This window comes from Lacrimispora sp. YZC11 (genome assembly GCF_057543815.1).
Genome location: NZ_BAAJYQ010000006.1, coordinates 1 through 230,686, shown reverse-complemented (window position 1 = coordinate 230,686; position 230,686 = coordinate 1). Strand labels below are relative to the sequence as shown.

The 230,686-nt window shown below is 44.6% G+C and carries 206 protein-coding genes, 2 tRNA genes, 1 other RNA gene, 3 pseudogenes, 1 riboswitch and 2 other annotated features (1 of these 215 cut by a window edge); of the genes and pseudogenes, 157 read left to right on the top strand and 55 right to left on the bottom strand.

What is annotated here, in order from left to right:
- From AC27IJ_RS07330 to larE, 4 genes are all read left to right on the top strand, one after another.
- Positions 1-333, top strand: the 3' end of a protein-coding gene (locus AC27IJ_RS07330) for a GTP-binding protein (protein WP_331655676.1). Its footprint begins 360 nt before the window's first position; 333 of the gene's 693 nt are visible here — the last part of the coding sequence; the start codon falls outside the window, past its left edge; it ends in the stop codon at positions 331-333.
- A gap of 6 nt (positions 334-339) precedes the next feature.
- Positions 340-1,350 (top strand): FecCD family ABC transporter permease, encoded by a 1,011-nt coding sequence (locus AC27IJ_RS07325; RefSeq protein ID WP_487148206.1) that lies wholly within the window; start codon positions 340-342, stop codon positions 1,348-1,350.
- A 5-nt stretch (positions 1,351-1,355) separates the two neighbouring features.
- Positions 1,356-2,126, top strand: a complete 771-nt coding sequence (locus tag AC27IJ_RS07320) for an ABC transporter ATP-binding protein (RefSeq protein WP_487149028.1) — start codon at positions 1,356-1,358, stop codon at positions 2,124-2,126.
- A 159-nt stretch (positions 2,127-2,285) separates the two neighbouring features.
- The gene (larE, locus tag AC27IJ_RS07315; RefSeq protein ID WP_312501253.1) at positions 2,286-3,110 is read left to right on the top strand and encodes an ATP-dependent sacrificial sulfur transferase LarE; all 825 of its coding nucleotides are present in this window, start codon (positions 2,286-2,288) and stop codon (positions 3,108-3,110) included.
- 473 nt (positions 3,111-3,583) lie between these two features.
- Here the strand turns inward: larE and AC27IJ_RS07310 are convergent, their stop codons facing one another.
- Positions 3,584-3,898, bottom strand: coding sequence for a TerC family protein (locus AC27IJ_RS07310; RefSeq protein ID WP_487149026.1), 315 nt, complete (start codon positions 3,896-3,898; stop codon positions 3,584-3,586).
- 757 nt (positions 3,899-4,655) lie between these two features.
- A complete protein-coding gene (locus AC27IJ_RS07305) occupies positions 4,656-6,329 on the bottom strand; it encodes a S8 family peptidase (protein ID WP_312443140.1) in 1,674 nt (557 codons plus the stop codon).
- A 345-nt stretch (positions 6,330-6,674) separates the two neighbouring features.
- On the opposite strand from AC27IJ_RS07305, the pseudogene AC27IJ_RS07300 reads away from it, so the two are divergent.
- Together AC27IJ_RS07300 and AC27IJ_RS07295 are read left to right on the top strand one after the other, a co-directional pair.
- Positions 6,675-6,794: pseudogene (locus AC27IJ_RS07300) on the top strand (rubredoxin-like domain-containing protein); the annotation flags it as partial.
- Positions 6,795-7,430: 636 nt separating this feature from the next.
- A complete protein-coding gene (locus tag AC27IJ_RS07295) occupies positions 7,431-7,895 on the top strand; it encodes a nucleotidyltransferase domain-containing protein (protein ID WP_312443142.1) in 465 nt (154 codons plus the stop codon).
- Between the two features lie 402 nt (positions 7,896-8,297).
- Here AC27IJ_RS07295 and AC27IJ_RS07290 read toward each other — a convergent pair whose 3' ends face one another.
- The 10 genes from AC27IJ_RS07290 to AC27IJ_RS07245 all read right to left on the bottom strand — a co-directional run bounded on the left by AC27IJ_RS07290 (position 8,298) and on the right by AC27IJ_RS07245 (position 17,063).
- Positions 8,298-10,109 carry an ABC transporter permease gene (locus AC27IJ_RS07290; RefSeq protein WP_487148203.1) on the bottom strand — a complete coding sequence of 604 codons (1,812 nt, stop codon included), beginning with the start codon at positions 10,107-10,109 and terminating at the stop codon, positions 8,298-8,300.
- The gene (locus AC27IJ_RS07285) at positions 10,106-10,789 is read right to left on the bottom strand and encodes an ABC transporter ATP-binding protein (protein WP_487148201.1); all 684 of its coding nucleotides are present in this window, start codon (positions 10,787-10,789) and stop codon (positions 10,106-10,108) included. The genes AC27IJ_RS07290 and AC27IJ_RS07285 overlap by 4 nt, the downstream gene beginning before the upstream one ends.
- A gap of 70 nt (positions 10,790-10,859) precedes the next feature.
- Complete coding sequence (locus AC27IJ_RS07280; RefSeq protein WP_487148199.1) at positions 10,860-11,897, bottom strand: sensor histidine kinase; 1,038 nt, start codon at positions 11,895-11,897, stop codon at positions 10,860-10,862.
- 8 nt (positions 11,898-11,905) lie between these two features.
- Positions 11,906-12,592 carry a response regulator transcription factor gene (locus AC27IJ_RS07275; protein ID WP_312443147.1) on the bottom strand — a complete coding sequence of 229 codons (687 nt, stop codon included), beginning with the start codon at positions 12,590-12,592 and terminating at the stop codon, positions 11,906-11,908.
- A gap of 214 nt (positions 12,593-12,806) precedes the next feature.
- Positions 12,807-12,880: transfer RNA gene (locus AC27IJ_RS07270), tRNA-Val, on the bottom strand.
- A 6-nt stretch (positions 12,881-12,886) separates the two neighbouring features.
- Positions 12,887-12,959, bottom strand: a tRNA-Ala gene (locus AC27IJ_RS07265).
- Between the two features lie 91 nt (positions 12,960-13,050).
- A complete protein-coding gene (locus AC27IJ_RS07260; protein ID WP_487148197.1) occupies positions 13,051-13,998 on the bottom strand; it encodes a 2-hydroxyacid dehydrogenase in 948 nt (315 codons plus the stop codon).
- A 180-nt stretch (positions 13,999-14,178) separates the two neighbouring features.
- Positions 14,179-15,270, bottom strand: a complete 1,092-nt coding sequence (locus AC27IJ_RS07255) for an aldo/keto reductase (protein WP_312443150.1) — start codon at positions 15,268-15,270, stop codon at positions 14,179-14,181.
- 39 nt (positions 15,271-15,309) lie between these two features.
- Positions 15,310-16,233, bottom strand: a complete 924-nt coding sequence (locus AC27IJ_RS07250) for an NAD-dependent epimerase/dehydratase family protein (protein WP_312443151.1) — start codon at positions 16,231-16,233, stop codon at positions 15,310-15,312.
- A 14-nt stretch (positions 16,234-16,247) separates the two neighbouring features.
- Positions 16,248-17,063, bottom strand: a complete 816-nt coding sequence (locus tag AC27IJ_RS07245) for a helix-turn-helix transcriptional regulator (protein WP_487148194.1) — start codon at positions 17,061-17,063, stop codon at positions 16,248-16,250.
- A gap of 274 nt (positions 17,064-17,337) precedes the next feature.
- Between AC27IJ_RS07245 and AC27IJ_RS07240 the strand changes: the two genes are divergently transcribed.
- The 6 genes from AC27IJ_RS07240 (at position 17,338) to AC27IJ_RS07215 (ending at position 25,762) form a co-directional block, all read left to right on the top strand.
- Positions 17,338-18,471, top strand: coding sequence for a Gfo/Idh/MocA family protein (locus tag AC27IJ_RS07240; RefSeq protein WP_312501235.1), 1,134 nt, complete (start codon positions 17,338-17,340; stop codon positions 18,469-18,471).
- Complete coding sequence (locus tag AC27IJ_RS07235) at positions 18,471-20,423, top strand: alpha-glucuronidase (RefSeq protein WP_487148192.1); 1,953 nt, start codon at positions 18,471-18,473, stop codon at positions 20,421-20,423. Before AC27IJ_RS07240 ends, AC27IJ_RS07235 begins: the two co-directional genes overlap by 1 nt.
- Positions 20,424-20,527: 104 nt before the next feature.
- A complete protein-coding gene (locus AC27IJ_RS07230; RefSeq protein ID WP_313260149.1) occupies positions 20,528-21,913 on the top strand; it encodes an ABC transporter substrate-binding protein in 1,386 nt (461 codons plus the stop codon).
- 273 nt (positions 21,914-22,186) lie between these two features.
- Positions 22,187-23,008 (top strand): carbohydrate ABC transporter permease, encoded by an 822-nt coding sequence (locus tag AC27IJ_RS07225; protein WP_312501485.1) that lies wholly within the window; start codon positions 22,187-22,189, stop codon positions 23,006-23,008.
- A 1-nt stretch (position 23,009) separates the two neighbouring features.
- Positions 23,010-23,894 (top strand): carbohydrate ABC transporter permease, encoded by an 885-nt coding sequence (locus tag AC27IJ_RS07220; protein WP_312443158.1) that lies wholly within the window; start codon positions 23,010-23,012, stop codon positions 23,892-23,894.
- Positions 23,891-25,762, top strand: a complete 1,872-nt coding sequence (locus AC27IJ_RS07215; RefSeq protein WP_487148189.1) for a sialate O-acetylesterase — start codon at positions 23,891-23,893, stop codon at positions 25,760-25,762. Before AC27IJ_RS07220 ends, AC27IJ_RS07215 begins: the two co-directional genes overlap by 4 nt.
- 100 nt (positions 25,763-25,862) lie before the next feature.
- Here AC27IJ_RS07215 and AC27IJ_RS07210 read toward each other — a convergent pair whose 3' ends face one another.
- Positions 25,863-26,678, bottom strand: a complete 816-nt coding sequence (locus AC27IJ_RS07210; protein WP_312501230.1) for a transglutaminase domain-containing protein — start codon at positions 26,676-26,678, stop codon at positions 25,863-25,865.
- A gap of 816 nt (positions 26,679-27,494) precedes the next feature.
- On the opposite strand from AC27IJ_RS07210, the gene AC27IJ_RS07205 reads away from it, so the two are divergent.
- Positions 27,495-31,160 (top strand): leucine-rich repeat protein, encoded by a 3,666-nt coding sequence (locus tag AC27IJ_RS07205; RefSeq protein ID WP_487148186.1) that lies wholly within the window; start codon positions 27,495-27,497, stop codon positions 31,158-31,160.
- Between the two features lie 182 nt (positions 31,161-31,342).
- Here the strand turns inward: AC27IJ_RS07205 and AC27IJ_RS07200 are convergent, their stop codons facing one another.
- From AC27IJ_RS07200 to AC27IJ_RS07190, 3 genes are all read right to left on the bottom strand, one after another.
- Positions 31,343-31,870, bottom strand: a complete 528-nt coding sequence (locus AC27IJ_RS07200) for a nitroreductase family protein (protein ID WP_312501226.1) — start codon at positions 31,868-31,870, stop codon at positions 31,343-31,345.
- Between the two features lie 279 nt (positions 31,871-32,149).
- Positions 32,150-33,157, bottom strand: a complete 1,008-nt coding sequence (locus tag AC27IJ_RS07195; RefSeq protein WP_312443163.1) for an ABC transporter substrate-binding protein — start codon at positions 33,155-33,157, stop codon at positions 32,150-32,152.
- Between the two features lie 77 nt (positions 33,158-33,234).
- Positions 33,235-33,366 (bottom strand): hypothetical protein, encoded by a 132-nt coding sequence (locus tag AC27IJ_RS07190; protein WP_312443164.1) that lies wholly within the window; start codon positions 33,364-33,366, stop codon positions 33,235-33,237.
- Between the two features lie 155 nt (positions 33,367-33,521).
- Here AC27IJ_RS07190 and AC27IJ_RS07185 point away from each other — a divergent pair, with 155 nt between their 5' ends.
- Together AC27IJ_RS07185 and AC27IJ_RS07180 are read left to right on the top strand one after the other, a co-directional pair.
- Positions 33,522-34,331 (top strand): Cof-type HAD-IIB family hydrolase, encoded by an 810-nt coding sequence (locus tag AC27IJ_RS07185; RefSeq protein WP_312443165.1) that lies wholly within the window; start codon positions 33,522-33,524, stop codon positions 34,329-34,331.
- Between the two features lie 85 nt (positions 34,332-34,416).
- Positions 34,417-34,719: a YerC/YecD family TrpR-related protein gene (locus tag AC27IJ_RS07180; RefSeq protein ID WP_158419138.1), complete on the top strand. Its 303-nt coding sequence runs from the start codon at positions 34,417-34,419 to the stop codon at positions 34,717-34,719.
- A 51-nt stretch (positions 34,720-34,770) separates the two neighbouring features.
- On the opposite strand, the gene AC27IJ_RS07175 is transcribed toward AC27IJ_RS07180, so the two are convergent.
- Entirely contained in the window at positions 34,771-35,391 is a 621-nt protein-coding gene (locus tag AC27IJ_RS07175) for a DUF1836 domain-containing protein (protein ID WP_312443166.1), read from the bottom strand.
- A 261-nt stretch (positions 35,392-35,652) separates the two neighbouring features.
- Here AC27IJ_RS07175 and AC27IJ_RS07170 point away from each other — a divergent pair, with 261 nt between their 5' ends.
- The 13 genes from AC27IJ_RS07170 (at position 35,653) to spoVAE (ending at position 44,171) form a co-directional block, all read left to right on the top strand.
- A complete protein-coding gene (locus AC27IJ_RS07170; RefSeq protein WP_312443167.1) occupies positions 35,653-36,036 on the top strand; it encodes a RidA family protein in 384 nt (127 codons plus the stop codon).
- A 315-nt stretch (positions 36,037-36,351) separates the two neighbouring features.
- A complete protein-coding gene (locus tag AC27IJ_RS07165; RefSeq protein ID WP_487148182.1) occupies positions 36,352-37,677 on the top strand; it encodes a bifunctional folylpolyglutamate synthase/dihydrofolate synthase in 1,326 nt (441 codons plus the stop codon).
- Positions 37,670-37,810 (top strand): hypothetical protein, encoded by a 141-nt coding sequence (locus AC27IJ_RS07160; RefSeq protein ID WP_347844299.1) that lies wholly within the window; start codon positions 37,670-37,672, stop codon positions 37,808-37,810. Before AC27IJ_RS07165 ends, AC27IJ_RS07160 begins: the two co-directional genes overlap by 8 nt.
- An 11-nt stretch (positions 37,811-37,821) precedes the next feature.
- On the top strand, positions 37,822-39,138 hold the full coding sequence (locus AC27IJ_RS07155) for a tetratricopeptide repeat protein (protein WP_312443169.1): 1,317 nt from the start codon (positions 37,822-37,824) through the stop codon (positions 39,136-39,138).
- Between the two features lie 230 nt (positions 39,139-39,368).
- Positions 39,369-39,710 carry an STAS domain-containing protein gene (locus AC27IJ_RS07150; RefSeq protein ID WP_312443170.1) on the top strand — a complete coding sequence of 114 codons (342 nt, stop codon included), beginning with the start codon at positions 39,369-39,371 and terminating at the stop codon, positions 39,708-39,710.
- Between the two features lie 10 nt (positions 39,711-39,720).
- Positions 39,721-40,155 carry an anti-sigma F factor gene (gene spoIIAB, locus AC27IJ_RS07145; RefSeq protein ID WP_312501222.1) on the top strand — a complete coding sequence of 145 codons (435 nt, stop codon included), beginning with the start codon at positions 39,721-39,723 and terminating at the stop codon, positions 40,153-40,155.
- A 5-nt stretch (positions 40,156-40,160) separates the two neighbouring features.
- A complete protein-coding gene (gene sigF, locus AC27IJ_RS07140; RefSeq protein ID WP_312443172.1) occupies positions 40,161-40,874 on the top strand; it encodes an RNA polymerase sporulation sigma factor SigF in 714 nt (237 codons plus the stop codon).
- A 63-nt stretch (positions 40,875-40,937) separates the two neighbouring features.
- Entirely contained in the window at positions 40,938-41,099 is a 162-nt protein-coding gene (locus tag AC27IJ_RS07135) for a hypothetical protein (protein WP_166433172.1), read from the top strand.
- Positions 41,096-41,722, top strand: a complete 627-nt coding sequence (locus AC27IJ_RS07130; protein WP_487148177.1) for a stage V sporulation protein AA — start codon at positions 41,096-41,098, stop codon at positions 41,720-41,722. Before AC27IJ_RS07135 ends, AC27IJ_RS07130 begins: the two co-directional genes overlap by 4 nt.
- Positions 41,709-42,137 (top strand): stage V sporulation protein AB, encoded by a 429-nt coding sequence (locus AC27IJ_RS07125; protein WP_334308357.1) that lies wholly within the window; start codon positions 41,709-41,711, stop codon positions 42,135-42,137. Before AC27IJ_RS07130 ends, AC27IJ_RS07125 begins: the two co-directional genes overlap by 14 nt.
- An 86-nt stretch (positions 42,138-42,223) precedes the next feature.
- The gene (locus tag AC27IJ_RS07120) at positions 42,224-42,676 is read left to right on the top strand and encodes a SpoVA/SpoVAEb family sporulation membrane protein (protein ID WP_312443175.1); all 453 of its coding nucleotides are present in this window, start codon (positions 42,224-42,226) and stop codon (positions 42,674-42,676) included.
- A gap of 32 nt (positions 42,677-42,708) precedes the next feature.
- Entirely contained in the window at positions 42,709-43,728 is a 1,020-nt protein-coding gene (spoVAD, locus tag AC27IJ_RS07115; protein WP_312443176.1) for a stage V sporulation protein AD, read from the top strand.
- 86 nt (positions 43,729-43,814) lie between these two features.
- On the top strand, positions 43,815-44,171 hold the full coding sequence (spoVAE, locus tag AC27IJ_RS07110) for a stage V sporulation protein AE (protein WP_312443177.1): 357 nt from the start codon (positions 43,815-43,817) through the stop codon (positions 44,169-44,171).
- Between the two features lie 80 nt (positions 44,172-44,251).
- Here spoVAE and AC27IJ_RS07105 read toward each other — a convergent pair whose 3' ends face one another.
- Positions 44,252-46,897 carry a transglycosylase domain-containing protein gene (locus tag AC27IJ_RS07105; RefSeq protein ID WP_312443178.1) on the bottom strand — a complete coding sequence of 882 codons (2,646 nt, stop codon included), beginning with the start codon at positions 46,895-46,897 and terminating at the stop codon, positions 44,252-44,254.
- A 264-nt stretch (positions 46,898-47,161) separates the two neighbouring features.
- Between AC27IJ_RS07105 and AC27IJ_RS07100 the strand changes: the two genes are divergently transcribed.
- From AC27IJ_RS07100 to AC27IJ_RS07040, 13 genes are all read left to right on the top strand, one after another.
- On the top strand, positions 47,162-47,818 hold the full coding sequence (locus tag AC27IJ_RS07100; RefSeq protein WP_312501221.1) for a YigZ family protein: 657 nt from the start codon (positions 47,162-47,164) through the stop codon (positions 47,816-47,818).
- A gap of 177 nt (positions 47,819-47,995) precedes the next feature.
- Entirely contained in the window at positions 47,996-49,837 is a 1,842-nt protein-coding gene (gene typA / locus AC27IJ_RS07095) for a translational GTPase TypA (protein ID WP_312501220.1), read from the top strand.
- A gap of 202 nt (positions 49,838-50,039) precedes the next feature.
- Positions 50,040-50,666, top strand: coding sequence for a single-stranded DNA-binding protein (locus tag AC27IJ_RS07090; protein WP_312443181.1), 627 nt, complete (start codon positions 50,040-50,042; stop codon positions 50,664-50,666).
- A gap of 180 nt (positions 50,667-50,846) precedes the next feature.
- Positions 50,847-51,350 carry a cob(I)yrinic acid a,c-diamide adenosyltransferase gene (locus AC27IJ_RS07085; RefSeq protein WP_312443182.1) on the top strand — a complete coding sequence of 168 codons (504 nt, stop codon included), beginning with the start codon at positions 50,847-50,849 and terminating at the stop codon, positions 51,348-51,350.
- 23 nt (positions 51,351-51,373) lie between these two features.
- Positions 51,374-51,547: riboswitch (Lysine riboswitch) on the top strand.
- A 261-nt stretch (positions 51,548-51,808) separates the two neighbouring features.
- Positions 51,809-52,693, top strand: a complete 885-nt coding sequence (dapA, locus tag AC27IJ_RS07080; protein ID WP_312501218.1) for a 4-hydroxy-tetrahydrodipicolinate synthase — start codon at positions 51,809-51,811, stop codon at positions 52,691-52,693.
- Between the two features lie 81 nt (positions 52,694-52,774).
- Positions 52,775-53,533: a 4-hydroxy-tetrahydrodipicolinate reductase gene (dapB, locus tag AC27IJ_RS07075; protein ID WP_312443185.1), complete on the top strand. Its 759-nt coding sequence runs from the start codon at positions 52,775-52,777 to the stop codon at positions 53,531-53,533.
- A gap of 76 nt (positions 53,534-53,609) precedes the next feature.
- A complete protein-coding gene (locus AC27IJ_RS07070) occupies positions 53,610-53,921 on the top strand; it encodes a hypothetical protein (RefSeq protein WP_312443187.1) in 312 nt (103 codons plus the stop codon).
- A 206-nt stretch (positions 53,922-54,127) separates the two neighbouring features.
- Complete coding sequence (locus AC27IJ_RS07065) at positions 54,128-54,499, top strand: hypothetical protein (RefSeq protein ID WP_487148170.1); 372 nt, start codon at positions 54,128-54,130, stop codon at positions 54,497-54,499.
- A 146-nt stretch (positions 54,500-54,645) separates the two neighbouring features.
- Positions 54,646-55,353, top strand: coding sequence for a phosphoribosylaminoimidazolesuccinocarboxamide synthase (gene purC, locus AC27IJ_RS07060; protein WP_312443189.1), 708 nt, complete (start codon positions 54,646-54,648; stop codon positions 55,351-55,353).
- Positions 55,354-55,429: 76 nt separating this feature from the next.
- Positions 55,430-56,872: an amidophosphoribosyltransferase gene (purF, locus tag AC27IJ_RS07055; RefSeq protein WP_312443190.1), complete on the top strand. Its 1,443-nt coding sequence runs from the start codon at positions 55,430-55,432 to the stop codon at positions 56,870-56,872.
- A 137-nt stretch (positions 56,873-57,009) separates the two neighbouring features.
- Entirely contained in the window at positions 57,010-58,440 is a 1,431-nt protein-coding gene (purB, locus tag AC27IJ_RS07050; RefSeq protein WP_312501213.1) for an adenylosuccinate lyase, read from the top strand.
- Between the two features lie 87 nt (positions 58,441-58,527).
- Entirely contained in the window at positions 58,528-59,421 is an 894-nt protein-coding gene (locus AC27IJ_RS07045; protein WP_312501210.1) for a LysR family transcriptional regulator, read from the top strand.
- Positions 59,422-59,522: 101 nt separating this feature from the next.
- The gene (locus tag AC27IJ_RS07040; protein ID WP_312443193.1) at positions 59,523-60,800 is read left to right on the top strand and encodes an adenylosuccinate synthase; all 1,278 of its coding nucleotides are present in this window, start codon (positions 59,523-59,525) and stop codon (positions 60,798-60,800) included.
- A gap of 112 nt (positions 60,801-60,912) precedes the next feature.
- On the opposite strand, the gene AC27IJ_RS07035 is transcribed toward AC27IJ_RS07040, so the two are convergent.
- Positions 60,913-61,143: a hypothetical protein gene (locus AC27IJ_RS07035; protein ID WP_312501205.1), complete on the bottom strand. Its 231-nt coding sequence runs from the start codon at positions 61,141-61,143 to the stop codon at positions 60,913-60,915.
- 181 nt (positions 61,144-61,324) lie between these two features.
- Between AC27IJ_RS07035 and AC27IJ_RS07030 the strand changes: the two genes are divergently transcribed.
- Positions 61,325-62,386, top strand: a complete 1,062-nt coding sequence (locus AC27IJ_RS07030) for an N-acetylmuramoyl-L-alanine amidase family protein (RefSeq protein WP_487148166.1) — start codon at positions 61,325-61,327, stop codon at positions 62,384-62,386.
- 54 nt (positions 62,387-62,440) lie between these two features.
- Here AC27IJ_RS07030 and abc-f read toward each other — a convergent pair whose 3' ends face one another.
- Positions 62,441-64,354, bottom strand: a complete 1,914-nt coding sequence (abc-f, locus tag AC27IJ_RS07025; RefSeq protein WP_312443196.1) for a ribosomal protection-like ABC-F family protein — start codon at positions 64,352-64,354, stop codon at positions 62,441-62,443.
- Positions 64,355-64,561: 207 nt separating this feature from the next.
- On the opposite strand from abc-f, the gene AC27IJ_RS07020 reads away from it, so the two are divergent.
- From AC27IJ_RS07020 to AC27IJ_RS06995, 6 genes are all read left to right on the top strand, one after another.
- Entirely contained in the window at positions 64,562-65,236 is a 675-nt protein-coding gene (locus AC27IJ_RS07020) for a redox-sensing transcriptional repressor Rex (protein ID WP_312443197.1), read from the top strand.
- 78 nt (positions 65,237-65,314) lie between these two features.
- The gene (locus AC27IJ_RS07015) at positions 65,315-66,823 is read left to right on the top strand and encodes an NAD(P)H-hydrate dehydratase (protein ID WP_312443198.1); all 1,509 of its coding nucleotides are present in this window, start codon (positions 65,315-65,317) and stop codon (positions 66,821-66,823) included.
- 121 nt (positions 66,824-66,944) lie between these two features.
- The gene (gene alr, locus AC27IJ_RS07010; protein ID WP_312501484.1) at positions 66,945-68,132 is read left to right on the top strand and encodes an alanine racemase; all 1,188 of its coding nucleotides are present in this window, start codon (positions 66,945-66,947) and stop codon (positions 68,130-68,132) included.
- A 205-nt stretch (positions 68,133-68,337) separates the two neighbouring features.
- Positions 68,338-68,685, top strand: a complete 348-nt coding sequence (locus tag AC27IJ_RS07005; RefSeq protein WP_013272276.1) for a type II toxin-antitoxin system PemK/MazF family toxin — start codon at positions 68,338-68,340, stop codon at positions 68,683-68,685.
- A 108-nt stretch (positions 68,686-68,793) separates the two neighbouring features.
- Complete coding sequence (locus tag AC27IJ_RS07000; RefSeq protein WP_487148162.1) at positions 68,794-70,200, top strand: hemolysin family protein; 1,407 nt, start codon at positions 68,794-68,796, stop codon at positions 70,198-70,200.
- 157 nt (positions 70,201-70,357) lie between these two features.
- Positions 70,358-71,086 (top strand): YebC/PmpR family DNA-binding transcriptional regulator, encoded by a 729-nt coding sequence (locus AC27IJ_RS06995; RefSeq protein WP_312443200.1) that lies wholly within the window; start codon positions 70,358-70,360, stop codon positions 71,084-71,086.
- 65 nt (positions 71,087-71,151) lie between these two features.
- On the opposite strand, the gene AC27IJ_RS06990 is transcribed toward AC27IJ_RS06995, so the two are convergent.
- Positions 71,152-71,931, bottom strand: coding sequence for a PocR ligand-binding domain-containing protein (locus AC27IJ_RS06990; RefSeq protein WP_312443201.1), 780 nt, complete (start codon positions 71,929-71,931; stop codon positions 71,152-71,154).
- A gap of 172 nt (positions 71,932-72,103) precedes the next feature.
- On the opposite strand from AC27IJ_RS06990, the gene AC27IJ_RS06985 reads away from it, so the two are divergent.
- A complete protein-coding gene (locus AC27IJ_RS06985) occupies positions 72,104-72,739 on the top strand; it encodes a GNAT family N-acetyltransferase (RefSeq protein WP_312443202.1) in 636 nt (211 codons plus the stop codon).
- Between the two features lie 3 nt (positions 72,740-72,742).
- On the opposite strand, the gene AC27IJ_RS06980 is transcribed toward AC27IJ_RS06985, so the two are convergent.
- Positions 72,743-73,510: a GNAT family N-acetyltransferase gene (locus AC27IJ_RS06980; protein ID WP_313258988.1), complete on the bottom strand. Its 768-nt coding sequence runs from the start codon at positions 73,508-73,510 to the stop codon at positions 72,743-72,745.
- Positions 73,511-73,746: 236 nt separating this feature from the next.
- Here AC27IJ_RS06980 and pepF point away from each other — a divergent pair, with 236 nt between their 5' ends.
- Complete coding sequence (gene pepF, locus AC27IJ_RS06975; protein WP_312501193.1) at positions 73,747-75,531, top strand: oligoendopeptidase F; 1,785 nt, start codon at positions 73,747-73,749, stop codon at positions 75,529-75,531.
- A 34-nt stretch (positions 75,532-75,565) separates the two neighbouring features.
- The gene (locus AC27IJ_RS06970; RefSeq protein WP_312443205.1) at positions 75,566-76,339 is read left to right on the top strand and encodes a nitroreductase family protein; all 774 of its coding nucleotides are present in this window, start codon (positions 75,566-75,568) and stop codon (positions 76,337-76,339) included.
- Positions 76,340-76,417: 78 nt separating this feature from the next.
- On the opposite strand, the gene AC27IJ_RS06965 is transcribed toward AC27IJ_RS06970, so the two are convergent.
- The gene (locus tag AC27IJ_RS06965) at positions 76,418-76,831 is read right to left on the bottom strand and encodes an Hsp20/alpha crystallin family protein (protein ID WP_487148158.1); all 414 of its coding nucleotides are present in this window, start codon (positions 76,829-76,831) and stop codon (positions 76,418-76,420) included.
- Between the two features lie 266 nt (positions 76,832-77,097).
- Here AC27IJ_RS06965 and AC27IJ_RS06960 point away from each other — a divergent pair, with 266 nt between their 5' ends.
- The 22 genes from AC27IJ_RS06960 (at position 77,098) to AC27IJ_RS06855 (ending at position 102,406) form a co-directional block, all read left to right on the top strand.
- Positions 77,098-77,754 (top strand): YkgJ family cysteine cluster protein, encoded by a 657-nt coding sequence (locus AC27IJ_RS06960; RefSeq protein WP_487148156.1) that lies wholly within the window; start codon positions 77,098-77,100, stop codon positions 77,752-77,754.
- Between the two features lie 54 nt (positions 77,755-77,808).
- A complete protein-coding gene (pyrF, locus tag AC27IJ_RS06955) occupies positions 77,809-78,726 on the top strand; it encodes an orotidine-5'-phosphate decarboxylase (protein ID WP_312443208.1) in 918 nt (305 codons plus the stop codon).
- Positions 78,727-78,735: 9 nt separating this feature from the next.
- On the top strand, positions 78,736-79,512 hold the full coding sequence (locus AC27IJ_RS06950; RefSeq protein WP_313258993.1) for a dihydroorotate dehydrogenase electron transfer subunit: 777 nt from the start codon (positions 78,736-78,738) through the stop codon (positions 79,510-79,512).
- Entirely contained in the window at positions 79,513-80,415 is a 903-nt protein-coding gene (locus AC27IJ_RS06945; RefSeq protein WP_487148153.1) for a dihydroorotate dehydrogenase, read from the top strand.
- Positions 80,416-80,447: 32 nt separating this feature from the next.
- On the top strand, positions 80,448-81,125 hold the full coding sequence (pyrE, locus tag AC27IJ_RS06940; RefSeq protein WP_312443213.1) for an orotate phosphoribosyltransferase: 678 nt from the start codon (positions 80,448-80,450) through the stop codon (positions 81,123-81,125).
- 143 nt (positions 81,126-81,268) lie between these two features.
- Complete coding sequence (locus AC27IJ_RS06935) at positions 81,269-81,418, top strand: hypothetical protein (protein ID WP_025232499.1); 150 nt, start codon at positions 81,269-81,271, stop codon at positions 81,416-81,418.
- Between the two features lie 83 nt (positions 81,419-81,501).
- A complete protein-coding gene (locus AC27IJ_RS06930; RefSeq protein WP_312443214.1) occupies positions 81,502-81,999 on the top strand; it encodes a VanZ family protein in 498 nt (165 codons plus the stop codon).
- Positions 81,968-82,288, top strand: a complete 321-nt coding sequence (locus AC27IJ_RS06925) for a calcium:proton exchanger (protein ID WP_312443215.1) — start codon at positions 81,968-81,970, stop codon at positions 82,286-82,288. The genes AC27IJ_RS06930 and AC27IJ_RS06925 overlap by 32 nt, the downstream gene beginning before the upstream one ends.
- A 5-nt stretch (positions 82,289-82,293) precedes the next feature.
- Positions 82,294-84,369 carry an aminopeptidase gene (locus AC27IJ_RS06920; RefSeq protein WP_312443216.1) on the top strand — a complete coding sequence of 692 codons (2,076 nt, stop codon included), beginning with the start codon at positions 82,294-82,296 and terminating at the stop codon, positions 84,367-84,369.
- A 220-nt stretch (positions 84,370-84,589) separates the two neighbouring features.
- On the top strand, positions 84,590-86,422 hold the full coding sequence (locus tag AC27IJ_RS06915) for a methyl-accepting chemotaxis protein (protein WP_312443217.1): 1,833 nt from the start codon (positions 84,590-84,592) through the stop codon (positions 86,420-86,422).
- Positions 86,423-86,666: 244 nt separating this feature from the next.
- Positions 86,667-87,185, top strand: a complete 519-nt coding sequence (purE, locus tag AC27IJ_RS06910; protein WP_312443218.1) for a 5-(carboxyamino)imidazole ribonucleotide mutase — start codon at positions 86,667-86,669, stop codon at positions 87,183-87,185.
- Between the two features lie 24 nt (positions 87,186-87,209).
- Positions 87,210-88,235: a phosphoribosylformylglycinamidine cyclo-ligase gene (purM, locus tag AC27IJ_RS06905; RefSeq protein WP_312443219.1), complete on the top strand. Its 1,026-nt coding sequence runs from the start codon at positions 87,210-87,212 to the stop codon at positions 88,233-88,235.
- On the top strand, positions 88,229-88,831 hold the full coding sequence (purN, locus tag AC27IJ_RS06900; RefSeq protein WP_312443220.1) for a phosphoribosylglycinamide formyltransferase: 603 nt from the start codon (positions 88,229-88,231) through the stop codon (positions 88,829-88,831). Before purM ends, purN begins: the two co-directional genes overlap by 7 nt.
- Complete coding sequence (gene purD, locus AC27IJ_RS06895) at positions 88,828-90,093, top strand: phosphoribosylamine--glycine ligase (protein WP_487148147.1); 1,266 nt, start codon at positions 88,828-88,830, stop codon at positions 90,091-90,093. The genes purN and purD overlap by 4 nt, the downstream gene beginning before the upstream one ends.
- Before the next feature lie 336 nt (positions 90,094-90,429).
- Positions 90,430-91,452 carry a LacI family DNA-binding transcriptional regulator gene (locus AC27IJ_RS06890; RefSeq protein ID WP_487148145.1) on the top strand — a complete coding sequence of 341 codons (1,023 nt, stop codon included), beginning with the start codon at positions 90,430-90,432 and terminating at the stop codon, positions 91,450-91,452.
- A 24-nt stretch (positions 91,453-91,476) separates the two neighbouring features.
- The gene (locus AC27IJ_RS06885) at positions 91,477-93,585 is read left to right on the top strand and encodes an alpha-galactosidase (RefSeq protein ID WP_313257478.1); all 2,109 of its coding nucleotides are present in this window, start codon (positions 91,477-91,479) and stop codon (positions 93,583-93,585) included.
- A 267-nt stretch (positions 93,586-93,852) separates the two neighbouring features.
- The gene (locus tag AC27IJ_RS06880) at positions 93,853-94,731 is read left to right on the top strand and encodes a carbohydrate ABC transporter permease (RefSeq protein ID WP_312443224.1); all 879 of its coding nucleotides are present in this window, start codon (positions 93,853-93,855) and stop codon (positions 94,729-94,731) included.
- Entirely contained in the window at positions 94,728-95,576 is an 849-nt protein-coding gene (locus tag AC27IJ_RS06875) for a carbohydrate ABC transporter permease (protein ID WP_312443225.1), read from the top strand. Before AC27IJ_RS06880 ends, AC27IJ_RS06875 begins: the two co-directional genes overlap by 4 nt.
- 76 nt (positions 95,577-95,652) lie before the next feature.
- Positions 95,653-96,942, top strand: a complete 1,290-nt coding sequence (locus AC27IJ_RS06870; RefSeq protein WP_313152669.1) for an ABC transporter substrate-binding protein — start codon at positions 95,653-95,655, stop codon at positions 96,940-96,942.
- Between the two features lie 75 nt (positions 96,943-97,017).
- Positions 97,018-99,384: an alpha-xylosidase gene (gene yicI / locus AC27IJ_RS06865; protein ID WP_487148141.1), complete on the top strand. Its 2,367-nt coding sequence runs from the start codon at positions 97,018-97,020 to the stop codon at positions 99,382-99,384.
- Between the two features lie 14 nt (positions 99,385-99,398).
- Positions 99,399-101,366, top strand: a complete 1,968-nt coding sequence (locus AC27IJ_RS06860; RefSeq protein ID WP_487148139.1) for a glycoside hydrolase family 127 protein — start codon at positions 99,399-99,401, stop codon at positions 101,364-101,366.
- 2 nt (positions 101,367-101,368) lie between these two features.
- On the top strand, positions 101,369-102,406 hold the full coding sequence (locus AC27IJ_RS06855; RefSeq protein ID WP_487148137.1) for an aldo/keto reductase: 1,038 nt from the start codon (positions 101,369-101,371) through the stop codon (positions 102,404-102,406).
- Between the two features lie 88 nt (positions 102,407-102,494).
- Here the strand turns inward: AC27IJ_RS06855 and AC27IJ_RS06850 are convergent, their stop codons facing one another.
- The 4 genes from AC27IJ_RS06850 to AC27IJ_RS06835 all read right to left on the bottom strand — a co-directional run bounded on the left by AC27IJ_RS06850 (position 102,495) and on the right by AC27IJ_RS06835 (position 106,173).
- Positions 102,495-103,364, bottom strand: coding sequence for a helix-turn-helix transcriptional regulator (locus AC27IJ_RS06850; protein ID WP_312501164.1), 870 nt, complete (start codon positions 103,362-103,364; stop codon positions 102,495-102,497).
- A gap of 82 nt (positions 103,365-103,446) precedes the next feature.
- Positions 103,447-104,280 (bottom strand): pentapeptide repeat-containing protein, encoded by an 834-nt coding sequence (locus tag AC27IJ_RS06845; protein ID WP_487148135.1) that lies wholly within the window; start codon positions 104,278-104,280, stop codon positions 103,447-103,449.
- A gap of 88 nt (positions 104,281-104,368) precedes the next feature.
- Entirely contained in the window at positions 104,369-104,776 is a 408-nt protein-coding gene (locus AC27IJ_RS06840) for an arsenate reductase ArsC (protein ID WP_312443232.1), read from the bottom strand.
- A 98-nt stretch (positions 104,777-104,874) separates the two neighbouring features.
- The gene (locus tag AC27IJ_RS06835; protein WP_313257472.1) at positions 104,875-106,173 is read right to left on the bottom strand and encodes an MFS transporter; all 1,299 of its coding nucleotides are present in this window, start codon (positions 106,171-106,173) and stop codon (positions 104,875-104,877) included.
- A gap of 416 nt (positions 106,174-106,589) precedes the next feature.
- Here AC27IJ_RS06835 and AC27IJ_RS06830 point away from each other — a divergent pair, with 416 nt between their 5' ends.
- The 8 genes from AC27IJ_RS06830 to rd all read left to right on the top strand — a co-directional run bounded on the left by AC27IJ_RS06830 (position 106,590) and on the right by rd (position 114,042).
- Positions 106,590-106,955, top strand: coding sequence for a Na-translocating system protein MpsC family protein (locus AC27IJ_RS06830; RefSeq protein WP_312443234.1), 366 nt, complete (start codon positions 106,590-106,592; stop codon positions 106,953-106,955).
- Positions 106,956-107,325: 370 nt separating this feature from the next.
- Positions 107,326-109,203, top strand: a complete 1,878-nt coding sequence (locus tag AC27IJ_RS06825; RefSeq protein WP_487148132.1) for a DUF4914 family protein — start codon at positions 107,326-107,328, stop codon at positions 109,201-109,203.
- Positions 109,204-109,319: 116 nt separating this feature from the next.
- Complete coding sequence (locus AC27IJ_RS06820) at positions 109,320-109,994, top strand: GntR family transcriptional regulator (RefSeq protein WP_312443237.1); 675 nt, start codon at positions 109,320-109,322, stop codon at positions 109,992-109,994.
- Positions 109,995-110,261: 267 nt separating this feature from the next.
- Positions 110,262-111,344 carry a mannonate dehydratase gene (gene uxuA / locus AC27IJ_RS06815; RefSeq protein ID WP_312443239.1) on the top strand — a complete coding sequence of 361 codons (1,083 nt, stop codon included), beginning with the start codon at positions 110,262-110,264 and terminating at the stop codon, positions 111,342-111,344.
- Between the two features lie 13 nt (positions 111,345-111,357).
- The gene (locus AC27IJ_RS06810; protein ID WP_312443240.1) at positions 111,358-112,971 is read left to right on the top strand and encodes a mannitol dehydrogenase family protein; all 1,614 of its coding nucleotides are present in this window, start codon (positions 111,358-111,360) and stop codon (positions 112,969-112,971) included.
- Positions 112,972-113,071: 100 nt separating this feature from the next.
- A complete protein-coding gene (locus AC27IJ_RS06805; RefSeq protein WP_312443241.1) occupies positions 113,072-113,413 on the top strand; it encodes an arsenate reductase family protein in 342 nt (113 codons plus the stop codon).
- 34 nt (positions 113,414-113,447) lie between these two features.
- Complete coding sequence (locus AC27IJ_RS06800; protein WP_312443242.1) at positions 113,448-113,792, top strand: cupin domain-containing protein; 345 nt, start codon at positions 113,448-113,450, stop codon at positions 113,790-113,792.
- 91 nt (positions 113,793-113,883) lie between these two features.
- On the top strand, positions 113,884-114,042 hold the full coding sequence (rd, locus tag AC27IJ_RS06795) for a rubredoxin (protein WP_312443243.1): 159 nt from the start codon (positions 113,884-113,886) through the stop codon (positions 114,040-114,042).
- A gap of 103 nt (positions 114,043-114,145) precedes the next feature.
- On the opposite strand, the gene AC27IJ_RS06790 is transcribed toward rd, so the two are convergent.
- Positions 114,146-116,230 (bottom strand): sodium-translocating pyrophosphatase, encoded by a 2,085-nt coding sequence (locus tag AC27IJ_RS06790; RefSeq protein WP_312443244.1) that lies wholly within the window; start codon positions 116,228-116,230, stop codon positions 114,146-114,148.
- Positions 116,231-116,644: 414 nt separating this feature from the next.
- Positions 116,645-117,592 (bottom strand): N-acetylmuramoyl-L-alanine amidase family protein, encoded by a 948-nt coding sequence (locus AC27IJ_RS06785; RefSeq protein ID WP_312443245.1) that lies wholly within the window; start codon positions 117,590-117,592, stop codon positions 116,645-116,647.
- Positions 117,593-117,732: 140 nt separating this feature from the next.
- Between AC27IJ_RS06785 and AC27IJ_RS06780 the strand changes: the two genes are divergently transcribed.
- The 13 genes from AC27IJ_RS06780 (at position 117,733) to AC27IJ_RS06720 (ending at position 132,292) form a co-directional block, all read left to right on the top strand.
- The gene (locus AC27IJ_RS06780) at positions 117,733-118,695 is read left to right on the top strand and encodes a tRNA dihydrouridine synthase (protein ID WP_312501156.1); all 963 of its coding nucleotides are present in this window, start codon (positions 117,733-117,735) and stop codon (positions 118,693-118,695) included.
- A gap of 158 nt (positions 118,696-118,853) precedes the next feature.
- Positions 118,854-120,248 (top strand): amidohydrolase, encoded by a 1,395-nt coding sequence (locus AC27IJ_RS06775; protein WP_312501155.1) that lies wholly within the window; start codon positions 118,854-118,856, stop codon positions 120,246-120,248.
- A 33-nt stretch (positions 120,249-120,281) separates the two neighbouring features.
- Complete coding sequence (locus AC27IJ_RS06770) at positions 120,282-121,043, top strand: MerR family transcriptional regulator (protein WP_312443248.1); 762 nt, start codon at positions 120,282-120,284, stop codon at positions 121,041-121,043.
- Positions 121,044-121,081: 38 nt separating this feature from the next.
- Positions 121,082-122,146 carry a BMP family protein gene (locus tag AC27IJ_RS06765; RefSeq protein WP_312443249.1) on the top strand — a complete coding sequence of 355 codons (1,065 nt, stop codon included), beginning with the start codon at positions 121,082-121,084 and terminating at the stop codon, positions 122,144-122,146.
- A gap of 11 nt (positions 122,147-122,157) precedes the next feature.
- On the top strand, positions 122,158-123,687 hold the full coding sequence (locus AC27IJ_RS06760) for an ABC transporter ATP-binding protein (RefSeq protein WP_312501154.1): 1,530 nt from the start codon (positions 122,158-122,160) through the stop codon (positions 123,685-123,687).
- Entirely contained in the window at positions 123,684-124,718 is a 1,035-nt protein-coding gene (locus AC27IJ_RS06755; RefSeq protein WP_312443251.1) for an ABC transporter permease, read from the top strand. Before AC27IJ_RS06760 ends, AC27IJ_RS06755 begins: the two co-directional genes overlap by 4 nt.
- Positions 124,719-125,660, top strand: a complete 942-nt coding sequence (locus tag AC27IJ_RS06750; protein ID WP_313257461.1) for an ABC transporter permease — start codon at positions 124,719-124,721, stop codon at positions 125,658-125,660. It begins immediately after the preceding gene.
- A gap of 258 nt (positions 125,661-125,918) precedes the next feature.
- Positions 125,919-128,177, top strand: a complete 2,259-nt coding sequence (locus AC27IJ_RS06745; protein ID WP_312443254.1) for a ribonucleoside-diphosphate reductase subunit alpha — start codon at positions 125,919-125,921, stop codon at positions 128,175-128,177.
- A 47-nt stretch (positions 128,178-128,224) separates the two neighbouring features.
- The gene (locus tag AC27IJ_RS06740) at positions 128,225-129,268 is read left to right on the top strand and encodes a ribonucleotide-diphosphate reductase subunit beta (RefSeq protein WP_312443255.1); all 1,044 of its coding nucleotides are present in this window, start codon (positions 128,225-128,227) and stop codon (positions 129,266-129,268) included.
- 105 nt (positions 129,269-129,373) lie between these two features.
- On the top strand, positions 129,374-130,708 hold the full coding sequence (nox, locus tag AC27IJ_RS06735; RefSeq protein ID WP_487148124.1) for a H2O-forming NADH oxidase: 1,335 nt from the start codon (positions 129,374-129,376) through the stop codon (positions 130,706-130,708).
- A 210-nt stretch (positions 130,709-130,918) separates the two neighbouring features.
- Positions 130,919-131,261, top strand: a transfer-messenger RNA (tmRNA) gene (gene ssrA, locus AC27IJ_RS06730).
- 346 nt (positions 131,262-131,607) lie between these two features.
- Positions 131,608-131,853 (top strand): hypothetical protein, encoded by a 246-nt coding sequence (locus tag AC27IJ_RS06725; RefSeq protein ID WP_312447952.1) that lies wholly within the window; start codon positions 131,608-131,610, stop codon positions 131,851-131,853.
- A 94-nt stretch (positions 131,854-131,947) separates the two neighbouring features.
- The gene (locus AC27IJ_RS06720) at positions 131,948-132,292 is read left to right on the top strand and encodes a DUF3837 family protein (RefSeq protein WP_487148122.1); all 345 of its coding nucleotides are present in this window, start codon (positions 131,948-131,950) and stop codon (positions 132,290-132,292) included.
- Positions 132,293-132,718: 426 nt separating this feature from the next.
- On the opposite strand, the gene AC27IJ_RS06715 is transcribed toward AC27IJ_RS06720, so the two are convergent.
- Positions 132,719-132,871 (bottom strand): IS3 family transposase, encoded by a 153-nt coding sequence (locus tag AC27IJ_RS06715; protein WP_442913735.1) that lies wholly within the window; start codon positions 132,869-132,871, stop codon positions 132,719-132,721.
- Between the two features lie 123 nt (positions 132,872-132,994).
- On the opposite strand from AC27IJ_RS06715, the gene AC27IJ_RS06710 reads away from it, so the two are divergent.
- The 3 genes and pseudogenes from AC27IJ_RS06710 (at position 132,995) to AC27IJ_RS06700 (ending at position 133,905) form a co-directional block, all read left to right on the top strand.
- A complete protein-coding gene (locus AC27IJ_RS06710) occupies positions 132,995-133,477 on the top strand; it encodes an RNA polymerase sigma factor (protein ID WP_312447958.1) in 483 nt (160 codons plus the stop codon).
- Positions 133,468-133,536 (top strand): annotated as a pseudogene (locus AC27IJ_RS06705) (DUF3955 domain-containing protein); the annotation flags it as partial. The gene AC27IJ_RS06710 and the pseudogene AC27IJ_RS06705, both read left to right, overlap by 10 nt.
- Positions 133,537-133,647: 111 nt before the next feature.
- Positions 133,648-133,905 carry a DUF3955 domain-containing protein gene (locus AC27IJ_RS06700; protein ID WP_312448064.1) on the top strand — a complete coding sequence of 86 codons (258 nt, stop codon included), beginning with the start codon at positions 133,648-133,650 and terminating at the stop codon, positions 133,903-133,905.
- 34 nt (positions 133,906-133,939) lie between these two features.
- Here AC27IJ_RS06700 and AC27IJ_RS06695 read toward each other — a convergent pair.
- Positions 133,940-134,290 (bottom strand): annotated as a pseudogene (locus tag AC27IJ_RS06695) (transposase); the annotation flags it as partial.
- A gap of 249 nt (positions 134,291-134,539) precedes the next feature.
- On the opposite strand from AC27IJ_RS06695, the gene catA reads away from it, so the two are divergent.
- Positions 134,540-135,181: a type A chloramphenicol O-acetyltransferase gene (gene catA, locus AC27IJ_RS06690; RefSeq protein WP_312447962.1), complete on the top strand. Its 642-nt coding sequence runs from the start codon at positions 134,540-134,542 to the stop codon at positions 135,179-135,181.
- A 452-nt stretch (positions 135,182-135,633) separates the two neighbouring features.
- Here catA and AC27IJ_RS06685 read toward each other — a convergent pair whose 3' ends face one another.
- Both AC27IJ_RS06685 and AC27IJ_RS06680 read right to left on the bottom strand, forming a co-directional pair.
- A complete protein-coding gene (locus AC27IJ_RS06685) occupies positions 135,634-135,966 on the bottom strand; it encodes a hypothetical protein (protein ID WP_312447964.1) in 333 nt (110 codons plus the stop codon).
- 160 nt (positions 135,967-136,126) lie between these two features.
- Positions 136,127-136,447: an antibiotic biosynthesis monooxygenase family protein gene (locus tag AC27IJ_RS06680; RefSeq protein ID WP_312501147.1), complete on the bottom strand. Its 321-nt coding sequence runs from the start codon at positions 136,445-136,447 to the stop codon at positions 136,127-136,129.
- A 549-nt stretch (positions 136,448-136,996) separates the two neighbouring features.
- On the opposite strand from AC27IJ_RS06680, the gene AC27IJ_RS06675 reads away from it, so the two are divergent.
- The 3 genes from AC27IJ_RS06675 (at position 136,997) to AC27IJ_RS06665 (ending at position 138,599) form a co-directional block, all read left to right on the top strand.
- The gene (locus tag AC27IJ_RS06675) at positions 136,997-137,437 is read left to right on the top strand and encodes a GNAT family N-acetyltransferase (protein ID WP_312501145.1); all 441 of its coding nucleotides are present in this window, start codon (positions 136,997-136,999) and stop codon (positions 137,435-137,437) included.
- A 251-nt stretch (positions 137,438-137,688) separates the two neighbouring features.
- On the top strand, positions 137,689-138,222 hold the full coding sequence (locus AC27IJ_RS06670) for a VanZ family protein (RefSeq protein WP_442913801.1): 534 nt from the start codon (positions 137,689-137,691) through the stop codon (positions 138,220-138,222).
- 80 nt (positions 138,223-138,302) lie between these two features.
- Complete coding sequence (locus AC27IJ_RS06665; protein WP_312447970.1) at positions 138,303-138,599, top strand: hypothetical protein; 297 nt, start codon at positions 138,303-138,305, stop codon at positions 138,597-138,599.
- Positions 138,600-138,664: 65 nt separating this feature from the next.
- Here AC27IJ_RS06665 and AC27IJ_RS06660 read toward each other — a convergent pair whose 3' ends face one another.
- Positions 138,665-139,357 carry a hypothetical protein gene (locus tag AC27IJ_RS06660; protein WP_313257889.1) on the bottom strand — a complete coding sequence of 231 codons (693 nt, stop codon included), beginning with the start codon at positions 139,355-139,357 and terminating at the stop codon, positions 138,665-138,667.
- 298 nt (positions 139,358-139,655) lie between these two features.
- On the opposite strand from AC27IJ_RS06660, the gene AC27IJ_RS06655 reads away from it, so the two are divergent.
- From AC27IJ_RS06655 to AC27IJ_RS06595, 13 genes are all read left to right on the top strand, one after another.
- Positions 139,656-140,270, top strand: coding sequence for a helix-turn-helix domain-containing protein (locus tag AC27IJ_RS06655; RefSeq protein WP_312447976.1), 615 nt, complete (start codon positions 139,656-139,658; stop codon positions 140,268-140,270).
- A gap of 184 nt (positions 140,271-140,454) precedes the next feature.
- Positions 140,455-141,288: an undecaprenyl-diphosphate phosphatase gene (locus tag AC27IJ_RS06650; RefSeq protein WP_313257890.1), complete on the top strand. Its 834-nt coding sequence runs from the start codon at positions 140,455-140,457 to the stop codon at positions 141,286-141,288.
- A 180-nt stretch (positions 141,289-141,468) separates the two neighbouring features.
- A complete protein-coding gene (locus AC27IJ_RS06645; RefSeq protein WP_312447979.1) occupies positions 141,469-141,726 on the top strand; it encodes a hypothetical protein in 258 nt (85 codons plus the stop codon).
- Between the two features lie 113 nt (positions 141,727-141,839).
- Complete coding sequence (locus AC27IJ_RS06640) at positions 141,840-142,469, top strand: hypothetical protein (protein ID WP_312447982.1); 630 nt, start codon at positions 141,840-141,842, stop codon at positions 142,467-142,469.
- Between the two features lie 229 nt (positions 142,470-142,698).
- Complete coding sequence (locus tag AC27IJ_RS06635) at positions 142,699-143,202, top strand: MarR family winged helix-turn-helix transcriptional regulator (RefSeq protein ID WP_312447985.1); 504 nt, start codon at positions 142,699-142,701, stop codon at positions 143,200-143,202.
- Positions 143,203-143,206: 4 nt separating this feature from the next.
- On the top strand, positions 143,207-144,946 hold the full coding sequence (locus AC27IJ_RS06630; protein ID WP_487148115.1) for an ABC transporter ATP-binding protein: 1,740 nt from the start codon (positions 143,207-143,209) through the stop codon (positions 144,944-144,946).
- Entirely contained in the window at positions 144,946-146,817 is a 1,872-nt protein-coding gene (locus AC27IJ_RS06625) for an ABC transporter ATP-binding protein (RefSeq protein WP_312501135.1), read from the top strand. Before AC27IJ_RS06630 ends, AC27IJ_RS06625 begins: the two co-directional genes overlap by 1 nt.
- A gap of 510 nt (positions 146,818-147,327) precedes the next feature.
- A complete protein-coding gene (rsxC, locus tag AC27IJ_RS06620) occupies positions 147,328-148,650 on the top strand; it encodes an electron transport complex subunit RsxC (RefSeq protein ID WP_487148113.1) in 1,323 nt (440 codons plus the stop codon).
- Between the two features lie 11 nt (positions 148,651-148,661).
- On the top strand, positions 148,662-149,585 hold the full coding sequence (locus tag AC27IJ_RS06615; RefSeq protein ID WP_312447995.1) for an RnfABCDGE type electron transport complex subunit D: 924 nt from the start codon (positions 148,662-148,664) through the stop codon (positions 149,583-149,585).
- Between the two features lies 1 nt (position 149,586).
- Positions 149,587-150,201 (top strand): RnfABCDGE type electron transport complex subunit G, encoded by a 615-nt coding sequence (locus AC27IJ_RS06610; protein ID WP_312447997.1) that lies wholly within the window; start codon positions 149,587-149,589, stop codon positions 150,199-150,201.
- Positions 150,202-150,212: 11 nt separating this feature from the next.
- Positions 150,213-151,022, top strand: coding sequence for an electron transport complex subunit RsxE (gene rsxE / locus AC27IJ_RS06605; RefSeq protein WP_312447999.1), 810 nt, complete (start codon positions 150,213-150,215; stop codon positions 151,020-151,022).
- Positions 151,023-151,034: 12 nt separating this feature from the next.
- A complete protein-coding gene (gene rsxA, locus AC27IJ_RS06600) occupies positions 151,035-151,613 on the top strand; it encodes an electron transport complex subunit RsxA (RefSeq protein WP_312501132.1) in 579 nt (192 codons plus the stop codon).
- A gap of 15 nt (positions 151,614-151,628) precedes the next feature.
- On the top strand, positions 151,629-152,417 hold the full coding sequence (locus tag AC27IJ_RS06595; RefSeq protein ID WP_312501131.1) for an RnfABCDGE type electron transport complex subunit B: 789 nt from the start codon (positions 151,629-151,631) through the stop codon (positions 152,415-152,417).
- Positions 152,418-152,536: 119 nt separating this feature from the next.
- Here AC27IJ_RS06595 and uxaC read toward each other — a convergent pair whose 3' ends face one another.
- Entirely contained in the window at positions 152,537-153,940 is a 1,404-nt protein-coding gene (uxaC, locus tag AC27IJ_RS06590) for a glucuronate isomerase (RefSeq protein ID WP_312501130.1), read from the bottom strand.
- Between the two features lie 29 nt (positions 153,941-153,969).
- A complete protein-coding gene (locus AC27IJ_RS06585; RefSeq protein WP_312448008.1) occupies positions 153,970-154,971 on the bottom strand; it encodes a LacI family DNA-binding transcriptional regulator in 1,002 nt (333 codons plus the stop codon).
- A 215-nt stretch (positions 154,972-155,186) separates the two neighbouring features.
- Between AC27IJ_RS06585 and AC27IJ_RS06580 the strand changes: the two genes are divergently transcribed.
- The 9 genes from AC27IJ_RS06580 to AC27IJ_RS06540 all read left to right on the top strand — a co-directional run bounded on the left by AC27IJ_RS06580 (position 155,187) and on the right by AC27IJ_RS06540 (position 165,577).
- On the top strand, positions 155,187-155,948 hold the full coding sequence (locus tag AC27IJ_RS06580; protein WP_312448009.1) for an IclR family transcriptional regulator: 762 nt from the start codon (positions 155,187-155,189) through the stop codon (positions 155,946-155,948).
- Between the two features lie 110 nt (positions 155,949-156,058).
- Positions 156,059-156,709 carry a bifunctional 2-keto-4-hydroxyglutarate aldolase/2-keto-3-deoxy-6-phosphogluconate aldolase gene (locus AC27IJ_RS06575; RefSeq protein ID WP_312448065.1) on the top strand — a complete coding sequence of 217 codons (651 nt, stop codon included), beginning with the start codon at positions 156,059-156,061 and terminating at the stop codon, positions 156,707-156,709.
- A 50-nt stretch (positions 156,710-156,759) separates the two neighbouring features.
- Complete coding sequence (locus AC27IJ_RS06570; protein WP_312448011.1) at positions 156,760-157,791, top strand: PfkB family carbohydrate kinase; 1,032 nt, start codon at positions 156,760-156,762, stop codon at positions 157,789-157,791.
- A 72-nt stretch (positions 157,792-157,863) separates the two neighbouring features.
- Positions 157,864-158,889 (top strand): sugar kinase, encoded by a 1,026-nt coding sequence (locus tag AC27IJ_RS06565; protein ID WP_312501126.1) that lies wholly within the window; start codon positions 157,864-157,866, stop codon positions 158,887-158,889.
- Between the two features lie 363 nt (positions 158,890-159,252).
- On the top strand, positions 159,253-160,569 hold the full coding sequence (locus AC27IJ_RS06560) for an ABC transporter substrate-binding protein (protein ID WP_487148107.1): 1,317 nt from the start codon (positions 159,253-159,255) through the stop codon (positions 160,567-160,569).
- Between the two features lie 98 nt (positions 160,570-160,667).
- On the top strand, positions 160,668-161,621 hold the full coding sequence (locus AC27IJ_RS06555) for a carbohydrate ABC transporter permease (protein WP_312448018.1): 954 nt from the start codon (positions 160,668-160,670) through the stop codon (positions 161,619-161,621).
- A gap of 12 nt (positions 161,622-161,633) precedes the next feature.
- Complete coding sequence (locus AC27IJ_RS06550; RefSeq protein WP_313257902.1) at positions 161,634-162,485, top strand: carbohydrate ABC transporter permease; 852 nt, start codon at positions 161,634-161,636, stop codon at positions 162,483-162,485.
- Between the two features lie 71 nt (positions 162,486-162,556).
- Entirely contained in the window at positions 162,557-163,603 is a 1,047-nt protein-coding gene (locus AC27IJ_RS06545; RefSeq protein ID WP_312448023.1) for a LacI family DNA-binding transcriptional regulator, read from the top strand.
- A 30-nt stretch (positions 163,604-163,633) separates the two neighbouring features.
- The gene (locus AC27IJ_RS06540; RefSeq protein ID WP_487148104.1) at positions 163,634-165,577 is read left to right on the top strand and encodes a glycoside hydrolase family 127 protein; all 1,944 of its coding nucleotides are present in this window, start codon (positions 163,634-163,636) and stop codon (positions 165,575-165,577) included.
- Between the two features lie 73 nt (positions 165,578-165,650).
- On the opposite strand, the gene AC27IJ_RS06535 is transcribed toward AC27IJ_RS06540, so the two are convergent.
- The 3 genes from AC27IJ_RS06535 to AC27IJ_RS06525 all read right to left on the bottom strand — a co-directional run bounded on the left by AC27IJ_RS06535 (position 165,651) and on the right by AC27IJ_RS06525 (position 168,448).
- Entirely contained in the window at positions 165,651-166,424 is a 774-nt protein-coding gene (locus tag AC27IJ_RS06535; RefSeq protein WP_312448028.1) for an ABC transporter ATP-binding protein, read from the bottom strand.
- Positions 166,417-167,301: an ABC transporter permease gene (locus tag AC27IJ_RS06530; RefSeq protein ID WP_312501117.1), complete on the bottom strand. Its 885-nt coding sequence runs from the start codon at positions 167,299-167,301 to the stop codon at positions 166,417-166,419. Before AC27IJ_RS06530 ends, AC27IJ_RS06535 begins: the two co-directional genes overlap by 8 nt.
- Before the next feature lie 79 nt (positions 167,302-167,380).
- Positions 167,381-168,448: an ABC transporter substrate-binding protein gene (locus AC27IJ_RS06525; RefSeq protein WP_312448031.1), complete on the bottom strand. Its 1,068-nt coding sequence runs from the start codon at positions 168,446-168,448 to the stop codon at positions 167,381-167,383.
- Positions 168,449-168,542: 94 nt separating this feature from the next.
- Positions 168,543-168,787: a binding site (T-box leader), on the bottom strand.
- 446 nt (positions 168,788-169,233) lie between these two features.
- Here AC27IJ_RS06525 and AC27IJ_RS06520 point away from each other — a divergent pair.
- A complete protein-coding gene (locus tag AC27IJ_RS06520) occupies positions 169,234-169,629 on the top strand; it encodes a hypothetical protein (protein WP_312448032.1) in 396 nt (131 codons plus the stop codon).
- Positions 169,630-169,696: 67 nt separating this feature from the next.
- Here the strand turns inward: AC27IJ_RS06520 and AC27IJ_RS06515 are convergent, their stop codons facing one another.
- On the bottom strand, positions 169,697-170,467 hold the full coding sequence (locus AC27IJ_RS06515; protein WP_487148100.1) for a GNAT family N-acetyltransferase: 771 nt from the start codon (positions 170,465-170,467) through the stop codon (positions 169,697-169,699).
- A 318-nt stretch (positions 170,468-170,785) separates the two neighbouring features.
- On the opposite strand from AC27IJ_RS06515, the gene AC27IJ_RS06510 reads away from it, so the two are divergent.
- Complete coding sequence (locus AC27IJ_RS06510) at positions 170,786-171,298, top strand: cysteine hydrolase family protein (protein ID WP_487148098.1); 513 nt, start codon at positions 170,786-170,788, stop codon at positions 171,296-171,298.
- 77 nt (positions 171,299-171,375) lie between these two features.
- Here the strand turns inward: AC27IJ_RS06510 and aroA are convergent, their stop codons facing one another.
- From aroA to aroF, 3 genes are read right to left on the bottom strand one after another with little or no spacing between them, the layout of a single operon-like run.
- Positions 171,376-172,653 (bottom strand): 3-phosphoshikimate 1-carboxyvinyltransferase, encoded by a 1,278-nt coding sequence (gene aroA / locus AC27IJ_RS06505; RefSeq protein ID WP_487148096.1) that lies wholly within the window; start codon positions 172,651-172,653, stop codon positions 171,376-171,378.
- Between the two features lie 14 nt (positions 172,654-172,667).
- The gene (locus AC27IJ_RS06500; protein ID WP_313155402.1) at positions 172,668-173,765 is read right to left on the bottom strand and encodes a prephenate dehydrogenase; all 1,098 of its coding nucleotides are present in this window, start codon (positions 173,763-173,765) and stop codon (positions 172,668-172,670) included.
- Positions 173,765-174,778, bottom strand: coding sequence for a 3-deoxy-7-phosphoheptulonate synthase (aroF, locus tag AC27IJ_RS06495; RefSeq protein ID WP_312501108.1), 1,014 nt, complete (start codon positions 174,776-174,778; stop codon positions 173,765-173,767). The genes AC27IJ_RS06500 and aroF overlap by 1 nt, the downstream gene beginning before the upstream one ends.
- A gap of 474 nt (positions 174,779-175,252) precedes the next feature.
- On the opposite strand from aroF, the gene AC27IJ_RS06490 reads away from it, so the two are divergent.
- Positions 175,253-175,579, top strand: coding sequence for a deaminase (locus tag AC27IJ_RS06490; protein ID WP_312448044.1), 327 nt, complete (start codon positions 175,253-175,255; stop codon positions 175,577-175,579).
- A gap of 154 nt (positions 175,580-175,733) precedes the next feature.
- Here the strand turns inward: AC27IJ_RS06490 and AC27IJ_RS06485 are convergent, their stop codons facing one another.
- Positions 175,734-175,910: a hypothetical protein gene (locus AC27IJ_RS06485; RefSeq protein WP_313155408.1), complete on the bottom strand. Its 177-nt coding sequence runs from the start codon at positions 175,908-175,910 to the stop codon at positions 175,734-175,736.
- 594 nt (positions 175,911-176,504) lie between these two features.
- Between AC27IJ_RS06485 and AC27IJ_RS06480 the strand changes: the two genes are divergently transcribed.
- The 14 genes from AC27IJ_RS06480 to AC27IJ_RS06415 all read left to right on the top strand — a co-directional run bounded on the left by AC27IJ_RS06480 (position 176,505) and on the right by AC27IJ_RS06415 (position 196,582).
- Complete coding sequence (locus AC27IJ_RS06480; protein WP_487148093.1) at positions 176,505-177,491, top strand: reverse transcriptase family protein; 987 nt, start codon at positions 176,505-176,507, stop codon at positions 177,489-177,491.
- A complete protein-coding gene (locus tag AC27IJ_RS06475; protein WP_487148091.1) occupies positions 177,491-179,080 on the top strand; it encodes a response regulator in 1,590 nt (529 codons plus the stop codon). The genes AC27IJ_RS06480 and AC27IJ_RS06475 overlap by 1 nt, the downstream gene beginning before the upstream one ends.
- 15 nt (positions 179,081-179,095) lie before the next feature.
- Positions 179,096-180,901: a sensor histidine kinase gene (locus tag AC27IJ_RS06470; protein ID WP_487148089.1), complete on the top strand. Its 1,806-nt coding sequence runs from the start codon at positions 179,096-179,098 to the stop codon at positions 180,899-180,901.
- A gap of 201 nt (positions 180,902-181,102) precedes the next feature.
- A complete protein-coding gene (locus AC27IJ_RS06465) occupies positions 181,103-182,530 on the top strand; it encodes an ABC transporter substrate-binding protein (RefSeq protein WP_487148087.1) in 1,428 nt (475 codons plus the stop codon).
- Between the two features lie 73 nt (positions 182,531-182,603).
- Positions 182,604-183,524, top strand: a complete 921-nt coding sequence (locus tag AC27IJ_RS06460) for a carbohydrate ABC transporter permease (protein WP_487148085.1) — start codon at positions 182,604-182,606, stop codon at positions 183,522-183,524.
- Positions 183,525-183,534: 10 nt separating this feature from the next.
- Positions 183,535-184,401, top strand: coding sequence for a carbohydrate ABC transporter permease (locus AC27IJ_RS06455; protein ID WP_312448056.1), 867 nt, complete (start codon positions 183,535-183,537; stop codon positions 184,399-184,401).
- A 4-nt stretch (positions 184,402-184,405) separates the two neighbouring features.
- Positions 184,406-186,844, top strand: a complete 2,439-nt coding sequence (locus tag AC27IJ_RS06450) for a hypothetical protein (protein ID WP_487148083.1) — start codon at positions 184,406-184,408, stop codon at positions 186,842-186,844.
- Positions 186,822-187,886 carry an acyltransferase domain-containing protein gene (locus AC27IJ_RS06445; protein ID WP_487148081.1) on the top strand — a complete coding sequence of 355 codons (1,065 nt, stop codon included), beginning with the start codon at positions 186,822-186,824 and terminating at the stop codon, positions 187,884-187,886. Before AC27IJ_RS06450 ends, AC27IJ_RS06445 begins: the two co-directional genes overlap by 23 nt.
- A 21-nt stretch (positions 187,887-187,907) precedes the next feature.
- Positions 187,908-188,831: a BadF/BadG/BcrA/BcrD ATPase family protein gene (locus AC27IJ_RS06440; RefSeq protein WP_312448059.1), complete on the top strand. Its 924-nt coding sequence runs from the start codon at positions 187,908-187,910 to the stop codon at positions 188,829-188,831.
- Between the two features lie 217 nt (positions 188,832-189,048).
- Entirely contained in the window at positions 189,049-191,151 is a 2,103-nt protein-coding gene (locus tag AC27IJ_RS06435) for an elongation factor G (RefSeq protein WP_312448060.1), read from the top strand.
- Positions 191,152-191,570: 419 nt separating this feature from the next.
- Positions 191,571-192,914, top strand: a complete 1,344-nt coding sequence (locus AC27IJ_RS06430; RefSeq protein ID WP_487148078.1) for a citrate transporter — start codon at positions 191,571-191,573, stop codon at positions 192,912-192,914.
- A gap of 115 nt (positions 192,915-193,029) precedes the next feature.
- Positions 193,030-195,159, top strand: coding sequence for a hydantoinase/oxoprolinase family protein (locus AC27IJ_RS06425; RefSeq protein ID WP_312448063.1), 2,130 nt, complete (start codon positions 193,030-193,032; stop codon positions 195,157-195,159).
- A gap of 16 nt (positions 195,160-195,175) precedes the next feature.
- The gene (locus tag AC27IJ_RS06420; RefSeq protein WP_487148076.1) at positions 195,176-195,823 is read left to right on the top strand and encodes a hypothetical protein; all 648 of its coding nucleotides are present in this window, start codon (positions 195,176-195,178) and stop codon (positions 195,821-195,823) included.
- Positions 195,824-195,835: 12 nt separating this feature from the next.
- Positions 195,836-196,582, top strand: a complete 747-nt coding sequence (locus AC27IJ_RS06415; RefSeq protein WP_312501090.1) for a GntR family transcriptional regulator — start codon at positions 195,836-195,838, stop codon at positions 196,580-196,582.
- Between the two features lie 24 nt (positions 196,583-196,606).
- Here the strand turns inward: AC27IJ_RS06415 and AC27IJ_RS06410 are convergent, their stop codons facing one another.
- Positions 196,607-196,819 (bottom strand): winged-helix domain-containing protein, encoded by a 213-nt coding sequence (locus tag AC27IJ_RS06410; RefSeq protein WP_313258411.1) that lies wholly within the window; start codon positions 196,817-196,819, stop codon positions 196,607-196,609.
- Between the two features lie 188 nt (positions 196,820-197,007).
- On the opposite strand from AC27IJ_RS06410, the gene AC27IJ_RS06405 reads away from it, so the two are divergent.
- Together AC27IJ_RS06405 and leuS are read left to right on the top strand one after the other, a co-directional pair.
- The gene (locus AC27IJ_RS06405) at positions 197,008-197,919 is read left to right on the top strand and encodes a CPBP family intramembrane glutamic endopeptidase (protein WP_487148073.1); all 912 of its coding nucleotides are present in this window, start codon (positions 197,008-197,010) and stop codon (positions 197,917-197,919) included.
- Positions 197,920-198,100: 181 nt separating this feature from the next.
- Positions 198,101-198,350, top strand: a binding site (T-box leader).
- 105 nt (positions 198,351-198,455) lie between these two features.
- Positions 198,456-200,870 carry a leucine--tRNA ligase gene (gene leuS / locus AC27IJ_RS06400; protein WP_312448417.1) on the top strand — a complete coding sequence of 805 codons (2,415 nt, stop codon included), beginning with the start codon at positions 198,456-198,458 and terminating at the stop codon, positions 200,868-200,870.
- 166 nt (positions 200,871-201,036) lie between these two features.
- Here leuS and AC27IJ_RS06395 read toward each other — a convergent pair whose 3' ends face one another.
- Entirely contained in the window at positions 201,037-201,324 is a 288-nt protein-coding gene (locus AC27IJ_RS06395; protein WP_312448415.1) for a hypothetical protein, read from the bottom strand.
- Between the two features lie 58 nt (positions 201,325-201,382).
- The gene (locus AC27IJ_RS06390; protein ID WP_487148070.1) at positions 201,383-201,973 is read right to left on the bottom strand and encodes a hypothetical protein; all 591 of its coding nucleotides are present in this window, start codon (positions 201,971-201,973) and stop codon (positions 201,383-201,385) included.
- A gap of 77 nt (positions 201,974-202,050) precedes the next feature.
- Here AC27IJ_RS06390 and AC27IJ_RS06385 point away from each other — a divergent pair, with 77 nt between their 5' ends.
- On the top strand, positions 202,051-202,203 hold the full coding sequence (locus AC27IJ_RS06385) for a hypothetical protein (protein ID WP_312448411.1): 153 nt from the start codon (positions 202,051-202,053) through the stop codon (positions 202,201-202,203).
- Positions 202,204-202,255: 52 nt separating this feature from the next.
- On the opposite strand, the gene AC27IJ_RS06380 is transcribed toward AC27IJ_RS06385, so the two are convergent.
- On the bottom strand, positions 202,256-202,522 hold the full coding sequence (locus AC27IJ_RS06380; protein ID WP_312448410.1) for a hypothetical protein: 267 nt from the start codon (positions 202,520-202,522) through the stop codon (positions 202,256-202,258).
- A gap of 152 nt (positions 202,523-202,674) precedes the next feature.
- Between AC27IJ_RS06380 and AC27IJ_RS06375 the strand changes: the two genes are divergently transcribed.
- Together AC27IJ_RS06375 and AC27IJ_RS06370 are read left to right on the top strand one after the other, a co-directional pair.
- Positions 202,675-203,829 carry an alanyl-tRNA editing protein gene (locus tag AC27IJ_RS06375; RefSeq protein WP_487148068.1) on the top strand — a complete coding sequence of 385 codons (1,155 nt, stop codon included), beginning with the start codon at positions 202,675-202,677 and terminating at the stop codon, positions 203,827-203,829.
- Between the two features lie 12 nt (positions 203,830-203,841).
- Entirely contained in the window at positions 203,842-204,990 is a 1,149-nt protein-coding gene (locus AC27IJ_RS06370; protein WP_312448425.1) for an AI-2E family transporter, read from the top strand.
- A 32-nt stretch (positions 204,991-205,022) separates the two neighbouring features.
- On the opposite strand, the gene AC27IJ_RS06365 is transcribed toward AC27IJ_RS06370, so the two are convergent.
- Entirely contained in the window at positions 205,023-205,262 is a 240-nt protein-coding gene (locus AC27IJ_RS06365; RefSeq protein ID WP_312448406.1) for a polya polymerase, read from the bottom strand.
- Between the two features lie 165 nt (positions 205,263-205,427).
- Between AC27IJ_RS06365 and AC27IJ_RS06360 the strand changes: the two genes are divergently transcribed.
- Positions 205,428-206,471, top strand: a complete 1,044-nt coding sequence (locus AC27IJ_RS06360; protein WP_312501080.1) for a P1 family peptidase — start codon at positions 205,428-205,430, stop codon at positions 206,469-206,471.
- Here the strand turns inward: AC27IJ_RS06360 and AC27IJ_RS06355 are convergent.
- Complete coding sequence (locus AC27IJ_RS06355; protein ID WP_312448402.1) at positions 206,468-206,722, bottom strand: hypothetical protein; 255 nt, start codon at positions 206,720-206,722, stop codon at positions 206,468-206,470. The genes AC27IJ_RS06360 and AC27IJ_RS06355 overlap by 4 nt on opposite strands.
- Before the next feature lie 134 nt (positions 206,723-206,856).
- Here AC27IJ_RS06355 and hemB point away from each other — a divergent pair, with 134 nt between their 5' ends.
- Positions 206,857-207,840: a porphobilinogen synthase gene (gene hemB, locus AC27IJ_RS06350; RefSeq protein ID WP_312501078.1), complete on the top strand. Its 984-nt coding sequence runs from the start codon at positions 206,857-206,859 to the stop codon at positions 207,838-207,840.
- Between the two features lie 20 nt (positions 207,841-207,860).
- On the opposite strand, the gene AC27IJ_RS06345 is transcribed toward hemB, so the two are convergent.
- Positions 207,861-208,715: a PHP domain-containing protein gene (locus AC27IJ_RS06345; protein WP_312448400.1), complete on the bottom strand. Its 855-nt coding sequence runs from the start codon at positions 208,713-208,715 to the stop codon at positions 207,861-207,863.
- A 181-nt stretch (positions 208,716-208,896) separates the two neighbouring features.
- Here AC27IJ_RS06345 and AC27IJ_RS06340 point away from each other — a divergent pair, with 181 nt between their 5' ends.
- Complete coding sequence (locus tag AC27IJ_RS06340) at positions 208,897-210,618, top strand: VanW family protein (RefSeq protein ID WP_312448398.1); 1,722 nt, start codon at positions 208,897-208,899, stop codon at positions 210,616-210,618.
- A gap of 197 nt (positions 210,619-210,815) precedes the next feature.
- Positions 210,816-214,355, top strand: a complete 3,540-nt coding sequence (gene nifJ / locus AC27IJ_RS06335; protein WP_312448396.1) for a pyruvate:ferredoxin (flavodoxin) oxidoreductase — start codon at positions 210,816-210,818, stop codon at positions 214,353-214,355.
- 149 nt (positions 214,356-214,504) lie between these two features.
- On the opposite strand, the gene AC27IJ_RS06330 is transcribed toward nifJ, so the two are convergent.
- Positions 214,505-214,846, bottom strand: a complete 342-nt coding sequence (locus tag AC27IJ_RS06330; protein WP_313260672.1) for a DUF805 domain-containing protein — start codon at positions 214,844-214,846, stop codon at positions 214,505-214,507.
- Positions 214,847-215,162: 316 nt separating this feature from the next.
- Between AC27IJ_RS06330 and AC27IJ_RS06325 the strand changes: the two genes are divergently transcribed.
- The 6 genes from AC27IJ_RS06325 (at position 215,163) to AC27IJ_RS06300 (ending at position 222,192) form a co-directional block, all read left to right on the top strand.
- Positions 215,163-216,038 (top strand): DUF4397 domain-containing protein, encoded by an 876-nt coding sequence (locus tag AC27IJ_RS06325; protein ID WP_312448392.1) that lies wholly within the window; start codon positions 215,163-215,165, stop codon positions 216,036-216,038.
- A gap of 88 nt (positions 216,039-216,126) precedes the next feature.
- A complete protein-coding gene (locus AC27IJ_RS06320) occupies positions 216,127-216,552 on the top strand; it encodes a GntR family transcriptional regulator (protein ID WP_312448390.1) in 426 nt (141 codons plus the stop codon).
- The gene (locus tag AC27IJ_RS06315) at positions 216,518-217,417 is read left to right on the top strand and encodes an ABC transporter ATP-binding protein (protein ID WP_312448388.1); all 900 of its coding nucleotides are present in this window, start codon (positions 216,518-216,520) and stop codon (positions 217,415-217,417) included. Before AC27IJ_RS06320 ends, AC27IJ_RS06315 begins: the two co-directional genes overlap by 35 nt.
- On the top strand, positions 217,392-219,569 hold the full coding sequence (locus AC27IJ_RS06310; RefSeq protein ID WP_487148062.1) for a DUF6449 domain-containing protein: 2,178 nt from the start codon (positions 217,392-217,394) through the stop codon (positions 219,567-219,569). Before AC27IJ_RS06315 ends, AC27IJ_RS06310 begins: the two co-directional genes overlap by 26 nt.
- Before the next feature lie 72 nt (positions 219,570-219,641).
- Positions 219,642-220,130, top strand: coding sequence for a zinc ribbon domain-containing protein (locus AC27IJ_RS06305; RefSeq protein ID WP_312448384.1), 489 nt, complete (start codon positions 219,642-219,644; stop codon positions 220,128-220,130).
- A 133-nt stretch (positions 220,131-220,263) separates the two neighbouring features.
- Complete coding sequence (locus AC27IJ_RS06300; protein WP_313257646.1) at positions 220,264-222,192, top strand: LTA synthase family protein; 1,929 nt, start codon at positions 220,264-220,266, stop codon at positions 222,190-222,192.
- 88 nt (positions 222,193-222,280) lie between these two features.
- On the opposite strand, the gene AC27IJ_RS06295 is transcribed toward AC27IJ_RS06300, so the two are convergent.
- Complete coding sequence (locus AC27IJ_RS06295) at positions 222,281-223,387, bottom strand: DUF362 domain-containing protein (protein WP_312448381.1); 1,107 nt, start codon at positions 223,385-223,387, stop codon at positions 222,281-222,283.
- 146 nt (positions 223,388-223,533) lie between these two features.
- Here AC27IJ_RS06295 and AC27IJ_RS06290 point away from each other — a divergent pair, with 146 nt between their 5' ends.
- Together AC27IJ_RS06290 and cls are read left to right on the top strand one after the other, a co-directional pair.
- Positions 223,534-224,817 carry an O-acetylhomoserine aminocarboxypropyltransferase/cysteine synthase family protein gene (locus AC27IJ_RS06290; protein WP_312448379.1) on the top strand — a complete coding sequence of 428 codons (1,284 nt, stop codon included), beginning with the start codon at positions 223,534-223,536 and terminating at the stop codon, positions 224,815-224,817.
- Positions 224,818-224,984: 167 nt separating this feature from the next.
- The gene (gene cls, locus AC27IJ_RS06285) at positions 224,985-226,535 is read left to right on the top strand and encodes a cardiolipin synthase (RefSeq protein WP_487148058.1); all 1,551 of its coding nucleotides are present in this window, start codon (positions 224,985-224,987) and stop codon (positions 226,533-226,535) included.
- A gap of 104 nt (positions 226,536-226,639) precedes the next feature.
- Here the strand turns inward: cls and AC27IJ_RS06280 are convergent, their stop codons facing one another.
- Complete coding sequence (locus tag AC27IJ_RS06280; RefSeq protein ID WP_312448375.1) at positions 226,640-228,481, bottom strand: collagen-like domain-containing protein; 1,842 nt, start codon at positions 228,479-228,481, stop codon at positions 226,640-226,642.
- A 1,065-nt stretch (positions 228,482-229,546) separates the two neighbouring features.
- Positions 229,547-230,686, bottom strand: a 1,140-nt coding sequence (locus tag AC27IJ_RS06275) for a collagen-like domain-containing protein (RefSeq protein ID WP_487148056.1), incomplete at its 5' end; no start/stop codon positions are given.

Below are 230,686 nucleotides of genomic sequence, written 5' to 3'. Positions count from 1 at the left end.
CCTCATAAAATCGGGCCCATGCTTCGATATGCCGACCTTATTGTAATTACAAAAGGGGATATCGTGTCTCAGGCGGAACGGGAAGTCTTTGCATTTAAAGTGAAAATGGCAAACCCCAAGGCGGATATATTATTCCTTAACGGAATCACCGGACAGGGCTCTTTTGATGCTGCGGAATATTTCCGAAAAGGGAAAAGCCTTCTATCAAGCAATATGCAAGACTGCCGTCTCCGGTTTACCATGCCAGCGGCCCTTTGCTCCTATTGCCTGGGAGAGACCCGGGTAGGGGAAAATTTTCAAAAAGGAAATATTAAAAAAATGAAGATAGGATGATCAGAAGTGGATCAAACAAAAAACAAAATACCGCCGGTGCAGATGCTGTGGATGCTTGCAGTTCTTTTGCTGGTCTCCGTATTACTGTCCTTACTGGCAGGACGCTTCCCCATATCATTGACAGACATCATAAAGACGCTGGCAGGGCATCCTGAAGACCAGCAGATCGCGCATATCATTTATCAGGTCCGTCTGCCCCGGATTTTTGCTGCCATCCAGGTGGGGGGAGCGCTGGCGGTCAGCGGTGCGGCGTATCAGGGGATGTTTAAAAATCCTCTGGTATCGCCTGATTTACTCGGAGCGTCTTCGGGCGCTTCTTTTGGTGCTGTGATGGGAATTGTTATGTCAGTTGGCATTGCAGGCATAAAGATGATGGCCTTTGCATTTGGCCTGCTGGCTGTTATGTTGGCATGGTTTATTGCCGCCCGGATCGGAAAAGGAAATAATACGGTGTTTCTATTGGTTCTTGGAGGTATCCTTGTCAGTGGCCTGTTTCAATCATTGATCACTTTGATGAAATACACTGCGGATACGGAAAACAAGCTGCCGGAAATTACTTTTTGGCTGATGGGGAGCTTAAACAAGGCCACCTATCAGGATGCCTTGGGCATGATGGCGCCTTTCTCCATATGCATAGCAGTTTTGGTATTTTGCAGCAATAAAATCAACATTCTTTCTTTAGGTGAGGATGAGGCAAAGGCATTGGGTGTGAATACCCGGTGGCTGCAAGCCGTCATTACCATTACAGCTACTGTTTTAACGGCATATTCCATATCAGTGACCGGGACCATCGGGTGGATTGGGCTAATCGTTCCCCATTTGGCAAGAATGCTCATGGGGCCTAATTTTAAATATGTGATCCCCGGCTCCCTGCTATTAGGGGCCGTTTATCTTTTGGTAATGGATGACTTGTGCCGCAGCTTAATGACCATTGAGATTCCTCTTGGGATCACCACGTCCCTGGTTGGAATCCCTTTCCTCATATTTCTGATGAGCAGAAGAGAAAGCGGTTGGTGAAGCAAATGAAGATGGAAATGAAAAATTTAAGCTGTGGCTATCATGGCCATGCAGTGATCGAAAATATCAATATCACCATCGGAACAAAGGAAATGTGGTGTGTGCTGGGGGCAAACGGGGTGGGAAAAACAACGTTTTTTAAGACGGCCCTCCGCTTGCTGGAACCCATAAACGGCCATCTCCTGTTAAATGATATCCCTCTTGAAAGCTGGAACCGGAAGGAGCTGGCAAAGCAGATCGCCTATGTTCCTCAAAACCATGTTCCGCCCTTTGCCTTTACGGTTAAGGAGGTCATTGCCATGGGAAGGAATCCACATCAACAGGGAATGGGAAAGCTTGGGGGAGAGGACCGGAGAGCAGTGGAAGAGGCTATGGAGCTGCTGGGGATCGAATATCTTTGCAATAAGGATTATACCCAGATCAGCGGAGGAGAGAGACAGCTTACCCTGATTGCCCGTGCCATTGCCCAGCAAACGCCCATATTGGTGATGGACGAACCAGTTTCCAACTTAGATTTCGGCAAACAGGCCAGGATTATTTCCCATATCAGCGGTCTGGTGGAAAAACTTGGCAGGACAGTAATTATGACGACTCATTTTCCGGACCATGGTTTTTTGGCGGATGCAAATGTATTGATGCTTTATAAAGACAAAAGGCATTGCGCGGGAAAAGGAAAGGATGTCATTACGGAACAGGCTGTAAAAGAGTTATATGATATTGAAAATCGGATCCTTTATTTAGATTCCTGTAAAAAAACGATTTGCGTGTCATTGTGAAAAAGGATGGAAAGGATGAGTTTCTTGTGTGAGCTTTCTCCGCGACTCCCGCATGGCTGGAAATCATTGACAGTCAAATTATTTATTGATATAATTCATATGTAACATATATGAATGGTATGCTATTGATTGCGGTTTAAAAACTGCTAGGGAGGACGTATGACTTTAGAAGAAAAAAATGAAAAGCTGAAAACATATCTTTCTCAGTTGGGGAGCGTTGCTGTTGCTTTTTCGTCCGGCGTGGATTCCACTTTCCTGTTAAAGACAGCTAAAAACGTACTGGGAGACCGGGCTATTGCCGTAACCGCCCGTTCCTGTTCCTTTCCGGAGAGGGAATTAAAAGAAGCAAAGGAATTTTGCGAAACAGAAGGGATCCGGCATTTTATTGTGGACAGCGAAGAACTGGATATAGAGGGCTTCAGCAGTAATCCGAAAAACCGCTGCTACTTATGCAAGCATGAGCTATTTGAAAAAATTGCCGTCATAGCGGACGAATACGGCATGGAGCAGATTGCGGAAGGGTCCAATGTGGATGATGATGGAGACTACCGCCCCGGCTTAAAGGCCGTGGCGGAATTAAATGTCCGCAGTCCTCTGCGGCATGCGGGCCTTTCCAAGGCCGATATCCGCGAACTCTCCAGGCGGATGGGATTAAAGACCTGGAACAAACAATCTTTTGCCTGCTTATCCAGCCGCTTTGTCTATGGTGAGACTATTACAAGGGACAAGCTGTCCATGGTGAACAGGGCCGAGCAGCAGCTACTGGATATGGGATTCCACCAGGTAAGGGTCCGAATCCATGGAACCATGGCCCGCATTGAAGTGTTGCCTGGTCAGTTGTCTGGATTGATTGCGGAACCCAAACGGCAGGAAATTCTTACCGCTTTTCATCAGCTTGGCTTTTCCTACGTCACCATAGATCTGGATGGCTACCGGACGGGAAGCATGAATTTAACCCTTGGTGAAAATACTGGTTTGGACTGATGTTTTATGGCGGATATTGATTTTTTTGTGAAATTAAATAAATTTAGTATTTTGCTGAAACAGACATCCGATTGCGCGATTGATCCCCACAATACCCGATATATGTAAATAATCCTATATATAAAACAGGAATAAGTATTGCTGTCGAAATAGAATAAGTATTTGCAGATAGTCCCAACAAAGCGGCAAAATGATAGCTGGGGAAAAAGTATGCTATGATTAGAAATCTATCATTACTGGCTACGGCTGCGGCTATCCCTGATTCTAACATAGTATACAGCAAGCATGAGATAATAAGTAGTGCTTTACGTTTTATGAATACATACATTAAATTAAAACAGCCGTATATGAAAGCAGCAACAAAACCTGAATAAGAAATAGAGCCAAATATTGTAATGGTCTTATTGTTCCGACGTTAAAACTAAAGGACAGACCAATCGTGTTGATAAAAAGTGTCAACAATATAAAAACAATCATGCCTTTTGCACTCGATAACAACGTTGAAATATAAGTTTTTCCCCACTTTTTGATTTTGTTTTTCCCCCTGAATCCTGTGAGTGCTGGAGCAATATATTGAAAGTGGTGTAAAGTAATAATATGCCTCCCACGATTCGGATATGAAGCCACGGTATAACGAATAAAAATCCGGCTACAGCTATAAATATCAGCTTAAAAGCCAAAGACGTACCAATACCGATCCGACGGGCCTTTGTTGCTTTATTCGGAGACATCCCATTTGTCGCTAACGCCAGTACTCCAATATTCTCACATGCGATCATAAAGTTCAAGAATAGTACCTGTAAAAGTAACGCCAATACAGCCCCCCTCCCTTCTCCCTAAAAAATGATACTTTGCCATTTATAAATATATGGCTTGTTCATTTTTACTATGACAACATTCTGTCATGTAATAAAGGTCAAAAAAAGCTCCATTTAGAACAAGAGTACGGTGAGATAATTGGATCGGTTCGTGCTCATGCTGGCCAAAGGTATTGTGACACTGTTGCTGAGAACCGTGGAATTTGTGCAGTAAATGCTTCTGCTTCCGTCAGGCTCTATTGCAATGAAATGAGCGTGTTCTTTGTTAAAAGGTAAACCACAGCTTTGACACATTGCGTTTTTTATGGATTCCTATTTACCTGCCGTTCAGACTTTGATAGCAAGTTGTTAAGATGATGTTAAGATTATCTTTTTTCTATTCCTTTTTTTGGCAATTTTTACTAAGATAAAAGCAGTAAAGGAGGAGTGATATATGAATGCTATTATTATTTTATTGATTGTTGTTTATGCAATCATAGGTGGGTTGTCCACTTTGTATCTGTTTTTAAGTATGCCAGCAGTTATTATATGGAAGATTTACCGTAAGTTTAAATATCACATATCCTTAATGAATTGAACTCCGCATAAAATCCAAATTTTAAAGGGTGTCCTTATACTATGATTTTCATAGGAGGGGACACCCTTACGCGTATCCAACTGCCGGACTTTGCGTTGGCTTATGCTGTGACTCTGGATCCAGGGACTTATGCCGGTCCTGACAGACAGATTATACATTGGTAAGCCTTCGGAACAGATTGTTTACATCCAGCTGGCCATATCCCCATATGTTGTTTGGAAAAACATTAGCTCCTTCCCGCCTGGCGCCTCTTATCAGAAGGCGGTTCACATCGTATCCGGTCATGGAAGTATAATTTCCTCTGGAAATGGCCCACTCCAGGATCATGGCAATAGCGCCGGCCGTATGAGCGGCGGCTGCCCCTGTTCCGGTAATGGTTCCATACTGATTCCTCGGGATGGCACAGGGAAGCTGATAGCCTGGAGCTGCAATGTCTGGTTTGACCAGTCCGCTTCTTGTATAACCCCTGCTTGACTCTATGAGTATGCTGTCATTAAACTGGTTATAGGCAGTAACCGTTAACTGGTGAAGGCCATTGCCGGGAGAGGTTATGGTGGTATCCGGATTAGGGTTAAGAAAAAAGGTATCATTTGAAATAAGATTTCCGGAAGGCAACCAGGAGTGAAAGGATATAGGCTCATTTTCAACACTCTGGATCCGGATGCTCCAGACTCCGGGCAGGGCATTCTGAAATCGCAGCAATATGAGCTGGTCTCCGGTTTCCTCCTCAAATATAAAGTTATTTATCCAAAGCACACTTGGGGTAAAAATGAAGTTGAACATTCTGCAGGAGCCAATGGTGGGATAAATCAACTGTGTGGATTCCCTGTTTGGCGTGGAAACGTCAATGGCGAACCGTCCAAGGGCATAAGGCCATATTTCCATGGAAAACAATTTATCCTGTTCCCCGACTCTTAATTCAAAGTCATTGTAAAAGGGGGGTTCCGTAGTGTTGTTAAAGTAATGCCTCCGATCATTTCCTTCATTTCCGGCAGAAACGGAAAGGCCGATCCCGGGAAGCCGCCCCAGATAGTTTAGGTAATTGCTGAGGGCGCCGCTGCCGTCATGCCCTTCCTGGCTGCTTCCCAGGGCGATGCATATGACCACGGGGCGGCTTATGCTTTGTGCATAGGAAATCAAATAACGTATTGCTAGGATAATATCAGATTCCTGAAAGCAAAGAACATCTTCTGGTACAAAAAAGATTTCTTTGAGGTTTTGCTTTGCCTCTTTCAGCTTTACGACCACCAGTTCGGATTCCGGAACAATGCCGGAAAAGGTACCCTCTGAATTTGGCTTACCGGCGATTACGCTTGCAATAGATGTGCCATGGCCGTTGGTGTCAACGGAAGGTACAATGGATAAGGGATTATCTGATCTCAAAGCAAGATTGATAAGCTCCCTTCTATATTCGGTACCAAAAGTGAACCCTTCAGGAGCAGGACCGTTCTGGATGGATTGGTCCCAGATAGCGAGGATTCTGGTGGTGTTATCGTTATAAAGAAATGCCTGGTGCTGGTATTCAATTCCGGTATCTATGACGCCAACGATGATTCCCCGCCCAAAAAGGCCTAAAAAAGGATTTCTCTGTACGGTGCCAATTCCTGATTTTTCAATGCTGACGGTGGAAGTCGGCACATAGAGAGTCGGAAAGCTGTGATAAGGATACACGCCCAGGTTGCAGGGGTCCGAGTTTGTCTTAAGGACATGAAGCAGTGAGTGCCTGAAATTCAGCGTAGTAATGTTATCCTCGGAAGCATACATGGGGATTGAAACATTATTAATAATAAGGTCATAGTAGTTATTGTCCAGAATCTTTTCCAAATTTCAGCCTCCAGGTCTGATTCAAAAGGAGCATTTGTTTTATATTATGCAGAAGGAGTGCTATTATGAGCAGCATAGAGGTTTGTTTTAGTTAGATCTGTGAAAGATTTTGACACTGTGGCTGTCTGATCCTGCTGATTGCTGATGGCAAAAATTTGCACGGCATTCCGTGAATAACAAAAGCACCGGAACCCAGGAGCCTGTTTGCCAGAGACCCTTAATCCGCTAAAATTATAAAGTAACAGGCTAAAATGTCTTTTATGGATTGACAAACATGGAATAGCAGGTAATATAATATTTATCAGGAATGAAAAATCATTCTTTTAATCTAGGAGGTATATATTTATGAAGCTGTTTCGATGTACAGTTTGTGGCTATGTTTATGAAGGAGAGACCGCACCGGAGAAATGTCCAAAATGTAAAATGGGTGCAGAGAAATTTGAAGAGCTCAGTGACGAAGATACGGAGAAAATCTATCGTTCTGACCGTACCAATGCCATTCATATGGAAATTATCACGTTAGCAGAAAAGATTATTGCATTAAGTAAGGAAGGAATTGAAGATAATTTAGATCCTAAATGTGTATCCGCTTTTACTCAGGCAAAGGATGAAGCATGGGTAATCAAACAAAGATCAAAAACAGAACTTGCAGGACATATGAAACTGGGAAAATATTAATTGCGAAAATAATGTTTTTTGAAAAATCAAAACACCGGAACCCTGGCAGGAGCAAGGATTTCCGGTGTTTTTGCTGTATATGGGTATAAGAACGTTATAGTTTCACTGTACAAAAGCTGCCAACGATCAATAATTAGTTGGTAGTTTTTATTGCAATAAGTAAGGCAATCAAAGATTTGTATGATAAAAGAGAGGGAGCCGGCAAGATCGGGGGAGATCCTGCCGGCTGTTATGAAAAAAAGTACTACTTTTAAGGTTATTGGCCTCTTTGCAATTTATAATATACCGGAAATTTGTGACGGGATTTTGATAAAACTGTGAAGAGTTTGTGAAAGCATGAATAGAACATTGGAAACTCAATATTGATAGTTCGCAGTTTTTGGGATAAAATAATACATAAATAGTAATTCAAGGGGGATCGTTATGGAAAGTATAGAAAACAAGCTGACAGTGCTGTCACGTATTGCGAAAGAATTAAATCAGAAAGATGTCTCATGGGCCATTGGAGCGTCTTTACTGTTATACTTCAAAGGAATCACATCTGAATTTCATGATATAGATATTATTGCGGATGAAGCAGACGTGGAAATAATAAAAGATGTTTTGTTATCTTTTGGAAACATTCAACAGACTAATCCAAATGTTAAATACAAATCAAAAAGTTTTATGGAATTCATTGTTGATGGCGTTGATATTGATGTAATGGCAGGTTTTGCTATTATCTACAATGATAAGGAATATCATTTTCCTTTAAAAAAGGAAAAGATTAATGATTACGCAGAAGTAAATGGTATTCGGATTCCTTTACATTCCATTGAAGAATGGCGCAATTACTATGAGCTGATGGGACGAGATGAAAAAGTAAATATGATCGATGCATATCAGTAAATTTCTAATTTTATAAATTAAATAACTTCTAACTATCAGCATAAAGCTGGTAGTTTTTTGAATTGTAAAAATCGAAAAGTAATGCACGTTATCCTATAGGAAAATTAAGTTGGCCTTCTTTGTGTATAATTAATGACAGTAAACCTGTAATAATTTGCGGTTTTATGTCGTATTTTCAGACATTAACAATCAATCCACAATTATTTCCACATTATTGTGGATAAGTGTCACTTGAATGTCAAAAAAGAGAGGGGGTTGCCCCTCTCTTTGCCGCTTTGTTTCCCTATGGGCATTGATCGCTTCATTTTTCAATGCTCGCTTGCAAAAACCGTTAAAGCCACAGCAGATTTTTGGGTTTTCAGTTTGGTTTAATCTTCTTTACCCATTTCATAAATAACACTTTTATAGTTCATTTATCGTATCAGTTATGGCCATCTTTCGAATCCGTTTTGATGGAACATAAACCGCAGCGACAGCGGCAACGAAAACGAACAAAATTATTATCATTATGGGAATAACAGGGACGCTCCAAGTGGCGTAGTTGAAGTGGGTAGTAATAAGAATGTCATATAACAACTTGCTAAACAAAAGACCGGCAACACAGCCAACTGCACACCCGAATAAGGCATAGGTAAATGCTTCGGCAGCAATCATTTTTGTTAGCTGATGTTTGTCCATACCGACCGCACGCATTGCTCCATATTGCTTTATTCTTGCAGATACACTCATGGAAATACTGTTCATAATATTTAATACTGTAACCAAAGTAATGATTGCCAAAAATCCATATACGAACAACAGAAAAGCAATATACGTACTGGTGGTACGCTGGTCGCGCCTGTCACCAAACGTACAATTTTCATCTAAGGCATTGTGGATTGCTTCCACATCTTCGTCTGTTGCATCCTTCGTTGTCTGTATCATAACAAGAGAATAATCGGTTACACCAGTCAGACGTGTAAAGGTTTCTCCGGAGGTGACGAGCGTTATTTTTCCGTTTGTGCTACCGTCACTGATGAAGGGGTCAAATTTTAGCATACCTGCAATTTCAAGTTCTTCATTGCCTGCCTGTATTTTATCGCCTATCGCTAAGGGACTATCTTTGTCCCAAGTTGTAAGGACATAATTGCTATCCCCATACACTTTTGAAATATCGCTGCCTTTTCTGAGTTCCTTATCTTTTGTAAGACAGTCCAAATCATAATCATCATAGGAAATCATATCAATCGTATCAGGCAGTCGAGTATCTCCATTTATTTCTGCCGGAATATCAAAACAACTCCTACGACCATAAACACATTTTACACCATCCATACCTCTAAGCTTAGCGAGCAACGCACTGTCTATCGAATTTAAACTGTCGTTACTTGAAATATTGATGTCAGAAGTATTCGACGACTGGGGCATAAGGTAGCCGATAAACTCTATGAAAACGGAAAAACTTAAAAAAAGGATAATACTAAGTGCAAAAGAGCTTGTCATAAGTATCAAGTTTTTCTTTACTGATATTGCATGGTGAATACCAAGGGAGGTTTCAATTTTAAAAAAACGGCTATTCATTGCATGCTGAATATTATTTGTGTTTTCTGAATTGCCCGATACTGCCGTTACAGGCGATACCTTAGCAGCTCGTTTTGCCGGAGAACTGGCGGCAATGAGAACCGTAACAACACCCACAATTATTCCGCTGATCATGCCGATTGGGCTGATTCCCCAAAGGGGCATATTAGAAAACTCTCCACCGACAAGGAACCGTAACGAAGCACATAAACCCCATGTGATTACAATTCCAAATATAACACCTATCGGAACCGCAGTTTTGCACCAGTTAAGAGCTTCCAGCCGTACAAAACGGATAATTTGCTGTCTGCTCATTCCAATACAGCGCATCATTCCGAAAAATTTTGTCCGTTGGGCGACATTGCTGTTTATGCTGCTTGAAATCATCAATACTCCTGCAATCAGTATCAGAATAAACAATACTACCGCCACGGAAAATAATGTCTGCACAGTTGCATTGTTGCTCAATCCCTGAAGTGCCAGACTGCCATGCTTATTCAGTAATCTTGTTTCCTCCATTCTAACACCCATTTCTGCCATACTGAAAACAGCAGTTACCAAAAATACGGCAAATATGATACACAGAAGCGTCATGCGGTTCTGCCGTCTGTGTACTTTTGCAGAAATCGGAATTAGGCTAAGATAGCTTTTCATTCGCGGCACCTCCCAAAGTCGGTCAGTGCGCCATCGGATACTTGCAGTACCCGGTCTGCGGTTTGTGCGATACTTCGATTGTGAGTAATCATAACAATAGTCTGTTCATACTTCTTGACAGCTTCTTTCAGTAAAGCGATTACCTCGCTGCTATTTTGTGTATCCAAATTACCCGTTGGCTCATCCGCAAGGATAAGCGACGGTCGCGTAATTAGCGCACGGCCTATTGTTACACGCTGTTGCTGTCCGCCTGATAATTGACTGGGTAAATGGTGGCGGCGTTCTTTCAAATTAAGCACCGTAAGTAGTTCCTCAAGATACTTTTTATCGGGCTTTTGATAATCAAGCAGTACAGGAAATATGATGTTTTGCTCAACATTCAATTCTGGTATTAGATTAAAACTCTGAAAAATGAATCCAATATTTCTACGCCGAAAAATCGTCAAGCTGCTATCTTTCATTGAAAAAATATCGTTACCGTCAATAAATACCTTGCCGGAAGTGGGCGTATCAAGCGCACCTACCATATTCAAAAGTGTACTCTTGCCGGAGCCAGATTCCCCGACAATTGCGACAAATTCGCCTTTCGGAACGGAAAAGCTGACATCTTTTAATGCGTGTACGGCAGCTTCGCCGCTGCCATAGGTTTTAGAAATTGATTTAACTTCCAATAAATTCATAGGTTATCCACCTCTTTCTGCCTTTGTAGAAAGATTATCACATTAAGCTTACTGCAATATGACACTCACCCTACAAATTTGTAGGAATTAAAAAACTGATTGTAAACGTAGTGCCAATACCCAATTCGCTGTCAACCTCGATGGTTCCGCTGTGTGCTTCAAAAATAGCTTTCGCAAGCGGTAAACCAAGTCCGATACCTTGTGTATCTTTGGAAAAACGACTGCGATAAAATCTTTTGAAAATATGGTGTAAATCCTCTGGATGAATACCGCTTCCGTTGTCTTTTATGATAATCTGGACAACAGACGCAAACTGCTTCCATTCAATACGGATAGCATTGCCTTTCTGTGTATGGTCAAAAGCGTTTTTAACAATATTGCTGATTGCTTCAATCAGCCAGTTACGGTCACACAATAAGGTAACGGTATGATCACCAGACAGATATATATTCTTTTCCTCTTGCTCGGCACGATATGAAAAGTGACTTTCTATACAGTCCATCATTTCAGATACATTCTCTATAGCTTTTTCTATCATAATTGTTCCAGCGTCAAGCTTTGTGATTTTCAAAAGATTTTGTACCAGCATTTCTATTCTGTCAAGTTCCTGTTCTGAAAGAACAGTAAATTCTTTGATTGTCGGTAAGTTCTTTGCTTCTTCTTGCATAATACCGTTATAGACATTAAGCGCAGCAAGAGGGGTTTTTAACTGGTGAGAAATATCGGATATGGTATTTTTCAAAAACTTTTTAGCTTTCTCCTCATTTTCAGCATGGGCGTTCAAAATGGAAACTAAGGAATTTACTTCATGAAATAATCTGTATAGCTCGCCCTCATCATTACACTCGATACGTGCGTTTTGATTTCCAGAAATATAATCTTTGATTTGTGTTACGGCATTTTCCATGATTTTATTTTGTTTTTTGAAGTATCTGAAACCCATTGCCAATATCGAGATGCTCATGCACAAAGAACATGCCAATATACATAGTGCTGCGTTTTCAAATTTCAAACCTATGAAAGCAGCAGAAAGAAATGTAAATGCTAATATGAACAGCAGTACCCAACTAAATAGTAATTTGATTTTTTTGTTTGTCAGTATTTTCATCGTACACCTCAATCCATAGTATTCCATTTATATCCCATACGCCGAACCGTCACTATTTTTTGGGGTTCGCCCGGATTTTCCTCAATTTTAGTACGCAGTCTGCGGATATATACAGTAAGGGTATTGTTATCTATATAGTTTTCGTCACGATCCCATAGTTTGCTTAAAATCTGTTCCGGCGAAAGTACAATGTCCGGATTTTCCATAAACAGGCATAGCAATTTATACTCACTTGCTGTTAAGTCAAGCTGTTCTTCATTTTTATAGACTTCTCTTTTTAGCAGTTGTACTTTTATACTATTAGAGTTTAATTCGGTATCTGCCTGATTAAAATTATCACTTCTGCGAAGCAGAGCATTTATTCTTGATAGAAACACCGCTAGTTTGAAAGGCTTTGTAATATAATCGTCGCCGCCTATATCCAGTCCCATTATGATGTCTGTTTCCTCATCAGCCGCAGTAAGAAATATAATCGGTATCTTTGATGTTTTACGAATTTTTTTGCATAAATCATAGCCAGAGCCGTCGGGTAGTGACACGTCCAAAATCACTAAATCATATTTCCCATTTATCCATAATGTTTCTGCTTCAAGACTTGTACGGGCAATATCTATTTCGTATCCTTGCTTTTTGATAACATAAGATAAACCACTAATTAAACTCAAATCATCTTCAATAAAGAAAATATGTTTCATTCGTTTTCACCGTCCTTGAAAATTTTATTAACTTAGCTAATATTAAGCGGCAGAAGCCCCCAGAGTATATATCTGGACTTTAATAAATTCGTGTTGCATTTAATGGCAAAACACATATTTTAGCGGCACTTGTTTGCTATTTAATACAAAATAGAAACACCGGTAAACCTCGTATGTACAAAGGCTTCCGGTGTTTTCGCAGTTCATATGATACTGGAAGTAATGGGGCTCGAACCCATGACCTTTCGCGTGTGAGGCGAACGCTCGTCCCAGCTGAGCTATACTTCCATTTCATGGAGATAGCGAGACTCGAACTCGTGACCTATGCGTTGCGAACGCATCGCTCTCCCAGCTGAGCTATATCCCCATGTCTAAATTATAGCACGAAGATTCTGAATTACAAGTATTTTTTATACAAATGAAACAAAAAAATTCTTATCTTTAATCCGGCTTCTTTTTTAAAGAATGATGTTTGACTGACAGCCTTCCATCCAGCTTTTAATGTTGTCAAAGACGATTTTTGCCCGGGCCTCCATGGATTGCACCGAGGCAAAGGCCACGTGAGGGGTAACAATGGTATTCTTGCTTTTAAGAAGTGGATGTTCCGGATCAAGGGGAGGCTCTGTCTCAAAGACATCGATTCCAGCGCCGGAAAGATAGCCATTATTTAATGATTCGGCCAAAGCATTAGAATCCACCACAGGCCCTCTTGCGGCATTGATTAAGTATGCGCCCTTTTTCATTTTAGCAATGGTGTCCCGGTTGATTAAATGGCGGGAGTCATCGTTTAAAGGACAATGGAGGCTTACAATGTCAGAACGGGATAACAGCTCGTCAAGGGATACGAATTCCATAAATGAAGGCTCGCTTCCGGTCAGACGCCGTTTGTATCCCAGAACTTTACAGCCAAAGGCGGAACAGAGTTTTGCAGTCCTTGTCCCAATAGCGCCGGCGCCTATGATACCCACGGTTTTTCCCATAATCTCGCAGCCTATCAGGCCGTCCTTGGTTTTTCCTTCCCTGCACCGGGCTTCCACCTGAGATACGTTGCGAAGAAGAGAGAGCATCATGCAGATCGTAAGCTCTGCCACGGCTTCGGTGGAATATCCGGCTGCATTGCTGACTTTGATTCCTCTTGATCTTGCTGCTTCCAGGTCTACATGATCAACTCCTGTAAATGCAACGTCTATGAATTTTAAATGCTCACAGGCGGATATTACCTGACCGGACAGCGGCATATTGGCAATCATGATGACATCTGCCTGCCTAGCCCGTTGAATCTGGACTTCTTGGTCCGTATCCTTTGGATAGGCGGCGAAGCAGTGGCCGGCATCCGTCAGCGGCTTTGCGTATTCATTTAAAAGGCTGTCCGGGATGCCCAGGGATTCTAATAATACGATGTTCATAGGTTTCACTCCAATCTTTGCATAAAATTACAGGACCGCAGTAAATGCGGCCCTGCAATTCTTATTATAGCACTGATTGAAAGATTAAAAAAGATGGGATTTATAAGTCTGAAGGTTCCCTTCCTGCAGGAAATGCGGTTTAAGGCCGTTCCCACGATTGCGGTTCCATAAATTTATATGTTATCCTGCGATCTCAGCCAGCCTCTTTATGATGGGCAGATGCTGTGTACAGAGCTTCTCACATTTGCCGCACTTAATACAGGTTCCGGCTGAGTCATTTGATATCTGCCAGTGACCTTTCAGGCGTTCAAACATATCATTTCCCAGCAGCTTCATGTTGTAGGCATCCATGAATTTTGGAATGTCAATGTCTTTGGGACAGTGCTTGCAGTATGCGCAGCCGGTACAGAGGTCGTTGATGATCATGCCTTTGTTTTCGTATTCCTCATAGATTTCAGCAGCCGGACGCTCAGTTAAGTTTTCCACGGCTTTTACGGCATCGTCTACGTGCTCTTTCGTGGTGCAGCCCGCGAGAGTGATTGTTATCTCTTTGTGGGAAGCCACGAAGTTTAAGGCAGCCTGTGCTACATTTAAGTCTGTTCCTTCCGTCAGATAGCGGAAGGTGTCCGGATTTCCCGGTATAAGGCCGCCTCCCAGGGGATTCATGACTACAACTCCCATGCCATTGTCATAGGCGGCCTTAATGCCTGTCTGGCGGAAACGGTAGTTGAGCGCATTGTAACCAATGAGCATTCCCTTAAATAGATTTGATGCTACGGCAGACTCAAGCTCGTCGCCCTGCATGTGGGATGAAAATACGATATTGCGAATCAGCCCTTCTGATTTGGCTTTCTCAAAAAAGGAATAAAGGATTTCCACCTGTTTGGAAAAGGAATCCAGATTCAATATGCACCACAGATGATAAAAGTCCAGATAATCCACTTTTAGCCGGCTTAAAGTAGTTTCAAGTCTCCTGCGGTAATCTGATTCCGTGTAGGTGCCGCCTACAGTGCCTAAGTTGGTTTTTGAGGAAATATAGTAACTGTCTCTGGGAAGCTGTGAAAGGGCTATACCTGTGATGGTCTCGCTTTTATCATCGCAGTAAAAAGGAGCGGTATCAAAGTAGTTGATGCCTTTTTCATGGGCATACAACGCAACTTCCGCACATTTTTCCAGATTACCTGATTTGACATCGTCTGAGTCATACCTCATACAGCCCATGCCGATGGCGGAGACTTTTATACCGGTGTTTCCATATTGTTTATAATACATATAATACCTCCAAGATTTATTAGTGGTTCAAAATGACTTTTAGAGATACCCCAGTGATTTTAAGTGTTTTTTTAATCCTGTCTCAAGGGGCGTATCCGGCAGACGCACTCCCGCTTCCCGTAAGGCGGACAGATCATAGATCCGATGACACAGATGCCCGCTGTACTCCGGGTGTTCTTCAAAATAGCCTGTCAGCGGTATCTCCTTTATGTTCACTTCCCTGTCAAGCAGCAGCCCGATGATCTCATAATATGTGCGGTTCTCCACTGCCTTCGGTCCTCCGATACAGAAAATGCGGTTATAAGTTCCTTGCCTGTCTGCGCAGTCGAGCATGGAGTTTGCCAGATCGTCCACAAATATGGGCTGGGTGAGATAGATTCCGCCGCCCACGAGAGATATGGGTTCTTTGTCCAGGATGAGTTGGGGCAGTTCTTTCTGCCTGCTGTGCTCTGGGTAACACCCTATGAGAAAACCAGGTCCGTAGATATGGCCGGGGCGGAATAGTGTGACCGCCAAAGAGGTACCGCTGAAGCTGTCCATAAACACATGTTCCATGCGGCGTTTGTTGCCTGCATACGTGAGTGCTTCGGGTTCGCCGTTCTCCTCGACGAAATATCCGTCTTCTTTCTGCGGCGTGTCCTTTCTGAGGGGATCATACACAGAATCCGTGGAAATTACTACCAGACGCTTCGTTACCCCGGGAAATACATCTAAATCCTGCAAAGCGTGTCTTTCATTCATACATATGCAGTCAAAGACAATGTCCCAGGTGGTATCGGCTTCTAAAATCGTTTTCCGAAAATTATCAGGTTCGTTTCTGTCGGCCTTCAGAAGATGGATCCCGTCACCTAAGGGCCGCTGCCCTCTGGTAACCGCCCAAACTTCATATTCTTCTTTTGCCAGTGCAGCCAGACGGCTGCTCAGCCCTCCGCTTCCTCCGATGATGAGCGCTTTTTTCTTCATACGGAACCTCCTTTCTATTTGAATGCCTCTGTATTTTTCTTTCTCTCCAGCGGGAGCAGCTTTGAAGGCGGGATTCCTTTTTTTTCTTTAAATAGTTTTGAAAAATAATAAATATCGGAAAATCCGCTTTGAAGAGCCGCATCGCCCACATTGCCCTCACCGCTCCTCAGCATGTTTTCCGCGTGATTCAGACGAAGTGAGATCAGGTACTGTTTAAATGTCATGCCTAACGCCTTTTTAAACAGATTTCCATAGTATACAGGATGTATATGGAACAGACTTGCCATAGTATCGATACTTACATCCTCTGCAAAATGAGTGCTCATATAACGGATGCTGTTGATGATTCGGATGTCTTTGCTGCTGATCCGGTTTTCATTGAAAAGGAGGTCCAGTATGTGATAGAGAATCAGGCACATGCTGGACCGCACCTTTAGTTTGTAACCGAATTCACGCTTCAGCCACTCTTCGTGGATCTCATGGAAGCAAGAAATGAGCTGGGGGATATTGCCTATATGGCTGATGAGGTCAAGGGGCAGGGACATATCGCTGCCTGTCTGATCTCTGAGGAAAAGGTTTGTGGAGTAACATTCCATAAGATCCTCCGGGACACTGACCGCCGCCCTGTGAGTGCCTTTGGGTATGCAGATCAGATCGCCTTTCCGGACGATATATTCCGTTCCGTTTATGAAATATCTGGCTTTTCCCGCTATGACATATGTGATGTCAATGAAAGATATGTAATCCGGGTCTATCTTCCAACTCGCAGTACATTTTCTGTGAATGTAGTAGTGCAGTTCGGGAACCATGTTATCAAAATTTCCTTCCATAAGCTGCGCCTCCCATTATTTTTTTGTTACTATTTTAGAAAAAATACAGTGGCTGTTTCTGATGTAGGATTTTTTAGTACATTTAGTATATCTTGTCCGGTAAAAATGTGCAATAGAGAATACAAAGTAAAAAATATATTTAAAAATTACAAATGGTATTTTAATATTACATTCACATAATTGGAGGATATGGCTAAAATATAAAGCATAATAAACGTTTATTTAATCAAAATGCTGACAGACCCAGTAAAACTGTTTAAAGAAAGGAATTATTATGGTAGGTATCATCGGAACGGGCGTTATTGCGGAAGCACATCTTAAGGCATACCTTGCACTTCCGGACAGATGCCAGGTAGTTGCGCTGTGTGATATCTTTCCCGAGAAAGCACAGAGGCTGAAAGAGAAATATGGTCTGGATGCAGCGGAGGTTTATGGGGATTATGACGAGATGCTTAAAAGGCCGGATATAAGTCTTGTAAGTGTGTGTACCCCGCCTTTCACACATTTACCTGCTTCCACAGCATGTATGCGGGCAGGGAAGCATGTACTGGTGGAAAAACCCATGGCCTTGTCTTTGGCGGAATGCGACGAAATGATAGCAGTCCAAAAGGAGACCAACACCTATCTGGGAGTTGTCTGCCAGAACCGTTTCACGAGAGAAAATCAGATACTAAAGGCACTTATAGATAGTAAAACCGCAGGCAGAGTGCTCTTCGGCCAGGTGGAGTCATTCTGGTATCGCGGTCACAGTTATTATGATCTTTGGTGGAGAGGCACCTGGGAGAAGGAAGGCGGAGGCTGTACCATTAATCATGGCGTACACCAGATAGACTTGCTTAACTGGATCATGGGTCCTCCTGAGACTGTAACGGCTGTCCTGGCAAATGCTGCACATGATAATGCCGAAACAGAAGATTTATCGGCGGCAATACTCACCTATAAAAGCGGGGCGGTAGTGACCCTTGCGGTGAATTTAGTGACACATGGCCAGTATCAAAGGCTTGCCTTCCAGTGTGAAAAGGCGGGTATCTCATCCCCCTATCAGGTCAGGAGCAGCCGTTCTACCGACACAGGATTTCCGGTTGACGATCCGGAAACCGTCGCAGAGCTGGAGAAAGTGCGGGAATCAATTCCAAGACTGGAGAGAGAAAGTCATGAGGCGCAGATAGAGCGGGTTATCAGCTTTATGGAAAAAGGGGAAATCCATTCGGAAGACAGCGCAGATGGCCGCGTGGCTCTTGAAGTTATTACGGCTATCTATCAATCCGGATTTACGAAATCGACGGTCCGTTTGCCTTTGGGTAAGGACAGTCTTTTGTATGATAAAAACGGAATAAATGAAAACGGAAAGAATTTTTACGCAGCGAATCGGAACGTTGGCAGCGGAAATCAGGAGGAACTTAAGTGATGTCAAAAACAAGGGATCTGTGCTGGCTGAAAAAGAAAGTACATCAGCCGGATATATCCGGTTATCATATCAAAGATAAAAGAGACAGTGTTGTAATGAAAACCATAGAAAGAGAGTTGCCCCTGTTATTTGAAGGCGTGGAGCCGTCGGATGATCCGGGATCTTCTTTGGTGTTATCCATGGCAGGTGCCGGCGGCAGCGACGGTTACGAGATAAAGAAGACAGAGACAGGCTATGATATAACTGCTTCTACTGAAAACGGGCTTCTCTATGGAGTATTCGGTCTGCACCGCATTCTGGCCGCGAAAGGTACGCTTCCTTTTAAGAGTGAACCGGATCAGAACATCCGCATGGTAAACCATTGGGATAATTTCGACGGTTCCATTGAGCGCGGTTATGCGGGAGAGTCAATCTATTATGATAAAGATAAATTCAGAGGAGATATGGAGATCGTCCGCTCTTATGCGAGACTACTTACAAGTACGGGCATCAATGCCATATCCATCAACAATGTTAATGTGCACAAAAAAGAGACGTACTTCATAAAAGGCGATAATCTGAAAGAAATCAGAAAGATAGCCGATGTGTTCAGCGAATACGGAATCAGGACTTTTCTCGCTATCAACTTCGCCGCTCCCTTAGCGGTAGGCGGGCTTGACACGGCGGATCCCCTTGCACCGGAAGTCGCCGCATGGTGGGAGAACGTGACAGCTGACATATACAAAGAGATTCCTCAGTTTGGCGGTTTCATCGTGAAAGCGGACTCCGAGGGGGAGCCGGGCCCATTTACATATAACAGGACCCATGAAGATGGTGCGAATATGCTGGCCCGGGCGGTCAAGCCTTTTGGAGGCATCGTTATCTGGAGGTGTTTTGTTTATAACTGTACACAGGACTGGAGAGACAGATCCCTTGACCGCGCCAGGGCAGCTTATGATATATTTATGGCTCATGACGGCAAGTTCGAGAACAATGTCATCCTTCAGATCAAAAATGGTCCCATTGATTTTCAGATCAGAGAACCTAATTCCCCGCTTTTTGGGGCACTTAAAAAGACAAATCAGATACTGGAATTTCAAATCACCCAGGAGTACACAGGGCATCAGGTCGATATTTGCTATCTGATCCCCATGTGGAAGGAAACTTTGGATTTCGACACCCGCTACGGGAAAGATACTTTTATTAAGAGCGAGATCAAAAAGAACTCACCGGATCCCAGACGGTCAGGAATAGCGGCGGTGGGAAGTGTAGGCATGGACGCAAACTGGACAGGCAATAAACTCGCTCAGGCAAATCTTTACGGATATGGCAGGCTTGTATGGGACAATTCACTCAGCGCTGAAGCGATAGCAAGGGAATGGGTAAACTTGACTTTTGAACTTCCCGAAGACGGAGCTGCAAAAGTCGTGGAGATCCTTACAACTTCAAGAGGTGTTTATGAAGACTATACCTGCCCTCTGGCAGTGGGATTTATGTGCAAACCGAGTGTTCATTACGGAGTGGACATCGACGGATACGAATATGACAAATGGGGTACTTATCATTATGCGGACCGCAACGGCGTAGGCAGAGAACGCTCGGCCGCAAGAGGTACCGGATATACGAGGCAGTATTCAGATGCCAGATTCAGAGAATATGAAGATTTATCTTCCTGTCCCGATGAACTTCTGCTGTTTTTCCATCATGTACCCTATACCCATGTCCTCCGCTCAGGGAAGACTGTCATACAGCATATATACGACACACATTTTGCGGGAGTGGAGAAAGTAGAGCAGTACGAAAAGATGTGGGAGGCTCTGGAGCCTTTCTTAGATGAGGAAAGCTACAGGAATGTGAGAGACCGTTTAAAAAAACAAAAGGAAAATGCGATCAATTGGCGGGATCAGATCAATACTTACTTCTACCGAAAATCGGGAATCCCTGATGTCCGTGCTAGAAAGATCTATGACTAAAAATTGTCAGTTTAAATGGTTTTAATGACCGCACATTGTAATTTCTGGCGGTTTTGGGTTTTGCAGACCCTGCAAATAAAAAAGAAAAGGAAGGAAAAAGTATTATGAAAAAATGGAAGAGAAGTTCAGCTGTACTAGCAGCAGTTTTAACCGCAACAGTCAGCTTCACCGGATGCGGAAGCAATGGAGGAGGTTCGGCAACGGCTACTACGGTGTCATCGGGGAATGGCGGGGAGGCAAAGTCAGATGCGGCAACCTCCGGTGAGCTGGCCAAGATCAGCTTTTCCTGGTGGGGAAATGACGACCGCCATCAGGCTACCCAGGAAGCCATTGACGCATTTAATGCGGCTCATGCGGGCGCAATCGAAGTGACAGGCGAGCCTTCCGGCTTCGGTAACCTGGAAGAGACTTTTGCCACTCGTTACGCAGGCGGTACGGAGGCTGATATCATGACTGTCAATTATCCGTGGCTCATCAAATACAGTCCTGACGGCACTGGTTTCTATGATTTGAAGCAGGTTGAGGATATATTTGATTTCTCACAGTATGACGCAGGATTTTTAGAGACAGGAAAGACAGCCGGTGTGATGCAGGCCGTCCCATACGGCCAGAACACTCTGGGCGTTTATTTGAACAAATCCGCATTTGACAGAGCGGGCATTAAAGAAATCCCGTCCACATTCGAAGAGTACAAGGAAGCGGCCAAAGTCATTACAGCGCAGAATCCCGGCTCTTACCTGATTGTAAGCCCGACTTTCCGTTTTGCGGCTATTTATTATCTGCAGCAGAAGACTGGTAAGGGTGAATTCGATGAAAATCTGAATATGAATTACACGGTAGAAGATTACAAAGAAGCTATGACCTGGTATAAGGAGCTGGCAGACCTTCATGTTTTCTGCTCCAGGCAGGATTATCTTGAAAATGTAGGAAATGACCCTGTATCCATCGCTCAAAACGCAAAATTTATTGACGGCGGATATTTGGGAGTACTTGAGTGGACAGGCGGTATCGCTTCCAATGCACAGACACTTGCAGATAAAGGAGATGAGCTTATCGTAGCACCCCTTCCGACAATCGATGGAGCAGTATTTAAAGGAACCATGGCAAAACCGTCATTGACATTTGCTATCTCCAAAAACTCCAAGCACCCCAGAGAAGCAGCAGAATTTTTGCAGTATATCTTAAATGATCCGGAAGGCACGAAGCTTATGGGTTCAAAGAGAGGCATGGTGGCATCTAAGTCCGCAAAAGCTGCCCTTGAAGCCGACGGACAGATTACGGGAGCAGTAAAGCAGGCTTATGACTTTACGGATCAAGCAGAAGTTATCAATAACTCCCCTATTTTTGAAGATGCCGTATTTACAAGTTCCTTTGAGAGTAATTATGAGAAATATGAATTGGGCGCAAGTACTGTAGACGAAGCTGCACAGGCATTCTTTGACGAAGCAGCCGATCAGGTTGCAAAGCTGAAAGCTGAATACGGGAAATAAAAAGAAATAATAACTGCCGGTTGGGAAATCAGCTGTTGTCTCACTGGTCATTGCGGGTCCGCCTGCGGCGGACCGCAATGACAAACCGGAACTCCGGTTATAAGACTTACAGCTAATGATGGCACCTGATGAAGGAAGAACCCTTTCTTATGTTATCTGATATAGGAACTTATTAACCATATAGCATCGCGGCTATATCATTATTGGCTAGGAGGAATTTTTTTGAAAAACAGCAAGATCGGGCTTTTGTATATTCTCCCCTGGATAATCGGAATGGTCTTTCTTACATTGTATCCGTTTATCAATGCACTTTTTATAAGCTTTACGGATTACAACCTGGTCAGAGAGCCGAACTTTATAGGATTTGCCAACTATGCAAAGCTATTTAAAGATAAAGATTTTATAGGCACGCTGAGACAGACACTTAAATATACAGTAATCACAGTGCCTTTGCAGCTTGCATTTGCACTTTTTATTGCATTTATTTTAAATTTTAAACTAAAGGCTATAAACTTCTACCGGACGGCTTACTATGTACCCTCCCTTCTGGGCGGAAATGTGGCGGTTGCCGTACTATGGCGCTTTTTATTCCAACAAGATGGATTTGTCAATCATTTTCTTGGCATATTCGGTGTGGGACCTGTAAAATGGTTGTCTTCCGCTTCCGGAGCCATGGCTGTCATAGTACTTTTAAAAGTCTGGCAGTTCGGTTCAGCCATGCTGATATTCCTGGCGGCTCTTAAAGATGTGCCTCAGGATCTCTACGAAGCTGCAAGCGTGGACGGAGCTACGAAGTCTTATTCGTTTTTCAAAATCACGATTCCTCTGATCACACCGACGATTTTCTTCAATTTGGTCATGCAGCTGGTCAATGCTTTCCAGGAATTCAACGGTCCCTACCTTATTACGAAGAAAGGCCCTTTAAATTCTACTTACCTAACCTCTATGTTCATATATGACAATGCTTTCCAGCTTTTCAATATGGGTTATGCAAGCGCTGCCAGCTGGGTACTGTTTGTTATCATCGTATCTGTAACGGTAGTATTATTTGCTACCCAGGATCGCTGGGTATTTTATTCGGATAAGGGGGAATAACATGGCACGGACAATTTTGATCAGCGAAGTTGAAAGACGCAGAAGAAGAAAGAACATTATAAATGCTGTTTTCAGATATACCATACTTACGGTAGTAGCTCTGGTTATGATTTATCCCATCATCTGGCTTGTGGGAGCTACCTTTAAGACGAACAATGAGATATTTACATCAGTAAATTTCATACCCAGCAAAATCGACTTTACGCCTTATGTCAATGGATGGAAAACCAGAACGAAATTTACGTTCACCACGTTCTTTTTGAACACATTCAGTTTTGTTATACCTAAGATCCTTTTTTGCCTGATCACCAGCTCCCTGGTGGCCTACGGATTTGCCAGATTCAATTTTCCGCTTAAAAAGTTATTTTTCTCCATACTTATGGCAACCATGTTTTTACCGTCGGTCGTAACCAGGATTCCGCTTTACATTTTATGGAAAAATTTGGGACTTTTAAATACTTATGTACCTTTGGTGGCTCCAACCTTGTTTGCCAACGAGCCGTTTTTTGTATTTATGCTGATCCAGTTCATGCGTTCCATACCGACGTATTTGGATGAGGCTGCTACCATAGACGGCTGCAATTCATTTGGGATTTTAACGATGATACTGCTCCCTGCATTGAAGCCGGCACTGATAAGCTGTACGATCTTTCAGTTCGTATGGAGTTTCAATGATTTCTTAGGCCCCCTGATCTATGTGACGAGTCTTTCGAAATATCCTGTGTCACTGGCACTTAAGATGTCAATAGACCAAAGCAGCGGTATCGTGGAATGGAACCAGATCCTGGCGATGTCATTCCTGGCACTGCTGCCTGCTCTGATCCTGTTCTTCTGCTGCCAGAAGTATTTTGTAGAGGGAGTGACCAGTTCGGGAGTGAAAGGATGAGCAGCCTTAACGTAACCCCATATATTTCAGATCATGCGGTTCTGCAGAGAAATGAATTTATACCCATTAGAGGCACAGCAGATGGGGGAGGACGGGTAGAGGCCATACTCTCTAATGAAGCTGGAGGAGTCGAATTCAGAGAAGAGGCCTTGACGGAAGAAGACGGAAATTGGAAACTTGTGTTTATGCCTATGCAGGCAGGAGGTCCCTATTCTATCTCTATTACATGCGCAGGTGAGAGAAAGGAATTTTCCGATATCTATATAGGGGATGTCTGGCTCATGTCCGGTCAGTCGAATATGCAGTTGCCCATGAACAGGGTAAAGTATCGTTTCCCCAGGGAGTATCGTGAAGACGGGGATCCCCTTATCCGCCAGTTCACCGTCCCGATTAAGTGGGATTTTAAGGCGCCTGCAGATGAACTGTCGGGCGGGAAATGGGAAAGCTATTCCTTGGAGTGCGCTTCTTATTTTTCCGCAGCCGGTTATTTCTTTGGTGCAAAATTACGGGAAAGATACTCTGTACCCATAGGCCTTATCCTTACTGCAGTAGGCGGCACACCGATAGAGGCGTGGATGAGCAGAAAAGCGCTTACAGTCTTTTCCGGCAAAGCAAAAACAGCCGACGAGTGCAAATCAGATGAATATGTCAGGGGTATACAGAAAGAAGACGAAGAGAGGACTTTGTCGTGGTATAAGAAATTGGACGAAGCTGATCGTGGGATATTAGAAGATTGGCTAAATACCGATTTGCAGGACTTATGGAAAACGGTCAGCCTGACCGATGATTTCTATATAAATGAAGATTTTGAAAAACCAGGTTCTGTTTGGTTTAAAAAGACTGTGACGATCCCGCCTGAACTTTCTGGCAAGCCGCTCCGGCTTTCCCTGGGAACCATCAAAGATGCGGACGATACTTACGTAGACGGGCAATGCATCGGAAATATCACATATAGATACCCGCCAAGGGAATATCACTTGGAGGGCCTGGCCGAAGGGGATCATGAAATCATGATACGTGTGATCGCTGTGTCCGGGCGGATCGTATTCACTAAAGGGAAGTCCCATCAAATGATTTTTGAAACAGGAGAGACGTTGTCCATCTCTGAAGGTTGGAAGTATAAGAGAGGCGCATCTTTGGAAGCTCTTACTTCCCCAACCTTTTTTGAGAGAAAGCCCATGGGTATGTACCAGTCTATGATAGCGCCTCTTCATGATTTTCCTATCTGCGGCATGTGCTGGTATCAGGGAGAGAGTAATGCAGACGACGACCGTTCTTATCCCCAGTATTTTAAGCGTATGATAGAGGATTACAGACGAAAGTGGCACATGGGAAAGTTTCCCGTTATTTATGTACAGTTACCCAATTATGATCTTGAAGATGCAGGAAACTGGGTACGTTTCCGGAATATGCAGCAGAGCCTTGCAAAGCTGCCGAACTGTGCCATGGTGGTCACTATAGATTGCGGTGAATACAATGACCTTCACCCAACGGATAAAAAGACGGTAGGAGAGAGAATGGCCATGGCGGCGTTTAAGATTGCATATCATGAGCCGGGGGAGTGGCTGTCCCCTATATTCTCCCGTGCTGAAAGGAACGGTGATGAGATCATACTCTACTTTGATCATGGAGAGAAAGGATTCTCTGTATCAGGCGGTGAAACGGGAGGATTTGAAGTCTGCATATCAGAAAGATGGATTTCAGATCGCATAGAAGTCCGGACCCAGGGGGGTACGGTGATTTTGAGCGCCCAAAAAAGAGAGGCAATTACCAGAGTACGTTATGCCTGGTCAAACAATCCGGAGAATGCCAATCTGCGTTCTGCATCGGGACTGCCGGTAACGCCGTTTGAGACAGTGATCGTATGACTGATTAAAGGGAAAGGGTATGGGTGTTCCTATGTGTCATTTCAATTATGGTATAAAGATACAGGACCGAGAATGTGTGCGGTCCTGTATCTTTTTTCCATTAGCTTCCCGACTCCCACGGCGGGATGGAATATGAGGCGGGAGAGTATTGATACTGGTCAGCCAGTGCCTTGTCAAATAGGAAAGGATCCAATTCCTGTTCTCCCACGGCGGCGGCAGTACAGTCTATATAGGAAGTCTGGTTGCCCAGTTTAACAGCATTCCAACTGTGTTCGATCCCCTTTTTTGTGCCGGTTATGACCCAACAGGGAATTCCCAGCTGGTCACATATTCCCTTCAGTGCTCTGGAGTAGCCGGTGCAGACTGTGTTTTTGGTAACCAGAGCGCCATAGGCAGTACGGTCAAAGTGCATGGATTCCGCCATGCGGCCGGTACCGGAAAGGGAGGCAAGGGCGTAATCGTAGGAAGCATTGCCGGATATCTTCTGGAAGGCTGTGTTAAGAAGATCCTGAGGCAGATTCGATGGGGCAGTACGGCGTACGTCTTCCGCCATCTGGATCATCGCAAAAGAAAGGCTGTCTGCCGCTGTTTTAAGCGAACCTTCAGAAGCCTGCATGGATAACCGGATTTCATAGGTGCGAAAATCCCCGTTCTCCGACAAGGGTGTAAAGCTTAGGTCAGTGGCTTCACAGGGAAAGGAAGCGCAGTTTATCTCGTAGTTGTCAATGAGATTGAAAATGGAATCATCAGACAATCCTTTGGGCAGCTGTATCACAGCAACTGGAGAAGGAAAAGTATCTTCCCATTGGGGAATCAGGCCGGAACTTTTCTGGGTTGCGGCTGTGGGTTCGGAAGCTGGGGCTGTGAGAATCAGGGAAGCTAAAATGGGCAGGAAAGATAAAAAATGAACATTCATGCAAAGTGCTCCTTATAAAAAAATTATGGTTGATTTTTAAATATAATGCTGTTATAGTGAAAATGAACAAAAAAAGTTAGGTGACCTAAAAAAAATTGTACCTAACTTTTATTATACCACCGTTATTCTCATTTGAGAATAGCGAATTGCTGCTTTTTTGACATTTATATTTACATAAATTAGATAATTGGAGCCTAGCGGTGTCTATAAGCTTTCAAAAGGAGCCGGGTATCCTCCTGCGGGGCGTAAGGCTTTAAAAGTACCCAGTTAGAAAGTCCGTAGTCAGCAATTCTGACCGCATCTACTTTGCCGGTCTTAACCTTACGGACAGAGCTGTTATCGCAGCCATGGATAAGCTAGCATGGACTGCGCTGACATAAGAACCAGAATCAGTGGGATATACGTCCTAAGGGGGGTTAGTATTTACCGATGTACTCCACAATGATTCAAGTCTCATCGTCCAAGCTTTTGAGAGAGCAGGCCAGCTCTTTTGGTTCACTTGCGGTGCGGCGGATTTCAAAAGGTTATTCCACGGTTTTACCTAAGAGTCCTATGACGGTGATCATGCATTTGCTTTTGGAGACATACTTCAATCAGTGATGACAGATAGTGGGGAATTATCGATGGCTCATTGCTGATTCAATTTGTCTGGTGATGTGACGCTCTGGCAATTAGTGGTCTAACCTATTAAAACGAACGCTGAAATAAGAAGGAAGGCTGATAATCATCTTATTGCAGCCCAGGCACAAATGGAAAAACATAACAGGATGTTATGTTTGGATCCAAATATTATAAGTAAAGGAGAGGTAGAGAAAAATGAGAAGAAAACATGTGAGGGGCAAGGGAGTATGGAGAGCAGCGGCCTCCATAATGGCGGCAGTAGTCCTTACAACTGCGATCCCTTTAAACCTGCCTGTTTATGGGGAGGAACTGGTAAAGGAACAGGAAAGTCAGGAGCCTGACGAAGGGGTTACTGATGCAGGTGACGACAGTAACGGAGAGAAGCTGGTAGAGGAAAAGGAAACTCAAGAGTCCGAAGAAACGGTTGTTGATTCAGAGAACGACAGTAAGGAAGAGAATCAGGAAACGGACGAGAAAGACCACAGCGAGCCGGTGGATGACAAGACGGAAGAAAGTCAGGCGGAGGAAAGTCAGGCGGAAGAAAACCAAACGGAAGAAAGCCAGACGGAAAAAGAGAAATCGGACGAAAATCAGCGAAATGAGAATGAAACAAAGCCGCAAAATGAAAGCCCGGTGGCAGATGACGCTCTGATAGGAAATGTGGATGGAGAACAGAATAAGCCGCTGGACCAGGCTGTATCAACAAAAACGGCACGGGTTGCTGTATCGGGCGATGATTTTGAGATCAACAAAAAAGGAGTGATCACCGGGTACAATGGAAATGATACGGATGTGGAAATACCGTCAGAGATTGATGGGGTAATCGTGACGGGGATTGAAAGTAGCGTTTTTGAGTATTCCGATATTGAAAAAGTATCCATACCTGATACGATTAAAACAATAGGAGACGATGCATTTTCATGCAGTTTTTATCTGGAATCGGTTTCTTTTTATGGCAATGTGCCTTCCATTGGGAATGCTGCGTTTTATCAATGTGGTGAGGCAACAGACGGCCTTACGTTCCACTGCCCAAGCAATTTAGAGAGTGAATATATTGAGGCATTAGCAGAGTGGGTATATGGCGGGAGTGGTAATAATGCACTTGAAAGCGACCTTGCTCCATATGAAGGCGATATACCTTCCGTACCAAAGCCGGAGGATTATCTGGATGCAGTGGATGATTCATCATCCGGCGGAGTCATTATCAAAGGGGTAAAATCCGGAAGCAAGGAAACTTCTATCACGATTCCGGAAACCTTCAATGGAAAGACTGTTACACAGATTAAGGCCGGAGCATTTAAAAATAGTACAAAGATTAAAACGGTAACCATAGAAGCGGGAATAACCTCCATTGGAGATGGGACATTTAATGGATGCAGCAGCCTGGAGACAATCACATTCCCCGATACGCTGTCCAGTATCGGCAGTGAGGCTTTTTATAACTGTCAGAAGCTGTCCGGTGTAACTTTCCCTGGAAGTTTAAGAGTGATCGGAAGCAATGCTTTCTATCAGTGTCTTGCTCTTGAACGTGCTGACTTAAGTCAGACGGAAATGACGGTTATAGCCCCAAATACATTTGAAAACTGCCAAGTTTTATCAGAGGTGGAATTGCCGGAAGGTTTGGAGACAATCGAACAGTATGCTTTTTTCAAATGTAATGCTATTACAGAAATTATCCTGCCGCAGAGTCTTAAGAAAATTGGCCAGGGAGCATTCCAGTATGCCCATTTGACAAAGGTGGAGATCCCCGCAGGTGTAGGGCTGATTGGGGACAAAGAATTTGCTGCCGAGGCATTCTGGTGTGACGGACTTAAAGAAATAAATGTAAGTGAAGATAATCCGTCCTATGCGGATGTGGATGGCGTGCTTTACTCCAAGGATAAGAAAACATTGCTTTATTATCCCAATGGAAGGGAAGATACGGTATATGAAATCCCGAAGGGCGCAGAGGAAATTTGCGGATACGCATTTAAGGTTCCTGCAGGGCAGAGACCGGCCAACTGGGATCTGGCCAAAGGTAACAATTTAAAGACAATCGTATTTCCTGCTACCCTTAAGAAGGTTGGAAACGGAGCATTCGCCCAGAGGACATTAGATAGTATAACTATTACGCCAAATATAGAATGGGGAACTTATGTGCTTGACAACTGTAAGGTAAAGACCATTGAAATTGCTGAAGGCGTAACGGAAATCCCAGATAACTTTTTTTATGGTGCAACCGGATTTCAGGAGCTTAACCTTCCCTCATCTTTAAAGAGGATTGGAAACAGTGCCTTTGACAGGTTCCCGTTGGAGAGCATTGAACTGCCGGATGGTCTGGAAGAAATCGGGGTGGAGGCATTTGAATGCAGCAAACTGACCGGCATAAAAATTCCAAAAACAGCAAAAACCATTGGAGACCGTGCATTTTACCTGAATAAAAATCTTAAAGATGTGGTATTTGAAGAGGGTTCTGCTCTAAAGAATACAGGGGCATTTACGTTCAACTCCTGTTCAAAGCTGGAAACCATAACGCTGCCTTACGGGGTAGAAGTCATAGACAACGGCTGTTTCAGTAGCTGCGATTCTCTGGAGTATGTGGGAATTCCATCTACGGTAACGACACTGGGAGATTTTGTTTTCTCAGGAAGTGGCATCCGGACTATGGAATTGACAGATAGCATCCGGTATATGGGAACCGGCGTTTTCCGCAACAGTTTATTAGAGTATGTAAAGCTGCCGGCATCGCTGGAGTCCATGGGCACCTGTACTTTTGAATGGTGCCGGGATTTAGAAAAGGTGATCTTCCCGGATAATATGAAGTTAAAAGATCTTCCTTCTGATACATTTTTCTACTGTATAAATCTTACCGGCCTTACCTTACCGGCCAGCATTGCCAGGACGGAGCCTTGCTCCCTGTCTTACTGTGACAGTCTGGAAAAAGTGGAGTATAAAAACAAAAATTTACAAAGGTCGGTTTTTGATTGCTTTGCAATTAATTTAAACAGTTATTTCGGATATGGAGAGTGGGATGAAGGCACAAACTATGATTTATACATTCCTGCAGATACTACCATTTCTACGAAAAACGGATTTACAGTTAATACAAATATTACAACCCCAGAGGCAGATAAAACGGAGGATCTCTACAATGAGGCCATGAATTATGCAAATGGGTCCGACAGCACAAAGACCAGAAGTGCATCTGCTGCTACGGCGAACTGCGGGTGCGCAGGCGGAAACGGTGTTTTCAAGTATACAGCGACCATAAGCCCTAAATTCAACTATATTGTTACCCAGGGTCAGGATTCGGGCGGTAAAGACGAGAACCAGAATCCTACAAATCCTAAGGATAATGAAAACGGGACGAATCCTGGTGATACGCCTTCTGGAAATACACCTTCTGGAAATACACCTTCTGAAAGCTCATCTTCTAAAGATACGGTTTCAAGAACAGGAGCATATGCAAGCAGCCCTGTTGACGTAACCGGTGGACCTAGCACCACACATTCAGATGGAAAGACTCCGGCGGCAGGTACCTGGGCAAAGGATGGGAAGGGGTGGAAGTTTAACTATACAACTGACCGGACCAGTGCCTTGGGTTGGGAATATGTTACCTGGAATGGCGTCTCCGGTTGGTATTATTTTAACAAAGAAGGCTATATGCTGATCGGCTGGATAGAAGATAATGGAAGAAAATATTATCTTGACCAGCCAGGAGAAACCGTTCTGGGACGGATGGCCGAAGGCTGGAATCTGCTGGACGGAAAATGGTACTATTTTAATGCGGTTTCAGACGGAGCCAGAGGTGCCTTGCTTACGAATACATTGACTCCTGATGGATACAGAGTGGGGGCGGATGGTTCCTGGAATGGCTTATAATAATGGGCAGATCTTACCTTCGCATCTGGAATACTGCCTATTATCAGTAAATAACCAGAATCATGCCAGGAGTTCCTCCTGAAAATAGTTATGAGAAAAAGGACTGAATCTAACAAGATTTACTTTGTTAGATTCAGTCCTTAACTATGTATTTTCTTTATTTGTTTTATATACACTGTAAACTAAAATTCTTTTCCGTATCCGTTTAACCATGCTCTATCTTCAAATGTTTTTTTTGTCACACCAGGATTTACTTCATCTGGTATTCCCAAAGGCATATAGATAACTACCGTTAAATCTTCCGGTACGCCAAGAAGATCCCCCATTTTTTTTGCTTTTTCTCCCTCAATCTGTCCCTCAACCCAGGTAGTTGAATATCCCTTTGCATTTATAGCCAATAGAATATTCTCAGCTGCGGCGGAGTAATCATGTATATGGTAGGAATTACCCTTATAGGAAATCGTCTCTTTTGTCAACAGAAGGATTGCTGCAGGTGCGGTAAGTGCCCATGAAGCACCATAAATAGTAGCTAGATTGTACACCGTCTTCTGATCATTTACTGCGATAAAACAAGTTGTCTGCTGATTGCAGCCAGAAGGAGCAGCCGCGCCGGCTTCCAGAATCTCTTTTAAATCGGTATCTGGTACATGATCCGGTTTGAATGTTTTACGATAACTCTTTCTTGTGAGGATTGCTTCCATTAAGTCCATTCTATCATGTCCTTTCCATCTTCCTGTTTTGATTGTGCTTCTTTGTAAAAGTATATCATATATTCCTATGTTTCGCGAGTATATTGTTCTTCTTATTTGACGCATTGTGCCATAGATGAACAGAACCGGGTTCCGCTTATGATAGGAAAGTACCTGGTTATGGAAGAAAAGGAGTAAACGATACTCTGATAGTTAGACACGGCCTCTTTTTCTGTGTCTACTATCAGGGTATCGTTTATTTTTATTATATAACTGATTGTAAGATATAAAAGATGGGATTTATTTTGCAGCCTTTTCCGAATAAACTGTGGTCACAAGGTTTTCATAGGGAACCCGTTCCTTCAATTGTCCGGACTCCTCCAGAATATTTTCCAGAAGCTCAAAGCTCTCTTTTTCAAACACGGTATCCTTTTTCCAGGTATCCTGTGCTTTATAGCGGTCAACGATTGCTGCTATGGTGGCTACGTCGGTTTCCTTAAATTGAGGCTGAATCACTTTTGCGATTTCTTCCGATGAATGGGAATTCACGTATTCCAGACCTTTTTGAATGGCATTGGTGAATTTCTGTATAATTTCCGGATTTTTTTCCAGATAGCTTTTCTTTGCACTGTAGGCAGTGTAAGGAATATAACCGGAATCAACGCCAAGAGAAGCCACAACGTGTCCGCTGCCTTCTTTTTCAAGCCCTGTGGCAAATGGTTCAAACTCCACGGTATAGTCCGCGTCATTGCTGGTAAATGCCGCAGCAGTCAGGCCAAAGTTTATGCTCTGGTCAATGGATAAGTCCGTGACAGGGTCGATGCCATTTTTTTTCAGGATATACTCAAAGACCATTTGCGGCATTCCCCCGGCTCTTCCGCCCAGTACCTTTTTGCCTTTTAGATCCGTCCATTTAAAGTCAGGCTGAGTGTTTCTTCCTACAAGAAAGTTTCCGGCTCTCTGGGTCAGCTGTGCGAAGTTGACGGCATAGTCTTTAGAGCCGTTTGCGTAAGTATAGATGCTGGCCTCAGAACCCATAAATCCGATATCGGCATCGCCTGATATCAGAGCAGTCATAACCTTGTCGGCGCCGGCCCCGTTGACTAAGGTTAAGTTAATGCCTTCATCCTCAAAATATCCCAGTTCAATGGCTGAATACTGGGGAGCGTAGAAGATGGAATGGGCAACTTCATTTAGTGTGACCGGAGTTAATTCAGATGCCTTTGCTTTTGAACCGCAGGCAGTCAGGCTAAGTAAAGAAGCTCCGGTGAGTATGGCCGCCAGAAAAAAGTGATAGGCTTTTCTCATAAAATCCTCCTTTGGGAAATCTTAATACTACATTTTATTATAAGAATATGGGAAGGTACTTTGTCTTACAAAATTTTTTATAATACCGTGGCACTGGCAGATATATGATAAAAAAGCGGTCTTATATGTTTTCTGGCCGTGGTTCTGCAGCTTGTCAGGGAGACAGCCAGCATGAATGCAACCAGGAATAAGGCGATTGTCTTTTTCATATCATTCTCCCTTTCTTAGTTTCTCCTAGTGGCATTGTATGAGGGGGGTCAGGCTGCCGTTCCGTCCATTTATATATTTCTGTATTTTAGGATGGAATAAGAAGAGAAACTGTGTTATACTGCTATAGTAAAATTTACAAAGCAGGAGAAATTCAATGGACTATCGGATGATTGTGCTGGATTTGGATGGGACGCTGACCAACGGTCATAAGGTAATCACACCCAGGACCAAAGAGGCACTTTTTGAATTAAAACAACAGGGCGGAATCATTGTACTAGCTTCCGGACGGCCTACTTACGGGGTGATGCCCCTTGCCAGAGAATTAAAGCTTCATGAGTCAGGAGGATACATTCTGTCCTTTAACGGAGGCCGCATTATTGATTGCAAAACCGGGGAAACGGTTTTTGCAAGGGAATTGCCTGTGTCCTCAAATTCCAGAATCATCCGCATGGCAAAGGAACATGGAGTGAACATCCTTACCTATGAGGATGATTTAATCATCACTCCCAATGCCGGGGATGAATATGTAGAAAAGGAATCAACCATCAACAAGCTGAAAGTAAAAGAAATCCAGGATATGGAGACTTATGTACAGTTTCCGGTAGTAAAATTCCTGATGCTTGATGAAGGTAACTACCTTGCCATGGTGGAACCAAAGGTAAAGGCAGCGTTAGGGCGTGATTACAGCGTTTACCGTTCGGAACCCTATTTTTTGGAGATACTTCCTAAAGGAGTTGACAAGGCGGCAAGCCTGGAGCGTCTGCTCATGAAGCTTGGCATGAGCAAGGATGAGATGATTGCCTGCGGAGACGGCTACAACGATTTGTCCATGATCCAGTATGCAGGCCTTGGCGTTGCTATGGAAAATGCAGTTCTCCCGGTGAAGCTGGCAGCCGATTATGTGACCCTTTCCAACAACGATGACGGAGTGGCTCATGTTATAGAAAAATTTATGCTTTCATGATGTCTCCGAAGGGTGGACTTTACAACTTTAGTATGTTAAAATGCAGCTAAGGGCAAAAACAAGAAAAAGGGGATTGATCGATATTATGAATAAAAAGATTAAGACAGATGCGGTAGACCATCTGTTTGAAGCCATTTTAACCTTAAAATCTTCAGAGGAGTGCTATACTTTTTTTGAAGATGTATGCACAGTCAATGAACTGTTAAGCCTATCCCAAAGGTATGAAGTGGCAAAGATGCTGAGGGAGGGCCGTACTTATCTGGAGATCGCAGAAAAGACTGGGGCGTCCACTGCAACTATCAGCCGTGTGAACCGCTCCTTAAATTATGGAAACGATGGATATGATATGGTGTTCAAGCGTTTAGAGGAAGAAAAAAGAGAAGGCTGAATAAAACAGGGGACAAGCCGTGATCCGGTGCTCGCCCCTGTTTTTTATATATCATTTTTTCTTCTTTATGTTTACGGGCTCTGTTTCTCTTAAATCATCAATGATCTGCTCAATAATCTGCTTCTTTAAATATACATCAAAGGAAAGCTCACAGATCCAGGAAAAGAGACGGAGATATTCCAGGTCATCTTTCTGGAGTCCTTTATCTTCAAAGGCCTTGCCGGCGTGCTCGTATTTTTGGATGATATCCTCCTTGATACGGCCGATTTCGCCTTCTACCTGAGAAAAAACTTCCCTGTAGATATCCTCCAAAGGGATCCCTTCCGAAGAATTAAAATGCTTTTCCGTAATGGGTCGGAAGAGCTGCTCAATGTCATGAAAAGAGAGAAGATTTTTAAAGTAATATATAAATATAAGCAGCAGAATGTGTTCTCTGGAATATTTCTTTTTATTAGGAGCCGGAAGGAGATTGTTCTTAGCATAATTATTGATCATGGTCTTGGTCAGGACCTTGTCCTCAGGATAGCGTTTCGTGTCCTTTAAGTGCTCATCCATGAAGGTAGTGACCTGATCCATGTACAGATCTATATTTGGAATGGTTTCCGGCCTGATGTGGTCTAAGGATTCCAGATGCTTCAGGATTTCCTGCATTCTTTCGTCGTTGGTCTTCATATGATTTCCTCTTTCCTGCCCATGCCTTTTGGGCATAAGGTATGCCCGCAGGGCGCCGACCTTCTGTACGGCGGCTGCCGCACATGAGGGATGGTCCCTTTGTCATATCATATTATATAGTATTCAATACCAGATGACAAGGGGGAAAAAGATATAATAGGCTAAATTTTTTTAAGAATACCTGAAAAAGTTTCTTGACTTTTGCGGAATGTGTGCTAATCTAGAATTATCAGAGAAATGAACGAAAGGAGACCCATCATTATGAAAAAAGTATTAGCAACAGAAAAAGCGCCGGCAGCAATCGGCCCATATTCTCAGGGCGTGCGTGGAGGCGATTACGTATTTATATCTGGACAGCTTCCCATTGACCCTGCCACCGGTGAATTTGCAGGTGACGATATCGTATCCCAGACAAAACAGTCATTGACAAACATCAAATCTATTCTGGAAAGCGAAGGCTTATCCATGGCTGACGTGGTTAAGACAACCGTTTTATTAAAGAATATCAGTGAGTTTGGAGCAATGAACGAAGTTTATGCATCCTTCTTTGAAGGAGAATGCCCGGCTAGAGCCGCATATGAAGTGGCAGCTCTTCCAAAGAACGCTCTGGTTGAAATCGAGGCAATCGCTTATTTCAGCAAATAATGAGCCAGGCGCAGGAATGAAGGTATTCCAGGGAGTACAGCACTTTGAAATGCTTGACAGTGTTTCAGAGGGCTTTGCTCTCTTTTTGTATTTCTGTAAACATAAGGCGTATTTCAAAGGCAGTTGTAGAAATAAAGGGCTTTTTGCGAAAGAAATTGGTTGCATATTGACGGACTTATATTATAATAAATTAGATAGTCCGTTTTTTTTCTTTGGCTCATCGGACTGCCGGTTTTCTGGAACCAGGCTGCATCCGGTTTGTGTTCATTATGAAAATCAGGCTTGAAATTACATATGGAAGCTGGTACTCTAACGATGAAGATTGACGAAACGGCAGAAGAATATCTGGGCCGGATTCCTATGTGGACCAGAAAGAAGAACTCTCTGGAAGATATCCGGAAATTCCTTTGTGAAATGGGGGAACCGGATGAAGGGATGAAAATTTTTCATGTGGCAGGTACCAATGGAAAAGGGTCGGTATGTGCATTTCTACAGTCTATTTTAAAGAAAGCAGGCTGCAGGGTGGGAACATTTACCTCCCCTCATCTGATTGAAATCAGAGAACGTTTCTGCATAAATGGAGAGATGGTATCGGAAAAGGTTTATGAAGAAAGCTATCAGACCGTGCGAATGCTTTCTGAGAATATGATGGAGAAAGGATATTGCCATCCGTCTTATTTTGAGTTTCTGTTTTATATGGCAATGGACATGTTCCATAAGACAGAAGTAGATATTGTAATTCTGGAAACCGGTCTTGGAGGAAGGTTGGACACGACCAATGTCATTAAGTCTCCTCTGGTGTCGGTGATTACCTCTATCAGCCTGGACCATACGGAATATTTGGGAGATACCATTGAAAAAATCGCATGGGAAAAGGCTGGAATTATAAAAAAAGGGGTGACCGTAGTTTTTGACGGAAACGACGGACAGGCTTCCCGGGTTATCCGCTGCAGAGCAGAGGAGCTTGGCTCTCCATTCTGTGAGGTGGACAGGCTGGGATATGAGATAACCGGATATGAAGATAAAGGCTGCAAGGCCAGATTTTTTAAAGCAGAAGGAGATTTTATTGAAGTCACCGTTCCGACCGTTGCGGAATATCAGGTGATGAATGCCTTCCTTTCGTTTAAAGCTCTTGAGGCGGCAGGGCTTAAGGAGGTCATGGGCCTGGAGATATTTAAAGAGCAGGTGAAAGAAGGAATTGCTAGCATGTACTGGCCGGGAAGAATGGAAGAAGTGCTTCCGGGAGTATATCTGGACGGAGCCCATAATCCGGGCGGTATCCAGGCTTTTGTCAGGGCAGCAGCCGGTTTGTGCGAAGCAGGGAAGAAACGGGCTGATCTTTTGTTCTCGTCAGTAACTGATAAGGATCACGATAAAATGATAAAGGAAATTGCAGGAACACTGCCTCTTGATCTAGTGGCGGTGACTCATATTCATTCGGAAAGAGGACTTGAAACGGATGTCCTGCTAAAAGAGTTTCAAAATGCCTGCGGCTGTAGTGTGGAAGGTTTTCAGACAGTGGAAGAGGCTGTTTTATACATGCTTCATAAAAAGGATGAAGGGCATCTGTTGTTTTGTGTGGGTTCTCTTTACTTGATGGGGGAGATAAAAGCGGTATTAAGGAGGAACGGATATGATTGATTTTGAAGCTGAGATTGACAGTTACAGGCCAAGCCTGGAGGTTGATGCAATTGAAGATGCCATTGTAAGAAGTGATTTGACGGATATGAATGACTTAATGATGGATCTTATAAAAGAAATCAACAAGGAATAGGCGGTTAAAATATGGATTATGAAAGAAAAACCCGGGTAATCGCAAACAGCTATTACAACATGGGGCTGGAACGGGCAAAGCTCAGGGATTTGTCAGGAGCTTCCGAATGCCTGAAAAAAAGCCTCCATTTTAACAAGTACAAGACAGAAGCAAGGAACCTTTTGGGGCTGATTTATTATGAGGTCGGAGAAGTGGGCGAGGCTCTTGTACAATGGGTAATCAGCATGAACTTACAGCCCGAAGGAAACCGTGCGGATGAATACCTCGGTGAGATACAGAGAAAATCAGGCTCCATGGAGACAGAGCGGCGCGCAGTCAGAAGATTCAACCAGGCCCTGGTCTACGCCCAGAGCGGCAGTGAGGATCTGGCGATCCTGCAGCTTAGCAAGGTTGTGGAAAGCAAGCCTAACTATGTGAAGGCCCAGCTTTTGCTGGCACTCCTTTGTATAGCCAGAGAGGATTATCAGAAGGCTGGTAAAGCCGTTTATAAGGTATTACAGATCGACCGCAATCATCCAAAGGCACTCTATTACAAGTCCCTGGTCAAGGATACGGCCGGGAATGGAAAAAGTGAGCGTGAACCGGAAAAAAGGAAGCTGAAAAATGTGCTTTCCCACAGGCAGATGGAAGATGACGATGTGATCATCCCCCCAAGCTATCGGGAGAACACCAAGGATCAGGCGGTGGGGAACATTCTTGCCGGACTTTTGCTGGGAGCGGCTGTAGTCTTTTTTCTGGTAATGCCGGCCAATACAAAATCCATTAATGAACTACATAATCAGGAAATATTAAAATACAGCGAACAGTTAAGCCAGGCCAACCAAAAAGCTGACAGCCTGACGGCACAGCTTGGATCCCTGGAAACAGAAAAAAAGACTGCAGAGGCTTCCTTAGCTTCTCTTACCAGTGATTCAGACAGTGTTCTGGCCCAGTATCAGGCCGTGATTGGAATCCTTCAGGCATATAAGAAAGATGACTTTCCGGCTTCTGTGAAGATTTATGCCGGGTTAAATCCGGATCTTATCACTTCCCCCGATGTCCAGGCAATCGTAGGTGAGATAAGAAAGGATATGGTGGAGAATGGCTGTCCGATTCTGGAGGGTCTTGGGGACAAGGCGATGGAGGCAGGGGATGCCCAAACTGCACTTGCTTACTACTTGAAATGCCTTGATTTAAAGCCGGCCAGCTGGCAGGCAAAATACAAGACGGCAGTCATTTATAAGGGAATGGACCAGAAAGAGCAGGCCAATGGGTTGTTCTCCGACATCATAAATAACAGCAAAGATGAAGAGCTATCTGCTAAGGCAAAATCAGAACGTGGTTTTTGACATAATTTACTTTGTGAAGGCAAGCAATGCGCAGCCTGAGCTTAGTAAATTAGTCGTTCGATGAACGAAAGTGAATCGAACTTCCTTAATTTTAGCTATTGAAAGACACTACAGAAGAGTAATTTTTTTTGTGGTGTCTTTTTTTCATTTTTCCGGGCCGTTTCCGGCGGCCGGGTGACGCTCTTTTTTGGTATTACGGACAGACAATAAGGAATGGAGGAGTATTGCATATGAATCAACCATACTTTACATATGAAGCAGAGGGGCAGACACTGATTGTCCATCTGCCGGAGGAGTTGGATCATCATAACTGTTCAGGGCTTAAATACGAAACCGATTTAATCCTTTCCGAGAACTATATCAGGCGCATTGTTTTTGATTTTTCAATGACCAGGTTCATGGATTCCTCGGGAATCGGTATCTTGCTGAACAGGTATAAGCAGATGGCTTTAAGCGGGGGAACCATAGCCATCTACGGTGCAGGACCCCAGGCTCTCCGCATTCTAAAAATAGGGGGGATATTAAAATTAATGAAATTATATGACTCTAAGGAAGCAGCAGTCACAGGTTGAGGAGGAACGTATGTCAGAACAGAATAAACCAGAAATTCTGAAAATGGAATTGGAAGCCCTGTCAAAGAATGAAGAATTTGCCAGAGTGGCAGTGGCAGTTTTTATGGCAAGATTGAATCCCACCCTGGAAGAGGTGGATGATGTAAAAACAGCCGTGTCGGAGGCAGTTACAAATGCAGTCATCCATGGATATCAGGGGAATGGAGGAATCATTTACCTGGAAGTGGGGATAGACGGCCAGGAAATTGCAGTAACCGTTCGGGATACGGGTATCGGAATTCCCGATATCAAGCTGGCCATGGAGCCTATGTATACCACAGATCCGGATGGAGAGCGGTCAGGCATGGGATTTTCCTTTATGGAAGCGTTTATGGATCAGGTGGAAGTAAAATCGGCGACCGGAGAGGGTACCGCCGTAACCATGAAAAAGAAGATTAACAGGTGAGCCTTATGGATGAGACCATGAGATTGATAGAAATGGCTCACGAAGGAGATAAAGCGGCAAGAGACCGGCTTGTGACCGACAACTTCGGGCTGGTTTGGAGCATTGTGCGCAGATTTACAGGGCGTGGTTATGAACCTGAGGATTTGTTTCAAATCGGCAGCATTGGCTTAATGAAAGCCATTGATAAATTCGACTTATCCTATGAGGTGAAATTTTCCACTTATGCGGTGCCCATGATAACAGGAGAGATCAAACGTTTTTTAAGAGACGACGGTATGATTAAGGTCAGCCGCTCCATAAAGGAAATGGGGCTTAAGGTGAAAAATGTCAGGGAAGAATTGGTATATCGTCTGGGAAGAGAGCCCACGGTGGAAGAAATTGCCGGAGAAATAGGGGCCAGCAAAGAAGAAGTGGCAGCTTCCATTGAGGCGGGAGCGGAAGTGGAATCCTTATACCGTTCCGTCAACAAAAATGACGAAAACAGCATTTTACTCATTGATAAAATTGAAGAAGAAAATTCTGCCCAGGAAGAACTATTAAACCGCATGGTACTTAGAGAACTTTTAACCGCGCTTTCCGACAAGGACCGGGAAATTATTATCAGGCGTTATTATTATAATGAGACTCAAAGTCAAATTGCGGCAAAGCTTGGAATATCCCAGGTTCAGGTTTCCAGACTGGAAAAAAAGATTTTAAAACAGATGCGGGAAAAAATGTAGAATAAAATAATTTTATACGGCTCATACTAGCTTTGAAAACCAGAGAAAAGGATGTGAGCACGTATGGAATCCATAAAACATAAGCTTGTCATGGCGCTTCTTGTATTATGCCTGATTGCAGTAGCCGCTGCTATCTGGTATATGATTGCGGTCATGCCGGATGGAACAGAAAAAGAAGGGACGCTGGTAGAAGCCATTCCGGGATGGGAGATGATGGTTTCATGAGCAAGACCGTTTATTTGAATATCAGCCAGATTACAGAGGTGCGGCACAAGGATATCCAGTTAAAGGATGTGGCGGATGTTTATTGCGACGATACGGCCATTATGAATAAGTGTAAAGCCCTTCGGATCAAAACCATCCATTTAGACCGCAACAAGCGGTATATAGAAAAAACTTTGGATGTAATCAAGAAACTGATGGAAATGGATTCGACTCTTCAGATCAATAACGTGGGAGAGGTAGACTTTATCATAGATTACCATAAGCCCAAATCTCCCATGTGGGTCTGGCAGTGGACCAAAACCATTTTTGTCTGTATCGTATGTTTCTGTGGTGCCTCCTTTGCCATAATGACCTTTAATAATGACGCCAGCGTTAAGGATGTTTTTAAGGAAATTTACCGGATCATCATGAAGCAGGAGTCCAGCGGATTCACGATTTTGGAGGTCAGTTATTCCATAGGACTGACTCTTGGAATTGTGGGATTCTTCAATCATTTCGCAAAATACAAGATCAATACCGATCCAACTCCGCTGGAGGTGGAAATGCGGCTTTATGAAGACAATATCAGTAAGACTCTGATCCAGAATGATGGAAGAAAGGAGACGGATATTGATGTTTCTTAGAGAAGTATTTCTTGTTTTTATTGGGCTCAGCGCTGGCGGCATAATAGCAGCCGGCGTTTTTGCATTTTTGGTAATTATTGGCATATTTCCAAGGCTGATCGGAGTGACCCACACAAAGAAGCATATTTTGCTCTTTGAGTCAGTTATCATTCTTGGCGGTGTCCTTGGGAATGTATGGGATATTTATGAAATTCCTATAGGGTTCGGCGGAAATCTGGCTCTTGGTATATATGGGCTTTCCGTAGGAATCTTTGTGGGCATTCTTGTCATGTCCCTTGCGGAGACTTTAAAAGCCCTGCCTGTAATCGGCCGTAGAATTCATCTGGCTGTTGGTCTGCAATATTTGATCCTTTCCCTGGGGCTTGGTAAATTGATCGGCTCTCTGATCTATTTTACAGCGAATTTTGGACAGTAGCATCAGGAAAGGATTTGCAGAATGTAGAAATGCCCAAAGGGCATACCTATATTGCCCGGAAAGCACGGGCGCAAAGGAGGAAAATAATGGAAGTAAACAAAAAAGCATATGAGGCTTATGTAAAACAGGTGACTCCGGTGCACAAAAGGTGGCCGGGGCTTATAAAGGCTTTTTTTGTGGGGGGAATTATATGTACCCTGGGACAGCTTGCTACAACTTTATTCATGAATGCAGGTCTGGAAAAGGAAGCGGCCTCTGCCTGGACCACTTTGGTACTGATTGCAGCCAGTGTTATCCTGACAGGATTTAACATTTACCCCAAGATTGTAAAATTTGGCGGAGCAGGAGCCCTGGTGCCGATCACGGGATTTGCCAATTCCGTTGTGGCTCCGGCTGTGGAATTTAAGGCAGAAGGCCAGGTGTTTGGTATCGGCTGTAAAATCTTTACCATTGCCGGTCCTGTTATATTATACGGGATATTAAGCTCCTGGATCCTTGGAATCATCGCCTATGTATTAAAGGCCTTTCAAATGCTGTAGGAATGAACCGGTCAGAGAAATGGAGAGAGAAAATGCAGATAGGAAAAGCAAGTGTTAAATTTGAAGAACCCCCGATTATTGAAAGCATGGCTTCCATAGTCGGTAAAAAAGAAGGTCAGGGTCCCCTGGGAAGTTTGTTCGATGTGGTAGAGCAGGATGACATGTTTGGAGCGGACAATTGGGAAAAGGCGGAGAGTGCCCTTCAGAAGCAGACGGCTGATCTGGCCATTGAAAAGGGGGATATCCGGAAAAAGGACCTCCGTTATTTGTTTGCAGGAGACTTACTGGGACAGCTGATCGCCACTTCCTTTGGAACGGTAGATTTGGAGATCCCCCTATTCGGTCTGTTCGGAGCCTGTTCTACTATGGGAGAAGCTCTTAATCTGGGAGCTATGACCGTGGCAGGAGGCTATGCGGATAAGGTCATGGCAATGGCTTCCAGCCATTTTGCAACGGCTGAAAAGCAATTTCGATTCCCTCTGGGATATGGAAGCCAGAGGCCGTTTTCTTCCTCATGGACTGTTACAGGCTGCGGTGCTGTGATACTCACCAAGCACAGGAAAGAAGGAATTGCTGCCATCACCGGAATCACCACCGGACGCATGGTGGATATGGGAATTAAGGATTCCATGAACATGGGAGCAGCCATGGCCCCTGCCGCCTTCCACACCATTCAGCAGAATTTTGATGATTTTCATGTGGATGAATCCTATTATGACAAAATTATCACAGGAGATTTAGGCCAGGTCGGCCGGACAATCCTGCTTGATTTTATGAAAAATAAAGGACATGATCTGGAAAAACTGCATACGGATTGCGGGATCGAGATATTTAACAGCGAAGACCAGGATACTCATGCAGGAGGAAGCGGCTGCGGATGTGCGGCTTCCACCCTTTGTTCTTATATACTTCCTAAGGTACAAAGCGGTACATGGAAACGGGTCCTGTTCGTGCCTACCGGAGCCCTCCTTTCCACAGTGAGCTTTAACGAAGGTGAAACGATCCCTGGAATTGCCCATGCAGTTGTGATCGAAAATATAGGAAACCTATAGCCCGCATTCATAATTTGGCGAAGAATTTCCGCCTAATTATGAATGGCATGGCGAACACAAGGAAAGTAAAAAGAAAGGAGACAGCCATGGATTACGTGAAAGCATTTTTAGTCGGAGGAGCGATCTGTGCCCTGGTGCAGATATTAATGGATAATACAAAACTGATGCCTGGCCGCATCATGGTTCTTCTGGTGGTAACCGGAAGCATCCTGGGCGCTATTGGTATCTACCAGCCCTTTTCCGACTGGGCAGGAGCCGGGGCTACGGTTCCCCTTCTGGGCTTTGGAAACACCTTATGGAAAGGCGTATGGAAGAGCATGGGAGAGGATGGATTTTTAGGGATTTTTAAAGGTGGATTTACTGCAAGCGCAGTAGGAATCTCCGGAGCGTTGATTTTCGGATACCTGGGATCTGTTATATTTAAGCCCAAGATGAAGAGCTGATATTACCAGGATGAAACGAAGTCCTGATACAAAAAGGGTGCCTCAAAAGCCGGTTTGGTTTTTGAGGCACCCTTTTTGTTTTAATACCAGGGAGGAATCTGCGTTGAGTTGCCAGGATTCTGGGGTACATATCCAGGTCCATACTGCTGTGGAATTCCGCCGGATGAATCTGAATTATCTCCCGGAGGAAGGATAATTGAGTTGGCAGAATGGATGGTGCAATAACCTGGCATTGCGTATTTGGAGTCATCCGTTGTCCCTTCTTCTCCCGCGGGAATTGCCATAAAGATTGCGGTGGTCCGTTCCGGACAATAAGGAGTTGGCAGACGGTGGGATACAGAGCAGACCGTTGCGCGTACATGATTGTTGCATACATCGGTTGGGACTGTACCTTTTGCAAAATACTCGGTGTATACCGCATTGCCTCTGGGGTCGTTGTTGCAGACGCCGGAGACTGCCAGCTTGCCGGATTTGCGGCAGATCTGAGCGGTTTCTATGCTGTCAGGCACTGGAAAGCCAGGATCGGACATTCCTTCATGGACCCTGGTCATGATCTTCCGCCAGATGGCTTTGTGGAAGGAGGCTCCTCCATTTTGTTTCGTAAGTTTCTGGTTATCGTCGCAGCCGGCCCAGATACCAGCGGTATAATAGGGAGTAAAGCCTACGAACCAGATATCATTGTTTGCGGAGGTGGTACCACTTTTTCCTGCTCCTGACATGCCGGGAATGTTAGCAGAGGCGCTGGTGGAACTTGGTCCCGAGCTTGAGAATTTTCTGCTGCTTTCCATGGAACCGGCCATGGCATCGGTTAAAAGGAATGCGGTGGAATCCTTTAATACCCGGTGAGTTTCCGGTGTATTGTCAATTAACACCTTTCCGTCATGATCCAGTATTCTGCTAAAGAATATAGGCTTTTTATAAACGCCTCCGTTTGCTATGGTGGCAAAGGAGCCGGTCAGTTCTAAGTTGGAAACGCCGGTGGTGATTCCTCCCAGGGCCAGGGCCGCATTATAATCGGTATCGGTTAAGGAGGTAATTCCGAAATTCTTGGCGTATTCCACACCGAGCTGTGGCGTTACAGTTTCCATCAGGCAGCGGACAGCCACGATGTTCATGGAATAGATAATTCCGTCACGTATGCTGGAGTAGCCTTGATAGCCGGAGCTGTACCAGTTGGAGAAGGTCTTATTGCCCACCGTATAGACGGAATCGTAATAAACAGATCCCAGGGTGGCTCCGCAGGTGTCCATGGCCGGTGCAAAGGCCGTCAGAATCTTAAAGGTGGAGCCTGGCTGACGGTATGTGTTGCTGGCCCGGTTTAAAGTTAAGCTGGCTGTTTTCTGCCCACGCCCGCCGCTTATGGCTTTTACTTCCCCGGTTTTCTGGTCCATGAGGACAAAGGAAGCCTGGGGCTGCAGCGTCTTATGAAGGCTTTCTCCCAGAATGGTATCCCCTTCTTTTAAAAGATAAGTCTTGTATCCGTCAATATCAGCCTGGATCGCCTCTTCGGTATTATATAAGCCGTCAAATCCAGTATCCCCGTTTTCCTTGTGATAACGTTTTATATTTTCCTCAGAGTAATGGGTGGTCGTTCCATCCTTATGGGTTACGGACAGCCGGTATTCTATGGAATATCTGGCAGCGGAATAGTTCTCAGGACTGTTGATTTCATCGTCCACAATGGACTGGATCTTAGGGTCCTGGGTGGTATAGATAGACAGGCCGCCGCTGTAAAGCATGTTGTGGGCCTGGGTGTCTGTGTATCCTAACTGGTCCTTCATGGCTTTTTTGACCTGCTCTACCAGTTCATCCGTAAAATAGCTGTAAGGGGTGGAAGTCTCCTTGGTAGCGGTATCTACGTTCTGGATCCTGGAATAGACGTCATCGGACAGCGCCTGATCCTCTTCCTGCTTTGTGATATATCCCTGGTCATGCATATATTGAAGAATTACCTTCTGCTTGTCCGAATTGGCTTTTTGCCCTGCGATCGGGTTAAACTTTGAGGGGTTCTGGGTGATCCCTGCAAGGACCGCACATTCTGATAATGTCAAGTCCGTTACGCTCTTATTGAAATATCTTCTGGCAGCCACCTTAACTCCCAGGGAATTGTTGCCCAGGTTAATGGTATTTAGATAATTGGTTATGATCTGCTCTTTGGACATGGCATTATCCAGCTCGACGGCTAAAAACCATTCCTGCAGCTTTCGTTCCAGCCGTTCCCCAAAGCTCTTTTCCATGCCGCCTCCAAAGACGCTGTTTTTAATCAGCTGCTGGGTAATGGTGCTTCCCCCGCCTGCGGAGGAATCCCCTGTCAGCACGCCTTTAACGGCACGGAGAATGGAACGTAAATCGATTCCATTGTGCTCCCAGAACCGGGAATCTTCATAGGAAACAAAAGCATTAACGAGATTCTTCGGAAGTTCCTCATAACTGGCTTCCTCCCGGTTGGAACCTGCGGTTACCAAGGTTTCAGTGACGTTGCCGGCACTGTCATAGACTGTTGATGCATATTCGTTAGGAACAATGGTTGCAATATCCACGTCAGGAGCATTGTCTATGATTCCTTTTACCATGCCAAAACAGATGCTGGCAGCAACAATACTGCCAAATAAGCATAGTACAAATAGACTCTTAAAAAAGGCAAGAAAGACCTTTGTGGTATATTTCCTTGCTTTTGAATTGGCAGATCTGATCTTTTTCTCTGTTGATTGTTTGCCGTAATTCATAGGAAATCTCCTTTCCACTTTACTGTCCATGTTTTTTGGGCATAAAGGTATACCCGCAGGGTGTTTCCACTTTATTACCCATATTTTTGGGCATAAAGGTATGCCTGCAAGGTGTTACCGGTACATTATACCAAAAATTGTCGTGCAATTCAACACCTACCATTTTTGGAGATAATCGGGCAAAATATACATGAAAGCTTGCCTGGTTCTGTACTTTTGGGTATAATAGGGGTGGTCGGTTAAAAAGTAGAAATGAGGAAATTTATGAGAAAGGCCTATAGAATTTTGTATCAGGGCGGCACAGGGGAAATTATGGAGAAAAAGTCCCGGTTCATTGCTAATTTAAAGCCTGTGGAAACAGAGGGAGAAGCGCTGGCTTTTATAGAGGAAACCAGAAAAAAATATTGGGATGCAAGACATAACTGCTATGCCTGGATTCTGGGAAAAGGCGGGGAAGAGAGGCGTTTAAGTGATGACGGGGAGCCCAGCCAGACAGCTGGAAAACCAATGATGGATGTTCTGGAAGGTGAAAAGCTTGTAAACCTCTGCGCGGTGGTGACCCGTTACTTTGGAGGGACTCTTCTTGGAACTGGAGGCCTGGTAAGAGCTTATTCAAAAGCGGTGCAGGAGGGGCTAAAGTCCTGTACGGCTTTAACTGTGGAACCGGCGGTGAAGCTTTCCGTTACTACGGATTATAACGGCATTGGAAAGATCCAGTATCTTCTGGGACAGCGGGAGATCACGACCCTTGGCACCGAATATACGGACCGGGTAGAGCTTACTGCCCTGGTTCCTGATGAGACCCTGGATAAGCTTCGGTCTGACATCACAGAGATGACAGGCGGGAGAGCAGGACTCCTTTTATCAGGAGAGGTCTACTACGGCATTTTTAATAAAGAAGTGGTTTTGTTTCCAGGGTGAGAACTGGATGGCAATCATATGAAACTCTAAAAATTGTCGAAAAACAGGAAAAAATCTTGCAATATGAAATATTGGATGTTATACTGAATAATTGTGATAATGTTAATGAGACTAAGGGCGTATCAGGTCCTTAGTTTTTTATGCTTTGTTTAAAGAAGAGAAAGAAGAGTACAGTTTATGAAAATGAAAAGAGAAGACGTCAGAAATGTGGCGATTATTGCCCACGTCGATCATGGTAAAACAACGCTGGTGGACGCACTGCTTAAGCAAAGCGGAATATTCCGTGAGAATCAGGAAGTCATGGAGCGTGTAATGGATTCCAATGATATTGAAAGAGAGCGGGGAATCACCATTTTATCCAAGAATACAGCCGTTCATTACAACGGAACCAAGATCAATATCATTGATACCCCTGGCCATGCGGATTTCGGTGGCGAAGTGGAGCGTGTTTTAAAGATGGTAAACGGTGTAATCCTGGTTGTGGATGCCTATGAAGGGGTTATGCCTCAGACGAAGTTCGTACTTCGGAAGGCACTTGAACTGGGGCTGTCTGTGGTAACCTGCATCAATAAGATTGACCGTCCGGAAGCAAGACCCATGGAGGTAGAGGAAGAAGTATTGGAGCTCCTTATGGACCTTGATGCCAGTGAAGAACAGCTTGACTGCCCTTTTGTCTTTGCTTCTGCAAAAGCCGGATTTGCCAAAAAAGAGCTTGATGATACGGAAACTGACATGGCTCCCTTGTTTACGACCATCATCGATCATATACCGGCTCCGGAAGGAGACCCGGATGCATCTACCCAGCTCCTTATCAGCACCATTGACTACAATGAATACGTCGGACGTATCGGCGTGGGCAAGGTAGATAACGGTCGTATCAGAGTGAACCAGGAGTGTGTGATTGTAAACCACCATGATCCGGATAAATTCCGTAAGGTAAAGGTGGGTAAGCTGTATGAATACGAAGGCCTTAACAAGGTAGAGGTACAGGAAGCCACCATCGGTGCCATTGTTGCCATTTCCGGGATTGCGGATATCCACATTGGTGACACCCTTTGCTCTCCGGAAAATCCGGAGGCAATTCCGTTCCAGAAGATCTCAGAGCCTACGATTGCCATGAATTTCATGGTAAATGACAGCCCTCTTGCCGGACAGGAAGGAAAATACATTACATCCCGCCATATCAGGGAACGTTTATTCAGGGAATTGAATACGGATGTCAGCCTCCGGGTGGAGGAGACCGATTCTCCGGACTGCTTTAAAGTTTCCGGCCGCGGGGAGCTTCATCTGTCTGTTTTGATCGAGAACATGAGAAGAGAAGGCTTTGAATTCGCGGTCAGCAAGGCAGAGGTTTTGTATCATTTTGATGAGAGGAACCACAAGCTGGAGCCCATGGAGATCGCCTATGTTGACGTACCGGAGGAATTTACCGGAGCTGTTATCCAAAAGCTTACAAGCCGTAAGGGAGAGCTTCAGGGCATGAGTCCTGCCAATGGAGGCTATACAAGGCTGGAGTTTGCAATTCCTTCCAGAGGCTTAATCGGTTATCGTGGAGAATTCATGACGGATACAAAAGGAAACGGAATCATGAATACCTCATTCGACGGCTATGCGTCCTATAAAGGAGAATTATCCTACCGTAAGACAGGATCCCTGATCGCTTATGAGTCAGGTGAATCCATTACCTACGGCCTGTTTGGCGCTCAGGAAAGGGGAAGCCTGTTTATCGGGCCTGGAGTTAAGGTTTATTCAGGCATGGTTATAGGACAGAATCCAAAGGCAGAAGATATCGAAATTAATGTGTGTAAGACGAAAAAGCTGACCAACACCCGTTCCTCCAGTGCGGATGAGTCTCTTAAGCTGACTACCCCAAGAGAGATGAGCCTGGAGCAGTGCCTTGACTTTATTGATATCGATGAGCTGCTGGAAATCACCCCTGCAAACCTTCGGGTCAGAAAGAAAATTTTAGATCCTACCATGAGAAAAAGGTCTTCTCTTAATAAAAAATCATTGACGTAATTTGTAGTATAAAGGAGGATGTTGCCTGCATAAGCCGAAAATTCGGCAAAGATGCGGCAACCTCCTTTTTTTTCGGCGTTTTCTGCCCTGATCTGTCGATATTTTTGGATTGCTTTCTGGCATTTTACAGGATTCTATCACATAAATTTAATATTAGCTGTGAAGCATATTAGCAAATAAGTGAAAGAAGAGGGGAAATACAATGTCAGAAAAAATGATTGAAAACAACAAAGTGAGCGTCATCGGAGAGATCGTCTCCGGCTTCACCTTCAGCCATGAAGTATTTGGAGAAGGATTCTATATGGTGGATGTTGCGGTAAATCGTCTTAGCGAACAGGCAGATATCATACCGCTCATGATTTCAGAACGCCTTATTGACGTAGAAGGGGATTACTCAGGCTTAACTATCGAATCCATAGGCCAGTTCCGTTCCTATAACCGTCATGAAGGTACAAAGAACCGGCTGGTGCTTTCTGTCTTTGTGAGAGAAGTTCATTTTATAGAAGAATTTACGGATTATACAAAGACCAATCAAATTTTTCTGGATGGATACATATGCAAAGCTCCCATTTACAGAAAAACGCCTTTGGGAAGGGAAATTGCGGACCTGCTTCTTGCGGTTAACCGCCCATATGGAAAATCAGATTACATACCCTGCATCGCATGGGGGAGAAATGCCAGATATGCTTCCGGATTCACAGTAGGAACAAGAGTAAAAGTATGGGGAAGGGTCCAGAGTAGGGAATACACCAAAAAGTTAAGTGAGACAGAGTGTGAAAAAAGAGTGGCTTATGAGGTATCGGTCAGCAAACTGGAGTGTGCGGAATAGAAGCTGTTATTTATAAATGTAAGGAACGCCTTTCAGGCATATTTATATGCCTGGAAAGTATAAGTAATAATTAAGGAAATGGTAAGAAAACTTGCAAAAAAATTAAAATTATGATACGATAAGCAGGTTCTAACATAATATGTAAATAATTGCTTTTTAGCTGTTATGAGGTGCTGAAGGATGAATAGAGGTGCAATACAGGTTATATGCGGGGAAGGAAAAGGAAAGACTGCGGCCGCGATGGGTATGGGAATCGGTGCTCTGACCAAGAACAGAACTGTAATCATGATACAGTTTTTAAAGGGCTGCTCCGGCCGGGATTCATTTGATATTATGAAACGCCTGGAGCCTGAGATGAAAATATTCCGGTTTGAAAAGTCCGATGGTTTTTTTGAAAGCCTCTCCAGAGAACAGCAGGAAGAGGAGCGGATGAATATCCGCAACGGCCTGAATTTTGCCAGAAAGGTCGTATCAACGGGAGAATGCGATATGCTGATCCTGGATGAGATCCTTGGACTCCTGGACCAGAAAATCATAGAAGCAGAGGAGCTTTCAAAGCTGCTTCAGTCCAAAGTTGATGATATGGAGGTCATATTAACCGGTAAGGTATTTCAAAAGGAAATAGAACCTTATGTAGATAGTATTCTGGAAATCAACCATGTTAAAGTTGACAATATAAAATAATAATGATAGTATGGTAACATACATATTAGAGTAGAGGTTGCGTAGCTTATAAGTACTCTGTCCGATGTATCAGGTACAGACGAGGGCAGGGGGAAGGAAGAGACGCCGAAGAAGGGTATGGCCTGAGCATACTATTCTGGGCATATGGTTAAGAGCCATATGACTGTCATCCTTTTGGATGGGGAGCTACTTAAAGAAAGATGAGATTACCAGATTCTGAACTTTAAGAGCTGACCCTGTTGTCAGCTCTATTTTTAATTCATAGGAGATTACTTCCTTCGAATTAAAAAATGCTCCGATATGGATGTGCACGACCAACAAATGCAGTATGGCTGCTGAATCAGCTGCGCTCCGGCGTGAGAGCCTGCTTTTTAAGCTCAGTGTTTAGCGGCATAGACAACTGCGGGCCGGATGAAAATTTACTGTGTATGAAGAAAAAGAATCAGGAGGATGATATCATGGCAATTTTTGAGGGAGCAGGTGTAGCGCTTGTCACACCATTCAAGGAAAACAGAGATGTAAACTATGAGAAGCTGGAGGAGTTGGTAGAAGAACAGGTCGCTTTGGGAACGGACTCTATCATTGTATGCGGTACAACGGGCGAGGCGTCCACCATGACCCATGAAGAGCATTTGGACGTGATCAAATACGTTTGCCAGATAACGAAAAAGCGGATTCCGGTCATTGCAGGAACCGGTTCTAATTGTACGGACACGGCGCTTTACCTGTCTGAAGAAGCAGAAAAGCACGGTGCGGACGGGCTTCTTCTTGTGTCTCCCTACTATAATAAGGCTACTCAGAATGGTCTGAAGGCTCACTTTAAGGCGATTGCTGATGCGGTGAGGATTCCCATTCTTCTGTATAATATTCCGGCAAGAACCGGGGTAAACATTGCGGCTGAAACCATAGCGGATTTGTGCTTAAATGTCTCCAACATTGTAGGGGTAAAGGAAGCCAGCGGCAATTTTTCAGCCATTGCGGACTTAATGAACCTTACGGACGGCCGTGTGGATTTATATTCCGGCAATGACGATCAGATCGTCCCCATGCTGTCCCTGGGAGGAAAAGGTGTTATTTCCGTTCTTTCCAACATTGCACCCGCCCAGACTCACGAAATCTGTGAGACTTATTTTAAGGGAGATGTAAAACGGAGCGCAGCACTTCAACTGGCTGCCATTCCTCTCATCAATGCCTTGTTCTGCGAGGTCAATCCGATTCCGGTTAAGGCTGCCTTAAATCTTATGGGAAAGAATGCAGGGCCTATGCGTCTGCCCCTTACTGAGATGGAACCTAAGAACCAGGACCGCTTAAAACAAGCCATGATAGAGTATGGAATTTTGTAATCGGTAAACGATATGCCTATGGAGGAAACACTCTGCGAGTATACCTTTATGTCCAAAAAGCGTGGGCAGGAAAGAGGAAATATGATTAGGATGATAATGCACGGCTGTAACGGGGCCATGGGTCAGGTGGTATCCCAAATTGCGGCAGAGGAGACAAATATAACCATTGTTGCGGGAATCGATCCCCATGATACCAGGCAGAATCCGTATCCGGTATTTCCGTCACTGGAAGCCTGCAGTGAAGAGGCGGATGTGATCGTGGATTTTACCTCCTCTAAAGCAGTGGATGGCCTTCTTGATTACAGCATAAGGAAAAAAGTACCTGTGGTAGTATGTACCACCGGCCTTTCGGACGAGCAGATGAAAATGCTTGAGGAGGCTTCCAACCATGTTGCGGTCCTTAAGTCCGCCAATATGTCTCTTGGAGTCAACCTGCTCATGAAGCTGGTAAAAGAGGCAGCACAGGTGCTAGCTGCCGCAGGATTTGATATTGAAATATTGGAAAAGCACCACAATAAAAAACTGGATTCCCCAAGCGGAACAGCCCTTGCTCTGGCAGATTCCATCAATGAGGCCATGGAGCAGGAATATCATTATGTTTATGACAGAAGCCAGGTAAGAAAAGCCAGAGACAATAAAGAGATCGGGATCCAGTCTGTCCGCGGAGGAACGATTGTCGGAGAACATGATGTGATATTTGCCGGAAAGGATGAGATCGTCACCTTCCATCACACCGCATATTCCAAAGCGATTTTTGCAAAAGGCGCGGTTTCTGCGGCAAAATTCCTGGCAGGAAAAGCTCCGGGATTATATTCGATGAAAGACGTTATAAAATCATAAATTTTCCATTATCTTCCACCATAATTCGTTCTTCCTTTACACATACTAATCGTAGAAAATGAAAGGAGAATGTATTATGAAGAGAATAAAACCTTATGCAATTACCCTTATTGTCATTATGACAGTAATGTGTCTGACTGCTTGCGGAACCACGAAAGGTAACAATGGTACCTCGGCAGGAACCACAGGTGCAACAACCCAGACGACTGCAGCAACAACCACCAAAGCTACTACTGAATCTACTACTATGAAAGAAACAACAGGCACAGGCGCAAATGAGAGCACTGGTGTGGTTAATGGTGTTGTTAATGATGTAGAAAAAGGGGTTGACAAAATTACAGGGGAAAGCAATGGCCAGCCAACTTCAGGAGCCACAAAAGCACCATAATAAAAAAGATTTACAATAAAAAAGCTTCAGGCATGGAATCTATGCTTGAAGCTTTTTTTATTATAAGATATAATATTGTCGAAACATATCTTAATGTATTTTATAAGCGGTTCTATTTTATTTATCAGAAAGACCATGTTCTGGCCAAATATCCAGAGACAATGCCATAATAACTAAAGCCTACCCGGCAGAGAGGCAAAACGTCCATGAAAAGGAAATTTGATTATTTTAAATTTCAGCGGTATAATGATAAAAGGAAAAAGCCGTGGAGAAGTCTTAAGCAGGCGATTCCTTATAAGGAAGACCTAAAGATCCGTCTGAGAAAATCCTTACTGGTTCTCATCCTTTTGGAGGCGGCGGTATTTTTCCTGCCGTATGGAGTAACAATTGCAGGCAATGCTCATGAATTCCTGCCTGTAAACAGAGAAGCGGAAGCTGAAAAGGAACCGTTAGTTGAAGCTTTTTGGGGCCGGAAAACCGGGGAGACCAAGGAACAGGGGTTTTCCGTTGACTGGAAGGAAGGCAGGGTTAAGTTCTGGCAAAAGGTAGAGCGTGTAATCCTACAAGGTCCTGATTGAGAAACAAAATCATAAAAGGGTCATAAGTATTTATAATAATAAAACCAGTTGCAATCCCATTTTTACTGTATTATAATTTCTACTGAAACACCATAGTTTTATTTGAAAAACTTATAAATTAATTCAGAAAAGGACAGGTGGATACCGTGGAAAAAAGAGAAATGCTGTATGAGGGAAAAGCGAAAAAGGTTTATACGACGGAAGATCCGGATGTATTGGTTGTTTCATACAAAGACGATGCCACAGCATTTAATGGCCTTAAAAAGGGCACCATTGCTGGAAAAGGCGCAGTCAACAACCGAATGACCAACTTTATTTTCAAAAAGCTGGAAGCCAAAGGCGTTCCCACTCATCTGGTGGAAGAATTGAGTGACCGTGAGACTGCAGTGAAGAAAGTGGAGATCATTCCCCTTGAAGTGATCATCAGAAACTATTCCGCAGGAAGCTTCGCCAAGAAGATGGGGATGGAAGAAGGCGTGAAGTTCGCCTGTCCGACACTTGAATTCAGTTATAAAAATGATGACCTGGGCGATCCGTTTATCAACAACTACTATGCATTGGCCCTCAATCTGGCAACCCAGGAAGAGATCGACAAGATTACGGAATATGCCTTTAAGGTAAATGAAGTGCTGAAAGAATATTTTGACGGTTTAAACATTGATTTGATCGATTTTAAAATTGAGTTCGGCCGTTATCATGGAAAAGTCATTCTGGCTGATGAGATTTCTCCTGACACATGCAGGCTTTGGGATAAGGATACCCATGAAAAGCTGGATAAGGATCGTTTCCGCAGGGATTTAGGAGGCGTGGAGGACGCTTACGAGGAAGTGTTCCGCCGTCTTGGCATCCGGTAAACAGCATAGAGAGAAATACCTGCGGGTATATCTTTATGCCCAATAAAAACGGGCAGAAAAGAGGAAAAGACATCAAATGAATAACGAATTGAATTTCAATTTTGAGGATGAGCTGCATGAGGAATGCGGCGTATTCGGAATGTACGATTTTGACGGCGGCGACGTTGCTTCCACCATTTATTATGGATTGCTTGCATTGCAGCACAGAGGCCAGGAGAGCTGCGGAATTGCGGTCAGCGATACCGGCAGTTCTAAGGCAAAGGTAAGCGCCCATAAGGGAATGGGGTTATGTAATGAGGTCTTTACACCGGAAATTTTAGAAGGCCTCCGCGGCGACATCGGCGTAGGTCATGTTCGTTATTCTACTGCAGGCAGCAGCACATGGGAGAATGCCCAGCCCCTTGTACTCAATTATCTGAAAGGAACATTGGCAATGGCTCATAACGGCAATCTGGTCAATGCACCGGAGTTAAGACGTGAGCTTGAGTATAACGGGGCCATATTCCAGACGACGATTGATTCAGAGGTGATCGCTTACCACATTGCAAGGGAGAGAGTGAAAGCTGCTACCGTTGAGGCTGCTGTAGTAAATGCCATGAAAAAGCTTAAAGGGGCTTATTCCCTAGTCATAATGAGTCCCCGTAAGATAATCGGAGCCAGGGATCCTTATGGATTTAAACCTCTGTGTATTGGAAAACGTGATAACGCCTATATCCTGGTATCGGAAAGCTGCGCCCTTGATACTCTTGGTGCAGAGTTTGTCCGGGACGTTTGCCCCGGGGAAGTGGTGACCATTACTAAGGAGGGAATCGTTTCGGATACAAGTCTCTGCCTTGTGGATAAGTCAAAGGAAGCCAGATGTATTTTTGAATATATTTATTTTGCCAGGCCGGACAGCGTGTTTGACGGTGTCAGCGTCTATCATTCCAGGATGTGCGCCGGCCGTGCATTAGCTATGGATTCTCCGGTGGAGGCGGACCTTGTGGTCGGAGTACCGGAATCAGGCAACGCCGCCGCACTGGGATATTCCCTTCAGTCAGGAATCCCTTATGGGACCGCTTTTGTAAAGAATTCTTATGTTGGCAGGACATTTATAAAGCCAAAGCAGAGCAACCGGGAATCCTCGGTCAGAATCAAGCTTAACGTGTTAAAGGAAGCGGTAATGGGGAAGCGGGTCATCATGATCGACGATTCCATAGTCCGTGGAACTACCAGCGCCCTCATTGTAAACATGCTGCGGGAGTCAGGGGCAAAGGAGGTCCATATCCGGATCAGTTCCCCGCCATTTCTCCACCCCTGTTATTTCGGAACCGATATACCTAACGAGGATCAGCTGATGGCACATAACAGAACCATTGAAGAAATCCGGGATCTTCTGGGAGCGGATTCTCTGTCTTACTTAAAGATTGAACGGTTGAATGAAATGGCAGAAGGACTTCCGATCTGTACCGCATGCTTTAGCGGAGATTATCCCATTGAGCCGCCTAAGGAAGACATTCGGGGAGAATACGCGGAGTAAAAATAGATATTAATAGAGACGGGGACCGCCGTGCTGACTGGGTTTATCCAGCCGGAGGGTCCCCGGTTTCTCTTCCCATCAAATAAAAAATATGTTACTATGAATGTAAATGAAGCCCAAGGAGGAATATAAGAACCATGACAGATAGATACCAAAGCCCGCTGTCTGAGCGCTATGCAAGTAAGGAGATGCAGTATATCTTTTCACCGGACAGGAAATTTAAGACATGGAGAAAGCTGTGGGTTGCCCTGGCGGAGGTGGAAAGGGAACTGGGACTTCCCATAACAGAAGAGCAGATAGAGGAATTAAAAGCCCATCAGGATGATATCAATTACGATGTGGCAATACAGAGGGAAAAAGAGGTCCGTCATGATGTAATGTCTCATGTGTATGCATATGGCGTCCAGTGCCCTAAGGCAAAAGGAATCATCCATCTGGGAGCCACCTCCTGTTATGTGGGGGACAATACCGATTTAATAGTCATGACAGAAGCGTTAAAGCTGGTCCGCAGGAAACTCATTAATGTTATTGATGAAATGACTCGGTTCGCCGACGAATATAAGGACTTACCTACCCTGGCTTTCACTCATTTCCAGCCGGCTCAGCCTACAACCGTAGGTAAAAGAGCGACACTCTGGCTTCACGATCTGACCATGGATTTAGAAGATCTGGACTATATCCTGGGTTCTATACGGCTTCTTGGCTCCAAGGGCACCACAGGGACACAGGCCAGCTTCCTGGAGCTGTTTGACGGCGATATGGACAAGGTGAGAAGGGCGGATTCCATGATTGCGGAAAAGCTGGGATTTGCCGGCTGCTATCCGGTTTCCGGCCAGACCTATTCCAGAAAGGTGGACAGCCGTGTGGTCAATGTTTTGGCTGGCATAGCCCAGAGCGCCCATAAGTTTTCCAATGATATCCGACTTTTGCAGCATTTAAAGGAAGTAGAAGAGCCTTTTGAAAAGAGTCAGATCGGTTCTTCCGCCATGGCCTATAAGCGCAATCCCATGAGAAGCGAGCGGATGGCTTCCCTGTCCAATTATGTGATGGCAGATGTGATGAACCCAATGCTGGTTTCTTCTACCCAGTGGTTTGAGAGAACTCTTGATGATTCTGCTAATAAAAGATTAAGCATTCCGGAAGGTTTTTTGGCAGTTGACGGAATTCTGGATCTTTACTTAAATGTTGTGGATGGGCTTGTGGTATATCCAAAGGTGATCGGGAAACATATGATGGCAGAGCTTCCATTTATGGCTACGGAAAACATCATGATGGACGCGGTAAAGGCCGGAGGGGACAGACAGGAGCTTCACGAGCGGATCAGGGAACTGTCTATGGAAGCAGGCAGAAATGTGAAGGTGAATGGTCTTGATAACAATTTGCTGGAGCTGATTGCAGCAGATCCTTCCTTTAACCTTTCTTTGGAGGATTTAAAGAAAAGCATGGATCCCAAAAGATATGTGGGCTGTGCTCCGGCCCAGGTGACTGCTTATCTGGAAGAGGTGGTCAAGCCCCTTCTTTTAGAAAACAGGGAACTTCTTGGGATGAAAGCAGAGATTCACGTATAGAGACTTGCAGGCAGACGTCAGGGTGTATGGGAAATCAAGAAAAACTCCAAAGCGTGTTTACTTGATTACTCATATCAGGAGGAAGTCATGAGCAGCAATTTGGAATATTACAAGGTGTTTTATTATGTGGCCCAGCTTAAAAGCATTACCCAGGCGGCGGAGAAGCTGTGTATCTCACAGCCGGCCGTGAGCCAGGCGGTACGGCAGCTGGAAAAGGCCCTGGACAGCCAGCTTTTCCTGCGGACTTCCAAGGGGGTTCGACTGACCCGGGAAGGGGAATTTTTCTACGGATATGTAAAATCCGGTTTAGAAAACATCTGGCATGGAGAAAGTATGTTAAACAGGCTAAAAGATCTGGATACGGGTGAGGTGCGGATCGGAGCCAGTGATATGACGCTTCAGTTTTATTTACTTCCTTATCTGGAGAAATTCCATGAACTGTATCCTGGTATTAAGGTAAGTGTTTCTAACGGGCCTACGCCTGAGACGCTCCGGTATTTATATGACGGCAAGATTGACTTCGGCGTGGTCAGTACTCCCTTTGAAGCAAAGAGCGAGGTCAGACGGACCGATGTAAAGGAAATCAGGAATGTGTTTGTGGCCGGGGATAAATTCCGTTATTTAAAGGACCAGGAACTGGATTACCATATCCTGAAGGAACTGCCCTGCATTTTTCTCGAAAAAAATACCAGCACAAGAACATTTATGGATGAATATTTAGCAGCCCACGGGATAGCGGTAGAACCGGAGTTTGAGCTTTCCACCAGTGACATGATCGTTCAGTTTGCCATGCGGAATCTTGGGATAGGTTGCGTGATGTCAGGATTTGCACAGATGGAGCTGGAAAAGGGAAATCTTGTGGAGCTAAAGTTCCGGGATGAAATGCCAGAACGCCATTTTACCATTGTCACTGACGACAAAACCCCCGTATCTCCAGCAGGGAAGCGCCTTTTACAGCTGATGACAGGAAACATAATTTGAAATTATGGAAAACATAAATAATATTAATTTTACTTATGCGTAGCCATGCGTTATCATAAGTAAGTAAAAGGTATTTTTTCACTCGAAGGAGGAACAATCGAATGGTAAGAGCAATCGTAGGCGCCAACTGGGGCGACGAAGGAAAAGGTAAGATCACGGATATGCTGGCAAAGGAATCAGATATCATCATCCGGTATCAGGGAGGCAGCAATGCCGGGCACACGATCATCAACAACTATGGTAAATTCGCCCTGCACCTTCTGCCCTCAGGCGTATTCTATAATCATACTACCAGCGTCATAGGCAATGGTGTGGCGCTCAATATCCCGTTCCTGGTAAAGGAAATTGAGGATCTCGTAAGCAAGGGTGTTCCAAAGCCTGATATCCTGGTTTCAGACCGTGCACAGATCCTGATGCCATACCACATTCTGTTTGACCAGTATGAGGAGGAACGCCTGGGCAAGAAGTCCTTTGGTTCCACAAAATCAGGGATTGCTCCATTTTATTCAGATAAATATGCAAAGATCGGATTCCAGGTCAGCGAGCTTTTTGACGAAGAATCCTTAAAGGAAAAGGTTGACCGGGTTTGTGAAACAAAGAATGTTTTAATGGAGCATCTCTATCACAAGCCGGCTATGGACCCGCAGGAACTGTTTGAAACTCTTCTGGAATACCGGGAGATGGTGAAGCCTTATGTATGTGATGTATCCAAATACCTTCATGAGGCCATCAAAGCAGGCAAGAGGCTCCTTCTGGAAGGCCAGCTTGGGTCTTTAAAGGATCCTGACCATGGAATTTATCCTATGGTTACATCTTCCTCAACTCTTGCGGCCTACGGCGCCATTGGCGCAGGCATTCCGCCCTATGAAATTAAGAATATTACCACTGTGGTAAAAGCTTATTCCAGTGCAGTAGGTGCAGGAGCGTTTGTCAGCGAGTTATTCGGGGATGAGGCTGATGAGCTGAGACGGCGCGGAGGTGACGGCGGCGAATACGGCGCAACCACCGGAAGGCCAAGACGTATGGGCTGGTTTGATGCTGTTGCATCCAGATACGGCTGCCGGATCCAGGGTTCTACAGAGGTTGCCCTTACGGTTCTTGATGTGTTGGGATATCTTGACGAGCTTCACATATGTGTTGGTTATGAAATCGACGGAAAGGTTACAAAGGATTTCCCAACAACCGTAGAGCTTAACAAAGCAAAACCAATATACACCACACTTCCGGGCTGGAAATGTGAGATCCGGGGAATTAAAAATTACGAGGATCTTCCGGAGAACTGCAGGAATTATATTGAATTCATTGAGAAAGAACTTGAAACGCCCATTACCATGGTTTCCAATGGACCGGGAAGAGACGAAATTATCTTTCGCAAATGATCAGACAGGAATAAATAAAAATTTTTGACAAAAGCCGCAGGGTTCACTTCATTTAAACCCTGCGGCTTTTTATTTTGTTAAAAGAACACATGCGTTTCCTGTTTTCATAATTTTACTTTTTGTTTTTCCCGGCCGAATCAGGTTCATCCTTATTCTGCCTGATCACCCGGGCGACCAGCTGAGCGGCATAAAGAAAAATGGGGATGACGACAGAAGAAAAAATAGCTGCCATCAGCCAGTTTTTTGCTTCCGGATTATGGGAAAAGGCGGATATTATAGCTATGATGTACATGGAAAGAATGAGCACTACTCCGGCCATAGCCAGAAAACGTTTCCATTTCACAAGTATCACCTCCCTCTGAACATTTACTTTTTTATCATTATAGCCTATAAAAGAGAAAATAGAAAGAAGGGCTTTTCATTGTTCATAAAAACTTTAAATTTGAAACCTGTACTTTTCCCTGGAAATATAGTAATATTTTAATTATAAAAAGATGGAAGACCCTGGAAGGAGTGCAAAACCCTTGAGGAAACGATGGATAGCAGCGGTAAGTATCATTCTCACCATGGGAAGCATGATGACTTCCGTAGCAGCGGAAGAGACGATACAGGGAGAGAGCGAAAGCCTACAGGCAGCAGTATCGGACTGGCAGTGGCAGGAGGACTCAGGCGGCTGGAAATATGTCAACGCCGCGGGAGAATTCAAAAAGAACCGTTGGGAAGAGATCAACGGATATTGGTACTACTTTGACTATGAAGGGTACATGGTTTCTGATTGGACAAGGATCGGCGGATTGAACTACTGCTTTTCTGAGACAGGGGAGCTCCAGCTTGGCTGGTGTTATGACGACGAGGAAGAGAAGTGGCATTATTATAATGAAGACGGTACGGCTCAAAAGGGCTGGTATCAGGATGAAAGCGGTAGCTGGTACTGGTTTTCCACAAAGGGAGAGATGGCTTCCTCCGGCTATAAAAGCGTGGCGGGAAAACGGTTTTATTTCTTTGATAATGGACAGATGGCTGCAAACCAGTATGTAGGCCTTTTCTTTATGGACGAAAATGGCCAGAGAAATAAGGACTTCGATATCAGCATTGATGGGAAGAAAACTTCTGCATCTGCGTCTTCTGAGGTGAAAGACGCCTTTACAGAGGCTACAAAGAACATTCCCAGAGATTGGATCAGGAAGTTTAAGGATCAGGGGTGGGAGATTATTTATTATCCCGGGAAAAGGTATTTTTCTGCACCTATGACAGAAAGCGGCATTTATTATGTATGCCATAAACTTGATACTAATTATAAGAAAATCAAGATATGCCAACCGGAAGACTTAACGGCAGCTTTTGGGGAGTACATCGGTTATGTCTCCGGCTGTGATGGCAATGCCAGCCAGGATGGGACGGATCTGTTCATGAGCAGGGATTCGGTGGAGGAATTCGTGTACATCCCGGATTATTTTTCCGATGATATGAGGTTCTATTTTGGAAAGCTGGTGGCGGCTTATGTGGGAAGCTCCTATACCAGAGGAGAGATGGAAGAAGAGGCACCCCGGGTGACGGAAATATTAAAAAGGATATTGTATACATAGTAACCAGGATTAGAAAAAGGAAAGCAACAAAAAGCTGCTTTCCTTTTTTATTCTTTATTCCGCCAGATCTTCCCACAGCTCATACAGCTCTTCCAGCCGCAGCCGGATAGTTTCTTTTTCGTTATTAAGCTCCATTAGCTTTGGAACATCGGTAAAAATCCCCTCGTTACCAAGCAGCTCGTCAATTTCTCCGTCTCTGGTTTCTAATTGATGGATCTCATCCTCGGTTTTCTTTAAATCACTCTGGCGTTTGCGAAGGCGGGCCTGTTCTTCCTTTTGCGCCTTCCAGTCCAGCTTAGTCTCAGAGATTTCTTCAGGGGAAACATCCTTTGCAGCAGGTGCGGCAGCATACAAGCTGGTCATGATCTCTTTCTTTTCCAGATAGTAGTCGTAATTGCCGATGTAATTGACCAGGGTCTGATTGGTTAAATCCAGGATTCTGGTAGCGGTTTTATTGATGAAATAGCGGTCATGAGACACGTAAAGAATGGTTCCAGTATAATTGACCAGAGCATCCTCCAAAATTTCTTTTGATGTAATATCCAAATGGTTGGTAGGCTCGTCCAGAATGAGGAAGTTGGCTTCGGAAAGCATCAGCTTAGCCAGGGATACCCGGCCCCGCTCGCCGCCGCTTAGGTCTTTTACCCGCTTGAACACATCGTCTCCGGTAAAAAGAAAAGCAGCAAGGATGTTCCGGATCTGGGTATTGTTCATGGAAGGATAAGTGTCCTGCAGTTCATCAAATAGGTTCTTATCCATATTCAGCACTTGATGCTCCTGGTCATAATAACCGATATGTACCTTGGAGCCTAAGGAAATTTCCCCTTCATCCGGTTCTATAATGCCATTTAATATTTTAAGGATGGTGGTTTTTCCGGTTCCGTTGCCGCCGATGACCGCTACCCGTTCTCCCCGCTTGATTTCAAAATTGACGTTATCAAAGAGCCGGTTCTGATGGAAGGCCTTCCTCAGACTGCGGACGGTGAGAACATCGTTTCCGCTGATGATATTGGGCTCCAGCCGGATCCGCATCTCATCGTTAATTTCCATCGGTTTTTCCAGAACTTCGATTTTATCCAGCATCTTTTCCCGGCTTTCTGCCCGCTTGATGGATTTCTCCCGGTTAAAAGATTTTAATTTGGCAATGACCTCTTCCTGGTGCTTGATTTCCTGCTGCTGGTTTAAATACGCTTTCATCTGGGCATCCCGGATCATAGCCCGCTTTCCGCTGTAATCGGTGTAATTCCCCTGAAATACGGACATAAGGCCGTTATCCAGTTCCATGATCTTTGTAACCACCCGGTCAAGGAAATAGCGGTCATGGGCCACGATGATGACGCTGCCGTCATAATTGATCAGATATCCTTCCAGCCAGGCAATGGATTCCATATCCAGGTGGTTGGTAGGCTCGTCAAGGAGAATGATGTCCGGCTTGGTGAGTAGGAGCCGGCCTAAGGATACCCGGGTTTTCTGTCCGCCTGATAACGCCTTGACAGGCTTATGAAAGTCCTCTTCAATAAAACCAAGCCCTTTCAATACTCCTGTTACTTCGCTTTGATAGGCATAGCCGTTTAACAGCTCAAATTCGTGGTTCAGACGGCTGTAGGAGGTGAGCATGGCTTCCAGCTCTTCCCCGGTTGCGTGCTTCATATCCATTTCCAGTTGTCGGATTTTTGCTTCCATTTCCATGACAGGCCGCTTGGTTTCTAAGACTTCCTCATAAACAGTCCGGTCTCCGGATAAATCCTGGTGCTGTGCCAGGTAGCCGATGGATTTTCCCTTGGAAACCACCACATCTCCTTCGTCGGCAGGAAGCTCTCCGATGATGATCTTTAAAAGAGTAGATTTCCCGGCGCCGTTGATCCCAACGATTGCCGCCTTTTCATGGTCTTCTATATGAAAGGAAGCATGTTTGATCACCTGATTGCTTCCAAATGCTTTGCTTATATTATTGCATGACAGAATCATGTTTCGTTTCCTCTTTCCTACCCGTTTATCAGGGCACATAGATATACCCGAAGGGTATTTTCCTCCTAAATGAATGTAAGGCAATAGAACTAGTATAATATAGGTCCTTCCTTTTTTCAAGGATACAATGATAAAACCCGTTTGACATTATTTTGTCATGCAGTTATAATAATGTTAGTTTGATTCTAAGTTAAAGAAGGTGAAGAAGTGTCAGAGAAAGAAATTTCCAAAGCAGTGATTACCAGGCTTCCGAGGTATTATCGGTATCTGGGCGAATTAATGGAGGATGGTGTGGAACGTATTTCCTCCAATGACCTAAGTGTACGAATGAAAGTGACCGCTTCTCAAATCCGCCAGGATTTGAATAATTTCGGCGGATTCGGCCAGCAGGGCTATGGCTATAATGTAAAATATTTATATGCAGAGATCGGGAAGATACTGGGGATAGACAGGCAGCATAATATCATTATCATAGGCGCTGGAAATTTAGGACAGGCAATTGCCAACTATGCAAATTTTGAAAAACGGGGCTTTCTCATTAAAGGAATGTTTGATATCAATCCGCGTCTGATCGGCCTTGTGGTCCGTGGGATAGAGATCCGCAGCGTAGATGATCTGGAGCAATTCGTAAAAGACAATGATGTCCAGATTGCGGCTCTGACAATTCCAAAGACAAAAGCGCCAGAGATTGCAGACCGCCTTGTGAAGGCAGGGATCAAGGCGATCTGGAATTTTGCCCATACAGATTTAAGCGTACCGGAAGATGTGGTTGTAGAAAATGTCCACCTATCGGAAAGCCTGATGCGTTTATCTTACCGGGTCTGCAGCATGCAGGACAAAACCGAGGAAGAAAGAAACAGACAATCTGAAGAACTGGAGTAACAAACCTGCCGGCAGGCGAAGGGAAATCTCTTCGCTGCCGGTAGTTTTTCTATAGACAGGGTTCGAGGAGGGGAATATATGAGATATCTGGTAACAGGAGGACAGATGAAACAGGTTGACCGTCACACCATAGAGAATATAGGGATTCCATCTCTGGTGCTTATGGAACGGGCCGCCCTGGCAGTTACGGAAGAAGTGATGAAGCATGGGCAAAAGACGGACCGGATATGGGTCTTATGCGGAAACGGCAATAATGGGGCGGATGGAGTCGCGGTTGCCAGAATGCTGCATTTGAAAGGATATACGGTGTCTGCCTTTCTTGCAGCCGGAAGGGAAAAGGGAAGCAGCGAATATTTGACTCAGGTTTCCATTGCAAACCATACGGGTGTCAATCTGGCAGACGTTTCTGATCTCATTCCTGGTACCTGTGATATTCTCGTTGACGCGCTTTTCGGCGTGGGGCTGGACCGGGAGATCTTTGGCAGATACCGGGAAATCCTGGAGACAGTCCTCCGCTGCGGACCCAAATTTACGGTTGCCTTAGACATTCCTTCGGGCATTCATTCCGATACGGGACAGATTATGGGAATTGCTTTAAAGGCGGATGTAACCGTCACATTCGGCTATGAAAAGCTGGGGACCATGCTGTATCCCGGTAAGGATTACGGCGGTAAGGTGCTTGTGGCTGATATCGGTTTTCCGGGGGAGAGCTTAGAACGCCTTAAAACAGAATATTTTACTCTGGATCCGGGAGATGAGGATCAGCTTCCAAAACGCCAGGCCTATTCCAACAAAGGCAGCTTTGGAAAGGTTCTTGTTGTGGCCGGATCTAAAAATATGAGCGGAGCCGCCTATTTAAGCGCTCTGGCCGCATACCGGACAGGAGCCGGCCTGGTAAAAATTTTTACTGTGGAGGAAAACCGGATGATTCTTCAGACCGGACTTGCGGAAGCCATCATTACCACCTATGACGCTGGGGAGGCAGAAGCAGGGACAGAGGAATTTAAAAAGCTGCTGGTAAAGCAGTGTGAGTGGGCCACTGCCATTGTTCTGGGACCGGGGCTTGGGCAGGAAGCCTATGTAAGGAACCTGGTGGAAGAGGTCCTTGCCAATGCTTATGTGCCAATTGTTCTGGATGCAGATGGGTTGAATACGATAGCATCAAATCCGGAGCTGACCAGCTATTTTACGGAAAACATCATTGTGACTCCTCATCTGGGAGAGATGGCAAGGCTTACGGGTAGCGACATAAAGACAATACAAAAACAACTGATTGCTGCGGCCAGGGAATATGCGGACCGGTTCGGCATCACCTGCGTATTAAAGGATGCGGTGACCATTGGGGCCTTAAAGGACCAGAGGACCTATATCAATGGAAGCGGCAACAGCGCCATGGCAAAGGCCGGGTCCGGAGATGTGCTGACCGGGATCATAGCCGGACTTCTGGCCCAGGGTCTGGAAGAGTCGGATGCAGCGGCTTTCGGTGTATGGCTTCATGGCCGTGCAGGAGACATGATAAAAGAGAAACAGGGAGATCACAGCCTTCTTGCAAGGGAACTGGCGGAAGAGATCCATTCCATACGGTAGGGGTCAAATACCCCGTAGCTTGCTACGGGGTATTTGACCCTCGCAGCATTCGTCAGATAAAGGTGGCAGGCATACCTTCATCTGGCTCATTGCCTGCAAAAATAAACGAGGTGACAGAATGATGAAATTATACAGCAGGGTTTATGAAACAATAGATTTAGATGCCATCCGGCACAACATGGAGGCCATGAAGGCGAATCTGAAGGAAGGGACCAAGATGATCGGCGTTGTGAAATCTGACGGATACGGCCACGGAGCGGTTCCGGTTGCCTGGGCCATAGATTCCTATGTGTGGGGATATGCGGTGGCCACCGTAGAAGAAGGCGTGATTTTAAGAAAACACGGAATCAGAAAGCCCATCCTGGTCCTGGGTGTCGTGCCCTATGATGGATACAGTCTTCTGGTGGAATATGGGATCAGTTCCTCGATATTTCAGCTTAAACGGGCGGAACGCCTATCTGCTCTGGCCGAAAAGGCGGGGAAAAAGGCAGTGGTGCACTTAGTGCTGGATACGGGCATGAGCAGGATCGGATATCCGGTCACAGAGGAAGCGGCAGAGGAAGCGGCGAAAATTTGCGGCCTGCCTGGTATTGAAGTGGAAGGGATGTTCACTCATTTTGCAAAGGCGGATGAAAAGGACAAGGCAGCCAGTGATAAACAGATAGAAAAGTACCAGAGGTTCGTAACCATGCTTTCTGACCGGGGGATCACCATCCCTGTCCTTCACTGCTCAAACAGTGCCGGAATCCTGGATTTACAGCGGGCCAATTTTCATGCGGTACGGGCCGGAATATCCATTTACGGCATTTATCCGTCAGGAGAGGTTGACAGGGACACGGTAAGACTTAAACCTGCCATGGAATTGAAAAGCTTTATTTCCTATGTGAAAAAAATTGAGCCTGGAACTTCTGTAAGCTACGGAGGAACTTATACCGCTGACCGGGAGATGACTATCGCCACGATTCCCGTAGGATATGGCGACGGCTATCCAAGGAATCTTTCCGGGAAGGGGGAAGTGCTTATAAGGGGACAGCGTGCCAGGATATTAGGGCGTGTGTGCATGGACCAGTTTATGGTGGATGTGACCGGAATAAAGGCCGCAGAAGAAGAGGATGAGGTAGTTCTGATCGGCAGGCAGGGAAAAGAAGAGATTACGGTAGAAGAACTTGCCGGGGCCGGGGGCGGCTTCCATTATGAGATCGTCTGCGACATAGGCAAACGGGTCCCACGTGTCTATCTGGAAAACGGCCGGGTCATTGGCACGAAAGATTATTTCAATGATTGTTACGAAGGGTTTTGCAAGGGCTGATAACATACTCCATGTCCAAAACATATGATAAGGTATGCGGCGGAAAAACTTAAGTGAATACTCGAGTCAAAGAAGGTCAATACTAGACTTAGGCATAATTTGACGAATGAAGGAAAGGGTTGTACCGCCTGAATTTGGCAAATAAGCCGTTCGGTGAGCCTTTAAGCGAATCGGACTTCCTAAATAATTGACGGAGTGTGAGAGTGTGATAATCAGACGTGGAGACATTTATTATGCCGATCTAAGACCGGTGGTCGGTTCTGAGCAGGGCGGGATCCGTCCGGTTCTTATTATACAGAACGACATAGGCAATAAGCACAGCCCTACTGTAATCTGTGCGGCAATTACATCAAGAATGAATAAGGCAAAGCTTCCCACCCATGTGGAGCTGGATACCAAAAAATGCGATATGATCAAGGATTCAGTAATCCTATTAGAACAGCTTCGTACCATTGATAAGCAGAGGCTGAAGGAAAAGATCTGCCATATCGATGACGAGCTGCAGCAGGAAGTGGACTGTGCATTAAGGGTGAGCCTGGAACTGGATACATAGTTCACCAGAATCGAACTTCCTTGACGGATTACTGAGAAAATGGTATATTTCTAAATAGTTACATGAAAAAATACGAATGATAATGGACAAAAGGAGTAGATTTTTAGAATGGACGATGGCAATCCGCTTATAAGCGTGATTATTTTTATTGCTTTTATCGTGTTGGACGCAATATTCTATGGATTTGGATCAGCTATCCAAAACGTGAATACAGGCGAACTGGAGCATCAGATGGAAGAGGGTAGTAAAAAGGCCGCGAAGCTGTTACATATTGTAAACAGGCCGACCAGGTTTGTAAATACTATCCAGATCACCACAAATTTAATCGGTATGGTAACCGGGGCTTTTGTTTTGGAGCAGCTTGGAGCAAGGCTTGGGACTGTCCTGACAAGAGGTGGGGCTTATCCCAGCAAGTGGATATCCCTTATCAGCCTGTTGCTGGTTTCTGTTGTACTGGTCGTACTTTTGATCAGCTTTGGAATCATTATTCCAAAACGCTGTGCAGCGGAAAACCCTGAAAGATGGGGGTATCGGATGCTGTCTGCAGTATCCATCATTATGATACCTGTTATCCCCTTTACCTGGCTGGCAAATGTGGTGGCTCACTTTGTCTTAAAGCTGCTGGGAATCGATATGGCATCAGATAATGAGAACGTTACAGAAGAGGACATCATGTCCATGGTGAACGAAGGCCATGAACAGGGCGTTTTAGAGGCCAGAGAAGCGGAGATGATTACAAACATCTTCGAACTGAATGATAAGGAAGCCGGGGATATTATGACCCACCGGAAGAATCTTGTCGCTTTGGATGGCGACATCACTCTTCGGGAGGCTGTGAATTTTATACTGAAAGAGGGATTTAATTCCCGTTATCCGATTTATAAAAAGGATGTAGATGATATTATCGGGGTCCTTCATATGAAGGATGCTCTTATTGCTGTGGAAAATAAAAGGAATGCGTCCCGCCAGTTGTGGGAGATCGAAGGGCTTCTCAGAGAGGCTCATTTCATTCCGGAAACCAGGAATATCGATACCTTATTTAAGGAAATGCAGACCAGAAAGATCCATATGGTAATCGTTGTGGATGAGTATGGGCAGACGGCGGGTATCGTGACAATGGAAGATATTCTGGAAGAGATCGTGGGCAATATCATGGACGAATATGATGTAGATGAAGAATACATTGTCCCCTCAGACGACGGTTCCTATGTAATCAATGGCATGACTCCTCTGGAAGAAGTGGAAAGAGCCTTGAACATTGAGTTTGATGAGGAGGATTATGACTCCTATGATACCATAAACGGCTTGTTGATTTCCAGGCTGGACCGGATTCCCCAGGAAGGGGAAGAGACGGAGGTATCCATTCTGGGATATTGTTTCAAAATTCTTCGTGTGGAAAATAAGATCATTCACACGATCCGGGTTCGGAAAGAGGAACCGGAAGAGAAGCAGGAGGAAGACCCGGAGTTTAGAAAATTGGAGATCCGCATGGAATCCTCAGAGGAAAAAATGTAAAACGGCACAGCTGTCATTTGTACCCGGATTAATGGGGAATCGGCGGCTGTGCGTTATTTTTCTTGCAAGATGAAAAAATTAGTGCTAAAATGGAAAAGATGTTGACTTTTTAGAGATTATAAGGACGAAGTAGAGAAAGAAAAGGAGTGTTGGAACAATGTCAGGACATTCAAAGTTCGCGAATATTAAACACAAAAAAGAGAAAAACGATGCTGCAAAAGGCAAGGTTTTCACTATCATTGGAAGAGAATTGGCGGTAGCGGTGAAAGAAGGCGGACCTGACCCTGCAAACAATAGTAAGCTCCGTGATATTATCGCAAAGGCGAAGACCAGTAATATGCCCAACGATACCATTGACCGCGGAATTAAAAAAGCAGCCGGCGATGCAGGTTCTGTCAATTATGAAACCATTACATACGAAGGATACGGCCCAAATGGGGTTGCAATCATCGTAGATACACTGACAGATAATAAGAACCGGACTGCAGCAAACGTAAGAAATGCATTTACCAAAGGCGGCGGCAATGTAGGAACTCCCGGCTGTGTATCCTTTATGTTTGATAAAAAAGGCCAGATCATCATTGATAAAGAAGAATGTGATATGGATCCTGATGAGCTGATGATGATTTCTCTTGAAGCAGGAGCAGAAGATTTCTCTGAGGAAGAGGACAGCTTTGAGGTAATTACCGGACCGGAGGAATTCAGCGGAGTGCGTGAAGCATTGGAAGCTGCAGGCATTCCTATGGTGGAAGCGAGCGTTACCATGATTCCTCAGACATGGGTGGAACTGACGGATGAAGATTCCATTAAGAAGATGAACCGGCTTATGGATCTTCTTGATGTAGAAGATGACGTCCAGGCCACTTATCATAACTGGGATGAATAATGTTTATATACAAAATGAAAAAGTGAGGAAAAGCTTTATAGCAGGCTTTCCTCACTTTTTATATCTTAGTCGATTTCCGTTAAGTTCCTTACGGAATTTCCGATCTCTCCAACAAGCTCATGGATCCTTTGATAGACAGATCCGGAGCTTTTTGATATGTCTCCAAACTCTCTGGCCACTACGGCAAAGCCTACCCCTGCTTCTCCCGCTCTGGCGGCTTCGATGGAGGCGTTGATGGAGAGGATGCTTTCCATGGAGGCAACCTTTTGGAGATCACGGGTCCGATCTGTCACCTCGCTTAAGGATCTTTGTATGTTTCCTATTTCAGAATCAAGAACGTCGTTTCTTTTTTGCGTGATAGCCCTCATATACTCAAGATTGACCAATTGGTTTACGATGTTTCCCAACATTTGGGCGGAAGCCCGGATCATCTGTTCGGACCGGACCGGAATCTTTTTCAGTGCTTCCACGTAGGAGCTTTCGCTCACGCCGATCTCCTTTGCGATGCTTCGGAATTTTTCTTCCTCAGGTTCTTTCGGGAGCACCTGTCCTCCCAGGATGGCGCCCACTTTTTCGCCGTTTATGATGATGTCGGTGGAAAAGTCCATAAGGCCTGCATGGCAGAAATAGGATCCGCTGCCTTCCGCATCGCATTTTTGGCACCGACGGAGGCCTTCCTGGCTCCCTCTGGTGTATTTCATGCAAAAATCTGAAAAATTACTTGCCTTTGTTATGTAATTGCCTTCTGCGTCTACCGCAATGGCTGCCAGGCCGGTGGAGTCGGAAAATTGATCCTGGATTTTCTGCAAAGCATTTAGATCAATAAATTTTTTGATGTCAATCATACTCTTTTTGCCGCCCTTTCTGTAGTAAAGTGCTGTACAACTTTTATATATTATATTATATAATATTGGAGGGGGAATTACAAGCAACGAATCAAGCAAAAGAAAAAGAGAAATGGATGCACGCCACGGAAAATGGTACGAAGTTTAAAGGAAATGGAAGAGGTTTGAGATTATGGATAGCGACCGATTGTACCGGGTAAAAAAAGAAGATGTGGAGAAATTAAAGGAACTGCTGACAGAATGCTTTGCCGGAGATCCGCTTTATTGCAGGCTGATCCCTGACGGGAAGACCAGGAGCCGTCTGCTCCCGGAATTATTTGAATGCGATATGGAGGAATTTTTAGAAACCTGTGAAATATATGCCGACAGCCCGGAAATTAACGGGATCCTTGTGGTGGATGATGAATCCCAGCCTTATAATGCCTTTCATTACTATCTGGCAGAAGCAGCCGCCCTTTTAAAAACGGACGGTTATCTGATCAAGGAAGACCCTACTTTAAAAACATTCTGGAATTTTCTCCAGGGAAGGGATTATTTAAATTCCAGCTGGACGGACCGCCTTAACCAGGAGAAACGGCTGCATATTATTTATCTGGCTGTGCGGCCTGCCATGCAGCACCATGGGATATCCTCACTCCTGTTAAGGGAAGCCATTGACTACGCAGACAAAAATAAGCTCATGATTTCCCTGGAAACACATAATAAAAGCAATGTGCAGTTTTATGAACATTTCGATTTCAAGGTTTTCAGTATTGTGGAAAAGCATTTTCATCTAAAACAGTACTGCATGGTCCGGGAAATAAAATAATGTTCAATATATATAATAGGACAGGCTTTCTGTAATTTGAAAGCCTGCTTTTCTATACAAGGCCATGGCAGGGAGATTTTGGCCGGACACCTGAAGAGAAATCTTTTTGAGTTTTTCAGAGCCGGGCCTGGTAAAACAGGTTTCCAAAAGCAGGTAAAGGCAGGCGTTCCCAAGCCCCTGGTTCCGTAAGCTTTCTGCGATTTCAAACCCATATAAATAGGCCGACTGTCCCCGGAAATCCAGATAGCAGGAACCCACAGGGCTGTCCTTTGTCAGAAAGGTACATAAGGAAGGTCCTTCTTTGTCATCAGTAACCATGGAGAACGTAAGAGACGCAGAAAAAAGGTTGTTTTTTACCAAACCGGTTTTCAAAAAGGCGGAAGAGGAAAGCTCCATCATATGCTCCTGATACCAAAGGGAGGCTTCTAAGGCATTAAGGGTTTGGACAGTATCCTCACAGGTTTCCTCCACAGGAAAGACCAGGTCACTGTCGTCCGTTTCCTTCATCAGCTCTTCTAAAAGCATCATGAAATATCCCTGCTGCCTGTTTGACGGAAGGGTATAAGCGCAGCATTCATAGTCCCCGTTTTCATTAAAAAAAGTGGAAAGGGCGGATAAGAGGCTGTCTTCGTCGTATAATAAGTAAAAGATACAGCCCTCATCCATAGGAAAGGTGAGAGAAATATGGTCATGTTTTCTGCAGGCTTCCTGCAGTCGGTGTAAGTCACTGATTTGCGTTTTACTAGGGTTTTTCGTTCGTATCATAATCATGGCTGGACTCCTGGTTCGTTTTCGTATAGTATAGTTGATCTGAACTTGCAACGCAAGTGAAGATAAAAGGGCTGCCTTTAGCCCGTCCATCCGATTATCGGAAGCGTTATTTGCTTCCGATAATAAAAACAATAAAAAAATGTCAAAATTCAATAAAATATTTTCCATATTGCTGATTGTCTCTTTGAAATATGGGTGATAGAATAAACACAAGTGAAGGAGTGGGAGGGATTTATTTGAAAAAGAGAGAAGAAATACCGGTTTGCGATACCTGGAACCTTGCGGACATACTACCGTCTGAGAGTGCATGGGAGGATCTGTTCCGTGAAACAGAACGCTCGCTTTCAGGTTATAAAAGATATGAAGGACATCTGGCGGATTCTGGCGAGGTGCTTTTTTCCTGTCTGAAGTTTGATGAGGAAATATCCCTGAAAATAGAAACATTATTCGTATACGGAAAGCAGAAATCCGATGAAAATACGGGCAATGCCAGATATCAGGAATTTTCCTCAAGGGCAAGGTCCCTTTCCTATGAAGCGGCCGGGCTGTCATCATTTTTGATACCGGAAATCCTGGAAATACCGGGGGAAACCCTTGGCCGGTACCGGAAGAACACACCGGAGCTTAAGCGTTATGAAAGAACCTTTGAAATTATTTTAAAGAAGAAGGCCCATACGCTATCAGCCCCTATGGAAGCCCTGCTGGCAAAATCCTTGGAGGCAACATCCGCCCCTTCTGAGATCTTCAATATGTTTAACAATGCGGATGTAAAATTTCCTGAAATAATGGATGAAAAGAATCAGCCTGTTAAGATAACCCATGGAAATTATGTTGCCCTTATGGAAAAGCAGGACAGAAGGGTGAGAATGTCTGCGTTTGAGGCTTTGTACAGCGTCTATGGACAGTTTGGCAATACCCTGGCTGCAACTTTTTCTTCCAATGTGAAACAGGCAGCTTTTTACGCCAAAGCAAGAAATTATTCCTCTGCCAGAGCCCATTCTCTTGGGGAGAATGAGATTCCGGAGGAAGTGTATGATAATCTCATAAAAGCAGTTCATGAGGGTCTGCCCAGTCTCCATGGATATGTCTCCATCAGAAAGAAGGCCCTTGGGGTAGATGAACTGCATATGTATGACCTATATGTACCCATGGTTTCAAGGGAAGAGCGAAAAATCACCTTTGAGGAAGCAAAGGCCATGGTGCTGGAGGGCTTAAAGCCGCTGGGAGAGGAATATTTGTCTCTTTTAAGAGAAGGCTTCAGCAACCGGTGGATTGATGTGTATGAAAATGAAGGAAAGCGGAGCGGTGCCTATTCCTGGGGAGTTTACGGGATCCATCCCTATGTGCTGTTAAACTTTAACGGAACCCTTGACAGTGTTTTCACTCTGGCCCATGAGATGGGGCATGCACTCCATAGTTGGTTTTCCGATAAAAACCAGACCTATATTGACGCAGGATATAAGATTTTTGTGGCGGAGGTGGCTTCTACCTGCAATGAGGCACTGCTTATCCGTCATTTATTGGAAACCACGTCAGATAAAAAGGAACGGGCATACCTTGTTAATCATTTTATGGACAGTTTCCGTGGGACTCTTTACCGGCAGGCCATGTTTGCGGAGTTTGAAGCAGAAACCCATCGCCGGGCAGGGGAAGGAGAGGTGCTCACTGCGGAGGTCCTTTGCAGGATATATCACCGGCTGAATGAGGAGTACTTTGGCCCTGATATGGTGGTTGATCAGGAAATTGATTATGAATGGTCCAGAATCCCGCATTTTTATACACCGTTTTACGTATACCAGTATGCCACAGGGTTTTCGGCTGCCATCGCCATCAGCAGCAGGATTCTTAAGGGAGATGAGAAAGCGGTCAAGGGATATTATGAATTTTTAAGCGGCGGAAATTCCATGACTCCCATAGACTTATTAAAGCTTTGCGGCGTAGACATGGGGACTGCTGAGCCGGTGAAGGATGCACTCCAGGTGTTTGCCGGGCTTTTGGAAGAAATGAGCCGGCTTATTTAAGTCCGGTTGTTGGATAGAGGAGAGGGGAGCAGGTATGAATCTGTATCAGATGATATTTAAAAGAAGATCGATCAGGAAATTTAAAAAGGAAGAAGTCCCGGAGCAGCTGTTAAAGGACATTCTTTATTTTGGGGTTAACATTCCAAGACTGCACGGGGATATTCAGATTAAGCTGGAAATAAGTGAAAATATGGAAGACCATGTGCCTGCTAAAGGGCTGTGGAAGGTGGAGGCGCCTTATTATCTGGTTTTTTACTCCGAGGAGAAGGAGGGATATCTGGCAAACGCGGGATATGTACTGGAGCATGTTCTTTTATATATGACAGGAAAAGGGCTTGGAACCTGTTATCTGGGGAGTACCAAGGTTCCGGAGTCTGGGTCGGCAGGGTTAAAGCAGGTGATCGTCGTTGCCTTTGGCTATCCCAAAACCCTGCTTTACCGTGACCCTGCAACGGCGAAGCGGCTTCCTTTAAAGGAATTATGCGTGTTTAAGGAAGAAGCAGGAGAATCCTTAAAGAATATATTAAAAGCTGTCCGCCTCGCTCCGTCGGCCATGAATACCCAGCCCTGGCGTTTTATCGTCTATCATGACAGAATCTATGTGTTTTCCTGCAGGGAATTCCTGCCGTCATCTTCTCTTGTGTCCATGCGGGAGATCGGTACAGGGATCATGCTTGCTCACTTGACCATTGCTGCGGAAGAAATGTGGATGAATGTAAAGCTGGAAGCAGAGGAAGCCATGGAGAAAAAGTCTTATAAAAGCGGGGCATATGTAACTACTGCATTTTTAAAAGAGTATAAATGCTGATAAGATCGTTCGACTGGTACAGATAGAAAGGGAAGGCCCTGAATGGGGGCCTTCCCTTTTTGCCTATTCCGGATTATTTTACTCAATGGTGATATAGTGATTCTCTTCGATCTGCTTTGGAGATTCTTTTGGAACAACCAGCTTCAGGATGCCGTTTTCAAAGGAAGCCTTGACATCTTCCTGTTTTAAGCCGGAACCTACATAAAAGCTTCTTTTCACAGAACCGCTGTAACGCTCCCTGCGGATAAAATTTTTCTGGTCCTTCTCTTCATTTTCGGAAACAGTTTCCGCGTAAATGGTCAGATAACCTTCTTTTAATTCGGCACGCACTTCCTCTTTTTTATAACCTGGAAGCTCGATTTCAATGACATAGTCGTTTCCGCTGTCTTCGATGTCGGTTTTCATCAGGGCCTGTTTGCTTTGATATGCATCCGAAAAAAACGGATCATTGAAAAATTCATCAAATAAGTTATTTCTTCTGGTTAATAACATGAAGAGTTCCTCCTTTTTTGGTAATATATTTGTCACCGGCTTTCCGGTGCATTGCTATTTGTTATACATGTAATATAACACACACTATCAGCACTGTCAAGAGGTGAGTGCTAATTGATTTGTGAAAAATTTGTGAAACCCTGGATTTATGACTTCATATAGAACAGTGCTGATTTTAATAAAGAAATGAATCTGCCATTGAATGTATTGGCCGGAAATGGTAGAATAACCATGTTTGTTAAAAAGAAAGTTGAGGAAGATTATTCATGAAACGGGAAATCGATTGGAAAGAGATCTCAGATGGAAAAATATATGGCTTAAACGATATGGTAAAGGCGGACTGCGGTGATTGCAAGGGCTGTTTTGCCTGCTGCCAGGGGATGGGGCAGTCGGTTATCCTGGACCCCCTCGACTGTTTCCGGCTGACGGAAAATCTCCATTGTACTCTGGAGGAGCTGCTGGCAGATAAGCTGGAACTAAATGTGGTGGATGGAATCGTGCTTCCCAACTTAAAAATGGGAGGAGAAGGGGAAAAGTGCGGCTTTTTAAACCAGGAAGGACGATGCGGGATCCATAGCTTCCGCCCTGGAATCTGCCGTTTGTTCCCATTGGGGCGGATCTATGATGAAAAGGGGTTTCAGTATTTTCTCCAGGTGCATGAGTGCAGGAGAGAAAACAGGTCAAAGGTCAAGGTGCGCAAATGGATTGATACCCCTGACGTAAAGCGGCATGAAAAATTCGTGTTTGACTGGCATTTCTTCTTAAAACGGCTGGAGCAAAGAATGGAAGAAGATGGGGATCAGGCATTGGCAAATAAGGTCAGCATGTATGTTTTAAAGCAGTTTTATCTTACTCCCTATGACAGGGACCAGGATTTTTTCGATCAGTTTGGCAAAAGGCTTGAAGCCAGTTCTTTCTTATGATAGAATTGGTAAGAATAGAGAAAAATAAGGGCGAAGAGATCCAAGGAGGAAGCTATGATCAGGCAGTTAATAGACAAAATTCAAAAAACAAAGGCCCCAATCTGCGTAGGTTTGGACCCCATGTTAAACTATATACCAGAGCAGGTTACGAAGAAGGCATTTGAAGAATTCGGTGAATCCTTAGAAGGTGCTGCGGAAGCTATTTGGCAGTTCAATAAAGAAATCATTGATCATGTATATGATCTAATCCCATCCGTTAAGCCTCAGATTGCCATGTACGAACAGTTTGGCATCGAAGGCCTGAAAGCGTATACAAAGACTGTGAATTATTGCCAGGAAAAGGGGCTTTTCGTCATTGGAGATGCTAAGAGAGGAGATATTGGTTCCACATCAGCCGCTTATGCTACGGCACACATCGGTCAGGTGAAGGTTGGAAACAAAAGCTTTTCTGCTTTCGGTACAGATTTCCTTACGGTCAATCCATATTTGGGGACCGATGGCGTGAAGCCCTTTGTGGATGTATGCAAGAAAGAAGACAAGGGTCTTTTCGTTCTGGTGAAAACCTCCAATCCTTCCAGCGGTGAATTCCAGGATCAGCTGATTGACGGAAGGCCGCTGTATGAACTGGTTGCAGATAAGGTCGTTGAATGGGGAGCAGACTGCATGGATGGCGCTTACAGCAATGTGGGAGCTGTTGTGGGGGCTACCTATCCTGAGATGAGCAGGATTCTCCGAAAGCTGATGCCAAACACCTATTTCCTGGTACCAGGATACGGTGCCCAGGGAGGTACGGCAGAGGATTTAAAGGCTTGTTTTAACGAGGACGGCCTGGGAGCCATTGTAAACTCCTCCAGGGGAATTATTGCAGCCTATAAATCTGAAAGCTACGCCCGGTTTGGCGGAGAGCATTTTGGTGAAGCCTCCAGACAGGCGGTTATTGACATGGTTTCCGATATCAACAGGGTATTATAGGGGGATCGCATGGCAAAGGTAAAGGAAATTGCAGTGGTTGCCAGCCAGACACGGCTTGGAGACGATGTATACAGCATGTGGATTAAGACAAAGGAAATCACTGCCCAGGCAGAGCCGGGACAGTTTGTTGACCTATATACAAAGGATGGGGCAAAGCTCTTGCCCCGACCCATCAGCATTTGCGAGACAGATAAGGACAAGGGGCTTTTAAGGCTGGTGTACAGGGTAGTAGGAGGAGGAACGGAAGAATTCTCCCATTACAAAGAAGGAGATTCCGTTGAAGTCTTGGGACCTTTGGGCAATGGATTTCCTCTTGAAGCCGGCGGAAAAGAGAAAAAGGCATTTTTGATTGGCGGGGGAATCGGAATTCCTCCCATGCTGGAGCTGGCAAAGCATTTGCCTTGTGAGAAGCAGGTGGTGCTTGGATACCGGGATTCCCTGTTTTTAAATGAAGAATTTCACCCGTATGGGGATACTTATGTCGCCACGGAGGACGGGAGCTCTGGGACCAAGGGCAATGTGTTAGATGCCATCCGGGAACACGGCTTAAAAGGCGATGTGATTTTTGCCTGCGGCCCCACCCCCATGCTGAAGGCTCTTAAGGCCTATGCCTTTGAAAATGAAATGGAGTGTTATCTTTCCCTGGAAGAAAAGATGGCTTGCGGCATAGGAGCCTGTCTTGCCTGTGTATGCAAAAGTAAGTCAGTGGACGAGCATTCCATGGTTCACAATAAGCGTATCTGCAAGGATGGTCCGGTATTTAAGGCTGAGGAGGTAGAATTTTAGATGAATACGAAAGTGAATCTGGCCGGAGTGGAGCTTAAGAATCCGGTTATGACTGCTTCCGGCACCTTTGGTTCCGGTGAGGAATACAGCGAGATGATTGATTTAAATCATTTGGGCGCTGTGGTTACGAAAGGTGTGGCCAATGTGCCTTGGCCAGGTAATCCTACACCCAGAATCGCAGAAACCTACGGAGGTATGATCAATGCCATCGGCCTTCAGAATCCGGGAATGGAAGTTTTTATTAAGAGAGACATTCCATTTTTAAAGAAGTACGATACGAAAATCATTGTCAATGTATGCGGAAAGACCACAGAAGATTATATTGAAGTTGTGGAGCGGCTGGCGGATGAGCCGGTGGATATGCTGGAGATCAACATTTCCTGTCCTAATGTAAAAGAGGGAGGAATCGCCTTTGGGCAGGATCCCAAAGCGGTAGAGGCCATAACAAGGGAAGTTAAAAAATATGCAAAGCAGCCGGTCATCATGAAGCTGAGTCCCAACGTGACGGACATTGGGGTAATGGCAAGGGCCGCTGAGGCCGGAGGAGCAGATGTGCTCTCTCTAATTAACACCTTAACCGGTATGAAAATCGATATTAACCGCCGCTCCTTTGCTGTTGCCAATAAAACGGGAGGCTTATCAGGCCCGGCCATTAAGCCTATTGCGGTGCGCATGGTATATCAGGCTGCCAATACGGTGAAGCTTCCTATTATCGGCATGGGCGGAATCATGAATGCCGAGGATGCCATAGAATTCATTCTTGCAGGAGCCACGGCTGTTTCCGTGGGTACGGCCAATTTCCGGAATCCTTATGCAGCGGAAGAGGTAGTCAGGGGCATAGAGGATTATATGAAGAAATATCATGTAGAAGATATCAGGGAACTGGTAGGAGCGGTACGGTAACACGTACTATTTTGAATAGAGAGGATAAAAAGATGGAACAGTATAAGCAGGAATTTATTGAATTTATGGTAGACAGCAGTGTCCTTAAATTTGGCGACTTCACACTGAAAAGCGGAAGAAAGTCCCCATTTTTTATGAATGCAGGCTCCTATGTGACAGGAGCGCAGCTTAAAAAGCTGGGAGAATACTATGCAAAGGCCATCCACGATAATTTCGGGGATGATTTTGATGTTCTGTTTGGGCCTGCTTATAAGGGAATCCCTTTGAGCGTAACAACTGCCATCGCTTTTCATGAGTTGTACGGAAAGGAAATCAAGTACTGTTCAAACAGAAAAGAGGAGAAGGATCACGGCGGCGACGCAGGAATTCTCCTTGGAAGCCCCATAAAGGATGGAGACCGGGTGGTGATCATTGAGGATGTAACGACCTCCGGAAAATCCATTGAAGAGACCTTCCCCATTATTAAGGCCCAGGGAAATGTGGAGATTTTAGGCCTTATGGTTTCCTTAAACCGCATGGAAAAGGGAAAAGGGGACAAGGGAGCTTTGGATGAAATCCAGGAGAAGTATGGATTTAAAGCGGCAGCCATTGTATCCATGGCAGAAGTCATTGAATATCTGCATAACAGGGAGTATAATGGAAAAGTTATTATTGATGATGGTATAAAAGAGGCCATTGACGCTTATTACGAAGTCTATGGCATAAAATAATCCCTTCCAGGGATAACTTTATGCCCAACACCCTACGGGTATACCTTTATGCCCAAAGAGCATGGGCAGAGAGAGGAAACACCCTGCGGGTATACCTTTATGCCCAAAGAGCGCGGGCGGAGAAGTGGAAAGGAGAGTTTGGTATGGAAAGAGTTTATAAAACTATGAGAAATATAGGAGCTTTAAGCATTGGTGTTGGAATTGTAGTGACCGTTATCGGTATTGCCGCCGGAACCATATCAATTATAAACGGAGCTTTTTTGCTAAAAAGAAAATCTGAAATTACATTTTAACTGATATAATAAGAGAGGATGCTGATGGAAGGGTGTGGCTTTTAAGCAGCATCTCTCTTTTTCCGCATATAGATGGAGCTGTTATGATTAGAAATGCGACAAAACGGCAGAAAATGGGTTGGGTGATCTTTATCGTTTACCTGATCTTTTTGACATACTTTTTATTTTTTTCCGATTATTTTGGAAGGGGGAGCCATATTCAGCAGGAATATGCATACAACTTAACCCCGTTTAAGGAAATACGGCGTTTTATTATTTACCGCCATGTGGTCGGACTGGAATCCTTTCTGCTGAATATTGTGGGAAACATTGTGGGCTTTATGCCCTGTGGTTTCTTTCTTCCGATCATCAGCCGCAGGAGCCGCCACTGGTTTAATACGGTGCTGTTAAGCTTTCTGTTCAGCTTAAGCATCGAGACCATCCAGCTTGTTTTCAAAGTAGGCAGCTTTGATGTGGATGACATGATACTGAATACGCTGGGAGGTATCCTTGGATACATCCTGTATAAAATCGTTCAGCACATAAGAGTAAGGATAAGGAGGAAAAGGAGTGCAAAAGCAGAAAAGAGTGTCCTACATTAGAAAGCCCTTTGCAAAGAGAAGCTTTCTATCCCTGGGACTTGCGGTCGGGGCACTTGTACTTGGAATCATTGGAATTATCAGCTCTGTAATGGCTGAAGGTCAGGCACAGCTTAATGTTGCAGCTGTCTGCTTCTGCAGCCTGCTGATTTCAATTTTTTCACTGGTTTATGGTGTCCTTTCTTTCTTTGAAAGGGAAAAAAAATACATACTGTCCAAAATAGGAATGGGGATCAGTTTGGGCCTTATCATTCTTTGGGCAGTTCTTATCATTATAGGAGTAAAGGGGTAAGGATTATGGATAATCAAGTAATGTTTCAGCAGGAAAATGAGAATATTAAGGAGCGCTTTGAACTGTCTATGGAGCGGATCGGCCAGATGGCAGCGGAACAAACCGTGCCGGAACCATACCGGGATTATTTCGCCAGGACAGCGTCCTTTGTCACCATGATGGGGGAGTATCTACGGTTCATTGAGTCCGGAGACCAGAAAACGGCTCCTGTAGATGTTTTAAAGGAATGGAACCAGAAGCTTTACCAGGATATTTTACCCGGCCATTATGAGGAGAGCTATGCGAACCCGGCGTATGCGGTATCAAAGCTGGGAGAGGGCTATGGCCAGCTTCTTTCGTATCTGTATAAAGAGATCCGGGGTGACATTGTCTTTGTTCATGAGTGGAGGCTTACGGATCTTACTATTTTAAATGAAACGCTTATTGAGATTTACAACAGGTTTGAGGAGGAAATCCCAGAGGTTTCTCAAATAAAGGAAGTAATCTACTGGTTTGTCAGCGATTATACGGATCATACGGTTACCTTCCGGGTCCGGGAAGGGCTTGATCCGACGCTTTCCTTTGCAGCGGATATCATCCGGGAGAATGATTTAGGGGATCTTAAGTATTTGTATTACTTTGGTGAATACATTTCCGAATCAGAATTAAAAACCGCTGGATTCTTAAATTCCCTGCCAGAAGAAACGGTACGCCTTATGGCGGATACCTACACGGAAGGATACCGCAAAGGCTTTGAGGTAATGGGAAGGGATTTAAAGAAAAAGGGAGCGGTACAGATCCGCTATGAGCTGGGCTTTGAGCGCATGGTAAAGTATGCCATGGAGAATTTTGAAAAACTGGGCCTAAAGGTGATCCTTTGCCGTGCAGCTGTATGGACAGTCAATACCAATGCTGGCCGGAAGTCCGGTTACTACAGCACCTCTCCAAACAGGCAGTATGATTATGATCACCGTTACGACGATGCCCTTTATTTAAATAAGGCGTTTAAAGATCGGAAAGCAGCAGTTTTAAAGGTCGCTTATGAAACCTACAAAGAGCAGGCGGCAGCCTTTGCCGGTCCTGCGGTGCTTGAAACCTTTGGAAAAGAAGGCTTTGAGCCGGTGAATAAGCCGGAAGCCAACCGTCTGGATGCCAGACAGGAAAAGCTATCAGCGGAAATGTCGAATGAAACCTCAAGAATTCTCAATCAATACGTGCCTGGAGATGAGACCAGCTTTACCATCATTGCTTTCCCGGTACCGGAAATCGGGGAGGATTTTGAGAAGATCTTTGAAGAGACCATTGCCATCAACACCCTTGATTATGAGAAATATAAGGCAATCCAGCAGGCGGTTATCGATGTTCTGGATGAGGCAGATTACGTGGAGGTAACTGGAAAAGGAAATAACAGGACCCACCTTAAAGTGGCTCTTCACCCGCTGGCAGACAAGAATAAGGAAACAAAATTTGAAAACTGTGTGGCTGATGTGAATATTCCCCTTGGAGAAGTGTTCACGTCCCCAAGGCTTATGGGAACGGAAGGAACTTTGGCAGTCAGTACGGTGTATATTACGGACTTCCAGTTTAAAGACCTTGTCATGACCTTTGAAAATGGTATGATAAAGGATTATTCCTGCAGCAATTTTGAGAATCCGGAAGAAGGAAAGGCCCTTGTGAAACAGGTGATCTTAAAGAATCACGACACCCTTCCCATGGGAGAATTTGCCATTGGTACCAATACTACGGCTTATGCTATGGCCCGTAAGTTCGGAATTCTCGATAAACTGCCTATCCTCATTGTGGAAAAGATGGGCCCCCATTTTGCGGTGGGTGACACCTGTTACAGCTGGGCGGAGGAAAGTCCTGTTTACAACCCCAATGGTAAGGAGATCATTGCCAGAGATAATGAAGTTTCCGTCCTTAGGAAAGAAGATGTATCAAAGGCCTATTTCAGTTGCCATACGGATATAACCATACCTTATGCAGAACTGGATAAGATAGAAGCGGTTACGGCTTTGGGAGAACGGGTTCTGATTATTGATGACGGCAGATTTGTATTAAAGGGTACGGAGGAATTAAATGTTCCCTTATCAGGACTTTAATTGCAAAAAATAAATAAAAAAACCAGAAATATCCAATTATTTAACAAATTATATTAAAATGCTTATAAAACAGCAGGACTTGCCGATAAGATATACAAAGGTTAAGGTTGAAAGATATTTTTCTTTCAACCTTGCGTTAATGGGCAACCGGATATGCGAGCATATCCCTTGATTCATTCGTATATGAAAATAGGATAGATAAAGTGAATGGAGGACAAAGGTGAAGAATTTAAAGATTGGTAAAAGAATTGGACTTGCTTTTGGAGCTATCCTCGTGCTGTTTTTAATCGTTTCCACAATTTCCGTGGTAAGCTTAAGGCAAAACAACGGTAAGTTTGTAGATTTCTTTAAGAACGGACACCAGATCGATGTACAGACTCTTGAGATGAGACGTGATATTCAGTCCGCGGCTAAAAATGTAGGATATGCAACCATGAGCCTTGATTTAAAGACTACCGGGGAATATATTGATGCTGCAGAAGCGGATCTGGAAGAGTTCCACAACAGAATACAGTTTTTAAGGGAAAACTATCAGGGAGACCAATCCCTGGTTGACAGCATCGAGAATACCTTAAATGAGGCTCAGCCTTTCAAGGATCAGGTGTTTGGCCTGGCAAGAGAAAATAAGACCAGACAGGCAGCAGATATATTCTTTGAATCATTAGACCCGTATTTCACCAAGGTTCAGGAGGATCTGGTAAAGATCAGTGACTTCGCCAATGAAAAAGCCGATGCCAATTATGAAAATGCCCAGCAGATGGCGGGAATCACTCAGACGGTAGTGGTCGCTTTGCAGGTCCTGGCAGTATTAGCTACATTGGGCTTTTCGATTTTCACTACTAAGAGCATCGTGGTGCCAGTGAAAGAGATTGAGAAGGCGGCAGGGGAAATGTCAAAGGGAAGCCTTCATATCCTGTTAAATTACCAGTCAAAGGATGAACTGGGCGTTCTGGCCGACAGCATGCGGACCACCATTTCCAATATCGGAAACATGATTGACGATATCAGCAGCTTGCTGACATCATTGGCAATCGGTGATTTCCGGGTCAGCTCCAAGCACCAGGAACAATATGTCCAGGATTATGAGCCTATTTTTATGGCCATGTACGGAATCAGGAATAATTTAAGCGAAGCCCTTTTCCGCATTAACCAGTCGGCGGATCTGGTAGCCAATGGTTCGGAGCAGGTATCTTCCGGAGCCCAGGCATTGTCCCAGGGAGCTACGGAACAGGCTTCTTCCATTCAGGAGCTTGCAGCAGCCATAAGCGATATATCAAACCAGATAAACATCAATGCCCAAAATGCTAAAGAGGCGCGTTCTACATCAGAAGAAGCAACCAGTAATGTGGCAAAGAGCAGTGAAAAAATGTCTGAAATGAACCAGGCTATGACGGAGATCAGTAACAAGTCCAATGAAATTGGAAAGATTATAAAGACCATTGAGGATATCGCATTCCAGACCAATATCCTGGCATTGAATGCGGCTGTTGAAGCAGCCCGCGCCGGAGAAGCCGGAAAGGGCTTTGCAGTTGTGGCGGATGAAGTGCGCAACCTGGCAAGCAAATCAGGAGAAGCAGCAAAGAACACCACTCTGCTCATTGAGGAAAGCATGCAGGCTGTGGATAACGGAACCAGGATCACCGCTGAGACAGCGAAGGCTATGCAGGCGGTTGTGGAAGGAAGCCGGCGTATCAATTCGATTATTGAGGAGATCGCATTGGCTTCTGACAAGCAGGCAGTGGCGGTTGATCAGGTGGCACAGGGAATCGACCAGATTTCCTGCGTTGTTCAGACGAACTCCGCGACGGCGGAGCAAAGTGCCGCGGCAAGCGAAGAACTGTCAGGTCAGGCCCAGATTATGAAGGGACTTGTTGAAGGCTTTGACCTTTATGAAGGCGAGGGAGAAGAGGCGAATTCCCAGAAAAAGACAGGATCAAATTCAGGGGATATCCGGCCGGAAAAACCGGTTTATGGAGACCAGGAAACCCCGGTCCTAACCATTGATCCGGTTTATTTTGAGGAGCCATCCAAATTTGGAGGCGGAAAATATTAACCATACATAATCAGGCGGGAGGCCGGAGAGAGTAATATATCTTTCCGGTTCTCCCGCCCTTCTTGTATCCCCCATGGGCTATGGTCAAATTTTTAAGAAAACCATTGACGAAGCAGAAAAAAGCTTGTATTATATTGATAAGTAAAGGTTGATTAATAAGTGATAATTATTAATTGTACTAATAAAATGTATTACTGCAAATAATGAATCTTCACATCAAACAAAATATAAAGGAGAATGTACTATGGCAAATGTATCAATTGTTATGGGAAGTGATTCTGATATGCCTGTTATGGCTCAGGCTGCAGATGTTTTGAAAAAATTGGGAGTGGAGTTTGAGATGACGGTGATCTCCGCCCACAGGGAACCGGATATATTTTTCGAATATGCTAAAACGGCAGAAGCAAGAGGCATAAAGGTCATTATTGCCGGCGCGGGTAAAGCAGCCCACCTTCCTGGAATGTGTGCGGCTCTGTTCCCAATGCCGGTGATCGGCATTCCCATGAAAACTTCAGACCTTGGCGGAGTGGATTCTCTTTATTCTATCGTACAGATGCCTTCCGGAGTTCCGGTTGCCACCGTTGCGATAGGCGGAGGAACTAACGCAGGAATCCTTGCAGCCAAGATTTTAGCGGTCAGTGACAGGGAGCTGTTAGGAAAGCTGAAGGAATACTCGGAAAACTTAAAAAATGAGGTGGCTGAAAAGGCGGAGAAACTGGACCATATCGGCTATCAGGAATATTTATCCCAGATGAAGAAGTGAGAAAATCGGAGGCGAGGAGAAAAAATGGATTATAAGAATGCAGGAGTGGACATTGAAGCCGGTTATAAATCGGTTGAATTAATGAAAAAGCATGTGCAGGAAACCATGAGACCGGAGGTTCTTGGAGGGCTCGGGGGATTTTCAGGGGCATTTTCCATGTCAGCCTTTAAAAACATGGAAAAGCCGACTCTGGTATCAGGAACCGATGGGGTGGGCACAAAGCTGAAGCTTGCATTTTTAATGGACAGGCATGATACCGTTGGAATCGACTGTGTGGCAATGTGTGTCAATGACATCGCCTGTGCAGGCGGAGAGCCTTTGTTCTTCCTGGATTATATTGCATGCGGCAGGAATTACCCGGAAAAAATCGCAGAAATCGTCAGCGGGGTTGCTAATGGCTGCAAACAGGCCAATGCAGCTTTGATCGGCGGTGAGACAGCGGAGATGCCGGGTTTTTATCCTGAGGACGAATACGATCTGGCCGGTTTTGCTGTAGGCGTGGTAGATGAGAAGGATCTTATTACCGGGATTCATGTCAAAGAGGGAGATGTGCTCATTGGAATCGCCTCTTCCGGCATTCACAGCAATGGCTTTTCTCTGGTACGCAAGGTGTTTGACATGACAAAAGAAAGCCTGGACACCTATTATGAGGAACTGGGAAAAACTCTTGGCGAAGCGCTGATCACTCCTACCAAAATATATGTTAATACATTAAAAAGCGTAAAAGACAGCGGAGCAGTGATCAAAGCCTGCAGCCACATCACCGGAGGCGGTTTTTATGAAAACATTCCCCGTATGCTTCCTGAGGGTATCCGGGCGGTGGTTGAAAAGAGCAGCTATCAGGTGCCTGCCATCTTTGGCCTGCTGGCGGATAAAGGCGGTATTGAGGAAGAGATCATGTACAATACCTATAATATGGGAATCGGAATGATTCTTGCCGTGAGCCCGGCGGATGTGGATACGGCTATGGAAGCGATCCGAGGGGCTGGAGAGGTTCCCTATGTGATCGGCCATACGGAAAGAGGAGAGAAGGGCGTGACCTTATGCTGAAAATCGGTATATTGGTTTCCGGCGGGGGAACCAACCTTCAGGCAGTCTTAGATGCGATAGATTGTGGAAGGATCACCAATGCAGAGGTAACGGTGGTCATCAGCAATAACCAGAACGCATATGCCCTGGAAAGAGCAAGAAAACATGGAATTGAGGCTTCCTGCATATCCCCTGTGGATTTTCAGGAGAGGGAGGACTTTTATGAAGCGCTTCTTTCAAAGATTGACCAGTACTGCCTTGATCTCATCGTTCTGGCTGGATATCTGGTTGCGATTCCGTTATCCATGATACAAAAGTACGGGAACCGGATCATCAACGTTCATCCATCCCTTATTCCGTCTTTTTGCGGAAAGGGATATTATGGGCTTAAGGTTCATGAAGCTGCTCTTGCCCGGGGGGTGAAGGTTACGGGAGCCACGGTCCACTATGTAGATGAGGGGATGGATACGGGGCCGATTCTTTTGCAGAAGGCGGTTGAGGTTCGGGAAGGAGATACACCGGAGACTTTGCAGCGGCGTGTCATGGAAGAGGCAGAGTGGCTGATCCTTCCCCAGGCCATACAGATGATTGCAATCGAACAGGAGGAATCACAATGAAGGTTTTGATCATAGGCGGAGGCGGGCGTGAGCATGCCATTGCATGGAAAATCTCCAGAAGCCCTAAGGTTGATAAAATATATTGCGCCCCTGGAAATGCAGGAATTGCAGAGATTGCAGAATGCGTGGATATAGGAGTCATGGATTTTGACAGGCAGGTGGCATTTGCCGGGGAAAAGGGAATCGATTTAACCATCATAGGACCGGATGATCCTCTGGTTGCCGGAGCTGTGGACGCGTTTGAGGCAGCCGGTCTAAGGGTGTTCGGCCCGCAAAAACGTGCGGCTTTGCTGGAAGGTTCTAAATCATTTTCCAAGGATTTGATGAAAAAATATGAAATTCCCACAGCGGCATATGAAGTCTTCGATTCCCCGGAAGAGGCTTTCGATTATGTGAAAACAGCCCCGATGCCCATTGTGTTAAAGGCTGACGGCCTGGCTTTGGGAAAGGGAGTCCTGATCTGCGGCACAAGGGAAGAGGCTGAAAACGGGGTGAAGGACTTAATGCTTGATAAGCAGTTTGGCTCCGCAGGAGACCGGATTGTGGTGGAAGAGTTTATGACGGGCCGGGAGGTATCGGTGCTTTCCTTTGTGGATGGAAAGACTGTTAAAATTATGACATCCGCCCAGGACCATAAGCGGGCAAAAGACGGAGACCAGGGCCTTAATACAGGGGGAATGGGAACATTTTCTCCAAGTCCGTTTTATACAGAAGAAGTGGATGAGTTTTGTAAGAAATATATTTATCAGGCGACTGTGGATGCCATGAAGGCAGAGGACCGGGAATTTAAGGGTATTATATTCTTCGGGCTGATGCTGACGGAAAAAGGCCCCAGAGTATTGGAATACAATGCCAGGTTTGGTGATCCTGAGACACAGGTGGTACTTCCCCGGATGAAGAATGACATTGTAGAGGTTTTTGAGGCTTGCATTGACGGAACTCTGGATCAGATAGACCTGCAGTTTGAAGATAATGCGGCAGTCTGCGTGGTATTGGCATCGGAGGGGTATCCGGAGAAGTATGAAAAGGGGTATCCCATTGCCGGGCTGGAAGCATTTAAGGGACAGGAGAAATACTTTGCCTTTCATGCAGGAAGTACATTGGATGGCAGCGGAACCGTGGTGACCAATGGCGGAAGAGTGCTGGGAGTGACGGCAATCGGAGAGGATTTAAGGGAAGCCAGAGAAAATGCCTATCAGGCGGCGGAATGGGTATCTTTTGAGAATAAGTATATGAGGCGGGATATTGGTAAGGGAATATAGGTTGATTTTCACGGCTTTAGGTGAAAATTGAAGGAAGCGGATTAGCTATAAAGGTAAATCGAAAATAAAACTTGCATAGGTGGAACGAAAGAGCTGTTGCGAAAAGAAGAATAAATAACTTCTTTTTTGCAACAGCTCTTTTACATTTTAGGGTATTTTGAGATCCATAACCGGCCGCATGGGAAAAATGTTCCTTAGTTGTTCACTAAAATTTCTGTTAAACAGAGAGCTAGGAAAAAGACAGAAAGTTAAAAAATAAATGGAGAAGTATGAAAAAATATGATATGATTTTACCAGTGTCCTAGACAAATGCAGAGCAAAGTGGGTATGTTTATTATGATAACATTAAAAGAGATTGCGGCCGAGGCTGGAGTCAGCATGACAACGGTATCAAACGTGCTGCATGGAAAAACAAAAAAAGTTTCTCCTGAACTGGAGGAGAAGATCAAAAAACTTTTGGTTAAGTACAATTATATTCCAAGATTCGGACTGAATGCCCTGACAAATAAAGGTTCAAAGATAATCAGTATCCTTGTAAATACACCGGAATTCGTGGAGAGAACGCCATATGAACGTCCTTTTTATGGAAATATCATTGGTGAACTGGAGCGTATGCTGAGGAAAAGGGGGTATTACATCATGCTTTTTTCCTCCAAAAGCATTCCTGAAATCATGAAAATGACAATGGGCTGGAATGTGGATGGGATTATATCTATTTCCATGCCGGTCAAATATTATAAGCAGATAGGAAAGCAGACGGGGAAGCCAATTGTATCCATTGACATGAATGAATATGATATTGGTAAAATATCGGATTGCTTTAATGTGACCTCCAGGGATTATGAAGGAGGGATGATGATGATGGAATATCTGTTGGATCAGGGAATAGAGAAGGTGGTATATCTGGCTAATATAAAATCGGGAGCTGATTACTGCAGATACATAGGAGCGTCAGAGGTTTATAAAGAACGTATGGGAGATGGTGCGGAGCTGGAAATCCGTATGCTTGGCAGAACTTATGATGAAAGGGTAAAGAATTATGATGATATACGCAGGCTGATTGGCCGCAAGGCTGCACTATTCTTTTCCACGGACTTTAATGCGGTGGAGGCCATCGGCTTCTTTCAGCGCAGGCAGATACATATACCGGAGGATATTTCCATAGTGGGCTTTGATGATGATGTCTATGCTAGGTTATGCAATCCCAGACTCACATCAATGAGCGTTGATGTGAGTCAGAAAGCGGAGCTTGCAGTCAATATGTTAATGCGCCTGCTGGATGGTGAAGAGATTAAGGAGATGCAGCCAAAGGTTGACGCAATCATAGTAGAACGGGAAAGTGTAAAGAAAAATGGTTAGTAAATGAATTGGGAGGGTGAGGCAATGAAGCGGATAAAGATAACTGAAAATGGGATAAATATGCTTTTGGAAATCACAGACAGGGATGAGGTAAAGCTGCTTCATGTTTCCTCTCTCCCTTTTCGTGAGGAGACTATACGAAGTGAGGAGGAGAAGCATGCTTTCCGATTGGTAGAAATAGGACTTTCCGGGCAGGATCGTCCTGAGGAACGCCATGGAATGAAGTATACGGTTACGGCTCCCGGATACAGGATGAAGTATGTGAGCCACGAGGAACAGAGAAATGAGGACGGGAAGAAGCTAGAAATTGTAACAAAGGATGAAGCGACAGGTGTTTACGTTACGAGCCATTTTCAGTTTTATGATGGGATATCGGTGGTAAAATCCTGGAGTCAGGTTGAGAACAGAGGAAATGATTCTCAGGGGCTGGAATATGTTTCTTCTTTTAATCTGAATGGAATCGAGAAGGAAGGGCTCCTCCCCAGGGATCAGAAAATGGAAATATCTGTGGTTCATAATTCGTGGCAGAGGGAGGTCCAGTGGAAGAGCTATACCCTTCCAGAATTGGGACTTGAACAGTCGCAGCCAGATGAAAAGCTGCGTTCATCCAAAGAATTTGGGATCACCAATACGGGCAATTGGTCTGCAAAAGCCTATCTTCCCATGGGAAGTGTGTTTAACAAGGAGACAAATACCAGAATGTTCTGGCAGATTGAACATAATGGTTCCTGGCATTGGGAGATCAGCGATCAGGCCGGTCACTTATATGTGCAGTTAAGCGGGCCTACGGAAAATCAGTCCCACTGGTATCAACAGCTAAAGGCAGGGGAGAGCTTTACAAGTGTCCCGGTGGCAGTGGGAGTCACCGAGGGCGGTCTGGAAAAAGCGGTGGAGGAACTTACAAAGTATAGAAGAAGAATCCGCAGAAGAAATAAGGACAACGAAACGTTGGGAGTTATATTTAATGACTATATGAATTGCCTGTGGGGGGATCCGACTACTGAAAAAGAGATTCCGCTCATTGATGCAGCTGCGGAGGTTGGCTGTGAATACTATTGTATTGATGCAGGCTGGTATGCGGATGGCGGCTGGTGGGATGAAGTGGGAGAATGGCTTCCCTCAAAGAAACGTTTCCCTGGAGGGATAAGAAAGGTGATGGATTATATCCGCTCAAAGGGATTGATCCCCGGTCTTTGGCTGGAACTGGAGGTTATGGGAATCAATTGTAAAAAGGTTAAGGAGCTGCCTGATGAATGTTTCTTCCTCCGGCACGGAAAACGGGTTTATGACAGAAGCAGGTATCAGCTTGATTTTCGTCATCCTATGGTAATCCGGCATGCGAATGAAGTAATTGACCGTCTGGTCACAGAGTATGGCATAGGGTATATTAAAATGGACTACAATATTGAACCTGGAATTGGTACGGAAGTAGATGCGGAAAGCTTCGGTCAGGGATTGTTGGAGCATGAGCGTGCGTATCTGGATTGGCTTGGCAGTGTTTTTGAGAAATATCCGGATTTGATTATTGAGAACTGTTCCAGCGGCGGACTCCGCATGGATTACGCCATGCTGTCCCGTTACAGCATACAGTCCACAAGCGATCAGGAGGATTACAGGCATTATGCTACGATTGCCGCCAATTCTCCTCTGGGCGTCACCATGGAGCAGTCGGCCATCTGGTCCTATCCCAGAATAGAGGGAGATGAGGAGGAGACCGTGTTTAATATGGTGAATGCGCTTCTTATGCGTGTACACCAGAGCGGTCATCTGGCAGCCCTTCCGCCAGAACGGAGAGATCTTGTGAAGGAGGGACTGGACTACTATAAGTCTATTCGTCATGACATCAGGGAAGCGTTTCCTTTCTGGCCTATGGGCCTTTCAACCTTTGGGGATGATTGGGTTAGTTTAGGGCTTAAATGTGGGAAGAAAAATTACATAGCAGTGTGGCGGCGGGGAGGAAATTCCTGGGCAGAGTTACCGATTCCCCATTTAAAGGGAAAAGAGGTAAAGCTCCGGTGTGCGTACCCCTCTTATGAAAGGTGTGAATACAACTGGAATCGGGAGGGTGGAACCTTGAGAGTTGTGATCGGTGCACCGGTCGCCGCCAGGTTGTTTGAAGTTGAAATGATTTAAACGAAGATAAAAACAGATATTTTCAATTAATTGAAAATATCTGTTTTTTTGCCATTATCACAACAAAATAAAAAATAAAATGATAATAATTATAAATTAGGTTATGTAGAAAACCAATAATAAAAATTTGAATACTGATAAAATAATGAAGGAATATCGACTAAAAATAGTAAAAATAAACAAGTAATATGTTGACATTGCACAAATTATGATTTACTATAAAAACAAAGAAGTGGAAACCCGTATGAATTGAGGGAGGAGATTATTATGGGAAGAAAAAAGAAGGAGTACGTCGATTGCATCATGTTCACTCTTCCGGCCATTGCTCTGATTATGATAACCATCTACATTCCGTTTGTAATGAGCGGATATTATTCGTTGATGGAATGGAACGGGATATCAAAAAAACCGGTGTTTATCGGACTTGATAATTTCGCGCAACTGTTCAGAGGTTCATCAGACTTCATAAAGAGTCTTATATTTACCGGAAAATACACCGTGCTGTTCATGCTCTTTACCAATGTGCTTGCAATTGCAATTGCAGTAGCTCTTGTACAGAAAATCAGAGCAGCCAATGTTATGAGGAGCATGTTTTTTATTCCTTACATCATGAGCATGACGATCGTAGGGTTTATCTGGAAATTCATTTTCTCACAAGGGTTTGCGGTCTTATATGAGAAGACCCAGTTGGGTTTTTTAAACTGGAGCTGGCTGGGAAGCAGCGGACTGGCTTTCTGGTCGGTGGCCTTTGTAGGAATATGGCAGTCCCTGGGTTTTTACATTGTACTTTACATAGCAGGGCTCCAGGCTGTGCCGACAGATGTTCTGGAGGCCGCCACAGTGGATGGGGCTACTTCCTGGAAACGGTTTTTTAAGGTAACGCTTCCTCTTCTCGGCCCTTCCGTTACCACCTGTATTTTTATGTCTCTGACCAATGCGGTAAAGGTATTTGATATAATCCTGGCGTTGACCAAAGGAGGTCCCGGTGGTTCTACATACAGCGTGACGCTCGACATTTACCGTGAGGCATTCCAGAACAATAATTACGGTCTGGGCTCCGCGAAATCCCTTGTGTTCTTTGTGGTAATTCTTGTAGTAACTCAGCTGGTGTTAAAATTCATGAAAAGCCGGGAGGTGGATTTATGATGAATCTGTCGCAGAAACAGAAGAGGAATGGAAAAAGGATTCTCCTCACGGTTTTGATGGCAGTGCTGGCTGTCATCTACATTTATCCGATCATATTGATGGCTGTCAATTCTGTAAAGCCTTTTGGTGAGGTTGTGCTGGACGTGATTGCACTGCCCAGCAAGATTGAATGGAGCAATTATACTTATGTAATTGATAAAATGAAATATGGCAGATTATTTATTAATAATGTAATCATTACTGTAATCGGCATTGTGGGGATTATCGTGTTTTCGTCGATGTCTGCCTATATACTGAGCCGGAAGAAAAATAGATATACCAAAATTGCGGCGTTTCTGATTATCACACCTATGCTGATTCCTTTCCAGACCATCATGATCACCCTGTTAAAGGTTATGAACGTAATTCATCTTTCCGGAAGCAGGATTGGTCTGGGTGTTCAGTATTGGGGATTTGGAATACCTATGGCAGCTTTTATTTACAGCAATTTTATGAGCACCATACCAAGGGAAATAGATGAGAGCGCTTATATTGATGGTGCAGGAGTATTTCGGACATTCTGCTACATTATTTTCCCGCTCCTTAAATCCGTGACTTTTACGGTTATTGTCATTGATGTTATGTGGATCTGGAATGATTTCCTTCTGCCGCTTTTGATGGTCAACAGCTCTAATGAGACAAAGACCCTGGTACTGTCAGCCTACACCTTTGTGGGACAGTTCAATACGCAGTGGCATTATGCCATGGCAGCCATGATGCTGGCAATTCTGCCTTCTATCGTTATATTTATCGTACTGCAGAAATACATCGTGGAAGGCGTCGTGGCAGGAGCTGTAAAAGGATAAACATTTTACCGCTGACGTCAGCCTGGCGGTGATAAAAATAAACGGTCTGTGGACCATTAAAGAAAGGAAACGTATTATGAAAAAAAGATGGATCAGTGCGCTGCTGTGCGCAGTCATGGTAGGAACCATGATAATGGGATGCGGGAGTAAGGAAAGCGGAAATAAGGCAGCTGAAAGCGGAGGAGGCGGCACAAAGGGTGAAATATATATGTTTATATCACAGCCTGAATATGCAGATGCGATCAATAAACTGATTGAAGAGTATAAGACGGTTGCGCCGGATGTAACCATTAATTATGAGACAACCCAAAACGATTACCCGACCCTGTTGAAGGCAAAGCTGAATTCAGGAGAGATTCCGGATATCTTTTCATCTACATCGGGAAAAGAAATCGAAGTATATAAGGAATATTCCCTGGATTTATCGGATCAGCCGCTGATGGGAACCATGCTTCCGTCAATTGCAGATACGATGCGGGACGCAGAAGGCAAGGGTGTTTACGGCTTTGCGATTAAGGGCAATTATTTCGGCCTTGTTTACAATAAGGATTTGTTTAAGCAGGCAGGAATCGAAAAGGCTCCGGAAACAGTTTCCGAATTAGAGGCTGCTGTGCAGAAATTAAAGGATGCAGGGATTACACCATTTACGAGCGGGTTTGCAGAGTGGTGGGTATTCAAGCATGTATTCCAGCACTATGTCGCGGCGGCAACAAATGACTACCAGGGATTTGTAAAGAATATGGAAGAAGGAAAGGACTCCTTAAACAACCATCCGGTTCTTAAAGATAATTTCTTCAATTTTGTGGATTTGGTTAAGGGAAATGGAGATACCAAGCCTCTGGAAGCAGATCTTAGTGCGGAGGAATCTGCTTTTGCGGCAGGCAAGGCAGCCATTATCGTTGGACAAGGCGCATGGGTAGAAGGGGATCTTAAAAAAATCAATCCTGATATCAACATTGGGTTTACTGGTTATCCGGTGGATGATGATGCGGCCCATTGCCAGGTCATTACTGGATCTGACCAAGCGATGAGGGTTAACAAAGATTCGAAGAACAAGCAGGCAGTTCTGGATTTCGTTAACTGGTGGTATACCTCTGATTATGGAAAGGCATGGTTTACAGATGTAGCAGGTGTTGTACCCCCTATTAAGACAGAGGGCAAATCCCAATATGCTATCATAGAGCAGGGAAATGCCTCTGTGGAAGAAAAAGGCAGTGCTCCCCTTGGAGTCATATATTCCACAGACAGCTTTCATACGGCATTTGGAGAGGCTATGCAGGCATACGTAGAAGGCAGTGTTTCAAGGGAAGACACAATTAAGAAAATTGAAACAAAATGGATGGAGATTGACGGAATGTCCAAGTAATGGGTGACAAGGGCGGCATGAAAACTGCAAGAGGAGAAAGTGCATGCTTTCTCCTTTTTTGAGAGGAGACAGGACATGAAGTTTACAGAAGGGTATTGGGAAAGAAATGAGCGGGCGAATGCTTCTTATGGTGCGCAGGCTTTTGCAGTGGAGCGGATTCCTAATGGAATGCGGGTGGTGGCCCCGGTCCGCATGATAAGCGACCGTTCGGGGGCCTTGGATGTAGCAACCATAACCACAGAATTCACATCCATACTCAAGGACATTATCAGTGTAAGAAGTTACCATTTTGAGGGCTACGACAAGAAAGAACCGAGATATGAGCTCAATGAGGATTTCCAGGAAACAGAGGTTGCGATTACTGATAAAGAGGCAGTGATGAAGGCCGGGCGTATGGCTGTGCGGGTGGATAGGGAGAATTTTGGATTCATCTTTGAGGCTGATGGGAAAGCGTTTACCGGCTGCGGGTACCGCAACTTAGGGTATATACAGTATGACCGTAAAATTCCGACCAAATTTCCTGAGGAGAATTACATGGCGGCTGAGTATCGGCCCTATATGCTGACAGAGCTTTCCTTAAGTCCTGGAGAGTGTGTCTACGGATTTGGGGAGCGGTTTACAGCATTCGTGAAAAACGGGCAGGTGGTAGAATGCTGGAATGAGGATGGAGGCACAGCATCCCAGATTGCCTATAAAAATATCCCGTTCTATATAACCAGCAATCACTATGGAGTATTCGTAGACCACAGCGATCATGTGTCCTTTGAAGTGGCAAGCGAAAAGGTGGAGAATGTGGGATTTTCCGTACCGGGGGAAGAAATACGTTATCATATGATTTATGGTGATACGGTAAAAGATGTGCTTGGTACGTACACGGATCTGACCGGAAAGCCGGCGCTTCCCCCGGCATGGTCCTTTGGTTTGTGGCTTTCCACTTCCTTCACTACCAATTATGACGAACAGACGGCAGCCTCATTTGTTCAGGGCATGGCAGACAGGGAGATACCCCTTAGTGTGTTTCATTTTGATTGTTTCTGGATGCGGGAATTTCATTGGTGTGATTTTGAGTGGGATGACAGGATTTTTCCAGATGTGAAAGGAATGCTAAAGCGTTATAAGGAGAGAGGGCTTCGTATCTGCGTATGGATTAATCCGTATATTGCCCAGGGAACTGCATTTTTTAGAGAGGGACTGGAAAAGGGATATTTATTAAAGCGGGCTGATAATAGAGGAATCAAGCAGCTGGATAATTGGCAGCCGGGGATGGGCCTGGTGGATTTCACCAATCCAGGTGCGGTGAAATGGTATACGGATAAATTAAAGGGCCTGCTGGATATGGGAGTGGATTGCTTTAAAACGGATTTTGGTGAGCGGATTCCTGTAGATGTGTCCTATTATGACGGTTCCGATCCACGAGCCATGCATAATTATTACACGCAGTTATACAACAAATGTGTGTTCGAACTTTTGAAAAAAGAAAAGGGAGAGAGTGAGGCAGTTCTTTTTGCAAGAAGTGCTACCGCAGGGGGGCAGCAGTTTCCTGTACATTGGGGCGGTGACAGTTCTGCAACCTTTCAGTCCATGGCAGAAAGCCTGAGGGGGGGCCTTTCCTTTGCTCTTTCCGGATTTTCCTTTTGGAGCCATGATATTGGCGGGTTTGAGATGACGGCGACTCCTGATGTTTATAAGCGGTGGATGCAGTTCGGCCTTTTATCCACCCACAGCAGACTTCACGGCTCCAAGAGCTACCGTGTGCCGTGGCTGTTTGATGATGAGGCTGTGGAGGTATGCCGCCGCTTTACCAGACTGAAGCTAAGGCTGATGCCCTACTTATACCAAATCGCTATTGAGTCTCATGAGACAGGAATTCCGTCCATACGTCCCATGGTGATGGAGTTTGACAGAGATCCTGCAGCCAAATACCTGGATATGCAGTACATGCTTGGTGACCGCCTTCTGGTGGCTCCGGTATTCCGGGAAGACGGAGAGGTGGAATATTATCTGCCTGATGGTACATGGAGTCATCTGCTCACAGGTGAGACAAAAGAAGGCGGAAGATGGTACAAAGGAGTGTATGATTACTTTAGTCTGCCCCTTTATATCAGGGAAAACACCCTTCTTGCCATGGGCGCCTGCGAGGAACGCCCGGATTATGACTATGCAGTGGGGGTGGAGCTTTGGCTGTATTCTCTTCAAGAAGGAAAAGAGGCTGTATGCCGGATTCCAGATATAAATGGAAGGATTGCAATGACGGCCAAAGCCGGAAGAAAATTAAACACAATCACCTTATCGAGCACCGCATTGCCTCATGGCATGAAATATGTTCTTAAGAATTTATGGGATGTGGAGCATGTATCAGGAGCAGAAGCCTTTGAGGATGAAAGTGGAATGATTATTGTGCCAAAAGACAAACATGTGACGATTCGTCTGAAGTCGATATAAGGAAGGCAAGTGGAATGAAATTATTCAGATTATTGGAAAAACAGGAATGTACGGTTGTTGACCCTTTCTGGAGCCGTTATATTTCATTAATTAAGGATGTTGTTATCCCATATCAGTGGGATATATTAAATGACCGGATTCCTGAATCAGAGCCAAGCCATGCAATCGACAACTTCCTCATTGCAGCAGGAGATATGAAAGGCAGATTCTATGGCCAGGTGTTTCAGGACAGTGATGTGTTTAAGTGGCTGGAAGCGGTGGGAAATGTGCTGATGCTTGAACGGAACGAAGTCTTGGAAGAAAGGGCGGATTCTGTCATTGACATAATAGTGCGTGCGCAGCAGCCGGATGGGTATCTGAATACATATTTTATTATTGAAGAGCCGGATAAGCGGTGGACCAATGTGCTGGAATGTCATGAATTGTATTGTGCAGGCCATTTTATAGAAGGGGCGGTGGCCTATTATCTTGCAACAGGGAAGGAGAAGGTATATCAGGCAGCGCTGAAGCTTGCTGACCATATTGACTCTGTATTCGGTCCTGAGGAGGGAAAGCTTCATGGTTATCCGGGACATCAGGAGATTGAGATTGCCCTTTTAAAGCTCTATGACGTATCGGGAAGGAAGCGCTATTTGGAGCTGGCACAGTATTTCATTGATACCAGAGGAACCAACCATTTTTTTGAGAAAGAATTTGATGAGCGCGGCCGTGAGTGCTTCTGGACCAAGGAAAAAATGGAGGAGCCTAACCAACGGTATAACCAGTTCCCATACAGTTACTATAATCAGTTCCACAAGCCGGTAAGGGAACAGAACAGGGCCGTGGGTCACGCTGTGAGAGGTGTCTACATGTATACAACTATGGCGGATCTGGCAGTCCGGATAAATGACGAAGAGCTGTTTGCGGCGGGCAAGGCTATATGGAATAATATTGTAGGAAGGCAGCTATATATTACTGGAGGGATCGGAGCGACCCATTCCGGGGAGGCATTTACAGGAGATTATGATCTTCCCAATGATACGAATTATTCGGAAACATGCGCATCCATCGGACTCATATTCTTTGCTCAAAAAATGCTTCAGGCGGAAGCAGATGGTGTGTACGGAGATGTGATGGAACAGGCGTTATATAATACAATTTTGGGCGGAATGAATTATGACGGCAACCGGTTTTTCTATGTAAATCCCCTGGCAGTTGTTCCGGAGGCGTGTGAGTACAATACAGAGCGCAGTCACGTAAAGCCGGAGCGGCAGAAATGGTTTGCCTGTGCCTGCTGTCCGCCTAATATTGCAAGGTTCATTGCAGGATTATGGAGGTATGTGTATACAGCAAGAGGAAATAAAGTGTATGTTCACCTTTACATAGGGAATGAGTCATCAATAAAACTGCGGGACGGCGTATTGAATTTGATTCAGAAAACGGACTATCCCTGGGGAGGAAAAGTTACGATCAAAGTCAAAGCAGATACGGCAGTTCCGTTTAGAATCGCTTTGCGCATACCGCGATGGAGCCGCAATTACAAAATCAGTGTGAATGGAGAACCGGTATTGGCAGACAGGGAAGAGAATGGATTTGTCTGCTTAGAACGCTCCTGGGAAGAAGAAGCAGAAATAGTCCTGGAACTTGACATTAAGGCTTTTCTGGTGAAGGCCAATCAGAAAATACATTATAATGCCGGACGGGCTGCCATTGTGAGAGGTCCTTTGGTATATTGTCTGGAGGAAAAGGATAACGGGAAATATTTGGACCAGATCGTAGTAGAGGCAGGTGCAAACCTGACAGAAGAGATGGATTTTGAAATGCCGGGAAGCTGCGTGACGGTCAAGGCCAAAGGCTTTAGAGAGACTGCACAGTCTTGTGAAGATGTCCTTTATATGCCTTATGAGTCCAGAGAAGAGGAAATGACCGTTAAGGCAGTACCTTATTTCTTATGGAACAACAGAGGCAAAGGGGAAATGCAGGTCTGGATGAGAGTGAGGTAACGATGAAGAAGCAAATATTAAAAGGAACAGAACTGGAACTTAGCGCTATGTGCCTGGGTACTGGAAATTTTGGTGGAAAGCTGGACTACAGACAGTCATTTGAGCTGCTGGATAGGTTTAGGGACATAGGGGGGAGCTTTATCGATACCGCAAATGTATACTGTAAGTGGATTCCCGGAATGAATAATTCCAGTGAACAGTATATAGGCGCATGGTTGAAGTCGAGGAGGGCTTACCATGATGTGGTGATTGCCACAAAAGGAGGCCACTATGATTTTTCTGCGCCGGATGTCTCAAGGGTGAACCGGCCGGATGTTGTACATGATTTGAATGAAAGTCTGAAAACCCTGGATTTGGATCACATAGACTTATATTGGCTGCACAGGGATGACGAAAATAAGGACATAGGTGAAATCCTGGAACTAATGGAAGAGCTTGCAAAAGAGGGAAAGATCCGATATTATGGTGCTTCGAATTTCAAAAGAAAACGCCTTGAAGAGGCCAGAAAATACGCAGCCAGTCATGGGCTGAAGGGATTTTGCGCAGTGTCAAACCAGTGGAGCGGTGCCTGTGTAAATCCGGGAAAAAATTTAAACAATGATGAAAGCATTGTGATAATGGATATGGAAATGTACCGATGGCATGAGAAATGGCGGGTTCCAATGGTTCCTTTCTCCTCATCTGCCTATGGGTTCTTTTCAAAGCTTAAGAAAGAAGGAGTCTCCGTTCCTGAGGGGGAGGTGACCAGGGAAGATGTCATGCAGGCATGGAACATCAGTACTATGCCTGAGAAAATGAAGGAAGCCTATATGAATGAAAGAAATTTAAGATTATACGGAATATTATGCCGCGCAGCAGAGGATTACGGCGTGTCCGTATACTCCATGACCCAGGCATATTTCTTAAACAGGCCTTTTCAGGTATTTCCTGTGGGAGCGGTATCTGGGACGGAACAGCTGGCAGACTTTTCGACTGCTGGGGAACTGGAATTAGACGATCAGTTAATCAGGACATTTGAGGAGTTTGGGGTAGAAATATAAAACGATTGTCCTGCTGTATACGGAACGATTTTCAGCTTATGACAAAGAAGCACAAGACGGCTTATTTAAGCCATCTTGTGCTTCTTTGTCATTTGATTGGCAGAAGTTCAATGTAACCTCTTATGCCGATAGGCTCAAGCTGGATGCGAGGGTTTGATGAATCCCACTGTGCGTCAATGACAGCTGGATCATATTTACTGATTGCTGTCTGCACATCTTCAATGGCCTTACAGTAATCCTCCTCAGCAAAGGGCTCTCCTTTAAACATCAGATATTTTACAGCAGGAAGCACAATAACATCAAATCCATCGGGAACAACTCCATCATAAGTCACAGGCACTTCAACTCCCTGCACATACTCCGAGGTACCGGGAGCAATTAATTTTGCGGGTAGCCACATACAAACCGGTTCACCGCTAATGGATTTGATACTTTGCAAAAGCCCCCACACATCACAGCCAACCTCCTCGCAATAAGCAAAATAGTCGGCAGCTTTTACCCCTCTTTTGATCAGTACCTTTCGTTCCGGCTTTTCGATAACCTGCACAAATACACTTTTTACAGTTTCCATCTGCTTCTCCTTTCTGAGTGCTCGATATTTGACTCCATAAGGTGTGAAAAGATAGAGCGGAACAGGGCTTTTCGCATACTCCTTGGGATTGCACCCAAACTCACGGAAGAACGCCCTCTGATAGCCGTCCACGCTGCCGAATCCAAGCTCCAAAGCTGCATCTATAATTTTACAAGATTCATCCCGCAGCTTGATTGCTGACTTGGAGAGCCGTAAGCGCCGGACATAATCGGCTGGCGTCATGTTGGTATGCTGCAAAAACAGACGATAGGAGTACCACGGCGAATAATAGGAAACGCTTGATAAAGCAGTCAGTGTGATATTTTCTGATAAGTGTTCTGCAATATAATCCTGCATCCGCTGGACAGCTTCGATTTTTTCTTCCATCTTTTCACCACCTTATGCTCCCTATCTTACATTGACAGTGGGAGAAACTTCTCGACTATTTTTGCTAATCGGGTATAAACGCTCATTTTTCCCATGTGGCTGGCCGGGACAAATTTATGGGGATTTTTGTATTCGAATTTCCTATTGCGGAATTAAGCTGCATTTGTGTTAAAAAAATGCTCTTACTCAAATCAGTATTTTTTATGTTTGCGTCACGGAGGTCAGCACCTAAAAAGTTAGTCTTCCTTAAACTGCATCCTGAAAAGTCTGCAGCGATCATTAATGACATACTGAAATTCTTTCTGTCAAGATTTGCTTTCTTGAAATTTTTCCCCAAATAGTTTATACCGTGAATTTGATTTGATGAAGCATTTACTGAAATTTCGGTGCTTATCTGTTTCAATACTTTGTTCACTTTTAATCTGTATTCTGAGAGATCCGGCATAGCTATATGATTCATGGACTGCTGCACCATTTGTTCATTCTCCGAGATAAGCAATTCAATCGTTGGTTTTAGAAGTTCGTCTGATGTCAAGGTAAATGCCTCAGCCAGGTACCATAGCATCTGATGCAACTGATATACACTTATAAATATCTTAAAGAGTTTATCCTCTTGTTCAGAGTTTGTTTTCCATGTTCCATCTGGTAAATATAGTTGAGTCGTTCTTTGTCCGGCTCCGAAACAGTCATAGGCTAAACAACCTTTGTAATTTTTGTCAGCCAGTCCGGAGTGGATTTTACAGCGAAAATCTGTATCCAGATATTTACACGGTGTTCCAGCTTCTTTATTCGCAGGAAAACCATCTGTTTTTGTGCAGTACAAAGCAACACAGCATAATCCGCTGCATTTCTTACAATCAATTTTCAGCTTTTTAATCAAATCATCATATTTACTATCTGCTTTATCGTTCGTCACGATATCACCGCCTTAGAATTTCTGTTTCAATTGATTCCCGGAATGTAACAAAATAGCCGGCAAGTGCCAAGACACCTGCCAGCTTTTATTATAAAGTTCCGTTTTGGATACGATCTCTAAGAGCTATAATTTTATCCCGAATGAGGGTTATAGTTTCTAAAAATACAGTATCATCCATACCGCTGGGATCGTTAAGTCCCCAATCTTCCCGATATTTACAGGGCAGGAGCGGGCACTTTACATTGCAGCCCATCGTTACAACAATATCTACCGGAGGAATCTCAGATAGGAGTTTGCTATGCTGGGTTTGCTCCATATCAATTCCATAAAGTCGATTCATAAGCCGTACTGCGTCCTGGTTGATTTGCGGTTTGGTCTTTGTTCCGGCAGAATAGCTTTCAAAGGTATCTGAGGCAAGGTGCTTGCCAAGTGCTTCGGCTATCTGGCTTCGGCAGGAATTATGGACGCATACAAACGCTATTTTGGGTTTATTCATTAAAACACCTCCTAGTTTAATTTGCTGCTCACGCCAGCATAACAGGTACATAGAAACTGTAAGAGCGCATTACTGAGCCAATTGGATAAAAGGACAATTTATTTTTCAAGTTTCCAGATATTTCTGTCCGCCCTAAAGGGCAGACATGATAATGCTCCCAAAATTCCGATAACAAGAAACAGCAAAGCAGCGCCGGAGCCTTTTTCTATTCCGAACAGTGCGGTCCACAGACTGCCCGCCGGCTGCTCTGCCATAAACGGTTCAAACACCCGGTCAACTAAGACACCGCCGCATAGATATCCTAAGGGAATGGTGAAAAATTGTAAGGTATTTCTTGCTGAATAGACACGGCCCTGCATCTCAATAGGTATTTTTGTGCGAAAAAGCACATCCATATTGGCATTCATAACAGGAATGAAAATCCAGCCCAGGATTGCACCAAAACACCATATAGGAGTACTCTTTCCAAAAGCGAGGATAAAATTCTCGGTGCTCATGGAAAAAAGCAGGCAATTACAAATCACACGAACCCGGCTTTTAGGTGGGGGCAGGATAGAAACCAGAATGCTTCCAAACATCGTTGCTATTCCTGTAACGGTGTTGACCATGCCAAGGGCCAGCTCTCCGCCGCCGGCTCGTGAAAGTATCATAGCGGGCAGGGCGGCATTGAAGATAGAGGCAGTAAAATTAATTACGGCCAAAAACAGAATCAGATCCAGAATTCCCCGGTTGTCCCTTAAATACCGCAAGCCGCTTTTGGCAGACTGCAATACCGTCTCGTTTACCGTGCTGCTTCCATCTGTGACCTGGGGGATTTTGACAAAGCACAGCAGCGAAATGAACGCTGTTACAAATGTGATCAGATCAAACAGGATGACAAACCGGATGCCTGCAAAAGCAAGCATGGACGTAGCGAGCATAGGCGTCAGTACGGTAATCAAGGAATTGGATAAGGAACGCATCCCACTGACCTTCTGGTAGTGCTTTTTAGGGGCCAGCAGACTGATGGACACATCCGACGCCGGCTGCTGTACCGTGTTCATCAATCCATTCAAGGTATTGATCAAATATAAATGCCAGATCTGGAGCTTACCGGTTGTCAGCAGAATAAGCACTGAAACAGTACAAAGTGCCGCAAAACTGTCACTGAGCAGCATGGTGGCTTTCTTGTTCCACCGGTCACTCAGTGCCCCTGCAAAGATACTCAAAAGGACATAGGGGGCATAGGAACAGATGGCCAATAACGAGGTGGTAAGAGCCGATCCTTGCTGTTGATAAGACCAGATCACAAGCGCAAAGTTGGTCATTGCACTGCCCAGAGCCGAAAATGACTGTGTAATCCATAAAATCAGGAACGTGCGAAGTTCCCCAATATTTGTTTTTAAATTTATTATCATGACTTTGCTCCTTTTTCAAATAAAATCTCTACGATTTAATGAAAGTGCAAAGTCCAACGGACGAATTTAATCCGCTCCGCGCAGTTTCGTCCGTTTCAGACTTTGCACGGAGCAATGCCAATACAGAGTTGCATTTCTATTCTCCTTTTATAATTCTGGTTATCGTTAAAAGTTACTTAAAAACCAACTTATTTTATCTTACCATAAATAAAACCTAAAAACCACAAAAAAAATGCAGATTCCCAGGATGTACACCATGAAATGTTTTAGAGCGTGTAACTGGCCCGCGGCATTTACCGGCAGATTGAAAATTACCGTGTTGACAAAATACCACTGTCAGCAGGTACATTTCGCTAATTAAAAAGTCATTGACATGACCCGGTTTTCATGATATTGTATCTGACAGGTGATGCAATATGACAAAAGGTCAGCTGGAAGCTAAAATCAGTGAAGTTGTCAGTAAATTTGAAATTGAATATATGGGAAGGGGTCCAAAGATGATCCGTACCTATGTATTAAATGATATGATCATTGTCAGGTTATTAGGTTTCTTAAGCCCGTCTGAGAAAAAGCTTACGGAAAGTCCACAGGGTATTGAATTGCTTAAAAAAATCCGGACTTCCCTGTTTGAGGGTGGGAGAGAATATCTGGAGAAATTACTAACAGATGTCATGGATGTGACGGTTATCAGCACTCATTCCGATATCAGCACTAAAACAGGTGAAAAGATCATTGTCATAACTGTTGATAGGAATTTAGAGGAGTTTTATACAGTTAAATAACGCCGGAAGACGTCACAAAGTAGAATCATCATTCTAAGTTGTAAGTAAGCCGATATCCATTTCATGGATATCGGCTTTATATATATCGAAGGAAGGAGGCGGTTGGTTTATAGGAAAAAACTGAAACAATGGAAATCGTAGGAGTTTCCCGGTTATACGCAGAAGGTATTCGGCATGAGTCTTTCAAAGGCTTTGGGGAAAAAACAGAACAAACTCATGCATGGAATATTAAAATAGAAACTATGTAATACTTAATAAAATTGGGAATCAAAGGTTGAAGAAAACCATTTTAACTACATGGTTTGCGCCGTACTTATATTTGGCGCAGACATCAGATGTGCATAGGGCTTGCGCAGGAACGGAGGAAAATATGCTGGAATGTTTACGTGATATGAATTTACCGGAGTATGTAAAGGATATATTGGTTCAGTCAAAAGGTGTCGTCATTCCAAAGACCAGGGAAGATTTGCTGACGCTGGCAATGGGAAATTCTGAGAATACCGAGTTTTACATTGAATATGAAGTGGAAGGCAAAGGCAAGATATTGGAAGCAACCGCTGCAAAGTGTAAAAACGGAGTCGTAGTCAATTATTCGGACGATTACATGAGAAGGCGTGATCCTGATTGTCTGTTAATTGCTGATAATAAACCAACGGATAAACCCAGATACGAGGAAGTTTATCAGTCTGATTTTAAGACACTGAGAACAGAGACCTTTGACTGGCTGAAGAACCAGGAGCTGATTTTTTTCCCATTTAAGTCAGGCGGACTTGAATATGGATATGATTCAATCCTGATCGCACCCTTAAACGCCGGATTTTTCGCTGCCGGACTTGCGGATTTGCAGGGATTTTTAAATATTGACGAGATTTCTTCCGAATTTAAGCCAAGAGCGGTTGTATTTCTGGCTCCCCCATTCAGGCATACACATTTTGACGGAAAGCAGATCGTGGTTCATAACCGTCTGGATGGAATTCATGAAGTTTATTCCTATAATTTATATCCCGGCCCTAGTGCCAAAAAGGGCATCTACGGAGTTCTTCTTAATATAGGAGAAGAGGAAGGCTGGGTAACAGCGCACGCATCAACGGTTAAAGTGATAACTCCTTATGACAATGAGATCGTCATCATGCACGAAGGCGCCTCCGGAGGCGGAAAGAGTGAAATGATCGAAGATATTCATAAGGAAATGGATGGCAGGGCCATATTAGGAAGAAATACGGTTACAGGAGAAAAGAACTATCTGGTATTAAATGAAACCTGTGAACTGATACCGGTAACAGATGACATGGCATTATGCCATCCCCAAATGCAGAATGACAGCAAAAAGCTGGTAGTAAAGGATGCAGAATCCGCTTGGTTTTTACGCCTGGACAACATCAAATGCTATGGTTCCTCTCCTCAATATGAAAAAATACTGATCCAGCCGGAAGAACCCCTTATCTTCTTAAACATGCAGGCAGTACCTGGTGCCACCTGTCTGGTTTGGGAACATACCCTGGATCAAAACGGAAAGCCTTGTCCCAACCCCCGTGTTATTTTGCCAAGAAGACTGGTTCCCAAAGCCATTGATACTCCCGTGGAAGTGGATGTCAGAAGCTTTGGCGTGCGGACTCCGGCATGTACGAAGGAAAATCCGACATACGGAATCCTTGGTATTCTCCACATACTGCCTCCGGCACTGGCCTGGTTATGGCGTCTTGTGGCCCCAAGAGGATTCAATAACCCAAGCATCATTGATTCCCTGGAAATGACCAGTGAAGGAGTCGGTTCTTACTGGCCTTTTGCAACCGGTAAAATGGTGACTCAGGCCAACCTTTTGCTTGACCAGATTTTAAATTCAACCAATACCCGGTATGTCCTGATCCCTAACCAGCATATAGGCGCTTATGAGGTGAGCTTTATGCCACAGTGGGTTGCCAGGGAGTACATTGCCCGCCGGGGCAGCGCCAAGTTTAAACCGGAGCATCTGGTGGAAGCACGCTGTCCGCTTCTTGGCTTTGGCCTTGATTCCTTAAAAATTGACGGTCAGTACATCAGAAGAGCATTCTTAAGGCCGGAAACCCAGCAGGAGGTAGGCATCCAGGGATACGACGACGGAGCAAAAATCTTGACAGAATTCTTTAAACAGGAGCTGATGAAATATTACACCGACGATTTAAATCCGTTAGGAAAGCAGATTATAGATATGTTCCTGGCAGGTGCCACAGTTAAGGAATATCTGGAAATCCTGCCAATGAGGTATTAGGATCGTCCGTAGATCGGGGATTCCAGGGAATAACGTACTTGTATACTAGTGCTTGACATTGATGTTAATTTCGCTTATTCTATGTATGAACAGAATTTGAGAAAAGAGGTCATGGTATGCGGCTGACAGAACGGTATTCCAAAGAGACTGGAAGGGAATATGCACTCAGGATGTTAAAGGACAATATCATACATCTTGATCTGGTTCCAGGAAAGCTGCTGAGCGAAAATGAATTATCCTCGGAAATGCATTTGTCCCGGACCCCGGTGAGAGAAGCCTTAATTGAGCTGTCAAAGGTGAAAATCGTGGAAATTTATCCCCAGAAGGGAAGCGCGGTGGCTTTGATCGATTATAAGCTGGTGGAAGAGGCGATTTTTATGCGCAATGTCCTGGAATGTGCGGTTGTGGAGCTGGCCTGTAAGACGGCTGGGGAAGAAGCGGTCATGGAGCTGAAGGATAATGTGAAGCTTCAGGAGTTTTATCTGGAAAACCGATCTCCTGAGCGGCTTCTTAAGCTGGATGATGAATTTCACCGGCTGCTGTTTCACATAACCGGCAAGGATCAGGTTTATCAGCTTATGGACAGCATTACCATTCATTTTGACAGGATACGCAGCATGTCTCTGATTGCTGTAAAGGATTTGAAGACAGTTTCCGACCACCAGGCCATTGTGGAAGCCATTGCCGCAAAGAACGGAAGCTTGGCAAAAGAGCTGATGGAAAAGCATTTATCCAGATATAGAATTGATGAAGAAGCCTTGCGAAAAGAATATTCGGGGTATTTTCTGTAATATAAGCTTTAAGATTCATAATGCTTAATAAAAGCGGTAATAAGAGAGGAAAATCCTCCATCTCTTATTACCGCTTTTTGCGTTGATCCGGCAGAGCGATTGAGAACGATTATGTACTTATACATAATACACAAAAAAATAGTGGATATTTATGAAATATGCTGATTGAACTACTAGTATACTAGATATATACTTAGATCAGGACTTAATAGTCACAAAGAATTGCGTTAAAAAGAATAAGGAGTAAGGAAACGGAGGTATTCAAACATGAAAATGATTATGCGTTGGTTTCCCTTTGGAGATGACAGCGTGACCCTTGGCCAGATCCGCCAGACACCAGGAGTTTCCGGTGTGGCCACCTGCCTGCCCAAGGTACCAGTGGGACAGGTCTGGCCCCTGGAGACCTTACAAGCCCTGAAAAAGGAGATCAATGAGGCCGGTCTGGAGATGGAAGTAATTGAAAGCGTCAATATCCATGAGGACATAAAGAAAGGCCTTTCAACCAGGGATGAGTATATTGATGCTTATATAAAAACTCTGGAGCATTTAAGCCAGGTAGGAGTTAAATGCCTCTGCTATAATTTTATGCCTGTGATGGACTGGGCGCGGAGTGATCTCGCTTTTCAGACGGAAGACGGAAGCTATGTCATGGCTTACCGCCACGATGAGGTGCTTCAGATGAATCCGGAAAAAATGGCAAAGGCCATGGAGGGAAAAGCCAGAGGATACTCCCTGCCGGGCTGGGAGCCGGAGCGGCTTTATGCCATGGCCCAGGACATTGAGTTTTACCAGTCCATGACACGGGAGCAATATTGGGGCAATATGAAATATTTCCTGGATGCGGTAGTTCCATATGCGGAGAAATATGATATAAAAATGGCGATTCATCCAGATGATCCGCCATGGCCTCTTTATGGACTTCCAAAGGTCATTACCAATGCGGAAAATATCCGGACATTTCTTGACTTAAACAGCAATCCCTATAATGGGCTGACCTTATGCACCGGAAGTCTGGGAAGTGATTTAAGCAATGACCTTCCGGCAATGATGCGGGAGTTTGGAAATAGGAAGCGGATTCATTTTGCCCACATCAGGAATGTCCGTCATATTTCGGAAAAGGATTTTGATGAATCGGCTCATCTTTCTTCCTGCGGGGATTTAGACATGTTTGCCATTGTAGAGGCTCTGTATGAGTCTGGTTTTGAGGGATATATCCGTCCGGACCACGGACGTATGATCTGGGGAGAACAGGCACGTCCTGGATATGGCCTGTATGACCGGGCCATTGGTGCAAATTACCTGTTAGGTCTTTGGGAAGCCATTGACAAAACCCATAAAAATAAAAAATAGGAGGCATGGATTTATGAAACTGAATCGGTCCTGTTTAACAAACCGGGAAGCCTGGGAAAAGGCTTCTGTAAAGCTGCCGGAATTTGACTGGGATAAAATGAGGTCGACCACGGATAAGTCGCCGAAATGGATCCATTTCGGGGCAGGGAATATTTTCCGTGGATTCATTGCAGTACTGCAGCAGCGCCTGCTAAACGATGGTCTTGAGGAAAGCGGCATCATTGCGACAGACACCTTTGATTATGATATCATTGATAAAATATACACCCCCTTTGACAATATGACCATGATGGTCAGCTTAAAACCGGACGGAACCATGGACAGGGAGGTAGTAGCAAGCGTTGCCAGGGGCGTAAAGGCTGATGTAGGCAATGAGAAGGATTTCGGATATCTGGTACAGGCTTTTGAGAATCCATCTCTTCAGATGGCGAGCTTTACTATAACCGAAAAGGGATATGCCCTTTCTAATTTCCGTGGAGAGCTTTTTCCTGTCGTGGAAAAAGACATGGAAGAAGGCCCGGAAAAAGCCAGCCATGCCATGAGTGTGGTGACAGCTCTTCTTCTTAAACGGTATCTTGCAGGAGGCTTTTCCTTAGCATTGGTCAGCATGGATAATTGCAGCCATAACGGAGAAAAGCTAAGGGACAGCATTGTTTCCATTGCAGGAGCGTGGACAGAAAAGGGTTATGCTCCGGAGAGTTTCCTTACCTGGGTTCAGGATGAAAATAAGGTTTCCTTCCCTTGGTCCATGATCGATAAGATCACTCCACGGCCTGCTGAGGTGGTGCAAAAATTACTGGAAGAAGATGGGATCGAAGATATGGCACCCATCATCACCAGCAAAAACACTTACATTGCCCCCTTTGTCAATGCAGAGATCCCTCAGTATTTAGTGGTGGAAGACCGGTTTCCAAACGGACGCCCGGCACTTGAAAAGGCTGGGGTATACTTGACGGACAGGGATACGGTAAACAAGACAGAACGGATGAAGGTTACCACTTGCTTAAATCCCCTGCACACGGCTTTGGCGGTGTTCGGTTGCCTGCTGGGATACAACAGCATTGCCGCAGAGATGAGGGATGAGGACTTAACGTCCCTTGTGGAGCGTATCGGTTATAAGGAAGGTCTTCCGGTGGTTACGGATCCGGGAATCTTAAGCCCTGAAGATTTTATCAGGGAAGTCATTGAATACCGTCTGCCTAATCCGTTTATCCCGGATGCTCCACAGAGAATTGCAACCGATACCAGCCAGAAGATCCCCATCCGCTTTGGAGAAACCATAAAGGCTTATCTGGCAGATGACCATTTAGATGTCCAGACTCTGACTGCGATTCCGCTGGCAATTGCCGGCTGGCTTCGTTATCTCCTGGGTGTGGATGATGAGGGAAACCCTATGGAAATCAGCAGTGATCCTATGCTTTTAGAATTAAAAGAACAGTTAAAAGGAATCAGGCTGGGAGAAAAGCCTGATGGAAATGAAGGACTTGAAGAGATCCTGTCCAATCCTCTTCTTTTTGGAACTGATTTGGTTAAAGCAGGTCTTTCCGGAAAGATTGAAGCCATGCTTTATGAAATGTTAGAAGGTCCCGGTGCAGTGAGAAAGACATTACAACAGTATGTAAAATAAGACGATGAAAATGGGGAACCCTTGGTTATTGAAACCAACGGTTCCCTGTGTTATAATTGCCCTGTCAAAAAGAAACGTACCAGAAAGGTGGACAAGGCCCGTGAACATACAAATTTTTGGAACCGGAAAATGTTTTGATACCAAAAAAGCAGAGCGCTATTTTAAGGAACGTGGGATCAAATATCAGTTTATTGATATGAAAGAAAAGGGTCTGAGCAAAGGCGAGTACAATGGAGTCAGGCAGGCAGTAGGAGGACTTGATGCTATGCTTGATGAAAATTGTAAGGATCAGGATGCCCTGGCGCTTATTAAATACATTGCCGGCGAGGATAAAGATGAAAAGGTCTTAGAGAACCAGAAGGTACTGAAAACTCCTATTGTCAGAAACGGAAAGCTGGCTACGGTTGGATACCGGCCGGAGGTGTGGAAGAATTGGAGTTAGGCTTATAGAAAGGAAGGAGCAAGGAGAAGACAAGATGAAAAAGCCGGAGAAAAATCAGATGTGGGTATTTAATAAGGATATAGAAGGAGTTCATGCTTCAGAAGGCGTTGTCAGAAAGGTTCTGGCATACTGTGATGGTATGATGTGCGTGGAAAATCAGTTTGAAAAGGGGGCAATAGGAAGCCTCCACAACCACCCCCATACCCAGATCACCTATGTTGCCAGCGGAAAGTTTGAGTTTACCATAGGTGATGAAAAGAAGGTGGTAGAGGCAGGAGACACCCTTTTAAAGCAGGATGGAATCACCCATGGCTGTGTTTGCCTTGAAAAGGGAATACTGGTAGATATCTTTACGCCCATGAGAGAAGATTTTCTATAAATAAAAATGGGACATGTGAAACAAATCTATTGATAAAAATGGTATAATATGCTATAAAGAAAGCACAGTGAAGTTAAAGGAGGTGATAGGGATGGTAAAGTATGTTTGTGAGCCATGCGGATATGTGTACGATCCTGAAATCGGTGATCCAGATTCTGGCATTGAGCCAGGTACTGCATTTGAAGATTTACCCGAAGATTGGGTATGCCCAGTTTGCGGAGTTGGTAAGGACATGTTTGTTGAAGAGTAAGATTGCGGCCATTTGGCCAGCAAATAAAACCTTCAAGCTGTCGGCAGATGATCTGCCGGGCTTGAAGGTTTTTTTGCGAATCAGCCGAAGTATGTATCTTTTATTATAATAAATGGAAGGTCAGAACAAGTGATGCAAATACAATGGATACCATGGAAGTAAGTTTTATCAGAATGTTGATCGATGGACCGGAAGTATCCTTAAACGGATCTCCTACGGTATCGCCTACTACAGCAGCTTTATGCTGGCTGCTTCCCTTTCCGCCATGTGCACCCTGTTCAATATACTTCTTTGCATTATCCCATGCGCCTCCGGAGTTAGCCATCATGACAGCAAGTACAAAACCGGTAACGGTGTTACCCGCAAGAAGAGCTGAAACACCTTCCGGTCCTAATAACAAGCCAATAACAATAGGAATGACAACGGCGATCAAGGCCGGTGCGATCATCAGTTTTTGCGCCGATTTCGTACACATATCAACGCAGGAAGCATAATCCGGTTCCACTGTACCTTCCATAATTCCGGTTATGGTCTTAAATTGACGGCGGACTTCCAGTACGATTGATTGTGCGGCTTTGCCTACGGCATCCATGGTTAAAGCAGCAAATAAGAATGGTAATACACCGCCAATTAACAAACCGACCAGTACTTTTGGATTGGTTATGGTTAAATCCAGATTTAAATCCGGTTGGATCTGATGTACTTTATCAACATAGGAAGCAATCAGTGCAAGGGCGGTCAAGGCAGCGGAACCGATAGCAAATCCTTTTCCTGTAGCAGCAGTGGTATTGCCGAGAGAGTCCAGTGCGTCTGTTCTCTGTCTTACGGAAGCATCCATATGTGTCATCTCAGCAATGCCTCCGGCATTGTCAGCGATTGGTCCGTAAGCATCCGTAGCCAGTGTAATGCCTAAAGTGGATAACATTCCTACTGCAGATAAACCGATGCCGTAAAGTCCGAGATTAAAATCATTGGAACCACCGGAACAATAGTAACTTACAAGGACAGAAAGGCTTACAATTACTACCGGTGCGACAGTAGAAAGCATGCCAAGGGATAAACCGCTGATGATTACTGTTGCGGCTCCGGTTTCACTGGATTGGGCTAATTTTTTGGTGGGGCTATAGGTATCTGATGTGTAATATTCTGTAATAGCTCCGATTAAAACTCCTGCAATCAATCCCGAAAGAACGGCAGCATAAAGTCCCATATGATCTGGAAGCATCAGCTTTATTATAAAAAATGCTGCGATAATAATGATTGCCGCACTGATATATGTACCGGTTCTAAGTGCCTTGAGAAGATTCTTCTGAGAGGCGCCTTCCTTTGTCTTGACAAAAAAGGTTCCAATGATGGAGGCGATAACACCCAGTGCTGCCAGGAGCATCGGTATGGACACGCCCTTGATTCCGTATCCTGCAGCGACCGCAAGAGCTGCCGTTGATACAATGGAGCCTACATAGGATTCATAGAGATCAGCGCCCATTCCGGCTACGTCCCCTACATTATCCCCTACATTATCAGCGATAACGGCGGGATTACGTGGGTCATCTTCGGGAATACCGGCTTCTACCTTACCAACAAGATCAGCCCCCACATCGGCAGCTTTGGTAAAGATACCGCCGCCAACCCTGGCGAAGAGGGCCATACTGGAAGCGCCCATTCCAAAGGTCAGCATATTCGCTGTGATTTCAGCAATTCGTTGGTCTGCCGGAAGATGTTGAAAGGCTGCGTTTAAAATGAAATACCAAATAGAAAGATCCAAAAGACCAAGCCCAACCACCGTAAAGCCCATAACCGAACCGGCTGAGAATGCTACCTGGAGTCCTTTATTCAAACTTTTTGAAGCTCCTTCTGCAGTCCTGCAGTTAGCCATGGTTGCTGTACGCATGCCTATGAACCCGGATAGACCTGAGAAAAAACCACCCGTTAAAAATGCAAACGGGGTAAAAAAGCTTAGGAAACCGTTAAATGCCATAATAAGTAAAATACAAAAAACAACAATAAAAAAAATTGCGACCCCTGAATACTGGCGTTTCAAGTAGGCATTCGCCCCTTTTCTTACAGCCTCAGAGATCCGGACCATTTCCGAGGTGCCCTCTGGTTGTTTTTTGACACGAAGGAACATAACCCAGGCAAAGATAATCCCCAACAAAGACCCCATTGATACAAAATAAATTGCATCCATTACTCATACCTCCTGTTTTATACTTTGATGATTCCATTATAGTACCAGATGATATATATATTCAACAAAAAAATAAAATAATTTACGATGAAAATGTACGATTTGGCGAATAATCATGAAAAAATCTCGATTTTTTATGTTTTTTAACGTTTTATTAACGGCGTTCTTTGCTTGATATGCCGGGGTCATTGGTTCTCTAATAATGATGATATTCGGATTTTGCGGGATTATTATCGGTAATATCAGCAATTTTATATTTTTTTTAGGCATGGAATTTTTGCAGGAACAAGATAGCAGCCCCAAAAAACCCCTGCCCCTCATGAATGAGGGGCAGGGGAGTTATTATTGCCATTGGCGTTTTTTGGATAGACTTTATTTTTACTCTTTTGTTGTCAGGGTATTGAGTGACAGCGTTTAGCTCATACCAGGGCCTTTGCTTTCAGAGACAGAGGGTGGGGCAACAGTTCCTTCATTCTGGTTATTGGTATTCTGGGCTGTCTGAGTGGTCTGGGCTGTTTGGACAAATGCTGATTTTCCAGCTTTTTGCAGATATTCCATGATTCCCTTTGCATCCGCCTCCCCCAGTGCCTTATACTGCTCCTCTGTTGACAGAAACAGGGTCAAGTCGCTGGTGTGGTTTAAAAAGCCGTGCTCAATGATAAAACCTCGGATTCCATACATCTGGGAATAACGGGGAATTGCATAGTAATCGGCCTGGCTTCCGTCGGGAAATAAGGTTCCGTTCTCTGAATCCCGGAGGATCAGTCCCCGGTTGTTAAGCCCCAGTGAGTTTAACTGCTTTAAAATGGTATTGGCGGCTTCCTGGGACTGGATGGCAATATCATTATTATAGCGGCCGGTCCTGGGTGCCATGGAGCTGGCTCCATAAGCATTTTTCACCGTACCATTTCCCAATGCCGAGTCTACGTGCTGGCTTACAAAAAGGTCCGCATGCACGGAGGCGGCAAAAGCGGCCCGCTGATCCAGGGGGACGGTGATTTCCGCACTGTCTTTTGTTAAATAAACCGTATAGTTGGAAAACTGCTCCAGATACTGTTTTGTATAGGTGGCGATCTTCATGGTGATCTCATCTTCATAGTAGGTAATTCCGTTATAATCAAAGTGACAGCCGGAATAATGTCCGCCGGTCTTGCCGTGTCCCGGGTCCAGGACTACGATAAAGTTAGAGCTGCCGCGCATGCCCGGTCCGATCTCTGGTGTTATTGATTTGGTTACCGGAGGTGCAAAGGCCGGCCCGGTTTCTTCTTCTGCCCATGTGACGGAAGAGGAGGTGGTGGAGATAAGAACGGCAAGTAAAAGGGCCTTGGCGGCTGCAGGTATTAAGTTCTTTAATTGTGTCATGATCGATCCTCCAGAATAATAGCGTTTTGTCTTATATTATAACACTCTTTGGCAGATTCTGTAAATGGCCTTCTATGAATTTGTCGCTTGTTGTGGTAAAATGTACCGATATAGAAAGAACAGAAAAAGGAGACTGAAATATGAAGTATTATTTTGCCCCCATGGAAGGGATCACCGGCTATGTTTACCGGAATGCTCACCGCAAGTTTTTTAAGCAGGTAGATGTGTATTTTACTCCTTTTATTGTGCCCACCCAGAACCGAAAGTTTACCTCCAGGGAAAAAAATGATTTTCTGCCGGAGCATAACGTGGGATTGCATGTTATTCCTCAGATTCTCACTAATAAAGGGGAAAATTTTATATGGGCGGCAAAGGAATTAAACCAGTTTGGATATGAAGAGGTGAATTTAAATCTTGGCTGCCCTTCTCCCACGGTGGTTTCCAAGGGCAGGGGATCAGGCTTTCTTGGAGAACCGGAGCTGCTTGATATATTCCTTGATCAGATTTTTTCCTCATTGGACATGAAGATTTCCGTAAAGACCAGGATCGGAAAGGACAGCCCTGAAGAATTCGGGAGGCTTATGGAAATATATAATAAATATCCCATAGAGCAGCTGATCATCCATCCCCGGATCCAGAAGGACTTTTACAGGAATGAGCCTAATTGGGAAGTAATGAAGAAGGCGGTCTCTTTAAGCAGAAATCCCTTATGTTACAACGGAAATCTGTTTTCAGCAGAAGATTATAAGGAATTCACTGCTGACTTTCCTTCCATAAACAGTGTCATGCTTGGAAGGGGAATGGTGGCAAATCCTGGCCTGGCAGGGGAAATGAAGAACGGGGAGAAGATGGATAAGAGGCAGTTAAAATCTTTTCATGACGAAGTCCTCAAAGGATATGAAGAGATCATGTCAGGGGACCGCAATGTCCTGTTTAAGATGAAGGAATTGTGGGCTTATATGATCCAGATGTTTGACGGAGCCGAAAAACATGGCAAAAAGATCCGCAAGTCCCAGCACCTTGCAGATTACAGGGCAGAGGTTGACAGCCTGTTTGGAGAACTGGATTTAAAAGAATCGGCCGGGGCTTTTGACGGAAAATAAGAACCATATGTATGCTTATAAGAAAAATGCAAAATGATTATAAATTTTTTTAATTAATAAATTGTCGTTTCAAGCTTGAACCTATAGTTACTATAGGATATATAATTACCTCGATTTAAAACGGCGGCATGGTGCCGCAATGAAAATGGAGGGATAACATGGCTTCAAAATTTTTGATAAAGAATGCCAAAGCTATTATAACCTGCGATGAAAATGACCATGTGTATAAAGACTCCGATATCCTGATTGAAGGGCCTAAGATTACAGCAATAGGCCCTGGGATTGAGGAAGAAGGCGTACAGGTCATTGACGGGACAGGAAAGTTTGTATACCCGGGACTGATTAACACCCATCATCACTTCTTTCAAACCTTTGTAAGGAATCTGATCACCATCGATTATCCGAACCTGACGGTCATGGACTGGATAGACCGGATCTACCGGATCTTCCAGATCGTTGACAATGATGTCATTTATTATTCCACTCTTACGGCTTTTGCCGACTTAATCAAGCACGGCTGCACCTGCGCCTTTGACCACCAGTACTGCTATACGAAGAAAACCGGCAAGGATCCGGTGGACCGGCAGATGGAGGCGGCAAATCTTTTAGGAATCCGCTATCATGCAGGGAGGGGCAGCAACACTCTTCCCCGGAGTGAGGGCAGCTCTATTCCAGATAATATGCTTGAGACCACTGAAGAATTTTTAAAAGATTGCGAAAGACTTATCCGTCTCTACCATGACCCCAATCCTTATTCCATGCAGCAGATCGTTATGGCGCCCTGCCAGCCGATTAACTGCAGGCCGGATACATTTATTGAAACCGTGGCCGCAGCCAGAAGCATGGGCGTGCGGATGCACACCCATTTAGGAGAAGGGGAGACGGAAGGGATCAAGGCCCGCTACGGAAAGCGCACCCTGGAATGGTGCAGGGATATCGGCTTTATAGGAAAAGACGTCTGGTATGCCCATAACTGGGAAGTGCTGCCGGAAGAATACAGGCTGCTGGCTGAAACAGGAACCGGGATTTCCCATTGTCCTACGCCGGCTGTACTGGGAGGTTTCCCGATTCTTGATATCAAGGCTATGCAGGAAGCGGGCGTACTTATAAGCCTTGGCTGCGACGGGTCCGCGACCAATGACAGCTCCAATCCGCTTGACGCCCTTCGCTCGGCTTATATGATGCAGGCATATCATACAAAGGAAAGAGGCGGATGTGTGTCTGCCTATGATATGTTAAAAATCGCCACCATTAACGGGGCAAAGACCCTTGGAAGGCCGGACCTTGGCTCTCTGGAACCGGAAAAGGCAGCCGATCTGTTTATGATAGATGCAGAAGTCCTGGAGCTTGCGGGAGCAATCCATGACCCGAAAAATATCCTTGCAAGGGTTGGCTTGACAGGAAACGTATGGCTCACTATGATTAATGGAAAAGTGGTTTATAAGGATGGCTTGATCACCGGAGTGGACGAGAAAAGGCTGGCTTCTGAGGGGGAGGCGGTTTGCACAAGGGTGATACGGAAACCAAGCGAGGCATTTCGTCCGTTTTTATAGGCCGCCTGATCATAGAAAGTTGAGGAAAACGGTTTGAAGGACTTTTTATCTATTGGAGAGATGAGCTCCCTTTTCGGGCTGAATATACAGACCCTGTATTATTATGACAGCGTAGACATATTTAAACCCAGGATGCGGGACATGAAAAACGGCAGGAGAAAATATGAATTTGACCAGATTTATGAGCTGGCAACCATATGTTACATGCGAAAGCTTGGATATTCCCTGGAGGAAATTACAAAACAGCGGAGCACACAGCATGCCGGTTCCGCCCTGGAATCTTTAAAGCAGCGCTCTGAGGAGCTTCACAGGCAGTGGATGGAGCTGATTTCCATTGATGAAGCCATTCAGAGAAAGCTTCGGTTTATTGAAGAGGAGATGAAAAATATCCTTACGGATGAAGTCACCATCCGCCATTTTGAAGACAGGGCCTATATTGCAATTGGAGAGGAAGAATTGATCTACCGGCAGAACTCCTTCTATTTTTATCCTACCATTGCCTTTTACCAGGGGGAGAGGAAATATTTCGGAGCCTATTTATATCCCTCTGGGGAGCCTTTGCCGGAGAATTTGAGAGAGAACCAGATCCGTAAAATCCCCGCCGGTGATTTTCTGTGCGGCTATCACCTTGGTTCTTATGAGACGGTTCCCGCTACCATCAGGCGCATCCGGAAAGCAAGACCGGATCTGGATTTTGAAGATCTTACCATTAACTTTAATATTCTGGATCAGTTTGTGGAAAACCAAAGCTCCAATTATATCACCCATACCCAGATCCGGATATTGAAACCATAACACAACGACCCAATTGACAACACGAGAGGAGAATTATTATGAAAAACATGAAAAAGCTGGCAGCCCTGGTTCTTGCTGCATCCATGGCGGCCGCATCCTTAGCTGGCTGCGGTAAAAAGGCAGAGACAAAAGCGGAGACCTCTAAAACCTCTGAAACCTCTGAGACTACAGAGACTTCTAAAGCCTCCGAGACCTCTAAAACTTTCAAGGTAGCGCTTTGTCTTTCCGGCGCGGCAAATGACATGGGCTGGTGCCAGTCTGCTTATGAAGGATTAAAGCTTCTGGAATCCGATTATGGCTGTGAGACCGCTTATACGGAAAATCTGACTCCTGATGACATTGAGGCCGCATTTGCCGATTATGCCGCCAATGGCTATGACGTGGTAATCGGTCACGGCTATGAGTTCGGTGATCCTGCCGTAGAAGTGGCAGAACAGTATCCGGATACAAAATTCATTGTAACAGAGGGTGAAGTATCCGCCGACAATGTGGCATCCTATGTCACTAAATGCGAAGAGGGCGGTTACATCATGGGAATGCTTGCAGCAGGAATGACAAAAAGCAATAAAATTGGTTTTGTAGGACCCATTCAGGGCTCGTCTCTTGTTAAGATCATGAATGGTTTTGAGGATGGAGCGAAGTCTGTGAACCCAGACATTGAAGTCCAGACCGCCTGGACCGGTTCCTTTACGGATACGGCTCTGGGAAAAGAAGCTGCCCAGGCCATGATTGACAACGGAGCCGATGTCATAGGTCATTGCGCCAATGAATCCGGTACAGGAGCCATTAATGCGGCAAAGGAAGCAAACGTCTATGCAACCGGCGATTCCTATGACCAGAATGGACTGGCTCCGGAAACAGTGCTTTCTTCTTCCGTATACCACATCCCCAAGGTGATTGAAACTGCATTTCAGACGGTGTCAGATGGAAGCTTTGCAGGAGCAATCTATGAACTTGGCATGAAAGAAGGTGCGGTGAGCATTGCCTCATACCACGAGCTGGAAGACAAAGTTCCGGATGAGGTGAAGGCTGAAATTGAGAAAAAGGTATCTGCCATTGCAGCCGGAGAATTTACTGTGCCATGTGATACAAAGGTCAGATAGGGAGCATTCATATGCCATTATTGGAGATGAAACATATTACAAAGGCATTTTCCGGCGTGTATGCCAATGAGGATGTAAGCCTGTCTGTGGAAAAAGGGGAGATCCATGCCCTTCTGGGGGAAAATGGAGCCGGGAAGACCACGCTGATGAACATATTATTCGGCATTTACCAGTCAGACGGTGGGGAGATTCTCTATAAAGGAGAGGCAGTTCAGTTTAAGTCTCCGGCCGATGCCATAAGCCAGGGGATCGGCATGGTCCATCAGCATTTTTCTCTTGTAAACCGAATGACAGTGCTTGATAACATTATTCTTGGATCCGGCGGTAAGAGAGAGGTTCTTGACAGAAAAAGAGCCTCAGAAGAAATCTGTTTGCTGGTAGAAAAATACGGCCTTTATGTAAAGCCTGACGAACAGGTTGGCAGCTTATCCGTAGGAGAACAGCAGAGGGTGGAGATTTTAAAGGCTTTATACCGGAAGGCCGACTTACTTATATTAGATGAACCCACAGGAGTTTTGACTCCTCAGGAAACAGAAAATTTCTTTCATGTATTAAGGCGGTTAAAGGATGAGGGGCACGGAATTATCATCATTACCCATCGCTTGAGTGAGATCATGGCAATCAGCGACAGAGTTACCATTTTGAGAGATGGAAAGTCAGTGAATAATTTAGTCACGTCAGATACCACGCCCGAGGAATTATCTGCCTTCATGATCGGCAGACCGCTTTCTGCTAAAACGGAGGAAAGGAAAAAAACGTCAAAGGAAGCAGCATTAAGCCTTGAAGGCATTTCTTTATCAAAAAAGCGTGGAAGCAAAAAGGCTTTGGATAATATCTGCCTTACGGTATATAAAGGAGAGATCCTTGGAATCGCCGGAGTGGAAGGTAACGGGCAGAAGGAGCTTGCCGAGGTGATCACGGGAATCTGTAAGCATACGGGGGGAAGCATCGCCTTTGATGGGGAGGCCATTGACAGCCGGTCTGTGAGAGATCGTTTTCATAAGGGCATTTCCTATATATCCGATGACCGGCACAAGGACAGTCTGGTTGTGGATATGACTGTAACGGAAAACATGATCCTGCGCACTTACAACCGGGCTCCTTTCTCTAAAAGATGGATTCTGGATTATAAAAAGGCAGAGAACCGGGCTTTAGAAGCCGTTGCAGAGTATGGAATCCGCACATCAGGAAAAAGCGGGACAAGAACGCCGGTAAAGCTTATGAGCGGCGGAAACCAGCAAAAGGTAATCTTGTCCCGTGAGATATCCCAGGAGGCCAGGCTCATTGTGGCCAGCCAGCCTACCAGAGGGCTGGACATCGGAGCGACGGAATTTGTACATCAGACACTTATTAAGCAGAAGAACCAGGGGAAAAGCGTTTTGCTCATTTCTGCAGATTTAGATGAGATCCTTTCCTTAAGCGACCGGATCGCAGTGATGTTTGAAGGCCGGATTATGGGGATCCTTGACAGGAAAGAAGCGGATGTATTTAAAATCGGGCTTTACATGGGCGGAGTGACGGATAAAGGAGGAACGCCATGAATCACATGAAAAAATGGAAGGCTGTGGAAATGGCGAAGATCGTGTTCATTTCCATAGCTGTGGCGGCCATTCTTGTCATTTTATCAGGAGCCGATCCTTTCACGGCAAGCCGGATGTTTTTTAACGGAATCTTCGGCAATGTGAGCGGTTTCGGGGAAGTGTTTGTAAAAGCGACTCCTTTGATTCTCACCGGACTTGGCTGTTCGGTGGCCTTTCGGACCGGATTTTTTAATATCGGTGCGGAAGGACAATTCTACATAGGAGCTCTTGCATCTGCCTGGGTAGCTTTAAATGCCACCGGTGTGACCGGGGTTTTCCGGATCATTCTTGCCATTGGCTGCGGATTTATCTTTGGAGGATTATGGGCTCTTATAGCAGCCTTACTAAAGGCAAAGCTTGGAATATCAGAAATCATATGCACCATTATGCTTAACTATATTTCCGTGAATCTCTTGGGAATCGCAGTCCGCACCTTTCTCATGGATCCGGCAGGAAGCATTCCTCAATCTGAAAAAATAGATGCATCTGTTACACTTTTACGTTTTCTTAAGCCGACCAGAGTTCATACTGGCATCTTTATAGCCCTTGGAGCCGTGCTCTTTGTATGGTTTCTCATGGAAAAGACGACCTCAGGCTATGAATTCAAAGCTGTGGGCTTTAATAAACGGGCAGCAGCATGCAGCGGCATTTCCGTGGTGAAGAATATAATCCTGTCAGCGGTGTTAAGCGGAGGCCTGGCGGGAATTGCGGGGGCTGTGGAGGTACTGGGAGTCCAGAAAAAGCTGCTTGAGGGAATTTCAGGAGGCTGTGGCTATACGGCAATCCTTATAACTCTTTTGGCTTTCAATCACCCGGGTGGCGTGCTTTTTGTTTCTGTTTTATTTGCGGCATTGGAAGTAGGCGCAAACTCCATGCAAAGGCAGATGGGGATTCCCTCTGCGATTGTAGACTTTCTGATCGGATTTATTGTACTGCTTATCCTGGGCAGAGAGCTTCTTACGGGCAAAATGAGAGCAAAGGAGGGGAACTAGATGATACATCAGATACTAACCGCCAGTTTTCTGACTGCCTTTTTGTCGGCAGCAGTGCGGATGGCCGTGCCTCTTGCCTATGCAGGGCTTGGGGAAACAATATCGGAAAAATGCGGAATACTGAATATCGGAATGGAGGGCGTCATGCTTTCCGGCGCTTTTTTCTCCTTTGCAGGCACATTTTTCTCGGGAAGCATTCTAATAGGGCTTCTTTGCGGCATGGCGGGAGGAGCGGCTGTCAGCATGCTTCACGGAGTCCTGTCCATCAGGCTTTCTAAGGACCAGTCGGTCAGCGGAATTGCCATAAATATTTTTGTACTGGGTGTTACCAGCTTCCTGTATAAGCTGATGTCCGGCGGACAGTCTTATCAGCAGATCGAACCTCTTTTAAAAGTCCGGATACCGGTGCTTGCTGATATTCCGCTCATTGGAAATGCACTTTTTCATCAGGATATTCTAACCTATCTGATATATTTTCTAGTCATGGGAGTATCATTTTTTTATAAAAGAACAAACACAGGGCTTTCCTTTGCCGCCATCGGTGAAAGCCCCCGCGCCGCGGATTCGGCGGGGATACCGGTTTACCGGTACCAGTATATTTCCATGGTGTTAAACGGAGTCCTGGGCGGGATTGGCGGTGCTTATCTGGTTCTGGTGCAGGTGGGGAATTTTTCGGAAAATATGACCTCCGGGCGAGGGTATATTGCTCTGGCGGCTGTCATTCTGGGGCGTTACCTTCCTTTCGGTATGCTGGGAGCTGCTTTTTTGTTCGGCTCAGCCAATGCGCTGCAGATCCGTTTGCAGGCTGTGGGAGTTCCCCTTCCCTCCCAGGCATTGTCCATGCTTCCTTATCTGATCACGTTAGCGGCACTGTTGGGTTCCGCTCATAAAAATCACGGGCCTGAAAGTCTTGGGAAGCCTTATGTGCGCGGCGCCAGATAAGGTTTTTTAAGTCTTCCTGACCAGGAAATTCCTTTCAATGATAACGCTTGAAATCTTACTTTGTAAGGCTTCAGGCGTTTTTTTAATAATTAATTTTACGGCCTTTGTTTGGGGATAATAAAAGGAGAAAATAAATCAGAGGCGAACATTTTGTATCTCGGTGGTTGAAATTAACTATATGTTGTGGTATATTTTTACATATGAGATCAATAACAGTTATTCATATTAATATAAAACTTGGAATGGCGGGAATTATAAATGGAAAAAACAGTTGGAAAACAGGAAATCCTGGAATATTTTAAAGAGGTGCCGGAGCTGGAAGGAGTTTTAGACGGAATCCGGAAGGATTGGGATTCCACATCATATGGCCTCTGTCACCTCTCCGTTAAATTCACAGGGTTCTGTAAGAAAAATATGAACCTTGGTGAACGGTTTAAGGCGCTCACCCAGGCAGCGGTGGAGCTGACAACCCAGGAGGCACCGGACTGGGAGTATATAGGAGCAAGACTGCTCATGCTGCGCTTTGAAACCAGGTTAAAGGAAGAGCTGGACCGGAGGAAGATCGGAAGCTTTTACGATAAAATATGTTTTCTGACAGAGGACGGGCTTTACGGGGATTACATTCTGGAGAACTATAAGAAGGATGAAATTGACCGGTATGAAGCGTATATGGACCATAGCAGAAACCATCTGTTCAATTATTCCGGTCTGGAACTGTTGCTAAACCGTTATGTGATCCGCAGCCGCCAGAATGCACCTTTAGAGACGCCCCAGGAAATGTTTCTTGGAATCGCCATGCATCTTGCCATGCTGGAAAAGGATGACCGGGATACCTGGGTAAAGAGGTTTTATGATATGCTCAGTACTTTGAAGGTCACTATGGCAACGCCGACCCTCTCAAACGCAAGAAAGCCTTACCATCAGCTTTCCTCCTGTTTTATCGATACCGTTCCGGACAGCTTAGATGGCATTTACCGAAGTATAGACAGCTTTGCAAAGGTCAGTAAGTTCGGAGGAGGCATGGGCCTTTATTTTGGAAAAGTCCGCGCCGCAGGGAGTGCGATCCGCGGCTTTAAGGGGGCTGCCGGTGGTGTGATCCGTTGGATCAAGCTGGCGAATGATACGGCTGTGGCAGTAGACCAGCTGGGGGTGCGGCAGGGAGCTGTGGCGGTTTACCTGGATGTCTGGCACAAGGATCTGCCGGAGTTTCTGACTCTTAAGACCAATAATGGGGACGACCGCATGAAAGCCCATGATGTTTTTCCGGCTGTCTGTTATCCCAACCTGTTCTGGAAGCAAGCAAAAGAGAATATAGAGGGAGACTGGTATTTAATGTGCCCTCATGAAATCCTGACAATAAAGGGCTGGGCCTTGGAGGACTCTTATGGAGCCCAATGGGAGGAGCGCTACTTGGACTGTGTCAACGACAGCCGCATTCACAAGCGGATCATTCCCATAAAAGACATCATCCGCCTGGTTTTAAAGAGCGCTGTGGAAACAGGAACGCCCTTTACCTTTAACCGGGATATAGTCAATGAAGCCAATCCCAACAGCCACAGCGGTATTATTTACTGCAGCAACCTGTGTACGGAAATTGCCCAGAACATGAGCGGGGTTGACCAGGTGGATCAGCAGATACAGACAGTGGACGGAGAGACTGTGGTGGTCACCGTAACAAAACCGGGAGATTTTGTAGTGTGCAACTTAGCCAGCCTTTCCCTGGGAAAGATTGACCTTAAGGACGATCGTGAGCTGATGGAGTTAACAAGAAGTGCGGTCCGGGCATTGGACAATGTGATTGATTTGAATTTTTTCCCTGTGCCCTATGCAAAGGTCACCAACCTCCGCTACCGTCCGGTGGGACTGGGAGTAAGCGGATATCATCATATGCTGGCAAAGAACGGGATTTCCTGGGAGTCAGAGGAACATCTGAAATTTGCCGACAGGGTGTTTGAGGCAATCAATTACGCGGCAATTGAAGCAAGCTGTGATTTTGCCGGAGAAAAAGGAAAATATGACCTGTACGAAGGCAGTGAATGGCAGACAGGTGCTTATTTTAATAAACGGGGATATTGCTCTGAAAAGTGGAAGCTCCTACAGAAAAAGGTGGCAGCAAAAGGCATAAGAAATGGCTGGCTCATCGCCATCGCGCCAACCAGCAGCACCAGCATGATCGCCGGAACCACGGCAGGACTGGATCCTGTCATGAACCGGTATTATCTGGAGGAAAAAAAGAACGGTCTGGTTCCCCGGGTGGCCCCGGACTTATCGCCGGAAACATTTTGGAAATATAAAAATGCCCATTATATTGACCAAAGCTGGTCTGTACGGGCGGCTGGAATCCGGCAGCGCCATGTGGACCAGGCCCAGAGCATGAACCTTTATATAACCAATGATTACACCCTCCGTCAGGTGCTGGGGCTTTATATCCTGGCATGGGAACAAGGTGTAAAAACCATTTACTACATCCGTTCCAAAAGCCTGGAAGTGGATGAATGCGAAGCCTGCTCCAGCTAAGGCGGACGATAGACGAAAATAAAATAAGAGAGTCTGGAGAGATTGATATGGAACAATTAAAAAAAAGACCCCTATTTCATCCCGATGGGGAGATTGAGGTAAGGAAACGGCGGATGATTAACGGCAACACAACAAACCTCAATGATTTTAACAATATGAAATACACCTGGGTAAGCGACTGGTACCGGCAGGCGATGAATAATTTCTGGATACCTGAAGAAATTAATCTAAGCAGGGACAGGAAGGATTATCCCTTATTAAGTCCGCAGGAGCGGAGAGCTTATGATAAGATACTATCCTTTCTGGTGTTTTTAGACAGCATCCAGACCGCTAATTTACCGGCCCTGGGAGAATATGTGACTGCCAATGAGATCAATCTCTGCCTTTCCATTCAAACCTTTCAGGAGGCGGTACACAGCCAGAGCTACAGCTATATGCTGGATACCATCTGTGAACCTCAGACACGGAATGAGGTGCTCTATCTGTGGAAGAGCGACCCCCATCTTCTTGCCCGCAATACCTTTATCGGCGACCTGTACAATGAGTTTCAAAAGGACAAGAGTGCATTTGCTTTCATGAAAACGGTTGTGGCTAATTTTATTCTGGAAGGCGTGTATTTTTACAGCGGATTCATGTTCTTCTATAACCTGGGACGGAACCATAAAATGACCGGCTCCTCCCAGGAGATCCGTTACATTAACCGGGATGAGAACACTCATTTGTGGCTGTTCCGCAATATCATTCTGGAACTGGAAAAAGAAGAACCGGAGCTTTTTACCAGGGAACGGGTGGAGATTTACCGGGGCATGATAAGGGAAGGCTGTGAGCAGGAAATCACCTGGGGCTGCTATGCCATCGGAGATGAAGTACCAGGGCTTACAAGGGAAATGATCACAGACTATATCATGTATCTGGGAAATTTACGCTGTGCAAGCCTTGGCTGGGAGCGGATTTATGAGGGCCATGACAGGGAACCGGAAAGCATGTTATGGGTTAATCAGTACAGCAATGCCAATTTGATCAAAACTGATTTTTTTGAAGCGAAAAGTACGGCCTATGCAAAAAGCAGTGCTCTGGTGGATGACCTGTAGCAGGTAAAGTTTTGCCGTAAAAAACAGGTGAATTTCGATAATAATAATTGTTTTTATTTTAACGATGTGTTATAATAAGAAAAACAATTATTAAGGAGGCTATTTATGGAACGCATTGTGGTAATTGGCGCAAACCATGCCGGAACGGCAGCAATAAATACAATTTTAGATAATTATAAGGACAAGAAAGTCATTATATTTGATTCCAATGACAACATCAGTTTTCTGGGCTGTGGTATGGCTCTTTGGATTGGGGACCAGATTCACTCCTCCGATGGCCTGTTTTATTGCAGCAAAGATATTTTTGAAGAAAAGGGCGCAAAGGTCTACATGGAAACCAAAGTGGACCGCATTGATTATGATAATAAGATTGTTTACGCTGTGGGAAAGTATGGACAGAGATACCAGCAGGAATACGATAAACTGATTCTTGCGTCAGGTTCTCTGCCCATATCTCCTGATATTGAAGGAAAAGAGCTGGACAACGTCCAATTTGTGAAGCTGTTTCAGAATGCGAAGGATGTCATTGATAAGCTGCACCATGACTCTATAAAGGATGTAGTTGTGGTAGGGGCAGGGTATATCGGCGTTGAATTAGCGGAAGCTTTCCGCCGTGTGGGAAAAAATGTCACCCTGATCGACAATATGCACACCTGTCTGTCAAGCTATTACGATCAGGAGTTTTCAGATATTATGTCCGAAAACCTGGCAAGCCATGGCATTCAGGTGGTTTATAACGAAATCGTGACAAAGCTTGAAGGAAACGGCAAGGTGGAAAAGGTGGTCACCGATAAAAAGAAATACCATGCTGATATGGTAATACTGGGAATCGGCTTTAAGCCTAACAACCAGTTAGGCAAGGAGGATCTTGAACTATTCTGCAATGGAGCGTATTTAGTTGACAAACGGCAGCAGACCAGCCGCCTGGATGTATATGCAATCGGCGATTGTGCAACCATTTTTGATAACTCCATCCAAAAAACAAACTATATTGCCCTGGCTACCAATGCCGTCCGTTCCGGAATCGTGGCTGCCCATAATGTCTGCGGCACGCCCCTGGAATCCATCGGCGTTCAGGGATCCAATGGAATCTGCATCTGGAATCTGAAGATGGTCTCTACAGGAATTACCTATGCAAAAGCTAAAAAGCTGGGGTATGATGCGGAGGCGGTGGATTATGAGGATACCCAAAAACCGGCCTTTATTGATCATGACAATTACAAGGTGAAAATCAGGATCGTATATGATAAGAAGACCCGCATCATTCTGGGAGCACAATTATGTTCGGAATATGATATTTCCATGGCAATACACATGTTCTCCCTTGCCATTCAGGAACAGGTCACCATCGACCGGTTAAAGCTGACGGATATTTTCTTCCTTCCTCATTTTAATCAGCCCTATAATTATTTTACAATGGCTGCATTGCAGGCGAAATAGATTTTAGCGGATGTGTGCTTTTCCTGCTGTTTAAAACAGAATTTTTGATGAAATGCTTGATAAGAGAAAGCATTAAAAACCAAAAAAAGGAATAAGGTGAATCTTAAGGCAGCATTGCCACAAGTTAATAGCGGCAGGGAAATGCACAGGTCTTGACAATTGATTTCATTCATGTTAGTATGAGAATGCTCTCCAGAAGAGTACCAGTCAGGGGCAGTACTGGTTTCGACAGGGGCTATGCAGCTGGTGAAGCTATCCGCATGCGATGCGTTAAATGGCAAACCTAAATATAAACGCTAACAATAACGAATTAGCTTTAGCTGCTTAATGCAGCTTGTCGGCCTTAAGGCACTCACACTTTAAGATCCCGGCATCGACTATGTGAGAAACGACGTTTGCAAAGCTTTGAGCATACGGTCGTAATATGAAGCTACTGAAGCTGTCAGGGTGTTAGTTCCCGGGCGGTGGAGGGAATGTCAATAAACTAACTATGATAGTAGAAGAACAGGGAATTGGTTTTTGGACACGGGTTCAACTCCCGTCTGCTCCACTCAATGTAAAAAGCCGTTAAATGCCTTTAAATAAAGGGTTTACGGCTTTTTTATTTATGTAAAATTTCAGTCTCAGACCGTTTCGGACCGTTATAAAGTGCTGTAAAACGCTATAAGCGGGGTACAAATGTGGGGGAAATTGTATTTACATGCGTATGCGGGTCAAAATTTGTAACAATAATTTTAGTTGATTTATTCTCTGCTTTTGTTATACTTATTATGTGTATTTATCAAGAGAGTATCTTTACCAATTGGATTAAACTTGTAGGTAAAGTAAAGATATGGTTTAAAAAATTTTCTTCGTGTAATAATCTTTTTATCTAAATAATTAAAAGGAGGCAATAATCAATGCCCAGAGGAGTTCGCAAATCGTCACTTGAAAAACTTCGAGAAGAACTAAAAAGTACACAAGATGCGATAGAGCAATATAAGACTGCCATTAAGACTCAAGAAGAAAGATTAAAACAAATACAAGATGAAATTAAATTGGAAGAATTTAAAGAAGTTTCAACAATACTGGAAGAACAAAATATGTCTATATCGGAATTAAAGGAATTACTTATATCCAAAGCAGAAATTGAACAAAGTATCTGAGTTATATGCCGAGAATCTACATAATGTAGATTTTTGGCATGTTTTTTGAATAAATCAAACTGGAATACATTAATAAAAACAAAGGAAAATCATTATGGTATTTTTTATCAATAAGCAAGCGATAGAGATTAAATCACAGTTTCAAGGAATTCTGCTGACCTCAATAAATGAATGCTGTTGTGCAGTTGGTATTTTGGCAAAGATGTATGTCCTTCCTATGCCAAAGAAATTTGATACCCTAAAAGATATGAAAGAAGATATACTCAAACAAATTGACGGTAGACCTGTACCATCAGAATATGCTTTAAAAATAACTAATATGCTTGATGGATATTTTAAACCAGAAATTATCACAAATGAATTATATGACCTTTTGCAATATGCTTATAATGAGCAGAATGGATTAGAACCTGCATATAAAGCACCTGCATATAGGTGAAAAATAAAGAACTTTATAAATTTCATTTAGACTGTCAAAAGGGCCGTTGTTTCGGTAGATTACTCTAAAGTCATTGGATTACTTTATTAATGAAGCAATGAGTAAAAAAGTAGATGTGGCTTTAAGTAACCATACGGCTGTAGACAATGGTTTGGAACGTATTGCATACTCAAAAAAAAGAATGTCCTATATGCCAAATATTTATATTATCGGGCAGGATGGGTTTCAAAAGTTTCGTCAAGTATTTCGGGTATTGAGTTATGATATGTTAGAAAGATTATGACATAATACTTAGTCAATAAAAATGAATAAATATAGAAAACTACTAACTCGAAGTATGAACCGCTCCCTGTCAAGTAGACAGTATTAAAAATTAAAGGTTTGGAGCTGTCAAGGTTTTGCAGACACAAAGTTAAGCGGATTTTATTAATTTTGTTCTTCAAATTGAGCGGGAGTTATATACCCAAGAGCAGAATGAATCCTTTTGGTATTATAATATAATTCAATGTATTTAAAAATATCATTTCGAGCTTGTTCAGGGGTCTCATAATGAGCAGCCTGAATAAGCTCTCTTTTTATAGATAGTTAGTTGGATATAGGGTAATCTTTAATTAGTGAGTCAAAGAGACACGTTAATATTTAAAAAATAATTGTAACGAATTCGATTCTCCGTAGTCTTATGTATGAAAGCGAGGTGAGAAAGTGACGGACTTCAATGAAATATACAGTCTTTACTTCAAGGATGTCTATAAATATGTTTTGTCAATAAGTAGAGATGAAATGATTGCGGAAGAAATAACACAAGAGACATTTTTTAAGGCTCTAAAAAATATCGATAAATTTGATGGGAAGTGCAAGCTCTATGTGTGGTTATGTCAAATTGCAAAAAATACATTTTTCACATACAAAAAGAAAGAAAAGTATCATGAAAACTTGACTGAGACGGAAGATATTCTTGTTGATTCAACGATAGAGCAGAGCCTGTTATCGAAAGAATCTGTATTTAAAATTCACAAAGAACTTCATAGCTTAGGCGAACCATATAAGGAGGTTTTTATGCTGCGGGTGTTTGGAGATTTATCCTTTTCACAGATAGGGTGCTTATTTGAAAAAACAGAAAGCTGGGCAAGGGTCACTTACCATCGTGCAAAAATGAAATTAAAGGAGAAAATAGAATGCGAATAACCTGCGAAATAATAAAGGACCTGCTCCCATTGTATCACGATAATGTATGCAGTGAGGACAGCCGCAAATTAATTGAGGATCATTTATTAACCTGTGAAAAGTGCCGTGACGAATTGAAGCAGATTGACATAGAGATAAAAACGGTTAAAAATACGGAGGATATAAAAATTATGAACAATATTGCAAAAAAATGGAAACAGGATAGATTGTTATCTTTTTTCACAGGCACATTTCTTTTTTCTATTATAGCTAGTGTCGGGTGCTTGGTGGCATATAATATAATCGGCAGTTATGTGACAGCAGAAGGATTTCTGGTAGAACCGTTTGCTTTGATTCCGCTTTCATACTTGTTTGGATTGGCTGCACTATTGTCAGGCCTTGTTGTGGGGATTCTGGCTATAAAGAGGCGCATGCAAAATGTTAAATAATTTTTTGAAAGATCTTGAGCATTATGTTAGAGGTGCTTTTTCGTTTCCCGGCGCTTTCGTTATTGCCAGGGCATAAACCAGCCCAGGAACAGATGTGTTCGGCTGTTTTGAAATGGCTCATATCAGTACCAATTTCAGCAATGATTGCACAGGAAGCAGTGGTATTGATTCCATAGATGCTGCTTAACTGTTCAACCTGAAGGGCAAAAGGAGCCATTGTTTTTTCCAATGCTACTTCGATTTCTGTAAGATGCGATTTCAGAGAATCATAATGATCCATTAGCATTTTCAGGAAATCCTGTTGGTATTTGGAAAGGGTTCCGTTTACAGCGACCAGAATCTCACCGATATGATTCCGGGTCTTGGTTTTCAGACAGGCATCAAGGGATTCCCTTTCAAACTTGATTCTACAGCAAAAGCAAGCATAAAAAAAGTAGCGGAACCAATACCCTATTTTCATTATGGGCCGTGATAACCCTTCATGATTCGTTGAAAATTTAATATTGATAGTTGGTAGGTATTCTGGTATTCTACTCATGAAGATTATTTATATTTGACGGAGGTAATAAAATGGTTGACACAAACAAGAAAGCCTTCTAAATTCATATTCAAAACAAATTTAGGAGGCAATATAATGAACTTTAATATAATAAATCAAAATGAGTGGAATAGAAAAAATACTTACGATCAATTTTACAATAATTCACCTTGTACATTTAGTATGACGGTGAACATTGACATAACTTCTCTCTACAAAACTGTAAAGTGTAATAAACTAAAGCTATTTCCAACAATTCTATTTGGACTTTCCCATGTTGTAAATTCTCACAAAGAGTTTCGTATGGATTTAAATAGTAACGGACAAGTTGGCTATTATGATGCAAGTAATCCTTGCTACACCATTTTTCATAATGAAACTGAAACATTTACTAATGTGTGGACGGAATATGATTTTGACTATACTGTTTTTATACAAAATTATCATAAAGATATGTTGAAATATGAGAATGATTGTGTAAATTCTAAGCCTATTTTAAGTGGTAATCTTTTCAATGTTTCATGTATTCCTTGGACAAGTTTTACTGGATTTAATCTAAATCTGCAAAAAGGATATGACTATTTTCCACCAATTTTTACGATTGGAAAGTTTTACGAAGAAAATGAGAAATATATGTTACCCTTAGCTTTGCAAGTTCATCATGCTGTTTGTGATGGTTTTCATGCTACAAGATTTATAAATGGATTGCAAGAATGGGCAGATTCATTCATATTATGAGCATAATGGGAAGCCAATAAAATGAAAATGTAAAGAAAACTACTAGCTATCAGTAATTAGGTTAGTAGTTTTTTATTCTCCTAAATTATGTCCTGAGAGACTATAAGGAGAATTAGAATTTGCCTGATAAAAATGGAGAACCGGCAAGAACGGGAGGTCCTGCCGGCTTAGTATGAAGTAGTTTTGTAAAAAGACTGATGGTCTCTTACAGTTATTAATATACCAGGGAAATGTGATGGGAATGTGATGAATAGGTGAATAGTTAATGAAAAGGAGAACAGATGGCAAAGATAAAAATTGAAACAGGGCATGGAGTAGATGGATACGATCGGAGTGTGGAAATGATGAGATTGAGCTTGGGCAGAACTTTTGCCAAGAATGTGGAGAGCCGCTTGAATGGAAAGAGGAATATAATTAGGACCGGGAGGAAGGAAAAGGCATGGGAAAAAATATCAACAGACCCACATACCTTCTTTGGGCAGTTGGTTGGTCGTTTGATAAAGGGATATCATTTTTTGAATCGTTATTAGGGCGAATATATCGAAATTCTCAAAGTTAAATTCGGCATAATAACAGGGCGTAACCTGAATTATTTTATTTTCAATTGCATCTGCAATCGCATTACGGTCATTGAAAAGATGCAAAGGAATTTGAATTCTTCCGTCAAGAGAGTTAAAGATATCCTCATCATATGGAAAACTGAAGTCTGAACCACCATAAGCATAATATGCAATATCATTTTCTGTTTTTAGTAACCTGAATTTGGCATGGATTCCTCGGCTCATATGGATACCTCCTTAAATGATGTTGGACAATTATAATCTTTACCATAATAAAACGATTCCTAAATGTTCTGCCGAGTTTTACTACAATTATTATAACTAATTTATCTGGAATGGCAAGAAAAAGTATATGACAGTTGTTCGATCTCGTCGCAACAGAAAGCTAAATAGGAAACGAGTTATCATACTCGACCTTACAGATTCGAATAGTGTATTCTTCATACCATTTTTGTTTACCCAAAGCTTTTGCGTGCATATGTAAAGTGTTCAACTTCCATTTTTCTATGCTCTCTAGAGAAGTCCAATATGAAACAGTTATTCCTATTCCATCTACATCTCTTACACTGTCGGCTCCTAAAAATCCGTCCTGCTTTGCAGCTTCTGTTACCATTGTTTGTGCCGTTTTGGAATAACCATTATCGCCGTGACTTCTTTTTGATTTGAAAATAACGGCGTAATAGGGCAAATCAAATATTTTGTTCATGCGTTAGCTCTCCTAATTATATTGTTGTAATCATATTTTTTATTATACAATATTATACTATACATAACAACCAAATTAACTTCGGAGCAAGTTCGAGGCATTGACAAAGCCCCTCTGATACAATGTTTTAACATATAATCAGGAGGACATGTAGTGGATTTTATAAGAATTAAGGATGATGTTTCTGCCAGAAGCACCAAATATATCTGAGATAAAAGTTGATAAACGAAAGCCGGAACTTTGAAGGAATTTTTCTACGCGATTTTTCGTGCTAGCCCAAAGGCTGCCACAATATGCTGTGCTCAAGGGTAAAACATTTACGTTGAACAAACGGGGTGCAAATCCACCAATGTACAGTCAAACTTGGTCCTGCCTAATTCGATTCTACAGCAAAAGCAAGCATAAAAAAAGTAGCGGAGCCAATACCCTATTTTCATTATGGGCTGTGATAACCCTTCATGATTCGTTGAAAACTTAATATTGATAATTTGCAAGTTTAATGGTACTCTATTAGCGAAGATTTGAATAATTGGAGAGGGGTAAAACGTTATGATAACATTAAACAGCATCTCACGTGATAACTTTCACGATGTTATTAATCTTTCGGTTTTTGATGAACAAAAAGCTTATGTTGCGAGTAATGTATATTCATTAGCACAAGCAAAAGCGCAGCCTGAATGTGTTCCGTTAGCTGTTTATAACGACAGTGATTTAGTGGGATTTGTGATGTATGGCATGGATTTTGATGATAAAGATTATTGGATAGGTCGTATCATGATAGATAGTAAATATCAGCAAATGGGGTATGGCCGCGCAGCTATGCAGTGCGTATTGTCAATATTGAGACAAGATCCAGATCATGACAAAGTTTATTTGAGCTTTGAACCAGAAAATTTAACGGCAAAGAAATTATACGAAGAACTTGGATTTGTTGCAGATGGCAGAGTAATTGACGGTGAAATTGTATACTGTTTACATTATAGAAAATAAGTATAATATTAATCCAACAAAATTGAATCTAAAAACAACCAACTAACAATATTAAGCTGGTAGTTTTTTATGTCATGAAAACTGATTATTTATAGATGAAAGCACTATTTAAAGGAGAATAACGATTTGTCTGGATTAATGATTGCAGGACTACTTGGTAAAGTAATGCATTCTATTTATAAAGATGCAGAATATGAAGCTATGGTACAAACCGCTGGACATTGGCTAAATTTGTAGATGCGAGGTAATATATGATAAAAAAGGTATCTAACATAGCTTTTTATGTAATAGCAATTTTCTATGTCTTCTTAATGCTTGATCTATTTTTTAGGATCAACGTTATTTCTAGCAGCAGTGAAATATTGCGTAGTTACAATTTGATACCATTCAAGACAATCTGGGATTACACAAGCGGGAATATTTATGTATCGAAATCTTTGGTCAGACATAATATCCTTGGGAATATAGTTGTATTCATTCCGTATGGCCTGTATCTACAGGTATTGCTAAAAAATAAAGTTTTTGGTAAAAGTCTATTGATCGTATTTACTACATCTATTTCGATAGAGATTATTCAGTTTGTTTTTGGATTAGGTGCTGCTGACATAGACGATGTTATATTAAATGTCTGTGGTGGTATTACCGGCATCATTGGGTATAAGGTACTGCTGAAGTTATTTCGTGAAGTAAGCAAAACAAAGACAGCTATAACCGTAATCTCCCTCGTCATTGGTATACCGATTATGTTTATATACTTTATGGTCTGTATCCATAGGTATTTCTGATATTGGAAGTAATATGCTTCCCCTATAGCTCAGAAGCAAAAAATTATAACAGCAAGATCTAACTTTTAGGAGGTATAGATATGGAGATCCGCCCTCAGACAGTTATTAAAATGACAGTAGTAAAAAAGAATAATTATTGCCCTATCTTTGAAGAAGGTGATGAAATAATAATTAAGAAGCACTGCTTTGACATAAGTTTCAATAAATTGGAAAAGTACTGTTATGCTACCCTGACGGATATATATCCCAAATGTAACAATTTGAGAAAACAGCCGATAGGATCAAAGGATACCTTTACCTGCCGCGACAATGGAATTATTGAGATTGAATTAGAAAGACTGGAAGATGAGCTGTATGATTTTGAAAGAAAGGATTAATCGCATATACTACGTTTCCAAATAGAAAACCCGCCATTTTAGGCGGGCATTTTTATAACCTTTGATTAACGTAGTTCTTTTAATGTACTTAATATTTCCTGTACTTTTCCCTGGGTCTCAGGTATGTACAAGGCACAAACAACAAATGTTTTATAGCCTCTGGTGCAATTGTAAAAATCAAGGTTGATATCATCATTGTAAAGATATCGAGTTTTAGTAACCGCAAATTCACCCAGTTGAGTATCAGATTTGTCTATGTAAGATAACTTTCCTTTTATGCCACTAACAAAGCCCGCTTCAAAAACGGTTGCACATATTGCAGGATCAAGATATTCAGGTATTATTTGGTTGTAAAATGAGATTATTATGTTTTGCGAGGATATATCAAAAGTTTCTGAATTACCGTCAAAAGCGGTTGTGTCTAAATCGGATGGAATCTGGAGAGAATATCCAATCGCTGTATTGTTGTAGGTATTGTTAATGATCGAAGAGGAAGAATTTGGAACGATCCATTTCCCGGTTGCATCAAAATTATAAACTACACCATCGATATTTTGTGTGGTATTTGTGAGCATCACGCCGTTTGCATCGAAATAGTACCAGCTTCCTTGATCTTCTATCCACTGGCTGCATACCAATATTCCGTTCTGGTCGTAATTCCACTGTCCGTTTTCCTGTTGTACCCAGCCAGCAAAGGATTGAATGGAGAAGAGGAAAGAAATGCAGGCAGTTACCAAGAGAATTTTTATTTTTTTCATACAAAGCCCCCCTATTATTAGTCTTTAGTAATTATTATATATTGGAAGTAAGGAGAATGCAATAAAAAACGGACTATGATGGCAGTAGAGTTGGAAACACAGTTATGTAAATTCAGATTTTTTGCGAAATATTAATAATTGTAAATATTTATTAGCTTGATACAATTCGGTTAAACGAATACAATAGATATATCCCTGAAAGGATGCAATGAATATATGACTGTTCGGGAATCTGCCGGGAAATGCGAAAAAACTGTTGACGGACGAATAAAAGTAAAAAAGCAGCAGGAGGATTACCGTGGAATTTAATGAGAAACTGCAACAACTTAGAAAACAGAACAATTTAACACAGGAACAACTTGCAGAACAACTATATGTATCAAGGACGGCTGTCTCAAAATGGGAAAGCGGTAAAGGCTATCCCAATATTGAATCTCTCAAATGTTTATCCAAAGTTTTCTCTGTCTCTATTGATGAATTATTATCAGGTAATGAGCTTATTACCCTTGCAGAGTCCGAAAACCGTTCTAATATAAATAAAATTAATAATTTGATGTACGGAATATTAGATTTAATGGCGATTGCATTTATATTCCTGCCGTTTTATGGTCAGCAAGAGGGTGATTTTATTCGCTCTGTAACATTGCTTGCTTACTCTGATACTCCTAAAATAATCCGTACGTCATATTTCGTGATATTAATTCTAATGGGGATGTTGGGAGCCGTGGAGCTAGCCATACAATTTATAGCAAGCGAAAAGGGATTAAGGGCCAGCAAGACCTGCTCCATAATTTTACAAACTCTGGCAATACTGATTTTTATTATGACCCGTCAGCCCTATTTAACTGCATTTTTATTTATGCTGTTGATGATAAAGGTTGCACTTTTAATAAAAGGCAATCCAAAGTGGTAAAAAGCCCATAAACCCTTGAAAACAGGCATCTGACACGAAAGGTGTCAGAGCTTTTTTTCGCTGTGACAATAGGTTTCTTGTTTCTTTCCTCATCTGGATTGATAATGAAAAAACCATCCAGCACAAAATCGCATTTCACGAAAAAGACAGCATTTCACTACTTCAAAAGGGAGGATTTAAAATAATGGAATCAGATTTTATGGAAATTCTTAAAGCAATTTTTCTTGGCATTGTAGAGGGAATTACGGAATGGCTGCCTATAAGCAGCACAGGACATATGTTAATAGTCGATGAATTTTTACAATTAAACGCAAGTGAAGCTTTTAAAGAAATGTTCTTTGTCGTCATTCAGCTTGGAGCGATTTTGGCGGTTGTAATTTTGTTTTGGGATAAGATGTTTCCCTTTCAATTCCATGACAGGAACAAAACGGTTATAAAGAAGGAAACTTTTTCTGTATGGTTTAAAGTAGTTATCGCTTGTATACCGGGGGCGGTCGTAACAATCCTGTTTGATGATTATATTGAAAAATATTTTCATACTCCTGCTGTGATTGCAGCAGCTTTAATTATTTATGGCATAGCATTCATATTGGTGGAACGTTGGAACAAAAACCGTACTCCCAATACCAATGGGCTATCAGACATTACCTATCAAACGGCCCTAATGATTGGTTTGTTTCAAGTGCTTTCCATTATTCCCGGCACTTCGCGTTCAGGGGCTACCATAATCGGTGCGCTTCTCATAGGGGTAACCCGTGTGGCGGCTGCCGAGTTTACTTTTTTTCTTGCAGTTCCCGTTATGTTTGGATTAAGTGCAATTAAAATACTGAAATTCGGTTTTGCTTTTACAAGCGCAGAGTTACTAATACTGGGAATAGGAACGACAGTTGCATTTGCTGTATCTATCTTTGTGATTAAGTTCTTAATGAGCTTTATTAAGAAACATGATTTTACGGTATTTGGATGGTATCGGATTGTACTTGGCTCCATCTTATTATTGTACTTCAAGTTTAAATAGGAATAGTTAAGCCCCCAGCCCCATATAGATCTTGGTTTTATAGTGTTTTATCCATAGAAAAGAACAAGCTGCATCCGACTGGCTGACTGTACAAAACAGCCCTTTTCACACCTTGTCTAAGCGTCCCATATAATATAGTACAATCAATAAAAAAAGGGGTGTAAAATATGTGCTGCTTTTTTGGAGGCTGCAGATTTAACAACTGTAGGTGTAATTGTTGCAGATGCAACAGATTCGATTGCCGCGAACGCGAATGTGAACGCGAACGTGAGCGTGAAGACTGTGAAGAGGAAAGAAGAAGAGCGTTCTGTGCTGGTTTCAGAGCTGGGTGTAATGATCCCCGCTGCCATTGCTGCCGGCGTCGGGATGAAGAAGAGCGTTGCGACTAGAAATAGGAAAGCGGAGGTCTGTATAGAATACAGGCCTCCGCTTTTATAAATATCCGGCCGCAGGATTTCCTTGACCCGCCAGGCAATAATATAGACACAATTCCAGGGGATGGTGCATATACTGAAAGATATGATAAAAAATATCAAAGGAAATTCAGAACAATGCGCGGGGAGAAGATGTGGCGGAACCGCCTTCCGTATGAAAAGCGGTATGATTATAGGGCTATCAGGCCTCATATAAAAGGAATGTACTGTTACTACAGGGCAGCGGAATGTGAACCTAAAATTACAAAGCAGGTCAGGGCAATGGCAAGGCGGACAGGAATGGATATGGCAGGTGTGGAAAACCGCATAAAATCCAGGGATTCCTATTTGGAAAAGATTCAAAGAAAATATGGCCGGGATTTCCGTGTGTACGATGTAAAGGACATATTGAGATATACCTATACGGCTCCCGCGGAAGAGCTTGCGGAGAAAGCATTAACCGCTATGGAGCTTTATTGGGAATCAGGGTATCATACGATTGAAATTAAAAATTACTGGCTTGACAGGCAGAGTCCTTATAAGGGAATCAACACCACCTTGCGCTCACCTGGCGGCCAGATTTTTGAATTACAGTATCATACACCGGAAAGCTTTTCATTAAAGAATGGAAAAATGCATGAATTATATGAAAGGCAAAGGCCGATCAGGGATTTGAGCAGCAAGGAGTACCAAGAACTGGGGAACCAGATGCTTAAGTTGTCCAATTCCATGGAGATTCCCAAAGGAATAGAGCGGGTGAAGCGTTAGAAGTGAGATCCGTTTTCTGTAACCATAAAAAATTTAGAACCTTATGGGCAGGTAGTCGTAAAAGTTTTTGGGACATGGGAATGGAAGCTTAAAAATGGGTAATGATAGTAAGAAAATTCACAAAATTTTCAAAATTTACCGGGTTGCAAATCGGGGCGTAAGGTGATATACTCCTATATAGTTAATTAGCTAATTATTAGGAGGCTAACAGAAAGGGGATTGTTTGCAAATGAAACCAATGTGTCCGTTCCGGGATAAGGGATTGAAGGGAGACTTCTCACCAACCCATGGTGTGATGGTGAGATATATGAGGATCATGAAGCTGCACCGTTATATCCTTGATGAGCGTCTGAGACAGACGGGGGTGTACCGCAGCCAGCATCAGATTCTCATGATGCTTTCCGACCACTCCAATGCATCCCAGAAGGAGATAGCAGAACGCCTTTATGTGTCCACTGCCACCATAGCAGTATCGGTAAAGAAGCTGGAAAAAGGGGGATACATAACCCGGGCCGTGGATCAGGAAGATAACCGGATGAATAAGCTTTGCCTGACGGAAAAAGGAAAGCATATGGTGGAGCATAGCCGGGAATATTTTCATAACGTAGAAGAACGGATGTTTCGTGATTTTTCTAAGGAAGAATTGGCTGCCATGGGGCAATACATGGACCGCATTTATGATAATTTATCCCAGATTCCTATAGAAAAGGACATGACAGAAAGAGAGGACTAATAACTTGAAACGATATTGGAAATATATCAGGCCGTATCTGGGAGCCTTTATACTGGCGCCCCTCTTAATGCTGACGGAAGTATTTGGTGAGATCATGCTTCCAAGGCTGACGTCCATGATCATCAACAACGGGGTCGCCACAAGAGATGTAGGATACATTTTAAATATGGGATGGAGAATGATCGCCATTGCCGTTATTATGGCATCGGGAGGAATCGGAGCCTCCTATTTTTCGTCTAAGGCCTCCATTTGTTTTAGCACGGATTTGAGAAAGGATGTATTTCATAAAGTCCAGCAGTTTTCCTTTAGAAATATTGATGATTTCAGCACAGGATCTCTGGTTACCAGGATGACCAACGATATCCAGCAGATTCAAAATGTGGTAATGCTGAGCCTGCGCCTGATGTTCCGGGCTCCTGGCATGCTGATCGGGGGTCTTATTATGGCCTATCTCATGAACCGGCAGCTTATGGTAATACTTTTAGTGGTGATTCCAGTACTGATCCTTGCCATCTTCATTATTTTAAAGGCGGCTTTTCCGCGTTTTGAGGTAATGCAGAAGAAGATCGACCGCTTAAACTCCGGTGTACAGGAGGCATTGACCAATGTGCGCGTCATTAAATCCTTTGTCAGGGAAGATTTTGAAGAAAAGAAATTTCAGGCTACAAACCGGGATTTAAAGGAAGGCAGCCTTGACGCCATGAAGATTGTCGTAACCAGCATGCCTGTGATGATGCTTGCCATGAATGTCACGACCCTTGCAGTGGTGTGGTATGGAGGAAATCTCATTATCGCAGGAAAGATGCCTGTAGGTGATCTGACGGCCTTTACCACCTACATTGTCCAGATCCTCATGTCCCTGATGCTGTTATCCATGGTATTTTTGCAGGCTTCCCGGGCCATGGCTTCCTTAAGGCGTGTCAAAGAGGTCCTGGATACCGAGATCGATTTGACCGATGAAGGCGCGGCAGAAAAATCCGCCCAGGTAACAAGGGGTAAGGTAGAATTTCGGAATGTATCCTTCCAGTATATAAAGGGAATGGATGAAATGGTCTTAAAACACATTAATTTTGCGGCGGAGCCTGGAGATACCATTGGAATCATCGGTTCCACGGGTAGCGGAAAAACCTCTCTCGTGCAGATGATCCCCCGTCTTTACGATGCGGATGAAGGACAAGTTCTGGTGGATGGCATTGACGTAAGGGATTATTCCATCAGAAACCTTCGGGAAGGCGTTGGAATGGTTTTACAAAAGAATGTCCTTTTTTCAGGAACCATTGAAGAAAATCTCCGTTGGGGAGACGAGAATGCTACCATGGAAGAAGTAGTCCTCATGGCAGAAAGCGCCCAGGCCGATGGCTTTGTATCTAACTTTAAGGATGGGTATGATACGGATTTGGGGCAGGGAGGTTCCAATGTATCCGGCGGCCAGAAGCAAAGACTTTGCATTGCCAGGGCTCTTTTAAAGAAACCGAAAATACTGATTCTGGATGACAGCACCTCTGCTGTGGACACTGCAACGGAAGCCCGTATCCGCCAATGCTTCCAGACCACCTTAAAGAACACGACCAAATTCATCATTGCCCAGCGCATCGGGTCCGTGGAAAACGCGGATAAGATCATCGTGCTCGATGACGGACAAATCGTAGGCATGGGATCCCATGAAGAGCTGCTGGAGTCCTGCGAGGCTTATCAGGAGATTTATTATTCCCAGAGAGAACGGGAAAAGGAGGCGGGTGCATAATGGATAAGCAGAAAAAAGTTGAAAGCTTAAAAAGGCGCTATGGCCGCTCTTCCCAGCCGGCCAGGAACCGTGGGTCCATGGGCGGGAGCAGAGGAGGTGGGCAGATAAAGGGCAGCCTCCCGAAGAATGCCAAGGCGACCATTCGGCGTCTCATGTCTTATTTAAATGAATACAAACTTTATATGGGAGCAGCATTTTTCTGCGTCATTGCAGGTACACTTGCGATGTTAGCCGGTTCTTATATGCTGCGTCCCATCATTAATCAGTTTATTGCACCGCCGGCCGGCGGGAAGGGAAGCGTTTTAGGCCTTGCAAAAGGTATTGGGGTCATGGGGATTGTTTATCTCATTAGTGTAATTGCAAACTATGCTCAATCCAGGATCATGCTGACGGTTGCGCAAAATGCCCTGCAAAAGATAAGGGATGATTTATTTACCAAGATTCAGACCCTGCCGGTGCGGTTTTACGATTCCAATAACACTGGTGATCTCATGAGCCGGTTCAGCAATGATGTGGATACCATCGGTCAGATGTTAAGCAACACTCTAGTCCAGCTCTTTACCGGAGCCTTAAGCATTATAGGTACCGTGGTGCTTATGATATATACAAATATCTGGCTGACCTTGGTGACCTTAATCATGATACCTGTTATGATGAAGGTCGGCGGCTTTGTGGCGTCAAGAAGCCAGAAGTTTTTCTCGGCCCAGCAAAGCTCCCTTGGTGCCGTAAACGGATATATTGAAGAAGTCATCAGCGGCCAGAAGGTGGTAAAGGTGTTCTGTCATGAAGATGTGGCAGAAGAGGAATTTGAGATCCTCAATGAGGATTTAAGGAACAACATGATCCATGCACAGTTTTTTGGAGGCGTGATGATGCCGGTTATGGGAAATTTAAGCCAGTTGAATTACATCCTTACCGCATGCATCGGAGGACTTCTCTGTGTACTTAGAGGCTTTGATGTGGGCGGACTGACCGTGTTTTTGACCTTTTCCAGGCAGTTTGGCCGTCCGATCAACGAGATGTCCATGCAGGTGACCAATGTCTTCTCCGCCCTTGCGGGAGCAGAACGGGTATTTGCTATTATGGATGAGGAGCCGGAGCCTGCAGATGACGAAGATGCGGCAGAGCTGGAGCCGATGAATGGATTTGTGGAACTAAAGAATGTGACCTTCGGCTATGACCCCGGCAAAGTGATTTTAAAGGATATAAGCCTATATGCAAAGCCAGGGCAGAAGATTGCTTTTGTGGGTTCTACGGGAGCAGGAAAAACTACGATCACAAACCTTTTGAACCGCTTTTACGATATTCAGGGCGGTGAAATTACCATTGACGGAGTGGATATCCGTCATATCAGGCGGGAAAACTTACGCCGGAATATTGCCATGGTCCTTCAGGATACCCATCTGTTTACAGGAACCGTCATGGAGAACATCCGTTACGGCAGGCTTGATGCAACGGATGAAGAGGTGATCCAGGCAGCAAAAACGGCTTCCGCATATTCCTTTATCATGAGGCTTCCCGCCGGCTTTGACACGGTGCTGGAGGGAGACGGTGCCAACTTAAGCCAGGGGCAGAGACAGCTTTTAAACATTGCCAGAGCAGCTATTTCAAAGGCGCCGGTTCTGATCCTTGATGAAGCGACCAGCTCCGTGGATACCAGAACGGAAAAGCATATTGAACGGGGCATGGACCGCCTTATGGCGGACCGGACCACGTTTGTGATCGCCCACCGCCTGTCTACGGTGCGCAACTCCAATGCCATCATGGTATTGGAAAATGGGGAGATCATTGAACGGGGAGATCACGAAGATCTTCTGAAACAAAAAGGCAGATATTATCAGCTTTATACCGGGGCATTGGAACTGGATTAATCAAAAGACCGGCTGCACACCCATAGGGGGAGCATTGAAGAAAATGGAGTCAGTTATGATTCCATTTTCACAATGCTCCTTTTTTATTTATTAAAATTTCTAATAAATAAAGCAGTTAATGATAATTTTGGTACATATAAATAGGAGAAAAACCTTTAAATATTATAAAAAATTAACAAAAAAATAACGAAGATTAGTGTATAAAATTAAAAACACTGTCAAAAAAAGGCTGATAATCAGGAATTACAAAAAAATAACCGAATAATTGTGTTTTTATGAAAACATTATGGAATCTTATTTCCAGATAATTGTTATTTAATTAACGAGGTAATGGGGGCTGATACCTGGTTACACCACTGATAAACATAAAGAATTGTATATAAAACACAGTATACAATATGTATTTATGCATTGTTTCGGTTTGTAAATTATGTTATACTGTTTCAGGTGGCAAAATGCTGAAATTTTGCCAGGAGAGTACAAGAATTGTAGAGAAAGAGGGTTAGTTAAATGGGTCTGGCTACATTTAAAGGCGGCATTCATCCTTTTGAAGGAAAAGAATTGTCGGAAAATAAACCTGTACAAGTGCTGCAGCCAAAAGGCGAGATGGTGTTTCCCTTGTCCCAGCATATCGGTGCACCGGCGAAACCTTTGGTGGCGGCAGGTGATCAAGTGCTGGTTGGGCAGAAGATCGGGGAGCCGGGAGGCTTTATTTCTGCCTGCGTGATCAGCTCTGTTTCAGGAACGGTAAAAACCATTGAACCAAGACTGGTCGCTAATGGCTCTATGGTCCAGTCAATTATCATTGAAAATGACGGAAAGTATCAGACGGTGGACGGATTCGGCAAAGAGCGTGATCCAAAGACCTTATCAAAAGAAGAGATCAGGAACCTTGTAAAAGAAGCAGGGGTAGTCGGTCTTGGCGGAGCGGGATTTCCAACTCATGTGAAGCTGGCGCCAAAGGATGAATCAAAGCTCGATACGATCATTGTCAACGGAGCGGAGTGCGAGCCGTACTTAACTTCTGATTACCGGATGTTGTTAGAAGAGCCGGAAAGTATCATTAAAGGACTTAATATAATCCTGCAGCTGTTTGATAATGCAAAGGGAGTAATCGCCATTGAGAGCAACAAACCGGAAGCGATCAAGCTGATGACGGAGCTTGTAAAGGATGAGCCCAGGATCACAGTCTGTCCTTTACAGACCAAATATCCTCAGGGCGGCGAGCGTACCCTGATCTATGCCGTGACAGGAAGAAAGATCAATTCCACCATGCTTCCGGCTGACGCAGGCTGCATGGTAGACAATGTGGATACGGTAATTTCTATTTATAATGCGGTTGCAAAGAGCATTCCGCTGATCCGCCGTATCATCACGGTGACCGGAGATGCCGTAGCTAATCCCCAGAACTACAATGTGAGGACCGGGACCAGCTACAGCGAGCTGTTAGAGGCTTCCGGCGGCTTTAAGACGGAACCGGAAAAGGTAATTTCCGGAGGTCCTATGATGGGGCAGGCTTTGTTCGACTTTAATATTCCCGTTACAAAGACTTCCTCCGCCCTTACCTGCATGACAAAAGACGAAGTGGCAGGAAATGCGCCTACCGCCTGCATCCGCTGTGGAAGATGCGTAAAGGTATGTCCGGGCAATATTGTCCCGCAGCTGATCATGGAGGCGGCGGAACGGTCTGACATGGAACGGTTTGTTAAATTAAATGGCATGGAATGCTGCGAATGCGGTTGCTGTGCTTATATCTGTCCGGCCAGAAGACCTCTTACCCAGGCATTTAAAGAGATGCGCAAAGAAGTTGCGGCAAGCAGAAAGAAAGCGTAGGAGGAGGAAGCATGAGTAAATTGTTAAACGTATCATCATCACCTCATGTCAGGGATCAGGTTACAACACAGAATATTATGCTGGATGTTGCTATTGCCATGATTCCCGCGTCTGCGTATGGTGTATATCAGTTTGGGGTAAAAGCAGCGCTGATTCTGCTGATCAGTGTATTATCCTGTATTCTAAGTGAATATGTATTTGAAACCCTTATGGGAAAACCCATTACCGTGAGCGATGGAAGTGCCCTGGTGACCGGAATGATCCTGGGTCTTAACATGCCCCCGGCTATTCCTTTATGGATTCCGTTTTTGGGCGGTGTATTTGCCATCATCGTAGTAAAGCAGCTTTACGGCGGCCTGGGCCAGAACTTCATGAACCCGGCACTGGCGGCAAGATGCTTCCTGCTCATTTCTTTTGCAGGCAAGATGACGGACTTTACATATAGTGACGCAGTTGCAGGTCCAACTCCCCTTGCCGCATTAAAGGCGGGCGATGTAGTTGACATAACATCTATGTTCATCGGTAAAATTTCGGGAACCATTGGTGAGGTGTCTGTAATTGCCCTGCTCGTGGGTGCAGCCTACCTCCTGTTCAGAAAAGTGATTTCCATCCGGATTCCGGCTGTTTATCTGATCACTTTTGCTGTATTCGTATTTATTTTCGGCCAGCATGATCTCATGTATGTACTGACTCATTTATGCGGCGGCGGTCTTATCTTCGGTGCGTTCTTCATGGCTACCGATTATGTGACCAGCCCAATCACTCCAAAGGGACAGATCCTTTTCGGCGTTCTTTTAGGCGTGCTGACCGGATTATTCCGTCTTTTCGGCGCTTCCGCGGAAGGCGTTTCCTATGCCATCATCATCAGCAACATCCTGGTGCCTTTGATTGAGAAGATCTCTCTACCGGTAGCATTTGGAAAGGAGGGAAAGTAAGATGAAAAACGGCGGATTTATGAAGGACGCACTGATTTTATTTGTTATAACCCTGATTTCCGGCTTTTTGTTGGGCGGCGCTTATCAGATTACAAAGGAACCCATTGAAAAGGCAACTGAGGCGGCCAATCTGGCGGCATATAAGAAAGTATTTCCGGAAGCGGCTGACTTTACATCGGATGAAAAGATGAAAGCGGCGGTGGAAGCCTGCAACACAGAACTGCTATCCCAGAATTTTGGAAAAGTTGGTGTTGACAATGCCTTTCGGGCAGTGGATGGAAGCGGGACTGTCTTGGGTTATGTGATCACCGCTCATTCCGATGACAGCTACAGCGGAGTCGTAAAGATTTCGGTAGGCATCAAGGAAGATGGAACGATTAACGGCATTGAATTTCTTGCGATCAGCGATACCCCTGGCCTGGGCTTAAAGGCAAAGGAACCGGCGTTTAAGGGCCAGTATGCTGGTAAGAACGAGGAATCCCTTACCGTTACCAAATCAGGAAATGCCGGTGATGGGGAGATCAATGCCATCAGCGGCGCTACCATTACATCAAGCGCAGTAACCAATGCAGTCAATGCCGCATTGTATTACGTGCATCAAAGTATTGACCGTTAGGAGGTGGGAAGATGAACAACAAATGTATGGAACGTTTATATAACGGTATTGTAAAAGAAAACCCGACTTTCATTCTGATGCTTGGCATGTGCCCGACCCTGGCTGTTACCACGTCGGCGGTGAACGGTGTGGGCATGGGGCTTTCCACGACCGTGGTGCTGCTATTTTCAAATATGCTTATTTCTGCCCTTCGTAACATCATTCCGGACCGGGTGAGGATTCCGGCTTATATTGTTGTCGTTGCGACTCTTGTTACGATTGTGCAGCTCCTTTTAGAGGCTTATGTACCCAGCCTGTACTCTGCACTTGGAATTTATATTCCCCTTATCGTGGTAAACTGTATTATTTTAGGCCGTGCAGAATCCTATGCTTCCAAGAATGGTGTCATGGTATCCACCTTTGACGGAATTGGTATGGGACTTGGCTTTACCATCGCTCTTACCTGCATCGGACTTGTCCGTGAGCTTTTAGGCTCCGGCGCCATATTCGGATACACCATTATCCCGGAAGATTACCATATTTCTATTTTTGTCCTTGCTCCGGGCGCATTCTTTGTGCTGTCAATTTTAACGGCTCTTCAGAATAAGTTTAAAGCGCCTTCCGCGACCAATGGTTCCGCTTCCCAGTCCAAGCTGGCGTGCGGCGGCAACTGTGCTTCCTGTACCGGTTCTTCCTGTATGTCTAACCATGACATTCTTGATACCAGGAAAAAGCAGGAGGAAGAAGCCCTGAAAGCGAAGAAGGCAGAAGCGGCGAAGAAAGCAGAAGCAGCGAAAAAGGAAGCGGAATTAAATACTGCTGCTTCCAGGAAAGAAGAATAGGAGGATGGATAGATGAAAGAATTATTATTAATTGCCATTGGCTCCGCATTGGTCAACAACGTAGTGCTCAGCCAGTTCCTTGGCCTTTGTCCATTCCTTGGAGTTTCCAAAAATGTGAAGACCTCTGCCGGTATGGGCGCAGCCGTTATTTTCGTAATTACCATTGCAGCATTTGCTACCAGCTTAATTTACAAGGGTATCTTAGTTGGTATGCATCTGGAGTTTTTACAGACCATTGTATTTATCCTGGTCATTGCGGCTCTGGTGCAGTTTGTAGAAATGTTTTTAAAGAAGTCCATGCCCGCTCTTTATGAAGCGCTGGGAGTGTATCTTCCTTTGATCACCACCAACTGTGCGGTTCTGGGCGTGGCCCTGACCAACGTGCAGAAGGCATATAACATTCTGGAAAGTGTTGTCAACGGTGTCGGTATTTCCGTAGGCTTTACCATTGCCATTGTTATGCTGGCAGGTGTCCGCGAAAGAATCGAAAACAATGACGTTCCCCATTCTTTTAAGGGATCTCCCATTGTCCTGATTACCTCGGGCCTGATGGCAATCGCATTTTTCGGATTTTCCGGATTAATTAAATAAGGAGGAGACGAAAGAATGGTAACAGGTATTATATTTGCGGCAGCCGTTGTGGGCATCATCGGAATATTGATCGGTGTGTTCCTGGGTATTGCTAGCGAAAAATTTAAAGTAGAAGTTGATGAAAAAGAGATCCTTGTCCGAAACGAGCTTCCAGGTAACAACTGCGGCGGCTGCGGATATGCAGGCTGTGATGCCCTGGCTAAGGCCATTGCACTGGGCCAGGCAGATGTTTCTGCCTGTCCGGTGGGCGGCGCGGCAGTAGCGGAAAGGATCGGAGAGATCATGGGCGTTTCCGCCAGCTCCATGGAAAAGAAGGTTGCTTTTGTAAAATGCAAGGGTACCTGCGATAAGACAAAGGTTAAGTACAATTATTACGGAATTGACGACTGCCGGATGATCTCGGCGGTTCCCGGCTCCGGTGAAAAGGCCTGTATCTATGGATGTATGGGTTACGGCTCCTGTGTAAAAGCCTGTGAATTTGATGCCATCCATGTAGTTGACGGAATAGCGGTGGTGGATAAGGAAAAATGCGTAGCCTGCGGCAAATGTGTCTCTTCCTGCCCCAACAATCTGATTGACCTGGTTCCATACAAGGCTAAGCACCTGGTTCAGTGTAATTCCCATGACAGGGGCAAGGATGTGAAGGCTAAGTGTGAGGTTGGCTGTATTGGCTGTATGCTGTGTACAAAGCAGTGCGAATTTGACGCCATTCACATGGATAACAATGTTGCGGTGATAGACTATGAGAAATGTACGAATTGCGGAAAATGCGCAGCGAAATGTCCAGTTAAGGTGATTCAGTAAAATAAAAAAAGGAGTTCGATCTTTCTTGAAAGGATCGAACTCCTTTTGCTTTTCTTCTCCCTCAGACCTGTTCACTGAAAAACAGTCATCGCAGCTTTCTGCGGCACCAGTCCCTGGGATTATACTTCAAAATTAAAATACTTTATTGCATTGTTAAAGGAAACTCCCTCAATGATTTCTTTTAAGGCATCCTGGTCATCCGGATATTCTCCGTTCTCCACCCAGCCGCCTACCAGTTCACAGAGGATTCTGCGGAAGTATTCGTGTCTGGTATAGGATAAGAAACTTCTGGAATCGGTAAGCATTCCGATGAAGTTACCAAGGCATCCCAAGTTTGCCAGGGAGATCATCTGCTCGGTCATGCCGGTTTTATGATCGTTGAACCACCATGCGGAGCCCTGCTGGATCTTTCCGGGGAATTTGCTCTGGAAGCAGCCCAGGATGGTGCCGATGGAGGCATTGTCATTAGGATTTAAGGAGTAGATGATGGTTTTGGGGATCTCATCGGTTGCGCTTAATGCGTTTAAGAAATCAGCCATCTGCGCGGAAGGGGCGTAGTTGTTGATGCAGTCGAAACCAGTGTCAGGTCCCAGATTTTCAAACGCCATGGCATTGTTGTCACGCTTGCAGCCGTAATGAAGCTGCATCACCCAGCCCATGCGGTTGTATTCCTTTGCTGCGAACAGCATAAAGGCGGTCTTGTATTTTAATTCATCTTCTTTAGAGATTGCTTTGCCTGAAAGTCCGTTTGCAAAGATTGTATCAAGCTCTGCTTCATCAGCAGGAGCATACATGACATATTCAAGCGCATGGTCGGATACGCCGCAGCCCTGGCTGGTGAAGAACTCCATGCGGTTTTTTAAAGCGGTCTTTAAGGAAGCAAAATCCTTAATTTCCACGCCGCTGACAGCAGATAATTTTGCCATATAGGCAGCAAAATCCGGTTTTTCGATGTTCATGGCCTTGTCAGGTCTCCAGGCAGGAAGTACCTTTACTTCAAAGGTTGAATCAGCGGCAATTTTCTGGTGCCACTCCAGGGTATCGGCAGGATCGTCGGTGGTACAGATCAGCTTGACACCTGACTGTCTGATTAAGTTGCGGACACTCATGGAATCTTCCTGAAGCTTTTGACTGCACAGATTCCATACTTCTTCTGCTGTATTGCCGTTTAAATGACCGGTATAGCCAAAATATCTCTGAAGCTCTAAGTGACTCCAGTGGTAGAGAGGATTACCGATCAGCCTTGGCAGGATTTCTGCCCATTTCTGGAACTTCTCACGGTCGGAAGCATCCCCTGTAATATATCTTTCATCCACGCCGCAGGAGCGCATCTGACGCCATTTGTAATGATCACCGCCCAGCCATACCTGGGTAATGGTATCAAACTTGCGGTCTTCATAGATTTCCTGGGGGTTGATATGGCAGTGATAGTCTACGATAGGCATGTTCTCTGCATAGGTGTGATAAAGCTTTTTTGCTGAATCGGTAGACAGTAAAAAGTCCTTGTCCATAAACTGTTTCATGATAGAGAGTCCTCCTTGAATATGTGAAATTAAAAATTAGTAGTACCTCGTTTTATCAGCTCCGGAGTGATGGAGGTTTTTGCCGGTACATTTCCCACCTCAAGCACTTTCATCAGAGTGTTTACGGTGGTAGTGCAAAGAGCTTCCACCTTATTGTCCACGGAAGTAATTTCCGGAGTCGTGCATCTGGACAGGATGGAATTGTTGTATCCGATGATGCTTAAATCTTTAGGGATCTTGAGTCCTGCCTTGTCTGCATATTTTACGGCTCCAACGGCCAGAATATCCTCGGAAGCCAGTACCGCATCAAAATGAACTCCGGAACGGGAAATCGTATCTAAGCGTTCCATGGCAGCATCCAAGTCCTTTTGACAGAGCACCATAAGCTCATCCCGGATCATAAAACCGGCATCTCTTACGGCATCCCGATAGCCGGAAAGCTTGTGGAAATTGCTGAAGGAATTCCCGGAATAGAGATAGAGCACCGAAGAACGGCCGGAACGGTAAAGCCGTAAAGTGGCATCGTAGACCGCGGCATGGTCATCACAGACTGTGCTGTAGATCTGCTCCCCTTCCAGCTGTCCGTTGACCAGCATAATGGGGAGATCCTTTGCTGCCTCCAGGAGATAGGCATTGTCCTTTGGCTTTGCTTCTATATAATGGGAACCGGTCAGGATGATGGCATCCACCCGTTTGGAACGCAGAAGCTCTAAATACTTCTTCTTGGTTTCGGGAAGATAGCCGGTGCAGCAGAGGAGAGAATCGTAACCGTTGCCCCTTAATTCCTTTTCCAGATAATAGATGGCCTCCGCCAGCCATGGGTCGGAAGAATCGGCACACATGATTCCGATGGTCTTCATCGTATTTAATCCCAGGCTTCTGGCGAATACATTGGGGGTGTAACCCAGCTCCTCCATGACGTCGAGAACCCGTTTTCTGGTTTTTTCGCTGACATTGGGATTTCCGTTGATGACGCGGGAAACAGTGGCAATCGATACGTGAGCATGTTCGGAAACATCATAGATATTCAAAAACATCACCTCCGTAATTGTAAGTATTTACATACCCAGTTCATTATACATAATTATGATAAATATTACAATCCCTGATTTATTGTTTTCGTAAAAAATCAGATGAAATCCCTTGTATTTTGTAAATACTTACAAATGTTTCGTATATGCGAAAATAATCTTGCTTTTTTCCGGTTTTCCGGAGTATACTAGGACATAGAAATGGAGGCCAAACCATGAAACTGAACAGAACGACGCAAAGAACCGTTGAGATCTTAAAGCTGATCTCCAGAACACCGGAGGGAGCTACCCTGGACGATCTCTGTGAAAAGCTGGATCTGCCCAAGACCAGCGCCTACGATATTGTGACAACCCTTGCCGAGATGGGCATGGTGAATGTGGCAAGGGGACAAAAGCAGAATTATACCATAGGCTTAATGGCCTACCGCATCGGCATTAACTATACCAATAATCTGGATTTTATCGGAATCATTGAGCCGGTGCTCAAGGCATTTTCTAAGGAAGTGGGAAAAACAGTCTTTTTTGGGATTCCGTCGGATCATCATGTGGTATACATATGTAAGTTCGAACCGGAAAACCCTATTATTACTACAGCTACCGTTGGTTCTAAAAATCCCATGTACTGTACCTCCCTTGGAAAGGTGATTCTGGCCTACAGCGATGATGAGGCCAGAGAGCAGATGATCAACCGGCTGAAATTCACACAGTACACCGAGAGAACCATCAGAAACAAAGGGCAGCTTCTGGAAGAACTTAAAAAGGTCCGGGAAAGAGGCTATGCATTTGATGCCAGAGAAATGGAGGAGCATATGCAGTGTGTGGGAGCCCCGGTTTTTGACCGGGATGGCAATGTGCTGGGAGCCATCAGCGTGTCCAGCCTTTATAAGCCTTCTAATGATTATGAGGCTTTGGGAAAGCTGGTTTCCGAAAAGAGCATGGAGGTTTCCCGTTTGTTAGGCTTTCTTGGAAAAATATAAGGAATACCTGTTGACAAAATGGATGGAAACGATTAATATTTCAAGTATAGGAATCGTAAATATGAAATTGATTCGTATATACGAAATTAAAGAAGGAGAGTAAAAGGATGATGAAAAAAGAACAGGTTTTATCAAAGATGAAAAAAGACTGTCTGGTCGCTGTTGTTCGTGCAAAGGACTTTGAGCAGGGCGAGAAGGTAGTTGACGCCATCATCGCAGGCGGCATCAATTTTATTGAAATCACAATGACCATGGATGAAGGAAATCCAATTGAATTCATCGCAAAAATGTCTGAAAAATATAGTAAAAATAAAGATGTTGTTATTGGGGCAGGTACTGTTCTTGACCCGGAAACAGCAAGAGCAGCAATCCTTGCAGGCGCTAATTATGTAGTAAGCCCTGGCTTAAATGTTGAGACGATCAAGCTTTGCAACCGTTACAGAGTTCCTATGCTTCCAGGCGTTATGACACCTACCGAAGCAATTACTGCATTGGAGTGCGGCTGTGATGTCATCAAGATCTTCCCAGGCAACATCATGGGACCGGAAGCGATCAGCTCCTTTAAAGGACCCCTTCCTCAGGGTGATTTCATGCCATCCGGCGGCGTTGACGTTGACAACGTTGATAAGTGGATCAAGGCAGGAGCTTATGCCGTTGGTACCGGAAGCAGCTTGACAAAGGGCGCTAAGACAGGAGATTTTGCCGCAGTAACAGCTAAGGCAAAAGAATTCGTTGAGGCAGTAGCCGCAGCACGCAAATAATAATAACTAATAATAAAAATTAATAATAGAATTTTAGGAGAGAATACAAAATGGCAAAACTTGTAACCATGGGCGAGATCATGTTAAGATTATCTACCCCCAATAATGAGAAATTTATTCAGGCAGATGAATTTGATGTAAACTACGGCGGCGGTGAAGCTAACGTGGCTGTTTCCCTGGCAAACTATGGACATGACGTTGAGTTCGTAACAGCAGTTCCTAAGAATCCCATCGGTGAGTGTGCGGTAGCTGCTTTAAGAAAATACAACGTAGGAACAAAGCACATTGCAAAATGCGGCGAAAGACTTGGTATCTACTTTTTAGAGACAGGTTCTGCCATGAGAGCGTCTGCAGTCGTATATGACAGAGCACATTCCTCCATCGCTACGGCAACAGCAGCTAATTTTGATTTTAACGAGATTTTTAAGGATGCGGACTGGTTCCATTTTACTGGAATCACACCGGCTGTAAGCGATGAAGCAGCAGAATTGACTGAGGCAGCTTTAAAGGCAGCTAAGGCTCATGGCGTAACAGTTTCCGTAGACTTAAACTTCCGTAAGAAATTATGGTCTTCTGAGAAAGCTCAAAAAGTCATGACAAACCTGATGCAGTACGTTGATGTATGCATCGGCAATGAAGAGGATGCAGAAAAGGTTCTTGGCTTTAAGCCAGGCAACACCGATGTAACTTCCGGCGAGCTGGAATTACAGGGTTATGTAGACATCTTCAATCAGATGATCGATAAGTTTAACTTCAAATATGTGATCAGCTCCCTGCGTGAAAGCTACTCAGCTTCCGACAACGGCTGGTCTGCATGCATCATGGATGGCGCAACCCGTGAGTTCTACCATTCCAAAAAATACCGTGTTACCCCTATCGTTGACCGTGTAGGCGGCGGAGATTCCTTCGCAGCAGGCGTGATCTGCGGTCTGGCTGACGGCAAGGACTTTAAGGGTGCTCTGGAGTTTGGTGTTGCAGCATCCGCGTTAAAACATACCATCCCTGGAGACTTCAACCTGGTAACCAGAGAAGACGTTGATACTCTGGCTGGCGGCGACGGTTCAGGACGTGTTCAGAGATAATCGATAAGAAATAGAGAAGGGGAGTCATTGGGCAATGACTCCCCTTTTAAAAACTATGGAGGAAAGTTCAAGATGAGTGACAGACCTTTTGATTTACTGAGCCTGGGAGAATTGCTGTTACGCCTGTCTCCGGAAGGCGTGGAACGGCTTGTCCGTGGAGATTCCTTTCAAAAACAGGTGGGCGGCGCAGAATTAAATGTTGCCGTAGGCGCGGCTCTTTTAGGGCTTCATACCGGCGTGGTTACCCAGCTTCCGTTTAATGATATAGGAAATTTTGTAAAGAATAAAGTCCGTTCCTATGGAATCAGCGATGACTATTTTGTTTACGATAACAGCTCGAATGCAAGGCTGGGGCTATATTATTATGAATACGGAGCATATCCAAGGAAACCCAAGGTCATTTACGACAGAAAGAACAGTTCTTTTGTTCAGATCAGCACCTCTTCCTTCCCGGAGGAGATGTATAGGGCAACTACCTGTTTCCACACCACAGGAATCACCCTGGCCTTGTGTGAGAATACCAGGAAGACAGCCACTGATATGATCAAAAAGTTCAAGCAGACAGGAACCATCATTTCCTTTGATGTGAATTTCCGTGGCAATCTCTGGACAGGAGAGGAAGCCAGAGTGTGTATTGAACAGATTCTTCCCTATGTGGATATTTTCTTCTGCTCAGAAGAAACGGCCAGACTGACCTTTAAGAAGGAGGGGACCGTTAAGGAAATGATGAAGAGCTTTACGGAGGAATATCCCATTTCCGTTGTAGCTTCCACTCAAAGGATCGTGCACAGCCCCAAGAGCCATACCTTTGGCTCTGTGATTTACGATGCTTCCAGAAATGAATATTACGAGGAAGAACCATACCGCAACATTGATGTTGTCGATCGGATCGGTAGCGGAGATGCTTATATTGCAGGTGCCCTTTATGGCCTTTTAAGCAGCGGAGGGGACTGCATGAAGGCAGTCCAGTACGGCAATGCGGCCGCTGCTTTAAAGAATACCATACCAGGTGATCTTCCTACTTCTGACTTAAGCGAGGCCAATACCGTTATAAAAGACCATAATGACAAAGGACCTCAGAGTGAGATGAGCAGATAAAATAAACGTAATACCGGCAAACGAGGCAGGATTTTCAGGAATCCTGCCTCGTTTTCATATATAAACTTGTTATTGACAAATAGAGGCAGTAGGGTATAAGTACACTTTTTGATTTAAACCTTTAAATATATAAAATCACCAATAAAAAAAGAATTATATAAAAATTAATCAAAATATTGACAAATAAATAAAAAGGATATATATTAAAATTGTACATTATGGTGTATATTTTTTTATGAATTTAATTTAAACGATTAAATAGATAATGTTTGGCTGATGGTTATCAATATCAATCGGCCAAAATTTAAAAAAGTTATTTAATCGTTTAAATAAAAAATAATATAATTTATTGGAGGGTTTATTATGGGAAGAAAGAAATTACTGGCATTGCTTCTGTCAACAGCTGTGGTTTGCGGTTCATTAGCCGGCTGCGGCGCCAAGGGAACAGAAAAGCCGGAAGGGACTGTGGCCGGAAGTACTGAGTCCAAGGCAGGGGAAAGCAGTAAGACGGATTCAGCCGAAGCCGGAAAGAAAGTGACCATTGCAGTCTGGAATGAGCCGAGTAAAGATGAAGCTCTTAATATGTATGTACAGGCTGAAAAAGCGACAGGTATTGACGTGGAAGTGACAGTGTTCCCGGAAAGCGATTATTCCTCTAAATTGAACCAGATGGTTTCAACCGGGAATGATTCCGTTGATATTTACGTTATCTGGGAAAATGACATTGCAAACTTTGCCCAGGTAGGAGGAATCATTCAACTTGATGATTATCTGGCAAAATCCACAATTAAAACGGATGATTTTATTGATGCGGTTGCAAAGCTGTCTCAGGGCCTGGGCGGTACCTATGGTTTGCCCTGGTGTGCAGCTACGGAAGTGCTGTATTACAACCAGGATATGTTTGATGCGGCAGGCATTGCCTACCCGACAAATGACTGGTCTTATGCAGATTATAAGGCGGCGGCAGAGAAGCTTACCAAAAAGGCGGCCGACGGCACGACTGAGGTATATGGCAGCACTCTTCCCAATACCCAGACCTGGTGGGCAGGTATCGGCGGTGCAGGAGATCAGGTTTTTGACCCGGCTAAGGGACAGCTGGTAATCGGTGGCGGTGCGGTTTCTTATGTTTCTGATGTGGCACAAATGGTCAAAGACGGCACCATGCCTGAACCTTCTTCCGATACTGCAGATCTTTTTGCAGCCGGAAAAGCGGCTATGAGCTGGCAGGGAAGCTGGAATATCGGAACTTACGGCGGCGGGCTTGCCTTTAACTGGGATATAGCATCAATCCCTGCCGACAAACTGAAATATAACACGTTACATACCGGTTTTTACAGCATTAATTCAAAGAGCAAGAATCAGGATTCAGCTTTTAAAGTAATTGAATACCTGATGGGCGAGGAAGGGCAGACCATTAACTCAAAGGCAAGCGGAAATCCTTCTGCAATCAAATCCATAGCAGAAAAAGGGGCCTGGAAAGTGGAAAGCGTAACTACAATAGAAAACTGGGATGCCATAACAGATTCCTTAAAAGCCGGCGTATTTGGATATACATGCTTACCTTCCGGAGTAACCAACAATGCGATCAGTGAATTTAACTCAGCGGTATTAGGACAGAAAACACCGGAAGATGCGGTTAAGAATGCTTCCCAGTATGCAAAGGAGACGATTGGCTATTAAGCTTTCATAAGGCCAGATGAAATAAATCAGCCGGGTATAGGAGCGGCCGCAGATCAGATGGAAAGTGGAAGTGAAGCGGCCGCAAGGAGAAATCATTTGTGCCTTTAAGCGAAAGGATCGTGAATGCTATGAAAAATGAGAAAAGGAAGCCAATAAAAAAGAAGAAGCTTATGAATCATCTGACTGCATATGCTTTTTGTGCCCCGTGGTTTATAGGATTTATATGTTTTACCTTATTTCCCATCGTTTTTATGTTTGCAGTCAGTTTGACAAACCGGAAATTAAACGGTATTTCAAATTTTGTAGGATTGGCAAATTACGTAAATATGCTGCAAAGCCCAACCTTTTGGAATTCTATAAAAGTGACACTGTTTTTTACGGTTGTCATGATGGTGGTTACTACGATCTGGGCGGTAATTATGGCCATGCTGTTGAATTATAAACAGAAGTTAAACGGTATATTTCAGTTCTGTTATTTTCTTCCTTCCGTTATTCCCACGGTTGCACTGGCGTATACCTTCCGAACCATTTTCGGAAAAGAGGCAGGTCTTTTAAATGCCATAATTTCACAGCTAACTGCAAAAAATGTTATGGTGAACTGGCTGTATGACAAACGTACCATTTATCTTGCCGTATTTTTTATTACCCTGTTTACATACAACACCGGACAGATGATGCTGATCTTCCGCTCAGGCTTAAATGATGTTCCCCGGGAACTTTATGAAGCGTGTGATATTGACGGTGCAAGCCCGTTCCGGAAGTTTTTCGGAGTAACTCTTCCCATGATCTCCCCCATTGTGCTGTTTAATGCGGTTATGGGCTGCATCAGTGCGTTGAATGGCTCCTTTGCACTTTTGTATCCATTGACAGGGGAAAGCGGAGATCCTGATGGGATGACCCAGGTTCTGAGCCTTTTGATCTATAAGGAAGCTTTCAGCAATATGAAGGTAGGATATGCCTGTGCATTGTCGGTGGTACTGTTTATGATCGCTTGCGGCTTTGGTATCGGCATATTTGCAGCATCAAAAAAGCTGGTCTATTACGAAAATTAAGGAGGAGAGGCCATGAATTCAGCAAAAGTAAAGAAAAAAACAGGCAGGATTCTAATTTTTATTCTTAAGATCCTTGTTGCTGTTATCATGTTTTCTCCGATCATATGGGTGTTTTCGGGTGGTTTTAAAAATTTAACAGAGTTCACCACCACTTCTGATATCATCCCTAAGAATGTGACCCTGGATAACTTTAGATATATCTTCTTTCATTCCAACTATTATTTATATGTACGCAATACTGTTCTTTTAATGGCAGGAACAACGGCAGGAACATTAATGTCCTCCTCTCTTGTAGCTTACCCTCTTGCGAGAATGGAGTTTCCCGGGAAAAAGTTAATCTTTTCGTTGATTGTGGGAACGATGATGATTCCGAATATAGCCCTGATTATTCCTCAGTACATTATGTTCGGGAAGATTGGCTGGCTTGATTCCCTTCTCCCCATGATGATTCCTGCATTTTTTGCCTATCCCTATAATGTCTTTCTTTTCCGGCAGTTTTTCCGGTCCATACCCAAGGAACTGGATGAGGCGGCAACTATTGACGGCTGCAGCAGACTGGGAGTGTTTTTTAAAGTGCTTCTGCCTCTGTCAAAATCCACCTTTACCACAATCGGTGTGCTGTCCAGCGTTTTCTGGTGGAATGAGCTGACCCAGCCGGTGTTCTATATTAACAGTGATAAGTGGAGAACGCTGACCATTGCATTAATGACAACATTTATGTATACTTCTGGTAATGCATTTGTCATTAACTGGCCGTCAATTATGGCAGCATCATCTCTTATGATTTTGCCCCCTATGCTTCTTTACTTATTCGGTTCCAGATTTCTGGTGGAGGGGATTAAAACTTCCGGTCTGAAAGGATAGCGGAACATGGATTGCCATAGGGTGATGGGATAAGGAACGGAAAAAGAATAAAAAGAGGGGGTATATTCACCATGACGTTAAAAGAAATTGCTTCTATGGCCGGCGTATCTGTAGCAACGGTGTCATATGTGCTTAATAATACGGCTCAGGTAAGTGAAGAAACAAGAAAACGAGTAGAAAAGATAATAAAAGAGACAGGATACCGGTCCAATATCCTGGCAAAAAGTCTCCGGACTAATGAATCATTTCTGATTGGGGTAATTGTTGAAGACATTACCGTCTGGCATACGGCCCATATCATTGATGGGATCAATGAAATTGCGGAAGCTAGAGGATATAATACCATATTAAATAACTTAAGGCTTCTTAGCAAAATAGAATCCCAGTTTGAACATATTTCAAATTATCAGAAGGATATCGACAAGGCGGTAGATGTTTTAATTGGAATGCAGGTAGATGGAATTATTTATGTGGGCATGCATGACCGCAAAATAAGCCATGTGCTTCATGATATAAAAAAACCGGTGGTATATTGCTACTGCTATACGGATGGGGAAGGTTCTTCCGTCCGCTACAGTAATGAGAAAACGGTTTACCAGATGACGCAGATGCTCATAAGCAATGGACATAAGGAGTTTGGAGTGATCAACGGGCTTAATGGATCAGAACCTGCTGCCCTCCGCTTTAAGGGTTTTCAGAGGGCTTTAGACGAGGCAGGGATAAAATTAAAGCCTGAAAACATTGTATGCGGAAACTGGAAGTACCGGGAAGGAAAGGAAGCAGCCAGAACGCTTCTTAATAAAAAGGATTTTCCAACTGCAATTGTAGCAATGAATGACGATATGGCAGTGGGTGTTTATGACGCCGCGAGAGAGCTTGGACTTAAAATTCCGGACGATATTTCAGTAACGGGATTTGATAATGGGGATATTGTCCAATATGTGACACCAAGAATCACCACTGTGGAAAGGCCTCTTCAGGAAATGGGATACCGCTCCATGGAGCTGCTGCTTGAAAACATTCATGGAACCAGTGTGGGGGATGTAAACATAACTCTTCCCTGCGCCCTGATAGAGGGAGAGTCAGTAAAGAATCTGGACAAAACAGCGGATTCATGAATAAAAACTAATTACTGAGTGAGGAAAGATATGGAGGCCGGTAAATTGACAACTGCGGATTTAAAAAGCATTATAATTAATGATCCATTTTGGAATAAATATATTAATCTGGTGGATGATGTTATTTTACCCTTTCAATGGGAGCTGATCAATGATCAGGTAGAAGGGGCTGAAAAGAGTTATTGTATCAGAAATTTCCGCATTGCCTGCGGTGATGAAACGGGAGAGCACAAGGGCATGGTATTTCAGGATACGGATGTTGCCAAATGGCTGGAAGCCGCCGCCTACTCTCTTGCTAAAAAAAGTAACCCGGAGCTGGAAGCCGCCGCCGACAGCGCCATCGATCTAATTGCCAGAGCACAGTGTGAAGACGGATATTTGAATACGTATTATACAATTACAGGGAAAAAACGGTGGTCTGATTTATTTGAAGGCCACGAGCTTTATACTGCGGGACATATGATCGAAGCGGCGGTGGCATATTACGAGGCTACGGGCAAGAAGAGATTTTTAGATGTGGTATGTAATTTTGCCGATTACATGTGTGAGGTGTTTGGAAGGGAAGAAGGAAAAATCCATGGCTACCCGGGGCACCCGGAAGTGGAGCTGGCCCTGGTAAAGCTCTACCGGGTCACAAAAATGACAAAATATCTGGAGCTGGCTGACTTTTTTGTACGGACCAGAGGGGAAAGGCCTTGTTATTTTTTAAACGAAGATTGCATAAAAAACCAGAATTTTATCTTTCCGGAATTTAAGGATTTTGACCTGGATTATAACCAGTCCCATATGCCTTTAAGAGAACAGGAGACAGCGGAAGGGCATGCGGTGCGGGCGGTTTATTTATACAGCGCCATGGCTGACTTAGCTTATGAATATCAGGATAAGGAATTGTTAAAACAGTGTGAAACCCTCTGGAACAATATTGTGGAAAAAAGGATGTACATCACCGGAAGCATTGGTTCCGCATCCTATGGGGAGAGATTTACCACGGATTATGATCTGCCGAACAATTCAAACTATTCCGAATCCTGCGCCACAGTGGGGCTTGCCATGTTTTCCAACCGGATGTTCCAGATCACAAGGGATGGAAAATATATAGATATAGTGGAAAAAGCATTATATAACACCCTTTTGGCGGGAATTGCACTGGATGGGAAGCATTTCTTTTATGTCAATCCTTTAGAGGTGGTCCCGGAGATCGCAGAGAAGAATCCGACGTACCGCCACGTGAAGACCACAAGGCAGCTTTGGTTCGGAGTAGCCTGCTGCCCGCCTAATATTGCAAGGACCCTTGCTTCCCTGGGGAATTATATGTATGCTTCAGAGGAGAATACGGTTTACGTGAACCTGTTTATCGGCAGCAGGTTTGAAGCCGGCCTGCCATCCGGCCACGTGGGTCTTGAGCTCAGTTCCGATTATCCGGTAAAAGGCGATGTAACACTGGAAATCACTCCGGAAATAGACGGACAGGAGTTTACTGTAGGGATCCGGAAACCGTCTTATTCCGGCAAAGTTGAACTAAGTGTCAATGGTGTTAAGGAAGCCGTTTGCCTGGAAAAAGGATACATATTTCTGACCCGTAAATGGAAGGCAGGAGATAAGATCACAGTGGTTTTTGATGTTTCTTTCCGCTTTGTAAGATGCAATCCCAGGGTGCGTGACAATATCGGGAAGATCTGCCTGATGAAAGGGCCTATGGTGTATTGCCTTGAGGAAGCGGATAACGGCAAGTATCTGGTATCTGACATGATTGACAGTTCGGTGCCGCCTAAGGAAGAGTTTGACGAATCATTGCTTGGAGGAACCATGTGTGCCGGACTGGAAGGCATGCGCATTGATTATTCCAGGGTAGGTGATTCTCTCTATGAGGAAGAAAGACCTTCCTATATAAATGACACGTTTAAAGCGATTCCCTATTGCTGCTGGAATAACCGGGGTAAGGGTGAAATGATTGTGTGGATGTGTGAAAAGTAAAGATGGGCAATAAAAAAGAAGATCCGGCAAGGTAACTGGCCGGATTTTCTTTTATTGAAATAATTATAATTCTCTAATTTCCGCATTCAATGCTGATCTCATTGAATTTCTCTAAAATGTGTTCCACATCCGTATTGGACTTTTCTTCCCCTTCTGTATCAATGATTGCATTTCCCTGATGCATCATCAGCAGCCGATTTCCGTATTCTACTGCATACCGAAGGTTATGAGTAACCATAATGGTGGTCAAATGCTTTTCTTTTACAATCTTATCTGTCAGCTCCATAATATTCTCGGCAGTTTTCGGATCCAGGGCAGCGGTGTGCTCATCTAAGATCAGGAATTCAATGGGAGTCATGGTGGACATGAGAAGAGCCATGGCCTGCCTCTGACCGCCGGAAAGAACGCCCACCTTTACATGCAGCTTATCCTCTAAGCCAAGGCCCAGGAAACGAAGCTGCTCCCTGTAATAGGTTATCCGCTGCTTGTTGGTGCCGGGAAGAAGATTAAAGGGCTTTCCCTTAGTATCAGCCAGAGCCATATTTTCCAGGATAGTCATATTGGGGCATGTGCCCATGGCCGGGTTCTGGTAGACTCTTCCGATTCGGCGCTGGCGCTTAAATTCCGGCATGTTGGTGATATCAACGCCGCCCACCAGGATAGAACCACTGTCCAAAGGAATGCTTCCGCAGATAATGTTTAACAGGGAAGTCTTGCCGGAGCCGTTGCTCCCTACCACAGATACGAACTGCTGGTCTTTGATGGTAAGATTAAAGTTCTGGAACAGGCACATCTCATTGACCGTTCCCTGGTTGTAGTATTTATTGATGTTTTGAAGTTCAAGCATGATGTTTCACCTTCTTTTCCCTGCCGTTGCTGAGCACCAGAATAGCCAGAAACAGCACTGATGTGATCAGTTTTAAATCCGATGCTTCCATTCCAAGATAAATGGCAAAAGACACGCAGGCTTTGTAAATGATAGAGCCGATAATGACTGCGGTGGTGGATTTCACAAACCCAACCCGTTTAAACAGCTTTGTTCCAATGATCACGTTGGCAAGGCCGATTACAATGGTACCCGTTCCCATACTGATTTCAAAAAAACCTTTTTGTTGGCAGTATACGGAACCTGCCAGAGCAGCCAGGCCGTTTGCAATGGCAAGGCCGATGATCTTAACCATGCCTTTGTCCTTGGCAAGAGAGGTAACAAGGGTTTCATTGTCACCCACAGCTCTTAACAGATAGCCAGAGCGGGTCTTTAGATAATGATCAAGCAAAAGCTTAACGATCACCACGATGACCGCTAATATAATCACAACGCTGATATCTGCAAGCTTCCCGGGAAACAGGCGGTTTATAAAACTGTTTTCAAAGATGGAATCATTATTAAAAAATGGGACATTGGACTTTCCGGCTACCCTTAGATTCACAGAATAGAGGGCAGTCATGACAATGATACCTGACAGAAGATCCCGTACCTTTAATTTAACATGGATGAAGCCGGTAATGCATCCTGCCAGGGCACCGACGGCAAAGGCAATAAAAAGCGTTGCCACCGGGTTTATTCCGGCCAGGATCAGGGTAACGGTAATAGCGCCTCCCAGAGGGAAGGTTCCATCGACTGAAAGATCCGGAAAATCCAGAATCTTATAAGTGATGTAAACGCCCAGCGCCATAATGGCATAGACCAGGCCTTCTTCCAAAACGCCAAGTATGATTGACATGGTTTAACTTCCTCCAATTATATTCCTTGTATTTAACCTCATCAAGCAGCGAAGCGGATTGCGAATATCCGATTGACTACTAGTGGGCTATCTCTGTAAAAATTTCAGCAGCGGAGCCGGTAAGCTCTGACGGCAGGGTGATTCCCAGGTTTTCGGCAACCTTTGAGTTTCCGTAAAACGCGGCTTCCTTGATCACTTCATAGTTTATTTCACTTGCTTTTGCTTCGCCTTTTAATACCTTTGCGGCCATTTTTCCGGTCTGCTTTCCTAAGTCCACATAATCAAGACCAATGGAGGCCAGACAGCCGATTTTTACCTGTTCCACTTCGCTGCCGAATACCGGTATGTTCTTCTTTCCGGCCTTATCCAGGATCAGCGGAAGAGAGCTTACTACGGTGTTATCCGTTAAATTGTTTAAGCAGTCAACCTTTTCCAGAATGCTGTCAGTTGCCAGGGGGATATCAGCAGTTGCAGACACTGCGCCTTCTACGATTTCAAAGCCATAGGAAGCGGCAGCGGCTTTATATTCCTTGATCGCTGTTTCTGAGTTTACCTCACTGGTACTGTAAAGGATACCGATGGTCTTGGCATCGGGAAGAATCTTGCGGATCATTTCCAGCTGTTTTTCCACTGGAAGCTTATCGCTGGTTCCGGTGATTTCCCCAACCGGAGTTCCATCATCATTAGCCAGAGCGGCGGCAACCGGATCTGTAACTGCCGTGAAAATGACGGGAACGTTGGCCTTTTTTGCTCCGCTATAGGCAGACTGAGCCATTGGGGTAGCGATGCCGCAGATCAAATCCACTTTTTTGGAAAGGAAGTTATTAACGATCTGGCTTGCAGTGCCTCCGTCAGCCTGGGCATTTTCGTACATAACCGTTAAGTTTTTCCCTTCCTCGATCCCTTCTTCTGCAAGGCCCTGTAAAAAGCCTTCCCGGCAGTTGTCAAGGGAACCATGTTCTGCAAACTGTCCGACACCGATGGTATAGGATATGCCGTCTGCAGCATTTCCAGCCTCAGCATCAGAAGAAGTCTGGGTTACGGAATTATTATCAGCAGGTTTTTCCGGAGCTGCCTTAGAAGAACAGCCGGAGAGTGCGGCAGCTGCCACGGCAGCCAGTAACAGGGTTTTGATAGATTTTTTCATAATATTTCCTCCTTAAAATGGTTTCCGTTGAGATGAAGAGGGAGTGAGCGGATATCCAGAAAATAAAAAAAGTCCCAAGTACGCAAAAAAACGTACTTGAGACGAATCATACAATCCGCGGTGCCACTCAAATTGACTTTATAAAAGTCCACTTTTCATATACTAACATATATGCCACGAGAAATAACGGTTGTGGTCTCCGTCAGCCCCTACTGGAACAATGGTTCGGGGCCGCCCTCAAAAGTCCATTCAGCTATCAGCTTTATACCGCACTCGCACCACCGGCGGCTCTCTGAAATATTGCCTGGAAAGCTTACTCTTCTTTTTCAACGGTTTATTTTTATATCATTTAAACAGTATATTAATACGTCTGTATGGATTTGTCAACTGTTAATTAGAAAAAGTCAGAAATTGCCTGTCTACCCGAAAGGAGCGGCGGCAGGGTTTCATTAAGCACCTTACTGTTGTTTTTTCACTTCCCCTGGGTTACAATGGAGACAATGAGTGGCAATTAACGAAGATGTCGAATGAAGCCCTTACGCTTGAAAATAACTTCGATGAGAGCGATCTATATTATATGTCGCAGCGGAGAAAAGATAGCGCAATATATATTGATGCAAAAGATATTGATCTTTCAACAATTGAATTATCATAAAATTTGAGATTCAGTTATGTTTGTAATAAACGTTCTAAATTATTTGATATTAACATAAAAAAACATATAAAGAGAGTTGTTCTATGGGAAAAAGAAATCTATATTTAGAAGTAGTGAGGGTACGTTAAAAATGAAAACACATAAAAAAATATTGGTAGGACTTCTTGTTTTTTTATTTTTATGTGCAGTTGGTATTTTTCTTGATTACAAGAAATCAATGAAGGATTTTCCAGTTCTGCAGGGAACTTACACATGTGAAGAACTTCCCTTCGCATCTATGGTATTTGACTTGGTTAATAACTATACATTTTATTACTACGATTATGATGAAACAGATAAAGGCACTTATTCAAAAGGCTCGGATAATGAACATTTTATCGATAGTACCAAATTTCATAATACTAAGATACTATATGATGGGAAAAAGCGGACATTTACAATTATGATAGATGGAGAAACCTACTTATTCAAACAAATCGATCGGATACCAACTATTAACGTTGAACCAGAAAAGAAAGAAGAATAATCTGAGGGTTCAATGGAAAAATCCTGTAAAAAGGCGATAAAGGCATAAGTTAAAGCGGGTTTCGATACTAAAAATACCGAATACCCGCTTTATGCTCATTAGCCTGCCTGCCGATCAGTTCATATGTCACATATGGATGAGAAAGGTGATAACCGAGTTTTTCCGCTAAAGCAACAGAACGTAAGTCATGAGCGTCCCAACTTGGATAAACATTTCGTGCCAGGCATTCAAGTATCAATTTGGAGCCGCACACTGTCGCTAATCCCTTGCCTCTATAATCGGGTCTTGTATCTATCTCTATTTCAATGCCATTATTATAAACAGCATAAGGGGAAGCGCCTGCCACCAATTCACCATTGTGTAAAATGGATACCCCGAATGCCCGGCGCTGATAGTCAGCATAATCGTTAAACTGAGAACATAAATCCACGGACCATGCTTCCTTTCGAGCTAATTCATATACTTCTCTGTCTATCATCCGAAGCTCATAACAATCATCGAGGGAATTAATGAAAGAAGCCAGTCTTGTTTTATCAAAAACATCTGGTTCCTTTTTAATTGCATAGCGAAATATTTTGTTTACTCGTCCATCAAAAAAATTCTCGATCAGTGCTTCCCAAGCTTTATCTTTTGGTATGAGCAGCTTTTCTCCTTCTATATCATGAAACAGGGCGGTATTTGGCTGGCCTGCGAAAAAGCAGAAGTCACCGATTTCAATCATTGCAGACGCGGGATTTTTTTCATTATCTAAGATAATATTTCCCATATGACCTTGCAAACATGACCATATTAGAGCTTCTTCCCAATCATTAAACATGGCTGCAACTTTGCTGTGCATTTTCATCACCTTACTTTCTGATCAAAGCCAATATAAATTATCTTCATATCAACTTTCATTGTTATCGAAAAATTATACTATATTAATTGCCATCCATCCATACATTTCTTTTGACTCTGCGAAAATTCTACTTCTCGAAAGTGGGAACGGAGAGAGCGTAATATTATAACAAAAAAAGAAAAAAATTGTCCCATTTCACCTCCTTGTACGTTCTATAGAAGTAAAAATAATTCCAGCAAAAATGTGAAGAAAAATAATATGCTTATGAGAGAAAAATGTGATAAAATATAATCACTATTTATTATCGGAGGTTTGTCCATGAAAAAGTTGTTAATCGTTGTAGATATGCAAAAGGATTTTATCGACGGCTCCCTGGGAACTCCCGAGGCGGTGTCTATCGTTCCTAAAGTAAAAAGAAAAATAGAGGAATATCAGGCAGCAGGAGATGAAGTGATCTTCACCCTGGATACCCATGAGGAGAATTATCTTAATTCTCAGGAGGGGAAAAAGCTTCCGGTCGTTCATTGCGTCAGGGGAACAGCCGGATGGGAGCTTGATAATTCCTTAAAGGAATTTCAGGGAATACGTTTTGAAAAAAACACGTTTGGAAGCTCAGTGCTTGGAGAATATGTGACAGAAAGAAAATATGAATCCATTGAACTGGTTGGTTTATGTACGGACATCTGTGTAATTTCCAATGCCCTGCTGGTCAAAGCTTTTCTTCCTGAGACTCCGGTGCTGGTGGACTCCTCCTGCTGTGCGGGTGTGACTGTAAAAAGCCATGAGAATTCGTTAGAGGCTATGAAGATGTGCCAAATCGAGGTTTTTTAGATCAATAAAAATACCGGGTTGAACTTAAGTTCTCCCGGCATTTTTGTAATCAGATATAAATGTATGACGGATCTATATTATTTCATCAATCTCTCCAGATCCTGATAAAAGCCAGGATAAGAGATATTCACGCATTCTGCGCCTAAGATTTCTGTTTCTCCTTCTGCACAAAGCCCTGCCACTGCAAAGGTCATGGCGATCCGGTGATCCAGCTTGCTGTCTATGACCGCACCGCAAAGAGGCTTTCCGCCTCTGATGATCATGCCATCTTCTGTTTCCCTGGCATCGGCTCCCATGGCAGATAAGTTCCTTACCATTACCTCAATACGGTTGGATTCCTTTACCTTTAATTCCGCTGCATCCTTTATAATAGTTTCGCCCTCTGCTAAGCAGGCCATGGCGGCGATCATGGGGAGCTCGTCGATGAGGGTAGGGATAATAGCTCCGCCGATAGTAATGCCGTGCATAGAGCCGGATTTTACCAGGATATCCGCAGTAGGCTCCCCGGAATCCGTATTTACCTCCAAAAGAGTGATATCAGCTCCCATATCCCGGCAAACGTGAATGATCCCGTCCCGGGTTGGGTTAATACCTACATGCTTAATCAGTATTTCTGATCCCGGAATCATCAGGCCTGCCGCAATAAAGTAAGCAGCAGAAGAGATATCCCCCGGAACAACGATCTTATTCCCGTAGAGTTCTTCGGCGGGAGCGATGCAGGCGGTGGTTCCTTCTGTCTTTACGTTGGCCCCAAAATATTTCAGCATGATTTCAGAATGGTTTCTGGATACATAAGGTTCCGTTACCTTTGTTTCACCCTCTGCATACAGTCCGGCTAATAGGATGCAGGATTTTATCTGGGCGGAAGCTACCGGGCTTGTATAGTGGATGCCGTGAAGCTTTTTACCGGTTATGGAAAGAGGGGCGCAGCCATTTTCCTTTACGCTCTTTATATCAGCCCCCATTAAGGATAACGGCTCCATAATGCGCTTCATAGGTCGTTTTTGAATGGATTCGTCACCGGTTAAGGTTACGTCAAAATCCTGGGCAGCCAGAAGACCCGAGATCAGGCGGGTGGTGGTTCCACTGTTCCCGCAGTCTAAGATTGTTTCCGGTTTTTTTAAGCCCCGGAATCCATTGCCATGAACAATGACAGTGTCATGGTTGTTTTCAATCTGAATTCCCATTTTCCTAAAGCAGGATATGGTGGAAAGGCAGTCGGCCCCCTGGAGAAAGTGGCTGATTTCCGTGGTTCCTTTTGCAATAGAACCAAACATCACGCTGCGGTGAGAGATGGACTTGTCACCTGGTATGGTTATTTCGCCCTTTAAAGGGGAGGCTTTTGTGAATTTCATAGGAATCCTCTCTTTTAATTTGAAATTAAATCGTAGTGGTACCGTTCCAGCTGTTTCCATGCGTTGTCCATGGTTTCTTTGTCATAAAACGCAATCCTTAAAGTGCCCTCTCCGTGCTCCCGGTTGTGGTTGATGCCGATGTTCTTAATGCTGATGCCCTTAGCGGCCAGGATGACGGATAAGGTGGAGATAGCACCTACTTCGTCAGCCATATCCACCGTGAAGGAATAATCCGGTGCAATGAGGCCTGGTACCTTTTCTGAAAAGGAGTTGCGGTAATCCCTGGAGGTTTCAAAAAGCTGGTAAATCGATTGTTTGTCATTTGTCTTAAGCTCACCCAGGATCTGACTTAACGAGGCAATATAGCGTTCCAGGATCACAGAAAGATTCTGGTTGTTTGTCATACAGATCTGTTCCCACATTTCCGGTGAGGAAGAAGCGATTCTTGTAATGTCCTTAAAGCCTCCGGCAGCAAGCCGTTTCATAAGCCCTTCTTCATTATCGGAAGCCCCTACAAGGTTCACCAGACTGGAGGCTACGATGTGGGGAAGATGACTGATTGCTGCGGTGATAAAGTCATGCTCCTCATAATTGAGGACAAGGGGAATGGAGCCGATCATGTTTGCGATCCTCACCAGACGGCTTACCTGTTCCTCTGTAGAAGCCTGGGTAGGAGTAATGATATAATAAGCATTCTCAAGCAAATGGTCGGTGGAATTCTCATATCCGGTCTTTTCCGAACCGGCCATTGGGTGCCCTCCCACAAATCTGCTTTCCATGCCAAGACGGCTTACTTCCTCATGAATATCCGTCTTGGTGCTTCCTACGTCGGTAATAATGGCTCCAGGCTTTAAGAAGGACTGGATTTCTGACAAATACTTTGCGTTGTACTCCACAGGAGTACAGAGGAAGATAAGATCGCATTCCCGGAGATCTTCTCCGATTCCGTCTAAGATGACATCAACGATCCCATCTTCCTTTGCCTGCAAAAGCCTGGAACGGGTGCGCATGTAGGCCATGATTTTTGTATTCGGTTCTTCGCGCTTGATCCCTCTGGCGATAGAGCCGCCGATGAGACCAAGCCCGATAAAGGCAATGGTGGCATCGCTCATTAACATGTCCTCCCCGCAAGCTTGGCGTAAGGTTTTAATTCTTCGATCAAATTATCAAACTGTTCAAAGGTCAGGGACTGGGGACCGTCGGACAGGGCGCAGGATGGACGTGGATGAACTTCCACGATCAGTCCGTCAGCGCCTACTGCTATGGCAGCCTTGGAGATTGGCTCAATATAAGCCCGTACTCCTGTGGCGTGGCTTGGGTCAATGATGATTGGAAGGTGGCTCTTAGCGCGGATAACCGGTACGGCACTGATATCCAGGGTGTTTCTGGTAGCAGTCTCGAAGGTACGGATCCCCCGTTCACAAAGTACGATATTTGTATTTCCTTCAGAAGCAATGTATTCTGCGGCATTCAGCCATTCATCAATGGTAGCGGACAGGCCTCTCTTTAACAGAACCGGGATGCCAGCCTTTCCTGCTTCTTTTAAAAGCTCGAAATTCTGCATATTCCGTGCACCGATCTGGATCATGTCCACATATTTTACAGATGTTTCAAGAGCCCTCAGGCTTGTGACTTCGCAGACAATGTTAAGCCCGGTGGCTTCCCTGGCTTCTTTCATGTATTTCAGCCCTTCTTCCTCAAGACCCTGAAATGCGTATGGTGAGGTTCTGGGCTTATAGGCTCCGCCGCGCAGGAACTGGGCGCCTGCTTTTTTTACAGCAAAAGCAGTTTCAAGTACCATATCGTGATTTTCTATGGCGCATGGACCTGCCATTATGGTGAGATGGCCTGGTCCGATTTTAGCGTTTCCAATGGTTATAACGGAATCTTCCGGATGAAATTTTTTATTCACCAGCTTGTAAGTTTCGGTCACGGCAACGATCTTGTCAACACCTTCTAACATCTCGATGTTTGCGCCTTGGAGTTTCGTCTTATCGCCCACAACACCTACGATTGTTACTTCCGTCCCTTTTGATAAATGGGCCTGAAGTCCGTTTGATTCAATTAAGTCTTTTATTTTACCAACAGCTTCCTCGGAAGCGTTAGGCTTCATAATAATGATCATGTTTTTTGTATCCTCTCTTTTGCAAATATATTCCCCATTGTAATCCATTGCAGGAAAGTTGTCAACGCTTTTGCGCGTTAAACTTTGACACTTTAACGTAAATTATTATCTAGAAAGGGATTCAGGCCTATTCAGCTAAGCAAAATAGTGGAATATTTGAAATCATTAGGTAAGCTGCAGCATGTGGCACTGGTAGAGTATATGGCCCATGTTGCAATAAGGATTGATCAGCTTCAGGGATTGGGATTGATGATGAGCGGGTCGTGAGCATTGTGAATATGAAACTTGAACAGGAGTTTATGCGGATACGTGAAGCAATTTAAACCCGTATTTGACGAATTAATGAACATTGGAAACTAAATATTGATAGTTGGTAGGAAATTCTTTAAAATAGTTTATATTATAAATTGCATTGTGGGAAATAGATGACTGTTGAAGAAAAAATGATACTAGCTTCAAGTGGGTGAAATAGCCTTGAAAAATGGTGAACTGCCCGTTGGGGCGGTGATTTTTAAAGGTAATAAAATTGTAGGGAAAGCCTATTCTTCGGGAGAAAGTAGTAAGATTTATCTTAGACATGCAGAGATGAAAGTTTTATGGGAAGTGGATGAAAAAGGTTACTCGGTTAAGGAAAGAAAAAAGATGCAGCTTTTTGTTACGTTGGAGCCAAGTATGATGTGTTTAGGTGCGGCAATGGGATTCTTTATAGATATAAATCCGTCAAATAGTAAATTGGTATCCATAGTCTGCACCTCCTTATACATCATCATGTATACCATAATTATAGTAAATGATGAATAGTAATTTGGGCGGTAAGCGGATGAATCAGTAAAATTAGATTTTACAGAAGTAAGAAACCTAACTATGGTATACGACAAGAAGCTGATTGTAAAGGCCAAATGATTCCACTGTGAGATCTGCCAGGAATGCATAAAAGGTGCTGGAAGGATGATACCTAATTGGAGGTAATTCTAGGTTTAGGGCCTTCACCCGGAGGAGTATAAAATGGATCAATATAATCACTATTTGATGCGGTTTTCGAACGATGATCTGTATGGGTAACATTTTTATTACTGGCATTATTGTCTGTAGCACTACCCTGTTTGTTGGAAGATATATCTTTGCTATTCAAGATTGATGCTCCTTTCGCTTTTTAGTAGTGTCTGCAGAACAAAAAATAATATACAAAATGTTAAAGATTTAGCTCAATGGATCAGGAAGGAATGAGCGAATCCCAACTTGCTTAATCGAATCCATGATAATGAGTGATGGTTAACACTTTCAGTTGCGGGAGCTGCGTCCCATATTTGCCGGCGTTAACTAATCAACCTCGCTTTTACTTTTGTTTTTGGTACTGAAACGGTACTATAAAATTCAATAGGTAAAATATAAATGATATTTATGATAAGAAAACATAATAAACAATACATAAAAACGCAAAAATAAGTCTTAAAAATAATTTGGAGTTGTGTTAGAATAAAACTATAACAGCAGAAGCAATAGTTTTTCCGCGTGTAATGAACCTGCGGCCGGGCAGCGAGTCGCTGCCGGGATTTTCATGGTTTAGAGAAAGGCCGTAATCTGCTGCGAAGTACTTCCGCACATTGCATGTGCCTGCGCCTGCGGCTTGTACATCTTCGCATCTTACGGCATCATGTTTGTATTGCTTCTGTTGTTTTTGGGGGAATAAGAACGATTTCAGAATATAACTACGATGGAGGAGCCGATGTATCAGACAGATTTATGGAAATACTGCACGAAGGAGTATTGCAGGGACATGCTATTATCATTCCGGCTTCTGGGGAATACCAGCTGGCCGGACCAGAAGGTAATGGCATGTCTTTATGCGTTCAGCAATCATACAGAACGCCATTACCGCTCCGTCCGTATTCCAAAGAGAGACGGAAGGCGGCGGAGCCTCATGGTACCGGATTATATGCTGATGAGAATACAGAGGAATATCCTGCATCATATCCTTGATGGGTATGAGGTCTCCAGCTGCGCCACCGCCTACCACAAAGGTGCAGGAGTGGTGTCCAATGCCAGGGTCCATACAGGAAAGCATGTGGTTGTGAAGCTGGATATCAAAGATTTTTTCGGCAGCATTTCATTTCCAATGGTTTTAAAAAGCGTTTTTTCCGTCCGGTATTATCCTCCTGCAGTAGGAACCATGCTGACTGCCTTATGTTGCTGCAACGATTTTCTGCCTCAGGGGGCTCCCACTTCGCCTGCGGTTTCCAATCTGGTTATGAAGCATTTTGATGAATCCATAAATAAATTGTGCGAAAATAAAGGGATTTCCTATACCAGGTACTGTGACGATATGACGTTTTCCGGTGATTTTAACCCGGACCTGGTCATCCGGAAGGTCTCCGGCTTTTTAAATTCCATGGGGTTTGAACTGAATGAAACAAAGACCAGGATTCTATACCGCAACGGGAGACAGGCGGTCACAGGAATCGTGGTCAATGAAAAACTGCAGGTTTCCCGGGATTACAGAAGGAAACTGCGGCAGGAGATTTTTTACTGCCAGAAATACGGGGCAAAGTCCCATCTGGAGAGGAACGGAAGTGCTGCAAGAATTCCGGAGAATCAGTATCTTCTTTCTCTTTTGGGAAGAATACAGTATGTCCTTTTGGTGAATCATGAAGATCGGTGGTTTCAGGAGGCGGAACAGAAGCTTTTGGCTGTACTTGGGAGGAAATCAGAATAATGGATGCAAATAAAAATATAACCCTATTGATTGCGGACGATGAAGCGGCGATCCGTAATGGGTTGTCTACGGTTGTGCCCTGGGAGCAGTTTGGCATTACCATCGTGGGCACTGCAGAGGACGGCAGGGAGGCTTATGAAATTATTAAGTCCTGCAATCCGGACATTGTCATTACCGATATCCGTATGCCGGGCATGGATGGACTGCAGCTGATGGAACGGGTAAAAAATGAAAAGCTGCAGACCAATTTTATAATATTAAGCGGATATGGGGATTTTAAGTATGCACAGAAGGCAATTCAGCTGGGGGCTAAGAATTATTTTTTAAAGCCCATTAAGATTGATGAACTGGTGGCGGAGATCAGACAGCAGAAAGAGGAGATCCTCCAGTCCAACCATATCCATTCCTATTCTGCCTATTTAAATGTCAAGTCTGAGCCAAAAGAAAAATTCTTAAAGAGACTGTTAAAGAACGAATTTTATTCCTATGATGAGATAAAGGATGAAATCAGCCGGCTGGAACTTAAATTAAATAACAGTCCTTTCCGGGTCATGGTTTTTTCCATTCAGGGGAAAGAGGACGGGGAACAAGAGGATGAGTTCCAGCAGATCAATTATCTGATGGATATTGTGAGCGAAGAACTTCAGAGAACCAGATATGAATTTCTTATCTCAAGCTCCAGCGAGCTTTTGACGATCATCCATACCATGCAGCCGGGAGATTTGCCTGTGAATTACCGTTTCCTTGCGGTCCGGTGCTTAAAACGGGTGAACCGGGATTCCACTATGGACTTAACGATCGGAATCGGTAAGGAAGGAGCCTCGCTTACGGACTGCTCCAATTCCTATAAAACAGCCCTTATGTGCCTGTCCTACAGCTTTTATGAGACGGATCATAAGATCTTTGACGAGAGCATCCTGTGTACTGCGCCGCCGCCTGCAGCAGCAAATCAGATGGATTATAATAATCTGATATATTCGATTGCCATGAACCGGACGGAGCAAATAAGGGAATTTTGCCGGGAATATTTTTCTCAGCTTCTTTATGTGCCCATGCCCCCGCCCAACTATATCCGCGGAATGTGTATTTATCTGATCACGGATATCCAGAAGGAGCTGGGAAGCGGAAAAGAGTTTTCCCAGGCGGAAGTCATCCTCCCCATTAATACCATACGTACCTTTGAAGAACTGAAGGCCTATATGGAGGATTTTCTGGAAGCGTGTGCCGGAAAGCAGGGATCCGGAGGGAACGGGCCGAAGAACCAGATCATTCAGGCTGCGGAGTATTATATCAAATCCCATATGGGAGAAAAGATTCTGGCAAAGGAAGTGGCAAGGCACGTAAATCTCAGTGATGTTTATTTTACCAGCTATTTTAAATTAAAGACGGGAATCAATTTCAGGGATTATGTGATCCGGATCAAAATGGATCATGCCAAGGGACTGATGGAGCGGATGCCGGATATGCCGGTGGCGGAAGTGGCCGCTGCAACCGGCTACGATGATTATCGTTCCTTTTACCGGGTATTCAAACAAAACACGGGTGTCTCTCCTTCGGATTACAACAGAAACAGCGGAAAAACACCGTAATTTGGAAAGGCAGATATGATAAAACGGTTAAAAGAAACGGTTTTTAAATTTATTGGAGACAGGAAGATCGCTTCCAAGATCCGGATTTGCATGTTCAGCATCGACATCATGCTGACTATTTTTATTTGCATTTTTGCAAGAGGTTATTTTAACAAGCTCTATTATGAAGAAGTGGAAATGCAGATGCAGGATACCATGAATGTGATCTCGGAATCCTTAAATAACATGTATGATACCTTGCTTACCAATGTAATCAGCTTTGCTTCCACCCCTGCCATACAAAGGGTGGTTGTAAGCGGCCGGGATGAGAACAACTATTTAAACCAGGAAGGGGTTCAGGTCCAGCTCATCAACCTTATAAGCAGCAACAGCATGATTGAGTCGGTGTTTATGGTCAATAAGGATGGAACCTGCAATACGGTATATGCTTATGGGGTGAGGCCGGAGAAAAACCTTACCGATTTCCTGGCTGATTATGGAACCATTGATGAGATCACCTGGCTTCCTAACTGCCAGAGCCCTTTTTTGCAGCAGCAGGACGTGATTCCCATTGTGATTCCCCTATCAACGCTGATCCCCGGTGATAATGTGGTGATCACTACAAAGGGGGAAGAAGTTGCCACCAGACTGGTGGTCCTGTTAAATCTGCAGAAGTTTCAAAACAGGCTGTCCTTATCCAATGCCAATTATTTTGAACGCTCTTATTTTGTGGTGGATTCCAAGGGGAATAACATCAGCCTTAAAAATCCCCAGTCCATGAGAATGGTGTTAGAAAGCCTGGATTTTATCAAGGGAGTAAAGGAAAATAATAAGGATACCCAGATCCGCCAGATTGCGGATTTGACGGATAATGTGGTTTATTCCCAAATGCTTCCGTTTTCGGACCTTCAGCTTATCAGCGTTCTTTCGAAAGAATCTTTAAACAGGAAGATCGCTGCCATGAATCAATTCATCGTCTTAATGGGCGGCGCCGGTCTGATATTTTCTGTGGTATTTTCCGCTCTTTTATCTAAGTTCATCACCTCGCCTCTGGAACGGCTTATGGAGAGCATCCGGCAGATCAAGGAGAATCAATACGACGAGCCATATGAAACAAAATACGATGATGAAATCGGACAACTGAATGCAGCGGTCAATTCCATGCACAGTACCATCCAGTCCCAAATCAGCCAGATTAAGGAAGATGAGCATGAGAAATACCAACTGGAGATACAGCTTCTGGCAGAACAGATTAATCCTCATCTGCTATACAATACACTGGAAGGCATCAACCTTGAAGTGCTGAACAACCACACTCTGGTGGCATCATCCATGATCAATAACCTTGGGACCTTTATGCGGATTGGTTTGAACTACGGGGATGAGCTTATCATGGTCGGGAATGAAATCGCCCATGTGGAAGCTTACATCAATATCATGAACCACAGGACCAATAAGTCCATTTCCTTCCAGTCCTATGTGGAGGAGGAGCTTAGGGAGTACCGGATTCTCAAATTGATTTTACAGCCCCTGGTGGAAAACTCCATCAAGCATGGCTTTCGGGATGAGAAGTGGGGGGAGGCGGTGTGCATTCCTTCCATTGATGTTCGTTTTTACCGGAAAGAAGAGTGGATCTACATTGAAGTCACTGATAATGGCTGCGGCATTGATATAGATAAAGCCCGTGACACCATTTACCAGAATGAACCGGCAGGCGGCCATCATATCGGGCTTCATAATGTTTATACAAGATTAAAAATCTATTACGGAGAAGCGGAGATGGATTTTCAGACCATTCCATATTACAGGAACAGTGTGGTGATCCGCATTCCCGGAAAATAAGAAGCATAAGTGAGGTATCCTAAATGCCGGTGAAAGGCCTGCGGGATGCCTCCTTTTATGTTCATCTGGCTTACTGCAGCGGTACAATGTTTAAAAGTGTTACATTAAACATGGAAAATGCCATGTCATAATAAAACTGAAATGGTTAAAATAATAGCATCAAGGCAAATACGTTATGATAAGTTTGGAAAGGAGAAAGTTATGAAAAAAAGAGCTTTAAGTTTTATGATGGCAGGAGTCCTGGCTGCTGCTGCACTTACGGGCTGTTCCGGTGGAGGAGGTACAGCCGGCACAACTGCAGCGCAGAATCAGGCAGAAGGGGAGGGCACAAAAGCCGCTTCGGCAGGTGAAACCGTGATTAAGGTCTGGACCAATGACCGTCATGACTCCGAGTACGTGGATCAGAAGATCAGCGAATTCAATGAGACCAATGATAAGGGCATCAAGATCGAAATGACTGTGGTAACAGACGATTACGCAAATATGCTTTCCATGGCATATTCCTCCGGTACGGCTCCTGATATTGCAGGGATCAGTGCAGGTCAGAGCGGCTTTGATTTAAAGACCTTTGCAGATGCAAAAATCCTGGAGCCGCTAAATGAAAGAATTACAGATGCTGAATATGAGAAGGTGACCGAGGCCAGCAAGCTTCAGTATGAAGGAATCGACATGATCGGCGGCAATGTATACTGGATCCCCACAGGCATGCGAAGCGGTGTAAGAATGGAGTACAACAAGGCTTTGGTGGAAGCAGCAGGCGTTACCGAATTTCCGGATACCTTAGATGGTGTCATTGATCTGGCTAAGAAGGTAACGGAAAACGGCGGTGGGAAAAACTACGGCGTTGCCTTTACCTCAAGCGTTCCTTTCATCAGATGGATTGAAGGAACTTCTGAGACAAGCGGTATCTACCGTTATGATTATAAGAATGGTAAATTCAGTTTTGACGGTTACAAACCGGTGATCGAAAAGAGCAATCAGTTCTTTAAGGATAACAGCGTTCTTCCAGGATCCGTATCCCAGGGCGTAGACGCCATGAGAGCACAGTTTGCAGAGGGTGCATTTGCTCTTTGGGGCAATGCATCTCAGGAAGCAGGCGTGTTTACCGACCAGTTCCCGGTTACTAAATTTGATTGGGGAGTATCCACTGTTCCGACTCTTGACGGAGAAGTAAAGGGTGCTTTAACCATTCAGCCTCAGAAGGGGTACATGATGCTTTCTTCTTCCAAGAACAAAGATGCTGCATGGGAAGTCATTAAGTTCTTTTCCAGCGAAGATTTCTTAAAGGGCTACTTAGAGGGCGGCTATTGCCTTCCGATCTCCGGCTATATGAGCGGTGCGATCGATTCCTCTAAGACCGGCAGACTGGCAGATTTCAAATTACAGGATTACGAAAGCGTATATCCGGCAGTACCTGCTGTCGCTATCCAGGGTGATGATTATATAGCAACTCTTTGGAATGCGATCTTAGGCAATGTCAGTGCTGACGATGCGATCAAAGATTTAAACAAGAGATACAACGAGGCGCTTGACAATGATGTAAGCATGGGCAAGATTAAGAGACTTATCATCAAGGACTTTGACCCGATGCATCCAAATGCAGGAACCATTGAGTACTTAGACAAATAAGTGCAGAGAGCAAAGGGGCTGTTTTTAGACAAACTAAAAGCAGCCCCTGTTTTAAAGAAAGGTGATACGACTCATGAAAGAAAAATTAAGCGTTGCGGAGCGATTGAAACGGGCAGGCAGCAGGGGGGATTATGCTTCTGTTTTGATGCTGCTTCCGGCAGTGTTTTTGCTGGTGGTGATATCCATCTATCCTTTCTGCTGGCTTTTCCGATATATTTTCTATGATTACAACGGATTTACAGCTTACTATATAGGATTTAAAAACTTTACCAGAATGTTTCAGGATGTCATTTTCTGGCGCAGCGTCCTTCATACCTTTGAATATGCTGTAATGAAACTGGTCATCATCATACCCTTATCCCTGCTTCTGGCAGTTTTGCTGAACCAGAAGATCAAGGGAAGCGGAATTTTCCGGGGGATTTATTTCATGCCTACGGTCATAAGCTCCGCCGTTTACAGCCTTATATTCGGCTTTATTTTTGCCGTATACAACGGCGTATTGAATGCTTATCTGCAGAAGATTGGAATGATCCATACTCCAATTGACTGGTTGGGAAGTGCGTCTATTGTTATGATTTCCATTATCATCGTGGCGGTGTGGGGCGGATTCGGAAACTATATGATTCTATTCATGTCAGGTCTTTCCAGCATTCCGGAAGAAATATACGAAAGCTGCAAGATGGATGGGGCAAATGGGGTACAGTCGTTCTTTTATATCACCCTGCCCATGCTGAGCCCTGTGTTAAAGGTTATTTTAATGCTGGCCATTACTACGGCACTAAAGGATTATGAATCAATCCTTGTACTTACAAATGGAGGGCCAAACAGCAGATCTGAGGTAATGTTCACCTATATTTATAAGCTGATATTCGGTTCACAGACAACGCCCCAGATCGGTTATGCAACCGTACTCAGCATTATGGCGGCTCTTATTATCGGCGTGATCACAGCCGTTTATATGTACCTTGCAAGAAAACTGGATGATGTGGTTTAAGGAGGCAGATATGGAAAAGACACATACCGTATATTCAAAAAAGACAAAAGCAATGCGAAGCCTTCTGTTTCTGCTTCTCCTGGTTATTTCGCTGATCACCCTTTACCCGGTCATCTACATTATACTGGGATCTTTTAAGGCGAATAATGAACTGCTTTTGGGAGGCACCGACATTCTGCCTAAAGCATTTATCTTTGATAACTACAAGCAGGCATGGGAAAAGGCCAATTTTGCGGTCTATACTGTGAACAGCCTTATGATAAGCCTTGGTGTCATGGTATTATCCATCCTGACAACGACCATGGCCGGTTACGTGTTTGCAAGAAAAAAATTCAGAGGAAAAGAATTATTGTACAGCATTTTTGTGGCCTTTATGTTTGTCAACGTAGGCAGCGTAAGCTTAAGACCGCTGTTTGAACTTGCTGTGAAGGTGAAAATGAATACCTCTCTTTTAAGTATTATCCTGATTTCCACTGGTATGGGACAGGCAACCTACATTTTCCTGGTACGTGGATTTATGAATACCATATCCAAGGAACTTGATGAGGCTGCAAAATTGGATGGCTGTACTTTTTTCCAGATTTATTATAAAATAATACTGCCCCTTTTAAAACCGGTTATTGCAACCATCGGACTTCTTTCGTTCCGTACCGGCTGGAATGAATACATTATGCCACTGGTGTTTACCATGTCCAACGACAAGCTCCGCCCTCTGACTGTGGGCGTTGTCATGTTAAAGAACAGCGGAGACGGAACGGCTGCATGGAACCTGATGTTTGCAGGCTCTACAATTTCAATCATACCGATCATAGTCATTTATATGTGCACCAGCCGCTACTTCATGAGCGGATTGACTGCTGGCGCTGTAAAGGGATAAAAAGATGGAAAAATTACATTTGAACAGATCGGGCTTTCTTACCAATTACCTGGTATCCGGCCCTGGAGAAACGGATTTTATTAATCAAGAAACAGATAACGACCAGCTGCGCTATGAAAAATATTTAAGGTCAATGGTGGCAGATCAAGGCAGAACCCTTCCGGAAGGACCAATAGTTTTGGGAGAAACCAGCCGGCTTGGCATGCCATGGAGATACTATTACCACTATGGAAACTGGTTTGTAGATGAAAGCACCTTTTATTCCACCCTTCAGAAGGTGGAGCTGGATGCAGTTACCGGAATCCTGGTTGAGAGGGATTTGACGGTAAGGGCTGTTGTATGGTCTTATGCCGCAGTGAAAATCTGGTGCAACGGGGAACCTGTGTGCCAAATGGATCCGCCGGTTTACAAACCCATCCGGAGAGAGACCATGGAGCTTCGGTTAAAGAAAGGCACCAACCAGATCTACGTCAGCCTTCAGACTTTAGGCGTCCGGGATACCAGAACCTTATTCGGAATCCAGATCCTTAATCATACGGCTGATATTACCGTTGTTCTTCCGGATGGCGAAAAGACCGATGAACTGGTCCGCACCGAGAACTGGCTGGGTTCCCTCTGCATACGGGATTCTGTCATGACCTATGAAGGAAATGCACCTCATGGTACATGGTTGGCTTATGACTGCCAGAGCCCTGATTTTGCTCAAGTGGAGAGCCGGAAGGAGTGGCAGGAAATCAGCGGCAGGGATAAAGTGGTCTTAGACGAAGAAAAGCCTGGAGTGATTTTAGTAAGCGTTAAGAAGGAACATGCCGTTCTCACCAGAAAGGTGGAGAATATTCTGGCTCAGAAGCCGGTGTATTCAGAAGGAAAGAGCTTTGAAGAAAACAGGGATGCCATTTTCCGCAGGATAGGGAATGCAGAAAGCTTATCCAGAGGAGACAAGTTTGGCTTTTCCATTTCCAACATCCTCGCAAGGAAAGCCCTTGGTATGGAAAATGGAAGGGATATTGACCTTCTTTATGAGACCCTTGACCAGATTGAAAGCCGGTATGACTGCTCGGATTTCCTGGTGTGCGGCCTGATCCGGTATTTGAAAAATTATCCGGTGGATGAAAGCATGGCAAAACGGGTCAGGGAGGTACTTCTTAACTGGAGGTACTGGATGGACCAAAAAGGCTCTGATGCCATGTGTTTCTGGAGCGAGAATCATTCCCTGATGTTCTATACCTGTGCCATGAATGCAGGGGAAATGTATCCGGATGATTACTTCCCACGCGCGGGTATGACCGGAAGGGAGCTTTCTAAAGCAGGCAGAGCCAAGGTGGAGCGCTGGCTGGAGGATGTGGAAGAACACGGCTTTGAAGAATTCTTAAGCACCGTTTATATGTGCGTCACCTTTGCAGCTTTGTTAAATGTCATTGATTTTTCAGAACCGGAGATTTCTTCCCGCGCTGTAAAAATTACTGACCGCCTTCTGGAAATGCTCTGCCGCCACACCTACGATGGGGTTATCATAGCTCCCATGGGACGCGTGTACCGGGAAGTCGTCCATCCCTTTGAACAGGGGGCCCAGGCGCTTATGAATCTGATCAATCCAAAAGTTCCTTATTCCTTCGGCGAGGGCTGGCTTGGCTTTTATGCCAGCAGCAGATACCGGCTGCCGACAGGTTTGACGCAGCTTATGGAAGCACCGGCAGATGAAAGCTATTCTACGGGAAATGCCCTGATCTGTCTGAAAAAGACTCCGGAATACTGTATGACCTCGGTTCAGTCCCCAAGACTGGATCCGGGATTTGACCGCTGGAAGAATTTAACTCTGGATCCGGATGCAGATCCCTCAACCTGTGAATACACCAAGTCCCTGAATGAAAGATTCCACGGAACCACCTGCTTCGAACCGGGAGTATATGGTTACCAGCAGCACATGTGGTACGCTGCCTTAGATAAGGAGACGGATCTGTTCACCAACCATCCGGGAGGGACTTTTGACTCCAGTTCCATGAGGCCGGGCTTCTGGTATGGAAACGGCGTGATGCCGGCTCTGGCTCAGAAGGGAAATCTTTTGGGAGCGGTTTATCACATTCCCAAGGAGCATCCCATACATTTTACCCACGCCTATTTCCCGGCTCCAAAGTTCCAGGAGGTCATGATCCGGGATCATTGGCTTTTGGGCAGGCAGAAGAATGGATTTGCCGCTTTGTGGTGCAGCGGCGTGATGGAACCCGTTGATGACCAGCTGTTTGATTGTGAATACAGGACCTATGGGGATGATATGGCATACTTTTGCGTATGCGGCAGTCATCATGACTTTCAATCCCTGGATGAGTTTGCCGTTTATGCGGAAAGCTTCCGGCCGGAATTTCATGAGGAAGACCGTACACTGACAGCGGACGGGTTAATAGTGAGGTTTATGGAAAATCATGATAAGACACAGTATATTTAGTGAAGATACTCAAAAGGCGGTTGCTTCTGCATCCGCCGTTTTCCGCAGTTATCCCTTTTTTATGAGCAATTACAGATGGTGTAGGGAGCTTCTGCTGAAAAGGAAGGACCCGGAAAATGCTGCAAAGGCAGTAGAACTGGGGATCAGGCATGCAGAAGTTCTGAATCTGGATGCCTATTTGCTTCCGGTCATTTATATAGACTGGATGCTGCCGGAGGTTTTTGAGGAATTTAAAAATCAGGGAATTCCGGAAAGGGTTTTCCTGGAATCCATGAAGGATATTGAAATCTGGATCAAGGTCTTCCGAAAATACCATGAGGACAAGGCAGGCCTTGACCAGATTGAGTGGGTGTTCCGGTCCATTACCGGGAGGGTGCTCCGATTCGGCAGTCTGCAGTTTGAGGAGGTAACCTATGAATTTCCCTTTCTGATTTTTAAAAACAGGCAGACCGGTGAATCCAGGGCATTGGCTTGTACCGGCCTTAAAGTGGATCAGGAAGGCTATTTTTCTGGGACCAATGGAAGAAACATCAACAGGGAGTCTGAGACTTATTTACGCTTTCTGGAGGGAACGGTGACCGGTTTTTCACCGGATCTTAAGCTGGGAGTACTTAACATGGAGAAAGCGGTGACTCTTAATCTGTCTGACTGGGTGCTTCAGCTGGCTCCGGGTGAGAAGGCAGTGGCAGTCCACATTCCGGAAGGAGCAGACCTTTCACCTGATAGCATTGATACCGCTCTGGAAGCGGCAAAAGAATATTATGAGGGAAGCCTTCTTGTCTGTGACAGTTGGCTTATGGATCCTCATCTGGGGTTTATCCTGCCGGAGAAAAGCCGGATCATAAGCTTTATGGAGCGTTTTTACAAAATGCCCTTAAAGGCTGATCGTCCACAGATCCTGGAACGGGTCATGGGGTTTGAATGCTCCATGGAAAAACTGGAAAATTACCCGTGCAGCACCTCGCTGCAAATCTCATTAAAGAAATATCTTCTGGAAGGGAAAGAGATGTTCACTACGGCAGGTTTCCTGCCGTGGAAATAAAACGATAAGGAGGAGGGTATCATGAAAGGATATTACGCAGGATTGGATATTGGGGGAACCAACGGTCGGCTTAAAATCTGCGATCCGGATGGGGCGGTACTTGGAGAATTTACGGCACCGGGCTGCAGCCTCAATACGGATGGAGTGGAAAAAAGCCGGCTTCGGTACCGTAGTCTGGTGCTCCCGGCACTTGATCAGCTAAACCTGGATCCTGACTGTTGTCTGGGGATTTGCGTGGCAGCCAGCGGGATCGATTCTCCGTCGGATGAGCATGATTGCAGGTCCAGCTTTGAAGAGATGGGATTTCCTCATGAAAGGCTTCTGGTGTTAAATGACTGCGAGGTATTTCTTCACATGACGGAGGAACCGGCTATGGTAGTCATATCGGGAACCGGTTCGGTATGCTTTGGAAGAGATAAAAAGGGAAGCATATACCGGACCGGCGGCTGGAACCACATCGTCAGTGATGAGGGAAGTGGATTTGATATGGGCCTAAAAGTCTTAAAAGCAGTTGGGGATGATCTGTCAGGGCGAGTCAAATGTCCCGTTCTTACACCTCTTATTGTAGAAGAAACAGGGCTTGATACCCTGGGGAAAATAGATGATTTTATCAATGCCAATCTTATGGAAAAGTCTGAGATCGCCAGATTATCCCTGTTTGCATATCAGGCTGCAGCCCGTGGGGACCATGAAGCCATTCGCATTCACCGGGAATGCGGGGAGGCTTTGTGGGGACTTATCCGGGATACGAAAGCCAAGATGAATTTAAAGAGTCCGGCGGATAAGTTAAATCTCTGGCTCTGGGGCAGTGTTCTGGTTAAAAATGATATGATCCGGAGTATGGTGGAAGAGAAAGTCAGAGAAGGGATGCCGGGTACGGAAACCGGAATACCAGAGATGAGTGCCCTGGATACGGCGCTTAAGACGGCCAGATCACTGCAATAACATGGTCACCGGCAATGTTATTTTGAATCAAGTGGAAACGTAAAAAAGAATTTTATAAAGAGGATTGAAAGAAGAGAGGGCCTGGCCCTCTTTTCTTATGCAGAAGTGGGAAAATGTGTAAAAAATGTTTGTGCAAATTGCACCTTTTGCTTGCAATTATATGACATTTTTAGTAAAATATCATTATAGACTTAAATACCGAACAGGAGGAATGTTTATGAACGTGTATGGAACCAAACAAATCCGTAACGTCGCCTTACTTGGGCACGGGGGCGCCGGTAAAACCACCCTGGCAGAAGCTATGGCGTTGATTACCGGAGCCATCAGCAGAATGGGAAAAGTAACCGATGGCAATACCATCAGCGATTATGACAAAGAAGAGATCAAGAGACAGTTCTCCATCTCTACTTCCCTGATTCCTTTGGAGTATAAAGGAGAAGATGGACCGATCAAGATCAACCTGCTTGATACTCCCGGATATTTTGATTTTGTTGGCGAAGTTGAAGAGGCCATCAGCGTTGCGGATGCAGCAGTAATTGTTGTAAATTGTAAGGCAGGTATTGAAGTTGGAACATTAAAGGCATGGGAACTTTGCGAAAAGTACAAGCTTCCCAGACTTTTCTTTGTGACAAATATGGATGATGATCATGCAAGTTACCGTGAATTGTTATTAAAGCTGGAAAAAGAGTTCGGAAGAAAGATTGCGCCGTTCCACCTCCCCATTCGTGAAAACGAAAAGTTCGTAGGTTTTGTTAATGTTGTAAAGATGGCAGGCCGGCGTTTTACCGTTAACAGTGATTATGAAGAATGTGAGATTCCTGATTATAGCCAGAAGAACCTGGGAATAGCCCGTGAAGTTCTTATGGAAGCCGTTGCAGAAATCAGCGAGGAATATATGGAGCGCTATTTCTCCGGTGAAGAGTTTACCATTGATGAGATTTCTTCTGCTCTTCGGGAAAATGTGATAAAAGGAAATATCGTTCCGGTCATGCTTGGTTCCGGAATCAACGCCCAGGGTGCCAAGATGGTGCTTCAGGCTATAGATAAGTATTTTCCATCCCCCGACTACTTTGAGTGCATCGGCGTGGATGTTTCAACAGGAGAACGCTTTACAGCCAAATATAACGATCATGTGTCCCTGTCGGCTCGTGTATTTAAGACCATTGTGGATCCGTTTATCGGAAAGTATTCCCTGCTTAAGATTTGTACCGGCACCTTAAAGCCTGATTCTGCTATTTATAACGTGAATAAGGACACAGAGGAAAAGGCTGGAAAGCTTTACGTGTTAAGAGGAAAGGATGTCATTGAAGTTTCGGAATTAAAAGCAGGAGATATCGGAGCGGTGTCAAAGCTTAACGTGACCCAGACTGGTGATACCATTGCCCTCCGTTCTGCCCCAATCGTATATCATAAGCCGGAGATATCCACCCCATATACGTATATGCGTTATAAGACCAAGACAAAGGGCGACGATGATAAGGTTTCAAGTGCTCTTGCAAAGCTGACGGAAGAGGATTGGACTTTAAAAGTGGTCAATGATACAGAAAACCGCCAGTCTCTCCTTTATGCCATCGGCGACCAGCAGTTAGAGGTGGTTGTAAGCAAGCTTTTAAACCGCTATAAGGTTGATATTGAATTGAACAAACCTAAATTTGCTTTCCGGGAGACCCTTCGTAAGAAAGTGGAAGTACAGGGCAAGTACAAGAAGCAGTCCGGCGGACACGGCCAGTATGGTGACGTTAAGATGACCTTTGAGCCTTCCGGAGATCTGGAGACTCCTTATGTATTTGCTGAAAGTGTATTTGGCGGGGCTGTGCCGAGAAACTATTTCCCGGCAGTTGAAAAGGGGATCGCAGAGTGCGTCTTAAAAGGACCTCTTGCCGCTTACCCGGTAGTGGGATTAAAGGCTACACTGACCGACGGTTCTTACCATCCGGTTGATTCCTCTGAGCTTGCCTTTAAGATGGCTGCAACCCTTGCTTTTAAAAAGGGATTTATGGACGCAAATCCGGTTCTGCTGGAACCCATCGCTTTCCTTAAGGTTACGGTCCCGGATAAATTTACCGGAGATGTTATGGGAGATTTAAACCGCAGAAGAGGCCGAGTTCTGGGAATGAATTCCAACCACGGTGGAAAGCAGGTCATTGAGGCGGATGTGCCTATGTCCGAACTGTTCGGCTATAATACGGACCTGCGCTCCATGACCGGAGGCATCGGAACCTATGAATATGAATTCAGCCGCTATGAACTGGCTCCAGGAGATGTTCAGAAGAGAGAAATAGAGGAGCGGGCTTCCAAGATTGACAGAGTTGAAGTTTAAATAATTGACAAAGGGAAAAAACCCCATTGCAGCACCTGCTTGTAAGGCGCCGCAATGGGGTTTTTGTATTTGCGTTTGAAAGAATAATAAGGGAAAAGAATAGTTTCTCCAAAGATTAGTACGATAAGAAGAATATGGTTTAAGAGAAATTAAGCTAATATATTAGTAGAAAATCCGACATTAATTCTGCGCATTCGACATTGTAGATATATATAATTAATGAGGGATAAAGTATAATATTTTGTGAAAATCAAACAAAAAAATAACGAAAATACTGGGATTACACCCATATACAATCTGATATTCTAGTACTAATATATTAGTATAAACGGTGATTTACTGCCGCTTAAAGGGTGGCGGAAAGCTTAAGGGGCTTTCTGCAGGTTTCTATAAACTTTATTATTTAAAGGAGGGTTCATATGAACGTCAATGTTATCATCGGGATTATCATGATTCTGTCTTTCTTAGGCATGGTGTGGTATTGTGTAAAAGGGCTGAACCTCATGGTGGGATTTGCAGTCATGGCAACTTTCTGGACAGCGCTTGCGTTGGTGGGAAATTCCATTTCACCCAATTCCGCTATGGAAGGCAAGTCGTTTATTGATGTGCTGACCTATGTATATGCGGACGGTCCGGCCGGGTATGCAAAATCAATTCTGGTCAACGTATTCTTTGGAGCGTTCTTCGGCAGAGTTCTGGTGGATACGGGAATTGCATCAACACTTATCCGTAAGGTTGTTGAGCTGGGCGGAGACAAGCCGAGGATCACCATGGGATTGTTATGTATTGTTACAGCAATTATCTTTATGTCCATGACAGGAATCGGACCTGTAATCTCCATTGCGGTTATCGTGCTTCCCATCATGCTGTCACTCGGCGTACCGGCGCCTATTGCCATGTTCAGCTTTATGGGATCCATTATGGCCGGTATCTTTGGTAATATTGTTAACTTCAAGCAGTATCAGACTATTTATGCAGGATTTAACCCAGCTGCGGAAAACTATACTTACAATGATTATTTCCAGATGGGTGTTATCTGTATGGTCGTTGCGCTGGTGGTGGTACTGATCGTAGCCAACTTATCCATGAGCAAAAAAGCGGCTCATGCCTGGGCGGCAAAATCTTTTACTGTAAGTGACAATGCTCCGGCCATTTCCTGGATTTCCGTAATTCTTCCGGTTCTGGGTGTTGTAGTCTTTCAGATCCCGATCATCCTGGGATTCTGCCTCGCAGGTATTTACGCACTTATCACTACAGGAAAGCTGAAAGGAACCTACTCCGATATCTGCCGGCTTTTTGCCAAGCTGTTTACCGATGGTTCCATTGATGTTGCTCCTATGATCGGCTTCTTGCTTACGCTGTCCATGTTCAACAACGCTGCCGCATATGCCGCACCGTATTTTACTGCTATTTTGGGAGGCTTTGTTCCAAGGAGTGCTCTTGTCCTTGCCCTTATTTTTGCAATCCTGACTCCTCTGGGCTTCTTTAGAGGTCCTTTGAACCTTGTTGGATGCGGAACCGCAATTCTGGCAGTTGTCATTGCTGCGCTTCCGAACGCACCGGTTGCATTTTTATACCCTCTGTTTGCCATAACGACCATTGCACCGCAGCATCTGGACATCACCCAGTCCTGGGTAGCCTGGGGCTTCGGCTATACAAAGGTTTCGACGAAAGATTATATGAAAATGTCCATACCCACAGGGTGGATCGTCGGTTTCATCTGCTGCATCCTTGCGTTTGTCCTTTACGGTGGTTTAATGTAAGTCAACCGGATATTCGCAATCCGCGACCCTACTTGATGAGGTTAAAATATGAAATAAATACGGAACTGGCAGGGAATGCTGCCAGTTCCCTCTTTAGAAAGGAACGGTCATATTAATGAAAAGATCAGTAAGAATGGGCATTGATGTGGGAGGTACTCATACAAAGGCGGTTGCAATTGATAATGCCACCCATGAAATTATTGGGAAGTCCTCAGTGAAGACAACCCATGACGATCCCAGAGGTGTTGCGGCAGGAGTGGTTAAGTCCTTTCAGAATTGTATGCACGAAAATCAAATCAGTCCGGAAGATGTAGTATTCGTCGCCCATTCTACAACACAGGCCACCAATGCGCTGATCGAGGGTGACGTGGCTGCTGTGGGCGTTATCGGCATGGCAAAGGGCGGCCTGGAAGGAATCCTTGCTAAAAAACAGACCAGACTTGCGGATATTGACCTGGGAAATCAAAAGAAGATTAAAATTATCAATGAATTTTTGAATATTAAAAAACTGGAGAAGTCCGTAGTGGAAAAAACCATCGGCGAGATGCAGAAAGCAGGGGCAGAGGTATTTGTTTCTTCCATGGCTTTTGGCGTAGACGACGGCGGACCGGAGCAGGAGGTTTACGAGGCGGCCAGCGAAAGAGGTGTTCCCACTACCATGGCTTCTGACATTACCAAGCTTTACGGGCTCACCAGACGGACAAGAACCGCTGCCATCAATGCCTCCATCCTTCCAAAGATGCTGGATACTGCCAATTCTACGGAGGACTCCGTAAGAGAGGCCGGGGTTTATGTACCGCTTATGATTATGAGAGGCGATGGTGGGGTGATGGAAATCTCTGAAATGAAAAAGCGCCCCGTACTGACCATGCTGTCAGGGCCTGCTGCCTCCGTTATGGGTTCTCTCATGTATCTTCGTGCATCCAACGGCGTTTATTTTGAGGTGGGAGGAACCACCACCAACATCGGTGTCATCAAAAACGGCCGTCCTGCCATTGATTATTCCATTGTTGGCGGTCATCCTACCTATATCTCCTCTCTTGATGTACGGGTTCTCGGCGTGGCCGGAGGGTCCATGGTACGGGCGAATAAACAAGGCGTTCTGGATGTAGGTCCCCGTTCCGCCCATATTGCAGGACTTGATTATTCCGTGTTTACGGATCCGGTTAAAATCAAAGGGCCAAAGGTGGAGTTCTTCTCCCCCAAACCTGGTGATCCTGCCGATTATGTCCGGATCCGGATGGAGGACGGTTCTGTGGTTACTCTTACCAATTCCTGCGCGGCTAATGTGCTTGGACTGGTAAAGCCGGAGCATTTTTCTTATGGAAATGTGGAAGCCGCCAGAAAGGCTATGAAGGCTCTGGCTGATTACTGCGGTACCACAGCAGAAGATATTGCGAAACAGATCATGGAAAAGGCCTATGCAAAAATTGAACCGGTCATACTGGAGCTGGCCGAGAAATATAAGCTGGAAAAGGATCAGATTTCCCTGGTGGGCGTAGGCGGAGGAGCTGCCTCCCTGATTATATATTTCAGCGAAAAGATGGGTGTCAAATATTCCATACCGGAAAATGCGGAGGTCATTTCCTCCATTGGCGTTGCTCTTTCCATGGTGCGGGATGTGGTGGAACGGATTATACCCTCTCCATCCAAGGACGATATCCGCGCCATTAAGAATGAGGCTTTAAACAAAGCGATTGAATCCGGAGCAACGGCGGAATCGGTAGAAATCCACATTGAGATTGATTCTCAGACCTCCAAGGTAACGGCGATTGCAACCGGATCCACAGAGGTTAAGACTGCGGATCTTTTAAAGGAATGCGATGAATCGGAAGCCAGGCATCTGGCAGCCCAGGATATGCGGATTGCAGATAAGGAAACAAAGCTTCTGGCAAGTTCGGATTACTTCTATATCTATGGGGAAAATATGGAGGACGAGTCTCCCGGTGCCATACGTATTGTTGATAAAAAGGGCTTTATTAAGGTGCAGAGAGGAAGAGGTATGTGCCGGAAGGTAAAAGCGGCAGATTGCTTAGAAGCCTTAAAGCAGCTTTGGGATGATATGGCAGTTTACCAGACGGACCTGATTATAAGGCCGGACTATTACATTTGTATGGGTGCCCGAGTCACGGATTTTGCGGCCCAGGATTTTGAACAGTTGGAATTGCTGATTGATCTGGAGGTATCATCTCTAGAGCCGGATGAAGAAATTATGATTGTAGGAGCCAACGTAAAACAGAATTAAATGTTTGGAGATTGATATGTCTGAAATGATATTGCGGGAAATGGCAGAAAGCTTGGCGCAGGTGAATGATCTGTCCTGGGGAATGTATGCATTCTCCAGGGACATCCTGCGCGACAAGGTCAGCGAAGCAGAAAAAAAGAGGATGATTGAACATGCAATCTGCTGCGGATATGAAATGGCAGATAAAGTCATGAGCAGTCTGGGAACCTGGGATCCCTGGGAACTGGCAGGAAAATTGAAGTTAAACGTGGAGTATGCGGACAGTGGGCAGATAGCAGACCGGGTGTTATTTGCCCTTTTTACACCTCCTGACCGGATACAGATCATGAAGGAACCCATAGAGCTGGCAGCTAAATGTGGGCTGCCGGAAGGTCTGCTGACGATGGAACAGATTGAAAGGCTGATCCTGGGACATGAGATTTTTCATTTCCTTGAGGAAGAGGAGGAGGGGATCTATACCAGAAGGGAAAAGGTGGTTCTGTGGAAACTATTCGGCTACAAGAGTGAATCAACCGTTAGGGCGCTATCCGAGATTGCCGGCATGTATTTTTCCAAGAAAATAAATGGATTTCTTTATTCACCATTTGCGCTTGATATACTTTTGTATTATAATTATAATTCAAACGAAGCCCTGAAGATGTACAGGGAAGTATTAAGTTATTAACAGGAGGCATTCATGGGCGGCACAGAAAACAACCAGGAAGATACCATTTATGATGTATTGAGATCCGATATACTGGATTTAAAGCTGCGTCCTGGAATGATATTCAGTATCAAGGACATAAGCGAGTCTTATGAGGTTGGAAGAACTCCGGTCAGGGATGCATTAATCAGCCTTTCCAAGGAGGGGCTCATTACATTTCTTCCCCAGCGCGGGACCATGATATCCAAGATTGATTATGATAAGGTCCGCAATGAGCGGTTTTTAAGGATTTGCGTGGAAGAAAATGTGATGTTGGAATTTATGGCAGTATGCAATTTAAAAGCGATCACCGCATTGGAGATGTCTTTAGACAGACAGGAGCAGCTTGAAAAAAAGAAAGATATCCGGTCGTTTCTGGCAGAGGATATGTATTTTCATTCCATCTTCTACGATGGAGCCAACAAGGGATACTGCAATGATATTCTGGCTGCCAACTCCGGCCATTACAGAAGAATCCGGATGTTGGCCATGGCGGACTCCGGAATTGAATCTGGGGTTGTAAAGCAGCACAGAGAAATGGTGGATGCCATCCTTGCAAAGGATTCTGAACGGCTTCACGGAGTTTTAAACCATCATCTGAACCGATTGGTCAGCAAGGAATGGCCCCTGGTATCCAAATATCCGGACTTGTTTGACCGTGAAAACAAAGAAATAAGAAGAGAACCGGATGGGCTGGGCATTGACTTTCTGGTGGATACAAAACTGAAATATCATGCATAGCCCGGATCCGGTTTAAAATAACATTTAAAGCACTGTCATCCCCAGCTCTGTGATCTCGCATCCTCCTCTGGTGCGGTTGATTTTAATGAGGCCTTCGTCGGAAAGCTCCTTTAAAATGGAACGCAGCTTTCCTTCGCTTAAATCGTTTCCTCGCCTGGCGAGCGCTTCCTTTATGCTGGAGCGGCCCATACGGGGAGAGGCGGCAATCAGGGAAGAGAGATGAGGCAAGGCGATCAAATGTATACATGATCCGTTACGGTCAAATGATATTGCGGAAACGTACCTGGAAAATCTGATTTTAGTAACGCCGATCCGGAACATGCCTGGATTTACCGTGATTTCCGGCAGGCTGCCAGACCCGGAATAATTGCGCTTTTTTCTGATTTGTGATAAACTGATACCTACTGGCAGGAGGTATGGAAATAGTGGAAGACAGAAGAAATGCATGGAAGGCGTTTTCAAGAGTGGGAATCGGATATGGGGCATTCCTTCTTGTAACGATAGTGATACAGCTTGAGTTAGGAGTCATTGCTATTGCACTGTCCCGGTTCGGAATGGAAATAACCTTTGGAAACTGGTACATGATATTTGTTTCCCTGGCTAATTATCTGGTTGGGGGAGTCATTGCCTGCCTTATTGTAAAGGATATGCCGGTTTTTTGCAGGCCCAGGGCAAAGAAAGCCGGGGCAGGAATGCTTGTTTCCGGATTCCTGGTCTGTATAAGCGCCTTGTTTTTTGGAAACCTTATGGGACAGGGTCTCATGAGCATTGTCTGTGCACTTTTGGGAAAGCCCATGGTCAACCCGGTAGAGGAAGTGATGAAAGGCTTAAACACCTGGTCGATTTTTGTCACTATGGTGGTTTTAGCCCCTGTTTGCGAAGAAATACTGTTTCGTAAGGTCCTGATTGACCGGATCCGGTTGTATGGAGATAAGGCGGCAATCCTGGTATCCAGTGTTGTCTTTGGCTTAAGCCACGGAAATTTCTACCAGTTCTTTTATGCCTTTGGGATCGGTATGGTGTTTGCCTATATTTATATTCAGACAGGAAAGCTTCGCTATACCATAATTTTTCACATGATCATCAATTTTCTTGGCTCTATTGTGGCCCTGCATATTGGAGACGATCCGCTGCTTACCGTGGGCTATTCCATATTTATGCTTGGAGCAGTTTTTGCGGGAACCATTTTGTTTATTATCAATCAAAGAAAGCTGGTATTTTATCCGGGGCCTATGGAGACCTGGGGCAAAGGAGCATTTAAGGTACTTTTTTTTAACCTTGGAATGATCTTGTTTTTCCTTCTTTCGGCTGTGACCTTCGTCATTTCGTCCGGTTAAATGAAAAGGTAAGACAATAGTAATTATAAAACCGTTCCGTCATAGGGTGAAGATAACCGGATATAAATGACAAAAAGCTTTACAGGCATTATATGGAATCCATACAATAGGGGGGAGCGCTCTGGTATTTCTTAAAATACGGTTGACACAATTCGTCAATTATGTTACATTTGTAGTTAGCAAAAATACTGTGATTAGGAATAGTAATCTGTCTGAAACATGCAGAGAGCCGGCGGGTGGTGGAAGCCGGTTGGGGATGGCAGCCGAACTGGCCTTTGAGTAGCATGCTGAAGGAAGCTAAGCTTTCTGTGTAAGCATTGCCGGTGTCCCGACCGTTAGAGCGGGCGGATATGTTTTTCCATATCCAGTGAGAGCATACGAATCTTGTATGAAATAGAGTGGTACCACGCGGTAGATCCTGCGTCTCTATGGCCGTATAAACGGTCTGAGGCGCATTTTTTATGTGCTCTTACGGCCTTTGTACGCGGACATTTAAAACAGGGAGAATCCCTTTCGCAAAAGGAGGAAATTTTGTTATGGCAGCATCCTACAACCACAGCGCCATTGAGAAAAAGTGGCGTGAAAACTGGGCAAAGAACCCCATCAATGTTGACGATGGGAAGAAAGAGAAATACTACTGTCTGGATATGTTCCCATATCCGTCAGGAAGCGGCCTTCATGTAGGCCACTGGAGAGGCTATGTAATCTCCGATGTGTGGAGCAGATATCAGATTTTAAAGGGTCATTATGTGATTCATCCCATGGGATGGGATGCCTTCGGCCTTCCGGCAGAGAATTACGCCATCAAGATGGGAGTTCATCCGGCAAAATCCACAGCGGAGAACGTGGCGAACATCAAGCGTCAGATCAATGAGATTGCAGCCGTCTATGACTGGGATATGGAGGTTAACACCACGGATCCCGGATTTTACAAATGGACCCAGTGGATTTTTGTTCAGATGTTTAAAAAGGGCCTGGCCTATGAGAAGGAGTTCCCTATCAACTGGTGCCCATCCTGTAAGACAGGACTTGCAAACGAAGAAGTGGTAAACGGCTGCTGTGAGCGCTGCGGAACCGGAGTTACAAAGAAAAACTTAAGGCAGTGGATGTTAAAAATCACAGCATACGCAGACCGTCTGTTAAATGATCTGGATAAGCTTGACTGGCCGGATAAGGTCAAGAAAATGCAGTCAGAATGGATCGGGAAATCCTATGGAGCTGAGGTTGATTTTAAGGTAGACGGAATAGAGGAGAGCATCACGGTTTATACCACCAGACCTGATACCTTATACGGGGCTACCTTTATGGTGCTTGCGCCGGAACACGCTCTTGCCGCTGGCCTCGCTACCCCGGAAAATAAAGAAGCGGTTGAGAAATATATCTACGATGCTTCCATGAAGTCAAACGTGGACCGCCTTCAGGATAAGGAAAAGACCGGCGTATTTACCGGCAGCTATGCGGTAAATCCCTTAAGCGGTGCCAAGGTTCCCATCTGGCTTTCCGATTATGTGCTTGCTGATTACGGTACCGGCGCCATCATGTGCGTGCCAGCCCATGATGACAGGGATTTTGAGTTTGCAACGAAGTTCAACATTCCGATTGTCCAGGTTATCTCAAAGGACGGCAAGGAAATCGAAAACATGACGGAAGCCTATACCGATGCCAGCGGAATCATGATCAATTCCGGTGAGTGGAACGGAATGGAATCCTCCATCCTTAAAAAAGAGGCTCCTGTAATGATCGAGTCCCGGGGCCTTGGAAAGAAAACCGTAAACTTTAAGCTTCGTGACTGGGTATTCTCCAGACAGCGCTACTGGGGAGAGCCTATTCCCATCATCCACTGTCCTCACTGCGGCAATGTCCCGGTACCGGAAGACCAGCTTCCTCTCACCCTTCCGGAGGTAGAAAGCTACCAGCCTACCGGCACGGGAGAATCTCCTCTGGCAGATATTGAAGAATGGGTGAATACCACATGCCCGGTGTGCGGCGCTCCTGCTAAGAGAGAGACCAACACCATGCCTCAGTGGGCCGGTTCCTCCTGGTATTTTCTCCGCTATGTGGACAGTCACAACGAAAACGAGCTGGTATCCAAGGAAAAAGCGAAAAAATATCTTCCGGTGGATATGTATATCGGCGGCGTGGAGCATGCCGTGCTTCATCTTTTGTATTCCCGTTTTTACACCAAGTTCTTAAACGACATCGGTGTGGTGGACTTTGATGAGCCCTTTACCAAGCTGTTTAATCAGGGTATGATCAACGGAAAGAATGGAATCAAGATGAGCAAGTCAAAGGGAAATGTGGTATCTCCTGATGATTTGGTACGTGACTATGGCTGTGATGCCCTCCGTATGTATGAGCTCTTTGTAGGGCCGCCGGAGCTGGATGCAGAGTGGGATGACAGGGGAATCGAAGGCGTCAGCCGTTTCTTACACCGCTTCTGGAATCTGGTAAAAGAAAGCAGCGATAAGAATGTGGAAGCTACCAGGGAAATGCTTCGTCTGCGCAGCAAACTGATTTTTGATATTGAACAGCGTTTCAACCAGTTTAACTTAAATACGGTAATTTCCGGATTCATGGAATATAATAATAAGTTGATCGACCTGGCTAAAAAGACCGGAGGCATAGACAAAGAGACATTAAAGGCCTTTGTGGTTTTAGTTGCTCCTTTTGCTCCTCATATCGGCGAAGAACTGTGGCAGCAGCTTGGCGGCGTGACTTCCGTATTCCATGCACAGTGGCCGGAATGCGATGAAGAGGCCATGAAGGATGACGAGATCGAGGTTGCAGTCCAGGTAAACGGTAAGACCAGAGCAGTGGCAAAGCTTCCTGTAAATGTATCAAAGGAAGAAGCCATTGAAGCAGGAAAGGCTTTAATCCCGGATAAGATAACAGGAACCATTGTTAAGGAAATCTATGTTCCTGGAAAAATTGTAAATATCGTGTGCAAATAATTGTTATCTGAGAGGTAAGCTGCAAGAAACACGTTATGCGAGTTTCTTGCAGTTGCCGCAGCAGTAGCCAACTATACATGCAAGCAGGTTTGTTTGGCTCGCTGCCTGTGCAGAATAAGGACATTATGGCAGATCCCCATTGGAATCGCCCATAATGTCCTTATTCTTATTTTGTATTGCGCTTCATAAAATTTTTGGAAAGCATCCGCATGGTATCTATTCGTTTCCGCTCGTTTGGTCCCATGTTGGCGCTCATAATGGAGATGAGAAGGTCGGTTTCTTCATCATTAAACTGAATGCCTTTTTGGCTTGCTTCCGCATTTAAGTTTAAAAGCGTTGGAACAAGCTGGTCTTTTGGGGTGGATTCTACCCGTTTTACAAATTCAGTCAGCAAGGAGAGCTTTTGCGGATTCATATTTCTTAGTCTGGGGTCTTGTTTCCAGTTGAAGTTCATAGATTATTTTTCTTCCTTTCTATGAGATATGGTAAGGGAGCCAGGGGAGGAACATGGATTAATTCATCTGCTGCATGGCGGACATCATAAGTTGCATGGTTTCAAACCGGGACTGCTGGTCCGGCGGCATGAAATTCTTGAGCTGGTCCAGAGGCATACGTCCAAAGGGGTTATTATTATTATTATTATTATTATTATTATTATTATTATTATTCTGCTGCCGTTGGTTACCCGTTGGTTTGTTTGGAGGTGTTTCGGATTGGGACTGGGCCTGGACTGGAATAGTGGAACTTGGTACCGGGCTTGGGTCAGGGTAGGAGTTAGCCATCCTAAGGCCCTGAGAGAAGTTGATAATAAGGTCAATGAGATCCTGTTCTGACGGATTCGCAAAAGCCTTTATGGTATTCAGCATTTCAAGTGAGTTGTTGGACCGGTCTCTTTCCCTTGGGGAACTAAGTCCCATGGCAGCTACTTCTCCTTCTTCGAAAAGATTAATGGTGCGGCGCAGCTCGTTTACTTTGACGAAGTAGGACATAAAACGCTGTTGGGAAACATCCATATAAGGCAGAGCAGCCTTCATCATCTGAAGATGATTATCGCCGATAAGAGAGTCCAGATCATTTGCGCGTATATCTTGCTCGTTGTTCATGGCATAAGATTCCTTACTTTTCTTGTTGACAATATATGCGTCTGCATATATTAGTATTACAGGAGAGTGATTTAGATATGAAAAGCCGATTAATCATAGATGGAAATGCAGTATATGAAATTGATGAAGAATGTATGAAGAGGAAACAGAACAGGGGCTCCATAAAGGGAGTAAGTGGCCAGAACTCTTTTCAAAGGCCTGGAAAAGATAACGGCCAGAGCCGTTCATAAATAAAAACAAGGCCCGATCTGTGAAAAGATCGGGCCTTGTTTTATGTTTCGCTTAGCAGAAGTTATTTCCGCCAAAGCCGCCGCCGCCACAGCAGCACAGAAGAATGATGATCCAAATCCAACTACATCCATCATTTCCGCCAAAGCCGCCGCAACCACCGCCACAATTGCCACCGCAACCGCCACCGCAGCCGCCGTTTCCGCCGCCGCAGAAGCACAGGATAAGGATAATCCAAATCAGATTGAAGCCACATCCGTTGTTGCCTCCGTTGTTGCAATCGCATCCGCATCCACAGTTAGTTGCTGCCAGATCACTCATATTGGTTCCTCCAAATAATTTGTTTACAATGTAAGTGTATGAATGTCAGCTTGCCACTGTTTCCAATTTTTCTTAAAATTTTAGAATTGTTATGATTGAACTTATCCAATTGTTGTGTATAATTAGTACAATAGAGAAATGAGGGGCAAAAGATGGAAAAATTATATTATGACAGACCTTATGTAAAAATATTTGAAGCGATAGTAACCGATTGCAGTCAGGGAAAAGACAGCCTTTTCGAAGTGCTTTTAGACCGGTCAGCCTTTTACCCGGAGGGCGGTGGCCAGCCGGCTGATATAGGAACTTTGGGAGAAGCGGTGGTCCTTGATGTAAGGGAGAGGCCGGAAGGTATTGTCCATATTACGGATAAGCCCCTAAAGGCGGGCAGCAGGGTGACTGGAATCTTAGACTGGGAGAGAAGGTTCTGCAACATGCAGAATCATTCCGGAGAGCACTTATTGTCTGGAATCGTACATAAGAATTATGGACTTGATAATGTAGGGTTTCACATGGGAAAGGATGAGGTGACGGTTGATTTTAACGGGATACTGACCCAGGAGCAGATCGAGGCGGCAGAGACGGAAGTCAATGAACTCATCTGGCGGAATATCCCGGTTTTGGAATCTTATCCGTCAAAGGAGGAGCTTACCGACATTGATTACCGGAGCAAAAAGGAATTGACCGGACAAGTCCGGCTGATTGAATTTCCGGGAGGTGATGTGTGTGCATGCTGCGGAACCCACGTTATGACTGCAGGAGAAATCGGCATTCTGAAAGTGACTGGGCTGATTCATTATAAGGGCGGTGTCCGGGTAACCATGCTGTGCGGAGGGATGGCTCTTCAAGATTACCGCAAAAAACAGAAGGCAGTGTCTGGCATTTCTGTCCTGTTGTCGGCAAAACCGGATCGTCTCCTGGAGGCCGTAGACAGATTGAAAGAAGAAGGGCTGAAAAAGGATGGAAGGATCGGCCAGCTTTCCAAGGAGCTCCTTGAGAGAAAGACCGGAGATTATCCGGAACTAGATGCTCCTCTTCTGGTATTTGAACGTGACTTAACTCCGGTGCAGCTGAGGCAGTTTTGCACGATGCTTTATGAAGGAAAGAAGGGGAGCGTTGTTATGGTGTGTTCCGGAGACGAGGGCGTCTTTCAATATGCCCTTGGAAGCGGCCGGGAGGACATGAGAGCACTCAGCAAAGCATTGAATGAAAGGCTGAACGGCCGGGGAGGCGGAAGCGCCCTTATGGCCCAGGGCACTTTTCAGGCTTTGCCGGAAGATATCAGAAAAGCTTTTGAGGATAAGTCATAAAAGGAGAGAATGATGGAAATCAATGACAGTACAATAAAAAAAATTCGGGGCCTGATCGTATTCGCCGTAATCGTGGTGGTAGCAGGCTGGAATTACCGTAGCCTGTTTGCCTTGGCCATGAAGCTGATGGGATTTATCTCGCCCTTTCTTCTGGGAGGTGTCATGGCTTTTATCCTCAATGTGCCGATGCGCAGAATCGAGCAATTGCTTCCGGTAAAGGAAGAGAGCAGAATCCGCAGGCCATTAAGCCTTTGTCTTACCCTGGTGTTTGTAATCGGAGTCCTGCTGCTCGTTATTTTTGTGGTGATGCCTCAGCTTTTTGAAACGGTTTTGAGCCTGCAAAACAGCATTCCGGCGTTTCTTACAGGCCTAAAGGAAGAAGCGGAGAGGCTGTTTGCCCAGAACCCTGAAATCGCAGATTATATCAGCGGCATTCAGATTGACTGGAAATCCTTTTTGGAAAAGGTGGTTGGATTTTTATCCGAAGGAGCGGGGACAGTACTTTCTTCAACCTTCTCAGCCGCCCTTTCTATTATAAGCGGGATGACTACCTTTATCATTGCCCTGGTTTTTGCCATTTATATTCTTCTTCAGAAGGAGACTCTGTCACGTCAGATTCAAAAGCTGATGAGGGCTTTTCTTCCGGAAGAAATAACCTTGCGGACGCTTGAGGTTTTAACGCTGGTTTCTGATACCTTTTCTCATTTCCTTGCGGGACAATGCCTGGAAGCAGTCATCCTTGGGAGCATGTTCTTTTTGACCCTGTCGGTTTTCCGCCTTCCATATGGACTCCTCATCGGAGTTTTGATCGCGTTTACAGCTTTGATACCAATGTTCGGGGCATTTATCGGCTGTGCCATCGGGGCATTTTTGATGCTGATGGTAAAGCCTCTTGATGCAGTTATTTTCTTAATCATATTTTTTGTGCTTCAGCAGGTGGAAGGAAACTTTATCTATCCTCATGTAGTGGGAAGCTCTGTGGGACTTCCTTCTATATGGGTCCTGGTTGCAGTCACCATTGGCGGCAGCGCCATGGGAATTGTGGGAATGCTGGTGTTTATTCCTCTCTGTTCCGTGGTGTATGCTATCCTTCGGGGAATCGTAAACGAAAGGCTGGAAAAGAAGAGACGGCCCAAAACAAAACATAATAGTACGCAATAAAAAAAGAGGGATTATTGAAATCCCTCTTTTTGTTATTCACCCTGATACATGTATTTAATAAGTCTTTCCACATCTTCCGGATCATGGGCAACCAGCTCTAACTCATTGATGATGCTGCCGTTAGAAAAAATGGTGGCCATGGAAAGGTACTGGCTTAATTTGGACTTTAAGTTGATCCGGTCTCCTTCATTGGAAACCAGCTCAACAGTGCCTTTGCACTGCTCGATTACTTTGAAAAATTTTTCTACATCAGTGATATTTTGAATTTTCATGTGAATTCCTCCTTTGGAGTGTCCGTGAAATGATTGTCTATTCCTACATCCTCATTATAGCAGTGTTTTTTCTTTGGTACAATATGGAAACAACCAGAAAATGAAGTCAAACCACAATTTTTTATGTATAATAGAAACATAAATATAAAAAGGGAGGGTAGGATCATGAAGAGGATACGGGAATATGGCATTATCACGGGAAGACTGACTCCGGGTCCCCTTAATAAAATCACCGATGTGGAAGGGGTTCTGGTGGGGCATACCACAATTGATACCAGGGATCACAAAACAGGAGTTACTGTTATCATACCCTGCAAGGACAATCCCTTCCGGCAAAAGCTGGTAGCAGCAGCTTATATTCATAATGGTTTTGGCAAAAGCCAGGGCTTAATTCAGGTGGAAGAGCTGGGAACCCTGGAAACGCCTATCGCCCTCACCAACACGTTAAACGTAGGGAAGGTTCATGATGCCCTGGTGGATTTGATGCTTGAGCAGTGCAGGCAGGATGGAACAGAGCTGGCTTCCGTCAATCCTGTTGTGGGAGAATGCAATGATTCGGTCTTAAATAACATCAGCGAAAGGGTTGTGGGGCTGGAAGAAGTGAAGGCAGCTGTAGCGGATGCTTCGCCTGATTTTGAAGAGGGGGCCGTTGGGGCCGGCTGCGGCACCGTATGCTATGGCTTGAAGGGAGGAATCGGGTCAGCCTCCAGACGGTTTAAAATAGGAGGAGAGACCTATACCCTGGGAGTAATGGTACAGTCGAATTTCGGAAGCACGGAAAACTTAATGGTGGGCGGAAGGGCTGTTGGAAAGGAAATTGCCCGGATAACGGTGCCTCAGGTTCTGGACAGAGGCTCCATTATGACGGTCATAGCCACGGATCTTCCTGTATCAGACCGCCAGCTAAAGAGAATTATAAAGAGGGCAGGAGTAGGGCTTTCCAGAACTGGCTCCTATATGGGGCACGGAAGCGGGGATATCATGATCGGTTTTACCACGGCAAACCGGATACCGGAACAGGCGGAAAAAGAACTGCTGACCGTCCGCGTTCTAAAAGAAAGCGCCCTGGAGGCGGCCTTTACGGCCGCGGCAGAAGCGACGGAGGAAGCAATACTCAATTCTCTTGCCATGGCAAAAACAACCACAGGCTGCAGAGGAAATGTGATACATTCCCTGACGGACTTATGGCTTTCCAAGGAGCAGCCTTAATCAAAATCTGCGTGATAAACCTGATCAGGCGTGTGGATGTCAATGGCGCTTAAATTAAACTGGTCTTCGAAAATCTGAATTTTATATTCAAAAAAAGTGTCATCCGTTTTCTTAGACATAAATACATAGGCTCCCGGTTCCTTGCCCTCAATTTCGTCGTTGATCTCGTCGTAAATTTCTTCCCCGTCCACCGGGCCTTTATAGCCGGTCATGCGGATGGCTTCCTCAATTGCCTGATAGAATTCTTCCATAAAGCGTACCTCGTTTCTGTTTCATTTTATATGGATACTATTATAAGCAAACTTTTCCATTGCTGCAAGAATTACTTGAATCTTCTTTGAGAGGGTGTATAATAGCTTGAAGAAATAAAATGGAGGGATTGGATATGGATTTGTTATACAGACCTAGAAGATTAAGAACATCAGATACTTTAAGAAAAATGGTACGGGAAACCAGAGTTTCAAAGGAATCCCTTATTTATCCGCTGTTTGTGGTGGAGGGAGAAGGAACTGTGGAAGAAATCCCTTCCATGGAAGGCCAATACCGCTACAGCGTGGACCGGCTCCCACAGATTATGGACCAGCTTGTTAAGGCTGGTGTGGAAAAAGTCCTGTTGTTTGGAATCCCTGCCCATAAAGATGCTTGCGGAAGCCAGGCTTATGATGAAGAAGGAATCGTACAGCGCGCCATCCGTTTTATCAGGGAACATTATCCTTTGGTATACATTGTTACGGATGTGTGCATGTGTGAATATACATCCCACGGTCACTGCGGGATCCTGGATGGAGAATCTGTGGATAATGACAGGACCCTGGAATATTTGAATATGATTGCCCTTTCCCATGTAAAAGCTGGAGTCCATATGGTTGCCCCTTCCGACATGATGGATGGAAGGATCGGCTCCATGAGGCAGGCCCTTGATGAGGCAGGCTTTGTGAATGTGCCGATTATGGCTTACTCTGCCAAATATGCCTCTGCATTTTACGGACCTTTCAGGGAGGCTGCCGGGTCTGCACCGGCTTTTGGAGACCGGAAAAGCTATCAGATGGATTACCATAACAGGAAAGAGGCTTTAAAGGAAGTGGAGTTAGATGTGGCGGAAGGAGCCGACATCGTGATGATTAAACCTGCCCTTTCTTATCTTGATATCATAAGGGAGGTGGCTGACCGCCACGACCTTCCTGTAGCCGCCTACAGCGTAAGCGGGGAGTATGCCATGATAAAAGCGGCTTCCAAAGCCGGTTTTATTGAGGAAGAAAAGATCGTATGCGAGTCGGCGGTGAGTATATACCGTGCAGGAGCGGATATCCTTATTACATATTACGCAATAGAGCTTGCCCGTTTTATGGATGAGGGAAAAATCGGCTGATAGAAGCCGGAGGGAAAGGGTCAAAGGCCCTTCTCCCGCCGTATCCTTTTAATATCGTCCAGAAGAAGCGCAGTTACCCGTAGGCCTCCCCGTCCAACGCCTAAGCCGATATCAGGCTTGTTGCTTCCATGAAAATCAGAGCCGCCTGTGGGAAAAAGATCGTATTGCCTGGCTAGTTTTCTTAATTTGCCGCTTTCATACTGATTGTTGGAAGAGTGGTAGACCTCCAGGCCGTGAAGCCCAAGATCCTTTAAATAGCAGACCAGTTCCTCCGTCCTTTTATCTCCCAGGTGATACTGGTATGGATGGGCCAAAACAGGGGAAGCCTTGCATCCGGCGAGGATTTTCATGGCGTGCTCCGGGGTGATTTCTTCTTTGCGTGGGCAGTAAGGACCGCTATAGTCCAGATATTTTTTAAATGCCTGGTCCATGTTTTTTACATAGCCCTTTTCGAGAAGAACCCTTGCAAAATGGGCACGGGTTATGACAGTGTCAGGATTTCCTGCCATTACCTCATCTAATGTGATGGAAATACCGGCATTTTGGAAGCGGCGTATCATTTCCTCATTCCTTTTTTTTCGAATTTCTTTAAGAGCATCCGTTTCAGAGATAAAATCCAGGTCCGTGGGATCGACATAAATCCCCAGGATGTGAATTTCTTCTCCCTGGTACACACAGGAGAGTTCAATTCCGGGAATGATTTCAATAGGAAGTCCGGCAGCAGCAGCCTGTGCTTCCGAAAGCCCGTCAATGGTATCGTGATCGGTCAGTGCAATGGCCGCAAGGCCTTTTTCTGCGGCAAGAGCCACCACTTCAGAGGGAGTGAATGTGCCATCCGAAGCATTGGAATGAACATGCAAATCGACAAATTTCATAAAAACCTCCAAAATGAAATAGTTTAGTAACACTATAGTAACATGTTTTTTTCATTCTGTAAAATGTAGAATAAGGGCGAAAAATAATTAAGAAAATTCATAAAATCGTAATAGCATTTCCCACAAAGTATGGTATACTACTCAATGTAAAGCTACAAAATCATGTAAAAAGGTGAAGTAAATGAATCAAATAGATAACAGACAAAAAGATGGGGGAAGAACCTATTCTTCCCGGAATGGAAGCGGCAAAAATGCAACGGAAAATGGCCGCAGGACTGGACAGGCTTACAGAACGGGCAGCTCCTATCAGCAAAGGCGGGGAAAGAAAAGAAAAAAAGGACCTCAGTATAACATCACAAAGATACTTCTGGCGATCATTCTGGCTGTTGCTGCTTTTATCTGTGTTATGGCGGCGGTTAAGCTTATTGGAGGCCGTAAGGCAAAAGAGACGGAGGTAAATACCACAACCGTTTCAGAGACGGAATTACGGAAAGAAGTTAAGGTGGATGGAATCACCATCACCGGCATGTCCAGGGAAGAGGCCCGGGCTGCCATTGAAAAGAAGTACCCGTGGGGGATGAATGTCACCTATCATGAAGAGCAGTACGAACTTAAGAATCTGCTGGACAAAAAGATAGACTCCGTGCTTGAAGAGATATATTCAGGGGAACCAAAGGAAAGCTATACCCTTGAATTTGACGGATTGGATGAGGAGGTTCAGGCTGAGGTAAAAGCCATCGCAGGAAAATGGGATGTTGCGGCCAAGAACGGTTCTATATCAGGATTTGACAATAATACCGGTAAATTTGTATATTCCGGAGAGAAAAACGGAGTTGTGATTAATCAGGATAAGCTGGCGTCGGACATTTTAACCCAGCTTAAGGCCAAGGATTTCCAGGCGGCTATTCCAGCGGAAGGTAAGGAGGTTGCTCCTAAGATAACCGAGGCCCAGGCAAAGGAAATGTATAAGGTCACAGGTACTTATTCAACTACTACTACGGCTAATAGTGCCAGGAATAAAAATATTGAACTGGCTTCTAACGCCTTAAACGGCCTGATTCTGCAGCCGGGAGAAGAATTCTCCTTTAATAAAGCCACAGGGGAGCGTTCCCCGGCAAAGGGTTACCGTCCGGCAGGCGCATATCTGAACGGAGAATTGATTGAAGAACCCGGAGGAGGCGTATGCCAGGTGTCCTCTACGTTATATAATGCGGTGGTGTTTGCAGGTCTTACGACGACTGAGCGCCATGCCCACAGCTACGAGCCTTCTTATGTAACACCAGGTGAGGATGCTATGGTCAGCTACGGCGGACCCGACATGAAGTTTATCAATAATTCTTCCACTGCAGTAGCCATCAGGAGCAGTTTTGCCGACCGGAAGCTTAAGATCTCCATTGTGGGGATTCCGATTCTGGAAGAGGGCGTCACATTATCCATGACATCGAAGAAAACGGCGGAGTTAGATGCTCCGGCGCCAGTCTACGAGGAAGACCAGACGCTTCAGCCTACGGAGGAAAAGATCGTTAAGGCGGAGACCAAGGGAAGCCGCTGGGTGACCAATCTGGTTACCAAAAAGAATGGTGTTGTGGTAAGCGATGAGTTTTTCCATAACAGTACGTACCGGGGAAAACCGGCAACCATCAAGCGGAACAAATCAGGAGTAGTCATTCCGGCGACTGATCCGGCAAGCTCCGCCGCTGAGAGCAGTGGGGCAGGTTCCCAGGGAAATACAGAAACAACCGCACCTCACAATAATGAGACGAACGGGAATATCGGCGAGCCTCAGGGACCGGGTGAAAAACCTGGAACCACGGAAACCCAGTCTCAGGGACCGTCTTCTTCCACAGAAGCAGGGCCCGGTGAGGGAGACCAGAATGTTATTCCTCCCAACCCTTTTAGCTAAAAACAGAACAAAAACAGACAGGACTGGACAGATTATTCGTTCCAGTCCCTTTTTATCGGATTGTTTTGAAAATAATACTTAAATTTCCTGTTTTATTATTTGCAATTTGTTGAATAATTGTTATAATAATGTCAGGTCACTTTCCCTATACGGGAACCAATTTATACATTATACACATTTGCAGGAGGAAATCAAGAATGGCAAGAAAAATGAAAACCATGGATGGTAACCATGCAGCAGCTCATGCGTCATACGCATTTACTGATGTAGCGGCTATCTATCCGATTACCCCATCTTCACCTATGGCTGAGGCTACAGATGAATGGGCGACAGACGGAAGAACCAATATCTTTGGTCAGAGAGTACAGATTACAGAGATGCAGTCTGAGGCAGGTGCAGCAGGTGCAGTACACGGTTCCTTAGCAGCAGGTGCGCTGACCACCACTTATACAGCTTCTCAGGGTCTTTTACTTATGATCCCGAACCTTTATAAAATCGCAGGCGAGCAGTTACCAGGTGTAATCCACGTATCCGCACGTGCAGTTGCCAGCCATGCTTTATCTATCTTTGGTGACCACTCTGACGTATACGCATGCCGCCAGACAGGCTGCGCTATGTTATGCGAATCCAGCGTACAGGAAGTTATGGACTTGACTCCGGTTGCTCATATGGCAGCACTCGAGGGTAAAGTACCATTTATCAACTTCTTCGACGGTTTCCGTACATCCCACGAGATCCAGAAGATCGAGACCTGGGATTATGAAGATTTAAAAGAGATGGTAAGTATGGATGCCATTGACGAATTCCGTCATCGTGCCTTAAATCCAAACCATCCGGAATTAAGAGGTTCCGCTCAGAACCCTGACATCTTCTTCCAGGCAAGAGAGGCCTGCAACCCATATTATGATGCTCTGCCTGCAATTGTTCAGAAATACATGGACAAGGTTAATGCAAAGATCGGAACTGATTATAAATTATTCAACTATTATGGAGCCGCTGATGCGGAGCATGTAATCATTTCCATGGGTTCTGTAAACGATACCATTGAGGAAACTCTTGACTATCTGCTGGCATCAGGAAACAAGGTAGGCGTGATAAAGGTCCGCTTATTCCGTCCGTTCTCTGCAGAAGCTTTCATTGAAGCTATCCCGGATACAGTTAAGACTATTTCCGTATTAGACAGAACAAAAGAGCCAGGTTCCTTAGGCGAGCCTTTATACCTTGACATTGTTGCAGCTCTTAAGGGAACAAAGTTCGATCAGGTAAAGATCTTAACCGGACGTTATGGCTTAGGTTCCAAGGACACCACACCGACTCAGATCGTTGCTGTTTATAACAACAAGGAGAAGACTCCATTTACCATCGGTATTGTGGATGATGTGACCCATCTCTCTCTTGAAACAGGCACGCCAATCGTTACAACTCCGGAAGGAACTTCAAACTGTAAGTTCTGGGGTCTTGGTGCAGATGGTACTGTAGGTGCCAACAAGAACTCTATCAAGATCATCGGTGACAACACAGATATGTACGCTCAGGCTTACTTTGATTATGACTCCAAGAAGTCCGGCGGCGTTACCATGTCTCACTTACGTTTCGGACACAAGCCGATTAAATCCACTTATCTGATCCGTCAGGCTAACTTTGTGGCATGCCATAATCCGGCTTATATCCGTAAGTACAACATGGTTCAGGAACTTGTTGACGGCGGAATCTTCTTATTGAACTGTCCATGGGATGCAGCTGGTCTTGATAAGCATTTACCAGGACAGGTAAAGAAGTTCATCGCTGACCACAACATCAAGTTCTACACCATCGACGGTGTGAAGATCGGTATTGAGACCGGCATGGGCCAGACACGTATCAATACCATCCTTCAGTCCGCATTCTTCGAGCTGACCGGAATCATTCCTTCCGAAAAAGCAAACGAACTGATGAAGGCAGCTGCAAAGGCAACCTACGGACGTAAGGGCGAAGAAATCGTTATGAAGAACTGGGCAGCCATCGATGCAGGCGCAAAGGGCGTTGTTAAGGTAGACGTTCCTGATAGCTGGAAAAACTGCGATGATGAAGGCCTTGATTACAAGTTTATCAAGGATGGCAGAAAGGATGTTGTTGATTTCGTTAATAACATTCAGTCCAAGGTAAACGCACAGGAAGGAAATTCCCTGCCTGTATCCGCATTCAGCGATTATGTCAATGGTTCCACACCATCCGGCTCTTCCGCATACGAGAAGCGCGGTATTGCAGTTTCCATTCCTGGCTGGGTTCCGGAAAACTGTATCCAGTGTAACTTCTGTTCCTATGTATGTCCTCATGCTGTTATCCGTTCTGTGGCTCTGACAGAGGAAGAGGCAGCAAGAAAGCCTGAGGAGATGAAGACTCTTCCGATGACAGGCATGCCAGGATACCAGTTTGCTGTGACCGTATCCGCATTTGACTGTACAGGCTGCGGTTCTTGTGCAAACGTATGTCCTGGAAAGAAGGGCGAGAAGGCTCTTGTTATGGTCAATATGGAAGAAAACTGCGAAGAGAAGCAGAAAGTATATGATTTCGGTCAGACCCTTCCTATCAAGCAGGAAGTTATCGACAAATTTAAAGAAAATACCGTTAAGGGCAGCCAGTTCAAGAAACCTCTTCTTGAGTTCTCAGGAGCATGTGCAGGCTGTGGCGAGACACCTTACGCAAAACTGATCACCCAGTTATTCGGTGACAGAATGTATATTGCAAACGCAACCGGATGTACCTCTATCTGGGGCAACTCTTCTCCATCCACACCTTATACCGTTAATGCCAAAGGACAGGGTCCTGCATGGGCAAACTCCTTATTTGAGGACAATGCTGAGTTCGGTTACGGTATGATGCTGGCTCAGAGCGCCATCAGAGGAGGCTTAAAAGCTAAGGTTGAAGAGATTATGAATTCCGAAAAGGCTCCTGATGAAATCAAGGCAGCCTGCAAGGAATATCTGGATACCTTTGAAGTAGGCTCAACCAATGGTTCCGCTACCGATAAGTTAGTTACAGCATTAGAGGGCATTGAGTGTGATACCTGTAAGTCCATCCTTAAGGACAAGGATTTCATGGCTAAGAAATCTCAGTGGATATTCGGCGGTGACGGCTGGGCATATGATATCGGCTTCGGCGGTGTTGACCACGTGCTTGCAAGCGGCAGAGATATTAACGTTATGGTATTCGATACAGAGATCTACTCCAATACCGGAGGACAGTCTTCAAAGGCTACTAAGACAGGTGCTGTAGCACAGTTCGCAGCTGGCGGTAAGGAAACAAGAAAGAAAGACCTGGCAAGCATTGCTATGAGCTATGGTTATGTATATGTAGCTCAGATCGCTATGGGCGCTGATTATGCACAGACTGTTAAGGCAATCTCTGAGGCAGAGGCATATCCAGGACCATCCCTGATCATCGCTTATGCTCCATGTATCAGCCATGGTATCAAGAAGGGCATGTCCAAGGCTCAGACAGAAGAGAAGCTGGCTGTTGAGTGCGGTTACTGGAACAACTTCCGCTACAATCCTGCTGCTGAGAAGAAGTTTACTTTAGACAGCAAGGCTCCTGCATTAGAAGGATATCAGGAATTCTTAAAGGGCGAGGTTCGTTATGCATCCTTAGCTATGAAGAATCCTGAGAGAGCAGCTGAATTATTTGCAAAGAATGAGGAAGATGCAAAAGAGCGGTATGAATACCTGAAGAAGCTGGTTACTCTATACGGTAATGATTAATTGATCTCCATGTAATAAGGTTCAGGCCCGGATGGTTTCATCCGGGCCTGTTTTATGGAGATTTGAAAGCGTAAAAAACGCTCCTTCTGACAGGAAGAAAAATCTGTCAGGGGAGCGCTTTTTAATGCATTGCTTCCTAAAATATGTAATTAAATCTGTTCTGTACCAAAACGATTGCCTTCATCCACGCTCTTAAAGCAATACCATACAATAAGAAGGATGGGTCCTACAATGGGAACAAATGCAATAAATGTCCAGAGCCCTGATTTGTTAATATCGTGGAGACGCCGTACTCCAAGAGCGATGCCAGGAATCAGACCCGCGATACTATAAATCATAGATAGGGTTCCGAATATATTCGAAACGTTACTCAGCACTCCCAACAGTAATGCAATGATGACATTGAACAATACAGCCATCCAATAGCCCCTTACTGTTGTACGTTCCCTGAAGTTAAAATAATTTTTCCACATTGCTACATATTCATTCATAATTTTTGTTACCTTTCTTTTCTTTTGTACTATGCATATTCATTTTATCATAAAAAATTAATAAAATATATGGTAATTTTATATCAAGATAAACTTTATTTAGAATTAATTTATATTATTTTTTGATTTATTAATTTATATAACATTTTTATATCTTTTACTATAAGAATAGAACGGGATGTTATAAAAAGATCACACTTCTGATGGTTTTACATACTTTTCCCCAAAAAGGCAAGAGCATTTAAAACAAGACAGGCACTGGGCATTTGTGTGGGAATAAACTTACTATATAAACTATCATAAAAAGAGGGTTTCTATGGAAATTTTATCTTTTACACAGAATGATATGGATATGGTGCCGAATCCGATGACAGAACCGGAAGAAGGCGGGTTTCCAATAGATGAAGAAAACGGAAATAATACGGATAGAACAGGTGAGGAACCGTCAGAAGAAAATAATGAGAACACACCTCCGCCCAATTTAGAAAAGGAACAGCCCGTTACGGATTACCCTAATACGAATGCAGGCCCTGTTGGTGCCGGGACCTCTATTATTTCGGTATTTCCCAAACCAATCATCCCATGCTATCTCTGTGATACAAATCAAAATGGTCTTGTCCGTTTCTTAAATGCAGCAGCCGGCTATAATCCGTTCTTAATTTATATAAGCAATCAGCTGGTAGTAAACGGATTGGATAACGGAGAAATGAGCCAGTATGGCCGGGTTTCTGCAGGGAGACAGACCATAACCGTAGGTGGGCAGAGTGGATATGTTTATGTTGAAAAGCAGATTACGGTAGAAGTTGACCGCGCAGTCACTGTTGCGGTCATCAATACGGATTATGGACTGGATCTGATGGAAATTGAGGATATGTATTGCAATGGAGGCATTAACACAGGCTGTTTCCGGGTATGCAATTTATCCATAACAAACCGTAAGGTTCATGTGGTACTGAACGGTGGAATGGTAACGTTCCTTGATGTGAATTATATGCAAGTGACCAGTTTCCAATATGTCTTAACAGGCCTTTATTTGGTTTCCGTGTCCAACAGCGATGCTTATAGCGGAAGCATTATTTTAACCTCTAATATCTATATACGGGGCAATGCTTCATACACCTTGTACGTATTTAACTGGAGAAATGTGGAAGATGCCATTCGTATCCTGATTGTTGAAGACCGAAGGATTTAGAAAAAAATGGAACCTCTGATTGACAGATCAGAGGTTCTTTGCTATACTAAGTGTATTAGGAGTATTAATACAGAATAGGAGGTGGAATATGATATTGCTTGACTATAAAGACCGCAGGCCAATATACGAGCAGGTTGTGGATAAGCTGAAGGATCTTATGATATGCGGCGCATTGGATCAGGATGCCCAGCTGCCGTCTGTCCGTGCTTTAGCAACAGATTTATCTATTAACCCAAATACCATTCAGAGAGCTTATGCGGAGCTGGAACGAAGAGGGTTCATCTATTCCGTCAAAGGAAGAGGCAGCTTCGTGGCGGATACCAGTTCCATTCGGGCGCTTAAGAACAGTGAGCTGAAAAAGGATCTTGCAAGCTGGATTCAGGAAGCTAAACGGGCAGGTCTGACAGAGGATAAGGCTCATACATGGGTCGCTGAGGAATGGGTGATACAGGAATATTTGACAGGGGAGGAGAGAGAGGATGATAAAAGCAGAGAATCTGACAAAAAGATTTGACGATATAGTGGCAGTGGACCGTGTTAGCGCACAGATACGGGAAGGAAGCGTATTTGGCCTTATTGGAACCAATGGAGCGGGAAAAAGTACCTTTCTGAGAATGCTGAGCGGCATTTTAAAACCTGATGAAGGAAGCGTTACCATAGATGGAGAACAGATTTTTGAAAATGAAAAGGTAAAAGGCCGGTTTTTTTATATTTCCGATGACCAGTACTATTTTAACAACGCTTCTCCTGTTGATATGATGGAGTTTTACAGCAGGATCTATCCTCAATTTAACAAGGAACGCTTTCACAATCTTTTAGGAAGCTTTGGGCTGGAAGCCCGTAGAAAGGTCCATACCTTTTCAAAGGGCATGAAAAAGCAGCTTTCCGTAATATGCGGGATATGCGCCAATACGGACTACCTTTTCTGCGATGAAACCTTTGACGGACTGGATCCGGTGATGCGTCAGGCGGTAAAAAGCATTTTTGCAAATGATATGTCTGAGAGAAATTTAACTCCTATCATTGCTTCCCATAACTTAAGAGAGTTAGAGGATATATGCGATCATGTAGGTCTTCTTCACAGGGGAGGCATACTCCTTTCTAAGGATTTAGATGATATGAAGCTTAACATCCATAAGCTGCAGTGCGTTTTAAAGGATGGAGTGACTGCCGAGGACTTAACAGCCCTGCAGCGTATTAAGACAGAAACAAGAGGCAAACTCTATACCATAACGGTAAGGGGAACCAGAGAAGAAGTGGAAGGATTGATGGAATCGTACCAGCCGGTATTTTATGAGATCATACCTTTATCTCTGGAAGAAATATTTATCAGTGAGACGGAGGTGGCAGGATATGACATCAAAAAGCTTATTTTATAATCTGTTAAGAGAAGATGGCAAAAGACGCCTTTGGTCCATGGCACTGTCATTTTTAGTGTTTTTCTTTACCTTTCCGGTGGGAATCGCCCTTTCCTTAAGTGAACGAATGAGAGGAGAGATTGATTATACGTATATTGTATCTACCCTGGAATCCTGGCTGGGCTTTCAAAACGGCTGGGTGGCAGCACTGATTATACTCCTGTCCCTTATTATGGGAGTTACCAGCTTCTCTTATCTTCATTCCAGGCAGAAGGTGGATTTCTATCATGGCATTCCTGTAAACAGGAAGCATTTGTTCTGGGTAAACTATTTTAATGGGATTCTTATTCCGGCGGCCGTATATGGGATGAATCTGATCATTGCCATGGGAGTGATTGCAGTGAACGGCATTTCTCCTATGGAGGTATGGAAAACGGCCCTTTCGGGATTCCTGCTGTTTATGATCCATTACTGCATGATGTATTCTGTGACTGTGATATCCATGATTCTTACAGGAAATGTTCTGGTCGGTATACTTGGAAACCTGGTATTGCAATTTTATTTCGTATGTGTGATATGGGTTCTGGAATTCTGCTACAACAGCTTTTTCTATACCAGCTATCGGGGAGGCGGGAATGTATTTAACCGGTTCATGGATAAATGTTCCGTATTTGCCCTGTTCATGGTGAACTTGGAACGTCTGCAGCCGGGGACTCCGGCAGGAACCAGGGCTGTCAGGATTTTTGCGGTTCTGGCCGTGACAGCAGTATTGACCCTGCTTTCTTACTGGCTATATAAAAAGAGAGGTTCAGAGGCGGCAGGAAGAGCCATGGCGTTTAAGATCAGCATGCCGGTAATTAGGATTCCGATTGTGGTTTTATCGTCTCTTGGCGGAAGCATTTTTTTCTGGTCTATGCGTTCCAGCGTAGGCTGGGGAATATTCGGATTGATCTGCGGTATGCTTTTGTCCCACTGTGTCATTGAGATCATTTATCATTTTGAATTCAGAAGACTGTTTTCTCATTGGAAACAGATGGGAGCTTGTGCCTTATTGGCGGCAGTGATATTCTGCGGTTTCCGTTATGATTTGTTTGGGTATGACGGATATATACCGTCTGAAGCCTCCATCGAATCCGTTGCAGTGTCCATGCCGGATGTAACCTTCTGGGTCTCTTATGGAAACGCACAGCAGAATTCCATGGGGGAATATTACTGGGAGTATCAGGATTCTGACGAATATATATTCAGCCATATGAAGCTGAAGGATACGGCGCCGGTCCTTAGCCTGGTACGTGATGCGGTGACCCAAAACCAAAAGCTGCATCATGCAAATGATTATTCTGATTCCTTGGAGAATGGAAGCATAAGCTATAATTTTTCCATCAGATACACGCTGAAAAACGGCAGGAATGTTTACCGCTCCTACCATTTATCCGGAGATGAAGTCTGGCCGGAAATCGCGGAGATCTTTGAGAACCAGGAATTTGCGAAAGCGGTTTATCCCATTCTTGTCCAGACCCCTGAAGAGACTGCCTGGGTAAGGGTGAGCAGGGGAGAGCAGACGAATGTCGTCAGCCGTGACAGAAACGGGACAGAGAAAGCCATGACTGATAAATTACTTCTTGCCTATCAGGAGGATCTAAAAAGCTTAAAGGTGGAAACCATGTTAAAGGAAAATCCGGTGGCCACCATACAGTTTTTGACGAAAATGCAGGCAGAGGCGGAAACGAAAAGGGAGGAGATCCAGAGCTCCTGGAAATACAGTGATGTTACCTCAAGAGGGTATTATCCGGTCTATCCTTCTTTTAAAAACACCCTGGAACTGTTAAAGGAGTGTCAGGTTGATGTACAGAGCTGGAATAGTCTCGAAAATGTAAAAGAGATCAATATTGATACCTATCAGTTCAATAATTATGAATCCACATATGAGGATAAAGGCTCCCAATATTTAACAATCACCGATGAGGAGCAGATCAGGCAGATCATGAGCCACGGGGCGATTGATGGGTATTCCAACATGAATCCATATGGCAGCAGGGGAGAAGAACGGGTCAGCTTTTCTGCTGTTGTGGAATCCGGTGGAAGAAGAAGTGAGACTTCCTGTACCATCCCATTAAATCAATTGCCGGAGTCTGTCAGAAACGAGATCGAGAAGATAAAAAAAGATGTGTAAGCAGTCTTTCATTGACTTTTTCTCCCAATGAAGTTAAAATGATAGGAGCATAAGTCAAAGGAGGAATCACGGATGGCATTTTTTGAAGAGCTGGGAAAGACAATTAGTGATACCGGCAAAGAGGTTGCAACCAAGGCAAAAGCGCTGACTGAGACGATACAGCTAAAGACGCAGATCAGTGTAGAGAAAACAAAGCTGGAAGAAGCTTATGCAGTCATCGGTAAACAATACTATGAAGCGAACAAAGAGCCGGAGGAAGCTTATGCAAAAGCATATGAAGCTGTCAGGGCCAGCCGGGAAAGAATTGCCGCTCTGGAGATCGAACTGAGCCAAAGCGAGGGAACCCGTATCTGTGCGGAGTGTGGAGCCAAAGTTCCAAAGAATTCATGTTACTGTGGAAAGTGTGGAGCTCCTGTAAAGGAAACGACCCAAAATACTGATACAGAGGATGAGAATGTAGAGGAAATGGAACAGGCAGCGCCTGCAGAGGAAGAAAATCCGACAGCCGGAATTAATACGGTTAGTGAAGACGCATTTGAACCTACAGAAGAACAGGAATGATTACTTAGAAGGCCGGCCCTAAAAGCCGGTCTTTATTTTATTGGTTCCGTTTAAAAAAAGTATGTAAATTTTCTGCAAAATGTGGTAGACTAAATCCGACTCTGAAAAGAAATAAGCTGCAAAGAGGTATATCATGAAACTTTATGTCAAATGGCTTGGAAGGCTTTTTACGCTTTCTGCCATGATAAATGTCTTTATTGAACTGGCCAGCAGAAAATCTCTGACAAGCCTTGGTTCTTATATATGGAGAAGTTTTCCGGTTTTTATATTGAACACCCTGATTATCGCTCTTCCCTTTACGGTTATATTTGTGACAAAGCGCAAGGCTTTTGCATGCATTACCATAGCATTGATATGGCTTTTTATGGGAGTGGTAAACGGTATTCTGCTCGTTTTCCGAACCACTCCTTTTACTGCGGCCGATTTCCGGCTGGTGAAGTACGCGGTCAGTCTGGCCACGGTTTACTTTTCCTGGATGCAGATTTTATTTATCGGGGCCGGAATTGTGTCTGCAGTTATATTTTTAGCCGCAGTCTGGCGCAAAGCGCCTGTTTCTAAGGAAAGGGTCCGGTACGGCCTTGGAGTAGGGCTTATAGCCATAAGCGGAGCGGTGGTGTTGGGAATGACAAGCGCCGCTATGACAACAGGATTAGTGGCGGTTCACTTCGGCAATATCGGAGAGGCGTTTAAAAGCTATGGATTTCCATACTGCTTTTCCAATTCCCTGTTTAACACCGGAATTTCCAAGCCGGAAGGATATGGGACTGAGACAATGGAAGAGATCCGGGATGAAGAGCTGGTTCCGGAGAATACCTATGCTCTGTCTGAGGACACAAAGCCTAATGTGATCATGATCCAGCTGGAATCCTTTTTTGACCCTTCCTTATGGGAAAACAATCCTGTAAATTATGACCCGATCCCGTTTTTCCACCAACTTCAGAAGAGCTATCCGGGGGGCTATTTAAGCGTACCTTCTGTCGGAGCAGGTACCGCAAATACGGAGTTTGAATCGATTACAGGCATGAATCTGGACTTTTTCGGCCCTGGAGAATATCCCTATAAAACCGTGTTAAAGAAAACTCCCTGCGAAAGCGTAGCCTTTGATTTGAAAAACTTAGGTTACAGCGCCCATGCGATCCATAACAATGAGGCCACTTTTTACGACCGGAACCGGGTGTTTTCCCAACTTGGCTTTGATACCTTTACCCCCATTGAATATATGAATAACATAGAAAGAAATCCAACGGGCTGGAGTAAGGACAAGATTCTTACCGGAGAGATCATCAGGACACTGGATTCTACGAAGGGGCCTGATTTTATCTATACCATTTCCGTTCAGGGGCATGGGAAATATCCAAACTTTGAGTATTACTGCCAGCAGATCGGGGAAATGGACCAGTTTATCCGTTCCCTCGTCAACACCCTGCGGACCAGGAAGGAGCCGATTGTTCTGGTCATGTACGGGGATCATTTACCTGGATTTGAGTGGTCGGAGGAAGAGATGAAGAACCATTCTCTGTTTCAGACCGAATATGTGGTCTGGAACAACATGAATCTTCCTGTGGAGAAAAAGAATGTGGAGGCCTATCAGCTTGCCGCTCATGTATTGGATATGCTTGACATTCATGAGGGAACGATGATGAGGTTCCATCAGAATTATTTCAGTAACCCTGATACAGAGGAAGAAAGCTATCTAAGGGATATGAAAACTCTGGAATATGATATTCTCTACGGAAGCCGTGAAGTTTATGGCGGAGAAAGCCCTTACCAGTCCACAAACCTCAAAATGGGAATTGACGATATCATTATTGATCATGTAGTGTACAATGATTCCAATGTTCTGGTTTACGGAGAAAATTTCACTCCTTATTCCAGGATTTGCCTTGACGGAAAGGTAGTGGAAACTACCTTTGTCTGGCCGGAGCTTATTATAGCTAAAAATGTTCCCGAAAAGAAGATGAAGGATTCAGAGCTTTCCGTTTGGCAGATCGGAAGGGACAAGGTGCCGCTGGGGGAGGGCATAATCCATTACAGCACTAACAGGATCAGGGATTTGAATTGAGCAGGCAAAAGTAAGGGAGGGCACAAAAGATGATGTGCCCTCCCTTTTTATGGTCTGTATAAAAGCGTATTTTCTAAACCCTGCCGAATTACAGCGTAATTAATTCGTATTCTGCATTTCCCAAACCGATTTTCACCGCATGTTCAATGGAGGACTTCCAGTTTGTGTTGGGGTGAGTATCTTTAAAATGGTCATGGTGATGGCTGCCATGCTTTTCCAGTATGCTTCCAGACATAACCGGCTGGCGGTTCACGGCATCTGCACAGGCCATATCCAGAGCAACCGGATCAAAGGAAGCAAACATGCCAACATCAGGGATAATGGGGATATCGTTTTCTGAATGGCAATCACAGTAAGGAGATACATCCATGACCAGGCTGATGTGGAAGTTCGGCCGGTCTCCGAGAACTGCCTGGGTGTATTCTGCTATTTTGCAGTTCAGGATGTCATTGGACTCATCAAAGTCTGACTCAACGGCATCCACGGGACAGACTCCAATGCAGCGGCCGCAGCCTACGCACCTGTTGTGGTCAATGAAAGCCTTTTTATCCTGGAAAGAGATGGCGCTGTGGGCGCAGTTCTTTTCACAGGCATGACAGCCGATACAGGTTTCTTCACTTACATGAGGCTTTCCGGAGTTATGCATCTCCATCTTTCCGGCCCGTGAGCCGCAGCCCATTCCGATGTTTTTCAATGCTCCGCCAAAGCCGGTGCTTTCATGGCCCTTGAAATGGGTAAGAGAGATAAAGATATCGGCATCCATAACGGCCCGTCCGATTTTTGCTTCTTTTATGTATTCCCCGTTAATGGGCACCAGGCTTTCGTCAGTTCCTTTTAAACCGTCGGCAATCAAAACATGGCAGCCGGTTGAGAAGGGGGAAAAGCCGTTTTCATAAGCGGTATCTAAGTGGTCCAGGGCATTTTTACGGCTTCCCACATACAGGGTGTTGCAATCTGTTAAAAATGGTTTGCCGTCCTGGGATTTTACAAGGTCTACCACTGCTTTGGCGTAATTGGGACGGAGAAAGGACAAGTTTCCCAGCTCTCCAAAATGTATTTTGATGGCCGTATATTTGTTCTGAAAATCTATCTGCTCCAGCATTCCGGCGGTTTTTATAAGTCTTTTGAGCTTTTGGGGAAGATTTTCCTGAAAGGTGGCATGAAAGCTTGTATAGTAAACCTTTGATTTTTCCATTTCGGTCTCCTTAAATGAGTTATATGATATCGCTATTATACTGTAAACAAACAGGGAATTCAAGAAGGCAATTAGGACTTTATTTCCAGCCCCATTTATGCTAAACTAGGAGAAGCAAATGACTAAGGTTTACAGGAGGAAAAAAGATGAGTCAGAATGGGCGTTCCAGAGAGACGGTTTGCATACAGGGCGGCTGGCAGCCGAAAAGCGGCGATGCCAGGGTACTTCCGATTTTTCAGAGCACAACATTTAAGTATGATGACAGCGATAAGATGGGAAGGCTGTTTGATTTGGAAGATGAGGGGTATTTTTATACCAGGCTGGCAAATCCTACCAATGATGCGGTGGCTTCTAAAATCTGCGAGCTGGAAGGCGGAGAGGCGGCTATGCTGACTTCATCCGGACAGGCTGCCAATTTTTACGCGCTGCTTAACATCTGCCAGGAGGGTGACCATGTAATCAGCTCTGCTACGATTTACGGCGGCTCCACCAATCTGTTCACCGTAACCTTAAAGAAAATGGGAATTAACTCCACTCTGGTGGATCCGGGGCTTTCAGAAGAAGAGCTTGAAAAGGCATTTAAGCCCAATACGAAAGCGGTATTTGGGGAAACCATCGGCAATCCGTCTCTTGTTGTTCTTGATATTGAGAAGTTTGCAAGGCTTGCGCACAGGCATGGCGTACCTCTGATTGTTGATAATACGTTTGCAACCCCGATTAACTGCCGTCCCTTTGAATGGGGGGCAGATATAGTAACTCATTCTACAACGAAATACATGGATGGACATGCCACCAGCGTAGGCGGCTGTATCGTTGACAGCGGAAACTTTGACTGGGAGGCCCATGCAGGACGGTATCCGGGTCTTACCACACCTGATGAATCCTACCATGGCATTGTATACACCCAGAAGTTTGGAAAAAAGGCATATATTACGAAAGCGACCACCCAGTTAATGAGAGATCTGGGTGCTATTCCTTCTCCAATGAACTCCTTCCTCTTAAACCTTGGTCTGGAAACCCTGCATCTTCGGGTTCCACGTCATTGCGAAAATGCCTTAAAGGTGGCGCAGTATTTAAACGCAAGGGAAGATGTGGCGTGGATCAAGTATCCGGGACTTGAAGGGGACAACTATTATGAATTGTCAAAAAAATATATGCCTGATGGCACCTGCGGCGTAATCTCCTTTGGCTTAAAAGGCGGAAGGGAAGCAGCGGTTAAGTTTATGGATGGACTGAAACTGGCGGCTATTGTGACTCATGTGGCAGATGCACGCACTTCTGTTTTGCATCCGGCCAGCCATACCCACAGACAGCTGACGGATGAACAGCTTGTTGACGCAGGGGTTGATCCGTCCATGATCCGGCTGAGTGTTGGCATCGAAAATGCAGAGGATATTATGGAAGATATCAGACAGGCACTGGAACGGTAAGTGAAAAGGAAGTGGTGGCGGGAAGACTGCGGTATCAGCGGTTTTCCCGTTGTTTTTGACATCTTTGAAAAGGTTACAGAGCCTGCTGGATGTTGCAAGAAAAAGAGACAGGCTGTATAATTAAAAAGATATGATTTATTGAATCGGCAGCATAGGAGGTGCACAAGATGAAACAGATCAGGAGAATGCTGAGGATTATTTTTGGCCGGACTACGTTTGCGGTCGTTTCTCTTATGATACAAGTGGCTATTCTTATTACGGCATACCGTTTTTTGAGCCGCTACCTTGCCTATTTTTATGGCGGTTTTGCTCTGCTCAGTGCATTTGTTATCATTTATATTCTGAATAAAGAAGAAAATCCCAGCTTTAAGCTGGCCTGGATGGTCCCAATTGCAGCGGTTCCTGTGTTTGGAACGCTTTTTTATCTGTTTGTGGAGCTGCAGATTGTGGGAAAGCTGGCAAATAAAAGACTGCGGGTCAATATGGAAAATACCGAAGCCTATCTGACCCAAAGCCCCAGGGTCATGGAGGAGTTGTCCAGAATCAGCAAGCGAAATGCCAATCTGGCTTACTATATCAAAAATTCAGGCCATTACCCGGCATATAAAAATACCAATGTACAGTATTTTCCACTGGGCGAAACCATGTTTGAAGAGATGAAGAAGGAACTGGAAGGTGCAAAGCGGTTTATTTTTATGGAATTCTTTATTGTGGAACGCGGGGAAATGTGGGATGCCATATTGGAGATTCTGGAGAGAAAAGCAAAAGAGGGGGTGGAAGTCCGGTTCATGTATGATGGCATGTGTTCCCTGGTCCTGCTTCCGTTTAGCTATCCAAAGGAATTACAGGCAAAGGGAATCAAGGCAAAGATGTTTTCTCCCATTAAGCCGGCATTTACCACTTACCAGAATAACCGGGACCATAGAAAGATTCTGGTGGTGGATGGTCTTACGGCTTTTACCGGAGGAGTAAACCTGGCTGATGAATATATTAACCGGCGCGTGCGTTTTGGCCATTGGAAGGATACAGGAGTCATGCTGAAGGGGGATGCCGTTACCAGCTTTACCATGATGTTTCTGCAAATGTGGAACATTTCTGAAAAGGGCCCTGAGGACTATGGGAAATATCTAAGAGATCCGGAGTATTTTTATCCCCTGGAGCTGAACATGGAGGGGTTTGTGATCCCTTACGGGGACAGCCCCTTAGACCAGGAATCGGTTGGGGACCAGGTTTATTTGGATATCATAAATTCTGCCAGACATTATGTCCACATTATGACGCCTTATCTGATTCTGGATTATGAAATGGTCCAGGCTCTTACCTTTGCCGCCAAGCGGGGTGTGGAGGTCGTTATTATCATGCCGCGGATACCGGATAAGAAATATGCGTTCCTGCTTGCTAGGTCTCATTATGGGGAGCTGATAAGGGCTGGGGTCCAGATTTATGAGTACATACCAGGCTTTGTCCATGCCAAGGTATATACAAGTGATGATACCAAGGCTGTGGTCGGAACCATTAATATGGATTTCAGAAGCCTTTACCTTCATTTTGAATGTGCGGTCTACCTGTATCGGAACGAGGTGATACGGGATATACAAAGAGATTTTCATGACACTCTGGCTCAATGCCGTAAAATCACTATGGAAGATTGCAGGAATTATCCATGGTATGAAGTGCTGGCAGGGCGGGCGTTGAGATTGTTCGCACCGCTTATGTAGAGCATTAGGGTTATACTGCTGTTTATGTAAAAATGCGTCGGAAGCATATGCTTCCGACGCATTTTTATAAATCATAGAACTTTAAAATGACTTTGTGTCAGTGATTATTGGGAAACTTCAAAAATAACCATGTGTGCCATAACTGGGGTTGCGCCGTATGAAACGGTCTGACCGGTTGTGTTAACAAGTGCAATGGTGGATGGAATTGCGCCCACAGTAATCAGAGCGATTCCGCTTAACTGTCCTGTTACAATTGGTGAGCTTGATGATACACCACTGCTTCCATTTATCTGTAAAGTGAATTCCACATAAGTGGATGGGCCTGCACCGTCTGTAGATACCCACCAGGATATATAGTAATTTTGTTCTGCGTTAAGTGTTGCAATGCCTGTTGATGTGTTATAAGCGATATTAATACTCTGATTGTTTAAAATGGTATTGAATATAACAGGGCTTCCATTTGCTACTGAGGTACCTCCAGTGAGCTGCAGGTCAAATCCCCGTAACTGCGTAAATGGTCCTGGAGGGCCAATAGGTCCGGTCGGTCCTTGAGCACCATTAGCACCGGTAGCACCCGTAGCGCCGGTAGCACCATTAGCGCCAGTTGGTCCAGTCGGTCCCTGTGGTCCAGTCGGTCCAGTCGGTCCAATAGGTCCTTGAGCACCCGTAGCGCCGGTGGCACCCGTAGCGCCGGTAGCACCAGTCGGTCCAGTCGGTCCTTGAGCACCCGTAGCACCGGTAGCACCAGTAGCACCAGTAGCACCCGTCGCGCCAGTTGGTCCAGTCGGTCCAGTCGGCCCAATAGGTCCTTGAGCACCCGTCGCACCGGTAGCGCCAGTCGGCCCAGTCGGTCCTTGAGCACCCGTAGCACCGGTAGCACCATTAGCACCCGTAGCGCCAGTCGCACCAGTCGGTCCGGTCGGTCCCTGAGGTCCTTGTGCACCAGTCGCACCAGTCGGTCCGGTCGGTCCCTGAGCGCCGGTTGCGCCCGTCGCACCAGTCGCACCAGTCGGTCCGGTTGGTCCCTGAGGTCCTTGTGCACCCGTCGCGCCGGTAGCGCCAGTAGCACCGGTAGCGCCAGTGGCACCAGTCGGTCCAGTCGGTCCTTGTGCGCCCGTCGCACCAGTCGGTCCGGTTGGTCCCTGAGGTCCTTGTGCACCCGTTGCGCCGGTAGCGCCAGTAGCACCCGTCGCGCCAGTCGCACCAGTCGGTCCTTGTGCACCCGTCGCACCGGTAGCACCGGTCGGTCCGGTTGGCCCCTGAGGTCCTTGTGCACCCGTCGCGCCGGTAGCGCCGGTAGCGCCAGTCGGTCCAGTCGGTCCGATAGGTCCTTGTGCACCAGTCGCACCAGTAGCTCCGGTAGCTCCGGTAGGTCCTTGTGCACCAGTCGCACCAGTAGCGCCAGTTGGTCCTTGTGGTCCGGTTGGTCCTTGTGCACCCGTAGCACCGGTGGCACCAGTCGGTCCAGTTGGTCCTTGTATTCCCTGAGGTCCCTGAGGTCCCACAGGTCCCTGTGGTCCAGCAGGACCCTGAGGCCCTTGCGGACCCTGTGGCCCCTGAGGTCCAGTCGGTCCCTGAGGCCCTATTGGCCCCTGTGGTCCAGTCGGTCCGGTTGGTCCCTGAGGTCCTATTGGCCCTTGCGGTCCAGTCGGTCCCTGAGGTCCTCTAGACCCAGTCGGTCCAGTTGGTCCCTGAGGTCCTATTGGCCCAGTCGGTCCAGTCGGTCCCTGAGGCCCTCTAGGCCCTTGCGGTCCAGTCGGTCCCTGAGGCCCTCTAGGCCCAGTCGGTCCCTGTGGTCCCCTAGGACCTTGTTGCCCTGGGCAGCCTCTAGGTCCTTGCGGCCCAGTCGGTCCAACGCAGCATCTGAATTCGTGCGATCCTGCTGAGCCGCAGCGATCGCATCCCTCAAAGCAGCGATTTTCATCCCAATTTCTATAATTATTCATTATAATTCCCTCCTGTCAAGGTACGATATTGCGATGTTTTAATTACAAATCTTCTGTACAAGGCTAAAATCTATAAAGGGTTATTCACCTCTTTATATCTTATCATATGTATTGAATGACAAGTTTGTTAGAAAACAAATCAACGACATGTATGATTTATCATTAGTTCATTCCTGTTATATTAAGTAAATATTTTATGAAAAATCTTATTAGGCATAACAAACAAACTATCTAGAAAGTAATGTACAAGATTGAATCCCATCGGTAGGATAATTGAAATTGGATTTTGGCACTGCCATATCCGATAGCAAATTTTTATGAAATAGATACGGTTATTTAATCAATTTAGAGATCAAATTAACTTTATCGAAATTATATGTTTTTAACTATAAGGCGTTAAGTACATCAAAGCAAAACGTTTCAAGTATCGTCCAACAGGGAGAGTTCTGTCGTTCAGATTGATTCTTGGTATTGGCTATAGAATGTAAATATAGGTGAGATTCTTATTAGAAAAATGAGTCCATGGGAATTTAAGTTAAGTATCATGAAAGAAAATTTAGAGGGTCTAAACAGGGGGAAAATTTCCAAAGAACTAGGATTGATTATTTTCTCATTATCATTAGGCAAGACCAATGTTACTGCGGAGAAGAGGGAATTGCTGCAATGCGACATCCGGATTTGGATATTGCGACCAATGTCTACAAGTTGTAAAGATAGGAAATTATAAAAATCATACCCAGATTCATCGTAGAATACGAATACCTTTTTTAGGGTTTAAGGCCAAGCTGTACAGATGTGCTTTCAGAAGCTTCAGTAAGTTTTAAGCATACTGGATTGAACAAAGTGAAGGCCAGCATCTTAAGATGCTGGCCTAGCAATAAAGGCTTATCACCGTTCGTCTGGCCAACCGTTTACGGATGGGGACTTTTCTACTGAATAAACAGACCTCCTGAATAGAAGAAAGGCAAGCTTTGCGCCTGAGTGCTACCGATGGTTGTAAATCCCAGACTGGGCTGCAAGGGTAATGGAACTAGTAATAATGGTATGCAGACTTATTAATCATTATCAAAGGCTTACATTCGTGAAGATTTGGTATATCCAAATGGTGACTCTGCCGCTGCCATTGGAAGCGAAAAGGTCTATTTCGTGCAAGGACCATAAGCCGGTAACAGGATTCTGCTGCCGCAGCCAGGTTCTATGCATTTCCCTGGACGAATTGAACACGATGGTATCAATATCTAAGCTAGCTGAAAGCGTAAAGTTATCTCTGGTAAACGCATCAACTCCGGCTGTGTCAAATTGGCTGGAACGTTTCAAATCTATTAGTACAGGTACAGTGGCTGGCATTAAAAATAACGTCAACTGCGTGGCAGTGCTAAATTGTAAATGATAAATGACATTCCCCACCGGCACATCAATAAAGCTGCCGGTAGCGGAGAGATTGGCATTAAAAAACGCGGTGGGAATAGCGCCGTTGGCCCCAGTTGGCCCAGTCGGTCCAGTCGATCCTGTAGGTCCTGTAGGTCCAACAGGTCCCTCAATTCCTTGTGGTCCCTGAGGTCCTTCTGATCCCTGAGGTCCAGTCGGTCCAATAGGTCCTTGAGCGCCGGTAGAGCCGGTAGGTCCAGTAGGTCCAGTAGATCCTTGAGGTCCAGTCGGTCCAGTCGGTCCAACAGGCCCTTCAATTCCTTGTGGTCCCTGTGGTCCCTGTGGTCCAGTCGGTCCAATCGGTCCCTGGGCACCAGTAGCACCGGTAGAGCCAGTCGGCCCGGTTGGTCCAGTAGACCCGGTAGGTCCAGTCGGTCCTTGGGCACCGGTAGCACCAGTCGGTCCTGTAGGTCCAACAGGTCCTTCAATTCCTTGTGGTCCCTGTGGTCCCTGAGGCCCAGTCGGTCCAATAGGTCCTTGGGCACCAGTAGCGCCAGTTGGCCCAGTAGGTCCTTGGGCACCGGTAGGACCAGTAGGTCCTGTAGGTCCAACAGGTCCTTCAATTCCTTGTGGTCCCTGAGGGCCTTCTGGTCCCTGAGGTCCAGTCGGTCCAATAGGTCCTTGGGCACCAGTAGGGCCAGTTGGTCCAGTCGGTCCTTGGGCACCGGTAGCGCCAGTAGCGCCAGTTGGTCCAGTCGGTCCCTGAGCGCCGGTAGCGCCGGTCGGTCCAGTCGGTCCCTGAGCGCCGGTAGCGCCGGTCGGTCCAGTCGGTCCCTG

Coding starts and splice junctions, on each gene's coding strand:
- AC27IJ_RS07320 (WP_487149028.1), top strand. CDS start 1,356: ATGAAGATGGAAATGAAAAATTTAAGCTGTGGCTATCATGGCCATGCA.
- larE (WP_312501253.1), top strand. CDS start 2,286: ATGACTTTAGAAGAAAAAAATGAAAAGCTGAAAACATATCTTTCTCAG.
- AC27IJ_RS07295 (WP_312443142.1), top strand. CDS start 7,431: ATGGAAAGTATAGAAAACAAGCTGACAGTGCTGTCACGTATTGCGAAA.
- AC27IJ_RS07290 (WP_487148203.1), bottom strand. CDS start 10,109: ATGAAAAGCTATCTTAGCCTAATTCCGATTTCTGCAAAAGTACACAGA.
- AC27IJ_RS07285 (WP_487148201.1), bottom strand. CDS start 10,789: ATGAATTTATTGGAAGTTAAATCAATTTCTAAAACCTATGGCAGCGGC.
- AC27IJ_RS07280 (WP_487148199.1), bottom strand. CDS start 11,897: ATGAAAATACTGACAAACAAAAAAATCAAATTACTATTTAGTTGGGTA.
- AC27IJ_RS07275 (WP_312443147.1), bottom strand. CDS start 12,592: ATGAAACATATTTTCTTTATTGAAGATGATTTGAGTTTAATTAGTGGT.
- AC27IJ_RS07260 (WP_487148197.1), bottom strand. CDS start 13,998: ATGAACATCGTATTATTAGAATCCCTGGGCATCCCGGACAGCCTTTTA.
- AC27IJ_RS07255 (WP_312443150.1), bottom strand. CDS start 15,270: ATGTATTATAAACAATATGGAAACACCGGTATAAAAGTCTCCGCCATC.
- AC27IJ_RS07250 (WP_312443151.1), bottom strand. CDS start 16,233: ATGAAGAAAAAAGCGCTCATCATCGGAGGAAGCGGAGGGCTGAGCAGC.
- AC27IJ_RS07245 (WP_487148194.1), bottom strand. CDS start 17,063: ATGGAAGGAAATTTTGATAACATGGTTCCCGAACTGCACTACTACATT.
- AC27IJ_RS07240 (WP_312501235.1), top strand. CDS start 17,338: ATGGTAGGTATCATCGGAACGGGCGTTATTGCGGAAGCACATCTTAAG.
- AC27IJ_RS07235 (WP_487148192.1), top strand. CDS start 18,471: ATGTCAAAAACAAGGGATCTGTGCTGGCTGAAAAAGAAAGTACATCAG.
- AC27IJ_RS07230 (WP_313260149.1), top strand. CDS start 20,528: ATGAAAAAATGGAAGAGAAGTTCAGCTGTACTAGCAGCAGTTTTAACC.
- AC27IJ_RS07225 (WP_312501485.1), top strand. CDS start 22,187: ATGGTCTTTCTTACATTGTATCCGTTTATCAATGCACTTTTTATAAGC.
- AC27IJ_RS07220 (WP_312443158.1), top strand. CDS start 23,010: ATGGCACGGACAATTTTGATCAGCGAAGTTGAAAGACGCAGAAGAAGA.
- AC27IJ_RS07215 (WP_487148189.1), top strand. CDS start 23,891: ATGAGCAGCCTTAACGTAACCCCATATATTTCAGATCATGCGGTTCTG.
- AC27IJ_RS07210 (WP_312501230.1), bottom strand. CDS start 26,678: ATGAATGTTCATTTTTTATCTTTCCTGCCCATTTTAGCTTCCCTGATT.
- AC27IJ_RS07205 (WP_487148186.1), top strand. CDS start 27,495: ATGAGAAGAAAACATGTGAGGGGCAAGGGAGTATGGAGAGCAGCGGCC.
- AC27IJ_RS07200 (WP_312501226.1), bottom strand. CDS start 31,870: ATGGACTTAATGGAAGCAATCCTCACAAGAAAGAGTTATCGTAAAACA.
- AC27IJ_RS07195 (WP_312443163.1), bottom strand. CDS start 33,157: ATGAGAAAAGCCTATCACTTTTTTCTGGCGGCCATACTCACCGGAGCT.
- AC27IJ_RS07190 (WP_312443164.1), bottom strand. CDS start 33,366: ATGAAAAAGACAATCGCCTTATTCCTGGTTGCATTCATGCTGGCTGTC.
- AC27IJ_RS07185 (WP_312443165.1), top strand. CDS start 33,522: ATGGACTATCGGATGATTGTGCTGGATTTGGATGGGACGCTGACCAAC.
- AC27IJ_RS07180 (WP_158419138.1), top strand. CDS start 34,417: ATGAATAAAAAGATTAAGACAGATGCGGTAGACCATCTGTTTGAAGCC.
- AC27IJ_RS07175 (WP_312443166.1), bottom strand. CDS start 35,391: ATGAAGACCAACGACGAAAGAATGCAGGAAATCCTGAAGCATCTGGAA.
- AC27IJ_RS07170 (WP_312443167.1), top strand. CDS start 35,653: ATGAAAAAAGTATTAGCAACAGAAAAAGCGCCGGCAGCAATCGGCCCA.
- AC27IJ_RS07165 (WP_487148182.1), top strand. CDS start 36,352: ATGAAGATTGACGAAACGGCAGAAGAATATCTGGGCCGGATTCCTATG.
- AC27IJ_RS07160 (WP_347844299.1), top strand. CDS start 37,670: ATGATTGATTTTGAAGCTGAGATTGACAGTTACAGGCCAAGCCTGGAG.
- AC27IJ_RS07155 (WP_312443169.1), top strand. CDS start 37,822: ATGGATTATGAAAGAAAAACCCGGGTAATCGCAAACAGCTATTACAAC.
- AC27IJ_RS07150 (WP_312443170.1), top strand. CDS start 39,369: ATGAATCAACCATACTTTACATATGAAGCAGAGGGGCAGACACTGATT.
- spoIIAB (WP_312501222.1), top strand. CDS start 39,721: ATGTCAGAACAGAATAAACCAGAAATTCTGAAAATGGAATTGGAAGCC.
- sigF (WP_312443172.1), top strand. CDS start 40,161: ATGGATGAGACCATGAGATTGATAGAAATGGCTCACGAAGGAGATAAA.
- AC27IJ_RS07135 (WP_166433172.1), top strand. CDS start 40,938: ATGGAATCCATAAAACATAAGCTTGTCATGGCGCTTCTTGTATTATGC.
- AC27IJ_RS07130 (WP_487148177.1), top strand. CDS start 41,096: ATGAGCAAGACCGTTTATTTGAATATCAGCCAGATTACAGAGGTGCGG.
- AC27IJ_RS07120 (WP_312443175.1), top strand. CDS start 42,224: ATGGAAGTAAACAAAAAAGCATATGAGGCTTATGTAAAACAGGTGACT.
- spoVAD (WP_312443176.1), top strand. CDS start 42,709: ATGCAGATAGGAAAAGCAAGTGTTAAATTTGAAGAACCCCCGATTATT.
- spoVAE (WP_312443177.1), top strand. CDS start 43,815: ATGGATTACGTGAAAGCATTTTTAGTCGGAGGAGCGATCTGTGCCCTG.
- AC27IJ_RS07105 (WP_312443178.1), bottom strand. CDS start 46,897: ATGAATTACGGCAAACAATCAACAGAGAAAAAGATCAGATCTGCCAAT.
- AC27IJ_RS07100 (WP_312501221.1), top strand. CDS start 47,162: ATGAGAAAGGCCTATAGAATTTTGTATCAGGGCGGCACAGGGGAAATT.
- typA (WP_312501220.1), top strand. CDS start 47,996: ATGAAAATGAAAAGAGAAGACGTCAGAAATGTGGCGATTATTGCCCAC.
- AC27IJ_RS07090 (WP_312443181.1), top strand. CDS start 50,040: ATGTCAGAAAAAATGATTGAAAACAACAAAGTGAGCGTCATCGGAGAG.
- AC27IJ_RS07085 (WP_312443182.1), top strand. CDS start 50,847: ATGAATAGAGGTGCAATACAGGTTATATGCGGGGAAGGAAAAGGAAAG.
- dapA (WP_312501218.1), top strand. CDS start 51,809: ATGGCAATTTTTGAGGGAGCAGGTGTAGCGCTTGTCACACCATTCAAG.
- dapB (WP_312443185.1), top strand. CDS start 52,775: ATGATTAGGATGATAATGCACGGCTGTAACGGGGCCATGGGTCAGGTG.
- AC27IJ_RS07070 (WP_312443187.1), top strand. CDS start 53,610: ATGAAGAGAATAAAACCTTATGCAATTACCCTTATTGTCATTATGACA.
- AC27IJ_RS07065 (WP_487148170.1), top strand. CDS start 54,128: ATGAAAAGGAAATTTGATTATTTTAAATTTCAGCGGTATAATGATAAA.
- purF (WP_312443190.1), top strand. CDS start 55,430: ATGAATAACGAATTGAATTTCAATTTTGAGGATGAGCTGCATGAGGAA.
- purB (WP_312501213.1), top strand. CDS start 57,010: ATGACAGATAGATACCAAAGCCCGCTGTCTGAGCGCTATGCAAGTAAG.
- AC27IJ_RS07045 (WP_312501210.1), top strand. CDS start 58,528: ATGAGCAGCAATTTGGAATATTACAAGGTGTTTTATTATGTGGCCCAG.
- AC27IJ_RS07040 (WP_312443193.1), top strand. CDS start 59,523: ATGGTAAGAGCAATCGTAGGCGCCAACTGGGGCGACGAAGGAAAAGGT.
- abc-f (WP_312443196.1), bottom strand. CDS start 64,354: ATGATTCTGTCATGCAATAATATAAGCAAAGCATTTGGAAGCAATCAG.
- AC27IJ_RS07015 (WP_312443198.1), top strand. CDS start 65,315: ATGAGATATCTGGTAACAGGAGGACAGATGAAACAGGTTGACCGTCAC.
- alr (WP_312501484.1), top strand. CDS start 66,945: ATGAAATTATACAGCAGGGTTTATGAAACAATAGATTTAGATGCCATC.
- AC27IJ_RS07000 (WP_487148162.1), top strand. CDS start 68,794: ATGGACGATGGCAATCCGCTTATAAGCGTGATTATTTTTATTGCTTTT.
- AC27IJ_RS06995 (WP_312443200.1), top strand. CDS start 70,358: ATGTCAGGACATTCAAAGTTCGCGAATATTAAACACAAAAAAGAGAAA.
- AC27IJ_RS06990 (WP_312443201.1), bottom strand. CDS start 71,931: ATGATTGACATCAAAAAATTTATTGATCTAAATGCTTTGCAGAAAATC.
- AC27IJ_RS06985 (WP_312443202.1), top strand. CDS start 72,104: ATGGATAGCGACCGATTGTACCGGGTAAAAAAAGAAGATGTGGAGAAA.
- AC27IJ_RS06980 (WP_313258988.1), bottom strand. CDS start 73,510: ATGATTATGATACGAACGAAAAACCCTAGTAAAACGCAAATCAGTGAC.
- AC27IJ_RS06970 (WP_312443205.1), top strand. CDS start 75,566: ATGAATCTGTATCAGATGATATTTAAAAGAAGATCGATCAGGAAATTT.
- AC27IJ_RS06965 (WP_487148158.1), bottom strand. CDS start 76,831: ATGTTATTAACCAGAAGAAATAACTTATTTGATGAATTTTTCAATGAT.
- AC27IJ_RS06960 (WP_487148156.1), top strand. CDS start 77,098: ATGAAACGGGAAATCGATTGGAAAGAGATCTCAGATGGAAAAATATAT.
- pyrF (WP_312443208.1), top strand. CDS start 77,809: ATGATCAGGCAGTTAATAGACAAAATTCAAAAAACAAAGGCCCCAATC.
- AC27IJ_RS06950 (WP_313258993.1), top strand. CDS start 78,736: ATGGCAAAGGTAAAGGAAATTGCAGTGGTTGCCAGCCAGACACGGCTT.
- AC27IJ_RS06945 (WP_487148153.1), top strand. CDS start 79,513: ATGAATACGAAAGTGAATCTGGCCGGAGTGGAGCTTAAGAATCCGGTT.
- pyrE (WP_312443213.1), top strand. CDS start 80,448: ATGGAACAGTATAAGCAGGAATTTATTGAATTTATGGTAGACAGCAGT.
- AC27IJ_RS06935 (WP_025232499.1), top strand. CDS start 81,269: ATGGAAAGAGTTTATAAAACTATGAGAAATATAGGAGCTTTAAGCATT.
- AC27IJ_RS06930 (WP_312443214.1), top strand. CDS start 81,502: ATGATTAGAAATGCGACAAAACGGCAGAAAATGGGTTGGGTGATCTTT.
- AC27IJ_RS06920 (WP_312443216.1), top strand. CDS start 82,294: ATGGATAATCAAGTAATGTTTCAGCAGGAAAATGAGAATATTAAGGAG.
- purE (WP_312443218.1), top strand. CDS start 86,667: ATGGCAAATGTATCAATTGTTATGGGAAGTGATTCTGATATGCCTGTT.
- purM (WP_312443219.1), top strand. CDS start 87,210: ATGGATTATAAGAATGCAGGAGTGGACATTGAAGCCGGTTATAAATCG.
- purN (WP_312443220.1), top strand. CDS start 88,229: ATGCTGAAAATCGGTATATTGGTTTCCGGCGGGGGAACCAACCTTCAG.
- purD (WP_487148147.1), top strand. CDS start 88,828: ATGAAGGTTTTGATCATAGGCGGAGGCGGGCGTGAGCATGCCATTGCA.
- AC27IJ_RS06890 (WP_487148145.1), top strand. CDS start 90,430: ATGATAACATTAAAAGAGATTGCGGCCGAGGCTGGAGTCAGCATGACA.
- AC27IJ_RS06885 (WP_313257478.1), top strand. CDS start 91,477: ATGAAGCGGATAAAGATAACTGAAAATGGGATAAATATGCTTTTGGAA.
- AC27IJ_RS06880 (WP_312443224.1), top strand. CDS start 93,853: ATGGGAAGAAAAAAGAAGGAGTACGTCGATTGCATCATGTTCACTCTT.
- AC27IJ_RS06875 (WP_312443225.1), top strand. CDS start 94,728: ATGATGAATCTGTCGCAGAAACAGAAGAGGAATGGAAAAAGGATTCTC.
- AC27IJ_RS06870 (WP_313152669.1), top strand. CDS start 95,653: ATGAAAAAAAGATGGATCAGTGCGCTGCTGTGCGCAGTCATGGTAGGA.
- yicI (WP_487148141.1), top strand. CDS start 97,018: ATGAAGTTTACAGAAGGGTATTGGGAAAGAAATGAGCGGGCGAATGCT.
- AC27IJ_RS06860 (WP_487148139.1), top strand. CDS start 99,399: ATGAAATTATTCAGATTATTGGAAAAACAGGAATGTACGGTTGTTGAC.
- AC27IJ_RS06855 (WP_487148137.1), top strand. CDS start 101,369: ATGAAGAAGCAAATATTAAAAGGAACAGAACTGGAACTTAGCGCTATG.
- AC27IJ_RS06850 (WP_312501164.1), bottom strand. CDS start 103,364: ATGGAAGAAAAAATCGAAGCTGTCCAGCGGATGCAGGATTATATTGCA.
- AC27IJ_RS06840 (WP_312443232.1), bottom strand. CDS start 104,776: ATGAATAAACCCAAAATAGCGTTTGTATGCGTCCATAATTCCTGCCGA.
- AC27IJ_RS06835 (WP_313257472.1), bottom strand. CDS start 106,173: ATGATAATAAATTTAAAAACAAATATTGGGGAACTTCGCACGTTCCTG.
- AC27IJ_RS06830 (WP_312443234.1), top strand. CDS start 106,590: ATGACAAAAGGTCAGCTGGAAGCTAAAATCAGTGAAGTTGTCAGTAAA.
- AC27IJ_RS06825 (WP_487148132.1), top strand. CDS start 107,326: ATGCTGGAATGTTTACGTGATATGAATTTACCGGAGTATGTAAAGGAT.
- AC27IJ_RS06820 (WP_312443237.1), top strand. CDS start 109,320: ATGCGGCTGACAGAACGGTATTCCAAAGAGACTGGAAGGGAATATGCA.
- uxuA (WP_312443239.1), top strand. CDS start 110,262: ATGAAAATGATTATGCGTTGGTTTCCCTTTGGAGATGACAGCGTGACC.
- AC27IJ_RS06810 (WP_312443240.1), top strand. CDS start 111,358: ATGAAACTGAATCGGTCCTGTTTAACAAACCGGGAAGCCTGGGAAAAG.
- AC27IJ_RS06800 (WP_312443242.1), top strand. CDS start 113,448: ATGAAAAAGCCGGAGAAAAATCAGATGTGGGTATTTAATAAGGATATA.
- rd (WP_312443243.1), top strand. CDS start 113,884: ATGGTAAAGTATGTTTGTGAGCCATGCGGATATGTGTACGATCCTGAA.
- AC27IJ_RS06790 (WP_312443244.1), bottom strand. CDS start 116,230: ATGGATGCAATTTATTTTGTATCAATGGGGTCTTTGTTGGGGATTATC.
- AC27IJ_RS06785 (WP_312443245.1), bottom strand. CDS start 117,592: ATGACACAATTAAAGAACTTAATACCTGCAGCCGCCAAGGCCCTTTTA.
- AC27IJ_RS06780 (WP_312501156.1), top strand. CDS start 117,733: ATGAAGTATTATTTTGCCCCCATGGAAGGGATCACCGGCTATGTTTAC.
- AC27IJ_RS06775 (WP_312501155.1), top strand. CDS start 118,854: ATGGCTTCAAAATTTTTGATAAAGAATGCCAAAGCTATTATAACCTGC.
- AC27IJ_RS06765 (WP_312443249.1), top strand. CDS start 121,082: ATGAAAAACATGAAAAAGCTGGCAGCCCTGGTTCTTGCTGCATCCATG.
- AC27IJ_RS06760 (WP_312501154.1), top strand. CDS start 122,158: ATGCCATTATTGGAGATGAAACATATTACAAAGGCATTTTCCGGCGTG.
- AC27IJ_RS06755 (WP_312443251.1), top strand. CDS start 123,684: ATGAATCACATGAAAAAATGGAAGGCTGTGGAAATGGCGAAGATCGTG.
- AC27IJ_RS06750 (WP_313257461.1), top strand. CDS start 124,719: ATGATACATCAGATACTAACCGCCAGTTTTCTGACTGCCTTTTTGTCG.
- AC27IJ_RS06745 (WP_312443254.1), top strand. CDS start 125,919: ATGGAAAAAACAGTTGGAAAACAGGAAATCCTGGAATATTTTAAAGAG.
- AC27IJ_RS06740 (WP_312443255.1), top strand. CDS start 128,225: ATGGAACAATTAAAAAAAAGACCCCTATTTCATCCCGATGGGGAGATT.
- nox (WP_487148124.1), top strand. CDS start 129,374: ATGGAACGCATTGTGGTAATTGGCGCAAACCATGCCGGAACGGCAGCA.
- AC27IJ_RS06725 (WP_312447952.1), top strand. CDS start 131,608: ATGCCCAGAGGAGTTCGCAAATCGTCACTTGAAAAACTTCGAGAAGAA.
- AC27IJ_RS06720 (WP_487148122.1), top strand. CDS start 131,948: ATGGTATTTTTTATCAATAAGCAAGCGATAGAGATTAAATCACAGTTT.
- AC27IJ_RS06700 (WP_312448064.1), top strand. CDS start 133,648: ATGAACAATATTGCAAAAAAATGGAAACAGGATAGATTGTTATCTTTT.
- catA (WP_312447962.1), top strand. CDS start 134,540: ATGAACTTTAATATAATAAATCAAAATGAGTGGAATAGAAAAAATACT.
- AC27IJ_RS06685 (WP_312447964.1), bottom strand. CDS start 135,966: ATGAGCCGAGGAATCCATGCCAAATTCAGGTTACTAAAAACAGAAAAT.
- AC27IJ_RS06680 (WP_312501147.1), bottom strand. CDS start 136,447: ATGAACAAAATATTTGATTTGCCCTATTACGCCGTTATTTTCAAATCA.
- AC27IJ_RS06675 (WP_312501145.1), top strand. CDS start 136,997: ATGATAACATTAAACAGCATCTCACGTGATAACTTTCACGATGTTATT.
- AC27IJ_RS06670 (WP_442913801.1), top strand. CDS start 137,689: ATGATAAAAAAGGTATCTAACATAGCTTTTTATGTAATAGCAATTTTC.
- AC27IJ_RS06665 (WP_312447970.1), top strand. CDS start 138,303: ATGGAGATCCGCCCTCAGACAGTTATTAAAATGACAGTAGTAAAAAAG.
- AC27IJ_RS06660 (WP_313257889.1), bottom strand. CDS start 139,357: ATGAAAAAAATAAAAATTCTCTTGGTAACTGCCTGCATTTCTTTCCTC.
- AC27IJ_RS06650 (WP_313257890.1), top strand. CDS start 140,455: ATGGAATCAGATTTTATGGAAATTCTTAAAGCAATTTTTCTTGGCATT.
- AC27IJ_RS06640 (WP_312447982.1), top strand. CDS start 141,840: ATGCGCGGGGAGAAGATGTGGCGGAACCGCCTTCCGTATGAAAAGCGG.
- AC27IJ_RS06635 (WP_312447985.1), top strand. CDS start 142,699: ATGAAACCAATGTGTCCGTTCCGGGATAAGGGATTGAAGGGAGACTTC.
- AC27IJ_RS06625 (WP_312501135.1), top strand. CDS start 144,946: ATGGATAAGCAGAAAAAAGTTGAAAGCTTAAAAAGGCGCTATGGCCGC.
- rsxC (WP_487148113.1), top strand. CDS start 147,328: ATGGGTCTGGCTACATTTAAAGGCGGCATTCATCCTTTTGAAGGAAAA.
- AC27IJ_RS06615 (WP_312447995.1), top strand. CDS start 148,662: ATGAGTAAATTGTTAAACGTATCATCATCACCTCATGTCAGGGATCAG.
- AC27IJ_RS06610 (WP_312447997.1), top strand. CDS start 149,587: ATGAAAAACGGCGGATTTATGAAGGACGCACTGATTTTATTTGTTATA.
- rsxE (WP_312447999.1), top strand. CDS start 150,213: ATGAACAACAAATGTATGGAACGTTTATATAACGGTATTGTAAAAGAA.
- rsxA (WP_312501132.1), top strand. CDS start 151,035: ATGAAAGAATTATTATTAATTGCCATTGGCTCCGCATTGGTCAACAAC.
- AC27IJ_RS06595 (WP_312501131.1), top strand. CDS start 151,629: ATGGTAACAGGTATTATATTTGCGGCAGCCGTTGTGGGCATCATCGGA.
- uxaC (WP_312501130.1), bottom strand. CDS start 153,940: ATGAAACAGTTTATGGACAAGGACTTTTTACTGTCTACCGATTCAGCA.
- AC27IJ_RS06580 (WP_312448009.1), top strand. CDS start 155,187: ATGAAACTGAACAGAACGACGCAAAGAACCGTTGAGATCTTAAAGCTG.
- AC27IJ_RS06575 (WP_312448065.1), top strand. CDS start 156,059: ATGAAAAAAGAACAGGTTTTATCAAAGATGAAAAAAGACTGTCTGGTC.
- AC27IJ_RS06570 (WP_312448011.1), top strand. CDS start 156,760: ATGGCAAAACTTGTAACCATGGGCGAGATCATGTTAAGATTATCTACC.
- AC27IJ_RS06565 (WP_312501126.1), top strand. CDS start 157,864: ATGAGTGACAGACCTTTTGATTTACTGAGCCTGGGAGAATTGCTGTTA.
- AC27IJ_RS06560 (WP_487148107.1), top strand. CDS start 159,253: ATGGGAAGAAAGAAATTACTGGCATTGCTTCTGTCAACAGCTGTGGTT.
- AC27IJ_RS06550 (WP_313257902.1), top strand. CDS start 161,634: ATGAATTCAGCAAAAGTAAAGAAAAAAACAGGCAGGATTCTAATTTTT.
- AC27IJ_RS06545 (WP_312448023.1), top strand. CDS start 162,557: ATGACGTTAAAAGAAATTGCTTCTATGGCCGGCGTATCTGTAGCAACG.
- AC27IJ_RS06540 (WP_487148104.1), top strand. CDS start 163,634: ATGGAGGCCGGTAAATTGACAACTGCGGATTTAAAAAGCATTATAATT.
- AC27IJ_RS06535 (WP_312448028.1), bottom strand. CDS start 166,424: ATGCTTGAACTTCAAAACATCAATAAATACTACAACCAGGGAACGGTC.
- AC27IJ_RS06530 (WP_312501117.1), bottom strand. CDS start 167,301: ATGTCAATCATACTTGGCGTTTTGGAAGAAGGCCTGGTCTATGCCATT.
- AC27IJ_RS06525 (WP_312448031.1), bottom strand. CDS start 168,448: ATGAAAAAATCTATCAAAACCCTGTTACTGGCTGCCGTGGCAGCTGCC.
- AC27IJ_RS06520 (WP_312448032.1), top strand. CDS start 169,234: ATGAAAACACATAAAAAAATATTGGTAGGACTTCTTGTTTTTTTATTT.
- AC27IJ_RS06515 (WP_487148100.1), bottom strand. CDS start 170,467: ATGCACAGCAAAGTTGCAGCCATGTTTAATGATTGGGAAGAAGCTCTA.
- AC27IJ_RS06510 (WP_487148098.1), top strand. CDS start 170,786: ATGAAAAAGTTGTTAATCGTTGTAGATATGCAAAAGGATTTTATCGAC.
- aroA (WP_487148096.1), bottom strand. CDS start 172,653: ATGAAATTCACAAAAGCCTCCCCTTTAAAGGGCGAAATAACCATACCA.
- AC27IJ_RS06500 (WP_313155402.1), bottom strand. CDS start 173,765: ATGAGCGATGCCACCATTGCCTTTATCGGGCTTGGTCTCATCGGCGGC.
- aroF (WP_312501108.1), bottom strand. CDS start 174,778: ATGATCATTATTATGAAGCCTAACGCTTCCGAGGAAGCTGTTGGTAAA.
- AC27IJ_RS06480 (WP_487148093.1), top strand. CDS start 176,505: ATGTATCAGACAGATTTATGGAAATACTGCACGAAGGAGTATTGCAGG.
- AC27IJ_RS06475 (WP_487148091.1), top strand. CDS start 177,491: ATGGATGCAAATAAAAATATAACCCTATTGATTGCGGACGATGAAGCG.
- AC27IJ_RS06470 (WP_487148089.1), top strand. CDS start 179,096: ATGATAAAACGGTTAAAAGAAACGGTTTTTAAATTTATTGGAGACAGG.
- AC27IJ_RS06465 (WP_487148087.1), top strand. CDS start 181,103: ATGAAAAAAAGAGCTTTAAGTTTTATGATGGCAGGAGTCCTGGCTGCT.
- AC27IJ_RS06460 (WP_487148085.1), top strand. CDS start 182,604: ATGAAAGAAAAATTAAGCGTTGCGGAGCGATTGAAACGGGCAGGCAGC.
- AC27IJ_RS06455 (WP_312448056.1), top strand. CDS start 183,535: ATGGAAAAGACACATACCGTATATTCAAAAAAGACAAAAGCAATGCGA.
- AC27IJ_RS06450 (WP_487148083.1), top strand. CDS start 184,406: ATGGAAAAATTACATTTGAACAGATCGGGCTTTCTTACCAATTACCTG.
- AC27IJ_RS06445 (WP_487148081.1), top strand. CDS start 186,822: ATGATAAGACACAGTATATTTAGTGAAGATACTCAAAAGGCGGTTGCT.
- AC27IJ_RS06440 (WP_312448059.1), top strand. CDS start 187,908: ATGAAAGGATATTACGCAGGATTGGATATTGGGGGAACCAACGGTCGG.
- AC27IJ_RS06435 (WP_312448060.1), top strand. CDS start 189,049: ATGAACGTGTATGGAACCAAACAAATCCGTAACGTCGCCTTACTTGGG.
- AC27IJ_RS06430 (WP_487148078.1), top strand. CDS start 191,571: ATGAACGTCAATGTTATCATCGGGATTATCATGATTCTGTCTTTCTTA.
- AC27IJ_RS06425 (WP_312448063.1), top strand. CDS start 193,030: ATGAAAAGATCAGTAAGAATGGGCATTGATGTGGGAGGTACTCATACA.
- AC27IJ_RS06420 (WP_487148076.1), top strand. CDS start 195,176: ATGTCTGAAATGATATTGCGGGAAATGGCAGAAAGCTTGGCGCAGGTG.
- AC27IJ_RS06415 (WP_312501090.1), top strand. CDS start 195,836: ATGGGCGGCACAGAAAACAACCAGGAAGATACCATTTATGATGTATTG.
- leuS (WP_312448417.1), top strand. CDS start 198,456: ATGGCAGCATCCTACAACCACAGCGCCATTGAGAAAAAGTGGCGTGAA.
- AC27IJ_RS06395 (WP_312448415.1), bottom strand. CDS start 201,324: ATGAACTTCAACTGGAAACAAGACCCCAGACTAAGAAATATGAATCCG.
- AC27IJ_RS06390 (WP_487148070.1), bottom strand. CDS start 201,973: ATGAACAACGAGCAAGATATACGCGCAAATGATCTGGACTCTCTTATC.
- AC27IJ_RS06385 (WP_312448411.1), top strand. CDS start 202,051: ATGAAAAGCCGATTAATCATAGATGGAAATGCAGTATATGAAATTGAT.
- AC27IJ_RS06380 (WP_312448410.1), bottom strand. CDS start 202,522: ATGAGTGATCTGGCAGCAACTAACTGTGGATGCGGATGCGATTGCAAC.
- AC27IJ_RS06375 (WP_487148068.1), top strand. CDS start 202,675: ATGGAAAAATTATATTATGACAGACCTTATGTAAAAATATTTGAAGCG.
- AC27IJ_RS06370 (WP_312448425.1), top strand. CDS start 203,842: ATGGAAATCAATGACAGTACAATAAAAAAAATTCGGGGCCTGATCGTA.
- AC27IJ_RS06365 (WP_312448406.1), bottom strand. CDS start 205,262: ATGAAAATTCAAAATATCACTGATGTAGAAAAATTTTTCAAAGTAATC.
- AC27IJ_RS06360 (WP_312501080.1), top strand. CDS start 205,428: ATGAAGAGGATACGGGAATATGGCATTATCACGGGAAGACTGACTCCG.
- AC27IJ_RS06355 (WP_312448402.1), bottom strand. CDS start 206,722: ATGGAAGAATTCTATCAGGCAATTGAGGAAGCCATCCGCATGACCGGC.
- hemB (WP_312501078.1), top strand. CDS start 206,857: ATGGATTTGTTATACAGACCTAGAAGATTAAGAACATCAGATACTTTA.
- AC27IJ_RS06345 (WP_312448400.1), bottom strand. CDS start 208,715: ATGAAATTTGTCGATTTGCATGTTCATTCCAATGCTTCGGATGGCACA.
- AC27IJ_RS06340 (WP_312448398.1), top strand. CDS start 208,897: ATGAATCAAATAGATAACAGACAAAAAGATGGGGGAAGAACCTATTCT.
- nifJ (WP_312448396.1), top strand. CDS start 210,816: ATGGCAAGAAAAATGAAAACCATGGATGGTAACCATGCAGCAGCTCAT.
- AC27IJ_RS06330 (WP_313260672.1), bottom strand. CDS start 214,846: ATGAATGAATATGTAGCAATGTGGAAAAATTATTTTAACTTCAGGGAA.
- AC27IJ_RS06325 (WP_312448392.1), top strand. CDS start 215,163: ATGGAAATTTTATCTTTTACACAGAATGATATGGATATGGTGCCGAAT.
- AC27IJ_RS06320 (WP_312448390.1), top strand. CDS start 216,127: ATGATATTGCTTGACTATAAAGACCGCAGGCCAATATACGAGCAGGTT.
- AC27IJ_RS06315 (WP_312448388.1), top strand. CDS start 216,518: ATGATAAAAGCAGAGAATCTGACAAAAAGATTTGACGATATAGTGGCA.
- AC27IJ_RS06310 (WP_487148062.1), top strand. CDS start 217,392: ATGACATCAAAAAGCTTATTTTATAATCTGTTAAGAGAAGATGGCAAA.
- AC27IJ_RS06305 (WP_312448384.1), top strand. CDS start 219,642: ATGGCATTTTTTGAAGAGCTGGGAAAGACAATTAGTGATACCGGCAAA.
- AC27IJ_RS06300 (WP_313257646.1), top strand. CDS start 220,264: ATGAAACTTTATGTCAAATGGCTTGGAAGGCTTTTTACGCTTTCTGCC.
- AC27IJ_RS06295 (WP_312448381.1), bottom strand. CDS start 223,387: ATGGAAAAATCAAAGGTTTACTATACAAGCTTTCATGCCACCTTTCAG.
- AC27IJ_RS06290 (WP_312448379.1), top strand. CDS start 223,534: ATGAGTCAGAATGGGCGTTCCAGAGAGACGGTTTGCATACAGGGCGGC.
- cls (WP_487148058.1), top strand. CDS start 224,985: ATGAAACAGATCAGGAGAATGCTGAGGATTATTTTTGGCCGGACTACG.
- AC27IJ_RS06280 (WP_312448375.1), bottom strand. CDS start 228,481: ATGAATAATTATAGAAATTGGGATGAAAATCGCTGCTTTGAGGGATGC.